Here is a 226,300-nt window from a genome sequence, read left to right as displayed (position 1 = left end):
TCCAGCGGTCTCCTCGCACCCGATTTAGACCAAAGTACCAACCGAGTTCGACCCGCCTCGCCTCCGACCTAGGCTGGCGCTCGGATTCAGACGAGCAATGGAGCGTGACAATGTCCTTCGAGCCCCTCATCAGTGACTTCTACGGCTTCGAGAGTGCCCTCACCGAGCAGGAGAAGGACCTCCTGATGGAGCTGCGGTACTATCTCGAAACCGAGATCAAGCCGATCGTGAACGACCACTGGGAGCGCGCCGAGTTCATCGCCCCCGCGGTGAAGGGGCTGGCCGCCCTCGGGATGTTCGGCCTCCCGTGGGCCGAGACGCAGCGGTTCCCCAACTCGGCGGTCTTCCGCGGCTGGACCGCCCTGGAACTCGCCCGCGTCGACGCGAGCGTCGCGACCCTCGTCGGGGTGCAGAACGGGCTCGTGATGGGCTCGGTCGCGGTGGCCGGCTCGCCCGAGCAGCGCGCGGAGTGGCTGCCCAAGTTCGCCTCCGGGGAGCTGCTCGGCGCCTTCGGCCTCACCGAGCCGCTGTCGGGATCCGACTCCGCCCAGGGTCTGCGGACCACGGCGACCCCCGACGGCGACAGCTGGATCCTCAATGGCGCGAAGCGGTGGATCGGCAACGGCTCCATCAGCGACGTCACGATCATCTGGGCGAAGAGCACCGAGGACGGACAGGTCAAGGGCTTCCTCGTGCCGACCAGCACTCCGGGATACTCCGCCACCCGCATCGAGGGCAAGCAGTCCCTGCGCATCGTGCAGAACGCGGACATCGTGCTCGACGGGGTCGTCGTCCCCGAGACGCACCGCCTCCAGAACGCGAACTCGTTCCGCGACACGGCCGCGGTGCTGCGGCTGACCCGGGCGGAGGTCGCCTGGGCGGCGGTGGGCAACGCGGTCGGCGCCTACGAGGCGGCCGTGAAGTACGCGGGTGAGCGCGTGCAGTTCGGCAAACCGATCGCCGCCCATCAGCTCGTGCAGGAACTGCTGGCCAAGAGCCTGGGCAACATCACTTCGTCGATCGCCCTCGTCACGCAGGTGTCGACGATGCTCGACGAGGGGCGGCAGCGCGACGAGCACTCGGCGCTCGCGAAGGAGTTCACGACGAGCCGGATGCGCGAGACCGTGGCCTGGTGCCGCGAGCTGTTCGGCGGCAACGGCATCGTGCTGGAGAACGACGTCATCCGGCACTTCGCCGACGCCGAGGCCATCTACAGCTACGAGGGCACTCGCGAGATGAACACCCTCATCGTGGGTCGCGCGATCACCGGACACGCAGCGTTCGTGTAGCCCCCAGTCGTATACCCTCGGGAACATGATCGAGAATCGCGCATTCCTCCGGGCGTTCGCGGTCCTCGCCTTCTTCACGGCCCTCGCGGGCGACGCGTGGCGGTACTCGATCAGCTGGTACGGCTTCGCGGCGATCGCCGCGTTCGTGATCGTGGTGTCGGTCATCCTGCTGGTACGACAGCGGCACCTGTGGCGCGTGAACCAGCTGCCGTACCCCCTGCTGATCTTCGTGGCCCTGTGCGCCCTGTCGACGGCGTGGTCGGACTACCCGGGCTGGACCGCGCTCGGCACCCTCACCACGATCTCGACGGTCACCTCCGGCATCGCGATCGCGGCCACCTTCAGCCGCGCCGAGATCGTGCGCCACCTGGGCACCGCCCTGAAGCTCGTGCTGGGTCTCTCGGTCGTCTTCGAGCTCTTCGTCAGTGTCGTGCTGCGCGCGCCGCTGCTGCCGTTCTGGTACGGCTACAAGGCCGGCCAGAAGCTTCCGATGCTCGACTACTGGTCGCGCGACCTCTTTCTCGCGGGCGGCAAGATCCAGGGCATCGTCGGCAACTCCAGCCTGCTCGCGATGGTCGCACTGCTGGGGCTCATCGTGTTCGGGATCCAGCTGGCGTCTCGCACGGTCAGCATCGCCTGGGGAATCGTCTGGCTGGCGGTGGCTGCGCTCTGCGTCGCCTGCACGCGCTCCGCGACCATCATCGTCGCGATCGCCGTGCTCGCCGTCGTCGTGATCGCCGTGCTCCTCGCGCGCCGCTACGACAGCCCGCGCGGCCGGTTGACCGTCTACGGCGTGCTCGCGCTCCTCGCGGGCGTCGCGGCCCTCGTGGTCGCCCGATTCCACACCGAGCTGCTCGCGCTGCTCGGCAAGGGCGACAACCTCACCGGGCGCGTGGGCATCTGGACCAACGTCATCCACCTCGCCCAGCAGCGTCCCGCCTTCGGCTGGGGCTGGGTGAGCTACTGGGTGCCGTTCATCGAGCCGTTCAAGAACCTCGCCTCGGCGGGCGGGGTGCGACAACTGCACGCGCACAACGCCTGGCTCGACGTGTGGCTGCAGCTGGGCATCCTGGGGCTCGTCGTCTTCGGCTGCCTCGTGGTCAGCACGCTCGTGCGCTCCTGGCAGCTGGCCGTCGATCGCCAGCGGGTGTCGTTCGCCGACCCCGGTCACTACACGGCGGCGTCACTGCTGCCCCTGCTGCTGCTCGTCGCGCTGCTGGTGCAGAGCACGGCCGAGAGCCGCCTCCTCATCGAGTACGGTCTGCTGCTACTGACGATCTGCGCCGTGACCACGAAGCTGCCCATCCGGCGGTCGGACACCGTCGACGTGTGAGCGGGGCGTCAGCCCTTCCCGAGGACGAGTGCACAACTCAGTTCGTTGTGCCACCGGCGCGGAGGCGAGTACACCGGCAGGCGAGTGGAGGCCGGCAGGGTCAGGCAGCGCTCGTGGATCGCGGCGACCTGGGTCGCCCACGGCGGCGCGGTCGGCTGACGGACCGGCACCGAGAAGGCGGCCGCCCCCGTCATGACCACGGCGGCGACCGCGAGCATCGCCACCGCGCCCAGGCGAGCCGCGCGCGGAGCACGACCCACCGTGGTCGCCGACCCCGCCGACCGTGCCGAGCGCGCTGATCTCGCAGTGACGAGAACGGCGGCGGCCAGCGGAACGAGCGCCGCGAGCAGCATGCCCGACGCGACGCCGTAGCGGAGCAGCGGCGTCGAGCTCAGCCACCGCGCGGTGGGGAACAGGGCGTAGAACGCACCGGTGTTGGGGTTGAGGTAGTACCCGGCGCTGAACGCGACGATCGACCCGACGAGCAGGGCGACGGCGAGCGCGCGCTGGATCACCGTGCCCGCGATGAGGACGAACACCGCGCACACGACGAAGAGGGCGAAGAGCGCGAACGCCAGCAGGATGCCGTGCCCCGACATCACGCGACCGATCACCCGCGGCGAGTTCACGAACAGGGGAAGCACCGTGTTGGTGAGATAGCCCTGGATGACCGACGCGACACCGGGCGGCCCCGCCACCGAGGGCGGCCGCGGAAACGCGAGCGTCGTGACGACCTGCATTCCGAGCCCGAGAACGAGGGCGCCGACGACCGGCCACGACCTGCGGGCGCGGAGATGAACGAGCGCGAGCGGAAGGAACAGGAGCATCTGGATCTCGGTCGCCCCGGCGAGGAAGGCCACGAGCGCGAGCAGGACGGACGCACGCCACGTTCGTGGGAGCCCCGTGAGCAACCACGGAGCCAGCCACAGCAGATAGCTGTGAAAATTCGCAGTGTTGCCGAGCACCTGATCGACCGAGAGCGGCACCATGATCGTGATGAGGCTCAGCGCGAGGCGCGCGGGCAACCAGGGCAGCGTATCCCGGCTGAGGAGGAAGACGAGCGCCGCGACGCCCGCCGTGAGAACGCAGCACACGATGGCGATCGCGTTCGCGTAGTCCGCGAGCGGCACAGTGACCAGGACGGTGTTCGCGACCAGCCGGGGCACCACGTGCAGATAGCCGAGATAGGGATGGAAGACTGTCGCGTATCCACCGTCGTCGATCGCCTGCTGGAGGAAGCGCATGCCGTCCTCTGCCCACAGCGCGTGGCGGAACGCCGGTGGCAGACGAAGGTACGAGACGATCGCGCCGAGCACGAGCAACGAGACCGCGATCGCGGGGTCGCGCCAGCGCCGACGGCGCGGGACGGTGGTGAGGTCAGTCATGGTTCACCCTCAAGTATGCGGTAGCTCCTCGTCGTGCCCCGACCTCGGCGCGGGCAGAGGCGCGGACCGCCATGGGCTAGTTTGGGTGGGACAATGACTCTTCCCCGACCCTCAGCGGCAGCACGGGATGCGGCGGTCGCCGTTCTCGGCTCCAGTCGGTTCACGGCCGCCCTCACCTCGACGGCCATCGGGGCGGCCTTCTTCTCGGGCCTGATTCGGGGACTGATCGGGTGGCCGGGGCTCGTCGGGGTCCTCGCCGGGCTCGTCCTGCTCTCGGTCGGCTCGATCATCGCCCGCCGCGAATACATCGAGTGGCGCGGCCTGCTTCCGATCTCGCTCATTGTCTTCGTGGGCTGGACGATGACGACCATCCTGTGGAGTCAGTACCAGTGGGCGACGCTCGGCGGGGTGGGGTACCAGTTCGCCTTCACCGTGCTCGGCGTCATCATCGCCCTCGGCCGCGATCCCATTCAGATCGTCCGGGCCTTCGGAGACGTGCTGCGGGTGGTGCTCGGCGTGAGTCTCGCGCTCGAGGTGTTCTCGGGCATCCTCATCGACACACCGCTTCGCTTTCTGGGGATTCAGGGCGACATCGCGTCGCTCGGGCCGATCCAGGGGGTGATGGGGTCACGGAACCAGCTCGGTTTGACGGCGCTCATCGCGCTCGTGACCTTCGGCACCGAGTTGTTCACACGATCCGTGTCACGCCGCCTGGGCATCCTCTCCGTGGTCGCCGCCGCCGTCACCCTCGCTCTGACCCAGTCGCCCGTCAGCGTGAGCGTGCTCGCCATCCTCGGCCTCGCCTCCTTCGCCCTCCTCGGGCTCCGACGGATGAAGCCCGACCGTCGGCGCGTCGCCCAGGTCGGGCTGCTCGTGGTCACGGTTTCCGCGATCGCGGCGATCTCCTACTACCGCGCGCGCGTCGTGGCGTTCGCGGGGCTCGGCACCGAGGTGCGCTATCGCGACACGATCTGGCACCAGCTCTCCGAGCGGATCAGCGCGCACCCGCTGGAGGGGTGGGGCTGGATCGGCCCCTGGCAGCTGGAGCTTCAACCGTTCCACGCGATCGTCGTCGCGCACGCGGCGCGACCCCCGTCGGCGCTCAACGCCTTCATCGACGTCTGGTTCCAATTGGGCGTCGTCGGGCTGATCGCGTTCCTCGTGCTGATCGGGCTCGCCTTCGTGCGATCGTGGATCATCGCGTCCCAGCATCGCAGTCGCGCCTATGTCTGGCTCGCGCTGGTGCTCGTGACGCTCGTGGCGACCTCCCTCGCCGAGAGCGTCATCCTCACCGAGTACGCCTGGCTCACGCTCGTCGTCTGCTGCGTGAAGGCCGCCGACAAACTCAGCTGGCGCCAGCGCCTTCCCCAGTAGCGGCGGCACCCGCAGCGCGATCCGCCGCGCCGCCGTCGCTCGCACCAGCGGCACTCAACCGCTCCTCCAGCCAGTCGATCCGGCGATTGGTGGCCAGAAGATCCTTCCGAACGGCCACGACCTCCTCGCGCAGAGCCAGATTGCGCTGCAGCAACGCCGCCAGCCAGGGCCGGGCGATCCGCCACGCCACGCGCCGCGGCAGGGAGAGCGCTGTCCCGCCGACCTCGTTCACCCCGTAATATTCTTCCGGCGTCATCGGATACCGTCCCTCGTCTCACAGTCATCGTAGAGAAGGCGAGTCGCCTCCCGGTCGTTCGCGACCACGGCAGCGCCGAGCTGCGCGGAGTCGAGCGCGGCCGCCTCCCAGCCGGGTCTTCCCCCAGCGAGCATGAACTCCTCGAGCGTGTCGACCGAGTGGGCGAGGGAGAGCGGTCCCGCGGCGAGTCGGATGCCCGCGGCAGACAGTCGAGCGAGGTCCACCTCACCCTCGCAGACCCGCTGCATGGCCTCCGCGAAATGCTCGGCCGTGCGCGGGACCTTGATGGCGTGGACGCCATCGACGAGCAGCTCGGCCGCCCCGCAGCTCGCGGTCAGGATCGGGACGCATCCCACGGAGGCGGCCTCGAGGGGGGCATTGCCGAGCGGCTCCCGCTCCCAAGTCGGGAACAGGAACGCGTCGGCGTCAGCGTTCTCCACGATCACCCGCTCCTGCGGCACCGCACCGTGAAAGGTCACCCGATCGGCGACCCCCTCGGCAGCGGCCCGGGCCTCGAAGGCCTCCACCTCACCGCCGCCGTACACGTCGACCCTGAAGTCGTCGCAGCCGCGCTCGCGCAGCAGCCGCGCCGCGGCGACGACGATTCCGCTGCCCTTCTGCTCGTTGATGGTGCCAGCGGCGACGAATCGCACCGGTCCCGCGTGCGGCCAACGGCGGGTGCGGCGCACCTCTCGCTGGGGCACTCCGCGCGGGATGATCCGCACCGACGGACCCAGATCGATCCCCTCCGCCGCGGCCTCGTCGGCGACCGTCTGGCTGATGGGAGCGATCTGGCCGGCCGCGTACAGCGGCCCCTTCGCCCCGAACAGTTCGATGATCGGCGCGGTCGTCAGGTCGGCCAGCATGGTGGGAATCTTGTCGCCCAGACTCAGAGTCCACGGCACCCCCGCCCGATTGAGCGTGTCGAGCATCGCGAGTCCGCCCAGTCCGAGCACGTTGAAGGCGAGCACGTGGTCGGGGCGGATTCGGCGCAGCGCCGCGAGCAGCAGGAGCGAGTTCGTGAGGTTCGACACGCGGGAGCGGTGCACGATCATCCGCTCGATGACGGGGCCCGGGGGCGGGACATCGGGGTAGGCGGCGACGTCGAGGAGTCGGTGCACCCTGGCGTCGCCCGTCGGGATCGTCTGTTCGGTCGCCCCTGTGAGAACGTCGACCTCGTGGCCGCGCCGCTCGAGCTCCTGCACGATGTGGAATGCGGCGAGCTCGTATCCGCCCCGCACCCGCGGAGGGTACAGATTGCTCAAGACGAGGATGCGCACGCTACGAAGTGTATGAGGTCACAGTCGCGCGAGAGCGTCGCTCAGCCGCTCTCCGCGCGCCGCGACGACCAGCCGCGAGCGGTAGACGATCTCGGGCGGAAACACCGGTTCACCGGCGAGCAGGGCGAAGAATTCCAGGGCGTAGACCCCAGCCGGCAGAACCGCCCCCGGGAACGCCATCTCGATCAGCCCCGTCGAGGTGGAGGGCGATGGCGCATGGGCGTCCTCGACCGAGACTCCGTGGCTGAGGTCCTGCCCGAGCACCCGATAGCAGAACTGCGCGTCCGGGCCCCCGTGCGCTCCCAGTCGCGCGAACCCCAGGGGGATGCGGAGCGGTGCGTCCTCGCACGCGACCAGCACCTGCGGCACTCCCGTCACGATGAGCGCGTCCGCGCCGCGCTCGAACACCATCGCCCCGTGAGCGAGTTCCCGCTGGCGGATGACCGGCACGAGCTCCTCGAACAACCGTCGGCTCTCGGCGTACGGCGCCTCGATCGCTTCCAGCGCCCGCTGCTTCTCCGCCGCGCTCATCGAGGGATCCAGCAGCGCGGTGTCGCCCTCGTAGGACTCCGGGTAGTAGTTCTCGAATCGGAGGTCTGCGGGCGGGTGCGCCGCCGCCCACGCGGCCGGGGTCTGCGGCCACCCGAGCGACCGGTAGAGCGTCTTGTCGACGAGCGTCGGGTAGCGCGAGGCGAGGAGGTTGAAGTAGATGCTCCACTCCTCGATCGCGCCCCCGTCAGCATTCCGCTCGGCGAACTCGACCGCCTCGGCGAACACGCCGCGGTTGATGATCTGCGGCTGGTGGGAGGCGTAGGCGAGCAGTTCCATTCCCCTGGCGCGCAGCAGCACGAGGCTCGTGTGCAGCGCGCGGTCGAAGTCGGTCACCCGGTGCGGCCAGCGCGACAACTCGTAGAAGTAGTGGGCTCGATAGCGACGGTCGGGGTCGAGGAAAACGTCGAGCGCGATAGGCGCAACGGGCTGGTTGTCGTCGTCGAGCATGATGAACTCGTCGTCGATCGCGGGCAGCGACGGGATCCGCGACCGCAGCATCCAGTTTTTGCGCGTGTGGCTGGCGCCGCGGAACTCCGCCAGCCGGTCACCGAGCAGTCCCTCCTCGGCGACGAAGCGGATGTCGCGGCCCGCCGGAATCGCGAGGATCGCCGCCCGCAGCGACTCGGGCGCGATGACCACATACTCCGCGACCCAGTCGACCCGGTCATCCAGCAGGGCGATCGTGCGCCGCAACGACTCGGGAACGTTGCTGATGAACACCCACTGCAGCCGCTCCGGCCGTGGACGCGCAGCGATCTGCCGGGCTGCGGGCAGCCGCTCCACCAGATCGGCGAGCTGCCGGGCCCAGTCGTTCCATGACGGCGCCGAGAAGTCGCGCGCGATCTGCGCCTCGCGCTCGGCGCGGCGGGCGGGCGCGTCGAGGTAGGCGAGCAGCGTCTCTGCGGGCTCGACCACGGTGCCGAAGTGCGCGTAGTCCGCGTGGCCGCCCAGCGCCTCGCGCGCCGCGCCGCTGTCGTCCACGATCGCGATCCGTCCCGCCGCGAGCGCGGCGGCGGCGAGCCGCGCGTCGCCGAAGGCGAGCACGAAGGACGCCCCTCCGATGTCGTGGGGATGCTCGCCCACGAACTCGAGCCGGACCCAGGGGTGCACGCGCCGCACCACATCGACCACGCGCTCGGCCCGGCCACGGTCGGCGGGATTCGCGACCACCAGGCCCTCCGCGCGATGCCCGGTCGCCTCGATCGCGACACCGGGGCGGATCACCCGGATGGCGGGCGTCACCCCCCGGGCGCCCGAGCTCGCGCGCAGGGCCCACTCCTGCGGGTGGCTCTCCACGAGGGCGATGTCGTTCGACGAAAGGAAGGCGGAGTCGGGGTCGGCGTCGTCGGCGGCGAACGCCGCGATCACCGTTGCTCCCGCGTTCCTCGCCACGTCGAACCCGCGCTGGCGCACCTCGGTGGCCACCGTCGGCGCCAGGTCGATCAGCACGTCGCCGTGGGTGAGGGCATCGAGACGCGCCGCGGCGGCGTGCCCCGGGTCGACGCGCACCGCCCCGGCGGGAAGCTCGGCGAGGAGTGCGGCCGCCGGCCGGTCATCCGGGGCGATGACGACGATCGCGGTCACGGCCGCACCCGCCGCAGTGCACCGGCGAGGAGCCCGACCACCGGCAGGCGCGCGACCCGCCGGGCGAGGCGTCGGGCGGCGACGGGGGCGCTGACCCGGCGACCGTAGAGCGGCGCCTTCCCGCGCAGCGCCCAGCGGCGAGCAGCCCGCAACCGCCGCTCGGTGCGCGGCGGGATCACCGGACGCGAACCGTTCACGCCTACCGACGAACCTCTGCGGCGTCGTACTGGAGCTCCTTCAGCCGCTCGAGGGTCTCCTCCAGGAGGATGCGGTTGGTGCGGAGGAGGTCGGCGAGGACGCCGAGCGCGAAGGCGATGATGGCCCCGGCGAAGAACACGACGCCGACGATGAGGGATTGCAGGTGGTTGCCGCCGTCGCCCACGCCGATGAGGATCGCGTAGCGCACAAACGGCACCAGGCCGGCGATGACGAGCAGCACCCCGAGCCAGGCGAACAGCGCGAAGGGCTTGAACATGATGTAGCTGCGCAGGATCGCCTCGGCCGACTTCACCACGTGCTGCCCCATCGAGCTGAACAGCCTCGACTCCCGGGTCTTCGCGTTGGTGTCGATCGCCAGGCTCGCGATCTTCATGCGCTTGTTGCCGGCCTGGATGATCGTCTCCATGCAGTAGCTGAACTGGGTCACCACGTTCAGCCGGTAGAGCGAGGCGCGCGAGTACGCGCGGAACCCGCTCGCCGCATCGGGCAGGTCGGTGCTCGCAGCGATGTTGACGACCGTGCTGCCGACGCGCTGGAGCAGCTTCTTGAACGGCGAGAAGTGCTCGATGGTGTGCGTCTGCCGGTCACCGATCACGATGTCGGCGTCGCCCGCGATGATCGGCTGCACGAGGTCGGCGATGCGCTCCTGCGGGTACTGGTTGTCGCCGTCGGTGTTGACCACGATGTCGGCCCCGTGGCGCAGGGCGTAGTCGATGCCGTCGCGGAACGACCGGGCGAGGCCCATGTTGCGCACGTGGTGCACGAAGTGGGTGACGCCGAACTCGGCCGCCACCTCGAGGGTGCGGTCGGTCGAACCGTCGTCGATGATGAGGATCTCGATCTCGTCCACGCCGGGGATCTGCTTCGGGATGCCCGCGAGCACGAGGGGAAGGGTCTGCTCCTCGTTGAGACACGGGACCTGGACGAAGACTTTCATGATGCTCCTGGGAGGCCGGTGGGGCGCGCGACGGGTGAGGCCGAATTCAACCCTATGCGGTTTGGCCCTCGACCGCGTTCCACAGCTCTGCGGCGTATTCCGCCCAGCCGCGGCGCGGGGCCGAGTGCGTCTCGGCCCGCAGCGCATCGAGGCGCTCGGGGTCGTCGAGCAGGGTGCGGATGCCCGCCGCGAGCGCCGCGTCATCCCGCGGGTCCACGAGCAGCCCCCCGCGCCCCTCGGCCAGCTCGCGCATGCTGCCGAAGTCGGAGGTGATCACCGGCACCCCGCGCGAGATGGACTCGGCGACGGGAAGCCCGAAGCCCTCGTTGAGCGAGGGGAACACCGTGAACTCCGCCCGGCCGTACAGGGCCCAGACGAGGGTGTCGGGCGCGGAGGAGAGGGTGATGACCCGGCGTCCGCGCGCCCGGGCCGCGTCGAGCGCCCGGTGGAAGCCGCCCGCGTCCCAGGAGTTGCCGCCGACGATCACGAGCGTGAACCGGGCGCCATCGCGCCAGGCGAGCTCGGCCGCCTGCAGGAGGGCGAGGTGGTTCTTGCGCGGCTCGTGACTGCCGACCGCGAGCACCAGGCGGTCGGCGGGGTCGACGCCGGCGGCGATGAGCTCGGCGGCCGCGTCCGGTGACGCCGCGACCCCGTCCGCGGTGGGCAGCCCGACGATCCGGATTTCCGGTCCCCGCAGGCCCGCGCCGCCCAGCATGCGCCGCCAGCCGGAGAACTCGGCCGAGGAGGAGCCGGAGGTCGCGGCGACCGCGTCGAACTCGGCGAGGGCGGAGAGGTAGCGCGCGAATCCGCCCGGCATGCCGCCGCCCGCGGTCTCGGCGGAGGTGATGGGGATGCAGTCGTGACCGACCGCCACCGCGCGCGAGCCCGAGTACAGCGCGATCGCGCGCAGGCGCGACGCGCGCCGCTCATCCGTCGCGATCTCGGGCAGCACGTAGCGGGCGTTCCACGGCACGACCACGAGCGTCTTCTCGACGCCCTCGGCACCACCATCGACGAGAACGCGCTCGGTGGGGCTGAGCAACCGGGGGGCGGTGAAGCCCGCGGTCCAGGCGACGAGGGTCAGGGCGTGCACGCCGGCCCACTGCGCGAGCGTCGACCGCACCACGCGCTGGATCCCCGTCGTGAAAGTCGTGTGCGCGGTGTCGTGCACGTCGACGATCGTGCCGCCCAGGACCTGAACGGTGGGCGCGCTGAGCGGGCGGCGCAGCTCCTCCCGCCGCACGCGCGCGACGAGGGCCTCGAGCACGGCGGGCGCGCCGTCGAGGCGCCAGCGACGTTCGAACACGACCACCTCCTCCGCCTGCGGGATGACCGCCCGCAGCACGGCGAGCAGCAGGTAGCTCGTCTCGGCCCGCGGCGCGCCCAGCCCGGTCGAGAGGGAGCCGACCGCGAACTCCACCGACGCGCCCGCCGGAATCGGGGTCGCCCCGAGCGTCTCCGCGCAGAGCGCGAGGCGCGCGACGAGGGCGCTGCGCGAGATCACGAGTGCTCCCCCAGCCGTCCGGCCGACCAGAGTTCCGTCGCGTAGTCGTGCCAGCTGCGTGGCGGGATGCGCGCGGCCTCGGCGGTGAGGCGGGCGATGAGCTGGTCATCCGTGAGCAGGGCGCGCATGCCGTCGGTGATCGCGTCGTCGTCGCGCGGGTCGACGGTGAGGCAGCCGCCGTTCGCCGCGATCTCGGCGAGGCTGCCGTAGTCGCCGGTCAGCACCGGGGTGCCGAGAGCGAGCGACTCGACCACCGGGAGGCCGTAGCCCTCGTGCAGGGAGGGGAAAACCGAGAAGCGCGCCGAGCGGTACAGCTGCCAGAGCTCGCGATCGCGCATCCCGCGCACCGACTCGATGTTCCAGCCGTGGCGGGCGCGCAGCTCGCGCAGGTGCCGGTCGAAGGGCAGGGTGCGCGTGCGACTGCCGCCCCCGACGAAGACGAGCCGGAAGCGGTGGCCCTCCGCGAGCAGTCGCTCCGCCGCGAAGAGCACCGCGTCCTGGTTCTTGCGCGGTTCGTGACTGCCGACCGACAGGATCACCGGCACCGGCGTCTCCGCGGGCGCCTCCCCGGTCTGCGGCGGCACGTCCGCGGCCAGCGGAACGGCGGTCACGCGCGGCCCCGCGAGCCCCTGCGCGGCGAGCGCGTCCAGGAAGCCCCCGAACTCATCGGCGACCGAGCGACTGATCGCGACCACCTCGTCGGCGTGCTTCACGACCGAGAGGTAGCGGGCGAAGCGCTCGGCCTCGCTCGCGGCGACGAGATCGGCGCTCGCGATCGGGATCGTGTCGTACCCGATGAGCGAGACGCGGTTGCCCGAGAACTCGGCGAGCGCCGCCAGGCGTTCCACGAGCGCGGGCTCCGGAACCTCCGGCAGGAAGACCCGGGAGTGCCACGGCACGATCAGCTCCTCGGGCTGCGGTGCGAACTCCGGCGCCTGCCCCGCGGCGAGCTCGCGCCAGGCGACGACGCGCTGGCGTTCGACGGCGGTGAGACCGCGCAAGAGCCCCGAGCGGCGCGTCCAGGCGACGAGCTCCACGGGCGAGGTCGCGACGTCGAGGAGGTGCGGGATCACCTCGCGCACCACGCGCTGGATCCCGGTGTTGTGCACGAACTTGGCGCAGAAGTTGACGTCGACGACGGTCACGCCCTCCACCACGCGGAGCGGCCGCTCCCACTCGCCCGCCGCGCTCGCGGCGTCGAGCGTCTCCTCCAGCACCGTCGAGCGGGCCTCGCCGGGGCGGCAGAGCACGAGCCGGCGGCGCAGCGACTCGAACTGGGCTGGTGTGGGGAAGGCACCGGCGGTCGCGGTGAAGAGGAGCCACAGGCGGTCGTGGGCGGGGGTGTCGCGCACGGACTCGGCGAGGGCATCCAGCAGTTCGTAGGGGTCGTCCGTCTCGGGTGCGATGGGCAGCAGCACGCGCGCGGCCTCGCGCAGCCGCTGGAGCAGCAGGGCGCGCAGTCGCTCGGTGCGCGGGGTGTCGGCCACCGGCTACCGCCGTCCGAGCTTGGCGGCGACGACGCCCATGCCGAGGGAGAGCGCCCGCGACGGGCCGACCTCGAGCACCTTGAAGGCGAAACGGATCGGGATGGTGAGGGGGCCGGAGCGGTCATCCCGGAGCGTGCGGTCGACGGCGCCGTGCCGCCGGGTGGTGCGGTCGACCGTCTGCAGCCAGCGCTCCAGCTCGTCGTCGCGCGCACCCGGATCCGTCACCGGATCAGTTTAGAGGGAGTGCCCCGCCGCACCCGACCGGCGGCCGGGGCGGTGAACTCCACCCCATAAAGGGGGTGGGCGAATCCCGAACGAGCGTTTACCCTGAAAAGAGGGGATCCGACGCTCGAATGCACCCGATTCGGTCGAGCCGGGGGGATTTGGTCCCCACTGCTCGACGAACGGGATCACCTCATGCTCCACACCGCAGTGCACACGCTCGAGCGAGGGGTGAGCGCGCTTCTGCGCCGCGCCCGGCCCCTCGCCGCCACCGCCGCCATCGCGGCCCTCCTGTCGGGCGTCGCGCTCGTCTCGCCGCTCGCGAGCGAGAGCGCGAGCGCCGCTCCCTCCCCATCGGAGTTCCAGCGCGGCAACCTCATCAGCGACGCGGTGATGTTCTACTCCACCTCGATGACGCCGGCCCAGATCCAGTCCTTCCTGAATCTGAAGGGGGCGAGCTGCACGACGATGTGCCTCAAGGACTTCCACATGGACACGGTGAACTTCGACGTGCCGACGACCGGCGGCTACATTCAGCACGTCTGCGCCCCCTACCAGGGCGCGAAGAACGAGTCCGCGGCGACCATCATCTGGAAGGTCGCGCAGTACTGCCACGTCAACCCGCAGGCCATCATCGTCACGCTCCAGAAGGAGCAGGGCCTCGTCACCCGCACCGCCTCCACCTCGCTCACCTATCGCAAGGCGATGGGCTACGGATGCTCGGATACGGCGGCCTGCGCGAGCCAGTACTACGGCTTCTTCCGCCAGGTGTTCTGGGGCGCCCGCGCCTTCGCGCGCCCGGTGAGCAACTACCTGCCCGGACGCACGGTGAACGTGCTCATCAATCCGAACCGCGCCTGCGGATACAAGTCGATCACGATCGCGAACAAGGCCACCTCGAACCTGTACACCTACACGCCGTACACGCCCGACAACGCGGCGCTCGCGAACCTCTACGGCTCGGGCGACAGCTGCTCCTCCTACGGCAACCGCAACTTCTGGCGCTACTTCAACGACTGGTTCGGCTCGAGCGTCATCCCGCAGGCCACCCTGTCGTTCGTGCAGGCCGACTACATGGCCCTGCTCGGTCGCGGCGCGAGCCAGAACGACCAGTACCGCCAGGGCAAGTTCCTGCTCGCGCATCCGTCACGCGTCGACTTCACCCACTCCCTCATCGTCTCGACCGAGTACCGCAACCGGCTCGTCTCAACGAGCTACCAGTCGGTGCTGGGGCGTGCGCCCACGGCGACCGAGCTCAGCTCGATGGTCTCCGCCGTGATCGCGGGCCGGGTGAAGCAGAACGCCGTGGTGCCGACCCTGTTGAAGACGGCCGAGTACTACCGCTCGATCGGACAGGACAACACTCCCGGGTTCCTCACGGCACTGTTCCAATTCACCATCGGGCGAGCGCCTCACCCCGCCGAGATCGCGACCTTCGAGGCGAAGCTCGCGAAGGTGGGTCGCGGCGGCGTGGTCGACGACCTGTGGAACAACCGCGCGACGCAGGCCAGGGTCGCGGCGGCGGGGTACGCGCTCCTGTTCGACGGGGCGCAGCCGAGTCCCACGCAGTTGACGGCGTTCAGCGCGAACATGGCGAAGTACGGCTACTCGCAGGCGCTGTGCATCCTCGCGGGCGGCAACGGCTACTTCGCCTGGGCATCGACGAAGTATCCGACCACCGACTGATCGCTCGCGCTGTCCTGTCGGGTTCGGGCCTGGTAGCGCTGCGCCGTCGGCGCGCGGCCGGTCTCAGGGCTGCACGCAGCTCAGGCCGCTCGTCGCCGCCGGGTCGACGTGCACGCGCCAGGCCTTCACCGTGAGGGCGAGGTGCGTCCAGTCGCCCTTCGTCGGCGGTTCGCTGAGCAGGCTGATGTCGCTGCTCCGCTGCCCGAGCGGGCGGAAGGTGATCTGCGGGGAGCTCACGCGCGCATCCATCGCGGGGCCGCCCAGCTGCGTCTCGAACACGACGAAGTCCGGCGACGCCGCGCACACCGACTGCACCGCGAGCGTCTGCGCCGTCATGACCTCGTCCGGCGCGAAGTCGCTCGACCGCCCCTGCGTGTCGACCACGGAGTAGCCGAAGCTGCGCTCCATCGGCTTGGCGAAGGCCATCCAGGTGTTCGGGAAGAAGAAGCCGGGGGCCTGGCTCGTCGAGGTCGCCGCCCACACGACGGGCAGCGACGGCGAGGGCACGAGGGAGTTGAGCTCCGTCTGGAACTCATAGGCGCCCGCCATGTAGGTGTCCTTCTCCACGAGCACGAGCTGGGGGATCGTCGGCACGGCGGCGCCCAGCGCGAGCACGGCGGCGACGACCGCGGGCGCGACGCGACGGAGCCGCGACGACGAGCCGCGCATCCGCGAGACCCAGGACCCGACCCGCCATTGCCAGGCCACAGTGAGGGCCAGTCCCAGCAGGACGAAGAGCAGCGGGATGACCTCGCTCATGAGGTAGCGATCCCAGTAGAGGTAGAAGGCGTGCCCGCGCTCGAACTTGAGCCGATAGGCCTGAATGGCGATGAAGATCCCGGCGGTCAGCCCGAGGAACTGCACGAAACCGGCGACCGCCGGCGGCACCGCCGACCGGGCGACGACGAACAGCAGGGCGACGCCGATCACCGTGATCCACAGACCCTCGCGTAGCAGGATGTGAAAGACCTCGGCGTTGAGGATCACCGTCCCGAGAATCCCCGCGGCGATCCCGCCGCCCAGAACGTAGCCGAGCACCCGGGGTGCGCGGGTGGTGCGCGCCCGCCCCGCGAATCGCCGGGCCGTGAGGACTCCCGCCGCGCAGAGCACGGCGGAGAGCGCCACGAGCGCGACCGCGGTGAGCGCCGTCGGCCGGAACAGGCCGAGTGACTTGAACAGATGGAACACCGGACCGGGGAGCAACTGGTGCACCTGGGTCGCGATGTAGTAGGCCGGGATTCGCTCGATGCCGTACCAGTACGACACGAGAGCCCCGCCGAGGCTGGCGGTGAAGAGCGCCCAGAAGCGGGGGGCCATCGCCCGCCAATCGGGGACGACGACCGCGAGCACGGCGAGCACGATGAAAGGCGCCAGGAGGATCGGTCCGGTCCCGCGCAGAAGACCGAGCGACGCCATCACGACGGCCGCCGCGATGAGCCAGGCGGGAAGCCGCCGGCGCTCCGCGAACATTCCCCCGAGCAGGCATCCGATCCAGAGCAGGAAGACCGGAGCGTTGAGCGCCTCACTCGCCGGGAAGGAGGAATACCAGATGGCGTGCACGCTCACCGCGACCACGGCACCCGTGGCCAGTGTCGCCCAGGGGCCCGCACCCAGGCGCCGCGCCACTCGGGCGACGACCGCGAGGAGCAGCATGCCGCAGAGCGGCACGGCGGCGGCGGTGAACTCTGGGCCGAACATCCGCGAACTGATCGCGAGGTAGCTCGAGAAGAAGGGCGGCCAGCTCGCCTTGAGCTGGTCGATGCGCACGAACTCGTTGGCCCAGTTGACGTAGGCGCCCATGTCGCCCACCCACGGCAGGAAGTTGACCTCGCGCAGCCGCAGCGCGAGTGCGCCGAGTGCGACGATCACCCAGGCGAGCGGCAGTCGCCACCCCGTCGTGGCGAGCGAGGGGCGCGCGGGGAGACCGGCGCGAGTCACGATGGCGAAGACGAGCTCCGCGAGCCACAGCACGGCGATGATGATCGGGCCCGCCCAGCCGAACCAGGCGTACAGCGTGATCGCGAGCACGAGGTGCACGAGCCCGAGCGCGATGGCGTCGATCTTCAGCGTCACCCAGCCCTCGGCGGCGCCGCGCACGCTGAACGCCGCGGGCAGGCCGGCGAGCAGGAAGATCGCGGCGTGCACCACGATGATGAGGAGAAGCGGCAGCACGGGTGTCCTTCGGTCAGTCGGCCTGGGCGGCGATCAGCGCCACGTCATTCTCGACCATGCGCCTCACGATTTCGTCAAAGCGCACCCGGGGCTCCCAGCCCAGCACCTCACGGGCCCGACGCGCGTCGCCGAGTTGGGTGGGCGCGTCCTGCGGGCGCATGAAGCGCGGATCCTGCACAACGAGGCCGCTCCACTCCGCGATGCCGACCGCGGCGAAGGCGGCGCCGACGAAGTCGCGAACGGTGTGCCGCTCTCCGGTCGCGATGATGTAGTCACCGGGATGCCCGGCCGCCCGCACGAGCGCGTCCGCGTAGTCGGGCGCCCACCCCCAGTCGCGCTCGGCATCGAGGTTGCCGAGAACGAGGGCGTCGTCGAGACCGGCCGCGATGCGGGCCACACCCCGCGTGATCTTGCGGGTCACGAAGGTCACCGGCCTGCGCGGCGACTCGTGGTTGTACAGAATGCAACTCGACGCCGGAACACCGGCGGCGCGGTACACGCCCACCAGGTGATGCGCGTAGGCCTTCGCCGCGCCGTAGGGATTGACGGGTGCGATCGGCGTCGACTCCGTTTGGGGAACCTGCGCCGCGTTTCCGAACATCTCGGCCGTGGAGGCCTGCACGACAGCCACGGGCTCGCCGCGCCGACGCCCCAGGTCCCGCGCGGCCTGCAGCAGGGTTCCCACGCGCAGGCCGTTGATGAGGCCGACCGCGTCGGGATCGTCCCACGACGCCGCCACCGAGGTGAGACCGCCGAGGTTGTAGATGGTGTCCGGCTCGACCTCGTCGACGAGGCGACGGAGGCCGTCGGCGGAGGCGAGGTCGCCGGTGTGGAGGAGCGCCTGCGGCGAGCGCTCGCGAAAACTGGGCTCGAGGTCATCCGCATCGCGCACGAGGCCGTGCACCCGCACCCCGGCGGCCAGCAGCTGCTCGCAGAGGTAACTACCGGTCTGGCCGGTGATTCCGGTGATGAGTGCGGTGGTCACGCCTGGAGTCGGGCGAGGTCGGCGTCCACCATCATCGCGACGAGCTCGGGAAAGCTCACCGTGGGGCTCCAGCCCAGGGTCTCTCGCGCCTTCGTCGCGTCGCCGACCAGCAGATCGACCTCGGCGGGCCGGAAGAACGCCGGGTTCTGCTCGACGTGCTTCTCCCAGTCGGAGATTCCGACGTGGTTGAACGCGACGTCAAGGTACTCGCGCACCTCGTGGGTCTCGCCGGTCGAGATCACGTAGTCGTCGCCCGTCGGCTGCTGCAGCATCCGCCACATCGCGTCGACGTAGTCGCCGGCGAAGCCCCAGTCGCGCTTGGCGTCGAGGTTGCCGAGCGACACCGTCTTCTGCTGCCCGAGCGCGATCTTCGCGACCGCCATAGAGATCTTCCGGGTGACGAACTCCGGGCCGCGCATCGGCGACTCGTGGTTGAACAGCACCCCGCTCGACGCGTGCATGCCGTACGACTCGCGATAGTTGATGGTCATGTAGTGGCCGAAGACCTTGGCGACGCCATAGGGCGAGCGCGGCCAGAGCAGCGTGCTCTCGCTCTGCGGAACCTCCTGCACCTTGCCGAACATCTCGGAGCTGGACGCCTGGTAGAACCGCACCTTGGAGATGTCGTCGCCCGCGTGGATCCGCGTCGCCTCGAGCGCGTTGAGAACGCCTTTCGCCGTCACGTCCGTCGTGAGCGACGCGTTCTCCCAGGAGTAGGCGACGAAGGAGATCGCGCCGAGGTTGTAGAACTCGTCGGGCTGGGCGGCGGCGAGCGCGCGGATGAGGCTGGAGGTGTCCATCAGGTCGCCCGTCAGGATCTTCACCTCGGGAAGCTCCTCCCGCAGGAAGTCGATCTTCGGGTTGTTCTGGCCTCGCACGAGACCGAACACCTCGTAGCCCTTGCTGAGAAGGAGCTTGCTCAGGTAGTACCCGTCTTGGCCGGTGATCCCGGTAACGAAAGCGCGTGGCATCCGACCATTCTTTCTGTTCGACAACGGGACCACCCTACCGAAAGGCTTAAGCTCTAATGATTGCCTGCGCCCAGACCGATCCGTCCCGTGAGAGTGACCGTTGAGCCAACACCCCCACATTCTCGTGGACGCCACGGCGATACCCTCCAACCGCGGCGGTGTGGGTCGCTACCTCGAGTACCTGCTCCCCGCCCTCGACGCCGTCGGCGCCCGGATGACCGTCGTCGTGAAGTCGCCCGACGCCGAGTGGGTGCGCCTCGGCGCCCCGCACGCCGAGGTCGTCGTCTCGGAGGCCGCCGGTCGATCGCGCGCCCGTCGGCTCGCCTGGGAGCAGTGGGGACTCCCCCGGCTCGCGCGGCGCCACCGCGCCGATGTGGTGTTCTCGCCGCACTACACGATGCCCGTGCTGTCGCCCGTGCCCGTCGTGGTCACCCTGCACGACGCGACATTCTTCTCGCACCCCGAACTGCACGGCCGGCTGAAGCGCGCCTTCTTCCGGCTCTGGACCCGCTACTCGCTGCGGCGCGCGGCGGCGACGATCGTGCCCAGCGCGGCGACACGCGACGAGGAGGTCGCGCACGCGCACGCGCGCCCGGAATCGGTCACCGTGGCCTACCACGGCGTCGACACCGCGCGCTTCCACCCGCCGACCGCGGAGCAGGTGGCGGATGCCCGGCGCCTGCTCGGCGGTGCGAGCGAGTGGATCGCCTTTCTCGGCACCCTCGAGCCGCGCAAGAATGTGGCAAACCTCGTGCGCGCCTTCGACCTCCTCGCCGCGCACCGGCCCGGGCTCGCGCTCGCGCTCGCGGGCGGACGGGGCTGGGACACCGAGCTGGACGGCGTGATCGCGGCGGCGAGCGCGCGGGCGCGCATCCACTCGCTCGGATTCGTCGACGACGGTGTGCTGCCCGGGCTGCTGGGCGGGGCGGTCGCGGTCGCCTACCCGAGTCTCGGGGAGGGCTTCGGTCTGCCCGTGCTGGAGGCGATGGCGTGCGGCGCACCCGTCGTCACCACGCGTCTGCTCGCGCTGCCCGAGGTGGGCGGCGAGGCGGCCCTCTACTCCGAGCCCGACGCGGGCTCCCTCGCCGCCGCCCTCGCCACGCTCGTCGACGACCCCGCCGAACGCGCGCGTCGCAGCGCCCTCGGGGTCACGCAGGCGGCACGGTTCAGCTGGGCCGACTCCGCGCGCACCCACCTCGCCGTCTTCACCGCCGCGGCGGTCCGCCCCCGACGGGCGGCCTGACCGTGGCCCGCATCGCCGCGCTCGTGGTGGCCTACTTCTCGGCCGACGACGTGCGCGAGCTCGCGGCCAATCTGGCCGCTCCCGAGATCACCGGCCCCCACCACGTCGACGTCTACGTGATCGACAACAGCGAGGACGCCGCGGAGCTCGATCGACTGCGCGCGGTCGCCGGTGTCGCCCGCCTCGAACCCAGCCGGGGCAACGTCGGCTACGGCGCGGGCATGAACGCGCTCGCGGAGGCGCTCGACGAACCGTACGACTGGATCATGATCTGCAACCCCGACATCCGCTTCGAGGCCGGCAGCATTGACGCGCTCGTGCGAGCGACGGATGCCCACCCCGACGCCGCGCTCTGGGGCCCCCGCCTGGTCGGCGACGACGGTCTCGTCTACCCCTCGGCCCGCGCCTTCCCCTCCATCCGCACGGGGGTGGGGCACGCGCTCTTCGCCAACATCTGGCGCACCAACCCGTGGACCCTGCGGTACCACCAGAGCCGTGACCTGAGCCCGAGCGAGGACTCGGTCGTGGACTGGGTGTCGGGGGCCTGCATGCTCGTGCGGCCGGAGGCGTTCCGCGCGGTCGGCGGCTTCGACGACAGCTACTTCATGTACTTCGAGGACGTCGACCTCGCCTGGCGCCTGGCCGCGCGGGGCTGGCGCGCCGTCTACGTGCCCCGCGCGCACATCCTGCACAGCGGGGCGAAGTCGACGAGCCGTCAGGCGAGCTACATGCGCCAGATCCACCACCAGAGCGCGCAGCGCTACCTGTCGCGCAAGTACGCGGGTTGGCACCTCGCGCCCGTGCGGCTCGTGCTGCGTATCGGGCTGTGGTTCCGCCGGGAGTTCCTGCACCGCTGAGTGCGCGGTGCGTCGGGCGGCGATCCCGGATGCCCGGCTAGACTTCCGAAACGAGCGGGGGCGATCCGCGCGACGCCGTGCCGCCCCCGAGATCGACATCGAACGGACCCCGTGACCACGAGACCCTGGCTGCGCCCCGCCATCACGGCGGTGTTCTACGTGCTCCTCGTCGGCTTCCTCGGCTACTACCTCATCTTCCAGGTGCCGTGGGGTCAGCTCAGCCGGCTCGCGTTCACTCCCGTCTGGTTGCTCGGCGCGCTCGTGCTCGCCCTGGCGTTCCGCTACTGGCAGACCTTCATCTGGATCACGGTGCTGCGGGGCCTCGGCGCGCGGGGCGTGCGCATGGACGCCGAGTTGACCTACGTCTACGCCAAGTCCTGGATGGGCCGGTACATCCCGGGCACCGCGCCGTGGATCCTCGGCAAGATCTACTTCGCCTCGCAGCACGGGGTGTCGAAGACGAAGCTCGGCGTCGGCTCGCTGCTGGAGGCCGCGATCCAGATCGCGGTGCTGCTCTCGACCTCGTCGATCATGCTGTTCCTCGACCCACGGCTGAACGTGCCGCGCTACGAGTGGCTGCGTCCCGCGATGATCGCGGTGGTCGTGCTGTGCGCGGTCGCGCTCATCCCGCGCGTCTTCAACTGGTGCATGGCGCTCGCCTTCCGCATTCTGCGCCGCCCCGCGCTCGCCCGCGAGAACTACGCGAACGCCCGCACGATCCTCACCGCGACCGCGCAGTACGTCGTGGGTGCGTTCCTCAGCGGGGGCTCGCTCTTCTTCATCCTGAAGTCGCTGTATCCGAGCCTGGCCTTCTCCGACGCGTTCTTCGTCATCGCCTCCGGCAACCTTGCGGGCGCGGCGAGCATGCTCGTGGTGATCGCCCCGAGCGGCGTGGGCGTGCGGGAGGGCATCCAGTTCGCCCTGCTGGCCGTCGTCATGCCCGTGGCCATCGCCGCGATCGCCGTCATCGTCACCCGACTCTGGGGCATCGCGATGGACCTGCTGTTCTTCGGGGCGGGGCGGATCGCGCTGACGATTTCTCGTCGCCGCGCGCGCTAGCCTTGAGGGGCGCCCCGACCGGCGCCCACGCCCATGAAAATCGACCGCACGAATCCCCGCCACTGGGCGTATCTCGCCTCCAGCGGCATCACGGTGCTCGCGGCCGGGGCGCTGCGACCGCTCCTCCGGCGCGCCGAGGGGCGATCGTGGGCCCAGAGGCCGGGGCGGCGGCTCGCTCCCGAGGTCGTGCTCTACGGCCACAGCTACAACGGCAACCTGAGCGCGTTCGTCGACCACTGCCGCACCGCGCACCCGGGCGCCCTCCGCTTCTCCTTCGCGAGCCTCGAGGACGAACCCACCGAGTTGCCGCCGGATGTCCGTCCCCTCGTCTTCCGCCGCCTCTCGAGCGCCGCCCGCCTCGCCCGCGTCGCCGCGGTCATCACCGATCGGGACGCGCCGACGCTATCGCTCCTCGCTCGGTGGTCGGACATCCCCTTCGTGGACGTGTGGCACGGCATCCCGTTCAAGGGCTTCACCCCCGCGACCTTCACGGGGCTGCGCGACTACGCGGAGGTGTGGGTGAGCTCGCCGGAGCTCGCGCGGCTGTACGTCGAGCGCTTCGGATTCCGGCCCGAGATCGTTCATCCCACCGGCTACGCCCGCGTCGACGCTCTCGCGACCGGGCGATTCGACGCCGCCGCGATCCGGCAGCGGCTCGGCATCGGCGCGGACGCGGGACGGATCGTGCTGCTCGCGCCCACCTGGAAGCAGGACGACGCGGAGCGCAGCATCATCCCGTTCGGGGTCACCGCGGACGAGTTCTTCGACCAGCTGGAGGCGCTCGGTCGCGAGACGGACAGCCTCGTCGTGTTCCGGGCGCACCTGCACGCCGGGGAGGCCGAGGAGTTCGCCTCGCGGCCGCACGTGCGCGTGATGTCGAATCGGCAGTACCCCAACGCAGAGGAGTTCCTCGCGATCGCGGATGTGCTCGTCACCGACTGGTCGTCGCTCGCCTTCGACGCCCTGCCCCTGCGCCGGCCGATCGTCTTCCTCGACGTGGAGCCGCCGTTCCGCGACGGCTTCTCGCTCGGCCCCGAGCACCGGGTCGGAGCGATCGTCGTCAGCGTGCCCGCGCTCGTCGCCGCCATCCGGGCGGCACTCGCCGACCCGGGGGCCGCGGTCGCCCGCGTGAGCGACGCTCTCGCCCGCACGCTCGCCGTCGCCTACGGCGACACCCTCGACGGCGGCGCTGCGGAGCGGCAGTATCAGCGACTGCGCACCCTCATCGACAGCGGGCAGAGCGGACCCGACAGTGGGAACCGTGGCCGCCGCGGGGACGGGCGCGCACGGCGGTCGCTCAGCGCGGGTCGAGCTCGCTGAACAGCTGCGCGTAGCGGTGCGCGATCGGCGGCCACGCGAAGTTCGCCCGCACGTGCGCACGGGCCGCCTCGCCGAGGCGCATCGCGAACTCCGGTCGCGCGAGCAGCTCGGCGAGGCGATCCGCGATCTCCGCGGGTGACCCCTCGTCGACGATGAGACCGGTCTCGCGGTCGCGGACGATGTCGGTCGTGCCGCCCGCCCGGGTCGTGATCACCGGCAGCCGCGCCGCGGACGCCTCGATGAAGACGACACCGAGCGCCTCGACCCAACCGGAGGCGGTCTGCACCGAGGGCCCGACGAACGCCGTGGCCCAGCGGTACTGCTCGACCACGTCGTCGCTCGAGACCCAGCCGAGCACCCGCACGGCGTCGCCGATCCCCGCCGCCCGCACCCGCCGCTCGATCTCCTCGCGCTGCGGACCGCTCCCGACGAACCGCGCCTCGATCGGCACACCGCGACGGTGCAGCAGGATGATCGCCTCCACGACATCGAGAGGGCCCTTCTCCTCCACGAGTCGCCCCACGAACAGCACCCTCAGGGCGTCGAGCGGGGGCCGCTCGCCCACGTCGAACCGCTCGACATCGACGCCCATCGGGGTCGTCAGGAACGCGCCACGGGGGTCGATCTCGAGGGCCCGGGCGAGCGTCGCGCTGCTGTTGACGACGACTCGCGCCGCCCGCCGCATCGCGAAGCGCTTGAGCGCGACCGTCAGCGCGTTGTTGAAGGTGAAGACATCGCCGCCGTGAATGGTGAGCACGATCGGAGCGCGCAGGAAGGGCCGCGCGAGCGCGGCGACGACCCCCTGCGGGATGACCCAGTGCGCGTTGACCACGTCCGGACGCAGCCGTCGCGCCACGCGCACGAGGGCGAGGAACTCGGCGATGAGGAAGAACGGCACCAGCAGGTACAGCCGCCGGTCGGCGCGCAGGGTGGGAACGATGCCGCCCCCGCCTGCGAGCCGTTGAAGCGACGCGGGCCAGGCATAGCGGAATCGGTACTCGTCGTAGTGCTCGTGCCGGGTCAGCCCGGGCGGTCCCGCGAGGGGATCGTGCGGCGCGAGCACCGTCACGCGGAGAAAGGGATCCGCCGCCACGGCCTGCACGACGAGCTCGCGCACGAAGCCGGGGACCGGGTCGCGATCGCTCGCCGGGAAGGTCGAGGCCACGACGAGCACGTGGGTCACGAGGCCACCCGCCTCGAGTCATCCGAGCGCGGGAGCGGCACGGGAAGATGCGACATGGGCTCCGACAGTCTCGTCCACGGTGGCTTGGGGTGCGCGAACTCGAACGACCCTACCAGCCGCCCCTGCGCCGGACGGGGCTGTGAATCCTGAGAAAAGTCGCACATTAGACTGCCCCCATGGGGGCATCGTGACGGCGACCGACGTGGTCGTCGTGGGGGCGGGACCGAACGGTCTCGCCGCCGCCGTGACGGCCGCGCGCGCGGGCCTCCGGGTCGAGCTGTTCGAGCTCGACGAGCACATCGGGGGTGGCGCGAGGAGCGCGGAGCTGACGCTGCCCGGCTTCGTGCACGACGTGTGCTCGGCCGTGCATCCGATGGCCTTCGCCTCTCCGTTCTTCCGCGCCTTCGAACTCGAACGACGGGTGGAGTTCGTCACCCCCGAGATCTCCTACGCCCAGCCCCTCGCGGGTGGACGCGCCGCGCTGGCCTACCACGATCTGGAGCGGACGGCCGAGGCGCTCGGCCCGGACGGCGCCGCGTGGACAGCGCTCCTCGGCCCGCTCTCGCGCCGCATGGACGAGCTCATGGAGTTCACCGGGAACGCGCTGCTGCGGCTCCCGCGTCATCCCCTCGTCGCGCTCGGCTTCGGGATGCGTGTGCTCGATCAGGGTTCGCCGCTGTGGAACACGCGGTTCCGGGGCGACGCCGCACCCGCCCTCCTCGCCGGCACCGCGGCCCACGCGATCGGGCGGATGCCCGGCCTCGCGACCTCGGGCGCCGGCCTCCTGCTCGCCGCCCAGGCCCACGCGCGGGGCTGGCCGATCCCGGTCGGCGGCACCCAGCGCATCGCGGACGCCCTCGCGGCCGACCTTCTCGCGCACGGCGGACGCATCACGACCGGTCGGCACATCCGCTCGCTCGCGGAACTTCCCCGCGCCAGCGCGGTCATCCTCGACGTCACCCCGCGCGCCTTCCTCAGCATAGCGGGCGACGCCGTGCCGGCCCGCTACGCCGCCGCCCTGCGCCGGTTCCGCTACGGCAACGCCGTCGCGAAGGTCGACTTCGCCCTCTCCGGCGCCGTGCCGTGGGCGAACGCCGAGACCGCGCGGGCCGGCACCGTGCACCTGGGCGGGAGCCGGGCGCAGACGGCGGCGGCCGAGGCCCAGGTGGCCGCTGGGCGCCACGCCGAGCATCCCTTCGTGCTCGTGGCGCAGCCGAGCACCGTCGATTCCTCCCGGGCGCCGAACGGTCAGCACGCCCTGTGGAGTTACGCGCACGTGCCCGCCGGGTCGACCATCGACCCCACCGAGGCCGTCACCGCGCGGATCGAGGAGTTCGCGCCGGGCTTCCGCGACGTCGTGCTCGCGAGCTCCGCGCGCAGCGCCGTCGAGCTGGAGGAGCACAACCCCAACTACATCGGCGGCGACATCGCGGGTGGGGCGGTCACGCTCGGCCAGCTCCTGCGGCGCCCCGTCGCCCGCCGCGACCCCTGGCGCACCCCGGTGGAGGGCGTCTACCTCTGCTCCTCGTCGACCCCACCGGGGCCCGGGGTGCACGGACTCGGCGGCTGGCACGCGGCTCGCAGTGCGCTGCGGCACGAGTTCGGAATCCGCACCGCGCCGCGACTCGGCGTGGACGACTGACCGCTACCGGGCGGTGACGCCCGCGACGTCGAGCGCGGAGCGGAAGTCGGCCACGAGGCGCGTCGACATGCCCTCGATCGCCGTCGCGATCTCGGCCTTCACCTCGGCCGACTCGCCGACCAGGGAGTCGAGTCGCTCCTCGAGCACCGCGAGGGCGTCGTCGTCGAGGACCGAGGCGATCGGAGCGCTGTAGCGCTGCAGACCGAGCTGCTCGAAGTAGAGGCGGCCCTTGTCGACGTAGTAGAGCACGAAGGAGGGCACGCCCGCCATGGTGGCGAGGATCGCCGAGTGCAGTCGCGAGGCGACGAAGAACCGCGTGGCGCCGATCACGCCGGCGTAGTCGGCCGGACTGAGGCCGTCGGCGGCGACGATGCGGGTGCGGTCGGCGTGGGTCATGAGCGCGACCACCTCGGCGGCGAAGGCCGCATCCCCCTCGGAGGCCTCGAGGTGCATGGGGAAGAAGGTGGCATCGAGGTCGTGGCGCTCGATCAGCTCGTCGGCGAGCCGGGCCACCGTGGTCTTGTAGCGCGCGAGCCGGGCATCCGCTGCGGGGTCGGGCGTGCTGCGCTTGAACCGGTTGGGCAGCCACCCGCCGTGCCGGTAGTGGAACCAGCGCCGCAGACCGAGGCCGAAGGAGGCGCGCAACTGCTCGGGCGTGACGCCCGCTTCGGAGAGGCGCTGCTGGGCGATCTGCTCCACGGGCGTCGCCCGGCCCATGACGGCGGGGTCGAAAGAGGCGATCACGGGGGTTCGGGTGCCCCAGGCCTCGAGCTTCTGCTGCGACTCGGCGTCACGCACGAGGAACACGCGGCAGAGCTCGGCACAGGCGCGGATCATCCGCTGGCTGCTGCGCGCCGAGGTCGGCCCGATGCCCTGGAAGGCCCCGATGAGAGTGCGGTTCGCCAGCCGCACGAGCGTCATTTTGATGAGCCAGTAGACCAGACCCAGACGGTTGGTGTAGTCCTTCAGGATCTCCCCACCGCCCCACAGCACGAGGTCGCTGCGCCGGGCGAGGCGGAGGAGCGCCCACCAATGCAGGAGGTTGGTGCTGTACGGCGACTGCTTGAGGAAATTGATGCCGTACCACTCGGCGTCCCGGGCGTCGTAGGGCGAGAGCGACCAGATCTCGGCGTCGGGGAACTCCCGGCGGACGATGTCGATCAGCCCGACGAGAATGGCCCGGTCGCCCCGGTTCTCGGGCGAGTCGCTGTTGTGGATGAGAATGCGGACCATGTGGCTGGCCTCCAGGATGCTGGTCGGTCGGTCAGGCGCGAAGCAGGGCGAGCAGGTACTCGCCGTAGCCGCTCTTGGTGAGGGGCGTCGCGAGGGCGGTGAGTTGCGCGTCGTCGATCCAGCCGTTCGACCAGGCGACCTCCTCGATGCAGCCGATCTTGTATCCCTGGCGGGCCTCGATCACGCGCACGAACTCGGTCGCCTGCACCATCGAGTCGAAGGTTCCGGTGTCGAGCCAGGCGGTGCCGCGATCGAGCACGTCGACGCGCAGCTCCCCGCGCGCCAGATAGGCCGCGTTCACGTCGCTGATCTCATACTCGCCGCGCGGGCTCGGCGCGATGGTGCGGGCGATCTCGACCACGCTGTTGTCGTAGAAGTAGAGCCCCGGAACCACGTAGTTGCTCTTCGGCTGCGCGGGCTTCTCCTCGATGCTGAGCACCGTGCCGTCCGGCGCGAACTCGACCACGCCGTACGCGGAGGGGTTGGACACCTGGTAGGCGAAGATGAGGGCGCCCTCCACCTCGGTGTGCTTCGCCAGATTGGCGCCGAGCTGCGCGCCGAAGAAGATGTTGTCGCCCAGCACGAGAGCGACCGCGTCGTCACCGATGAAGTCGGCGCCGATCACGAAGGCCTGAGCCAGGCCGTTCGGAACCTCCTGGGTCGCGTAGGAGAGCTCGATGCCGAGCTCCGCCCCGTCGCCCAGCAGGCGCTCGAAGGCATCGCGATGGTCGGGGGTCGTGATGATCAGCACCTCGCGGATGCCCGCGGCCAGGAGCGTGGCGAGGGGGTAGTAGATCATCGGCTTGTCGTAGATCGGCATCAGCTGCTTGGAGATGCCCTTGGTGATCGGGTGCAGCCGCGTTCCGGAGCCGCCGGCCAGGATGATTCCCTTCACCTCGTCACTCCCCCGCCAGCGCCGCGTAGTGCGCGCGGCAGACCTCGTAGTCGGGAAGCAGGCCGGAGTCACGCGCCTCGCTGAGCGAGGGAGCGGAGGTGTCGCGCGGTGACAGCAGCAGAGCATCCGCCGCGAACGGCAGTTCTAGCGCGATGTCGGCATCGAGCGGCGAGACCGTGTGCTCCTTGCCGGGTCGATACACGTCGTTCGTGAGATAGCTCACCGCTGCCTGGTCGCTCGTCGCGACGAACAGGTGGCCGAGGCCCTCGGCGATGAACACGGCGCCGCGGGTCACATCGTCGAGCTCGACCGCGACCCATTGGCCGAAGGTGGGCGAACCCACGCGGATATCGATGATGTAGTCCGTGATGGAGCCCGAGGTGACGGTGACGTACTTCGCCTGACCGGCCGGCACGTCAGCGAAATGGATGCCGCGTACCACGCCCTTCGACGAGATCGATCGGTTGCCCTGCACGGGGGTGAACGGTCGGCCGATGGCCTCGGCGAGGAGGTCGCCGCGGAAGAATTCGAGGAAGGTGCCGCGGTCGTCGCCGTGCTGCACGGGAGAGATCGAGTACGCGCCGTCGATCGAGAGAGGAGTTATCTGCACCAGTCGAGTGTACTGACTGCTCAAAATGGCCCCAGAGGCCCCGGTAAACTCGTGCGCATGAAGATCCTGGTCACCGGCGGCGCCGGATTCATCGGTTCGAATTTCGTGCGCCACACCCTCGGTGACGACTACCCGGCGCTCGCCGGGGCGGAGGTCGTCGTGCTCGACGCCCTCACCTACTCGGGCAATCTGGCGAATCTCGCGCCCGTCGCCGACTCCCCCCGCTACTCCTTCGAGCACGCCGGCATCGCCGATGCAGAGGTGCTCGACCGCCTGCTGCCCGGCGTCGACGCGATCGTGCACTTCGCCGCAGAGTCGCACGTCGACCGCTCCGTGCGCGACGCCTCGCCCTTCGTCATCACCAACGTGCTGGGAACCCAGGTGCTGCTCGACGCGGCGGTGCGCCACGGCGTCGCCCGGGTCGTGCACGTCTCCACCGACGAGGTCTACGGCTCCATCGACGAGGGCTCGTGGAAGGAGGATCACATCCTCGAGCCCAACTCGCCGTACGCCGCGTCGAAGGCGGCCAGCGATCTCATCGCGCGGTCGTACCACCAGACCCACGGGCTCAACATCTCCATCACGCGCTGCTCCAACAACTACGGCCCGTACCACTTCCCCGAGAAGGTGATCCCGCTCTTCGTCACCAACCTGCTCGACGGCCTGCACGTGCCGCTGTACGGCGACGGCGGCAACGTGCGCGACTGGCTGCATGTGGATGACCACTGCGCCGGCATCGCCCTCGTACTGTCGGGCGGCCGCGGTGGCGAGATCTACAACATCGGCGGCGGCACCGAGCTCTCCAACCGCGAACTGACGTCGCTCCTGCTCGAGGCCACCGGTCGCGACGAGAGCTTCATCGACCGGGTCGCCGACCGCCTCGGCCACGACCGCCGCTACTCCGTCGACCACGGAAAGATCAGCGCCGAGCTGGGCTACCAGCCGCGGGTTCCGTTCGAGAAGGGCCTCGCCGACGTCGTCACCTGGTACCGCGAGAACCGCGCCTGGTGGGAGCCGCTGAAGTCGCGCGCCGCGCTCGACTGATGACGCGCATCCTCATCACCGGCGCCGCCGGCATGCTGGGTCAGGACCTGCAGAAGGCCCTCGCCGGGCACGAGGTGACGCCGCTCTCGCGCGCCGAACTCGACGTGACCGACGCCGCCGCGGTGGATGCCGCGGTCGCCGGGCACGACGTCGTCGTCAACGCGGCCGCGTACACGAGGGTCGACGACGCCGAGAGCCACCAGGCGGAGGCGCTCGCCATCAACGGCACTGCGGCCGGCCTGCTCGCCGAGGCCAGCGCGCGGCACGGGGCCCGGCTCATCCAGCTCTCCACCGACTACGTGTTCGACGGAACCGCCACCGCGCCCTACCCGGAGGACGCGGCCACCGGCCCGATCTCCGTGTACGGCAGCAGCAAGCTCGCGGGCGAGCAGCTGGCCCTCGCCGCGCATCCGGACGGCACCTGGGTGCTCCGCACCGCGTGGCTGTACGGCGCCGGAGGCCCTAACTTCGTCGCCGCCATCCTCGGTCAGGCCGCTAAACGGGAGACCTTCGGGGTCGTCACCGACAGTCAGGGGCAGCCGACCTGGACGGTCGACGTGGCCCGGCAGATCCGTGAGGTGATCGAGCGACGACCAGAGCCGGGCATCTACCACTCCACCAACAGCGGGGTCGCCTCCCGCTACGAGTTCGCCCGTCGGATCCTGGAGCTCGTCGGGCTCGACCCCGACCGCGTCGAGCCCACCCTCACCGGGCCCTCCGATCGTCCGGCGGCACGTCCCGCCTACTCCGTGCTCGGGCACGATCGCTGGGTCGCGGCGGGGATCGAGCCCCTGCGCCCCTGGGACGAGGCGCTCAGCGAGTATCTCGGCGGGGCGGCGAGCGCGTCATGACCGCGCTCCGGGTGATCGTCGACCAGGTGCTCGCGCCGGTGCCCGGGGGCATCGGTCGCTACGCCGAGGAGCTCACCCGGGCCCTGATCGAGACGGCGCCCGACGACGTGACGGTCGAGGGCATCGTGTCGGCGTCGACCGACGCGCAGTACGAGGAGCTCGAGCGGCGCATCCCCGGGCTCGCCCGCCTGTACAAGTCGCCGCTCGCCCGGCGTGAGCTCGCGGCGGCCTGGCAGCACGGCTTCACCCTCCTGCCCGGCAAGGGCATGGTTCACGCGACGAGCGTGCTCGCACCGCTGTACCGGCACGAGCGCGGCACCGGCAATCAGACCGCCGTCACCGTGCACGACGTGGTGCCGTGGACGAACCCCGAGACCCTCACCCCGCGCGGCGTCAGCTGGCACAAGGCGATGGTCGCGAGAGCGTACAAGTACGCGGATGCGGTGGTCGTGCCGACCCACGCCGTCGCCGACGAGCTGGCCGAGTTCTACGACTTCGGTGAGCGCGTGCGGGTGATCGGCGGGGCCGTGAGTGCGCGCCTCGCGCTGCCGATCGACGCGGAGGCGCGGGCGATCGAGCTCGACCTCCCGCCGCGCTACCTGCTGGCCGTCGGCACGCTCGAACCGCGCAAGGGGCTCGAGCCGCTCATCCGCTCGCTCGCGCTCCCGCAGACCGGCGACATCCCGCTCCTCATCGTGGGCCCGGCGGGCTGGGGCGACGTCGACGTGGCCGCCCTCGCCGCCTCCGCGGGTCTCGCGGAGGGGCGCGTGCGCACGCTCGGGCGACTGAGCGACGCCGAGGTCGCCGTCGCCCTCTCGCGGGCGAGCGCCTTCGTGTTCCCCAGCCTGGCGGAGGGCTTCGGCCTGCCGGTGCTCGAGGCGATGAGTCTGGGGGCGCCGGTCATCCACTCGGACTCGCCCGCCGTGCTGGAGGTCGCCGCGGACGCCGGTGTCGTCGTGGCGCGCGACGACGCGGCAGGGTACCCCGAACGCCTGGCCGACGCGATCGCCCGCGTGCTCGACGACGAGGAGCTGGCCGCGCGACTGCGGCTGCAGGGGATCGACCGCTCACACGCGTTCAGCTGGCGCGCGTCGGCCGAGAAGGTCTGGCAGCTGCACGCGGACCTGTAGGCGCGACCGACCGCCCGTCGCGCTACGGCGTCGGCGTGGAGGTGGGCGTCGCGCCCTTGAGCGCCGACTTCACGAGCGAACGGATCTCGGCGAAGTCGGGGTGGATCTCGTCGATCGTGGGCGGCACGAGTTCGAGCTGGGTGAGCTTGTGCGTGCGCGCCTTGTCGGCGAGGTCGACGAAGCGGCCGAGCATGAGCTGCGGGATATCGGTCTTGACGACCTGCTTGCCCGCGTTGGCGACCGCCTGGAACTTGGTGAGCACGGTGGCAGGACTGAACTGCGCCAGGATCGCGGCCTGCACCTGCCTCTGGCGCGCCATCCGGTCGTAGTCGCTCGTGGAGTGCCGCGATCGCGCGTACCAGAGGGCCGTGTACCCGTTCATCTTCTGCACACCGGGTTCGATCCAGCCCTGCACGTTGATCGGCGTGCCATCGGGTGCCTGACCGCCGTTGATCGGCAGCCGCTCCGTGACGTCGATGGTGACCCCGCCCAGGGCGTCGATCAGGTCGGAGAAGCCCTTCATATCGATGAGCACGTAGTACTGCAGGGTGATTCCGAGCGTGCCCTCGACGGCATCGCGCATCGCCTCGATCCCGGGCGAGCTGCCGTGGGCCGCAGCTGCGGGGTACAGCGAGGGATGCTCCTCGCCGTAGGTGTAGAGGAAGCTGATGAGGCAGTTCACGCCGCAGTCGTAGCCGTTGGGATAGGGCTTGTAGAGCGGCGAGCCCTTCACGAACGGCACGCGCTGCATGTTGCGCGGCACGCCGATGACGGTCGACTTGCCGGTCGTCGCGTCGATGCTGACCACCGAGATGCTGTCGGGGCGCAGACCGGTGCGGTCGGGGCCGGCGTCGCCGCCCAGCAGGAGCACGTTGTAGCGCCCGTCGATCGGGGCGGCGTAGCCCTGGCCGCTCGAGAAGATGCCATCGAGGGCGCCGCGGGCGACCCCCGCCAGGTAGGCGCCGTAGCCGCTCGTGCCGGCCGTGACGAGCAGCATGACGACCGCGAAGCCCGCGACGAACCGCCGGGCCGAGGGGGGCGTGGCGATGAGCCGGGCCAGTCGGAGCGTGTCGAGCGTGAGAACGATCCACAGAACCGCGTAGAAGACGAGGACCGCCTCGCCGATGAGCAGCACGGGAGAGGAGGTGACCACCGAGTAGACGAGCGTGCGGGCGAGCATCCAGGTCGCCAGCAGGATGACCGTCAATGCCCACGCGACGAGCGTCGCCCCCAGCCCGAACCTCCCCAACCGCCGGTTGCCGGCGAGCACCTGCGCAGACCCGGGAATGAGCAGGTTGAGCACCACGAGCCACCAGGCCCGCTTCGCCATGACACTCGGTGAGCCGAGGTCGGGCTGCCGGACCGGCGTCGCCGCCGGCGCGCTGGCCGCGGTCACAGGCTCGCTTTGAGCGCGGCGTTCTTCTCTTCGACGGTGCGCTCGAGGGAGGCGGCGAAGTCGGCCAGGCGCTGGGCGAGCGCCGGGTCGGAGACGGAGAGGATGCGCACCGCAAGCAGTCCGGCATTGCGCGCACCCCCGATCGAGACGGTGGCGACGGGAACCCCGGCCGGCATCTGCACGATCGACAGCAGAGAGTCGAGACCGTCGAGCTTCGCGAGCGGTACCGGAACGCCGATCACGGGCAGCGTGGTCACGGCGGCGACCATGCCGGGCAGGTGCGCGGCACCGCCGGCGCCCGCGATGATGACCCCGATCCCGCGGGACGCCGCGTCGCGCCCGAAGGCGATCATCTTCTCGGGGGTGCGGTGGGCCGAGACCACCTCGACCTCGTGCTCGACGCCGAACTCGGTGAGGGCGTCGACGGCCGCGGACATGACGGTCCAATCGGAGTCGGACCCCATGATGACGGCGACACGGGGGGTGGGCATGCCCTCCATGCTAGGTGTCACCCCTCGAAGAACGCCGAAGCGGCGCGCGCCTGATACACGACCTCGTCGAGCTCGTCGCCGATGGCGGTGACGTGACCGACCTTGCGCCCGGCGCGCGGCTCCTTGCCGTAGCCGTGGAACTTGACGGTGGGCTGGTCGGCCATCGCCGAGGCGTAGCGATCCGTGAGAGCCGCGCCGATCGGGCCGCCGAGCACGTTGACCATGACCGTCCACTCGCGGTGGGTACCGGTCGCCCCGAGCGGCAGGTCGAGCACGGCGCGCAGGTGCTGCTCGAACTGGCTGGTGCGCGAGCCGTCGATGGTCCAGTGGCCGCTGTTGTGGGGGCGCATCGCGAGTTCGTTGACGAGGATGCGGTCATCCGTCGTCTCGAACAGCTCCACAGCGAGCACGCCGGTGACGTCGAGCTTCTCCGCGATGGTGGTGGCGATGTCGCAGGCCATGTCGGCGATCGCGCCGACCGAGGAGGGCGCCGGGGCGATGACCTCGGCGCACACGCCGTCGCGCTGCATCGACTCGACCACGGGCCAGACGGCGACCTCGCCCGAGGGCCGCCGAGCCACGAGCTGGGCCAGCTCGCGTCGGAAGCTGACGAGTTCCTCGGTGAGCAGGGGGCCGCCGAGCGAGAACCAGTCCGCGACCTCGGAGGCGTCGTGAACGACGCGCACGCCCTTGCCGTCGTAGCCGCCCACCGGGGTCTTGACGACGGCCGCGCCGCCGTGATCGGCGAGGAAGGCGGCGAGGTCATCCGCGCTCTCGACCCGGGCCCAGTCGGGGCACGGCACGCCGAGGGCGGTGAGGCGCTCGCGCATGACGAGCTTGTTCTGCGCGACGGCGAGCGCCGCGGGCGAGGGACGCACGACAACGCCCTCCGCGAGGAGCGCGGCGAGCACCTCCTGCGGCACGTGCTCGTGGTCGAAGGTGACGACGTCGACCTCGCGCGCGAAGGCCAGAACGGTCTCGGCGTCGCGGTAGTCGCCGACGGCGGTCGCGGCGAGGATCGCCGAACTGCCCTCGCTCTCTGAAAGGACTCTCAGTTCGACGCCGAGCTCCACAGCGGGCGGAATCATCATGCGTGCAAGCTGTCCGCCACCGATTACGCCGATTCTCATGTCTCTCCGCCCATCGTGCGACCTGTGCTCGCCCCCAGCAAACAGGCGTGTTTCGGCCGTTAGACTGCCAACCGCCTCACCCCCATTGTTCCCCAATCGACGGATGACCGCATGCGCACCCTCTTCGCCCAGATCGCCCGCTTCGGCGTGGTCGGCGCCGGCGGATTCGTGCTCGACCTCTCGGTGTTCAACCTGCTGCGCGCCACGGTGTTCAACCCCGATCAGGTGCACGAGGGTCCGATCTGGGCGAAGGTCGTCTCCACGAGCGTCGCGATCGTCTTCAACTGGCTCGGCAATCGCTACTGGACCTTCCGCAAGGAGAAGCGCAAGCACCCGGTGCGCGAGGGGCTCGAGTTCCTCGTCGTGAGCCTCGTCGGCATGGGGATCGGCGTCGCCTGCCTGTGGATCTCCCACTACGCCCTCGGGCTCACCTCGGCGCTCGCCGACAACATCTCGTCGAACGTCATCGGGCTCGGGCTCGGCACGCTCTTCCGCTTCGCCCTCTACCGCCTCTGGGTGTTCAAGAACGACGACGACGAGGTCGCGCCGTCGCACCGCGAGGCCGGTGCCGCGAGCGGCGAACCGCTCACCGCCTCCGCCGGCAACTGAGCGCGACCGCTCAGGGGCGTCCGAGGCTGCGGTAGGTCCAGCCGGCGCCGCGCCAGCGGTCCACGTCGAGGCAGTTGCGACCGTCGAGGATGATCGTGCCCGCCGCCCCCGCCAGATCGGCCGGCTCGAGCGCGCGATACTGCTTCCACTCGGTGAGCACGAGCACCGCATCCGCGCCCGTGGTCGCCTCGGCGACGGTCTCGGCGTAGTGCAGTTCCGGGTGCACGCGCTGCGAGGTCGGAATGGCCTCCGGATCGGTGGCGAGGACGATGGCGCCCTCGTCCTGCAGCCGGCGTGCGACGTCGAGAGCCGGCGAGTCGCGCACGTCGTCGGAGTCGGGCTTGAACGCGAGGCCGAGCACGGCGACGCGCTTGCCGGTCACATCCCCGCCGAGAGCCTCTCGCGTGAGCTCGACCATGCGGTCGCGGCGGCGCAGGTTGATCGCGTCGACCTCACCGAGGAAGGCGAGCGAGGAGCCCAGGCCCAACTCCTCACCGCGGGCTCGGAACGCACGGATGTCTTTGGGGAGGCAGCCACCGCCGAAGCCGAGGCCGGAGTTGAGGAAGCGCCGACCGATGCGCACGTCGTGGCCGATCGCGTCGGCGAGCTGGGTGACGTCGGCTCCGGTCGCCTCCGCGATCTCCGCCATCGCGTTGATGAACGAGATCTTGGTGGCGAGGAACGCGTTCGCGGAGACCTTCACGAGCTCGGCCGTCGCGTAGTCGGTCACGAGCCGGGGGGTGTCGCGCGCGAGCGCCGTGGCGTAGACCTCGTCGAGGAGCGCGATCGCGCGATCGCGGGCCTCCGTCGCGGGCACGCCGTAGACGAGGCGGTCGGGGCCGAGGGTGTCCTGCACGGCGAAGCCCTCGCGCAGGAACTCGGGGTTCCAGGCGAGTTCAGCGTCGACGGGCGCGCTCGCGACGAGCTCGGCGAGGCGGGCCGCGGTGCCGACCGGCACGGTCGACTTGCCGACCACGAGCGCTCCGTCGCGGAGGTGCGGCAGCAGCGCGGTCACCGCCGCGTTCACGTAGCTGAGGTCGGCGGCGTATTCGCCCTTCTTCTGCGGCGTTCCGACCGCGATGAAGTGCACCTGGGCATCCTGCGCCTCGGCCATGTCGGTCGTGAAACGCAGCCGGCCGGAGGCCATGGAGCTGGTCAGGATCTCGGGCAGACCGGGCTCGAAGAACGGCGCGGTTCCCGCGGAGAGGGCGTCGATCTTCGCCTGATCGACGTCGATGCCGACGACGTCGTGGCCGAGTTCTGCCATGCATGCCGCGTGGACAGCGCCGAGGTAACCGCATCCGATGACCGAGATCTTCACTCGCAACTCCTGCTCTCCGCTGGCGCGTCGGGGTGCGCACCGAAGTCACCAGTCTAGGAAACAGCGGGAGTCGCCGTTACCGCGTCCCCCAGAGGGTGGTCTCGTCGTTCGCGGTGGAGGCGACCTGCTGACGCCGGGCCGCGATCGTGCTCGCGTTCGCCTCCATCAGATCGTGCAGGGTCGCCTGTACGAGATCCGCCCCCGGGACGTCGGTCAGGACGATCGGATGCTCGAGCCCCGAGTTGATCTGCACGTCACCGCTGCGGAACGCCCCCTGGAGGCCCGCCCGCCGCACCGTGACGTCGTAGCCGCGGCTGTGCAGGAGCTCCTGCCGCACGCGCACGAACAGGCCGCGCCGCAGCACGATCCGACGGGTGGTGATCGTGTAGTTGCGCCCCAGCCACGAGAGCAGGGGCAGCAGGAACAGCAGCACGGCGAGCAGTGCCCCCGCGGCGAGGATCCCCGTGTTCTGCCACGGCTCGGGCAGCAGGCCGTAGCTGTAGCCGGTCGCCCCGGCGATGACGATGAGCGCCAGAGACGGCCACAGCATGCGTCGGGCGTGCGGACGCAGGCGCGCGACGACGCGTTCCTGGGCGGTGGGCTCATCCGACATGAGTCATTCATACCTCAGGTGGGTCACGTCTCCGGCGGCGACAGCCTGCGGGCGGCCATCCGATTCGCGCACGACGACGATGCGACCGGAGTCGTCGAGAGATCGGGCGACGCCGACGAGGTCGTCGCCACCCGGCAGCTCAACCCGCACCCGCTGGCCGAGGGTGCCGCAGGCGGCGCTCACCGTGTCGAGCAGACCGGCGGCACGGGCATCCCCGCCCGCGGCGATCAGCGCGTCGACGAGCTCGCGCAGACGGAGGAGCATGCGGCTGAGGGCGAGGTCGACGAGGGCATCCCCCGACTCGGTGGCGCCGGCGAGCAGCAGCGAGGTCGCCGTGGGCACCGGCAGCTGCTCGGCGGTGAGGCTGAGATTGAGCCCGATGCCGACGACGACCGAATCGGCGCCCGGCTGCAGTTCGGAGAGGATCCCCGCCACCTTGAGACCGTCGATCTGCACGTCGTTCGGCCATTTGACGGTCGTGCGATGGTCGCCCACGAGTGAGCGGACCGCGTCGGCCACCGCGACGCCCGCGAGCAGCGGCAGCCAGCCGAGCGTCGGCAGAGCGACGGCGCCGGCGACGGCGCCGGGCAGACGGGGCCGCACGAGGATGCTCGTCGCGAGCATCCCGCCCGCCGGCGCCGTCCACGCCCGTCCCAGTCGGCCGCGCCCCGCCCGTTGCGAGGTCGAGGTCACGACCGTGAAGTCGGCGACATCGCCCTCGCGCACGAGAGCGGCCAGCACGTCATTGGTGGAGGCGACGTCGTGGACGACGTCGAGGCGGGCGGCGATCGCGGAGCTGAGCGGCAGGTGCATCGACTCAGGCTAGCTGCGCGCATCCCTCCCCGGAGGCCGCCGTGCGCGTGCGCAGCATCCGTTCCGCGAACTCCCGGATCGCACCGTGCCCGCCGGGGCGCGTGAGCACGATGCGCGCCGCCCGGATCACTTCGGGGTGGGCATCCGCGACCGCGACCGGCCAGCCGACGAGTCCCATCGAGGCCAGGTCGTTGAGGTCGTTGCCGATGTAGGCGATGCGGTCGAGCGAGAGCCCGCGCGTCTTCGCCCAGGCCTCGAGCACGGCCGCCTTGTCGTCGACTCCCTGACGCACGTCGACGTGCAGTTTGCGCGCGCGGGCGGTGACGACGCGATTGGTCTCCTTGCTGACGATGAGCAGCGGGTAGCCGGCGGTGCGCAGGAACTCCATGCCCATGCCGTCGCTTCGGCTCGTGGTCACGCGCTCCAGCCCGTCGCCGCCGATGGAGACGCGGTCGTCGGTGTGCACCCCGTCGAAGTCGGTCACGAGCGCGTCGACGTCGACCCGCTCGTCGCTCGCGAACACGGGGGCGAGTGCCTGCGCGATCGAGAGGTCGGCGTCGTCCACGACCTCCATCGCTCGACGCGGGTCGACGGGCTGCACGGCGACGGTGCCGAAGCGGAGGTGGCGCGCACGGCGGAAGCCCCGGGCATCCAGCACGGCGAAGGCGCCGGTCTCCTCGAACTGGGCGGGCGCCTCCTCGCGCCGCGACCCGGCGGCGGGCGAGTGACCGAGGGGCTCCAGACCACGGGCGCCGGCACGCCAGAGGAAGGATCGGGTGGGCACGGCGGAGAGCACGACGTCGCACTCGCGGGCCGCGACCCGGGTGATCGCGGCGTCGAGATCGGTCGGCGCGATGAAGGGCGAGGTCGACTGCAGCACGACGAGGATGCCCGGCTGCTCACCGAGCGCGTCGAGCACCTGGAGCAGCAGCTGTTCGACCCCCGCGGGCGCCGCCGCGAGCTCGGCCGGCCGCACGAGGACCTCCGCCCCCGAGGCGCGGGCCTCCGCAGCGACCACGGGGTCGTCGGTCGAGACGACCACCCGGTCGACCGCCGCACTCCCCCGCGCCGCCCGGATCGCCCGGGCGATGAGGGTCGCTCCCCCGACGCGCACGAGATCCGCTCCGAGACGGCCGACCGCACCTCCCCGGGCCGGGATGATCGCCACCACGCTCACCGGCTGTCCCCCATCGCTCTCTCCGCTGGAGTTCCCCACGCTAGGCGCGGCAGGGGATCGGCAGCGTTTCGATCGGGTGAACGTCGGCTGACCGTGAAGCGACGAATGAGAATCCTGCAACAGGGCGCGCGAGTTTCTGTGCGGTTCCGACAACGCTCGGGGCTGGGGGGTGTTGAGTAGAGTGAAATCCGTGACCCCCGAGAATGCAACGCCCGACCTGTTCACGACCGCGGGGAAGCTCGCCGACCTGAAGTCCCGCTATCACGAGGCCGTGACCGCGAGTGGCGAGGCCGCCATCGAGAAGCAGCACTCGAAGGGCAAGAAGACCGCGCGCGAGCGCATCGAGCAGTTGCTCGACCACGGCTCATTCGTCGAGCTCGACGAGTTCGTGCGCCACCGCACCCACGCCTTCGGCATGGAGAAGAAGCGCCCCTACGGTGACGCGGTCGTCACCGGAACCGGCACCATCCACGGCCGCCAGGTCGCGATCTACAGCCAGGACTTCACCATCTTCGGGGGCTCCCTCGGCGAGGTCGCGGGCGAGAAGATCATCAAGGTGATGGACCTGGCGCTCAAGACCGGCGTGCCCATCATCGGCATGCTCGACTCGGGCGGGGCGCGCATTCAGGAGGGCGTCGTCGCCCTCGGCAAGTACGGCGAGATCTTCCGCCGCAACACGCAGGCCTCCGGGGTGATCCCGCAGATCTCGATCATCATGGGGCCGGCCGCCGGTGGCGCCGTGTACTCCCCGGCCCTCACCGACTTCGTCATCATGGTCGACAAGACGAGCCAGATGTTCGTGACCGGACCGGACGTGATCAAGACCGTCACCGGCGAAGACGTCGGCATGGAGGAGCTCGGCGGCGCGCTCACCCACAACAAGATCTCGGGCGTCTCCCACTACCTGGCGAGCGACGAGGATGACGCACTCGACTACGCGCGCACCCTCCTGAGCTACCTCCCCGACAACAACCTCGCGGAGCTGCCGGTCTACGAGAACGCGGTCGAGCTGGAGATCACCGACGACGACCGTCGCCTCAACACGATCATCCCCGACTCGCCCAATCAGCCGTACGACGTCAAGACGGTCATCGAGCACATCGTCGACGGCGGCGAGTTCCTCGAGACGCAGCCGCTGTACGCACCCAACATCGTGGTCGGATTCGGCCGGGTGGAGGGGCGGTCGGTCGGTGTGATCGCCAACCAGCCGAGCGCGATGGCGGGCACCCTCAACATCGAGGCGGGTGAGAAGGCCGCGCGCTTCGTCCGGTTCTGCGACGCCTTCTCCATCCCCATCCTCACCCTCGTCGACGTTCCGGGGTACCTCCCCGGAACCGACCAGGAGTGGACCGGCGTGATCCGGCGCGGGGCGAAGCTGCTGTACGCCTATGCCGAAGCCACCGTGCCGCTCGTCACCGTGATCACGCGGAAGGCCTACGGCGGTGCCTACATCGTCATGGGCTCCAAGCAGCTCGGCGCCGACCTCAACTACGCGTGGCCGACGGCCGAGATCGCCGTCATGGGCGGGCAGGGTGCGGTGAACATCCTGTATCGCAACGAGATCCGCGCGGCGGAGGTCGCCGGTGAGGATGTCGCGGCGGTGCGTACGCGCCTCGCCAACGAGTACACCTACAACGTCGCGTCGCCGTTCCTGGCGGCCGAGCGGGGTGAGCTCGACGGAGTGATCGAACCGGCCGCGACGCGCGTCGTCGTCGTGAAGGCGCTGCGGGCCCTGCGCACCAAGCGGGCGACGCTGCCGCCCAAGAAGCACGGGAACATCCCGCTGTGACCGACGACGCCGCAACTCTCGCCGATTTCGTCGTCGTGTCGGGAGCGCCCGACGCGGAAGAGCTCGCGGCCGTCACCGCCGTGCTCGCGGGCGTGCTGGACGAGCTTGCCGCCGAGCGGGGGCGCCAGAGTCACGGCGGGCAGAGCGCGTGGCAGCGAACCCAGCGATCGGTTCGCGGAACGCTGACGCCCGGCGCCGGCCAGTGGCGGGGATTCGCGGGCTGAGGTCGTCCGGCGCGCGGCCGGGTCGTTGGGGCGCGAGCGTGATGCTGCCCGACGGGTCGATGGGGCGCGAGCGTAGTGCGCCCGACGGGATGGGCGGTGCGCCCGGGGTTCGCGCCCACGCGCCTGGACCGGGCCTGCGCCCAGGCGTCTGGGACGGGCCCGCGCGTCTGTCTGGACCGGGGCCGCGCCCAGGCGTCTGGATCGGGCCCGCGCCCACGCGTCTGGACCGGGCTCGCGCCCAGGCGTCTGGACCTAGGCGCGGGCGGCCGGGGCGCGGCCCGAATACCGTCACCCGAATGGGGGTGATTCTTCGGATTTACCCTGTGGGCACGTGCCCATTCAACGAAATCCGAAGCATTCGCCTACGGAACAGGTCGGTCTATCCCCACGGGCTCAGAACTTTTCCGCAGAATTGGGGCATATGTACCCCGAAATCCGTTGCCTTACCACCCAAAGTGGGGGTAAATTGGCCCCTAATCAGGGATTTTCAGAGAAAATTGTCCCCCAGTTGTCCCCCTAAATGACGACTTTTGCAGACGCCCCCGTCCCGGCATTATTAACTCTGCTAGGTGTTCCTCTTTGAGTTACACCACCAGATCACTGGCCGACTAGGGTAAGCGGGCCAGTGACTTGGGGGCGGGTCAGGGCGATATTCGGGTTGTCGCCCTGACCCGGGTCTTAGCGAGGGGCCGGGAAATCTTCCCGGCCCCTCTGCTCGTTAACGGGCGTGCTCGCTGCGGAGCGTGCCCACGTCCCCCACGAGTTGGCACTTTTTGTGCAAGAACTCGTCCCCCTCCCACCAAGTGGTCCCAATCGGGCCCCGAACGCCAGTTGTTGCACAAAAAGTGCCAACTCGCGGGGCAAGGGAAAAAACGACGGGCCTCGACGGCCCGACCACACTCGCCACCTCCGCGCCCGAGGTCGCACAAAACGTGCAACAAGACGCGAGCGCCGCATCCAGTTGGCGCAATCCGGCCCCAAACACGAGTTGTTGCACAAAAAGTGCCAACTCCCGCAAGGCGGCGAGCAACTCGCGGGGCAAGGGAGAAAAACGACGGGCCTCGACGGCCCGACCACACTCGCCACCTCCGCGCCCGAGGTCGCACAAAACGTGCAACAAGACGCGAGCGCCGCATCCAGTTGGCGCAATCCGGCCGCGAACGCGAGTTGTTGCACAAAAAGTGCCAACTCGCGGGAGGGGGCGAGCAACTCGCGGGAGGGGGCGAGCAACTCGCGGGAGGGGGCGAGCAACTCGCGGAAGGCGGCGAGCAACTCGCGCAAGGCGGCCCGCCGCCGTCAGGCGACGGTGCGGGGGATCTCCAGCCAGAGGCTGACCTCGTCCTCCTCGGACGAGTCCTGGCCGAGGGCGACCGCGTCCTCGTCGGCGGCGGAGCGCAGGCCGACGACGGTCACCGCGACGTCGGAGCCCTCCGGCACCGTTCGCGCGATGATCTTGTCGGCGTCGGTGCTGTCGAGTGCCGCGGCGAGGCGATTGAGCACGCGATCCAGGTCTTCGTCGGAGAGGTCGTCGATGCCGCCCTCGTCGAGCAGGGTCACCGTCGCCCCACGGCGCCGGGCCTGCATCACCTGCGACCGCACGGCGTCGTTGAGGAGCTTGCGACCACGGATCTCGTCGCGGATGGCGCCCTCCAGGTGCAGGCACTCGACGCGCTGCTCGTCGGTGAGGTTGCCGTTGCTCGCCTCGATGACCCGCAGCATTTCGAGCGCCATCGAGCTCGTCTGGCCGAGCCGGAACTGGCGCTCGAAGACGTGCGCCTCCTGCGCCGCCTGCCAGTCGGTCGCTTCGCGCTCGGCGAGAGCGAAGCGCTGGGCGTCGCGGGTGGCCTTGGCCATGCCCGAGCTGAGGATGTGCGAGACCGCGACCCACACGACGCTTCCGATGACGCCGATGCCGGCGAGCGACCCCGGGCCCGCCCACAGCACGGACTGCACGGCGAGGAAGATGACGCCGATCCACGCGAAGGTGTGCCGACGCCGCGTCGAGGTGATCGTCATCAGGGTGCCGACAGCGGCCACGTACCACGTGCCGTAGCCGTTGTTCTTGGCGGGGTTGAGCTCGTGAGTGACGAGCAGGGGCAGCGCGATGGCGACGGCGAGGTTGAAGCCGGCCATCCAGATCGGCATTCGGGTCGGACCCCAGGGCACCAGGCTCATGATGGAGGCGATCGCGTACAGCGCCATCGCGACGAAGATGGGCCCGTCGTTGAACGGGATGTTGCGGAGCAACGAGTAGGTCGCCAGCACCAGGTGGTAGCCGGAGAACAACCCCGCCATACCGACGATGAGGTAGCGGGGAACACCGATGTTCATCGACGCGCCTCGCGATCCACGGCGGTGAGCTCGCCGTCCTCGCCGATCACGGGCGCTGGGGTGAGCGCGGGCCAGCGCAGGGTGACCAGGGTTCCCTCGCCGGGGGCGGAGGTGATGACCGCCGTCCCGCCCGCGTTCGAGACGCGCTCCAGAATGGACACGCGCACGCCGAGCCGCTCGGTCGGCACCGCGTCGACCCGGAACCCTGCCCCGGTGTCGCCGACGGCCACCTCGATGCCGCCGGGGCGGATCCCGCGAAGCGTGACCCAGCGCTCGATCGTCGGCTCGGTGCCGCCGTGCTGCAGGCTGTTGACCATCGACTGCACGGCGGCCGAGTAGATCGCCTCGCCGGCCTGCACGGGGATGGACCGGGGTCCGGCGTCGCGACCGCGCACCTCGAAGGGCGGCGACATGGCGGCGGCGGCCTCCGAGATGCGGCGCGCGATGTCGCGCAAGCGCATGGTCGTGCCGTCATCGGGCTGCACGAGGGCGGCATCGTGAAGGTGGCCGATCGCGTTGCCCGCCATCGTGGCGGCGAGCTCCTTGGCTTCCGGCGTGTACGCCCGCGCGGCCGAGAGCAGCGTCGTGAGCACGCTGTCGTGCACGATCGAGTCGACCTGCACGCGCTCGACCTCGGTGGCGTGCTGGCGAACCGCGTGGCTGTAGCGGTCGAGCGCGGTCGCCTGCGCGGTGTCGACGTTCACCGCGGCCTGGCGCAGCATCGTCACGATGATGACGATCGCGGCGCCGAGGATGATCGCGTAGATCGAGTCGAGCGCGGCGAGCGGCGCGGTCGCACCCCCGCCCTGCGGGGTGAGCCGGATGATGCCGTAGATGATCGGCACACCGAACAGGTAGATCGTCGAGACGCGCGTGGAGAACGCGATGGCCGCCGTCGCGGTGCCGACGGTCAGCATGTAGTAGAGCCAGTGATTGTCTTTGGTGACGGCGCTCGGGTCGCTCACCGCGAAGGGCCAGCTGACGAGGGCGATCACGTAGACGATCGCGACGAGCGCGTGCCCCGGCCGCACGAAACGCTGCACGATCGAGGCGATGAGCGAGACGATGATGCTCGCGAACAGGGCGCTGACGATGGCGCCCACCCAGATCGGGTTCGCCTGGTTGATCTGGCCGAGGAGCGGCCCGACGGTCTGGGCCCCGAAGACGAAGCCCGACGCGGCGACGGACCGCGAGATGACCGTCTCGACCTGCTTGCGGCTGATCGGGTTGCGCGGCTGCTTGATCTGCGCGGGAGCGCGCTGACCGGTCGCGCTAGACGACATCCCCGCCATCCGGATCGAGGCCCGGGAGGATGCCGTCCTCGACGGCGCGTCGCAGAAGGTCGACCTTGGTCGGCGCGGGGCGCCCGACCTCGACGTATTTCACGCGGATGCGGTCGAGGTACTCGCGCGCGGTGGAGTAGCCGATGCCGAGCTGTTCGGCCGCCAGCTTGAGGGGCAGCCCCGAGGCGTAGAGGTGGAGGATCTCGCGCTCGCGCCGACCCAGCTGGGCCTTCGAGAAGTCGCGGTCGGCGTCGATGGCGGTGGCCCACTCGAGGTTGTTGAGCACCTCGCCGCGCGCCACGGTCGCCGCGGCCTGCAGCACCGTGCGGGTCGCCGATGACTTCGGGATGACCCCCGCAGCACCCGCGGCGAGTGCCTCCCGCACGCTCGCCACCCGGTCAGCGATGCTGTGCACGAGCACGGCGGCACCGATGGACTGGCAGCGCTTGACGTTGTCGGTGACGGTCGAGCCGTCGCCGAGCGAAAGGTCGAGCACGACGACGTCGACCTCGCGGTTGTCGAGATCGCGGATCAGCTCGTCGACCGTCGCGGCGGCGAGGATGAAGTCGTAGCCCTCATCGAGGAAGGCGGCCTTGAGGCCGAGTCGCACCGACTCGTGGTCGTCGACGACAGCCACACGCACCCCGCTCGGTCGCAGGTCGGCTCCTGCCTCGTGCACTGTTGTCTGGACCATGCCCGTTCCCGTCTACCCCTCGGCGGTGTTGCTTGCCGTGTCAATCGTATCGGCAGATGCGCCGGGCGCACGGATACCACGGCCGCCCGAGCGAGTCGGCAGACCCAGCACCGACCGATTCCCGTCGCCGCGGCGTCAACGTTACGCGCGCACCAGCCGCGTGACCGCCTCGACGTGGTGCGTGTTGGGAAAGAGATCGAAGGCGCGCAGGTCATCCACCTCGTAGCCGCGCTCGCGGAACAAGCCGATGTCACGGGCGAGGGCCACCGGGTCGCAGGCCACGTAGACGAGCTGGGCGGGCTGCAGCGCGGCGATGGCCTCCACGACGACCGCGCCCGCGCCCGCCCGGGGCGGGTCGAGGATGACCGTCCCCGCCCGCATTCGCTCCCGCTCGCCCTCGCCCGCGCTGCCGGCGAGGGCGGTGATCCACCGCTCCACCCGTGCCGTGACCGCCGAGGCGCCGACCCATTCCACGAGGTTGCGCCCCGCATGCTCGGTGGCCGCCGCATCGCTCTCTACCGTGGTGATGCGGGTGGCGCTGCCGAAGCGGTCGCCGACGGCGGCGGCGAGCAGGCCGACGCCGCCGTACAGGTCGAGGTTGTGCGCGCGAGGGTCGAAGAGGGCGTCGTCGATCGCGTGCTGCACCGCGTCGGTGAGGGTGGTGGCCGCCGCCCGGTGCACCTGCCAGAATCCGCCGTCGTCGAGGGTGAACTCGCGCTCTCCCACTCGCTCGGTGATGGTGAGGGGCTTCTGCGTGCCGATGATGAGTCTCGCCCCGCCGACCGACGGTTCGAGCACGTCCACCGTCTGCTCTCCGGGGAAGCGGTCGCCGAGCGGGGCGACCTCCCGCACCCCGGGTGTGGCGAGGGGGAGGTCGGCGACGCGGATGACGCGGTGCGAGCGGGCCGCGTACGGCCCGATGCCGCCGTCCTCGTCGACGTGCAGCCGCACCCGCGTGCGCCATCCGGTGCCGTCGGGCTCGCCCGGGAGCGCCTCGACGACGACGTCGCGGGTGATCCCGCCGAAGCGGGAGAGCGCGTCGGTGATGACCTGACGCTTGAGTTCCCGCTGGTGGCCGATCTCGATGTGGCCGAACTCTGCTCCGCCGGCCCGGTCCCGGGGGTCGCGGCCCGGTCCCGCGGCCGCCCACACGTGCTCGCGACGGTGTGGGCTGGGCTCCAGCACCGCGACCGTCTCCGCGCGCCAGAACGACTTCTTCGAGTCCTCGGTGATCCTGGCCCGCACGCGCTCTCCGGGGATCGCGTCGGAGACGAACACCACCCGTCCGTCGTGGCGCGCGACCGAGATTCCGCCGTGCGCGACGTTGGTAACCTCGAGTTCGAGCTCTCGCCCCTGCATTTCACCCATCCGTCGAGCATAGGAGCCCGCGTGCGCCTGTACCTTGCCTCCACCTCTCCGGCCCGACTCGCCACCCTGCGCGCGGCGGGCGTCGAACCCGTGCTGCTCTCCTCCGGGGTCGATGAGGATGCGGCGGTCGCCGCCGCGGGCGACCTCACCACCGAGGAGACGGTGCTCCTTCTCGCCCGCCTCAAGGCCGAGGCCGTCGTCGGCCGCACGGTCGACGACGAGCCGATCGACGGGATCATCCTCGGCGGGGACTCCATGTTCGAGCTCGACGGGGTCGCCTACGGCAAGCCGCACGAGCCGGCCGTCGCGCGCGAGCGCTGGCTCGCCCAGCGCGGCCGCGAGGGCGTGCTGCACTCCGGTCACTGGGTGATCGACCACCGCGGCGGTGTGGCCGCGGGCGTCGGAGGCGACGTCTCCTCGGCGCACGTGCGCTTCGCGTCGAGCATCACCGAGCACGAGATCGACGCCTACATCGCGACGGGCGAGCCGCTCGAGGTCGCGGGCGCCTTCACGATCGACAGCCTCGGCGCCGCGTTCATCACCGAGGTGCGGGGCGACCCGCACGCGGTGGTCGGGCTGTCGGTGTCGATGGTGCGGGAACTGCTCCTGCCGTTCGGGGTGTCATGGCCCGCGCTGTGGGGCCCGCGCTTGTAGGCATGCTGCGCGGGTCATCCTGCCTTTTTGGAGGGTGTCCCCAAAAGGGTGGCTCTTGCCGCCCAATAGGCTGGGTCATTATGGCTCGAATCCACAAGGTACTGATCGCCAACCGCGGAGAGATCGCCGTGCGCGTCATCCGCGCCGCCCGCGACAGCGGCATCGCCTCCGTCGCCGTCTACGCCGACCAGGACCGGGATGCCCGGCACGTCAAGCTCGCCGACGAGGCCTACGCGCTCGAGGGCACGACGAGCGCCGAGACCTACCTCGTGATCGACAAGATCCTTTCCATCGCCCGCCGCTCCGGCGCGAACGCGGTGCACCCCGGCTACGGCTTCCTCGCCGAGAACGCCGACTTCGCCCGCGCGGTCATCGACGCCGGCATCATCTGGATCGGCCCCTCCCCGGAGGCGATCGAGCAGCTCGGCGACAAGGTCTCGGCGCGCCACATCGCCGAGAAGGTCGGCGCCCCGCTCGCCCCCGGCACGCTCAATCCGGTCTCCGGCGCGGACGAGGTGCTCGATTTCGTCGACGTGCACGGTCTCCCCGTCGCCATCAAGGCGGCGTTCGGCGGGGGTGGACGCGGGCTCAAGGTCGCGCGCACCCGCGAGGAGGTTCCCGAGCTCTTCGACTCCGCGACGCGTGAGGCGGTCGCGGCCTTCGGACGCGGCGAGTGCTTCGTCGAGAAGTACCTCGACCAGCCCCGGCACGTCGAGACCCAGTGCCTCGCCGACTCCGCGGGCACCGTCGTCGTCATCTCCACCCGCGACTGCTCGCTCCAGCGCCGCCACCAGAAGCTCGTCGAGGAGGCTCCCGCGCCGTTCCTGAGCGCCGAGCAGAACGCCGCCCTCTACACCGCCTCAAAGGCGATCCTGAAGGAGGTCGGCTACGTCGGAGCCGGCACCTGCGAGTTCCTGGTCGCGAAGGACGGCACGATCTCCTTCCTCGAGGTGAACACCCGCCTGCAGGTCGAGCACCCGGTCTCGGAGGAGGTCACCGGCATCGACCTCGTGCGCGAGCAGTTCCGCATCGCCGAGGGCGGGCTCCTCGACTACGACGACCCGGCACCGAAGGGCCACTCCTTCGAGTTCCGCATCAATGGCGAGGATGCGGGCCGCAACTTCATGCCCTCCCCCGGCCCCGTCCACGTGCTGCGGTTCCCCGGCGGCCCCGGCGTGCGGGTCGACAGCGGCGTCACGACCGGCGACGTCATCAGCGGCGCCTTCGACTCCCTCCTCGCGAAGCTCATCGTCACGGGCTCCGACCGCACGGACGCCCTCGAGCGCGCGCGCCGCGCCCTCGACGAGTTCGAGGTCGCGGGCTTGCCCACCGTGCTGCCCTTCCACCGCAAGATCGTTCGCGACCCCGCCTTCACCGACGAGCCCTTCCGGGTGTACACGCGCTGGATCGAGACCGAGTTCGACAACGACATCGAGCCGTGGAACGGCGAGCTGGAGCACGACACCACCGGCGCGGCACCGCGCCACACGGTCGTCGTGGAGGTCGAGGGCAAGCGCATCGCCGTCTCGCTGCCGACCCAGCTGCTGCCCTCCTCGGCGAGTGTGGCGAACGCGCCCGCTCCCCGCCGTCGCGGCGGCGGCGCGGTGAGCACCGTCACCGGGGATGCCGTCACCTCGCCCATGCAGGCCACGGTCGTGAAGATCGCGGTCGGCGAGGGCGAGCGGGTGGTGAAGGGCGACCTCGTGCTCGTGCTCGAGGCCATGAAGATGGAGCAGCCGATCACCGCCCACAAGGACGGCACCGTCACCGGCATCAACGCCGAGGTGGGCGCGACCGTCTCCTCGGGCCACCTGCTGCTGACGATCGCCGACTAGCCTCCGCCGCGGGGCGGGGTCTCACCCCGACGGGGTCGCGGCCGCGGCCGGATCCTTGACCATCACCAGGGTCTGCTTCACGACCGACCCCGCGGCGATCGCCGCGATGTCCTTCGAGGCGTTGCCGTACTTCGAGTGCCGGTCGAGGATCGTCCCGATCTCCATCCGCGTGCCCGCCGGCACCGAACGGATCGTCGCGCGGCCCTTCGCGTCGGTGTAGCTGCTCACCAGGAAGGTGTTGTCGGCGTCGCTCGCGTACACGTACACGAGGTTGAGCGCGAGCTTCGCGCCGTGCACGTCGACGAGCTGCAGGATGATCGTCCCCGAGCCCACGCGCGCGGGCGCACTCACCGCGGCCGTGGGGGTGGGCGTCGGCGTCGGCGGAGCGAGGAATGTCTCGGTCACGTCGGGGAGCGCGCTGGGCGTGGGGCTGGGGCGACCCAGGCCAAGCGCCGAGCATCCGCACAGCGCGGCGACGAGCGCGAGGGGCGCGGCGGCCCGGGCGAGGGGGCGAGGGAGAGTCAATTGACGATGTGCATGGCCCGCGCCGCATCGGTGATGCTGCCCGTCAGCGAGGGGTAGACGGAGAAGGCGCGCGCCAACTGGTCGACGGTGAGGCGGTGCTCGACGGCGAGCGCGATCGGCAGGATGAGCTCGGAGGCGCGGGGCGCGACGATCACGCCGCCGATCACGGTGCCCGAACCGGTGCGGGCGAACAGCTTCACGAAGCCGTCGCGCAGCCCGATCATCTTGGCCCGCGGGTTGGAGGAGAGCGGCAGCTTGTAGATCTCGCCCTGGGCGATGCCGTCCTCGATCTGCTTCTGGGTCCAGCCGACGGTGGCGATCTCGGGGTTGGTGAAGATGTTCGAGGTGATGTTGCGCAGTTCGGTCGGGTTGACCGCGTCGCCCATCGCGTGGAACACGGCGGTGCGGCCCTGCATCGACGCGACGGAGGCGAGCGGCATGAAGTCGCTGCAGTCGCCCGCGGCGTAGATGGACGGCATCGAGGTGCGGGCGACCCGGTTCACCCGGATGTGGCCGCTGTCGGTGAGCTGCACGCCGGCCTCCTCCAGGCCGATGCCGGCGGTGTTGGGGATGGCGCCGACGGCCATGAGGCAGTGCGAGCCCTCGACCTTTCGGCCGTCCGACAGGGTGGCCACGACGCCGTTGGGGGTGCGGACGACGGAGTCGGCGCGGCTCTTGGAGAGCACCTCCATGCCGTTGCGGGTGAAGACGTCCTCGATCACGCGGGCGGCGTCCGCGTCCTCGCCCGGCAGCACCTGATCGCGGCTGGAGATGAGGGTCACCTTGGAGCCGAGGTTGGTGAAGGCCGACGCGAACTCGGCGCCGGTCACGCCGGAACCGACGACGATGAGGTGCTCCGGCGCCTCGGTGAGCGTGTAGAGCTGGGTCCAGGTGAGGATGCGCTCGCCGTCCGGCTTGGCCGAGTCGAGCTCGCGGGGGCGCGCACCGACCGAGACGACGATGGTGTCGGCGTCGATCTCGTCGAAGTCGGTGGACTTGGCGCCGCCGCCCGTCGAGACGATCACGCGCTGGGGTCCGTCGAGCCGGCCCTCGCCCTGGATCACGCGCACGCCAGCCTTGATGAGCTGCGACTTCATGTCCTCCGACTGCTGGCGGGCGAGGCGCAGCAGCCGGGCGTTGACGGCCGTGAAGTTGACGGTGACCTCGGGACGCACGGGGCGCCCGGCGTCGTTGCGCGTGAAGAACTGCACCCCGAGTTCGGCGGCCTCACCGATCGCGCTCGTGGCCTCGGCGGTCGCGATCAGCGTCTTCGAGGGCACGACATCGGTGAGCACGGCGCTGCCGCCGACCCCGACCCGCTCGACGAGCGTCACCTCCGCCCCGAGCTGCGCACCCGCGAGGGCCGCCTCGTAGCCACCGGGGCCGCCGCCGACAATCGCAATGCGCTGCTTGCGCTCGAACTCATAGGACATGCAGCCATTGTTCCGGATCGCCAGACGGCGACCAAACCACCCGCGCGCCACCGATCCGGCCGCACGGGGAGCGGCGGCAGCGTGCGGCACGAATTAGTGTTGGTCTATGCCGACGACGACGCCCGAGCATCCGCTCGACAACCCCCAGACCGACCCGTTCGAGATCGCCCGGCAGGCCGCCCGGCAGATCGCCGAGCGCACCGGAGTCGCCCGTCACGACATCGCCCTCACCCTCGGCAGCGGGTGGGCCAAGGCCGCCGACCTCATCGGCGAGACGACCGCGACGATCCCCGCCGCCGAGATCCTCGGCTTCAGCGCGCCCGCGCTCAGCGGGCACGTCGGCACGCTGCGCTCGGTGCTGCTGCCGAGCGGTAAGCGGGCGCTCGTCATCGGTGCGCGCACCCACTACTACGAGGGGCACGGGGTGCGGCGGGTGGTGCACAGCGTGCGCACGGCGGCCGCGGCCGGCGCGACGACGATGATCCTCACGAACGGCGCGGGCGGGATCAGGGAGAGCTGGACGCCCGGGCAGCCGGTGCTCATCAGCGACCACATCAACCTCACGGCGGACTCGCCGCTCGAGGGCGCGACCTTCGTCGACCTCACCGATCTGTACTCTGAGCGACTGCGCGCGATCGCCCGCCGCGTCGACCCGAGCCTCGACGAGGGCGTGTACTGCCAGTTCCGCGGACCGCACTACGAGACGCCGGCCGAGGTGCGGATGGCCCGCACGATCGGCGGCCACATCGTGGGCATGTCGACCGCGCTCGAGGCGATCGCGGCCCGACAGGCGGGCATGGAGGTGCTGGGGATGTCGCTCATCACGAATCTCGCGGCGGGGATCCAGACCACACCGCTCAGCCACGCCGAGGTGCTCGAGGCGGGCCAGGCCGCCGAGCCCGTGATCAGCGCGCTGCTCGCGAGGATCGTCGCCAAACTATGAGCACCATCGAGGCGGCGCGGGCCTGGCTCGCGCAAGACCCGGACGCGAGCACGAGGGCTGAGCTCAGCGCCCTCATCGACGGCGCGACCGCGGGCGACCCGGCCGCGACCGCCGAGCTGGATGACCGCTTCCGCACGCGCCTCGCCTTCGGCACCGCGGGTCTCCGCGGCGCGCTCGGGGCAGGCCCCAACCGGATGAACCGCGTGCTGGTCTCCCAGGCGGCGGCCGGTCTCGCCGCCTTCCTGCTCGAGCGAGAGGCGACCCCGAGCATCGTCATCGGCTACGACGGACGAACGGGCTCCGCCGCTTTCGCGCGCGACACCGCCGAGATCATGGCGGGCGCCGGCGTCACCACCACCCTGCTGCCCCGACTCCTGCCGACGCCGGTGCTCGCCTTCGCGGTGCGCCACCTCGACGCGAGCGCCGGCGTGATGGTGACCGCGAGCCACAACCCGGCCTCCGACAACGGCTACAAGGTCTACCTCGGCGGTGCGGACGCCGGCTCGCAGATCGTGCCGCCGGCGGACGGCGCGATCGCCGCCCACATCACCCGAGTCGCGGCCGGCAGCATCGTCGACCTCCCGCGGTCGAGCACCTACCGCATCGCCGAGGAGTCGGTGATCGCGGCCTACGTCTCCGCCACCGCGGCGCTCGTCGCCCCGCCGACCACCCCGGTCTCCTTCGTGTACACCGCCATGCACGGCGTCGGGTGGGAGACCGCCCAGCAGGTCTTCGCCCGCGCGGGCTTCGCCGAGCCGACGCTCGTCGAGGCGCAGATCGCGCCGGACCCCGCCTTCCCCACGGTCGCCTTTCCCAACCCGGAGGAGCCGGGCGCCATGGACCTCGCCTTCGAGACGGCCGCGCGAGTGGGCGCCGAGCTCGTGATCGCGAACGACCCGGATGCCGACCGGCTCGCGGTGGGCATCCCGACCGAGGACGGCTGGGTGCGGCTGAGCGGCAACGAGGTCGGCTGGCTGCTCGGCTGGCGATCCGCCCTGCGCGCCTCGGCCCTCGGCGGCGACCGCGTGCTCGCCTGCTCGATCGTCAGCAGTCCGGCGCTCGCCGCCGTCGCCGCGCACTTCGGCCTCCGGCACGTCGAGACGCTCACCGGCTTCAAGTGGATCTCGCGCGTGCCGGGGCTCGCCTACGGCTACGAGGAGGCGCTCGGCTACCTCGTCGACCCCCAGGTGGTGCGCGACAAGGACGGCATCTCCGCGGCGGTCGACCTCCTCGCGCTCGCGAGCGAGCTGAAGTCCGGTGACATCACGCTCGCCCGGCACGCGGAGGCGTTCGCGGCCCTGTTCGGCGGCTACGCCTCCTCGCAGATCTCGCTGCGGGTGGATGACCTGGCCGAGATTCCGCGGATCATGGCGCGGCTGCGGGCGCAGCCCCCGGGCGCGATCGGCGGGAGGCCGGTCATCCGCGTCGACGACTTCGCAGGCGGGTTCGGGGAGTTCGCGCCGAGCGACATCCTGCGGCTGTGGACGGACGACGGCTCGCGCATCATCGTGCGGCCGAGTGGCACCGAGCCCAAGCTCAAGGTCTACATCGACGCCTCGAGCACGACCGGATCGGCCCGCGAGCGTCTCGCCGACGCGGGCGCGAAGGTCGCCGCGCTCGACGCCGGGATGCGCGCGCTCATCGCCTGACGCGATCGGATCATCCCCGGGGATGACCCCGACGGTGGTTTACTGGGGCGATGAACGCGAGATGGTGGTCGGGGGCGATCGGCCCCGCGCTCGTCGCGCTCGTGCTCTCGCTGGTCTCCGCCGTGCTCGTCGCGGCCGTGCCGGGCGGAGTCGGGGTCGCGATCGCCGTCATCGTGCTCGGCATCGCGAGCGCGGTGTTCGCGACCGACGCGCTCGTGCGCATGCTGCTCGACGTCTCCCCGCGGCGGCGCTGGGCGCTGCTCGCGCTCGCGGGAATCGCCTACGCGGGGCTCGACCTCGCGGGGCTCGCCTGGCTGTTCGGTTCCGCGGGCACCGGGTTCGTCGCCGTCAACGGCTTCGAGTCGAGCTGGCTGGGGTTCCTCGTCGTCGGCTGGCTCGCCGCGATCCTCGGCATCGTCGTCGGCACCTCCGCGGCGGTCTCCTCCGGGGTCGGGCTGGGCGCGCGCATCGTTCTCGGCGTGCTGAGCATCCTCGTCGAACTGCCCCTCATCAGTCTCGTCGGCGTGATCGGCGTGGGGATCGCGGCGCTCGTCCTTCGCTCGCGGGCCACAGCGGCGGGCGAGGTCAGCCCAGCGCCGCTTCCAGCTTCTCGCTGAGCTCGTTGGTGTCGAAGTAGTTGTGCACGACGATGATGTCGGCGTTCGTCTTGCCGATCGCCTCCACGAACTCGGGGCTCGTCAGGATGATCTGCGCCCCCGCCGCGTCGCGCTGAAGTGACGCGAGGTGCACCGCGCTCACCTCAGCCTCCAGCCCGAGTCGCTGCAGAACCCGCTCGGCGTTGACCTTCAGAATCCCGCTCGAGCCGATCCCGGCCCCGCAGATGGCGACGATCTTCACTCCGCGACCCCCATGATCCGTTGCACCTCGGCGACCGAGGTGGCACCCGTGAGCCCGGCGATCGCATCCGAGTCGTTGAAGATGTTGGCGAGTTCGGCGACGAGCGCGATGTGCGCGTCGGCCGAGACGACCGCGAGCGAGAGCACGACGCTCACCGGGTCGTTGTAGGGGTGACCGAAGGTGACCGGCGTCTGCAGCGTGACGACGGAGACGCCCTCGCGAAGCACCTCGGGGCCGGGGCGCGCGTGGGCGAGCGCGAGACCGGGGGCGATCACGACGTAGGGACCGTGCTCCTCGATCATCCGCACCATCTCGTCGGCGTAGCTCGCCTTGGCGATGCCCGCCCGCGTGAGCGCCGCCCCGCCCGCGCGCACGGCGGACCGCCAGTCGCTCGCGACGACATCGAGGGCGATGGCCTCGGCGGGGATCGGCGGCAGCGACATCTAGGCTCGCTCGAACCCGTCGACGATCTGGTCGACGAGGTCCTGTCGGTCGTCGAGCGAGAGGAAGGCGGCGGTCGCGGCATTGAGCTGGAATGCGGCGAGGTCGTCGAGGTCGTACCCGAAGGTGTCGACGAGGAGCCCGAGCTCGCGGCTGAGGGTGGTGTGGCTCTGCAGGCGGTTGTCGGTGTTGACGGTCACCGCGAACCCCAGCTGATAGAGCAGGTCGAAGGGATGATCGATCAGCTCGTCACCCCACTGCGCGATCGCCCCCGTCTGCAGATTGGAGCTGGGGCTGGTCTCGAGCGCGATCTCGCGGTCCTTCACCCACTGGGCGACCGGGCCGAGCGTGACGTAGGTGCTGTCGCCGTCCTCGCGCGCCGTCGTGATGTCTTCCGCGATGCGCACGCCGTGGCCGAGCCGCATCGCGCGGCCGTCGAACAGGGCGGATCGGATGCTCGCGAGCCCCGCCGCCTCGCCCGCGTGAACCGTGCGCGGCATGAACTCGCGGGCCAAGTAGTCGAAGGCGTCGCGCATGCGCTCGGGGGCGAAGCCGTCCTCCGGCCCCGCGATGTCGAAGCCGACCACGCCGCGATCGCGGTGGCGCACCGCGAGCTGGGCGATCTCGAGGCCGCGATCGAGGTGACGCATCGCGCTCACGAGCTGACCGACCCGGATCCGGCGCCCGGTCGCCTCCACGTCGGCGACGCCCTCGTCGAGGCCCGACTGCACGGCCTCCACGACGTCGTCGAGGGAGAGGCCCCGCTGCAGGTGCTGCTCCGGGGCCCAGCGGATCTCGCCGTAGACGACGCCGTCGGCGCCGAGATCCTGCACGAACTCGCGGGCGACCCGGGCAAGGGCATCCGTGGTCTGCATCACGCCGGTGGTGAGGTCGAAGGTCTTCAGGTACTCGACGAGCGAACCGGAGTCGCTCTTCTCGTCGAACCAGGCCTGCAGCGCCTCGGCGTCGGCGGCGGGAGTCTCGAGGCCCACCTCGTCGGCCAGCTCGAGGATGGTCTGCGGGCGCAGACCGCCGTCGAGGTGATCGTGGAGGGAGACCTTCGGCAGGCTCGTGATGTCGAGGGCAGTCATGGTCTCAAATCTACCGTCGCGCCCGTCGCGCCAGCACCACGGATGCTGTGAGCACGGTCACTCCCCGACGCGGCCGGCGATGAGCGGGCCGCCGGTCTGCGGGGCCTCCTCGGGGTCGCCGATCCGCCACGCGCCCTCGAGCGCCTCGAGAGCGCGGGCGAAGCGGGCGGGCTCGTCGCTGTGCAGGGTGAACAGGGGCTGGCCGGCGGTGACGAGGTCGCCCGGCTTGGCGTGCAGGTCGATGCCGGCGGCGTGGTGCACCGGGTCCTGCTGGCGGGCCCGGCCCGCGCCCAGCCGCCACGCGGCGATCCCGAAGGGCAGGGCATGCTGCTCGACCAGCCGGCCGCCGCGCGGTGCGGTGACGAGCTGCGACTCGCGGGGCTGGGGCAGAGCGGCATCGGGGTCGCCGCCCTGTGCCGCGATCATCCGCCGCCAGGTGTCCATCGCCCGCCCGTCGGCGAGGGCGGCCTCGACGTCGGCGTCGGTGACCCCCGCGGTGGCGAGCATCTCGCGCGCGAGGGCGATCGTGAGCTCGACGACGTCGGCGGGACCCCCGCCCGCGAGTACCTCGACCGACTCGCGCACCTCGTTGGCGTTGCCGATCGCGAGCCCGAGCGGCACGTTCATGTTGGTGAGCAGTGCGACGGTTCGCACCCCGGCGTCGGTGCCGAGCCGCACCATCGTCTCGGCGAGCTCCCGCCCGCGGGCCGGGTCCTGGATGAACGCCCCCGAGCCGAACTTGACGTCGAGCACGAGCGCCGCGGTGCCCTCCGCGATCTTCTTGCTCATGATCGAGGAGGCGATGAGCGGGATCGCCTCCACCGTGCCGGTGATGTCGCGAAGGGCGTAGAGCTTGCCGTCGGCGGGGGCGAGCCGGGCGCCCGCCGCACACACCACGGCGCCCACCGCGTCCAGCTGGGCGTAGAACTCGTCGGTGCTGAGTCGGGCACGCCACCCGGGGATGCTCTCGAGCTTGTCGAGCGTGCCACCGGTGTGCCCGAGCCCGCGACCGGAGAGCTGCGGAACAGCGACGCCGAACGACGCGACGAGGGGCGCGAGCGGCAGGGTGATCTTGTCGCCGACCCCTCCGGTGGAGTGCTTGTCGGTCGTCTTCCGGTGCAGGCCGCTGAAGTCGAGTCGGTCGCCGCTGGCGACCATGGCGAGCGTGAGGTCGCGGATCTCCTCGCGCCCCATGCCGTTGAGGAAGATGGCCATCGTCATCGCGGACATCTGCTCGTCGGCGACGTAGCCACGGGTGTACGCGTCGACCAACCAGTCGATCTGCGCGGTGCTCAGCGTGCCGCGATCGCGCTTCGTGCGGATCAGGTCGACGACGTCGAAGGGTTCGATCGCCGACGGTTCGGCGGGGGTGACCTCGGTGGCGCTCACAGTGACAGCCCTTCCAGGGAGCCCGCGACCACACGGCCGCGGGAGACGACGGCGACGATGCGGTCGACCGAGAGCTCGCGGATGTCGGCCCAGGGCGCCCCGCGCAGAACGACGAAATCGGCCGCGAAGCCCGGCGCGATCCGCCCCAGACTCGATCCGCGCCCGATCGCCGCGGCGGCACGCGAGGTGGCGGCGGCGAGCGCCCGCTCGGCGCCCCAGCCGAAGATCTCGGCCATGCGCCGCACCTCGGCCGGCTGATCGCCGAACCGCACGTGGTGACCGTTCGCGTCGGTGCCGAGCACGAAATCCACCCCGGCATCGGCGGCCGACCGGAGCAGGGCATCCCGGCGACCGACGAGCTCGGCGGCCTTCTCGGCCTGCTCGGCGGAGGCACCGGCGCCGCCGGCCGCGATCACCTCGTTGATGAGCAGCGTGGGGGCGACCGTGACCCCCGCGCGGACGGCTCGATCGGCGAGCTCGGGCGTCATGAGGGTGGCGTGCTCGAGGGAGTCGACGCCCTCGTCGAGCGCGATCGCGATGCCCTCCGCCGTGTGGGCGTGCGCGGCGACGCGCATCGACAGGGCGTGCGCCTCATCGACGATCGCCGCGATCTCGGCGCGCGTGTGGTTGCGCCAGCTCGCCTTGTCGCCCACCGAGAGCACCCCGCCGCTCGTCGCGATCTTGATGCCGTCCGCTCCCGCGCGGGCGTACTGCCGCACGAGGGCGCGGCAGGCGTCCGGACCGTCGGCGGTCGGCTTCCGCAGCGGAAAGGCCGGAGGGATGAACAGATCGCCGTGGCCCGCCGTCATGCCGACCATCCCGTGGGCGAGCAGACGCGGCCCCTCGACGATGCCCCCGTCGATCGCGCGGCGCAGCGAGAACTGCACGTCGTCGGCCGAGAGGTCGCGCATCGTCGTCACGCCCGCGGCCAGGCCCGACCGCGCGTGCGCGAGCCCGTGCAGCACCTGCTCCTCCGGTCGAGTGACGAGCGGCCAGGTGAGAAAGTCGGGGCGGCCGGCACCGGCGTAGCCGATCAGGTGCACATGGGTGTCGATGAGGCCCGGGATGACCGTGAGCCCGCCGCGCGCCCCCGCGCCGGTCGTCTCGACCGTGTCGAAGACCGCGTCCGTTCCGCGAGCGCTCCACTCCAGGGTCGCGGCGCCGAGGTACCGCTCCCCATCCCACACATCGAGGCCCGTGAGTCGGTCGGTCATGGCTCCAGTCTCCCACGGGGGCGCTCGTAGAATTGGCCGATGGAGCCGGACGAGAAGCCCGAAACGATCATCCTGGGGGCCACCGTCCTCACCCACACGGAGGCCGCCGCGCCGGGCTATCCCGCCCTCCCCGCCGATGACACGGCGGCCCGCGGCACCGTTCACCTGCTCGCCGACCACGCGATCGGAATCGCGGGCGGCGTCATCCTCTGGGTGCGCCCCACGGCCGAGGTCAGCGCGGCCGAGCGCGACGGCGCCGAGCTCATCGACGGTGCGGGCCACGTCGCGATCCCCGGGCTCATGAACTCGCACACCCACTCGGCGATGACGATGTTCCGCAACTCGGCCGAGGACGTCGTCACGAGCACCTGGTTCAACGACCACATCTGGCCGATGGAAGTGAACATGACCCCGCGCGACGTGCGGCTCGGCGCGGAGCTCGCCGTCGGCGAGATGCTGCTCGCCGGGGTCACCAGCTTCGCCGACCACTACTTCTCGATGGAGGAGATCGCCGGCGTGGTCGAGCGCAGCGGGGCACGGGCGCTCCTCGCCGAGACCTACTTCTCCTCGCAGGGCGACGAGGGGATCGAGCGATCCGCCGCCTTCGCGGAGAAATGGAACGGGGCCGCCGGCGGCCGCATCACCACCGCGATGGGGCCGCACGCGACGTACACCGTGAACGATGGGGACCTCGAGCGCACGGCGGCGCACGCACGGCGGCTGGGCATCCGCACGCACATCCACGCGGCCGAGAGCCCCGGGCAGACCACCTCGAGCCTCGCCGCCCGCGGCATCACACCGATGGAGGTGCTGCACCGCACGGGCATTCTCGAGACGGGTGCGATCATCGCGCACGGCGCCGGCATCGTCGAGGATGACCTGCGCTGGCTGACCCCCTGGGCCGACCGCGTCGCGGTCGCCTGCTGCGACAAGGTGTACCTCAAGCACGCGCAGTCGGGCATCACCCCGGTGCGCCTGCTGCACGACGCGGGCATCACGGTGGGCGTCGGCACGGACGGCCCCGGCTCGCACAACACCCTCGATGTGCTGGAGAGCATGCGCTTCCTCTCGCTCAGCGAGAAGGATCGCCACAGCGACGCGACCTGGCTCACCTCGGCGCACGCGCTCGACCTCGCCACGCGCCAGAGCGCGGCGCTGTTCGGCCAGGGCGACCGGCTCGGCCGGCTGCTGCCCGGCTACCGCGCCGACATCGTGCTCATCGACACCCGCGGGCCGCACATGCAGCCGATGCACGACCTCGCCGCCGCACTCGTGCTGAGCGTCAAGTCGAGCGACGTCTCCACCGTGCTGGTCGACGGTGCGGTCGTCGTCCGGGATCACCGGCTCACGACGCTCGACCTCGAACCCGCGATCGCCGAGCTGAACGAGCGCATCCCGCAGCTGCGCGACACCTCACACGGCCGTCGAATCCAGGACTACGCGCCGTAGTCCGACGCGAGCGGGCCGCCCGAGCGTATCCCCGCCCGCGGCGGGTCACACCGCGCGGCGCGCGGCTAGGACTTCACGTAGGGCCGCCCCGCCGCGGCCGGCCCGCGCACCCGACCGACGACGCCCGCGACCGCGAAGATCGTCACGACGTACGGGAGCATGAGCAGGAAGTCATTGGGCACCGGCGAACCCAGGATGCTGATGACGCTCTGCAGGTTGCTGGCGAAGCCGAACAGCAGTGCCGCGAGGGTGGCGCGGATCGGGTCCCAGCGACCGAAGATCACCGCGGCGAGGGCGATGAAGCCGTTGCCATTGGTCATGTTCTGGCTGAACGGCCCCACCGAGCCGAGCGTGAAGTACGCGCCACCCAGGCCCACGATCGCCCCGGCGAGCGCCACGTTCCAGAAGCGGGTGCGCGCCACGTTGATGCCGACGGTGTCGGCGGCCTGGGGGTGCTCGCCGACGGCGCGGAGTCGCAGACCCCAGCGCGTGCGGAAGAGCCCCACGAAGATCGCGATGACCGCGATGTACATGAGATAGACGATGACGGTCTGGCTGAACAGCAGCGGCCCGATGACGGGGATCTGGCTGAGCAGCGGGATGTCGATGTTGTGGAACCGCGGCGGGGTGTTGAGCGTCGTCTGGTTGTTGACGAGCACCGTCTGGTACAGGAACGTCGTGAGCCCGAGCACGAGCACGTTGAGCACGATTCCGACGATCACCTGGTTGACGGCGTACTTGACGGCGAAGGCGCCGAGCACGAAGGAGACGAGCACCCCGGCCACCATCGCGGCGATGACCCCGGCGACGAGGGAGCCGGTGACGGAGGCGGTGACCGCCGACACGAAGGCGCCCGCGAGCAGCTGGCCCTCGATCGCGACGTTGGTGACGCCGACGCGCTCGGAGATGACGCCGCCGAGCGCCCCGAAGATGAGCGGCGCGCTCAGCGCGAGAGATCCGACGAGCAGCCCGGTGATGTGGAGCGTGTTGCCGGTGGTCGTCCAGACCAGGAAGCCGATGACGAGCGTGAGCGTGTAGATCGCGACGTACCACAGCGGCACGTGCACGCGACGCTGCACGAGCACCGCCGCCCCCGCGGCCATGAGCACCGCGATGACCGAGACGACGATGCCGGTCGCCCGCGCGCCGAGCGGCAGGGTCGGCAACTGCACGGCGTTCGCGTTGCTGGCCGTGAAGCTGAAGACCGACTGGCCGTCACGCCCGAGCACGACGAACAGGATGATCGCGACGAGCGCGAACACGCCCAGTCCGATCGGCACCTTCCAGCTGCGCTCGAGCAGCTGCGCGTCGGTGTGGACGGCGGGCGCGGTGGCGCCGGGCGAGGTCGTTGCGGTCGTCATTTCGCTTCAGCCACCTTCTTGCTGCGGGCGGCGCGCGGGCGGGAGCCGGGCGCGGGGAGTCGGAAGATCGCTCGCACGAGCGGCGGCGCGGCGATGAACAGCACGATGATCGACTGGATGACCGTCACGATGTCGATGTCGACGCCCTGCGCGACCTGCATCGTGTTCGATCCCGCCTGCAGGATTCCGAAGACGATTCCCGCGGCGAACACGCCCCAGGGACGCGAGCGGCCGAGCAGCGTCACGGTGATCGCGTTGAAGCCGATCCCGGCATCGATATCGCTGCCAAACCCGGTCGTGTTCTGGCCGAGCACCTGGTACACGCCCGCGAGCCCGACGAGGAGTCCGGAGAGCGCCATCGCGTAGACGATGGTGCGGTTGACGTTGATCCCGGCGACGCGTGCGGCGCGCGGGTTCTCCCCCACGGCGCGCAGCTTGAAGCCGAGGCTCGAGCGTGAGAGCAGCCACCAGCAGCCGATCGTCGCGGCGACGACGAGCACGAATCCGAAGCTGAGGTCGTAGTTCGGCCCGAACACCGAGAACAGCAGGGCCGTGGGCTTCTCGGCGGGTGTCTGCGGGTTCTGCGAGCCGGGGGCGCGGAGCACCGGGGTGTGCAGCAGGAACTGCAGCAGGTAGAGGGCGATGTAGTTCATCATGATCGTCACGATGACCTCGTGGGCGCCCGTGCGCGCCTTGAGCAGCCCGACGATTCCGGCCCACACCATGCCGCCGAGGAGCCCGGCGATGATGGCGACGATGAGGTGGATGCCCGCGGGCAGCGGCAGCGCGAAGCCGACCCAGCCCGCCGCGGTCGCCCCGATGAGCATCTGCCCCTGTCCACCGATGTTGAAGACGCCGGTGCGGAACCCGATCGCGATACCGAGCCCCGCCGCGATGAGCGGGGTGGCGTAGTTGAGGCTCGACAGGAGGGAGACGATGCCGCCCTGGAAGTCGGGCGCCGTGAAGTCGTACACGCCGCCGCGGAAGAGCGAGGCGTACGCCCCCGACACCGACTGCCAGACGGCGGAGAGCATGTCGGTGGGACGCGCGAAGAAGTAGCCGGCGGTCTGCTGCACGGTCGGGTCGGTGGCCGCGATGAGGATGCCGCCGATGACGAAGGCGAGGATCACCGACAGCACGGTGAGCGCCACGCCCCCGCTCGCGATCTCGCGCAGCACCCGTGCGCTGCGGCTCTCGGGCGCGGTGTTCTCGCTGCCGGTCATGCCGCGACCTCCGTTCCGTGCGGGACCTCGCCCGCCATCATGAGGCCGAGCACGTCGCGGGGCGTGTCGCCGGGGACGATCCCGACGATGCGGCCGCGGTACATGACGGCGATGCGATCGGCGAGCGCGACGACCTCGTCGAGCTCGGTGGAGATGACGATGACGGGCACCCCCGCGTCGCGCGTGGCCACGATCCGCTCGTGCACGAACTCGATGGATCCCACGTCGAGACCCCGTGTGGGCTGCGCCGCGACGAAGAGGCGCAGCTCGCGGCTGAGCTCACGCGCGAGCACGACCTTCTGCTGGTTCCCGCCGGAGAGCCGGCCGACGAGCGTGTCGATGCCCTGCGTCCGCACATCGAACTCCTTCACCTTGTCGGCGGCGAAGCTGCGCAGGTAGCCCAGCTGCAGGGTTCCGCGCTTGACGAAGGGCTCGCCGTCGGAGCGGTCGAGCATGAGGTTCTCGGCGATCGTGAACTCGGGGACGAGCGCGTCCTCCTGCCGGTCCTCCGGCACGAAGCCGACCCCGGCATCCAGGATCTTGCGCATGCTGAGCTGGCGCAGGTCGAGCCCATCGAGGTGGATGCCGCCCGTGACGTGCTCCTCGAGACCGAGGATGGCCTCGGTGAGCTCGGTCTGGCCGTTGCCCTGCACCCCGGCGATGGCCAGGATCTCGCCCGCCTGCACCTCGAAGCTCACGTCGTCGACCACCACCTGACCGCGGGCGTCGATGACGGTGACGTGGTCGACCGTCAGCGCGTGACCGCCCGAGACGGAGCCGGACTTCTCGACGGTGAGCTCCACCGAGCGCCCGACCATGAGCGAGGCGAGCTCGCTGTTCGTCGCGGTGGGCGAGGCCTCCCCGACGACCTTGCCGAGACGGATGACCGTGATGCGGTCCGCGACCTCGCGCACCTCGCGCAGCTTGTGGGTGATGAAGACGATCGCGGTGCCGGCCTCCTTGAGCTGGCGCATGATCGCCATGAGCTCGTCAGTCTCCTGCGGGGTGAGCACGGCGGTGGGCTCGTCGAACACGAGCACCTGGGCATTGCGCGAGAGGGCCTTGATGATCTCGACGCGCTGCTGCACGCCGACGGGCAGATCTTCCACGAGGGCGTCGGGGTCGACGTCGAAGCCGAAGCGGGCGGAGATCTCGCGCACCTTCGCGCGAGCCGCCGGGAGGTCGAGGAAGCCGAGCTTGGCCTGCTCGTGGCCGAGCATGACGTTCTCGGCGACGGTGAAGACCGGGATGAGCATGAAGTGCTGATGCACCATGCCGATGCCCGCGCGCATGGCGTCCCCGGGACCTGCGAAGTGCTGGGCGGTGCCATCGAGAAGGATGGTGCCGCCGTCGGCCTGGTAGAGGCCGTAGAGGATGTTCATGAGGGTCGACTTGCCCGCACCGTTCTCACCGAGGAGGCAGTGGATCTCCCCCGGTTCGACCTCGAGATCGATGTGGTCGTTGGCGACGAGTGCGCCGAAGGTCTTGGTGATGCCCTGCAGTTCGAGCTTCATGCGAAGCGCGCCTCACAATCGGGTGCTGTCGTTAAGCGGTGCAGGCCGGGCAGGCGATCGATGATCGCCGGCCCGACCGGCACTCGTCAGTGTGGATCGATGTTACTTGTTGAACGTCGCCGGCGACTCGACCTTGATCGAACCGTCGATGATGCCCGCCTTGATGGTGGCGAGCTCACCGGCGAGGCCGGGGTCGACCTTCGAGGCGTAGTCGTGGAAGTCGGAGATGCCGACTCCACCGTTCTTCAGGGTTCCGACGTAGGTCGTGTTGTCGAAGGTCTTGCTCGACGCGGCGGCCTCGACGACGTCGGTGCTCGCCTGGTCGACCTTCTTGAGGATGGAGAGCAGGAACAGCGACTTGTAGGTCGGGTCGGTGTTGTACAGGTCGGCGTCGACGCCCTCGAGCACCGCGGAGCTGTTCGAGCCGGTGATGGCGGCGGCGGCACCCTGGTACAGCGAGCCGGCGACGGGGATGACCACGTCGGCCTTCTGGTCGAGGAAGTTCTGCGTCACCGTCTTGGCCTGGTTCTGGTCGGTGAAGTTACCGATGAACGTGCCCTTCTGGGTCGCGACGTCCCAGCCGAGGAGCTTGACGTTCTTGCCCTTCTGCTGGTTGTAGTACTTGATGCCGTCGGCGATGCCGTCCATGTAGATGGTGACCGAGGGGTACTCGGCACCGCCCCAGGTCGCCACGACGCCCGACTTCGAGTAGCTCGCCGCGGCGTAGCCGCCGAGGAACGCGGCCTCGTCGGTCTCGAACACGATGTCCTTGACGTTGGGGAGGTTGATCGAGTTGTCGTCGATCATGGCGAAGTTGGTCTTCGGGTTGGCGGTTGCGGCCGCCTTCACCGAGGCGATGAAGTTGAATCCGGGAGCGGCGATGATGTTGCACTTCTCGCCGATGAGGCTCGTGATGCCGGAGGCGTAGTCGTTGGCGCTCTTCGCCTGCAGCTTCTTGTAGCTGCTGCCGATCTTGTTGGCCGCCTTCACGACGCCGTCGAGGGCGAGCTGGTTGAAGGAGTGGTCGGTGAAGCCGCCGGTGTCACCGATCACACACGGCAGGTAGCTGGACTTCGCGGTGGTCGTGCCGGACTTCGGGGCCGAGGCACAACCGGCGAGGAGGGCGACGGCGCTGGCGACGGCGAGGCCGCCCAGAACGACGCGCTTGGATGTGATTGACATTGTGTGTCCTCCGTAGAGTGGTGCAGCCCCTCGGGGGCGTGCGGGGAATGTTGATACAGGCTACAGACCCGACGTTACGCCGCCGACCCCGATCCGGTTCGGCAGCGATTTGGTTACAAAGCTGAGACTGTTACGAAATGTAAGTGAAATGATTTCGCGAAATCGGCTCACTTCTGCGTCGCCGCGTACTCCTCCAGCTGCCGCGGCCCGAACGCATCCGGGATCACCTCGTCGATCGTGCGCACGCCCGAGACCGTCTGCAGCAGCATTCCCGCGGCGGAGTGCTCGTACAGCAACTGGCGGCAGCGGCCGCAGGGCATGAGGATGCCGCCCGTTCCGTCCACGCAGGTGAACGCGACCAGTCGCCCGCCTCCCGTCATATGCAGGCTCGAGACGAGCGCGCACTCGGCGCAGAGCGTGAGCCCGTAGGAGGCGTTCTCCACGTTGCAGCCGGCGATCACGCGTCCGTCGTCGACGAGCGCGGCCGCACCCACCGGGAAGCGCGAGTAGGGAACGTAGGCGTTGTGCATCGCTGCCGTCGCAGCGGCGCGCAGGGCCTCCCAGTCGACGGGCGGATGATCGGCCGCGGCCGAGGGGGCGGGGGCGCCGGGCGAGGAGGGGCTGGTCATCCTTCGATCGTAGGCAGTCGCCGGGGGCCGGGCTACAGCACGTCGGTGCGGCCCGAGAGCTTGAGGGCGTCGACCACCGACTTCACGCGCTGCGCGTTCGCGCTGGTGGTGACCAGCAGCGCGTCCGGGGTGTCGACGACCACGATGTCGGTGACGCCGATGAGCGAGATGAGCCGGCCGCTCTGGCTGATCACGACGCCGCTCGACGAGTCCGCGAGGACGCGGGCGCCCTCACCGAGGATGGCCAGGTCGCTCTTGCGGCCGCCGGTGTGGAGCTTCGCGATGGAGGCGAAGTCGCCCACGTCATCCCAGTCGAAGTGCCCCGGGACGACCACGAGCCTGCCCTGTGCGGCAGCGGGCTCGGCGACCGAGTAGTCGATCGCGATCTTGGTGAGGGTGGGCCAGATCTTGTCGACGACCGCGCCGCGGCGCGGGGTGTCCCAGGCCTCGGCGAGCGCGGTGAGCCCCTCCACGAGCGCCGGCTCCGACTCGGCCATCTGGGCGAGGAGCACGTCGGCGCGCGAGATGAACATGCCCGCGTTCCAGAGGTGGTTGCCGCCCTCCAGGTAGCTCTTGGCGGTGGCGAGGTCGGGCTTCTCGACGAAGGAGTCGACGCCGAGCGCCGACGGCGCACCCGGGATGGCGAGGGGCTCGGAGCAGTGGATGTAGCCGAACCCGATGGCCGGCTCCGTGGGCGAGATGCCGATGGTGGCGATGAAGCCGGCCTGCGCGACGGCGACCGCCTCCTGCACGGCACGGCGGAGGCCGCGGGTGTCGCGGATGACGTGGTCGGCGTGGAAGGAGCCGATCACGACGTCGGGGTCGCGCCGCAGCAGGATCGCCGCCGCAAGCCCGATCGCCGCGGAGGAGTCCTTCGGCTCGCTCTCGAGGACGACGTTGCGATCCTCCAGCTCGGGCAACTGTGCCTCGACGGCCGCGCGGTGCGCGCGGCCCGTCACGACCATGATCCGGTCGGCACCGGAGAGGGGTGCCAGCCGCTCCCAGGTGTCACGGAGCAGGGTCTGCCCCGACCCCGTGAGGTCGTGCAGGAACTTCGGGGCGTCGGCGCGCGAGAGCGGCCACAGCCGCGATCCGATGCCGCCCGCGGGAATGATGCTGTAGAGGCTTTCCAGCCCGTTCTGACGCTCGACCATTCGACCACCATAGACTGCGCGCCCCAGTCTTCACGCGGGGTTCACCCCGCGGCCACCCCGCGGACGACCGGCCGGTCATCACCGCTGCCTAGCCTCGGCGGCAGGAGGGTTGTCGTCGTGACCGAGAGTTTCCTTCCCACCGTCAACGGAGTGACCACGAGCGTGCGCAAGGTGCTCGAGCACCTGGCCCTGCGCGGGCACGAGGCGCTCCTCATCTCTCCGGCCGCCGGCTCGCCCGCCCGCTACGCGGGATTCCCGGTCGTCGAGGTTCCCGCGATCGCCTACCGGCAGTTTCCCGTGGGGCTGCCCGGACTCCCCGGCCTGCGCATCCAGCGCCTCATCGAGGAGTTCGCTCCCGACGTCGTGCACGTCGCCTCGCCGTTCCTGCTGGGCGCGGAGGCGATCGCGGCGGCGAAGCGACTGGGCATCCCCTCGGTGGCCATCTTCCAGACCGATGTCGCGGGCTACGCGCGCCGAAACCACCTCGCCGCGGCGAGCTGGGTCGCCTGGCGGGTCGTGCGGTGGATCCACGCCGACGCCGACCTCACCCTCGTGCCGTCCTCGAGCTCGATGGCCGATCTTCGCGCGGCGGGGGTCGAGCGGCTCGAGCGCTGGGGTCGCGGCGTCGACCTCGAGGCGTATCACCCGCGAGTGCGCGATGCCGCGACCACGACCCTGCTCCGCGACGAGCTGTCGCCGGGCGGCGAGGTCGTCGTCGGCTACGTCGGCCGGGTCGCCCCCGAGAAGCGGCTCGAGTCGATGGCGGCGCTGCGGGGCGTGCCGGGCATCCGAATCGCCATCGTGGGCGACGGGCCCTCGATGCCCGCGATCCGTCGCACCCTCGGCGGCATGCCCGTCAGCTACCTCGGCGAACTGCGGGGGGATGCGCTGGCCACCGCCTACGCGAGCTTCGACGTCTTTCTGCACACCGGCACCGAGGAGACCTTCGGGCAGACGATCCAGGAGGCGCAGGCGAGCGGACTCCCCGTCATCGCGCCGCGCGCGGGAGGCCCGATCGATCTGGTCGACCACGGTCGCAGCGGGTTCCTCTACACCCCCGGCGACGCGAAGGAGCTGCGCGCGACGGTCGAGCTGCTCGCACGCGACCCCCGGCTGCGGGCGCGCCTCGGCGAGGCGGGCCGGCGGGCGGTGCGCGGCCGCGACTGGGCGACCGTCGGGGATGCCCTGCTCGAGCACTACGAGCGGGCTCGTCTCGCCCGTTCCCGCCAGTTGTCTTGAGATCGAGATAACTGGATCCATCGCTCCCCCGGCCCGGCCCGGCCAGTGAATAGACTGAGCCTGTTCGCTCTAGAACACCAAGGACGGCCGCAGCATCGCGGTCCCGATCATCCGCAAGGAGGGTTGCTCGTGCCAGAGAATTCGGCGGGGACCCTGGCGACACCACCGTCAGCCACCCCCAGAATCAAGCCGCCCCGCCGCCTGGCCGGAACGGTCTACCGCGGTCGTGAGGGCATGTGGTCGTGGGTGCTGCATCGCATCACCGGCACCGCCATCTACTTCTTCCTCCTCGTGCACATCCTGGACACCTCGCTGGTGAGGCTCAACCCGGGTGCGTACAACGGAGTGATCGACACCTACAAGACGCCCATCATGGGGCTCGGCGAGCTCGGTCTCGTCATCGCGATCGTCTATCACGCCCTCAACGGGCTCCGCATCATCGCGATCGACTTCTTCGCGTGGGGACCGAAGCGGCAGCGCGCGCTGTTCATCGGCGTGATCGTGCTGTGGGTCATCCTCATCGCCGGCTTCGCACCGCGCCAGATCGCCAACATCATCCTCGAGGCGACGGGACACCCCAGCGCATGAGCACCGAGACGATCCCCACCCCGCGCTCCTCCTACGCGCCGCCCCGCACGCGCGGCGTGAACTGGGAGAAGTGGGGCTGGATGTACATGCGCATCAGCGGCCTGTTCCTGGTGATCCTCATCTTCGGCCACCTCTTCGTCAACCTCGTCGCCGGCGACGGCGTGCGGGCGATCGACTTCGCGTTCGTCGCGGGCAAGTACTCGACCCCGTTCTGGAAGGTCTGGGACTTCGCGATGCTGTGGCTCGCGCTCATCCACGGCGCCAACGGCATGCGCACCCTCGTCAACGACTACGCGCGGAAGCCGCTGCTGCGGCGCGTGTTCCTCGTCGCGATCCTCGTCTCCACCATCCTCCTCATCCTGTTGGGAAGCCTCGTGATCACCACCTTCGACCCCTGCCCCGCCGGCATGGCCGCCTCGGCCCTGCCCTCCTTCTGCCCGGCACCGTAATGGCGGACATGATCGAGGACGGCACCGTCATCGACGGCGTGCACTACCACCAGCACGACATCGTGATCGTGGGCGCCGGTGGCGCGGGGATGCGCGCGGCCATCGAGGCCGGACCGAACGCCCGCACCGCGGTCGTCTCCAAGCTCTACCCGACCCGCTCGCACACCGGTGCGGCGCAGGGCGGCATGGCGGCGGCTCTCGCCAACGTCGAAGAGGACAACTGGGAGTGGCACACCTACGACACGGTCAAGGGTGGCGACTACCTCGTCGATCAGGACGCGGCCGAGATCCTCGCGAAGGAGGCCATCGACGCCGTTCTCGACCTCGAGAACATGGGCCTGCCCTTCAACCGCACGGCTGACGGCAAGATCGATCAGCGTCGCTTCGGCGGTCACACGCGCGAGCACGGCGCCGCTCCCGTGCGCCGGGCCTGCTACGCGGCCGACCGCACCGGGCACATGATCCTGCAGACGCTGTTCCAGAACTGCGTCAAGCTCGGCATCAACTTCTTCAACGAGTACTACGTGCTCGACATGGTCATGGCCGAGGTCGACGGCAAGAAGCAGCCCGCCGGGGTCGTCGCCTACGAGCTCGCGACGGGTGACCTGCACGTCTTCCAGGCCAAGGCGGTCATCTTCGCGACCGGCGGTTTCGGCAAGATCTACAAGACCACGTCCAACGCGCACACCCTCACGGGAGACGGCGTCGGGATCATCTGGCGCAAGGGGCTCCCGCTCGAGGACATGGAGTTCTACCAGTTCCACCCGACCGGGCTCGCCGGGCTGGGCATCCTGCTCTCGGAGGCGGCGCGCGGCGAGGGCGCGATCCTGCGCAACGCGAGCGGCGAGCGCTTCATGGAGCGCTACACCCCGACCCTCAAAGACCTGGCGCCGCGCGACATCGTGGCGCGGTCGATGGCGCTCGAGATCCGCGAGGGACGCGGGGCGGGCCCGAACAAGGACTACCTCTACCTCGACATCACCCACCTCGAGCCCGCGGTGATCGACGAGAAGCTGCCCGACATCACCGAGTTCGCGCGCACCTACCTCGGCGTCGAGCCGTACACCGAGCCGGTTCCGGTGCTGCCGACTGCGCACTACGCGATGGGCGGCATCCCGACCAACACCAACGCCGAGGTGCTGCAGAGCAACACCGAGATCGTGCCCGGGCTCTACGCGGCCGGCGAGTGCGCCTGCGTCAGCGTGCACGGCTCGAACCGGCTCGGCACGAACTCGCTGCTCGACATCAACGTGTTCGGCAAGCGCGCGGGTATCAACGCCTCCGAGTACGTCAAGACCGCGCCGTGGGTGCCGCTTCCGGAGAACCCCGCGAAGGGCATCCGCGATCTCCTCGACCAGGTGCGCTCGGGCGACGGCACAGAGCGCATCGCGGTGATCCGCAAGGAGCTGCAGGACTCGATGGACCGCAACGCGCAGATCTTCCGCACGGAGGAGAGCCTCAAGGAGGTCACGGAGCTCATCGAGACCCTGCGGGCGAGGTACAAGAACATCCAGATCCAGGACAAGGGCAAGCGGTACAACACCGACCTGCTCGAGGCGATCGAGCTCGGCTTCCTGCTCGACCTCGCCGAGGTGGTCGTCTATTCGGCGCGGTCGCGGCACGAGTCGCGCGGCGGCCACATGCGCGAGGACTACCCCAAGCGCGACGACGAGAACTTCCTCGTGCACACCATGGCCTACCTCACGGGTGACCCGGAGTCGGCCGAGGCCGGCGAGCACATCCGTCTCGACTGGAAGCCCGTCGTCATCACGAACTACCCGCCGATGGAGAGAAAGTACTGATGAGCACAGCAGTTCTCGAGGGCCAGCCGACCGCACCGGCCGAGGTCCCGTCGTTCACCGCGACCCTGATCATCCGTCGCTACGACCCCGAGGTGGACGCCGAGCCGTACTGGCAGGACTTCGACGTGACCATGCACGGCACCGACCGGGTGCTGGATGCCCTGCACAAGATCAAGTGGGAGCAGGACGGCTCGCTCAGCTTCCGTCGCAGCTGCGCCCACGGCGTGTGCGGCTCGGACGCGATGCGCATCAACGGCCGCAACCGCCTCGCCTGCAAGACGCTCCTCAAAGACCTCGACCTGTCGAAGCCGATCTACGTCGAAGCCATCAAGGGCCTTCCACTCGAGAAGGACCTCATCGTCGACATGGACCCGTTCTTCGAGTCGTACAAGTCGATCCAGCCCTTCCTCATCGCGTCGTCCAAGCCGGAGAAGGAGCGCATCCAGTCGGTCGCGCAGCGCGCCCGCTTTGACGAGACCACGAAGTGCATCCTGTGCGCCGCGTGCACCTCGAGCTGCCCCGTGTTCTGGACGGACGGCCAGTACTTCGGTCCGGCCGCCATCGTCAACGCGCACCGCTTCATCTTCGACTCGCGCGACGAGGGCGCCCAGGTGCGACTCGACATCCTCAACGACAAGGAGGGCGTGTGGCGGTGCCGCACGACCTTCAACTGCACGGATGCCTGCCCGCGCGGCATCGAGGTGACGAAGGCCATCGCCGAGGTCAAGGCGGCGATCATCCGCGGCAAGGCCTGACCGACCCGCACACGGCGGAGCCCGCATCCGGTCTGCGCGCCGCGGGGCCCGCACCCCACCCGCGCACGGCGGGGCCCGCACCGCACCCGCGCACGGCGGGGCCTGCACCGCAACCCCCTGGGCGGCGCCGGCGCGCTGGTTAGGCTGGATCGATGACTGATCCGACTACGCCGACGCCGCAGAAGCCCGCCCCGACGTCGGCCGGACCGCTCGCGCGGGTCGTCGCCCGGGTCATGGGCCTGTTCCCGGTGCGCGTCTTCCTGTTCTACGCGAGTGCGCAGGGACCGCTGCTCGCGAGCGGGCTCGCCTACCAGGCGATCTTCGCGGTGTTCGCGGCGCTCTGGGTCGGGTTCTCGATCGCCGGCCTCATCGTCGCCGGCAATGCCGCGCTGCAGCAGCCGATCATCGCGCTGCTCTCCTCCGCCATCCCCGGCCTCATCAAGGCGACGCCGACGTCGAACGGCGCGATCGACCCCACCACGCTGCTGAACGCGGGGGTGATCGGCTGGACCGGCGCGATCGCGCTCGTCGGCGTGCTCGTCACCGCGATCGGCTGGCTCGCCTCCGCGCGGGCGGCCGTGCGCATCATCTTCGGGCTGCCCCAGGAGACGACGCCGTTCGCCCTCCAGAAACTCCGCGACCTGGCGATCGCGCTCGGCTTCGCGCTCGTCCTCGTGATCTCCGCCGCGCTCTCCGTGGCGGGCTCGGCGGCGACGGGCGCGCTGCTCGGGCTCATCGGCATCTCGCCCACGAGCGTGCCGGGCAACATCCTCGGCCGCGTGGTGACCCTCGCCGTGATGTTCGCGCTCGACGCGGCCACCCTCGGGGCGCTCTATCGCGTGCTCTCCGGGGCGCACCTGACGACGCGGCGGATGCGCGGCGGCGTGCTGATCGGGGCAGCGGCGCTGGGCATCCTCAAGGTCGCCGGCGGCACCCTGCTCGGGGTGTCGAAGAGCAATCCGCTGCTGGCCTCCTTCGCGGTGATCCTCGGACTGCTGATCTTCTTCAACGTGGTGTGCCAGGTGATCCTGCTCGCCGCCTCCTGGATCGCCGTCGGGATGCACGACCGCGGCCTGACCATCGCCCCCGTGCTCAGCAGGCGCGAGCGGGCGCGGCTCACGCGGGCATCCTGACGTCGGAGGCCGCCGGTAAACTTCTCGACATGGCCACACCCCTGCGCATCGCGACGATCAACACCAACGGCGTGCGCGCCGCGTTCCGCAAGGGCATGGGCGAGTGGCTCGCCGGGCGCGGTGTCGACATCCTCGCCATCCAGGAGGTGCGCGCCTCGACGGATGACCTCGAGCAGCTGCTCGGCCCGGAGTGGAACATCCTGCACGACGCCGCCACCGCCAAGGGGCGCGCGGGCGTCGCCCTCGCGAGCCGCAACCGGGCGAGCATCCACCGCGTCGAACTCGGCGCCGAGGACTTCGACTCGGCCGGCCGGTGGCTCGAGGCCGACTACGAGGTCGGCGACCGGATCGTGACGGTGGTGAGCACCTACGTGCACTCCGGCGAGGTCGACACCCCGAAGCAGGACGAGAAGTGGAAGTTCCTCGACGCGATGGAGGAGCGGCTGCCCGAGGTGGCCGCGCACAGCGCCTACGCCCTCGTGCTCGGCGACCTCAACGTGGGGCACCGCACCCTCGACATCAAGAACTGGCGCGGCAACGTCAAGCGGGCCGGCTTCCTGCCGCGCGAGCGCGCCTACTTCGACCGCTTCGTGGGCGCTGAGGACGACCCGCGCTACAACGACGGCGCGGGACTCGGCTGGATCGACGTCGGCCGCAAGTGGGCGGGCGAGGTCGATGGGCCCTACACCTGGTGGTCGCAGCGCGGCCAGGCCTTCGACACCAACACGGGCTGGCGCATCGACTACCACCTCGCGACCCCCGCGCTCGCGGCCACGGTGACCGACTACGCCGTCGACCGGGCGCCCGCGTGGGACCAGCGATGGTCCGATCACGCCCCCGTCGTCGTCGACTACGCGCTGTAGCGCATCCCGATCTCGCCCGCCTCCGGGCCGACCACCGAAAGACCCCAACCATGACCTCACCGACCACGGGTGCCCGCATCTTCTCGGGCATCCAGCCCTCCGCCGACTCGCTCCAGATCGGCAACTACATCGGCGCGCTGCTGCAGTGGAAGGAGATGCAGGTGACCAACGACGCCATCTTCTGCGTCGTCGACCTGCACGCGATCACCGTGCCGCAGGACCCGGCGCTGCTCCGCGAGCAGACGCGCCGCACCGCCGCGCAGTACATCGCCGCCGGGATCGACCCGGAGCAGGCCATCCTGTTCGTGCAGTCGCAGGTACCCGCCCACGCTCAGCTGGCCTGGATCCTCAACACCATCACGGGGTTCGGCGAGGCCAGCCGCATGACCCAGTTCAAAGACAAGGCGGCGCGTCAGGGCGCGGATGCGGCCTCGCTCGGCCTCTTCGCCTACCCGACTCTCATGGCCGCCGACATCCTGCTGTACTCCGCCGAGGAGGTGCCGGTCGGCGACGACCAGCGCCAGCACGTCGAGCTCGCCCGTGACCTGGCGGGCCGGTTCAATTCGCGCTTCGGCGAGACGTTCGTGGTGCCGAAGGCGGTCATCCCCACGGAGACGGCCCGCATCTACGACCTGCAGAACCCCGAGGCGAAGATGAGCAAGTCGGCCGCGAGCGACAACGGCATCATCTGGATGCTCGACGAGCCCGCCCGCACCGCGAAGAAGATCAAGTCCGCGGTGACGGATGACCAGCGCGAGATCCGCTTCGACCGGGCCGCGAAGCCCGGCGTCTCCAACCTGCTCACCATCCTCTCCGCATTCACCGGCACCGGCATCCCCGCCCTCGAGGAGCAGTTCACGGGCAGGGGCTACGGCGACCTGAAGTCGACCGTGGCCGACGCCGTGGTGGCGACCTTCGAGCCGATCCGCAGTCGGGCGCTCGCGCTCCTCGACGACACCGCCGAACTCGACCGCCTGCTCTCCCGCGGCGCGGAGCGGGCCGAGGCGATCGCCCAGCCCATGCTCGAGCGGGTCTACGACCGCGTGGGGCTCCTGCCGCGCGCCTAACGGCCGGGCCGCCCCGGCCCCGCGCGTTCCCTGCTCCGCCCTCCCCCTGCCCTTCCCGGCCGTCCCCCTTCACCCCCGTCGCCCCCCGCGGTTCACAATGCAGGGCCGGCGCGGTCTAACATCCCTGAACCCGACCCGGCGTTCGCGAGTCAGTCTCTTGGGCCCCGGGTTCTTGCCGGCGTCGCAGCCACACAACCTCAGATGGGACGGCGTCCGCCACTCGTGCGCACCGACGGCCCTGCATTGTGAACCGCGACTCAGCGCGCGTTGCCGCGAACCGTTCGCACCAACTCGACCACCGCGGCGGCAACATCTCCCGGAGCGTGCATGATGTGCTGGTAGCTCGGTCGCAGGCTCGGCATGCCGAGTCGCGCGAGCGCGAGGTCGCGTCCGCGATCCCGCACGTGGTGCTCCCAGCCGTCATGCGCGAGTCGACTATCGGCCTCCACCACGACACAGCCCTCGACTACCATGTCGACCCGGCCCACTCCGGGGAAGGTGACCTGCAATCGGGTGCGGAGCCCGGCCTCGGTCACGATCATCCTGAGGATCGACTCGGGCCCCGATTCGGCCCGGGGGTCCAATAGTGCACCCAGGTCGCGATACGGCGGCGCGACGGTGCGCAGGATCGCCTCGACCCGTCGCCGCGAAACGAGCCCGAGGTGCAGGGCACTGTCGAATGTCGCGACGGACTCCCATCGGCTCTGGCACTGCAGCGATTTGGCGAGGGCATCGGACAGGGAAACGGCTGCGCTCGTCGCGCCTCGCCATCTCGTCTCATCCCAGTGGATGACCGGCTCCGCCTCATTTCGGGGTCGCGAGGTGGCGCGGCGCAAGCGGGACGCGTGGGGCGCGACATGGATATGGCATCGAGTCGAGTCGCCGACGAACACGCCCGCTGCCTGAAGTGCGCTGGTGCATCCCATCACGCCGCCGACGATGACGGCCTCGATGAGGTGCGGATCGCTCGCGGGCAGCACGTAGTGATCGCGGCGTCCCCGAATGATGGTTCCCGAGCGAACCGCAGCCGCGATCGCTCGGCCGCTGAGGCCGGCGGCGCGGAGTTGGGCGCGATGGAAGACCTGCCCAGCCCTCAGGTCGCGTATCCCCTTCATGCCCACGCATCATGAGCACTGCGCGGCGCCCAGCGGTGCGGCGGACGTCGAGCTGTGGATTCTCTGCCCGATCCACCGGCTGTGGATGACCGGCTCACCCCGCCCGCCCCACCTCCCGGCAGTGCAGCACACGATGCAGGAGCAGGGCAGCGAGGTCGACCAGCATGCTTCCGCAGGGGTGAGTCTGCTCGTCCCGCCCTCGCGTGACGCACCGCATCCGCCGGTGCACAATGCAGGATCGCAGGTAGCTCGAGATCGGCGTCGTCGTGCGAGCCCCGCCCGCAATGCGGGAGGCGAGGCCGGCTCGGGCCGGCCACCCTTTCCCAATCCTGCAAACTGTGCAGTGGGAGCAGGGAGCGGCAGGACGGGCGGGCGGGCGCAGCCGGAGGCCGGCCACCTAGGCGGGCCGCACGGCCCTGCAATACGAACCGGGAGAGCGACCGGGGGCGACCGGGAGAACGACCGGGGGCGACCAGGAGCGACCGGGAGAGCGACCGGAAGCGACCGAGAGCGCGACCCCCTGCCCCTCCCCACCCTTCGGTTTTGTTACGGGAATCCTGTGGGAATATCCGCGCGACGGGGGCGTTCTATACACTCGTAGCAAGCAACGTGCTCCGGGGTCGGTGTAAGTCCGAACCGGTGGTGATAGTCCACGAGCCGCTGACGGGCGCAAGTCCCACGCGGTTGACTCGGTGAAACTCCGGGACCGACGGTTAAAGTCCGGATGGGAGGAAGCACGAGGTGCAGGGCTCTGCCGTGCACCTGGTCGCGCCTGACCGTACCCGGAGACTCATCGAATGAGGACCGGATGACCGACAGGGCGACAATCGAGCAGGCCATGCGCCGCGCGCTCGCGCTCGCGTCCCGCGGCCCGGTCACCGGCGGCAACCCGCAGGTGGGCTGCGTGCTGCTCGCGGCGGACGGCACCGTCGTCGCCGAGGGCTGGCACCACGGCGCCGGCACCCCCCACGCCGAGATCGACGCGCTGTCGAAGGTGGCGGACGCCCGCGGACTGACCGCGGTCGTCACCCTCGAACCCTGCAACCACACCGGGCGCACCGGGCCGTGTTCGGAGGCGCTCATCGCCGCGGGCGTGGCCGAGGTGTTCTTCGCGGTCGCGGACCCCAGCCCGGCGGCGGGCGGCGGGGCGGCACGCCTGCGTGAGGCGGGCATCCCGGCCACCGGTGGCGTGCTCGGGGCGGAGGCCGCCGAGTTTCTGCGCGCCTGGCTGACCGCCACGCGCCTGGGCCGGCCGTTCGTGTCGGTGAAGTGGGCGTCGACCCTCGACGGTCGCATCGCCGCCGCCGACGGCTCCAGCCAGTGGATCACCGGTACCGCGGCCCGCCAGCGGGTGCACGAGCAGCGCGAGGCGAGCGACGCGATCCTGGTCGGCACGGGCACCGTCCTCGCCGACGACCCCTCGCTGACCGCGCGCGGCGACGGTGGCGAGCTGCTCGCCCACCAGCCCCTCCCGGTCGTGGTCGGTGAGCGCGCGGTGCCGCTCGGGGCGCGGCTGCGCGCGCATCCGGCGGGCCTGCTCGAGACACACCACCGCGACGTCGCGGCCATCCTGCACGAGCTCTATGAGCGGGGCATCCGTCGCGTTTTCGTGGAGGGCGGGCCGACGCTCGCGACCGCGGTGGTCGCCGCCGGTCTCGCGGATGAACTGCTCATCTACCTCGCCCCCGCCCTGCTGGGCGGCCCTCGCCTCGCGATCGGCGAGCTGGGCGTCGACACCATGGCGGGCATCCACCGGCTGACCATCACCGGAGTGGAGGAGCTGGGCGGCGACCTCCTGATCGTGGCGCGCCCGGCACCCGCCTACGACCCCACGGTACCCGCGCCCGACACCGCAGCGCCCGCCGCCCACGACCCCGCGGCACCCGCCGCCCCCGAAACCCCGGCGCCATCCCGCGCCGACTCCGCCAGCCCGCAGCACACGCGGGCAGGAAGCAGGTAGTCATGTTCACCGGAATCATCGAAGAACTCGGCGAGGTGGTGCGCTGGGAGCCGACGGCCGACGCGGCGCGCCTCACCGTCCGCGGCCCCATCGCGGTCTCGGATGCCCGCCACGGCGACTCCATCTCCGTCAGCGGAGTCTGCCTCACGGTCATCGACCAGGGCGCCGACTGGTTCACCGCCGACGTGATGGCCGAGACCATCGCGCAGAGCACCATCGCGAACCTGGCGCCCGGCACCCGGGTGAATCTGGAGCGCGCCGCGAAGGTCGGCGACCGCATCGGCGGGCACATCGTGCAGGGGCACATCGACGGCACGAGCATCCTGCTCGCCTCGACCCCGGGCAGCGCGTGGCGCGTGCTGCGCTTCTCCCTCGACCCCGTGCACGCCCCGCTCGTCACCCGCAAGGGCTCGATCGCCGTCGACGGCGTCTCGCTCACGGTGAGCGACGTCAGCGAGCCCGGCGAGGCGGAGGCGTGGTTCGAGGTGTCGCTGATTCCCGAGACCCTCACCGCCACGACGCTCGGCGCGAAGGCCGTCGGCGACGCCGTGAACATCGAGACGGATGTCCTGGCTCGCCAGGTCGAGCGCCTGACCGCGTTCTCCACTCAGGACGTGCACCCCGCCGCCCACGACACTCAGGGCGTGCACCCCGCCGCCCACGACACCCAGGGCGCGCCCGCCGCCGCCCGCGACACCGAGGGGGTGCTCCTGTGAGCCTCGCCGAGATCCCCGCCGCGCTGGACGCCCTGCGCGCCGGCCGACCCGTCATCGTGGCCGACAACGAGAGTCGCGAGAACGAGGGCGATGTCATCCTCGCCGCCGAGTCCGCGACGCAGGAGTGGCTGGCCTGGACGATCCGCAACACCTCCGGCTTCATCTGCGCGCCCATGACGAATGAGATCGCGGATCGCCTTGAACTCCCGCTGATGGTCTCCGACAACCAGGATCCGCTCGGCACCGCCTACACGATCACCGTGGACGCCTCCGACCGCCTCAGCACGGGCATCAGCGCGGCCGATCGTGCGCACACCCTGCGCGTGCTCGCCGACATGGGCTCGACGCCGGCCAGCCTCAACCGTCCCGGTCATATCCTGCCGCTCCGCGCTGCGGACGGCGGGGTCCGGGTGCGCGCGGGTCACACCGAGGCCGCGATCGACCTGCTGAAGCTCGCCGGCCTCACCCCGGTCGCGGCGATCGGCGAGATCGTCGCGGAGGACGGCGAGATGATGCGCCTGCCCGGCCTCATCGAGCTGGGCGAGGCGAACGAGCTGCCCGTCGTGACGATCGCGGCCCTCATCGACTACCTCAACGAGTGCCACCCGCACGAGGAGGTGCCGCTCGCGGTCGAGATCCCCGAGAGCTCGCGCGTCATCTTCGAGGTCGAGACGACGGTGCCCACGGAGCACGGGCGATTCCGGTTCCGCGCCTACCGCGACCGGATGACCGGCGCCGACCACCTCGCGATCCTCTCCGGCAGCCCCACCGACGGCACCCTCCTGCGGGTGCACTCGGAGTGCGTCACCGGCGAGGTGTTCGGCTCGGAGAAGTGCGAGTGCGGTCCGCAGCTGGACGCCGCGCTCGACGCGATCCACGCCGAGGGCGGGGTCGTGATCTACATGCGGGGCCACGAGGGGCGCGGGATCGGGCTCATCAACAAGCTGAAGGCCTACCGCCTGCAGGAGGACGGCCTCGACACCCTCGATGCGAACCTCGCGCTCGGCTTCCCGGCCGACGGCCGTGACTACGGCGCCGCGGTCGCGATCCTCGACGATCTCGGCATCTCGCGCGTTCGCGCGATCACCAACAACCCCGAGAAGCTGCGTCAGCTCGAGGAGCGCGGCATCACCGTGCTCGACCGGGTGCCGCTCGTGGTCGGGGTCAACGAGTACAACGAGGCCTACCTGGAGGCGAAGCGCGACCGTATGGGTCACGTCCTCCCCGACACCACCGAGCTCGACGACCGCGTCGTGGCCGGACAGAAAGGAAACGACGCATGAGCGGAGACGGTGCGCCCAGCATCCGGCTGGACGGAACGGGCCTGAAGGTGACGATCGTCGCCGGCCAGTGGCACGAGGAGATCACGAACGGGCTGCTCGCGGGCGCCCGCGCCGCGCTCGCGGAGGCGAACGTCGAGGTCACCGAGGTGCGCGTGCCGGGCAGCTTCGAGCTGCCGGTCGTGAGCCAGGCGGCGCTCCAGAACGGGGCGGATGCGGTGGTCGCGCTGGGCGTGATCATCCGCGGCGGCACGCCCCACTTCGAGTTCGTCTCCGACGCCGCCACCTCGGGGATCACCCAGGCGAGCCTGGCGACCGGCAAGCCGATCGGCTTCGGCGTGCTCACCCTCGACGACGAGCAGCAGGGCCTCGACCGCGCCGGCCTGCCCGGCTCCAAGGAGGACAAGGGGCGCGAGGCCGCCGAGGCCGCGGTCGCGACCGCCCTCACACTGCGCGCGATTCGCGGGGCCTGACCGGATGACCGGGCCGGATGGGTCTGCGCGGGAATCCGCGGCCGCGCGCGCGACCGCCGCGCAGCCCGCCGCCGCGCGACTCCTCGTGCTGGGCTCGGCGAACCGCGACCTCACGGTGGCGGTGGAGCGGCTCCCGCGGCCCGGCGAGACCCTGCTGGGCGGAACGCTCGCCTCGGGGCCCGGCGGCAAGGGCGCGAACCAGGCGGCGTCCGCGGCGCGGGCGGGCGGGCATCCGGTCTTCATCGGCGCGGTCGGGAACGACCCGGCCGGCGACGACATGGCGGATGACCTGGCCCACGCCGGCGTCGACGTCACGCACCTCGGCCGCGTCGACCGCCCCACCGGGGTCGCCCTGATCACCGTGGCGGGCGACGGCGAGAACACGATCGTCGTCGCGCCCGGGGCCAACCAGGCGCTGGACCGGCAGACCGTGTCCGCGGCGGTCGCGGCCCTGGCGTCACCCGGCGGGGTGCTGCTCGCCCAGCTGGAGGTCCCGCTCGACGTGGTCGCCGCGGCTGCGCGCGTCGCGGTGGATGCGGGCGCACGGTTCGCGCTCAACCTCTCGCCGTTCCGCGCGGTCGGGGCGGAACTGCTCGCGCTGTGCGACCCGCTCGTCGTCAACGAGACCGAGGCGGCGGCCCTGCTCGGGCGCGACAGCCTCCTGGGGGGCGCGGCGGACGCGCGCGCGGATCAGTCCGGGGATGCGCCGGATGCCGACACGCTCGCGGATGCCGCCGCCGACGCGGTCGTCGAGCTCGCGGCTCGTGCCCGCTCGGCCGTGATCACCCTCGGGGGCGCGGGCGCCGTGTGGTCGGATGGCCGGGTCACCGCGCGCGTTCCGTCCCGGCCGGTCACCGTCGTGGACACGACCGGCGCCGGAGACGCCTTCGTCGGTGCGCTGTGCGCCGCGCTCGTGCGCGGCAGCGAGCTGGGCGCAGCGGTGGAGGCCGGGGTGGTCGCGGGTGGCGAGGCCGTGCAGTATCACGGCGCGCAGCCGCCGCGGGAGGGCTGACCGCGGCGCAGCCACCGCGCCACGGCGCACACTCCGCGCGGTCGGGTACGCGGCGGAGGCTGTGCGCTCAGTCGAGGAAGAGGGCCCGCAGCCGCCGCGTCGTGAACACGAGGCCGATCGCGATCATGACCGCGAAGTACAGCACGTGGCCGAGCATCGCGATCGAGAGCGCCCCCGTGGTGAGCCCGCGAACGAGCTCCACGCCCTGCCAGAGCGGCAGCGCCTCGACGATCACCTGAACGACGGGCGGGTAGACCGTGACCGGGTAGAAGGTGGCCGAGAACAGGAACATGGGCATCATCACGAAGTTGATCCAGTCCATCTGCTGGAAGGTCTTCATGTAGCTCGTGACGGCCATGCCGAAGCTCGCGAAGCCGAAGGCGATGAGCAGCACGGCGGGCAGGGCGAGGATCGCCGTCCACGCGAGATTGAGCCCGAGCACCTGCATCACGATCATGAAGCCGATCGCGTAGACGCCGCCGCGGGCGAGGGCGAGCAGGATCTCGCCGAGCGCGACGTCGAGCGGACCGAGCGAGGTGCTCAGCATGCCGGAGTACAGCTTCGAGTAGTTCATCTTGAAGAAGACGTTCCACGTCGAGTCGTAGATCGCCCCGTTCATGGCGGCGACCGCGAGCAGTGCGGGCGCGATGAACGCCGCGTAGCTGACGGGTTGCCCGGTGGTCGTCTCGACCGTGCCGACGAGTTTGTTGAGCCCGTAGCCGAGAGAGACGAGGTAGAAGATCGGCTCGAAGAAGCCGCTCAGCACGACGAGGTAGTTGGTGCTGCGGGTGGCGAGCGCGCCGCGACTCACCACGGCCCGGGCGTTGCCCGCGTAGAGCGCGCCGAGCAGTCGTGGCCGCACCGTCGGCGGCACGAGGGAGGGCACGGTGGGTGTGCTCGTCATTTGTTCAGCCTCCGGGCGAAGACACGCCTGGCGAGCCGCCAGCCCACGGCGCACAGCGCCAGCAGGTACACGAGGTGGATGACCGTGAGCCAGGCCGGCTCGACCATGCCGTAGTTGAACACGCGCCCGAGCTGCGTGCCGTGCCAGAGCGGCGAGATCCAGCCGATCCACTGCAGACCGACCGGCAGCTGGGTGAGCGGGAAGAAGGTGCCGGAGAACAGGAACATCGGGAGGATGCCGAAGCGCTGGATCATCGCCATCTGCCCCTTGTCCTCCTCGATCGACGCGGTGTACGGCATGATGACGAGCCCGACCGCGAGGCCGGTGAGGGCCGCGGTGAGCACCTGCACGACCGCGACGCCGGAGGGGGCCGCCCCGAAGAGCACCATGATGACGAAGTAGACCGCCGCCGTGGGAAGGATCCGGGCGAGCGCCGCGATCACCATGCCGTTCACGATCTGGTAGGCCGAGATCGGGGCGGCGTTCATCGCGAAGAAGATGGGATTCCACTTGAAGCCCATCATCATCGGGTAGGTGAATTCCTCGCCCGCGACAGTGACCGCCGCGGAGGCGATGAGCGCCGGAGCGACGAAGGCGAGGTAGCCGAGGCCGCCGCCGCTCGAGCGGTTGACGAGACTGCCGAGTCCAATGCCGAGCGCGAAGAGGTACACCGCGGGGTTGGCGAAGCTCGTGACGATGAGGGTGGTCGCGTAGGCGCGCATCGACCGGATGCGGTGCTCGGCAACGTACCAGGAGCCGAAGCGACGCGGTCGCTCGCCCGCGGCGATGAGCGCCTGGCGGGTGGGCAGTGCAGACACGGCGGTCATTCGATGAGGCTCCGTCCGGTGAGACGCAGGAACACGTCCTCCAGGCTCGAGCGCCGCACGAGGCTCGTGATCGGGCGGTACCCCGCGGCATGGATCTTCGCGAGCTCGGCCTCGCCGTTCTCGCTGTAGATCAGGATCCGGTCGGGCAGCACCTCGTGCCGCTCACCGATCCCGGCGAGCTTCGCGGCGACCTCCTCGTTGCGATCGGAGCCGAAGCGCACCTCCAGCACCTCGCGGCTCGAGTACTCCCGAATGAGCGCGGCGGGCGAGCCCTCCGCCATGATCGTGCCCTTGTCGACGACGACGAGGCGGTCGCACAGCTGCTCGGCCTCGTCCATGTAGTGCGTGGTGAGCACGAGCGTGGTGCCCTGCTCCTTCAATCGGAACAGGCGGTCCCACAGGATGTGCCGCGCCTGCGGGTCGAGGCCCGTCGTCGGTTCGTCGAGAAGCAGGATGCGCGGGTCGTTCACGAGGGCACGCGCGATGGTGAGCCGGCGCTTCATGCCGCCGGAGAGGTCATCCACCTTCGACTTTGCGCGGTCGGCCAGCTGGGCGAACTCGAGCAGCTCATCGGCCTTGCGACCGATCGCCCGCATCGGGATGCCGAAGTAGCGGCCGTAGACGATGAGGTTGTCGCGCACGCGCAGCTCTTGATCGAGGTTGTCCTGCTGGGGGACGACCCCGAGCTGGGAGCGGATCTCAGGCCCCGCGTCGTTGGGGTCGAGACCCAGGATGCTCAGCTCGCCGCTCGTGCGCGTGGAGACGGCACCCACCATCCGCATGGTCGTCGACTTGCCTGCACCGTTGGGACCGAGCAGGCCGAAGGACTCCCCCGGCGCGACCTCGAAGGAGATGCCGTCGACGGCGGCGAAATCCTTGTACTTCTTCGTGAGCCGTGCGGCGGAGATGACTGCTTGTGGCATATACCCGAGCTTAGGTCAGCCCACCGACACCGCGGCAGGGGTTGCGCTCGGCCACACACCCCGCCGGCGGAGCGCCGTTCGTCCCCCGCGTCCCGCCCCGGGCGGCCTCCCAGCCGCGGCAGCGGGAGAATGGAGCAATGAGCTCCGACACCGCCGCGCGCCCCTCCCGCGCGCGCCGCACCCCCTTCGGCCGGCCCCGCAAGGACGACGGACCGCGCGCCACCTTCCGCCAGCTGCTGCCCTACCTCGCGGAGCACCGCGCCGCGCTCATCCTCACCGCGGTACTCAGCGTGCTGGGGGCCGTGGCGTCGCTCGCGGTGCCGCTCATCACGCGCGAGCTGATCACCGTCGTGCAGCGCGGCGGGGCGCTCGGCGGGCTGGTCGGCCTGGTGATCCTGCTCGTCGTCGCCTCGGCGCTGATCAGCGGGGTGCAGCACTATCTGCTGCAGCGCACCGGCACGAGCGTCGTGCTCTCGGCCCGCACGCGCCTGGTGCGACGGATGCTCGGCCTCCCCATCAGCGAATTCGACACGCGCCGCGTGGGCGACCTGGTGTCGCGGGTCGGCTCCGACACGACCCTCCTGTACGCGGTGCTCACGCAGGGGCTCGTCGACGCGATCGGCGGCGCGCTCATCTTCATCGGCTCCCTCATCGCGATGTTCCTGCTCGACCCCGTGCTGCTCGGACTCACGGCGACGGTGATCGCTCTCTCGGTGGTGGTCGTGGTCGTGCTCTCCGGTCGCATCCGGGTGGCGAGTCGCCGGCAGCAGGAGAAGGTGGGCGACCTGGCGGCGGCGGTGGAGCGCGCGGTGAGCGCCGTGCGCACGGTGCGCGCGGCCGGGGCGACGGAGCGCGAGGTGGCGGCGATCGAGCAGGATGCGCGCGGCGCCTGGACCCAGGGAATCCGCGTGGCGAAGGTCTCGGCGCTCGTCGTGCCGATCGCGGGGATCGCGCTGCAGGCGAGCTTCCTCGTGGTGCTCGGCGTGGGCGGCGCCCGGGTCGCGGCGGGACAGACCACGATCGCCAACCTCGCCTCCTTCATCATCTTCCTCTTCCTGCTCGTGATGCCGCTCGGCAACGCCTTCGGCGCGGTGACCTCGGTGAACTCGGCACTCGGCGCCCTCGGCCGCATCGAGGAGATCATCGGGCTGCCGAGCGAGGTCGAGCTCGACGCGGGCATCGTGCCCGCCCCCGCGATCGAGACCACGGATGCGCTGCGCTTCGACGACGTGGTGTTCCGCTACCCGGAGAAGGCGCACCGCACCGAGACCGAGAAGGCGATCGCCGACATCGCGCCGGACGCCCTCCCCGAGCACGACCGCACCGTGCTGCACGGGGTGAGCTTCGCGGTGCCGCGCGGTCGACGCACGGCGCTCGTCGGCCCCTCGGGTGCGGGCAAGAGCACGATCCTGGCGCTCATCGAGCGGTTCTACGACCCCACCGAGGGCGTCGTGCGGCTCGGCGGCGAGGACGTGCGCGCCCTCGACCGTGGCGCCCTGCGCGCCCAGATCGGGTACGTCGAACAGGACGCCCCCGTGCTCGCCGGCACCCTGCGCCAGAACCTCACCCTCGCCACGCCGGACGCGAGCGACGAGCAGTGCGTCGAGGTGCTGCGCTCGGTCAACCTCACCGAGGTGCTCGAGCGCAACGAACTGGGTCTGGATGCGCCGGTCGGCGAGGACGGCGTGATGCTGTCGGGCGGCGAGCGCCAGCGACTGGCCATCGCGCGGGCCCTGCTCGCCGCGCCGCCGATCCTGCTCCTCGACGAGTCCACCTCCTCGCTCGACGGTCTCAACGAGCAACTGCTGCGCGAGGCGATCGACGCGGTCGCCGAGAACCGCACGCTCATCGTCATCGCGCACCGGCTCTCGACGGTGGTCGACAGCGATCAGATCATCGTGCTCGACCACGGCCGCGTGGTCGGCGTCGGCACGCACTCGGAGCTCGTCGGCACGGTGCCGCTCTACCGCGACCTCGCGAAGCACCAGCTGCTGGTCTGAGCGGGCGGGCTCAGGTCGCGCGGGCCCGGGGTGCGCGGTCCCAGGATGCGCGGGCCCAGGTTGCGCGGGCCCGGGATGCGCGGGCCGGGGACGCGCGGGCCGGGGGTCGGGCGCGAAGCGGGCGGGCTCAGCCGGGCGATCCCGCGAGCGCCCACATCGCGACCGCGGCCGTCGCGGCGACGTTGAGCGAGTCGATCCCGTGTGCCATCGGGATGCTCACGACGGTGTCGGCCGCGGCGATCGCCTCCGCGGTGAGTCCGTAGCCCTCCGCCCCGAGCACGAGCGCGACGCGCTCGGGTGCACCGGCCGCGAAAGCGCGCAGGTCCACCGCCTCGGGCGACAGCGCGAGGGCGGCGACGTGGAAGCCGTGCTCCGCGAGCAGTGCGCGCGTGGATGACCACTCCCCCGTGCGCGTCCACGGAACCTGCAGCACCGTCCCCATGCTCACCCGGATCGCCCGCCGGTAGAACGGGTCCGAGCAGCGCGGGGTGACCAGCACCGCGTCCGCACCGATCGCGGCCACCGAGCGGAAGATCGCGCCGACGTTGGTGGGGTCGGCGACGTCCTCGAGGATGACGATGCGCCGGGCATCCCGGAGCAGCTCCGCGGGAGGGGGCAGCGGAGGTCGCTCCATCGAGGCGATGAGACCGCGGTGCAGGAGGTACCCGGTGAGCTCTTCGAGCAGTTCGGGCGGTCCCGAGAAAACGGGAACGTCGAAGCCGCGGATCGCCTCCACCGCGTCGGCGCGGGAGGTGCCGAGGGCGAGCACCGAGCGTGGCCGGTGCCCGGCCGCGATCGCGCGCTGCAGCACGAGGAGCGACTCGGCGATGTAGAGGCCGTGCTCGGCGCCCCGCGATTTCTTGAGGGCGACGTCGGTGAGGTGGGCGTAGTCGACCAGCCGGGGGTCATCGAGCGAGGTGATCTCGATGACGGTCACGCGCGCGAACCGGGACGCATCAGGCGAATGGGTCGGGCGTGAGCACGTACTTCGTGGACAGGTACTCGTGGATGCCCTCGAGACCGCCCTCGCGCCCGATGCCCGACTGCTTCACGCCGCCGAACGGTGCGGCGGCGTTGGAGAGCACGCCCACGTTGAGCCCCATCATCCCCGTCTGGAGCGTCTCGGTGAGGCGCTGCCCGCGCGCGAAATCGCGCGTGAACACGTAGCCGACGAGACCGTACTCGGTGTCGTTCGCCTTCGCGACCGCGTCGGCCTCGTCGGTGAAGGTGACGATGCTGAGGACCGGCCCGAAGATCTCCTCGCGCAGGATGTCGCTGCCGGCCGCCACCCCGGTGACGACCGTGGGCTGGTAGAAGGAGCCCGCGCCGGCGACGCGCGATCCCCCGGTGAGCACGGTCGCGCCGCGCTGCACCGCGTCCTGCACGAGCGAGACGGCCTTGTCGACCGCCGTGTCGTTGATGAGCGGGCCGATCGTCACCCCCTCCTCGGTGCCGCGGCCCACGCGCATCGCGGCCACGCGCTCGGTCACCCGGCGGGCGAACTCGTCGGCGACCGACTCGTGCACGATGAAGCGGTTGGCCGCCGTGCAGGCCTGACCGATGTTGCGGAACTTGGCCTGGAGGGCGCCCTCGACGGCCTTGTCGAGGTCGGCGTCCTCGAATACCAGGAACGGCGCGTTGCCGCCGAGCTCCATCGAGGTGCGGAGCACGCCGTCCGCCGCCTGCTTGAGCAGGCTCACGCCGACGGGCGTCGAACCCGTGAAACTCAGTTTGCGCAGCCGGGGGTCGGCGATGATGGGCGCCGAGACCGCGGCCGAGGTCGAGGTGGTGAGCACGCCGAGCACGCCGTCCGGCAGCCCCACCTCCTGCAGCAGCTTCGCGAAGTACAGCGTCGTCAGCGGGGTGAGCTCCGCGGGTTTGACGATGGCCGTGCAGCCCGCCGCCAGCGCGGGGGCGATCTTGCGGGTCGCCATCGCGAGGGGGAAGTTCCACGGGGTGATGAGGTAGGAGGGGCCGACGGGCATCTGGGTGACGATCATCCGCCCGGTGCCCTCGGGGTTGGAGCCGTAGCGACCGGCGATGCGCACGGCCTCCTCGCTGAACCAGCGCAGGAACTCGCCGCCGTAGCCGACCTCGCCGCGCGCTTCGGCGAGCGGCTTGCCCATCTCGAGCGTCATGAGCAGGGCGAACTCGTCGGCGCGCTCCTGGAGCAGATCGAAGGCGCGACGCAGGATCTCCCCGCGCACTCGCGGTGCCGTGCGCGCCCAGGACTCCTGGGTGTCGGCGGCGGCGTCCATCGCGGCGGCGGCATCCTCCACGCTCGCGTTGGCGATCGTCTTGATCGACGCCCCGGTCGCGGGGTCATAGACCTCTAGGGTGCGACCTCCCGTCGCGTCGCGCCACTGCCCGCCGATGAACAGCTGGTGCGGCACCTTCTCGAGCAGTGCGGCCTCGCGGGACTCGGTCATGGGGTGTCTTCCTCCTCCGCGGAGGTCACGGTGGCCCCCGCCTGTGTCAGTTCGGCGAGCGCCGCCGCGCTCGACCCGGGTGCGACGCCCGCGACGAGGTCGCGCAGCACGCGCACCGTCCGGTGGGCGTCGAGGGCGTCGAGGGCGGATGCGCGCACGCAGTAGTCCGTCGCGATACCGACCACGTCGACCGCGTCGACCCCCAGGGCGTCGAGCTTCTGTGGAACGGTCATCCCGTCGTCGGTCGTGCCCTCGAAGATCGAGTAGGCCGGCTTGCCCTGCCCCTTGCGCACGTGGACGTCGATGAGCGAGGGGTCGAGCGCGGGGTGGTACTCGGCCCCCGGCGTGCCGGAGACGCAGTGCCGCGGCCAGGTGTCGACGAAGTCGGGGGCCGCATCCGTCGCGAAGTGGCCGCCGTTGTCGTTGTCGCCGTCGTGCCAGTCGCGCGACGCGAACACGACGTCGTAGCGATCGGGATGCTCGCGCAGGTAGCGCGTCACCCCCGCGGCGACCGCCGCTCCGCCGTCCACGCCGAGCGCGCCGCCCTCGGTGAAGTCGTTCTGCACGTCGATGATGAACAGTGCGCGCATCAGCGGATCCCGCCCTACTTGGTCGTGAGGTTGGCGCCGCAGCCGTACAGCGCGGCCGCGAGTGAGTCGACGGTCGTCGCCGTGGACGCCGTGACGGCGGAACCCATGGCGTAGAAGGTGAACGCGACCAGCGTGCCGTCCTTCGCTTTCAGGTAGCCGGTCAGGGTGGAGGCGGTGGGTGAGCCGCCCGCCGTGCCGTGCAGCTTGCCGACGACCGCGGCGTTCGGCCCGGTGAAGCGGGTGAGCAATCGGCCGGACTTTCCCGCGATCGGGAGCCCCGCGTAGACGTAGTTGAGGTCGCTCGTCTGGGCGCCCACCAGCGTCATGAGCTCGGTCACGTAGTTCGCGGTCACCGCGTCGTTGGTGCTGAGACCGGAGCCGTCATCCACCGTCATGCCGGCCGTGTCGATGCCGTAGGAGGCGAGCGCCGTCGTGATCGCGTCCTGCAGGGAGGCGGTCGTGCCGCTCTTGTCCTCCTTCACCGAGACGATGCGCGCGAGCGCCTCGGCGAGGGTGTTGTCGTTCTGGAGGAGCATCTGCTTCACGAGGGTGCTGAGGGGCTGCGAGGCGACCGAGGCGAGGACGGGCGCCCCGTTCTCCGCGGTGCCGGTGGTGGTCGTGACGCCCGGCATGGCGAGCGCGGCGACGAAGGCGTTGCCCGCCCGGGAGACGGGATCGGAGCTGCGCGGGCTGTTCTGAACCGTCGGGTCGGCGCGGTCGCCGTCCACCTGGAGCGCGGTGATGAGCGACATCGAGCCGCCGGCCTGCGCCGAGCGGGGCCAGGTCGAGTTCCAGTTGTCGGTCGGATCCCAGTAGCTGGAGTCGAGGATCACCTGGGTGAGCGGCACGCCGGGGTGGGCCGAGGTATAGGCCGCGATCGCCTTCGTGGCCAGGTCGCTCATGTGAGCGGCGCCCGCGTAGACGCTCTGCTGGCCCGCGGGCAGTCTGCTCAGGGTGACGTCTCCGGCGCCGACGAGCACGATCGATCCGGGCGTGACACCGTCCTGCACCTGGGTGGTGATGCGGTAGTCGGGCCCGAGCACGGCGATCGCGGCTGCGGCGGTGATGACCTTCTGGATGCTGCCCGGCCGCTGCGCGCCGTCGGCGTTCTTGCTCCAGCTCACCGCCTTCGCGGTCGCGTCGTAGACGGAGGCGTAGAAGGTGCCGAGATTCTTGGAGGCCGCGAGCGCGGAGATCGAGCAGGTCTTGATGGGCTGCGGCGAGACGGGGTCGCCCGGTTGGTCGCGCTTGGCCGCGGCGGCGCCGGTGGGCAGGGGCGCCGGGCTGTGCTGCTGCCGTCCGTTCGCGTAGCCGAACGCGACCGCGCCCGTAGCCAGCAGGACGAAGACGACGGCGGCCGCGATCCAGAGCAGGGCCGCGCGCGAGACGCCGGAGCGGCGCGACGGGAGGCCCGCGGGGGCGGCGGGGTGGGCATCCACCTGGCTGAAGGGCCGGGTCGGGATGTCGCGGGGGTCGCTCACCACGCCATGATACCCGGCGGCCTAGACCTCGCCGGGGTAGCGCAGGCCGATCTGCCGACGGATGCCGTCGAGCGTCTCCATGACCGCGACGGACTCCGCGGGCGGCAGGATGTCCCGCTCCCCGTGACCCTCCGCGATGAGTCGCTCCATCTCCGCAGCCTGGAACTGCATGCCGCGGCCCTCCACCGGTGAGTCCCACTCCTCGAGCACCTCGTCGTGGGCCCCGAAGACCGTGAACGTGGTCGGCGTGTACCAGGTCTCGTCGATCTCGATACGCGCCTTCGTGCCCAGAATGGATGCCCGGTTCGGGCCACGCGTATCGAGCGCCGTGTGCAGCACCGCCTGCTGCCCCTCCGCGTACTCGAACAGCATCGCCGTCTGCCGGTCGACGCCCGTGGGGGTCGGGCTGGAGATCGCGAGCACCTTGGTCGGTGCGCCGAGCACGTCGTAGGCGAACGAGACCGGGTAGACGCCGAGGTCGAGCAGGGCCCCTCCGCCGAGGTCCGGGTTCTGCAGACGGTGCGACGGGTCGGTGGGCAGGCTCTGGTTGTGGTCGGCGATCACCGTGCGCACCTCGCCGAGGGTGCCCGCGGCGATGATCTCCCGCACGCGCACCATGTGCGGCAGCCATCGCGTCCACATGGCCTCGAGCACGATGAGCCCGCGGGACTCGGCGAGGCTCACCACCTGGCGCGCCTGCGCCGAGTTGAGCGTGAAGGGCTTCTCCACGAGCACGTGCTTGCCCGCGGCGAGCGCCTGCATGGCACCCTCCGCGTGCGCCGTGTGCGGCGTGGCGACGTAGATGACGTCCACGGCGGGGTCGTCGACGAGGTCGAGGGAGCTGCCGTGGGCGGTCGGGATGCCGTGCTCAGCGGCGAACGCGTCGGCCGACTCCTGCGTGCGCGAGCCGACGGCCGCGACCCGGTGTCCCGTGAGCTGCAGGTCGGATACGAACGCGTGGGCGATGCCGCCCGTCCCGAGAATTCCCCAACCGATATCCGACGCCATGACACCGCTCCTCCCGCCCGCGATCATCGCGGGCCGTCCCCCATTTTAGGCCGGGGGCGTGGGAGTGGGGGCGCCGACGCGACGAGGCCTCAGCAGCGGACCCAGCGGGAGGCCGCCCGCACGAAGCTCGTCGGCTCGTTCGGCAGGCCGCCGTGCGTCGCCGCGAACAGGATGCACACGTGCGCGGTGCTGCCGACGAAGTCGGGACGATAGACGGTCGCGCGATGCGGGAGCGAGTCCCACCACTTCTGCGCGACGGTGGCTCCGGTGTTTCCCGCGCCTCCGGCGAGGTTCCCGTCGCAGCCGACGCTCGGCACGCCGTCCGAGCGGGTCGAGCCGAGGTGACCCCAGGCACTCGCGGGGTCGGTGCTGGGATCCTCCGCCATCCAGAACAGCCGCTTCTCCATGCAGGCGTCGTACTTGATGTTGGCGAGCGGGATGGGAGCCAGACAGTTCGCGACACGGATGGCGTTCATCCGCTCGGCGAACGCGGCGATGTCGGCGGTAGTGGTGCCGAGCACCCCACCCGCGGAGTGGATCGCGGGCGCCGTGCGCGTAGGCCCCGTCACGTCGGTGGGGCAGCCGGGGCGCGGAGCGGTCGTCACGGTGGCGGCGGCATCGTCACCCGTCGCGCGGGAGTTCAGCCGGATGGGCGCGGCCGGCTTATCGGCGGTCTCGGTGGTGGGGGCGATCACGATGGTGCCGCCGCCGATCGGCGCGGTCGCGACGGTGTTCCAGGAGAACGACGCGGAGGCGGCGGTCGGCGCAGCGATGGCGACGACGACCGCGAACGCGGCCGCGAACAGTGCGTTGCGCCTCACCGTGTGTACCCCCATACGACGCGGCCCGATCCCCCGACGGGGCCACTCCCTCCACGCTAGGCGGGGTGCGGGTCCCGGCACAAGGCGGGATCAGTGTCGCGCGACGCTCCGGAGACCTTCCGCGGCCTCAGAACGGGGCTGTGCGGCGCCGACCGCCCGCGAACTGGGGGTACGGCGCACGCGCCCGGATCGCGTCAGCGCCGGTAGTTGGGCGCCTCGACCACCATCTGCACGTCGTGCGGGTGCGACTCCTTGAGGCCCGCCGCCGTGATGCGCACGAACTTGCCCTTCGCCTTCAGGTCGCCGATCGTGCGCGCGCCCGTGTAGAACATCGACTGGCGCAGCCCACCGAGCAGTTGGTAGGCGACCGCGGAGAGCGGGCCGCGGTAGGGGACCTGCCCCTCGATGCCCTCGGCGATGAGCTGCTCATCCGACGGCACGTCCGCCTGGAAGTAGCGGTCGCGCGAGTAGGAGGTCTTCTTGCCCCGGGTCTGCAGCGCGCCCAGCGAGCCCATGCCGCGGTAGTTCTTGAACTGCTTGCCGTTCACGAAGACCAGATCGCCGGGGCTCTCGTCGCAGCCCGCGAGCAGCGAGCCGAGCATGACGGTGTCGGCTCCGGCCACGAGCGCCTTCGCGATGTCGCCCGAGTACTGGAGGCCGCCGTCGGCGATCACCGGGATGCCCCGCTCCCGGGCGGCGAGCGACGCCTCGTACACCGCCGTCACCTGTGGCACACCGACGCCCGCGACCACGCGGGTGGTGCAGATCGAGCCCGGGCCGACGCCGACCTTGATCGCGTCCGCTCCCGCGTCGATGAGGGCCTGTGCGCCGCTGCGGGTCGCCACGTTGCCGCCGATGACGTCGATGTGCGCGAAGGCGGCGTCCGATTTGAGGCGCGAGATGATGTCGAGCACGCCGGCCGAGTCGCCGTTGGCCGTGTCGACGACGATGACGTCGACGCCCGCCTCGTTGAGCGCCACGGCGCGGTCCCACGCGTCGCCGAAGAAGCCGATCGCGGCGGCGACGCGCAAGCGGCCCTCCGCATCCTTCGTCGCGTTCGGGTACTTCTCGCTCTTGTCGAAGTCCTTGACGGTGATGAGCCCCTTGAGCCGGCCGCGCTCGTCGACGAGCGGCAGTTTTTCGATCTTGTGCTGCGCGAAGAGGGCGATCGCGCCATCGGCGTCGACGCCCACGGGGGCGGTGATGAGGGGCGCGGAGGTCATGACGTCGCGCACGAGGGTGGTCGACTTCTCGAAGTCGGAGACGAAGCGCATGTCGCGGTTGGTGATGATGCCGACGAGGGTGCCGTCGCCCTCGACGACCGGCAGGCCGGAGACCCGGAACTGGCCGCACAGGGCGTCGACCTCGGCCACCGTGGCGTCGGGGGTCGTGGTGACCGGGTTGGTGATCATCCCCGACTCGGAGCGCTTGACCTTGTCGACGTGGGCCGCCTGGTCGTCGATGGAGAGGTTGCGGTGCAGCACACCGATGCCGCCGTTGCGGGCCATCGCGATCGCCATGCGCGACTCGGTGACGGTGTCCATCGCCGCCGACAGCAGCGGGGCGGCGACCGTGATGCGGCGGGTCAGCCGGGAGGAGGTGTCCGCCTCGCTCGGGATCACGTCCGTGTGACCGGGCAGCAGCATGACGTCGTCGTAAGTGAGGCCGATGAAGCCGAAGGGGTCAGGCTGGTCCATGATTCTCCTGGTGTGTGCACAAGACGGGAAACACCGGATGCCGCGCCGAACCGGTACCTAAATATTAACGGCAATCCCCCGCGGGAATTCCTGAACGGATAAAGTGCAAGCCAACGCGTTCGCTGTGGCCGTGACCTCGTTGAGTTCGGGATCGAAACACAAAGGACACATTGTCTCAGTAACGTGTGCGTTCACGCGGTCGGTTCCCCCACTCCGCGAACAGCCCACCTCATGGAGGACCCACATGGCGAAGGCGCTCCACCACCGCTCACCGCTGGTGCGCGTGATTCTCGGCCTGCTGGCCCTTGCATTCACCGCATCCCTGCTGACGGCACTCGGCTCGGCCTCCGCGCGAGCGGAATCGCCGGCCGACCTCGCCGCCCGGGTGCAGACGGCGACGACGCCGAGCGCCGCACCATCGGGCAGCGCCTCCGCCGAGAGCATCGGCATCTGGGTGCGCAAGCTCTCCGACAAGAGCAACGTCGCGGGAGTGAAGATCACCATCACCGGCCCCGGCGGATTCTCCCAGGTGGTCACCACCGACGCCAAGGGTCTCCAGACGATCGGCCTCCCCGCGGCCGGCACCTACAAGGTGCTCGTGGATGTCTCCTCCATCCCCGCGGGCGACGGCAAGCCCCTCGGCCTCAACCCCCGCCAGGTGCAGGTCGACACCGACAACCAGGGAGTTCCCGCGTACTTCCTGCTGAGCACCACGGCGGGCGGCGGCAGCGGAGGCGGAACGACCCCCACGCCGGGAAGCACCGGCTCCTCGACGAGCGGGAGCAGCAGCAGCTCGGGCGGTACGAGCTTCGCCGACGTGGTCTTCCCCCGGGTCGCAACCGGCCTCATCTTCGGACTCCTGATCGCGCTCGCCTCCATCGGCGTCTCCCTCATCTACGGCACGACCGGCCTCAACAACTTCGCGCACGGTGAGCTGGTGACCTTTGGCAGCCTCACGGGCTACGTGATGGCGGGCATCCTGCACGTTCCCGGCCCGATCGCCATCGTCTCGGCGTTCGTCCTCGGCGGCGTGTTCGGCTGGGTGCAAGACCTGGGGCTGTGGAAGCCGCTGCGACGGCGAGGGGTCGCGCTCATCCCGCTCATGATCGTGAGCATCGGGCTCTCCCTCGCGCTGCGCTACATCTTCCAGTTCATCTTCGGGCCCGACCTTCTCGTGACCCCGAGCGACAGCAGCTCCTTCCTCACGCTCGGTCCCGTGCACCTGCGCTCCACCGACGTGTCGAGCCCGATCATCTGCATCGTCGTGCTCCTCGCGGTCGCCTACGTGCTGCTGCGCACCCGCATCGGCAAGGCGACCCGGGCGGTGGCCGACAACCGCTCGCTCGCGGCGGCGTCAGGCATCAACGTCGAGCGGGTCATCCGCATCGTGTGGATCGGCGGCGGCGCGCTCGCGGGTCTCTCGGGCGCCCTGATCGGCTACTACCAGCCGGTCAGCTGGCAGACCGGTGCGAGCATCCTGCTGCTGATCTTCGCCTCGGTCACCCTCGGCGGCCTCGGAACCGCCTTCGGGGCGCTCGTCGGCTCCGTCGTCATCGGCCTGCTGGTCGATCTCTCGACGATCTTCATTCCGTCGAACATGAAGCTCGTCGCGGCACTGCTCGTCATGATCGTCATTCTTCTGTTCCGGCCACAGGGAATCCTGGGCCGGCGGGACCGGATCGGCTAAGGGGTACAGAGACATGGACTTCAACTTCATCCCCCTCGCCTTCGGGCAGCTGCTCGAGCCGCAGACCATCGGCTACGCGCTCGCCGCCCTCGGGCTCACGGTGCACTTCGGGTTCACCGGGCTCCTCAACTTCGGGCAGGCCGGCTTCATGGCGGTCGGCGGGTACTTCTTCGCGATCACGACCGTGAAGTTCGGCTGGCCGCTCTGGGCCGCCCTGCTGGCGTGCATCGTCGGCGCGGTCATCTTCGCGCTCATCCTCGGAATCCCGACGCTGCGACTGCGCGCCGACTATTTGAGCATCGTCACGATCGCGGCGGCGGAGATCATCCGGTACACCGTGAAAACGCCCGACATCAGCCCGCTCACGGGCGGCTCGGACGGCATCAACGGCTCCTCCGACGGCTTCTACGCCCTCGATCCGCTCCCCGACATCAGTTACGGCTTCGGTGTGCTGCGCTACACCAACGACGGGCTGTGGATCCGCATCGTCGGGTGGCTGGTCGTCATCCTGGCCGCTCTGCTGGTGCGCCAGCTCATGCGCAGCCCGTGGGGTCGCATCGTGAAGGGCATCCGTGAGGACGAGGATGCGGTCCGCTCGCTCGGCAAGAACGTCACCTGGTACAAGATGCAGTCGCTGATCCTCGGTGGGATCATGGGCGCCATCGCGACCGTGATCGTGATCATCCCGACCTCGCTGCAACCCGACAACTACGGAACGCAGACGACGTTCTTCCTGTACACGATCATCCTGCTCGGTGGCGCGACGACGGTGCTGGGGCCCATCGTCGGGTCGATCATCTTCTGGGTCGTGCTGCAGCTGACCGACGGAATCCTGACCCTGCTCGTCACCAACCACCTGCTGCCGATCACCTCGATTCAGCAGGGCCCCATCCGCTTCATCCTCGTCGGCATCGCCCTGATGCTGCTCGTGATCTTCCGCCCGCAGGGAATCTTCGGAAACAAGAGGGAGGCGCATTTCAGTGCCTAAGGCTGAATCCGCATCGACGCCCGCCGTCGAGCAACTGCAGAAGGGCGAGCCCGGGCCGGGCGTACCCAAGGTCGACCCGATCCTCATCGCCCACGGCGTCAAGCGCACATTCGGCGGGATGACCGCGGTCGACGTCGAGCACGTCGAGATCCCGCGCGGCAAGATCACCGCCCTCATCGGCCCGAACGGCGCGGGCAAGACCACCTTCTTCAACCTGCTCACCGGATTCGACAAGCCCGACACGGGCACCTGGTCGCTCGACGGCGACAGTCTCGCCGGCGTCCCGGCCTACAAGGTGTCGCGGCGTGGCATGGTGCGCACCTTCCAGCTGACCAAGGCGCTCAGCCTCCTCAGCGTGATGGAGAACATGCGCCTGGGTGCGACGGGCCAGAGCGGTGAGCGGTTCTTCCCCGCGCTGTTCAAGGGCAGCTGGCGCAAGCGGGAGGACGAGATCACCGCGCAGGCGCTCGAGCTCCTCGCCCGGTTCAAGCTCGACACCAAGAAGGACGACTACGCGGCGAGCCTCTCCGGCGGGCAGCGCAAGCTGCTCGAGATGGCGCGGGCGCTCATGAGCAAGCCGCGGCTCGTCATGCTCGACGAGCCGATGGCCGGCGTGAACCCCGCGCTCACCCAGTCGCTGCTCGGGCACGTTCTCAACCTCAAGAACGACGGCACCACCGTGCTGTTCGTCGAGCACGACATGCACATGGTGCAGACCATCGCCGACTGGGTGATCGTCATGGCCGAGGGGCGCATCGTGGCCGAGGGGTATCCCGCGACCGTCATGCAGGATCAGGCCGTCATCGACGCCTATCTCGGCGCGCACCACGATACCGACCTCGGCAGCCTCACCGGCCAGCTGGAGGTCGCCAAGGATCTCGACGACTCGTTCCTCGTCGACGAGATCAAGAGCGAGATCGCAGAAGAGGAGAAGCCCGATGGCGAATGAGATCGTGCTGGAGACCAAGGATCTGGTCGCCGGCTACCTGCCGGGCGTCAACATCCTCAACGGCTGCAACGTTTACGTGCAGAAGGGCGAACTCGTCGGCATCATCGGCCCGAACGGCGCCGGGAAGTCGACCCTGCTGAAGGCGATCTTCGGGCAGGTGAACATCCGCAGCGGGCAGGTGCTGCTCGGCGGTGACGAGATCACCGGTCTCAAGGCCGACAAGCTCGTCACCAAGGGTGTCGGCATGGTGCCGCAGAACAACAACGTCTTCCCCAGCCTCACCATCGAGGAGAATCTCGAGATGGGGTCGTACCAGAAGCCCAAGATGTTCAAGGAGCGCATCGACTTCGTCACCTCGCTCTTCCCGGAACTCGGTCGTCGGCTCAAGCAGCGCGCCGGGTCGCTGTCGGGCGGCGAGCGCCAGATGGTGGCGATGTCGCGCGCGCTCATGATGGACCCCTCGGTGCTGCTGCTCGACGAGCCGAGCGCGGGCCTGTCGCCCGTGCGACAGGACGAGACCTTCATCAACGTCGCGCAGATCAACCGCGCCGGCGTCTCGGTGATGATCGTGGAGCAGAACGCCCGTCGCGCGCTGCAGATCTGCGATCGCGGCTACGTGCTCGACCAGGGCCGCGACGCCTACAGCGGCACCGGGCGCACCCTCATGAACGACCCCAAGGTCATCGAGCTCTACCTCGGCACCCTCGCGACCGACCACGCCGCGACCACCTCGACACCCACCGTCGGCGGGTAGGGCGCGGCGCGGCCGCCGCCGCCACTCCCACCGCCCCACCTCCGCGAGTTGGCACTTTTTGTGCAACTTTCGCGCCCGCAGGGGCGGTTAGCGCCCACTCGGTGGGCACCGCACTGCTTGTGGCACAAATCGGTGCGACGAAACGAGGGTGCGGTCGATGAGCAGCGCGACGTGACCGTTCGCATGGCATGGGGCGCTCCTGGCACTCCGCCCGCGCGGCGTCAGCCGGCCCGTTGGGCCCCTGCGCGACGTCCCGTCGCGCACTAACCCGCCGCGCAGGCGGGCCTGCCCGCCTGCGCCCTCATTTTGTGGCACAAGAATGTGCCACAAGGTGGGGGTCGCCCACCCAGTGGGCGCCAATTGCCCCTGCGGGCGCGAAAGTTGCACAAAAAGTGCCAACTCGCGCGGGGAGGAGGCAGTGCCAACTCGCGCGGGGAGGGCAGGGGGCGCGGCAGGCGCGCCGCACGACGAAGGGCCCCGACCGTTGCCGGTCGGGGCCCTTCGGGCGTGTCAGCTGGTCGCTGGATCAGCCCTTGGTGAGGTCGCCGAACTGGGCGGTCTCGTAGTCGTTGCCGTTGGTCGAGTTGTACTTGTAGATCGACACGTAGGCCTGCGACGGGTCACCGTTCTTGTCGAAGGTGATGGGGCCGGAGAGCCCGTCGTAGTTCGCCTTCTTGCCGGCGTTGATGAGCGCCGCGCACTCCTTGAACGTGGTGCACTTCGTGCCGTCCTCGGAGACGCTGATCAGGTGCTTCTGGATGTCCGCACCGGTCGTGCCCTTGGCCTGCAGCGCGGCGAGTGCCAGGAGCACGGTCGCGTCGTAGGACTCGGGGGCGTAGGCGAACACCGTGAGCGGCTTGTTACCCTGTGCCTTCACGAGAGCCTGGAGGCGCGACTTGAGGTCGTTCGACGCGTTGACACCGGGGTTGGTGAACTGCGCGCCGGCGATGATGACGTCCTTGTAGCTCGGGTCGATGACACCGTAGTTGCCGTCCGTGCCGTAGAAGTTGTTGAAGTCGAATCCGTTCTTCTTCAGCTCCGGGGCGATGGCCTTGATCTGGTCGAACGAGATCACGACGAGAGCGTCCGGCTTGGTCGAGAGCACCGTGGTGACCTCAGACGCGAAGCTGGTCGCGGCCGGGTCGAAGGCGACGTTCTGGCCGACGGATGCTCCGCCGTCCTCGAGCGCCTTCTTCACGTTGGTGTCGAGGCCCTGTCCGTAGGAGTCGTTCTGGTAGAGGATCGAGACATTGGTGTGACCGTCCTTGAGGATCTTCTGGCCCAGAACTCGGCCCTGCAGCACGTCAGACGGCGCAGTGCGGAAGTAGTAGCCGCCATCCGCGTAGGTCGAGAACGTCGGCGAGGTGTTCGCCGGCGAGATCTGGACGACCTTCGCCTTCGTGATCTGGTCGATCATCGTGAGCGAGACGCTCGACGAGGCCGCGCCGATGATGGCGCTCACGCCGTCGGCGAGCTCGGCGGTCGCCGACTGGGTCGCGATGTTCGTGGTGGTGTCACCGGAGTCCTTGTGCTCCACGCTGATCGTGATGCCGGCCTTGGCGGCGTTGATGTCCTTGACGGCGAGGTCGACACCCGCGAACTCGGGCGGGCCGAGAACCGCGAGGGAGCCGGTCTGCGGAAGGATGGTTCCGATCTTCAGGCTGAGCGTCTTGGACGGCGTACCGCTGCTGGTCGACGCACAACCGCTCAGGATGAGCGCCGTGGCGCCCAGAATGGCGAGACCGCTGATGACGGACTTCACCGATCGTGAGCGGGTGGCCGCTGTGGCCCGGGAAAATGCACCCATGTTGCTCCTTGGTGTGATTGCGAGGGAATTCTCTGCACGCGGAAGATCCACGAACGTGCTGCCAACCTATGCTGTGAATGGGACTCAGACAATACGCCCGTGTTACGGGCCTGTAACGTGCTGTAATCGTGACGTAAACGGGCGCATCGCTGCGCATTCCGCATCACACGGGGCCGACGGCATCCCCGGTCGCGCGACCCCTCGCATCCCCCGCTGCGGCCCGCGAGGCCGCGAACATGTCGATCGTGAGCACGATGAGCGCGATCCACACCAGAGCGAAGCCGGCCCATCGCGCGGGCGGCATCGCCTCGTGCAAGACGGCGACCCCGATGAGGAACTGCATGATGGGCGCGAGGTACTGCGACAGCCCCAGGTAGGCGAGCGGCAGGCGGCGCGCCGCGCCCGCGAAGAGGAGCAGCGGAACCGCGGTGACGACGCCGGCGGAGAGCATCGCGAGGGTCTGGGTCAGTCCCGCCGTGCCGGTGGTGAGGCCCGATGTCGCGGCGATGGCGATGAGCGCTCCCCCGGCGAGCGGCGAGAGCCACAGCGTCTCGATGGTGAGGCCGCTGAGGGCGTCCACCCGCGCCCCGACTCGCTTCTTGATCAGGCCGTAGAGCCCGAAGGAGAAGGCGAGCGCGAGCGCGATGATGGGCACGCGCCCGTAGTTCACAGCGAGAACGATGACGGCGACAGCGCTGATCCCGATCGCGACCCACTGCGCGATGCGGAGCCGCTCCCGCAGCACGAAGACCCCGAGCAGCACGGTCACGATCGGGTTGGTGAAATACCCTAGTGCCGCCTCCACGACCTGCCCGCTGAGCGTCGCGAACACGTAGACGAGCCAGTTGACCAGGATGAGCAGGCCCGCGATGCCGAGCGTCAGCATGACCCCGCGGTCGCGCAGCAGTTCGAGCAGGCGCGGCCACGACCGCGTGACGGTGACGAGCACGGCGCAGAACAGCAGCGACAGCACGATCCGCCAGGCGACCACCTCGACGGCGCCGGCCGGGGCGAGCAGGAGGAAGAAGAGCGGCAGCACGCCCCAGAGTCCGTAGGCGACCACGGCGAGAAGGATGCCCGTCCCCGTGCCCCTCACCGGCACGGCGTCCGCGGCTCGGCCCGCGCCGCGCGGGGTCGCGGAGTCATCGTCGGGCACGTCGCCAGCCTAACGCGCCGGGCACAGCGGGCGCGGGCGCGCGCACGGGCTTGGCAGGCGCACCCGCGCGACACGCACCCGCACGACGCGCCGCACCCGCACCCGCACCCGCACCCGCACCCGCACCCGCGCCGATCATCCGCCCGCAGACGGCAGAAGGCCCGGTGGCGGAACCACCGGACCTTCTGCTGAACTGTGTCGCTGACTAGCGGACGACCACCGCGAGCACGTCGCGCGCCGAGAGCACGAGGAAGTCCTCTCCGCCGTACTTCACCTCGGTTCCGCCGTACTTCGAGTAGATGACCTTGTCGCCGACGGCGACGTCGAGCGGAACGCGGTTGCCGTTGTCGTCGATGCGGCCGGGGCCTACGGCGACGACCTCGCCCTCCTGGGGCTTCTCCTTCGCGGTGTCAGGGATGACAAGACCCGAAGCAGTGGTCTGCTCCGCCTCGACCTGGCGAATGACGATGCGATCCTCGAGCGGCTTGATGGAGACCGACACGGTTGACCTCTTCTTTCTTGAGCAAAAACTGGGGTTGGCACACTCCTATTGAGAGTGCCAACGACAACTATAGAGGGTGGCTGGCACTCGTTCAATCCGAGTGCCAATTCCGGCACCCCCTCGGGCCACGCACCTGACAGGATGAGTGCATGAACACCCTCGAGCTCGTCGAGCTGCTCTCGCCCGAGGGCCTGCGCCTCCTCGACTCCCTGCCCGAGTGGCGGTCGACGGATGACGTGGTGCAGAAGGTCGCGGAACTCCGGCGCGCGGGCCACGGCCCCGGCCTCGTCGCCGCGGTGCTCGCGCAGTCGAAGCTCCGCACCCGGGCCGCCGCAAAGTTCGGCCCCTTCGCCTCGCGCATGCTCTTCACCGAGGCCGGACTCGAGCAGGCCACCCGCCTCCAGGTCGCGGCCCAGCACGCGGGCCGGTTCCAGCGCGCCGGGGTGCAGTGGGTCGCCGACCTCGGCTGCGGCATCGGCGCGGACGCCCTCGCGCTCGCCGCCCTCGACATCGAGGTCACGGCCGTGGAGCGCGACGAGGTGACCGCCGCGATCGCCGCGTACAACCTCGCACCGTGGTCGAACGCGCGGGTCGAGCACGCCGACGTGACGACCTTCGACCTCGCGGGCGTCGACGGCGTCTACCTCGACCCGGCCCGCCGCGACGGTGCACGTCGGCTCGCCGACCCCGGCGACTGGTCCCCCTCGCTCGACTTCGCGTTCGGTCTCGCCGCGCGCTTCCCGACGGGGGTGAAACTCGGGCCCGGTATCGATCGCGCGCTCATCCCGACGGACGCCGAGGCGCAGTGGGTCTCGGTGGGCCACGAGGTGGTCGAGCTGGGGGTGTGGTTCGGTCCACTCGCGCGCGAGGGCGTGCGGCGCTCGGCGCTCATCGTCACCGATGCGGGCACGGCGGAGCTGACCGCCGAGGCCGACAGCACCGACGCGGAGCTGGGCGAGCTGGGCGATTACCTCTACGAGCCGGATGGGGCGGTCATCCGTGCGCGCTTGATCGGCGACCTGGTGCGCCGGCTGGAGGGGCGGATGATCGACCCCACAATCGCGTACTTCACCGCCGATCAGGCCACCGCCACCCCCTTCGCGACCGCCTTCCGCATCACCGCCCGCATGCCCTTCGACGAGCGCAAACTGGCGCGCGAGCTGTCGGCGCGGGGTATCGGCACGCTCGAGATCAAGAAGCGCGGCATGGACGTCGACCCGGCGGTACTGCGCCGCAAACTGTCGCTCAAGGGCAGCGGTTCGGCGACCCTCATCCTCACGCGCGTGGCGGGCAAGCGCATCGCGCTGCTCGCCGAACGCGTCTAGCTGTTGATGCCGCCGGGGTATCCGGCGTCGAACCCGCGCTGGAAGCCCGGAGTGTTGATCACGTAGGCCACGAAGAACGCCACGGCGATGATCACGATGATCGAGAGCGCGAGCCCCACGTAGCCGGTGATGAGCCCCGCGAGCCAGAAGCCGCGGGCGTGACGCTGGCGCTTCTGGGCGACGTGACCCAGGATGATCGCGGTGACGGAGGGCAGCAGTCCGAATCCGTAGAGCATCGCGAACACCGTGCCGACGATGCCGAGCACCATGGACGCGATGCTGAGACCGCGCGGCGCGGACGGGGCGTATCCGGCGTAGCCCGGCTGGGCCGGGTAGCCGGGGTAGCCCTGCTGGGCGGGGTAGCCGGGGTGGCCCGGCTGGGCCGGATACCCGGGGTAGCCCGGGTGGCTCTGCGCTGCGGCGGGCGGGGCCGCGGCGTACGCGGGCTGGGGCGGCGCGCCGGCCGGTGCCTGCTGCGACGGAGCGGCGGGAGCGGGGCGCGCGGCCGCGGGGGCGATCGGGACCGGCTCGATTAGCGGCACCGACGGTGCGGCGGGAGTGGGGATGGGCGACGCGGCCGTCGGGCCGGCCGGCGTCGGCTCGACGGGCGGTACGGGCGCGGTGGGGTCTGACACGGTGGTGCTCTCCTCGGCGGTGTCGTCGGGCGACGGGGTCATGGTGTGGGGCGGCCCGAGGCGCTCACCGGCTGGCCCCCGTGGCGGCAGCCGCGAGCAGCGCGAGGAGCACTGCGAACAGGATCTCGAGCGCGGTGAGACTGTAGCCCAGGATCGTGCCCGCGAGTGCGAGGCCGCGCCCGCGCTCCCCGCTGCGTTTGATCTGCCGCAGGGAGACGTGGCCGACGACGATACCGCCGAGCGGTACCGCGATTCCGAGGATGAGGGCGAGGATGGCCCAGCGGTTCACCGGTCGTTCGGTGTCGCTGTCACGCGCGGGTGCGGTGGAGATGGGAAGCCCTTCGTCGGCCGATCGGTGAGAAAGCGCAGCGGGAGCGGTGACCCAGGCCACCGCTCCCGCTCCGACGACCGTGAGTGGTCAGTTGCTGTAGTTGACGCTCGTCGACGCCGCGAGGAAGGCGATGATGAGAGTGGCGATTACGATCAGCGAGATCGCGATGGCGACGAAGCCGAGGATGATGCCGACGATCCACATCCAGCGCGGCGCCGCCTTCTCCTTCGACTTGGCGACGAAGCCGAGGATGATCGCCGCGAGCGAGGCGAGGAAGCCGAGGACCGGCACCCAGCTGAACACGAGTCCGGCAATGCCGAGGATGAATGAGGTGAGGCTGAGGCCCTGCTTGGGTCCTGCTACGGGTGCCGGAGTGTACGCCGGTGCGGGCTCGGGAACGATGGGATCGGTCATTACCGGGTGCTCCTTATTGTTAGCTGAATGCGCTGTCGTTTCCCATAGTGGCAACGCCCGGCGGCAGTGTCAACGAAGCTCGCCGCCCGCTCTGTCGCGCGGCGACACGCGTCTGAACGATCGCTCAGGCTTGGATGACCGTGACCGGCAGCGTCGAGTCGGCCCCGAAGTCGAGCCCGGAGGGCGCGTGACCGGCCATGATGAGCTGGGCGCCGAGTGCCGCGATCATCGCACCGTTGTCGGTGCAGAGGGACAGCGGCGGGATCCGCAGTTCGATGCCCGCGGCCGCGGTGCGCTCCGCGGCGAGCTCTCGCACCCGCGCGTTGGCGACGACCCCGCCGCCGAGTAGGAGGCGGGGGATACCGTGGTCGCGGCAGGCGGCGATCGCCTTGGTGAGGAGAACGTCGACGACGGCCTCACGGAAGCTCGCCGCGACGTCGCCGAGGGGCACCTGCTCCCCCGCATCCTGCTTCTGCTCGACCCAGCGCGCCACGGCGGTCTTCAGCCCCGAGAAGGAGAAGTCGTAGCGGTGTCGGTCGAGGTCTTTCGGCTGGGTGAGCCCGCGCGGGAAGCGGATGGCGGTCGGATCGCCGTCCGCCGCGACCCGGTCGATGTGCGGGCCGCCCGGGTACGGCAGACCGAGCAGGCGCGCGACCTTGTCGAAGGCCTCGCCTGCGGCGTCGTCGATGGTCTCGCCCAGGAGCTCGACGTCGCTCACGAGGTCGCGAACGAGGAGAAGCGAGGTGTGCCCGCCCGAGACGAGCAGGGCGATCGTGGGGAGCTCGATCTCGCTGTCGTCCTCGCGCAGCACATCGGCTCCGACGTGCCCGACCAGGTGATTGACGGCGTAGAGGGGCACGCCCAGCGCGACGGACAGCGCCTTGGCCGCCCCCACGCCGACCATGAGTGCGCCCGACAGCCCCGGACCGCTCGTCACCGCGATCGCGTCGACCTCGTCGAGACGGATGCCCGCCTCGGCGATCGCGGCCGAGATCGCCGGCACGATCGCCTCCAGGTGCGCCCGCGCCGCGACCTCCGGCACCACGCCTCCATAGCGTGCATGCTCCTCCATCGAGGAGGAGATCACGTTGGCGAGCAGGGTCGATCCACGCACGATGCCCACGCCGGTCTCGTCGCAGCTCGTCTCGATGCCGAGCACGAGCGGCTCCCGGTTCGGAGTCGTCGCCGCAGCGCCGTCCGCCCGCGGCGGGAGGTTCGCGGTCACGCGCCCACCGCCGCGGCGTCGGAGTGTAGTTCGAGTCTCATGATGTTCGCGTCCACATCGTCGGGCTGGTAGTAGCGCGGGCGCACCGCGATCTGTTCGAAGCCGAGCGTGTCGTAGAGGTGCTGCGCGGTGGGGTTGTCGGCGCGCACCTCCAGGAAGATCGTGCGACAGCGACGGGCACGAGCCTCCGCGATGAGAGCCTCCATCAGCTGCCGGCCCAGCCCCCGGCGTCGCGCAGCGGGGGCGACCGCGATGGTCTGGATGTCGGCATCGGCGGAGCCTTCGGGCGCGAGCAGCCCGGCATAGCCGAGCAGCCCCGGGGTGTCCGGCTGCTCGGCGACGAGGTAGTAGCTGTGCCGACTGTGCAGCTCGGCGCGCATCGAGTCGACCGTCCAGGCGTCGTTCGTGAAGGTGGATTCCTCGAGGCGCATGATGGCGTCGAGGTCGGCCAGGGTGGCGAGTCGGAGGGGTGCTGCGGCGGTCATCCGGTCACCCGCTTGGGGCCGGCCGACGGCGTGACGTCGGGAGAGCGGAGGTAGAGGGCGGCGTCGCTCGCGAAGGCCCGGCGGTGGGCGGAGAGGTGCTCGGCGACGAGACCCAGTGCGCCCGCCGAGACCCCCTCGGGCTCGAGTCGGCGGATCGGCGCCGAGCCCGTCACGGTGTCGAGGAGTTCGGGGGCGATGAGGCCCGGTCCCGCGGCGCGCACGGGGAGCCCGGCGTCGTCGCTGCCCGCGTAGCGGGACCAGTAGACCTCACGGCGGCGGGCGTCGGTGATGACGAGAACGGGATCCGGCTGACCGTAGGCGATCGCGTCGTGGCTCACCCCCGGGAGCACCGGCAACCCCGCCCCGAGCGCGAAGACGCGGGCGGCCGCGATGCCGACCCGCAGCCCGGTGAAGGGACCCGGCCCCATGCCGACGGCGACCGCGGTCAACTCGCGGGCGCCGACGCCGGCCTCATGCAGGGCGCGGTCGATGAGCGTGCCGATCACCTCGGCGTGGCGGCGCGTGTCGAGCTCAGTGAGTTCGACGAGGATGCCGGCCTCGCGGTCGACGACCGCGACGCTCGTTCCGGCCGAGGTGTCAATCGCGAGCAGCATCGACCCACCCCAGTTCCGACCAGCGCGCGCCGTGACCGTGAACGACGGCCACCCGCGGTTCGATCGCGTCCACGGCGTCGCCCGCGTCCAGGGCGTCGCTCGCGTGATCGGGCTCGATCACGTCCACGCGCTCCACCGCGTCCACGTCTGCGCGCGACTCCTCCGCCGCGCCCTGGGGGCGCCGGATGTCGATCTGCAACCACTCGTCGACGAGCTGGTCGAGCATTCCTGCGGCCCACTCGACGACGACGATCGATCGGGCGAAATCGATGTCGAGATCGTCGAGTTCGAGCGGATCCCGCAGGCGATAGGCGTCCACGTGCACGAGGGGCGGGAGACCCCCTCCGCGTGGATGGGTGCGGGCCAGCACGAAGGTGGGACTGGTCACCGTGCCGCGCACCCCGAGCGCGGCGCCCAGTCCGCGGGTGAGGGTGGTTTTGCCCGCGCCGAGGGGTCCGTTGAGCGCGACGACATCGCCCGCACGCAACTGCTGCGCCACGCGCGCGCCGAACGCCTCCATCGCCTCCGGCGTCGGGATGACCCGCTGCGCGTTCACGAGTACGTCCGCGTGAAGCGGCCGCCGATGCGCGTCACGATCTCGTAGTTGATGGTGCCGCAGCGCTCGGCCCACTCGTCGGCCGAGGGATACCCGTCGCTCGGGTCGCCGAACAGCACCGCCCGATCCCCGATGGCGACGGGCGCGTCGCCGACGTCGACGACGAACTGGTCCATCGCGACCCGGCCGCAGATGGAGTAGCGGGAACCGTTGATCCAGACCGGCGCTCGGGAGGAGGCGTGCCGGGGGATGCCGTCCGCGTAGCCGGCGGGGACGAGCGCGAGCGTCGTCTCGGAGCTGGTGCGCTGGGTGTAGCCGTAGGAGACGCCGGCGCCCGCGGGCACGCGCTTCACCGAGGTGATCTCGGCACTCAGCCGCATCGCGGGTCGCAGGCCGAGCGCGGCGGCCCCCTCATCGTCGAAGGGGGTGAGGCCGTACATGCCGATTCCGATGCGCACGAGGTCGAAGCGGGAGGCGGGCACCCGGAGGGCGGCGGCCGTCGCGGCGAGGTGGCGCAGCTCGGGGACGATGCCGACCTCGGCGGCCCGCGCCAGAGCGGCCTCGAATCGCGCGATCTGCAGGGCGTCCTCCTCGGCGCCCGCATTCGCGAGATGGCTGAAGATGCCGCGCACGTGAATGCGGCCCGCGGCGGAGAGTTCGGCGACGCGGCCGAGAATCGCAGCGAACTCGCTCTCCTCGAAGCCGTTGCGGCTCAGCCCGGTATCGACCTTGAGGTGCACCTGGGCGAGTCCGTCGACAGCGGCCGCGCGCTCGAGCTGCTCCGGCGTGGAGATGCCGAGATCGATCCCCGCACGGACGGCCGCGGCGAAATCCGCCTCCTGCCCGTGCAGCCACGCGAGGATGGGCGCGTCGATTCCGGCCGCCCGCAACTCCAGCGCCTCCGCCACATCGACGACGCCGAGCCAGTCCGCACCGGCGTCGACGGCGGCACGAGCCACCTCGACCGCGCCGTGCCCGTAGCCCTGCGCCTTCACGACCGCCATGGTGCGCGCCGGGGCAACCGTGCGGGCGATGACCCGGAGGTTGTCGCGGACGGCGGCCAGATCGATGTGCGCCTCGCGCATGGGGACGGTCATCCCTCGGCCACCACGTAGGCGATGGCCACGCCGGCATCGTGCGACATGGAGAGGTGGATGGTGCGGATGCCCATGGCACCCGCCCGCTCGGCGACGGCGTTGTGGAGCAGGAAGGACGGATTGCGCTCACCGTCGGCCACGACCTCCATGTCGTGCCAGCGCACGCCCGTCGAGTCGCCGATGGCCTTGATGAGGGCCTCCTTCGCGGCGAACCGACCGGCGAGCGAGCGCAGCGGGAGACCGCGCTCCCCCACCGTGAAGAGCCGCTCGCGCAGCGCCGGAGTGCGAGCGACCGCGCGCTCGAAGCGCCTCAGGTCGACCACGTCCACACCGATCCCGATGATCACGTCTACTCGACCGTGACCGATTTGGCGAGGTTGCGCGGCTGGTCGACGTCGAGACCCTTCGCGGTGGCGAGTTCGAGGGCGAAGATGTGCAGGGGCACGACGGCGAGGATCGGCTCGAACATGGGCGAGGCGAGCGGGATGGGGATGACCTCGTCGGCGAAGGGCAGCACCGCGGCGTCGCCCTTCTCGGCGATGGCGATGACGCGAGCGCCGCGCGCCCGGATCTCCTGAATGTTCGACACGACCTTGGGGTGGAGCGAGGAGGGGTCGCGCGGGCTCGGCACGATGACGAAGACGATCTGTCCCGGCTCGATGAGCGCGATCGGCCCGTGCTTCAGCTCCCCCGCGGCGAATCCCTCCGCGTGGATGTAGGCGAGCTCCTTGAGCTTGAGCGCACCCTCGAGCGCGACCGGGTAGCCCACGTTGCGGCCGAGGAACAGCACCGAGCGGGTGTCAGCCATCCAGCCGGCCAACTGGCCGATGTCTTCCGAGGCGACGAGCACGTCGGCGAGTTTCGCGGGGATCGCCTGGAGCTCGTCGATGTTGTGCGCGAGTTCGGCGGGGCTGAGGGTGCCGCGCACGGTCGCCAGGTGCAGGCCGAGCAGGTAGAGCGCGGTGACCTGCGCGACGAAAGCCTTGGTCGACGCGACCGCGACCTCGGGGCCGGCGTGCGTGTAGATCACGGCCTCGGACTCCCGCGGAATCGACGAGCCCTGCGTGTTGCAGATGGAGAGCACGCGCGCCCCGGACTCGGCCGCGAAACGCACCGCCATCAGCGTGTCCATCGTCTCGCCGGACTGGCTGATCGACACGACGAGGGTGCGCGGCGTGATGATGGGGTTGCGATAGCGGAACTCGTGCGACAGCTCGACCTGCACGGGAACGCGGGCCCAGGATTCGATGGCGTACGAGCCGAGAAGACCCGCGTAGGCCGCGGTGCCGCAGGCGATGATGACGATGCGGTCGATGTCGGCCAGCACCTCGGGGGTGAGCGCGCCCAGCTCGGGCAGTACGACGGCCCCGTCGACGACCCGGCCCAGCAGGGTGTTGGCCACCGCATCGGGCTCCTCGCTGATCTCCTTGCGCATGAAACTCGACCAGCCGCCCTTCTCCGAGGCGGACGCGTCCCAGGCGATCTCGTACTCGCGGGTCTCGACCGGAGCGCCGAAGAAATCCGTGACGATCACGGAGTCGGGTCGGATCGTGACGATCTGGTCCTGACCGATCTCCACGGCTCGCCGCGTGAACTCGACGAAGGCCGCCACGTCGGAGCCGAGGAAGTTCTCGCCCTCGCCGAGGCCGATGACGAGCGGCGAGTTGCGGCGCGCGCCGACGACCTCGCCCGGCCGGTCCTCGTGCACGATGAGGAGGGTGAACGCGCCGTCGAGGCGGGCCACCACCTGCCGCATGGCGAGCGTGAGGTCGCCCGTCTCGCGGAAGGCCCTGCCCACCATGATGGCCGCGACCTCGGTGTCGGTGTCGCTGGAGAAGCTCTCCCCCGCCTCCAGCAGTTCCTGCTTGAGGGCGGCGAAGTTCTCGATGATGCCGTTGTGGATGAGCGCGAGCTTGCCACCGTCGCCGAGGTGAGGATGCGCGTTCCGGTCGGTGGGCCCCCCGTGGGTCGCCCAGCGGGTGTGACCGATTCCGGTCTGGCCGTCGGAGAGCGGGGCATCCTTGAGATTGTCGAGGAGGACCGAGAGCTTGCCCGCGCGCTTGCGTGTGCCGAGCGTGCCGTCCTGACCGATGACGGCGACCCCTGCGGAGTCGTAACCCCGGTATTCCAGCCGGCTGAGTCCACCGAGGAGAACATCGAGACTGCTGTTCGGGCCGACATACCCCACGATTCCGCACATGACCTCGATTGTAGTTGGCGGCATCCGGCGGGCCCTGGACGTGGCGTGGCCGGTGGAGGGCGGCGCTCGCGCGGATGCTGGGGAGGAGGGGAGAAACCGATAACGTGGGAGCGATGCACGAACCCGTCTCCGGCCAGCTGTCGCCCTTCGTCGAGATCGACCGCGACGACTGGGCCGAACTCGCGCCGACCACCCGGCTGCCGCTCACCGAGACCGAGCTCGTGCAGCTCCGCGGCCTCGGTGACGTGCTCGACCTGCGGGAGGTCAGCGATGTCTACCTGCCGCTCAGTCGTCTGCTCAACCTCTATGCGGCGGGCGCGCGTGCCCTGCACCGCTCCACCAGCGAGTTCCTGCACGGCACCGCCGCGCCCACCCCGTTCGTCATCGGCGTCGCGGGATCGGTGGCCGTGGGCAAGTCGACGATCGCGCGGCTGTTGCGCGAGCTGCTCGCGCGCTGGGACGACACGCCGCGGGTCGAGCTCGTCACCACAGACGGCTTCCTGTTCCCCAACGCCGAGCTGGAGCGCCGCGGGCTCATGACCCGCAAGGGCTTCCCCGAGAGCTACGACCGGCGGGCCCTGCTGCGGTTCGTCAGCAACGTGAAGAGCGGCGCGAGCGAGGTGCGGGCCCCGTTCTACTCGCACCTGAGCTATGACATCGTGCCGGGGGCCGAGATCGTGGTACGGCAGCCGGATATCCTCATCGTCGAGGGACTCAACGTGCTGCAGCCACCGACGCCCGGGGGGCGACTGGCACTGAGCGACCTGTTCGACTTCACGGTCTATGTGGATGCCCGCACGAGCGACATCGAGGCCTGGTACATCGAGCGCTTCCTGTCGCTGCAGCGCGGAGCGTTCACCAACCCGAAGTCGTACTTCCACCGCTACGCGAGTCTGAGCGAGAGCGAGGCGATCGCGCAGGCCCGTCAGATCTGGCGAGCGATCAACGAACCGAATCTGCTGCAGAACGTGCTGCCGACCCGCGCCCGCGCCTCGCTCGTGCTGCGGAAGGGCGCGAACCACGCCGTCTCGACGGTGCTCCTGCGCAAGATCTGAGCGTCACCGCGGGGATGACCGCCGCCCGCCGCGCTTACTCGCCCAGTTCGGCGCGCACAACTTCGGCGAGCCGGTGCGCGATGCGATCAGCCGTCACCTGATCCTCGGCCTCGACCATGACCCGCACCATCGGCTCGGTGCCCGAGGGGCGCAGCAGCACCCGGCCGGAATCGCCGAGCTCGGCCTCCGCCTCGGCGACAGCGCGCGCGATCGCCTCGCTCTCGCGCAATCCGTGGTGGTCGACGCCGCGCACGTTCACGAGGATCTGCGGGTACACCGTCATGACGGAGGCGAGTTCGGCGAGGGTCTTGCCGGTGCGCGCCATCTCGGCGACGAGGTGGAGCCCCGTGAGGATCCCGTCGCCGGTCGTCGCGAACCGCGTCATGATGACGTGCCCCGACTGCTCGCCGCCGAGGGAGAGGTTCTGCTCGTTGAGGGTCTCGAGCACGTAACGGTCGCCGACCGCGGTCTCGAGCACCCGGATGCCGTGCGCAGCCATGGCGCGCCGCAGACCCAGGTTGCTCATGACGGTCGCGACGAGGGTGCTGTCGGCGAGGGCGCCGCGCTCGTTCATCGCCACCGCCAGAATCGCCATGATCTGGTCGCCGTCGACGACCTTGCCGGTGTGGTCGACGGCGAGGCAGCGATCCGCGTCGCCGTCGTGGGCGATGCCCAGGTCCGCCCCGTGTTCGAGCACGGCCCGCGCGAGCTGATCGAGATGCGTGGAGCCCACGCCGTCATTGATGTTGATGCCGTCCGGATCGGCGCCGATGACCGTCACCCGGGCGCCGGCGACCGTGAAGACCTCGGGTGAGATGCCCGCCGCGGCACCGTTCGCGCAGTCGAGCACGACGTGCACGCCGTCGAGGCGGTGCGGGAGGGTGGAGAGGAGGTGCACGATGTAGCGATCCTCGGCATCCGCGAACCGCCGGATGCGCCCCACATCGCCGCCCGTGGGCGCGAGCTTGGGCTGCGCGAGCGCGGCCTCGATGCGATCCTCGACCTCGTCCGGCAGCTTGGTGCCGCCGGTCGCGAAGAACTTGATGCCGTTGTCGGGCGCCGGGTTGTGCGACGCCGAGATCATCACGCCGAGGTCGGCCTTGAAGTCGGCGACGAGGAAGGCCGCCGCCGGGGTCGGCACGACACCCGCGTCGTAGACGTCGACCCCGGAGCTGGCCAGTCCCGCGGCGACCGCGGTGGCCAGGAACTCTCCGGAGATACGCGGGTCGCGGGCGATGACGGCGACCGGGCGTCGACCGGACGCACGGCGACCGTCGGCCACCCTGCCCTTGCCGAGCACCACCGCCGCCGCCTGCGCCAGACCGAGCGCGAGGTCGACGGTGAGGTCGGCGTTCGCGAGACCGCGAACGCCGTCCGTGCCGAACAGGCGGGGCATCGGTGCTGCTGACTTACGCAGCGCGGATTAGCGCTTGGAGAACTGCGACGCCTTGCGGGCCTTCTTGAGACCAGCCTTCTTGCGCTCGATGACGCGGGCGTCACGAGTGAGGAAGCCGGCCTTCTTGAGCGCCGGGCGGTTGTTCTCGCGGTCGATCTCGTTGAGGGCACGCGCGATGGCGAGGCGCAGCGCGCCCGCCTGGCCCGAGGGGCCGCCGCCCGTGATCTTCGCGATCACGTCGTAGCTGCCCAGGAGATCGAGCACCTTGAACGGGTCGTTGATGAGCTGCTGGTGCAGCTTGTTGGGGAAGTAGTCCTCGAGGCTGCGGCCGTTGACCGTGAAGGCCTGGCCACCCGGGATGAGACGCACGCGGGCGATGGCCTGCTTGCGGCGTCCCACGGCTGCGCCGGGAACGTTGAGTACCGCGCGGGGAGCCTTCGGCGCCTCGGAAGCGGGGGTCTCGGTCGTGAAGCTCTCGGGAGCCTCGTCGATGATGTCTGCGATCTTCGCCACGTGCTAAGTCCTTAAATTCTTTGTGCTCTGGGCCAGCGCTACTGGGCGACCTGGGAAATGATGAACGGCTTGGGCTGCTGGGCCGCGTGCGGGTGCTCGGCACCGGCGTAGACCTTCAGCTTCGCGAGCTGGGCGCGGCCGATCGAGTTCTTGGGGAGCATGCCGCGGATGGCCTTCTCGACCGCGCGGGTCGGGTGCTTCTCCAGCATCTCGGAGTAGGTGGTCGCCGTCAGGCCGCCCGGGTAGCCCGAGTGGCGGTAGGCCTTCTTCTGCGCGAGCTTGGAGCCGGTGAGGGCGACCTTCTCGGCGTTGACGATGATGACGAAGTCGCCCATGTCCATGTGCGGAGCAAAGGTGGGCTTGTGCTTGCCGCGCAGCAGGGTTGCCACCTGGCTGGCGAGACGGCCGAGCACGACGTCGGTCGCGTCGATGATGACCCAGTCACGCTGAACATCAGCGGGGGTGGGCGAGAACGTACGAGTCACAGTAATACTGCCTTCTGGTCGAAATGAGGTGTTCGTGAATCCCGCTCCGTGGAGGTTCCGCCTCCAGAAAGAGGAGGAACGCTGCCGGTGGAGGGCTCAACTTCGGGTGACACGCCCGGAGGACGCAGGCACCAAGGGTCTACATTAGTCGCTCGGCTACGGCGTGGTCAAACCGTGGGCGGGGCATCCGGGTCGTCGTCGCGCCGCGCGCGCGTCTGGAGCGCGCGGGCGGCGAGGTCGCCGTCGTCGGGGTAGCCGATCTCCAGGAGCGTGAGACCCTTCGCGGGCATCACCTTGAACTCGCTCGTGCGAGCCCCCTCCAGCAGGATGCCCTCCGCGCGTGACGGTGCCAGGCGCCCCTCCCCGATCGCAACGAGCGCGCCGACGAGGGCGCGCACCATGCTGTGGCAGAACGCGTCGGCCTGGAGCGCGGCCACGATCACGCCGTCGGGATCACGCCGCCAGCGGAAATCCTGCAGCGTGCGGATGGTCGTCGCCCCGAGCCGCGGCTTGCAATACGCGGCGAAGTCGTGCAGACCCACAAGGGCGGAGGCGGTCGCGTCCATGAGCGCGACATCGAGCTCAGCGGGGTACCACACCGTGTGGCCGCGCAGCAGCGGATTGCGGGGCGCGGCGGTGTCGGCGACGCGGTACTCGTAGCGGCGCCAGATCGCCGAGAAGCGGGCGTCGAATCCCGCCGGCGCGAGGGATGCCCGGCTCACGTATAGGTCGGTCGAGAGCCCCGCGATGCCGTTGAGCCGGCGCGCGAGGCGGGCGGCGCGCTCGGCGGGGCCGTCCGCGGTCGGCGCGGGGGTCACTGGGCCTGCGGCCGCGGGGGCGGCGGCTACGGGGGTGGTCGTGAGGGAGTCCGCTGCCCGCGGGCGCCGGGGCGGGTGCCGCCGCGCGCCGCGATGCGGGTCGGCGAGCGTCGCCATCGCCGCGGGCGAGAGGTCGAGATGCGCGACCTGACCCAGCGCGTGCACGCCGGCGTCGGTGCGACCGGCCACCGTGAGCTGCGGCCTCTCCCCCGCGCGGCGGAACACCGTCGCGAGCGCCTCCTCCAGCTCGCCCTGCACCGTCCGCAGGCCGGGCTGCTTCGACCACCCGGCGAACGCGGTGCCGTCGTAGGCGAGGTCGAGGCGCAGACGCGTCAGCTCGGGCGAGGTCTCCACCCGGTGAGTTTATCGGGGCGCCCCGGGCGAGCAGTCCCACAGCGACTGCCGCACGAGCGTCGTCGCACCCTCGTACGCGTCGTCGGGAATCCACGTGCACGACCGCGTCACCCAGTCGAGAATCCGCTCGCGCTCGGTCGGGTGGGCGTGCGGCGGGGGCACCTGGGTGGGGAGCAGGAAGAACCGAAGGGCCCCTGCGGCCACCCCCGAGCGCACGCGGGCGAGGGTCGGCGAGGGTGCCGCGCCCGAGAAGCCGCCCAGGGCCTCGACCGGCAGTCCCGCATCGAGGATGTACGGCGCGGCCGACTCCCACGAGTCGGCGACGAACAGCACTCCCCCGGCCGGGCGGTGCGCCCGCACGTAACCCGCGAGGGCACGGCGTTCCACGGTGAGCGCGCGCGGCGGCGACCACAGCACGGGCGGCGCGATCGCGAAGTGGTCGAAGGTGTTCGTGTCGACGAGCGAGCCGGTCGCCCGGAAGAAGAAGCCCACCGACTCGAGCCGCGGGCCCCCATAGGCATCGTTCGCGCTGCCGGCGAGCGAGGGGTCGAGTTCGGAGGCGGTCCACGCGGCGGGCGCCAGAAGCATCGAGGCGACCGCGAGGATGACCGCGCCGCGCCGCCTCGCCACCGCCACGATGACCGCCGCACCGCCCAGCACCGCCACGGCGATCCCCAGCCACAGCGGCGCGATTCCCGTCGCACCCAGGATGACGAGCGTCCACGCGGCCTGCGCTCCGACGAGCGCGGGAAGTGCCAGCCGCGCGAGCCCCGGTGCCCCGGAGCGGCAGGCGCGCACCGCCGCCGAGCAGCCGACCGCGGCCAGCAGCGACAGCGGAACCGACAGGGCGGCGTAGTAGGCAGCGTGCGGCACGGTCGAGGCGGAGATGACGAGCGCCGCCGTCGCCAGCCACAGCACCATCGCCACCCCGAGGGCGCGGTCGGCACGGCGGCGGATGGTGAGCGCGATCGCCAGCACCCCCGCGCCCGCGAGCGGGTACAGCCAGCCCACCTGCGTCGTGACCTGCGGAAGCAGCAGCTTGAGGGGTGAGGATCCGCTCGCCCCCACCGTCGTGACCGTCGAGACGAAGTCGGCGACCGCGCCAGGCACGAGGTGGGGCACGAAGCGGTTGACTCCGTTGTAGCCGAACACGGTGGCGAAGATGTTGTTGCTGGTGCTGCCGTCGATGTAGGGGCGGCCGGATGGTGGGAGGAGCTGGAGGACGGTCATCCACGCCACCGACCCGACGACGGAGACCGCGACGAGAACCCCCGCCCGGCCCCATCGCGCCGCCCGACCGAGCGACGGCACGAGCAGGAGCCCCACCACCAGAGCGGGCATCACGAACCAGGCCTGCAGCATCTTGGCCTGGAAGCCGATCGCCACCCAGCTCCCCGAAACGACCAGGGGCAGGATGCGCGCACTCGCGACCGCGCGCTGCCAGGCCAGCACGGCGCAGGCCAGGCACATCGTCACCAGGGCGTCTTCCATGACGTGGCCGAAGACGGAAGCGAGGAGCGGGGTCGTCGCGAAGGCTGCCGCCGCGAACAGGCCGGTGCGAGGCCCTCGCCATCGGCGCGCGATCGCGAACACCACCGCGACCGTGACCAGCCCCTCGACGACCTGGGGCAGCGCGAGCGCCCACTGGGAGAAGCCGAAGGCCCGAACCGCGAGCGCCTGCGGCACGAGGAATCCCGAGAGCTTGTCGAGGGTGATCGTGGCCGTCGGATCGAAGGTGCCGAAGAGCAGGGCGCGGTCGCTCAGGCTCATGCTGCGCGCGGCCGAGGAGTAGTAGCCGGCGACGCCCGAGCGGCCGATGTTCCAGGCGGAGGCCGCGAGGAAGAACAGGAGGATCGCGCCGAGGGCGAGCGCCCGGCCGCCGCGGCTGCGCGTCAGAACTCCCGCGTGTAGGCGACGACCGTCGTCGTGGTGTGGAAGCCCATGCCGGAGTAGAGGCCCAGCGCTCCGGTCGGGTTGACCGAATCCACGTCGAGGGCCGCGCGCTCGATGCCCGCGTCGGCGAGGGCGTGGAACACGCGGGCGAGAAGGGCGGGGGCGATCCCGCGTCGCCGCCACTCGCGAACGACGCCCACGAGGGTGATGTATCCGCTCGAGTAGCCCTGAAGCTCCCAGTCCTCGTGCGAGGTCTCGGTCATCACGAGACCCACGACGCTGCCTGCCCGGTCGACGGCGACGAAGGAGAGGTCGGGCCGGAACACCGGCAGGGCGAGCATCGCGTCCCACTGCTCCCGCGTGGTCGGCTGGCTGCCCCAGTGATCGCGGAACGCGTCCGACTTCGCGAGTCGCGTCGCCTCCGAGAGCTCTGTGGTGAACGGCACGATCGAGACGCCATCATCGAAGGGCACCTCGGGGATCGGATCGGCGATGACCCGCTCCTGCCCCAGGAACCATCGCGTCGCGGTGAACCCCGCGCCTTCCAGCAGCCGCTTCTTGTCGGATGACCGGTCATCGGCGTACACGATGCTCCAGGCCGGCAGCGCCTCCGCGTGGGTGGCCAGCTGTTGCTGCGCGCGGGCATCCTGCCAGTTAAGCAACGCCCTGCCGAGCCCGCGGCCCCGGGCGGCGGGGTGCACACCGCCGAGCAGGATCGAGCGCACGAGCGTCTCCGAGCCGGGGGCAGCGACCACGAGCCCCCAGGCGAGCGGGTCGCCCGTGCGCGCATCGAGCGCGAGCAGCGAATCCTCGTCGAGCTGCATCCAGGAGTGGGCGAGCTCCGACTCGATCTCCTCGCGCGACTCCACGTACTCCGGATGCTCGACCGACGCGATCGCGCGGGTGAGCGGCATGAGCGCGTCCAGGTCGCTCGGCTGGACCGCGCGCCAGACGACCTCCGCCGTGTCAGCGGGGTGCGGAGCGGCGACGGCGGGAACGCGGTCGCGGAGAGGAACGGTCGACACGGTTAACCACAGTAGGGCCCCGCTCCGTGGAGCGGGACCCTACTGGTGAAACTGTGGATGGAGAAGGCCTACTTGGCGTCCTCGGCGGGAGCGTCCTCCGCGGCAGCCGCGTCGGTGCTCGCCGCGTCCGTCGCGGTCTCGTCCGTCGCGGTCGCGTCGGTCGTGGCCTCGTCGGTGGCGACCTCGTCGGTGCTGGTCTCCTCGGTGCTGGTCTCCTCGGCCGGAGCCTCGGGCTCCTCGGCCTTCGCCGCGGGAGCGGTCGAGGCGGCCGCGGCCGTCTTCTTCGCGCTCTTCGGCTTCGGGTTGACGGGCTCGAGAACGAGCTCGATCTGGACCATGGAGGCGTTGTCGCCCTTGCGGAAGCCGAGCTTCGTGATGCGGGTGTAGCCGCCCTCACGCAGTTCGACGAGCGGCGCGATCTCGGTGAAGAGCTCGTGCACGACGTTCTTATCCTGGATCACCGCGAGAACACGACGACGGGCGTGCAGGTCACCGCGCTTGGCGAAGGTGATCAGGCGCTCGGCGACGGGACGGAGGCGCTTGGCCTTCGTCTCCGTGGTCTTGATGCTCTTGTGGGTGAAGAGGGCAGCCGCGAGGTTCGCAAGCAGGAGGCGCTCGTGCGCCGGGCCGCCGCCGAGGCGGGGTCCCTTAGTGGGTGCAGCCATGATTGGGGTTCTTTCGTTTGTCTAAAGTGTCAGGTCGGGAGCGTGGCGGAGAACCTAGTTGTTCTCGTCGTCGTCGCCGCCGTAGAAGTGGGCGCCGTCGAACCCGGGAACCGAGTCCTTGAGCGACAGGCCCATCTCGACGAGCTTGTCCTTGACCTCGTCAACCGACTTCTGTCCGAAGTTGCGGATGTTCATCAGCTGCATCTCCGACAGCGCGACGAGCTCGCTGACCGTGTTGATGCCCTCGCGCTTGAGGCAGTTGTAGCTGCGCACGGACAGGTCGAGGTCCTCGATCGGCATGCTCAGCTCGCTGGAGAGCACGGCGTCGACCGGCGCGGGGCCGATCTCGATGCCCTCGGCAGCCGTGTTGAGCTCGCGCGCCAGGCCGAACAGCTCGGTGAGGGTGCGACCCGCCGACGCGATGGCGTCGCGCGGGGTGATCGCCGACTTGGTCTCGACGTCGACGACGAGGCGGTCGAAGTCGGTGCGCTCACCGGCACGAGTGGCCTCGACGCGGTAGGTGACCTTGAGCACGGGCGAGTAGATCGAGTCGATCGGGATCTGACCGGCCTCGGAGAACTCGCTGCGGTTCTGCGTCGCCGAGACGTAGCCGCGGCCGCGCTCGATCGTGAGCTCCAGCTCGAACTTCGCCTTGTCGTTGAGCGTCGCGATGACGAGCTCCGGGTTGTGGATCTCGACACCGGCGGGAGCCGAGATGTCGGCCGCGGTGACCTGACCGGCACCCTGCTTGCGCAGGTAGGCGGTGATGGGCTCGTCGTGCTCGCTCGAAACGACGAGGCCCTTGATGTTCAGGATGACCTCGGTGACGTCCTCCTTGACACCAGGGACGGTGCTGAACTCGTGCAGCACGCCGTCGATGCGGATGCTCGTGACCGCGGCACCCGGGATCGAGGAGAGCAGGGTGCGACGCAGGGAGTTGCCGAGCGTGTAGCCGAAGCCGGGCTCGAGCGGCTCGATGACGAACCGTGAGCGGAATTCCGAGATGTTTTCCTCGGCAAGAGTGGGGCGCTGTGCAATGAGCACTGATTGTTCCTTTCGGCGAAGTGTCCGCTATATGACACCTGGAGTTCGAGCGGGTGGCTGGCCCGTCGTTATTGAGTTGTGAAAGTTCGTGCAAAACGCCGAGTGCCGGGGCACCCGCTCGGCGAGCGGGCACCCCAGCCTTCGGATGAGACTTAGACGCGGCGGCGCTTCGGCGGGCGGCAGCCGTTGTGCGCCTGCGGCGTCACATCGGAGATGACGCCGACCTCGAGGCCCGCGGCCTGAAGCGAACGGATCGCGGTCTCGCGACCGGAACCCGGTCCCTTGACGAAGACGTCGACCTTCTTCATCCCGTGCTCCTGCGCCTGGCGCGCGGCCGACTCGGCGGCGAGCTGCGCGGCGAACGGGGTCGACTTGCGCGAACCCTTGAAGCCGACTCCACCGGACGACGCCCAGCTGATGACCGCACCCGAGGGGTCGGTGATCGAGACGATCGTGTTGTTGAAGGTGGACTTGATGTGGGCCTGGCCCACTGCGATGTTCTTCTTTTCCTTGCGACGCGGCTTACGAGCTGCCGCCTTGGGTGCTGCCATGGTGATCTCCTCAGACCTAAAGTTGTGAGCCCCCGCCGTGGCGGGGAGCGAAGCACACGCTTCGCGCTACTTGCGGCCGGCCTTCTTCTTGCCGGCGACGGTGCGCTTCGGGCCCTTGCGGGTGCGAGCGTTGGTCTTGGTGCGCTGGCCGCGCACGGGGAGACCACGACGGTGGCGGATACCCTCGTAGCTGCCGATCTCGACCTTGCGGCGGATGTCGGCGGCGACCTCGCGGCGGAGGTCACCCTCTACCTTGTAGTTGCCCTCGATGTAGTCGCGAAGGGCGACGAGCTGGTCGTCGGTCAGATCCTTCACGCGGATGTTTCCATCGATCTCGGTGTCGGCCAGGGTCTTGAGTGCCCGGGTGCGACCGACTCCGTAGATGTAAGTCAGTGCGACCTCGACGCGCTTATCGCGCGGGATGTCTACGCCGGCTAGACGTGCCATGGTGGCTTCTCCTCATAATGAGTGGAGGTGATGGACGACATCGGTGCCGAGGCCTCCAACCCCGGGTGTCCCCCGCGTGACGCGGGATCGTGATGTCGTTCTGTATTCAGTTGTGAGGTGCAGCGAGCGGGCGATCAGCCCTGGCGCTGCTTGTGACGCGGGTTGCTCTTGCAGATGACCATGACGTTGCCGTGACGACGAATCACGCGGCACTTCTCACAGATCGGCTTGACGCTGGGGTTGACCTTCATTGTTTTCTCTCTTCGCTGTCTTCGTACCCCAGCCGATCCGAGGATCGGGCGGGGCCGTTACTTTCCAGCATTCGCGTGCCCGGTGGGCACTTACTTGTAGCGGTAGACGATCCGGCCGCGGGTCAGGTCGTACGGGCTCAGCTCTACGATCACGCGGTCCTCCGGGAGGATCCTGATGTAGTGCTGGCGCATCTTCCCCGAGATGTGGGCAAGTACTTTGTGTCCGTTGGTCAGCTCAACGCGAAACATCGCGTTGGGCAGAGCCTCGACAACTGCGCCCTCGATCTCGATGACACCGTCTTTTTTGGCCATAGCCTCTTCGTCGCTAAAAAGTAATGAATACTGGTCGTGCGGATGGGATTGTGGTGAAAACGCGACCCGAACGAACGGGTCGAACACACCAAAGATCAAGCTTAGGTCATTCCTGCCCGATTCGCCAAGTGCGGCGTATACTCCCCGCGCGCGGCGTGCGCTCTGCGGCGCGCGGTGCGCTCTGCGGCGCGCGGTGTGCGCTGTGCGGCGCGCGGTGCGCTCTGCGGCGCGCGGTGTGCGCCGTGCTGCGCGCAGCGTCCTCAGGGGATCGGCACCGGCCGGATGCCGAAGGCCGCGAGCTCCGCGGCACCGCCGTCCTCCGCGGTGAGCACCCAGATGCCTGCGTCATGGCGCGCGATCGAGTGCTCCCAGTGCGCAGCGTCACTGCCGTCCTCGGTCACGACAGTCCATCCGTCATCCAGGGTGCGGGTGTCGATCCCGCCCGCCGTCACCATGGGCTCGATCGCCAGCACGAGCCCGGCGCGCAGCTTCGTGGGCGCCCGGCGCACGCGATAGTTGTAGACCGTCGGCTCCTCGTGCATCGAGCGGCCGATGCCGTGGCCCGTGTAATCCTCGATGATGCCCCAGGGCCCCGCCGCCTCGACGCTGTTCTCGACCGCTGCGCCGATGTCGTTCACCGTCGCGCCCCGGGCGAAGGCCGCGATGCCGGCCCAGAGCGACAGGCGGGTGACCTCGGCCAGCTCACGGCGGCGGGCGACGAGGGCGGGGGCCCGGTCATCCGGCACGACGACGGTGATCGCCGCATCGCCGTTCCAGCCGCCGACCTCCGCGCCGCAGTCGATCGAGACGATGTCGCCGGGCTCGATCACGCGGTCGCCGGGCACCCCGTGCACGACCTCGTCGTTCACCGAGGCGCAGATCGTGTGCGAGTAGCCGGGCTCGAGCATGAAATTGGACCGGCCACCCGCGTCACGGATGACCCGCTCCGCGATCGCGTCCAGCTCCCCCGTCGTCACGCCCGCGGCGATTGCTCGCCGGACGGCCTCCAGGGCCCGGGCGGTCACGAGCCCCGGGCGCACGAGGGCGCGGAGCTCATCGGGCGACTTGTAGAGCCCGCGAGCCACTAGCCTGCGGCCGCGTCGTCCTGGGTGGCGAAGATGCCGCGGGCGGCGAGCCCCTCCGCGATGCGGTCGCTGACCTCGTCGATGTCGCCGAGACCGTCGACCTCGACCAGGAGGCCGCGATCGCGGTAGACCGCGATGAGCGGCGAGGTCTCGCGGGCGTACACCTCCTGACGGTGGCGGATCGCCTCCTCGGTGTCGTCGGCACGGCCCTGCTCGATTGCGCGCTTGCGCAAGCGTGCGACGACCTCGTCCTGGTCGGCGACGAGCTGGATCACCGCGTCGAGCGCCTGACCCTTGCCGGCGAGCAGCTGCTCGAGGTAGGCGACCTGTTCGAGCGTGCGCGGGTAGCCGTCGAGCAGGAAGCCGTCGCGCGCATCCTCCTCGTCGAGCCGGCTGGACACCAGCGCGTTCGTCAGCGTGTCGGGCACGTAATCGCCCGCGTCGACGATCGCCTTCACCTGAACGCCGAGCGGCGTCTGCTCGCGGATGTTCGCGCGGAAGATGTCGCCCGTCGAGATGTCGGGGATTCCGAAGGTCTCGGTGAGCCGTGCGGATTGCGTACCCTTACCGGCGCCGGGGGGACCGACGATAAGGAGCCGGGTCATCGCAGGAGTCCCTCGTAGTGCCGCTGCTGCAGCTGCGAGTCGATCTGCTTCACGGTTTCGAGGCCCACTCCCACGACGATGAGAATGCTGGCGCCACCGAACGGGAAGTTCTGGTTCGCGTTGACGGCGACGAGCGCGATGAGGGGGACGAGCGCGATGAGGCCGAGGTAGATGGATCCCGGCAGCGTCACGCGCGTCAGCACGTAATCGAGGTACTCGGCCGTCGGACGGCCGGCGCGGATGCCCGGGATGAAGCCGCCGTACTTCTTCATGTTGTCGGCCACCTCCTCGGGGTTGAAGGTGATCGCGACGTAGAAGTAGGTGAAGCCGACGATCAGGATGAAGTACAGCACCATGTAGAGCGGGTGATCGCCCTTGGTGAGGTAGTCGGTGATCCACTGCACCCAGGGCGCCGGTGCCTTGCCCGCGGCGGGCTGGTTGAACTGCGCGATCAGGGCGGGCAGGTACAGCAGCGACGAGGCGAAGATGACCGGCACGACGCCCGCCATGTTTACCTTGATCGGAATGTAGGTGTTGTTGCCGCCGTAGGTGCGCCGGCCGACCATCCGCTTGGCGTACTGCACCGGGATGCGACGCTGCGACTGCTCGACCAGGACGACGAGCGCCATGATGACGATGCCGACGCCGATGACCGCGATGAAGATCGGGAAGCCCTGACCGGTGAGGATCGCACCGAGCGAGCCCGGGAAACGGGCCGCGATCGAGGTGAAGATCAGGAGCGACATGCCGTTGCCGATGCCGCGCTCGGTGATGAGCTCGCCCATCCACATGATGAGGCCGGTACCGGCGGTCATCGTGATGACCATGAGCATGATCGAGTACCAGGCGTCGTTGGTGATGAGGTTCGAGCAGGCCGTCGTGCTGCTCGTGCCGAACAGGGCGCCCGAGCGCGCCACCGTGATGAGGGTCGTCGACTGCAGGACACCCAGCGCGATCGTGAGGTAGCGCGTGTACTGCGTCAGCTTGGCCTGGCCGGTCTGACCCTCTTTGTAGAGGCTGTCGAAGTGAGGGATGACCACGCGCAGCAGCTGCACGATGATCGACGAGGTGATGTACGGCATGATGCCGAGCGCGAACACGCTCAGCTGGAGCAGCGCGCCCCCGCTGAAGAGATTGACGAGCTCGTAGAGGCCCGAGGTGTTCGAGTTGGCCGAGAGGCAGGCCTTGACGTTCGCGAAGTCGACGAACGGCGAGGGAATGAAGGATCCGAGACGGAACAGCGCGACGATGCCGAGCGTGAAACCGATCTTGCGGCGAAGATCGGGCGTGCGAAATATCCGCGCGACTGCTCTGAACACGGGGCCTCCTGCTAATTCTCGTGAACTGGGACGGGGTGGGACCCTCTGAAGAGAGTCCCACCCCACCACAAGTCGGTGGTCGCTTTCACGACCCGCCCGGCGGTCGCGCTCCGGGCATCCGCAGCTTGCGCTGGCGGAATTACTTGACGGAGCCGCCCGCCGCGACGATCTTCTGCTCGGCGGAGCCGGAGACCTTGTCGACAGCAACGTTCAGCTTAACCGCAATGTCGCCGTTACCAAGAACCTTGACCTTCTCGTTGCTGCGCACAGCACCCTTGGCCACGAGGTCGGCGATGGTGACATCCCCGCCCTTCGGGTAGAGCTCGGCGAGCTTCTCGAGGTTGACGACCTGGTACTCGACGCGGAAGGGGTTCTTGAAGCCGCGAAGCTTCGGGGCCCGCATGACCGCGTTCAGGTTGCCGCCCTCGAGACCGGTGCGCACCTGGTAGCGCGCCTTCGTTCCCTTGGTACCGCGACCCGCGGTCTTACCCTTGGAGCCCTCACCGCGGCCGACGCGGGTCTTGGCCTTCTTCGCACCGGCGGCCGGGCGAAGGTGGTGGACCTTGAGGACCTGCGGACGAGCGACGTCGGCAGACGGCGCGGCCTTCTTGGCAGCGGGCGCGGCCTTGGCCGCGGGCGCCTTGGCGGCGGCCGGAGCCTTCTCGGCGGCGGGAGCCTTCTCGGCAGCCGCAGCCTTCGCCGCGGGCGCCTTCTTCTCGGCAGCAGGAGCCTTCTCGGCGGCGGCCTTGGGGGCCTTCGCCGCGGCGGTCTTCGCCGGAGCCTTGTCCGCCGCAGCGGCCTTCGGAGCCGCCGCCTTCTTGGCAGGAGCCTTCTCGGCCGCAGCCTTGGGAGCGGCCGCCTTGGAGGCGGCCGGCTTCTTCTCTTCAGCCATTAGTCAATCTCCTCGACCTTGACGAGGTGAGCAACGGTGCGAACGTAGCCACGGTTCTGGCGGTTGTCCTCACGAACGACGACGTCACCGATGCGGTGGAGCCCGAGGCTCCGCAGGGTGTCGCGCATGTTCTGCTTCTCACTAATTTTGGACTTGATCTGGGTCACCTTGATGCGCGAAGCCATCAGGCACCTGCCTTTGCGGTAGCGAGCGCACCGGCGGCCTCGGCGTCGGCGCGCACGAGGCGTGCGGGCGCGACATCCTCGAACTCGAGGCCACGGCGTGCGGCGACGGCGCGGGGCTCCTCGAGCTGCTTGAGGGCAGCGACGGTGGCGTGGACGATGTTGATCGTGTTCGACGAGCCGAGCGACTTGCTCAGCACATCGTGGATGCCCGCGCACTCGAGCACGGCGCGCACCGGACCACCGGCGATAACACCGGTACCGGCGGCAGCGGGACGCAGCAGCACGACGCCGGCCGCGGCCTCACCTTGCACGGGGTGCGGGATGGTCGCGCCGACACGGGGAACGCGGAAGAAGTTCTTCTTCGCCTCCTCGACGCCCTTGGAGATCGCGGTCGGGACCTCGCGGGCCTTGCCGTAGCCGACGCCGACGAGTCCGTTGCCGTCGCCGACGATGACGAGAGCGGTGAAGCTGAAGCGACGACCACCCTTCACCACCTTCGACACGCGGTTGATGGTGACAACGCGCTCGAGGAACTGGCTCTTCTCGGTGTCGCGGGCGCCGCGATCACGGTTGGGGTTGCGCTCACGACCGCCACGGCGGGCCTCGCGAGGCTCGTTCGTGGTGTCCGTCGGCGGTGCGTCGACGACGGCCGCGGTGGCCACCGCCTCAGCGGTAACGGCCTCGGGTGCTTCAGCCACGTTCTGCTCCTTAGTAGTTTCTTCGCTCACAGGTCCAGACCGCCCTCGCGCGCGCCTTCGGCGATCGCTGCGACACGGCCGGCGTACTTGCTGCCACCGCGGTCGAACACGACGGCCTCGATGCCGGCGGCCTTCGCGCGCTCGGCGACGAGTTCACCGACCTTGCGGGCCTTGGCGGTCTTGTCGCCGTCGAAGGTCCTCAGCTCGGACTCGAGGGTCGATGCCGACGCCAGGGTGTGACCCTTGGTGTCGTCGACGACCTGCACGAACACGTGCCGAGCCGAACGGGTGACCACGAGACGCGGACGCGCCGGGGTGCCGTTGACCTTCTTGCGGAGACGGGTGTGCCGGCGAGCCTTGGCGGCCGACTTGCTCTTGCCTCTAGTTCCGAGACCCATGATTACTTACCACTCTTTCCGGCCTTGCGGCGGACTACCTCGCCTGCGTAGCGGACGCCCTTGCCCTTGTAGGGCTCGGGCTTGCGCAACTTACGAATGTTGGCGGCGACCTCGCCGACCGCCTGCTTGTCGATACCGCTCACGGTGAGGCGGTTGTTGCCCTCGACCGTGAAGCTGATGCCGGCGGGCGGCGTGACGGTGATCGGGTGCGAGTAGCCGAGCGCGAACGTGACGTTCTGCCCGTCTGCCGCGACGCGGTAACCGGTGCCGACGACCTCGAGGCCCTTGCTGTAGCCCGCCGTCACACCGATGATCTGGTTGGCGATGAGCGTGCGGGTGAGGCCGTGGAGCGAGCGCGATGCGCGCTCGTCGTCGGGGCGGGTGACCAGGAGCTGGCCATCCTCGATGGCGACCTCGATGGGGCTCGCGACAGTCAGCGCGAGTTCGCCCTTCGGGCCCTTGACGGTGACATCGGAGCCGTTGATGGTGATGTCGACACCAGCGGGGATCTCGATGGGGAGACGACCGATACGTGACATGACTTGGTTACCACACGTAGGCGAGGACTTCCCCACCCACGCCCTTCTTGCTTGCCTGGCGGTCCGTGAGGAGGCCGGAGGAGGTCGACAGGATGGCGACGCCGAGTCCACCGAACACGGTGGGGATCTCGCTCGACTTGGCGTAGACGCGCAGGCCCGGCTTCGAGACGCGCTTGATGCCCACGATGGAGCGCTCGCGGTTCGGGCCGTACTTGAGGTCGATGGTGAGCGTCTGCCCGACGCGGGCGTCGGCGACCTTCCAGTCGGCGATGAAGCCCTCGGACTTGAGGATCTCGGCGATGTGCGTCTTGAGCTTGCTGTTGGGCAGCGAGACGGAGTCGTGGTACGCCGAGTTCGCGTTCCGCAGTCTGGTCAGCAGGTCTGCGACCGGATCTGTCATTGTCATGTGGTTTGTTTCCTTATCTCGTCCGGTTTCGCACACCCGTTACACGAGTGGCGACCTGGCCGATCGGTGGAGCAGGTTATGAAGCGGGAGTGTTCTCTGCCGTGCGGAACGGGAAGCCGAGCGCCTTGAGCAGCGCACGACCCTCGTCGTCGTTCTTCGCCGTGGTGACCACGGTGATGTCGAAGCCGCGGACGCGGTCGATCTTGTCCTGGTCGATCTCGTGGAACATCGACTGCTCGTTGAGACCGAAGGTGTAGTTGCCGTGGCCGTCGAACTGCTTGTCGGACAGACCGCGGAAGTCACGGATGCGCGGAAGCGCGAGCGACAGCAGCCGGTCGAGGAACTCCCACGCGCGGTCGCCCCGGAGCGTGACGTGGGCGCCGATGGGCTGGCCCTCACGCAGCTTGAACTGGGCGATCGACTTGCGGGCGTTCGTGACCTGCGGCTTCTGACCCGTGATGGCGGTGAGGTCCTTGATCGCGCCGTCGATGATCTTGCCATCGCGCGCGGCCTCGCCGACGCCGGTGTTCACGACGATCTTCACGAGGCCGGGCACCTGGTGCACGTTCGTGAAGCCGAACTGCTTGGTGAGCTCGGCGGCGATCTCGTTCTTGTACTTCTGCTTGAGGCGCGGCTGAATCTTGACAGCCGGCGCAGCAGTTGCTGTGTCAGTCATTACAGGTCCTCACCTGACTTCTTGGCGTAGCGCACGCGGACGGTCCGGCCGTCAGCGTTCTTCTCCACGCGGAAGCCGACGCGGGTCGGCTTCTTGGTCTTGGGGTCGACCAGGGCGACGTTGGAGACGTGGATGGGCGCCTCGTGCGTCTCGATGCCACCGGTCTTGGTGCCGCGGTCGGTCTGGCCGACGCGCAGGTGCTTCGTGACGAAGTTCACGCCCTCGACGACGACACGGTTCTTCGCCGCGTCGACCTCGATGACGCGACCCTGCTTGCCACGGTCGCCACCGCGAGCCTGGCTCGGGCCGCTGATGACCTGCACGAGGTCACCCTTCTTGATGTTTGCCATGACTAAATGACCTCCGGTGCCAGCGAGATGATCTTCATGAACTTCTTGTCGCGGAGCTCGCGACCGACCGGTCCGAAGATGCGGGTACCGCGGGGGTCCCCGTCAGCCTTGAGGATCACTGCGGCGTTCTCGTCGAACTTGATGTACGAGCCATCCGCGCGACGGGTCTCCTTCTTGGTGCGGACGATGACCGCCTTCACGACGTCACCCTTCTTGACGTTGCCGCCAGGAATTGCGTCCTTCACCGTGGCGACGATGACGTCACCGAGACCCGCGTAGCGACGGCCGGAGCCACCGAGGACGCGAATGGTCAGAATCTCCTTGGCGCCGGTGTTGTCGGCGACCTTGAGTCGGGATTCCTGCTGAATCATTGTTTTCTCCTGCTTTCAAGCAAGCGCGAGGCTTACTTGGCCTTCTCGAGGATCTCGACGAGGCGCCAGCGCTTGGAGGCGCTCAGGGGGCGGGTCTCGCTGATGACGACGAGGTCACCGATGCCGGCCGAGTTGGTCTCGTCGTGCGCCTTGACCTTGGAGGTGCGGCGGATGACCTTGCCGTACAGCGGGTGCTTGACGCGGTCCTCCACCTCGACGGTGATGGTCTTCTCCATCTTGTCGCTCGTGACGTAGCCGCGGCGCACCTTGCGGTAGCCGCGCGCGGACTCGTCCTTCACATCGTGCGCAGACGATTCGTGTCCGGCTGCGGTCTTTGCTTCAGCCATTACTTGGCCTCCTCAGCCGTCTCGGTCGTCTCGGCCTCGGCCGCAGACTTCTTGGTGGTCTTCTTCGCCTTCACGGGTGCCGGTGCGGCGACGGGCGTGGCACGGATGCCCAGCTCGCGCTCACGGATGACCGTGTAGATACGGGCGATGTCGCGCTTGACCGCGCGAATGCGCCCGTGGCTCTCGAGCTGGCCGGTGGCCGACTGGAAGCGCAGGTTGAACAGCTCTTCCTTCGCCTTCTTGAGCTCGTTCACGAGCCGCTCGTCTTCAAAGGTGTCGAGCTCGATTGGGGTGAGCTCCTTGGATCCGATCGCCATTATGCGTCGCCCTCCTCGCGCTTGATGATGCGTGCCTTGAGGGGCAGCTTGTGGATTGCACGGGTCAGCGCCTCGCGGGCGATGGTCTCATCGACACCGCTGAGCTCGAAGAGCACGCGACCCGGCTTGACGTTCGCGACCCACCACTCGGGCGAGCCCTTACCGGAACCCATGCGGGTTTCGGCCGGCTTCTTCGTGAGCGGGCGGTCGGGGTAGATGTTGATCCACACCTTTCCACCACGCTTGATGTGACGGGTCATCGCGATACGCGCGGCCTCGATCTGGCGGTTGGTCACGTAGGCGGGGGTCATCGCCTGGATGCCGAACTCGCCGAACGAGACCTTGGTGCCACCGGTCGCCTGCCCGGAACGACCCGGGTGGTGCTGCTTGCGGTGCTTGACCTTACGGGGAATCAACATGGTTACGCCTCAACTCCTGCTGCGACGGGCGCAGCGCCGGCGTCTGCACGCGGGGCGCGACGCGGACGGTCGCCATCGCGACTGTCACGGCGCTCCGGGCGCGACGACTTCTGGTTAGCCTGCTCGCGGGCGAGCTCCTTGTTGGTGATGTCGCCCTTGTAGATCCAGACCTTCACGCCGATGCGGCCGAACGTGGTCTTCGCCTCGTAGAAGCCGTAGTCGATGTTCGCGCGCAGCGTGTGCAGCGGCACACGACCCTCGCGGTAGAACTCGGAACGGCTCATCTCGGCACCGCCCAGACGACCGGACACCTGGATGCGAACACCCTTGGCACCCGCGCGCTGCGCGCCCTGGAGACCCTTGCGCATCGCCCGACGGAACGCGACACGCGCGCTCAGCTGCTCGGCGATGCCCTGGGCGACCAGCTGCGCCTCTGCCTCAGGGTTCTTCACCTCGAGGATGTTGAGCTGGATCTGCTTGCCGGTGAGCTTCTCGAGGTCGGCGCGGATGCGCTCGGCCTCGGCACCACGGCGACCGATGACGATGCCGGGGCGAGCCGTGTGGATGTCGACGCGAACGCGGTCACGCGTGCGCTCGATCTCGATACGGGCAACACCGGCGCGGTCGAGCGACGTCTTGAGCAGGTTGCGGATCTTGACGTCCTCGGCGACGTAGTCGCTGTAACGCTGTCCCGGCTTGGTGCTGTCGGAGAACCACCGCGACACGTGGTCGGTGGTGATGCCGAGGCGGAAGCCGTACGGATTGACTTTCTGGCCCATTACTTCTTCCCTGCCTTCTGCGCCTTGGCGGCGCCGCCGGCTGCGACTGTGCTGGTTTCATCGGGCGTCGCGAGCACGACGGTGATGTGACTGGTGCGCTTCAGAATCTGGAAGGCGCGACCCTGAGCACGCGGCTGGAACCGCTTCAGGGTCGTTCCCTCGTCGACGTAGGCCGCCGCGACGAACAGGTCCTGCTCATCGAGGAAGCTGTTGGCCGCGTCTGCCTTCACCCGCGCGTTGGCGATCGCGGATGCGACCAGCTTGTACACGGGCTCGCTCGCACCCTGGGGGGCGAACTTGAGAATCGCGAGCGCTTCGGTTGCCTGCTTGCCGCGGATCAGGTTGACGACACGACGAGCCTTAGTCGGGGTGACGCGGATGTGACGCACGCGTGCGATCGACTCCACCATTTCTCTCCTCCTTTCGCCACCGCGTTAGCGGCGACGACCCTTCTTGTCGTCCTTCTCGTGTCCACGGAAGGTGCGGGTGGGCGAGAACTCTCCGAGCTTGTGCCCAACCATGGTCTCGGTGATGAACACCGGGATGTGCTTGCGACCGTCGTGCACCGCGATGGTGTGACCCAGCATGGCCGGGATGATCATCGAGCGGCGCGACCAGGTCTTGATCACGTTCTTGCTGTTGGCCTCATTGGCGACGACGACCTTGCGAAGCAGGTGCTCGTCGACGAAGGGGCCCTTCTTCAGACTGCGTGGCATCTTCTTGACTCCTACTTACGCTTCTTGCCGGCGTTGCGACGACGGACGATGAGCTGATCGCTTTCCTTGTTGGCGTGGCGCGTGCGGCCTTCCTTCTGGCCCCACGGGCTGACCGGGTGGCGTCCACCGGAGGTCTTGCCCTCACCACCACCGTGCGGGTGGTCGACCGGGTTCATGGCGACACCACGGACGGTCGGACGAACGCCCTTCCACCGCATACGGCCGGCCTTGCCCCAGTTGATGTTCGACTGCTCGGCGTTGCCGACCTCGCCGATCGTGGCGCGGCAGCGCACGTCGACGTTGCGGATCTCGCCCGAGGGCAGGCGGAGCTGCGCGTAGGGGCCGTCCTTGGCGACGAGGCGGACCGAGGCGCCGGCGGAGCGGGCCATCTTGGCGCCACCGCCCGGCTTGAGCTCGATCGCGTGGATCACGGTACCGACGGGGATGTTCTTGAGCGGCAGGTTGTTGCCCGGCTTGATGTCCGCCCCGGCGCCCGACTCGACGATGTCGCCCTGGCTGAGCTTGTTGGGGGCGATGATGTAGCGCTTGGTGCCGTCCACGAAGTGGAGGAGGGCGATGCGCGCGGTGCGGTTCGGGTCGTACTCGATCTCCGCGACGCGGGCGTTGACGCCGTCCTTGTCATTGCGCTTGAAGTCGATCACGCGGTACTGGCGCTTGTGGCCACCACCGATGTGACGGGTCGTGATCCGACCGGCGTTGTTGCGGCCACCGGTCTTCGGCAGGGGGCGCAGCAGCGACTTCTCCGGGGTGGAGCGGGTGATCTCGGCGAAGTCTGCCACCGAGGAACCGCGACGACCGGGAGTCGTGGGCTTGTATTTGCGAATAGCCATGATTTTTCCCTCGCGTCCCTAGCCGACAGCCGTGAAGATGTCGATGGAACCGGACTTGAGCGTGACGATCGCACGCTTGGTGTTCTTGCGGCGGCCGATGCCGAACTTCGTGCGCGTGGCCTTGCCCGGACGGTTGAGCGTGTTGACCGAGTCGACCTTCACACCGAAGATCTTCTCGACGGCCAGCTTGATCTCCGTCTTGTTGGCACGGGGGTCGACGACGAAGGTGTACTTGCCGTCGTCGATCAGGCTGTAGCTCTTCTCGGAGACGACGGGCGCGATGATGATGTCGCGCGGGTCCTTGTTGACGCTGGTCATGCGCTGACCTCTTCCTTCTTGGTCTTGGCGGCGACGAACGCGTCGAACGCGGACTTGGTGAAGACGATGTCGTCGCTCACGAGCACGTCGTAGGCGTTGAGCTGGTCCCACGTGAGCACGTGAACGGAGGCGATGTTGCGCACCGACTTCTGCGAGAGGGCGTCATCACGGTCGAGCACGATCAGCACGTGCTTGCTCGTGGCGATGCCGTCAAGGAGGGCGACCACGGCCTTGGTCGAGGGGGCGTCGCCGAGGGCGAGCGACTCGACCACGTGCAGGCGGTCACCGCGGGCGCGGTCGGAGAGAGCACCGAGCAGGGCTGCGGCGATCATCTTCTTGGGGGTGCGCTGCGAGTAGTCGCGCGGGTGGGGTCCGTGGACGATGCCACCGCCGGTCATCTGGGGCGCGCGGATCGAGCCCTGACGAGCGCGACCGGTTCCCTTCTGCTTGAACGGCTTGCGACCGGCACCGGACACCTCGCCGCGGCGAAGGGTGTTGTGCGTACCCTGGCGCGCCGCAGCGAGCTGGGCGACGACGACCTGGTGGATGAGCGGGACGTTGGTCTGAACGTCGAACAGGTTCTCGGGCAGCTCGACGCTGCCCGACTTCTTGCCCTGGACGTCGACGACATCAAGTGAGGTAGCCATGGAAACTACGCTCCCTTCACTGCGTTGCGAACGAAGACGATACGGCCACGAGCACCGGGAACCGCGCCCTTGACGAGCAGCAGACCCTTCTCGAGGTCGACCGAGTGGACCTTCAGGTTGAGCACCGTCACGCGGTCGCCACCCATGCGGCCCGCCATGCGCATGCCCTTGAAGACGCGGCTGGGGGTCGAGGAGGCGCCGATGGAACCCGGCTTGCGGTGGTTGCGGTGCGCACCGTGCGACGCCGAGACACCCTTGAAGTTGTGCCGCTTCATGACACCGGCGAAGCCCTTGCCCTTGCTGGTGCCGACGACGTCGACCAGCTGGCCGGCCTCGAAGCGGTCGACGGTGAGCTCCTGGCCCAGCGCGTATTCGCTCGTGTCCTGCGTGCGCAGCTCGGTGAGGTGACGACGCGGGGTGACGCCCGCCTTGTCGAAGTGACCGGCCGTGGGCTTGTTCACCTTGCGGGGGTCGATCTGCCCGTAGGCGATCTGGACGGCCGAGTAGCCGTCGACCTCGGGGGTGCGCAGCTGCGTGACCACGTTGGGCGTGATCTCGACGACGGTGACGGGAATGAGCTTGTTGTTCTCATCCCACACCTGGGTCATGCCGAGCTTCTTGCCCAGCAGGCCCTTGGTTGCCTTGTGTGTAGACATGGGTTTCCTTTACGGCGTGAGCTAGAGCTTGATCTCGATGTTGACGTCCGCCGGCAGGTCGAGACGCATGAGCGAGTCGACGGCCTTGGGCGTCGGGTCGATGATGTCGATGAGACGCTTGTGGGTGCGCTTCTCGAAGTGCTCGCGGCTGTCCTTGTACTTGTGAGGGGAGCGGATCACGACGACCACGTTCTTCTCGGTGGGCAGCGGCACGGGCCCGACGACGGTCGCCCCTGCGCGGGTCACCGTGTCGACGATCTTGCGCGCCGAGCTGTCGATGACCTCGTGGTCATACGACTTAAGTCGAATGCGGATCTTTTGTCCCGCCATGTCTGACTCTCTCTCTTTCGTACGGAGTGCATCCGTGTGGATGCCTGCGCTGCGTAAAAATGCTGTCGAGATCTGCGCGCCGAAGCTCACGGATCCCATCGGCACGGTTGATGACGCACCACTGTTTATCTGTCAAGTACTGCTGATTCGCCCCGCCCCACCCGCGCGGCTCCCCCGGCACGCGAGTGAACGCGCGTCGATAGGAGCAACAGTGGGGTTTGGCTAAGCTGTGTTCTTCCCCCCGCGGCCTAGGTCATCAGCGCCCGGATTCTCGGAGAGAATCGGCACCGGCCTATGCACTGCCTGGTGGTGATCCGCACGCTGCATGAGCGGCGAAATGTTGAACTAGACGAGTTTGCCACACTCCGGGCATTGCTGCAACCCGGGCGTGTCGCGGCACGGCTCAGTCGACGACGGGCAGCGTCACGATCGCCTCGACACCGCCGTCGGGGCGCGGCAGGAGCCGGACATCCCCGCCACCGCGCACCACGATCGCCTTGACGATGGCGAGCCCGAGACCGCTGCCGCCGAGTCCGTCCGCGCGGCCGCGCGATGCCTCCGAACGCGTGAAACGATTGAACGCGACCGGGATGAACGACGCCGGCATGCCGTGGCCCGAGTCGCGCACGCGCAGCACCCCCGTCTGCCCCTCGCGACCCAGCGAGACCACCACCGTCGAACCCCGTGGAGACGCCGCGATGGCGTTCGCGACGAGGTTGTCGACGAGGCGCGAGAAGTCGGCCGTCGAGATCGGCAGCCGCACCGCCGGGTCGAGCGTCACCCCCGCGAAGTCGACGGTGACCGAGTACCCGGAGGCGAGGAGCACCGCCCGGTCCATGGCCGCGAGGAACTCGGCGATGATCTCCTCGCCCGACGTCACCGCGACGGGCCCCGCCGACTCGATGCTCGACAGCGCGAGCAGGCTCGTGGCGAGAGAAGACAGGCGGTCGAGCGTCGACTCCGCCTCGCTGATCTCGCGTTCGAGCGCCACCGCGTCACCGCTCGAGAGGTGCGCGAGCTGCAACTGGGTTTTGAGGACCGCGATCGGAGTGCGCAACTCGTGGCTCGCATCCGCCACCATCTGCCGCTCGCGGTCGTTCGAGGCACGCACGGAGGTGATGAAGGCGTTGAGAGTCTCGGCGAGCTCCGACAGCTCGTCGCGCACCGGGCCGACCGGCAGGGTGTCGGCACCGCCCGCCGACGACAGCTTCCGTGCGCGCTCGCGCATCCGGCCCACCGGGCGGAGGGCCAGCCCCGTTCCCACCCAGGAGGCGAGGCCGAAGGCGGCGACGAGCACCAGGCCGACGATCACCTCGACGACGCCGATGCCGCCGCGCACAACGGCCTCGGTGGCGCGATTGCGGGCCGCCACCACGTGCCAGGTGCCGCCCCGCCCCCGCACCGCCTCGCTCACCACGTCGTAGACGGTGGATGCCGTGGTCACCCGGTGCACCCCCGCCGGCATCGCGGTGAGCCTGGGCAGCTCGACCGTCAGGGCCGTCGACAGGCTCGACACGCGCACGACTCCCGCGGGATCCACGACCGCGACGATCTGGCCCTCACCCGGTGGATCGAAGGCGGTGGTCGCCCCCGCCTGCACGGCGGCCTCGTACGGCGCGACATTGCTGGAGAGCAGGGAGCGCGTGGACGAGGTGACCACGGCATCCAGCCCCAATTGGAAGCCCAGCCCCGCGACGATCATGATGACCGCGCCGGCGAGCACGCTCCAGACGGTGATCCGGGCTCGGATGGTGCGGCCGCGCAGCCACCTCACTCCACGAGCTCGAGCCGGTAGCCCGCGCCGCGAACGGTCACGATCTTCACCCCGCTGGTCTGCGGATCGATCTTGCGGCGCAGGTAACTGATGTACTGATCGACGATGTTGGGGTCGATGTGCTGCGTGGTGCCCCACACCTGCTCGAGGATCTGGGTGCGACTCACCGGATTGCCCACGTCGCCGGCCAGCAGACGCAGTAGCGCGAACTCCTTGGGGCTCGCCGGGATCACGGTGTCGCCACTGGTGATGCGCAGCATCTCGGAGTCGAGGAGGAGCCGGCCGACCGTGATCCGCAGGCGATCGCCCCCGGTGTGCCGCCGCAGCATCGCGCGCAGACGAGCGGAGAGCTCCTCGAAGTCGAAGGGCTTGGTGAGATAGTCGTCCGCCCCGCTGTCGAGACCGAACACCCGATCCTTCACGGCGTCGCGCGCGGTCAGCAGCAGGATCGGGGCCGAGATGCCGGATGCCCGGACTCGACGGCAGATCTCGAAGCCGCTCATCCCGGGCAGCATGACGTCGACGACCATGCCCGAGACGGGTTCGCGGGAGGCCGCGATCAGCGCGTCGACGCCGTTGTCGACCGCGCTGACCGCGTAGCCCTCGGCCGTGAGGCCCCTCTCGAGGAGGTTCCTCATGATGGGATCGTCTTCGACGACCAGGACGAGCGGTGCAGAGGTCACAGGGCGATACTCCCACGGCGGGCGGCGGGCGGCACCAAACTGTGTGGTCTCTCAGCCGCCGCCGCCCGTCGCTGTCAGTTCGCCGGGCCGACCGCCAGGTCGTCGAAGCTGATCGTCTGGGGGAAACCGGTGGTCGTGGATCCGAGGTAGACACCCACGCCGACCGCACCCGGACCCTGCAGCGCGGCCGTCGAGTCGGTCGCCGTCACGAGCCAGGTCGTGGGCTCCGGCGTGCCGTCCACCCAGACGCGGGCGCGGAGTGTCGTAGGCGCGGTGCCGACCGCCTGAACACGGATGTGCAGCTTCTGACCGGTCACGTAGCTGAGACCGCTCGCCTTGCCCGCGATGGTGCCGGCAGGGCTCAGGAGCTGCAGCGTGATCGCGTTGGTCGTCGGCGCGACGACGACGCGGGCGAGGTACTCGCTCGTGCTCACCGTGCGCGCGATGAGCGACACGTAGGCGTTGCCGCCCGCCACCGGCGCGCCGAGCGATGCCGTGACCGTCGCGTCGGTGTTCGTCGCGCTGTACTGGGTGAGCTTCTGAGTCATGTACCCGACCGCCTTGGGCAGCGTGACGCTGCCCACCCCGTTGCCGACCGCGAAGTAGGAGGCCGTGCCGCTCAGCGTGTAGCTGCCGCCCACGTCGGCCGCACCCCAGCCGCCCGTGACGGTGCGGCCGAAGGCGTCGGATGCCGTCGCCGCGGCGGTGACAGTGACCTGCTGCGTCACCGTGTTCGTTCCGCCGCTGTTGTCGGTGACGGTCAGCGCGACGGGGTAGGTGCCCGAGGCGGCGTAGCTGTGCGACGCGGTCGCACCGCTCGCCGTGGTGCCGTCACCGAAGTCCCAGGCCCAGTTCGTGATCCAGCCGTCCGGGTCGGTCGATCCGCTGCCGTCCACCGACGCCGTCAGATCGCTCGTCGACGCGGTGAAGGATGCGGTGGGCAGCTGGTTCGTCGGCGCGGTTCCCTGCGTGGTCACCGTGACCGGCGCCGAGGTTGCGACATTCCCGAAGGGGTCGCTCGCCTGCACCGTGTAGGTGTACGCCGTGCCCGGAGTTCGCCCGGTGTCGGTGAACGTCATGGTCGACAGCTGGTAGAAGCGCGAGTTCTTCGTGAGGGTCGCGATCGGCGCCACTGTTCCGCTGCGGAACACCTTGTAGCCGAGCACCTCGTTGTCGCGGTCCCAGTTCGTGGTCCAGCTCAGCTTGACGCTGCTCGACGAGAACGAGTTCGCCGTGACCGGGAAGGCGGTGTCGCTCAACTGCGGACCGTCCTTGTTGGGCGCGATGCTGCTCACGGCGAACCGCACGAGTCCCTGCTGCGCGGTCTCGTTGACCGCCGTGAACTCCCCGCCGTAGACCACGTACTGGCTGTTGCCCGTGACGAACCAGGGGCCCTGCTGCTGGCCCGTGTAGGTGCCGGCATTGATGGTGGGGAAGAAGTTGACGAGGTCGGGCTTCGGCTTGCCCTGGTAGTTGTAGTAGCCGTTTGCGGTGTTGCGGCTCACCGTGCCATCGACGTACTTGGTGAAGGCGAGCGCGCGGTGGTTGACGCGCGGGTTGACCTCGGGGAAGCCGCCGATCGTCGCGCAGGTGTGGGGGTGGCCGGCGACATACTCGAGCCCGTTGCCCGGGTAGACGGAGTAGGTGTCGCCGTGGCAGTCCTCGATCCAGATGAGCGAGCCATCGACCCAGCTCGCGCGGAACGAGCCCTCCATGTTGCCGCCGGATCCGAAGACGAATCCGGAGCCGTACAGGCTGTCGCCGTCCGAGACGAGCGATTGGATGCCCGCGTTCGCCCCGCCATCGCGGATGAGGGAGTTGACCACGAACGGCAGTGCGACCGATCCGTCGCCGGTGGCGGAGACCATGCCGAGGCCGTATCCAGGGTTGGAGCCGCCGTCGAACGTCGTGAATTGCCCGCCGATCGCCAGCTTCGAGCCGTCCGGCGACAGCGCCATGGTGGCGACCGCCCCGCCGGCGGCGACCGGGGCCCACGGCAGCACGGCGGCGTTCGAGGCCGCGACGGCGGCGAGGTTGTAGCGCGTGATCGAGCCCAGCGCGCCGAACGAGCCACCGAAGTACACGGTGTCGTTGGTGGCGACGATCGCGTTGACGCGGTAGTTGGGCTTGGGCACGAAGCCGGACACCAGGGTTCCGGTGGAGACGTTGAACGCCGCGATGCGGTAGCGGTTCACACCGTTGATCTGTGTGAAGAGGCCGCCGACGTACAGGCGGGTGCCGTCGGGAGACGCGGCGAGGGTGCGCACCGCGCCGTTGACGGTGGGTGCGAACGTCGTGATGAGGTTGCCGGTGGTCAGGTCGAACGCCAGCAGGTTGCTGCGCGGAACGGTGTTCACGCCCAGGGGCGACCCGGCGGGGCGCGCGGTGGTGAACTCTCCGCCGGCGTACACGGTGTTGCCGATGATGACCTCGGACCAGACGACACCGTCGATCTGAACGGTGGGCAATGGATCGGTCGACACCGTCGGCGGCTCCACCGGATTGGCGGGGGCGGTATCGGCCGCCGCGGTGCCAACCGGACTCAGTAGGCTGAGAACGAGGGCTGCGACGGCAGCGGAGGTCGCGGAAAGACGGGCAAGACGTTTCGGGTACGCGCGGGTAAACACGGGGGCCTCATTCGGGTAGCACGAAGCAATTCGGGTAAGAACTCGCACTGGGTGATGCGAGGGATCGGGTTGGCGCTGATAATACCGCCTCGGCGGCTGCCAGCGCCAGCCCGCGCTCAGTTCGCGGCGGTCACCGCGAGGTTGTCGAAGGTGAAGACACGCGGCAGTCCCGTGGACGAGCTCGACAGGTAGGCTCCGAGTCCGACCCCGCCCGTCGTCTGCAACGCGGAGGTGGAGTCGCTCGCGGTCACGGTCCACGCGCTCGGCTCCGCGGTGCCGGTCGCCCACACTTTCGCGCGGAGCGTCGTCGGCGAGACCCCGCTCGCCTGCACGCGCACCGTCAACTGCTGACCCGTGGTGTAGCTGAGCGGCGTCTTCACCGCGGCGAGCGTCGTGCCCGCTGCGAGAAGCTGCAGCACGACGGTGTTCGTGGTGCTGACCGCGACACGCGCCTGGTAGTCGCTCGACCCGACCGAGCGCGCGATCACCGACACGTAGGCGGTGCCGCCCACCACCGGCTGACCCAGGGCGGTGCTCACCACCACGTTGGAGTTGTTCGAGGCCAGCTGAGCGAGGTTCGCCCGCACATATGCGCCCGCCACGGGGAGCGTGATCCGGCCGAGCCCGCCGCTGACGGAGAAGTCCGACGCGGTGCCGCTGAGGCTCCACGGCCCACCGCTGTCGGCGGATCCCCAGCTCGAGCTCGTCGTGCGCGAGAAGGTGTCACTCGCCGTCGTCGCCCCCGCGGTGGCCGAGACCGTCACACTCTTCGACGCCGTCGACTTCGCGCCGTTGTTGTCGGTCACCGTGAGGCTCACGGTGTAGGTGCCCGCGGTCGCGTAGCTGTGGCTCGCGGTCATCCCGGTCGCCGTGCCCCCGTCACCGAAGGTCCAGGCGTATGACGCGATGGTGCCGTCGGGGTCACTCGACGCCGAGCCGTCGACGGCGAGCACGAGTTTGGTCGCCGTGGCGGTGAAGGATGCCGTGGGCGCCTGGTTGGTGCCGCCCGATCCCAGCGTGGTCACCGAGACCGGCGCCGAGACGGCGATGTTGCCGAAGGGATCGACCGCCTGCACGGTGTAGCTGTAGCTGGTGCCCGCGGCGCGCCCGGTATCGGTGAAGCTCATCGCGGAGAGCTGGTAGAGCCGGGAGGTCTTCGTCAGGGTGGCGATCGGCGCGGCGGTGCCACTGCGGTAGATCCGGTAACTCAGCACCTCGTTGTCACGATCCCAGTTCGTGGTCCAGCTCAGCTTGATGCTGGACGAGCTCAGCGCGGCCGCCGTGAGCGGGAACGCGGCTCCGCTCAGCCGCGGTCCATCCTTGTTCGGGGCGATGCTGCTCACCGCGAATCGCACCAGACCCTGCTGCTTGATGCCGTTGACCGCGGTGAACTCACCGCCGTAGACGACGTACTGGCTCGTGCCGGTGACGTGCCAGGGGCCCTGATTCTGTCCCGTGAATGTTCCCGAATTGATGTCGGGGAACCAGTTGATCTCATCGGGCTTGGGATTGCCGCCGAAGTCGTAGTAGCCACTGTTGACGTTGTGTTTCACCACGCCGTCGGCATAGCTCGTGAAGGCGATGCCGCGGCGATTGACGCGGGGCGAGACCTCGGGGAAGCCGCTGATGTTGTTGCACATGTGCGGGTGCCCCGCGATGTACTCGAGACCGCTGGTCGCGAACACCGAGTAAGTGTCGCCGTGGCAGTCCTCGACCCAGATGAGCGAGCCGTCGACCCAGCTGGCCCGGAAGGAGCCCTCCAGATTGCCGCCGGATCCGAACACATAGGCGGAGCCGTAGAGGCTCGTGCCATCCGACACGAGGGATTCGATCGCGGCGTTGGCTCCGGCATTTCGGATGAGCGAGTTGACGAGGAACGGCAGCACGGTGGTACCGGTATCGAGCACGGAGGCCATGCCGAGTCCATAGCCAGGATTGGCGGACCCGTTGAGAGTGGTGAAGGCGCCGCCGAGTGCCATCTTGGTGCCATCGGGAGACAGCACCATGGCGTTGACGCCGCCGCCCGCGGCGACCGGCGCCCACGGGAGGAGTGCCCCGGTTGCCGCGCTGACCGCCGCGGCGTTGGCTCGCGCCACGGAGCCCACGGAGCTGAAGGAACCGCCGAAGTAGACGGTGTCGGCGGTGGCGACGATCGCGTTCACGCGGTAGTTGGGCTTAGGGACGAAGCCCGGGATGAGCGTGCCCGAGGCCACGTCGAAGGCCGCGAGGCGATACCGCGCGAGACCGTTGATCTGGGTGAACAGACCGCCGACGTACAGTCGGGTGCCGTCGGGCGAGGCGGCGAGAGACTTCACCACCCCGTTGACGTTCGGGGCGAAGGACGAGACGAGCACGCCGGTGCTGAGGTTGTAGGCCAGGAGGTTGTAGCGGGGAGAGGTGTTGGTGCCGGGGGCCGCACCCGCCGGGCGCGCGGTCGTGAACTGGCCGCCCGCGTAGACCGTGTTGCCGATGACGATCTGAGACCAGACGACTCCGTCGATCTGCGTGGTGGGCAGGGGGTCGGTGGAGACCGAGGCGGGTTCGCCCGCCTTGGCCGGCGCGGTGTCGGCGACCGCAACAGCGGGGGGCGTGAGGAGCGCGGCCATGAGAGCGGCGATCGCGACTCCGACGCCGACGGCCGGGCGGACGCGGGCGCGGCGGGCGGCGGTGCCGGGATCGGTGTCGGGTGCGATGTCGGGCGCGGGGGCGCGGCGGGCAGCGGCGTCGGTCACGGTGGCGCGGCGGGAGGGGGCACGACGGGCAGGCAGGAACAAGGTGGCCTCTTTCGGGATGAAGAAGCAGGTCGGGTTTCAACTCGCTAGGGGAATGTCGAGTATTGCTTGTTGTCGTGACTGTACTGCGGCCTCTCCTCCCGCGCCAGAGCCAATGTGCACGTTCCAATCACGATCTGGACACGAGGGCGGGGCGAGAGGGCTCTGGGGGCGGGGTCTCGACCTCTCTCAGTGGTAGAGCAGGGCGCGGAGCTCCGACTCGGCGGCGGCGAGACGCGTGCGGTCGATCATCCGCCCGTGTTCGAACTCGTCGACGACCCGCGGGTCGACGTAGCTGGAACGTGCGATCGCTGGGGTGTTGCCCAGCACCGCGGCGGCGTCGCGCATCGCCTGTGCCACCGCGCGACGACGGGCCGTGCGGGTCGACGCGTCGCTGCGCGCGAGACTGACGGCCGCCGCGACCGTGCCGTGCAGGGTGCGGAAATCCTTGGCGCTGAAATCGCCGCCCGTCCGCTCGCGAACGTAGCCGTTGAGCTCGGCGGCGGCGATCGGATGCCAGCCCCGCGCATCACGGTGGGCGAGCAGTCGCGCCCGCCCACCGCGCGACTTCATGCGTCGAAGCGCGGCGGCGAGGTCGGGATCGGCGAGCTCGCTCTCCCAGCTCTGTCCGCTCTTCGCGGGGAATCGAAGACGGACGGTGTCGCCGCTGAGCTGGGCGTGCGCGCACAGGAGCGTGGTGAGGCCGAAGGAGCCGTGCAACTCGGCATAGCGCTCGGAGCCGACCCGCAGGTGGCCGGAGTCGAGCATGCGGAACCCCGCGGCGAGCGCCCACTCGCGGGAGAGGTCATCCGCGCGCAAGGCGATCGTCACCTGTCGGCGCGCGGTGGGCAGCGACTCCGCGAGGGCGAGGGCGCGGTCGAACTTCAGCCGGTCCTTCTGCTCGCGCCAACTCGGATGGTAGAGGTACTGCCGCCGACCCGCCGCATCGATCCCGGTCGCCTGAATGTGGCCGTTCGCGTGCGGAGCGATCCACACCTCCGTCCAGGCGGGCGGGATGGCCAGGGCGTCCAGTCGCGCGCGGAGCTGCGGGTCGCCGACGGTGACCCCGTTCTGGTCGCGGTAGGAGAACCCGCGCCCCGCGCGAACCCGGGCATAGCCGGGACCGGTGGAGTCGCTTCGGCGCAATCGGGGCATGCCTCAGGTCTATCAGCGCCCGCCCCGCACCGGCAGGGCTTGCGCGGCCGGGGCAGAGGCCCCAGACGCAGAACAGGGCCGGACCCGAAGGCCCGACCCTGTTCGACGGTGCTACTGAATTACTTCAGAACCTTGGTCACCGTGCCGGCGCCGACGGTGCGGCCACCCTCACGGATCGCGAAGCCGAGGCCCTCTTCCAGCGCGATGGGCTGGATGAGCTCGACGGTCATACCGGTGGTGTCGCCGGGCATCACCATCTCGGTGCCCTCGGGCAGCGTGATGACGCCGGTGACGTCGGTGGTGCGGAAGTAGAACTGCGGACGGTAGTTCGCGTAGAACGGGTTGTGACGCCCACCCTCATCCTTGGACAGGATGTACGCGGTGCCCTCGAAGTTCGTGTGCGGGGTGACCGAGCCGGGCTTGACGACGACCTGGCCGCGCTCGACATCCTCACGCTTCGTACCACGGAGCAGGAGACCACAGTTCTCGCCGGCCCACGCCTCGTCGAGCTGCTTGTGGAACATCTCGATACCCGTGACGATCGTCTTCTGCGTCGGGCGGATGCCGACGATCTCGACCTCGGAGTTGATCGCGAGGGTACCGCGCTCGGCGCGACCCGTCACAACCGTTCCACGACCGGTGATCGTGAAGACGTCCTCGATGGGCATGAGGAACGGCTTGTCCTTGTCGCGCACCGGGTCCGGAACGGACTCGTCGACGGCCTCCATGAGGTCGAGGATGGACTGGGTCCACTTCTCGTCACCCTCGAGGGCCTTCAGCGCCGAGACGCGGACGACGGGGGCGTTGTCGCCGTCGAAGTCCTGGCTCGACAGCAGCTCGCGAACCTCGAGCTCGACGAGCTCCAGGATCTCCTCGTCGTCGACAGCGTCGGACTTGTTGAGTGCAACGAGCAGGTACGGAACGCCGACCTGCTTGGCGAGCAGCACGTGCTCACGGGTCTGAGCCATCGGGCCGTCGGTCGCCGCAACCACGAGGATCGCGCCGTCCATCTGAGCAGCACCGGTGATCATGTTCTTGATGTAGTCGGCGTGACCGGGGGCGTCGACGTGAGCGTAGTGACGCTTCGGGGTCTCGTACTCGACGTGCGAGATGTTGATCGTGATACCGCGCTGGCGCTCTTCGGGAGCGGAGTCGATCGACGCGAAGTCGCGCTGAACGTTCGTCTTCGAGGGGTACTTGTCAGCAAGCACCTTGGAGATCGCCGCGGTCAGCGTGGTCTTTCCGTGGTCGACGTGACCGATGGTTCCGATGTTTACGTGCGGCTTCGACCGCTCGAACTTGGCCTTAGCCACAGTGGGTCCTCCTCAGGACTCTGGTGCGAGCATCCGACGGTTTTCGGATGCCTGCGTTATTGGTGTGTTGTTATGTTACTCGGGCTCGGTGAGCCTTCGTTGTCAGGGTCCCCCCACAGGGGAGGGATCCGGCGGGGCGACGCCGCACGCGACGGCGCCCCACCGACGAGCAGTGTGTCTACTCGCCCTTGTTCTTCTGGATGATCTCGTCGGCGACTGCCTTCGGGACCTCAGCGTAGGACTCGAAGGTCATCGAGTACACGGCGCGGCCCGAGGTCTTCGACCTCAGGTCACCCACGTAGCCGAACATCTCCGACAGCGGCACGTTGGCGCGAACGACCTTGACGCCGGTCGCATCATCCATGCTCTGGATCTGACCGCGACGCGAGTTCAGGTCGCCGATGACGTCGCCCATGTACTCCTCGGGCGTGCGCACCTCGACGGCCATCAGCGGCTCGAGCAGAACGGGTCCGGCCTTGCGAGCGGCCTCCTTGAAGGCCATCGAGCCGGCGATCTTGAAGGCCATCTCAGACGAGTCGACATCGTGGGCGGCACCGTCGAGCAGGATCGCCTTGACACCCACCATGGGGTATCCGGCGAGAACGCCGACGTGCAGCGCGTCTTGGATTCCCGCGTCGACCGACGGGATGTACTCGCGCGGAACGCGACCACCCGTGACCTTGTTCTCGAACTCGTAGATCTTCTCGGCCGTGATCTCCAGCGGCTCGAGCGAGATCTGCACCTTCGCGAACTGGCCGGAGCCACCCGTCTGCTTCTTGTGCGTGTAGTCGTGCTTCTCCACGACGCGGCGGATCGTCTCGCGGTAGGCCACCTGGGGCTTGCCGACGTTCGCCTCGACGTTGAACTCGCGCTTCATGCGGTCGACGAGGATGTCGAGGTGAAGCTCGCCCATTCCCTTGATGACCGTCTGGCCGGTGTCCTGGTTCTGCTCCGTGCGGAAGGTCGGGTCCTCTTCAGCGAGCTTCTGGATCGCGATGCCCAGCTTCTCCTGGTCGGCCTTGGTCTTCGGCTCGATCGCGACCTCGATTACGGGCTCCGGGAACGTCATCGACTCGAGGACGACCTGCTGCGCGGGGTCGGAGAGGGTGTCACCGGTGGTGGTGTCCTTCAGGCCGATGACCGCGTAGATGTGGCCGGCGCTCATCGCCGTGACCGGGTTCTCCTTGTTGGCGTGCATCTGGAAGATCTTGCCGATGCGCTCCTTCTTGCCCTTCGTCGCGTTGACGACCTGGGCGCCGGACTCGACCTCGCCGGAGTAGACCCGGACGTAGGTGAGGCGACCGAAGAAGGGGTGCACGGCGACCTTGAAGGCCAGTGCGGCGAAGGGGTCGCTCGACACCGGGTGGCGCTCGATGACCTTCTCCTCGTCACGCACGTCGTGACCCTCGACCGCGGGCACGTCGAGCGGGCTCGGCAGGTAGTCGACCACCGCATCCAGCATCGGCTGCACGCCGCGGTTCTTGAACGCGGAGCCGCAGAGCACGGGGTAGATCTCGCTGGCAACAGTGAGCTTGCGGATCGCGCCCTTGATCTCGGCGACGGTCAGCTCCTCGCCGCCGAAGAACTTCTCGAGCAGCACGTCGTCGGTCTCGGCGACGGTCTCGAGCAGGATCTGGCGGTACTCCGCCGCCTTCTCGACGAGGTCGGCCGGGATCTCCTCGATGGTGTACTTGGCACCCATCTCGACGTCACCCTTGGAGTCGCCGCGCCAGGTCAGCGCGCGCATCTCGACCAGGTCGACGACACCCTCGAAGGTGTTCTCGAACCCGATGGGGAGCTGGATGACGAGCGGCTTGGCGCCGAGGCGCTTGATGATGGTGTCGACCGTGAAGTAGAAATCGGCGCCGAGCTTGTCCATCTTGTTGACGAAGCAGATGCGGGGCACGTCGTACTTGTCGGCCTGACGCCACACCGTCTCGGACTGGGGCTCGACGCCCTCCTTGCCGTCGAACACCGCGACGGCACCGTCGAGGACGCGGAGCGAGCGCTCCACCTCGACCGTGAAGTCGACGTGCCCGGGGGTGTCGATGATGTTGATCTGGTGCTTGTTCCAGAAACAGGTCGTCGCAGCGGACGTGATCGTGATGCCGCGCTCCTGCTCCTGCGCCATCCAGTCCATCGTCGCGGCGCCGTCGTGCACCTCACCGATCTTGTGGGTGATGCCCGTGTAGAAGAGGATGCGCTCGGTGGTGGTGGTCTTGCCGGCATCGATGTGCGCCATGATGCCGATGTTGCGGACCTTGTTCAGGTCGGTGAGCACGTCTTGTGCCACGGGGGTTCCTTACTTTGGAAGTTTGACGTGTGGTGTGGGTGCCGAGCGCACGGCGCGGCCCGTGAGGGGCCGCGCCGTGGACATCGCCGGGCGGGTCACCACCGGTAGTGCGCGAATGCCTTGTTCGACTCAGCCATCTTGTGGGTGTCCTCGCGACGCTTGACGGCGGCGCCGAGTCCGTTCGACGCGTCGAGGATCTCGTTGGTGAGACGCTCGGTCATCGTCTTCTCGCGGCGGGCCTTGGCGTAGCTGGTGAGCCAGCGGAGGGCGAGGGTGTTGGCGCGGTGAGGCTTGACCTCGACGGGCACCTGGTAGGTCGATCCACCGACGCGGCGCGACTTGACCTCGAGGGTCGGGCGCACGTTGTCGAGGGCCTTCTTCAGGGTGACGACCGCATCCTGGCCGTTCTTGGCCGACACGCCCTCGAGTGCGCCATAGACGATGCGCTCGGCGAGACCCTTCTTGCCGTCAAGAAGGATCTTGTTGACGAGCTGGCTGACGATGGGGGCTCCGTAGACCGGGTCCGCAACTACGGGACGCTTCGGTGCTGGTCCTTTACGTGGCATTACTTCTTGTCCATCTTCGCTCCGTAGCGGCTCCGGGCCTGCTTACGATTCTTCACTGCCTGGGTGTCGAGCGCGCCGCGCACGATCTTGTAGCGCACACCGGGGAGGTCCTTCACACGACCACCGCGGACGAGCACCATCGAGTGCTCCTGCAGGTTGTGGCCCTCGCCCGGGATGTACGCCGTGACCTCGGTACCGTTGGAAAGCTTGACGCGAGCCACCTTGCGAAGGGCCGAGTTCGGCTTCTTCGGGGTGGTCGTGTAGACGCGCGTGCAGACGCCGCGCTGCTGGGGGTTGGACTTCAGGGCGGGCGCCTTGGTCTTGACGACCTTCGCGCTGCGGCCCTTCCGCACCAACTGCTGAATGGTGGGCACTACATAACTCCTTGGATTTACTGCACGGTGACAGCTGCTACTTGATGATTAGCATTCGCGCGGCCACGCCTGGCGGCTGCGCGAGTTCAATTGGACCAAACGCGTCCCCCGCATTTTCCGGAGGACTGATTGGTATGCCGTGGGGGCCACTCGACGCTGGTGGTGCAATGCGACGAGTGAACCCAGCCTGGTTACGACGGTGCCGTCGACCCCGGCCCCACCCGACTCGCTCGCACGATATCCGGCATGGCAGGAGCGCACGACACAGCGCACACCCGATAAACACTAGCCGCGCGCATCCCGCGGGTCAAATGGTTCCGCTCCGGGCGGAACGGTGGGATGACCGGACTACGCCGCGCGCGCCGCGTCGTACTCGGCGCGCTTCGCCTCCGCCTCACGATCGAACTCCTCGCGAGCCGCGACGTTCCGCGCCTTCACCCGCCGGCCTCGTGCCGCGATCGCCGCGCCGAGCCAGAGCGCAACCTCTCGGGCGAGCAGCGCCGAGGCGATGACGAAGGGGTTGATCGCCAGCGAGGCGAGCAGGTGATTGGCCTGCTGCGGGGTCGCCTGCACGACGTTGCTCTCGAGGAGGAAGACGACGATGCTGCCCGCGTAGGTGAGCACGCCCACGAAGAGGCTGCCGAGAACCCAGGCCCACCATCCCGCGCGATTGAGCAGGAGCGCGAGCAGGATGAAGAACAGGAGGAAGAAGAGGCCGGGCACCCAGAACACCGTGCTGGAGAGGAAGCCCGTGAACGACTGCGCGAAAAAGCCCGTCGGTGCGGTGAGGGTGAGGATGACGATGGCCGCGACGGCGTACAGCGCCGCGAAGACGATCGTCGCGACGATGGCGAACAGCACGCCGAAGCCGCGGTTGCCCTTGCGGCGCGGGGGTGTCGGGGCCTCGACGTAGACATAGCGGTTATCGGGCGCGGGGGTCGGGATCGGCGCCGCGGCGACCGGGGCGGGCTCGGGGGCAGCCGCGCGTTCGGCGGCGACGGCGGGTTCGGGAGCGGCGGCGACAACGGGAGTCGCTGCGGCGGCCTCCGACACCGGCGCCTTCTCGGAGGCGGCGGGCTCCACCAGCGGAGCGGGCTCGACCGCGGGCGCCGGCTCGACGAGGGGCACAGGCTCCGCAACGGGAGCGGCGGGCTCGACGGCGGTCGCGGGCTCGGCCACGGCACTGGTGGGCTCAGCGGGCGGAGGGGTCTCCCCCACGGGCACCGCGGTCTCCGCCGGTACTGTCTCGTCGGGCCTCGGGGTCGTGTCGCTCACGGGAGTGCTCCTCACCGGCCCTCGTCGGCATCCACCCGGTTGGGCACGAGCGATGGAGGGCGACTGTTGTGAGAGTCACTCTATCGTCGCAGGACCGCCGGGCGACCCCTTGACGGGCCGCCCGGCGGTACCTTCGATTCGGAACTCGACGTCGTCGCTACGGCGTCGGTGTCGCACTCGGCGTGGCCACCGGCGTCGCGGTGGCGCTCGGCTTCGGGGCCGCGGTGGTGGTCGCCGTGCCCTTGAGCGCGAAGACGTCGCCGGTGAGGGTGGCCTCGTACTGGCCCGGCGTGCTGTTGCTCTCGGTCGCGGTCGCCTGGGTCACGAGGTAGAGACGCTCTCCCGTCTGCAACGCGGCGGTGAAGGCCAACACGTTCGGGAAGGAGCCGGTGACGTTCAGCACCACGGGGATCATCACGAAGTTGCTCCCCGCTCCCGCTCCGGGCACCGCGGTCGCCGTCGCGCCGGCGGCGGCCGTGGCCACCGGGGTCGGCGTCGCGGTGGGCGTCGTCGATGCGGGCGCGGAGGCGGCTCCCGTCGCCGGGGTGGCGGCATTCACGTAAACGGTCGCCGCGTTCACCGTCGCGCTCGTCAGAGTCACGTGATGGGCGGTGGTGAGCGTGTCGATCTCTTTGAGGAACGCGTCGATGTCGCCATCGCTCGGAATCGACTGGCGCAGCGAGTCGAGATTCGCCTGCAGAGTGCCGATCTGAGCGAACTGCTTCTTCAGGGTGACGAGCTGCAGCTCGCTCGAGTGGTTGTTCGCACTGATCGACTGCGCCTGACTGCTCGCGGCCGTTGCCTGATCGAGGATCGGCGAGATGCCGACGAACCATCCGGCGAGTGCGACGATCACCATTGCGGCGACCGCCCCGATGATCCAGAGTCTGTCCTTATTCATGGCCTGCTCCTACTTCGTCGCGGTCACGAAGCGCTTCGCGAGCGCACCGTCATTGATGTGGATGTCGACGACGACCAGGTAGTCAGGGCTGCCCTGGTCGAGAGTCACGGATTCCGGCGTCGCGTCGACGAATCCGGGCAGCACGTTCAGCGAGGCGAGCCACCCCGAGATCTGCTGCTGCGGAGTCGAAACCGTGAGCTTGAGCGTCGCGATGCGCGGGCCCTGCAGCGGGTCGACGTTGGCCGGCTGCGCCGCGAACGGGGCGTCGATCCCCGCCGAGAACGCGGTGATCTTCATGGACGCGGGCAGGGTCTTCTGGATGTCAGCGATGTAGGGCGCCCAGGCGATCTCCTGCGCCGTCGCGAGCGCCTGTGACTTGGTCACCGCGACAACGTCGGCCTTCACCTTCAACACGTCGCCGTATTGACGCTGCTGTGCCAACAGGTCGGTCGCTTTGAGTTGCGCCTCGGTCAAGGCGAGCTGCGAGCCGACGAGCGACACCATGGCGAGCGCGACTCCGGCAGCGACGACGACGACGACCCCGATGAGGCCGAGGCCCAGCCGCCGACGGAGGACGCGGGCGCGCTTGCGTGCCCCGACCTCCGGGGGGAGCAGGCTGACCCGGGGCTCGCCGCCGATGCGCAGCACGTCCTGGGTGCGCGCACTGCGGGCGGCCGCACGGGTTCCCGGCGCCTTCTTCTCGGGCTTGGTCTTCACTGTCGTACTCATGCTGCACTCCCCAATGCCAGGCCGAGCGCGACGACCATGCCGTCGTTCTCGCCCCGTGCCGTCTCCTCGGCCAAGGTGCGATTCACCGTGATGGTCTCGAACGGGTTCCCGGCGGCGACGGGGATCCGCGTGTTGTCACCGAGCGCCTGCGCGAAGCCGATGAGCTTCGAGCCGCCGCCGGTCAGGATGATCTGACGCACCGGATCCTGTGGGCGGGTGCCGGCGAAGTAGTTGATCGTGTTGCGAATGCTGTTGAGCAACTCGCCCGCGACGCGGTAGATGACCTCGACGACCGGCCGGTTCTCCACCGCGACCCCGACCGTGCTGAGCCCGAGGGCGCGCTTGGCCGTCTCCGCCTGTTCGGTGGTGAGGCTGAGCTCGCTGCGGATCGCCTCGGTCACGTCGGCACCGCCGGAAGCGATGATGCGCACGAACTGCGGCACCCCGTCCTTCGCGATCACCACGGTCGAGGTGCTCTCTCCGATCTCGATCACGGCAACGGTGCCGCGGCCGTGCGCCCCGCGGAGGAACACGCGGCTGAGTGCGAAGGGGATGAGGTCGACATCGGTCGGGTTGAGGCCCGCGAGCTCGGCGGCCTTGACGTTCGCCACCACCGACTCCTTGACGGCGGCCACGAGCAGTCCGTTGACCATGGTGCCGACCTCCGACTCGGTCTCCGAGATCGGGTAGAAGTCGAGCAGCGCGTCCTCGACGGCGACGGGCAGCATCTCCTGCACCTGGAAGGGCAGCGACTCGCGGATGCGCTCGATGCTCATCTTGGGCACCGTGAGGTCACGCGCGAGCACCCGGTGATTGCCGATGCCGAGCACGACCTCTCTGCTGGTGAATCCCCCGGTCGACCACAGCTGCCGGAGCGCGGTCGACACGGTCGATGGTTCCAGCACCTCGCCGCGCGACACCGCGCCCTCGGGCAGTGGAACCGACTTGTAGCGCACGACACTCGGCCGCGCCTTGGTGGCATCACTGACCTCGACAGCTCGGATACCCGAGTTGCTGATGTCGATGCCGACGATGTTCTTTGCCACGTTATCCCCTGTTTTCTACTGAACTATCCCGACAACCCCAGGGCCGACAGATAGCCGGTCCAGAGCTGGTCCCCTGCGAAGATTCCGATCCAGGCCCCCGCGAGCATCCACGGTCCGAACGGGATGCCCGACCGCCGCCCCGCGCGTCGGCTCACGATCAACGCCATCCCGAACACGCCGCCCAGGATGAACGCCGCGAAGGCCCCCACGAGCAGCGATCCCCACCCGCTCCAGCCGAGGTACAGCCCCAGGACGCCGGCGAGCTTGACATCGCCGAGGCCCATCCCGCCCCGGGACACGAGCGCGAGCACGAAATAGAGCGCAGCCAAGGCGACCACGCCGGCGCCGCCGCGCAGGAGGGCATCCCAGTGACCCCCGACGAGCGCAGCCGCGCCGAGGAGAACGGCGCCGACCGCGTAGGCGGGCAGCACGATCGCGTTCGGCAGGCGGTGGGTCTCGAGGTCGATGAGCGCGAGCGCGACACTGATCGCGGTGAGGTAGAGGAAGGCGACGAGCGCGAGCGCGGCCGACACGGCACCCGCGACGGTGTGCGCCGAGGAGATCGAGGGCGCGAAGAACGCGGCCACGACGCCGAAGAAGACGGCGGTTCCCGCCTCGACGAGCGGGTACCGCACCGAGATGGGCGCCTTGCACTGCCGGCAGCGACCGCCCAGCAGGAGCCACGAGACGACCGGGATGTTGTCGTAGCCCTTGATGCCGCTGTGGCAGTTCGGGCACGCGCTCGCGGGCGCCACGAGCGACATGCCGATCGGCACGCGATAGACGACCACGTTGAGGAAGGAGCCGATGAGAATGCCGAAGAGCGCACCCGAGGCGACGATGGCGATCCCTGCTGTCATGATCTGCGCGCCCATCACTTGTAGGTCCCGTTGGAGGCGAACGCGGCGGGCGTGTCGATCCAGGTGGTCACACCATACGTCGTGGTGACCGGTGACAGATACTTCGGCGGGGCCGTGTATTTGAGCCGCGCGTCGTACACGTAGTTCTTGGCGTAGCCCGTCACGGTCGTTCCGCCGGAACCCGTTCCCACCGGCCCGCGGAACTTCTGCGCGATCGCGCCGTTGACCGTGAGGGTGCCCCGCGGGGAGCCGGTCGAGAAGTTCTGCACCTGGAAGGTGTGCGCGACCGAGAGGATGGCGGCGTCGATGCGCCGGCCGGAGTCGGTGAGCAGGTTGGTTCCCGAGGAGTTGACGGGGTTCCAGACCCACACTGCGTTATTGCCGACGAGCCCGAGCATGTCGGTGCTCGAATCGTTGTACTGCAGATCGCCGGTCACGTAGACGTAGTTCTCGGCGGCGATCGACATCTGGCCGCTCAGCGTGCCCTTGACGAAGACGTCGCCGTTCGTGCATCCGTAGGGCGTGCCCGAGGGCGCGGTCTCGCCCGACATGGGGTAGCCGATCCCGTTTCCGGTCGACGTTCCGTTGGCGCCCTTGCAGGTGGTCGGGGCGGGAGTGGCGGCGGGCCAGAAATTGGGGTCGCTCGAGCTCGCGGGCTGGTTCTGCACGTAGAAGACGGCCTTGGTGGGCGGCGTGAAGGTCGCGCCGGTGGCCGAACCCAGCTGGCCCGCTCCGGTGCCCGGCGTGCCACAGGCGGCCGCGTTGCTGCCGGAGGTGGCCGGGTCGCCCGCGACGCGGGTGAACCGGGTCCACGGTGAGCGCACCGTGACGGTTCCGTTCGCATTGAGGACGACGCTCGTGGCGCCCGTGTAGAGGCAGCCCGGGTTCGGTACGTCGGCGGGCAGGTCGGTGCGCACTTCCTTCTTCATCTGCGAGTTCGTGGTCGGCACCCCGACGACCGGGCTGTAGTACGGCGCGCCCGAGTTGAAGGTGCCGGCCGTGCATCCCGCGGGGATCGTGTAGTAGAGCCCACCCGACGCCGTGCTGTTGCCGGTGTTCACGATTCCGTCGAAGGTCGAGCCGCAGATACGCAGGGTGTCATTCGAGTGCACGGGGCCCTGGATGTGGTCGGCACCGCTGAACTGGATGACCGAGCAGCTCGAGGAGCGCCCCGCCCAGGCGTACTTCACGCAGGACACGGGGTCGCCACTGAGGGCGGGGTCCTGGATCTCGTAGTCGGTGAAGTAGAGAAAGTCGATGAAGCCCTGCTGCTTGAGGTTCGCGATGATGCTGCGCGTGACACCGCCGGCGAGGCCGGTCGAGCGGATGCGCACGATGCCCGTGGACAGGTACTTGGTCGTGTCGATCTCGTACCGGAACTTCGCGGCCCCGTTGCTTCCCGGCACGACGGCCCAGGTCGAGTTCGCCCCCGTGTCGAGACTGAAGGCGGGATTGACCTGACCGGTTCCGGTCGGGAGCGTCACCGCGCTTCCCGCACCGAACTGCGCGGCCGGATTGCCGTACTGGAAGTAGGAGCTGTCGGTCGCCAGCCGGCTCTGGTACTCCTCGATGCCCGCGTACGCCGCGGCCTCCGCGGCGGCCCAGGCCACGTCCTGCTTGGACTTGTTCAGCACGCTCACCGAGTAGGTCGCCGCCACCGACGCCAGGATCATGAGAATCGCGCCGATCGCGATCACGATGACGAGGGCGAACCCCTCGTCATTCCGACGCAGACGCAGTCGCTGTGCGAGCAGACGGATCACGGCATGTCCTGTCCGGTTCGAGCGAGCCCGAGGTTCGGGAGCCCCACTGTGTTGGAGATGGTCATGGGGCTCGAGGCGCCACCGCCGGCACCGCTCGCGCCCTTGATCTTCATGGTCACCGTGACGGCGGCGACCTGCGGCAGCTGGCTCGCGGTCAGGCCCCCGCTCGGCACGGTGAGGTAGGTGCCGTTGGTGACCGTCTGGTAGCTGAAGAGCGGGCGCTCGCCCGCGGACGGCGCGATGACCGCCCCCGTGAGGATGCGCGTGACGGAGGGGGTGCTCGCGAACGACCAGAACCCGTTGGTGGCGGTGCCCGCGTAGCGCTGCTCGACGAGCTGGCGGCTCGCATTGAGCGAGAAGGTCACCTTGACGGGCGCGGGGGTGGTCGCGTTCGCGTCCACGTAGCTGTAGACGGTGAGGGTCTCCACGTCGGCGGTGACGAAGGCCGGGTCGTTGATCGGATGCCCGAGCACCGGGTTCGTCGCGGCGAACCGCAGCACCTTCGAGATCTCGTTCATGCCGAGGGACGAGAGCTTGACGTTGCTGTCGACCGCTCCCGCGAGCGTGATCGAGCGGGAGAGCGTGGAATAGGCGCTCACCACGAGCGTGAGCAGGATCGAGAAGATCAGGGTCGCGACGAGCAGCTCGATGAGCGTGATTCCGCGGTCGTCGCCGCCGGCGAGTCGCGCCCTCGTGCGGTCGAGGGCGGAGCGCAGTCGCGTCACGGTGCCACCGCCCGCGGGTCGAGGGTGAGGGTGCCACCGTTGCTCGAGTTGGTGCCGCCGCTGCCCGTGATCGTCGTGAGGTTGGCAGTGGCGACGCGCGTGGTGAGGATGCCGAAGAGAGTGCTCGTGTAGATCTTGTACGTTCCCCACGGCAGGGCGAAGTTCTTCGTGGAGCTCGTCGTCGCCGGGAACTTGTAGGTGTACGTGGTGGGACTCGCGTCGGCGGCAGCGCACCCGGGGTCGCCCGAGGCCGCGGGGCCGGAGAGCTGCACGGCGGTGACGTAGACGCCGGCCGCGATCGACTTGACGGTGAACACTCCCATCGGCACCGCCGCGGCCGCAGAGCCGCCCGGGGTGACCGGAGTGGACGGGGCGTTCCCGGCCAGAACGGTCGTGTTGTTGAGCGCGGTGCCCGCGCTCCACTGGCTGGGATCGGGGGCCGCGCAGCCGCCGCCCGCAGTGGCGGGATCAACGTACTGGCCGGCGAGCACCTTGTAGCCGGACGGGAAGGGATACAGGTTGACGCCGGAGGCCGTCACGGGTGTGGTCGCGGTGTACGTGCCGTAGGTGCTCACGAAGCTCGTGGGGAGATTGCTCGGGGTCAGCACGCTGCCCGAGTAGTTGGAGGCGTAGCTCGTGGTGAGGTTGCCGCTCTGGTCGAACTGGAAGCCGACGGAGGCGGCGCCCGCCGCCTGCACGCCGACGGTGACCGTCGCGGTGGCCGACTGATTCACGTCGACGTAGCCCGCGCGCGAGATCTTCACGTCGTAGTTGCCGGGAGTGACCGACAGGATGTAGGTGCAGCCCTCGGGGTCCGTCGGGTCGGGCGCGCTCGTGAGCGCGGTCGCCCCGTTGGGAGTCGCGGAAGGCGTGGCGGTGACGGTCACGCCGGAGGTGCCCGTGCCGGCCGAGCCGACGACCGAGACGAGGATCGTGCCGTGCGTCTGGTCGTTGATACGGGTGCCCGGGTCGATCAGGGTGTCGGACTGCACGGGCGCGGTCGTCGAGGTCATGCCGTCCCACGTCACGTCGACGTTGACCCGCTTGTAGCGAAGCACGCCACCCCCGGTGCCGCACCTCTGATTGACGGTGCCGTCGGTGACCCAGGATGCGGTGCGGGCCACGTGGAAGGTCGTGCCGTTCACGACGGTGTCGTAGTTGTCGCTGTAGAGATCGAAGAGATTGTCGATCGAGCGGTCGAGGTCGATGTCCTGGGCCGCGAGGTTGGCCGCCTGCTCCCGGGCCTGAGCCTGGTCGGCGACGCGAAGAGTGGAGGCGACCGTGAAGGCCACGCCGAGAGCGATGACGGAGAAGATCACGACCGCGATCAGCACCTCAATGAGGCTGAGGCCGTCGTCGTTGCTGTCCTTCATGTCACCCCCCCCGGGATCGAGCTGTGCGGAGCTGTTCTCCGCGAGGCCGGCTTGCGGTGCCGACGGACCGTGGTACCGCGAGATGGCGGGGCGCTGTGCTCAGCGCCCCGCCACCCGCGTGCTAGGCGATGATTAGCAGCCGGTCGGCTTGGTCTTCGTGGCTCCACCGGAGTCGGTGACGTAGAAGACGGTCGTCGTGGTGCCGGTGCCGGCGATGCAGAACGACGGGAACGCCAGGGTTCCCGAGAACGTGAGGTTCGAGGTGTTCGTGCTCTGCGTCATGCCGTACTTGCCGAAGGTCGCCGTCGTCAGGCCCGTCGTCGGGAAGGCGGTGGCGGTGGGGTTGTCGGTCTCCCACGCGATGACCGCGATCTTCGCGTTGGTCACGTCGGTCTGAACCGCGGCGTCCTTCGAGCTGTTCTGCACACCCAGGTAAATCGGGATGGCGATGGCAGCCAGGATGCCGATGATGATGACGACGACGAGGAGCTCGATGAGCGTGAAGCCCTTGTCGTCATTCTTCTTGAGCGAGTCGAGGCGGGTGTTGAGCGCCTTCATGATGCGGATCATAGTGATTCCTGTTCGATATGAGTGATTGGCAGGCCGCCCCCCCAACGGTTGTGACCCGCCTCTGACACTAGGAGTGCTCACCACCCGGGAGAATCCCGCGAAGGGGGCACAAAGGGTTGAAACGCCACCCCAGTTGAGGGGGTATCAGCAGCCCGAGCTCGGCTTGGTCGAGGAGGTGCCGTCGGAGTCGGTCACGTAGAACACCGTCCCCGTCATCGACGTCGCTGTCGCACAGAATTTGGGCCAGACGCTCGAGCCGCTGTAGGCGAAGCCGGTCGTGGTGCTGCCCTGGGTGGCCCCGTACTTGGCGAGAGCGGCGATGCCCGCGGCGTCGAGCGCGGGAGGTGCGGTCGCCGACCGGTTGTCGGTGCCCCAGGCGACGAGCGCGATCTTGAGGTTGGTGGCGTCGGTGACGGCGCCGGCCTCCTTCGACCGCGTCTGCATTCCGGTGTAGATGGGAATGGCGATGGCGGCCAGAATGCCGATGACGATGACGACGACGAGCAGCTCGATGAGCGTGAACCCCGAGTCGCCGCCCTCACCCGGCCGGCGCGGCCCCCGCCGCAGCCACCAGAGACGTGTGAACATGACTTCCCCCGATATGTGTGTGAAGGGAAGAGGATGCCCACTCCCCCACCATCGACGGTAGGGAGGTCATCCACCCGGCTGCCAGCCCGCAAACGGGGCGCACAACGACGACAACCGCACCCTCCAGGGGATGGGAGAGGGCGCGGTCGCGCGCCGGACCGCGCGGTGATGCGCGGCCAGGTCGAAGAATCGCTATTTGATCAGGGTGAAGATGTTGAAGATCGGCAGGTAGAGGCACACGATCATGCCTCCGACGACGATGCCGAGGAAGGCGATCATGAGCGGCTCGATCATCGCGGTGAGCTGTTCGGTGGTCGACTGGACCTCTTCGTCGTAGAAGTCGGCGATCTTGCCGAGCATCTGCTCGAGGGCGCCCGCATCCTCACCCACGGTGATCATCTGGGTGACCATCGCGGGGAAGACGGGGGCCTTGGAGAGCGGCTCGGCGACGGTCTTTCCCTGTCGCACCGAATCGGCGACGTCGCGCAGCGCGCTCTCGACCACCCAGTTGCCCGAGGTCTCGCCGACGATGCTGAGCGCCTGCAGGATGGGCACGCCCGCTCCCATCATGCTCGAGAAGTTGCGGGTGAAGCGCGCGACGGCGATCTTCTGGAAGAGCTTGCCGAATACCGGCAGCCGGAGCTTGACGGGATCGACGATCTTGCGCACCCGCTCCGTGTTCCTGTTCGCCCGCCACCAGATCGAGAAGGCGATGCCGAGGACGATGAGCAGGGGCGCAGCCCAGGTCATGACGCTCGACATCCAGACCAGGAACTGGGTCGGGAGCGGGAGCTGCCCGCCGAGCCCGGCGAAGAGCTTCTGGAAGATCGGCACGATGAAGATGAGCATGACGACGACGGCCACGACCGCCATGACGAGCACGACGACCGGGTAGGTGAGCGCCGACTTGATCGTGCTGCGAAGTTTCACCTCGGACTCGAAGTTGGCCGCGATGGTCTCGAGCGCCTCGTCGAGGAATCCGCCCGTCTCCCCCGCGCGCACGAGGTTGATCATGATCGGCGGGAACTCGACGCGGTGCTTGTAGAGGGCGTCGGAGAGCGCGACGCCCGACTCGACGTCGCGCATCACGATCACGAGGAGCTTCTGCAGCGCCTTGTTGGGCGTCTGCTCGCTGAGGATCGTGAGCGCCCGGAGCAGGGACAGTCCGGACGCGATCATGGTCGCCAGCTGCCGACTCATGATGGCGAGGTCCTTGAGCCCCACGCCCTTGGAGAAGCCCGGGATGGTGATCTCGCGGGAGAGGCCGGTGCCGGAGCTCGACTCCGTGATGGAGATGGGCGAAAGACCCATGCTGCGCAGCCGCGAGGCGATGACGATCTCGCTCGCGCCCTCCAGCTCGCCCTTGACGATCTTGCCGCTGCTGTCGCGCCCCTTGTAGGCGTAGGCCAGGGTCGCCATCAGAGCGTCGCCCCCGAGTGCGCGTCGCCGAAGTCGATGCTCGATGAGCCCGACCGGGTGGAGTTGGTCGGAGTGGCCTGGCGGTGCACCATCTGCTTGAGACCCTCCAGATCCTGAGCCTTGTCGATCGCGGTCTGCAGCGTGATCTCGCCCGAGTTCACGAGGTCGGCGAGGTGCCGGTCCATCGTGTGCATGCCCAGTTCACCACCGGCCTGCATGGCCGAGGGGATCTGGTAGGTCTTGCCCTCGCGGATGAGGTTTCCGATGGCGGGGGTGGCGATCATGATCTCGGTGGCCACCATGCGACCGCGGCCGCTCGCCTTCTTCACGAGCGTCTGACACACGACACCCTGAATCGTCGCCGCGAGCTGCGACCGCACCTGACCCTGCTGATGGGGCGGGAACACGTCGATGATGCGGTCGATGGTCTGCGAGGCGGACTGCGTGTGCAGCGTCGCGAAGACGAGGTGACCGGTCTCGGCCGCGGTGAGGGCGACCGAGATCGTCTCCAGGTCGCGGAGCTCGCCGATGAGGATGACGTCGGGGTCCTGCCGCAGGACGTGCTTGAGGGCGGCGCCGAAGCTGTGGGTATCGTGCCCCACCTCGCGCTGGTTGACGAGCGACTTCTTGTTGCCGTGCAGGAACTCGATCGGATCCTCGACGGTCATGACGTGGTCGGCGCGCGTGCGGTTGACGAGGTCGATGAGAGCGGCGAGCGTCGTCGACTTGCCCGAACCGGTCGGCCCTGTCACGAGCACGAGGCCGCGCGGGAGGGTGGCGAACTGCGCCACGCTCGCGGGCACGCCGAGGGCGTCGAGCGGCTTGATCTCGGTCGGGATGAGGCGGAAGGCGGCGCCGAGGCTGCCGCGCTGCTGATACAGGTTGACGCGGAAGCGGGCGTTGGCCGAGATCGTGTAGGCGAAGTCGTACTCGAGGTTCTCGTCGAACTTGGCCTCCTGCTCCGGCAGCAGCAGGCTGCGCAGGGCCGAGTTGACCTTGTTCTTGCCCCACACCTCGGTGATCGAGCCGGGCCCGAGCGCACCGTCAACCCGCAGCATCGGCGTCGCGTTGACCGCGATGTGGAGGTCGGACGCTCCGATGCGCAGCACCTCGGAGAGCGCCTCGATGAGGTCGGGATCCGCGGTGCCGAGCGTCTCGCTCACGCCCTCCGACGCGAACAGCTGCTCGGCGTAGGAGAGGTCCTCGGGCGGCGTCGGCGGGGCGAAGTCGAGGTCTGCCGCGTGGGCCGGCTCCGGCTCCGGCGTGAGGTCGAAGACGGGCGCCAGCGGAACGGCGGCGAAGGCCGGGTCGACCTCGGGGATCTCGAACACGGGTGCCGCGGGCGCCGAGGTGATGGTCTCCGGCGCGGGCGGCGGGAACGCGGGGCTCGCGGGCGGCGGGAACGACGGAGCCGAGGCCACCGGCGGCGGGAAGACGGGTACCGACGCCACGGGCGGCGGGAAGCTCGGGGCCGAGGCGGTGGGCGGCGGGAAGGACGGCTCCGGCGACGGGACGGAGGTGCCGGCCACGGGCGGCGGGAGGAGCGGGGCCGCGGGTGCGCCCCATCCGGCCGGGTCCTCGGTGGGTGCCGGGCTCGTGTAGGGCGCGGCGGGCGTCGCGGAGTAGGCGGGCCAGCTCGGCGCGGGAACGGCGCCATCCACGCTGGGCGGCGGTGCCTGCGTGTAGCCGGCGGGACGCGCGGCGGGAGCCGGCGGCGGGAAGTTGAACGACGACTCGTCGTCACCACCGGTGACCGGAATCTCGTAAACGGGCTTGCTCATCTGGTGTCCCCCCTGGGCACTAGGCGACGACGCGAAGGATTTCCTCGATCGACGTGTATCCGAGCTGGGCCTTCGCCCAGCCGTCCTCGCGCAGCGTGAGCATTCCCTGTGCCCGCGCGACGCGTCCGATTTCTGCGCTCGAGGCCCGCGCCACGGCGAGCCTCTCGATCTCTTCCGTGACGGTCATGACCTCGTGGATGGCGATGCGGCCGCGGTATCCGGTCTTCGAGCAGTTCGTGCATCCGACCGGGCGGTACAGCGTGGGCATCGGCATGGTGCCCGGGTCCCACCCGACGCGGAGGTTCACGAGGTCCTCGGGGTCGTGCGCGAACGGCTCCTTGCAGCGGTCGCAGAGGCGGCGCGCAAGACGCTGGGCGACGACGCAGTCGAGCGCGGAGCCGACCAGGAAGGGCTCGATGTCCATCTCGGTGAGTCGCGTGACCGCGCTGGGCGCGTCGTTCGTGTGCAGCGTCGAGAGCACGAGGTGACCGGTGAGCGAGGCCTCGATGGCGATCTGGGCCGTCTCCTGGTCGCGGATCTCACCGAGGAGCACGACGTCCGGGTCGGAGCGCAGGATGCTGCGCAGTGCGCTCGCGAAGGTGAGCCCGGCCTTGTTGTTGACCTGGACCTGGTTGATGCCCTTCATGCGGTACTCGACCGGATCCTCGACCGTGATGACGTTGATCTCGGGCTTCGCGACCGCGTGCAGCGTGGTGTAAAGCGTGGTCGACTTGCCCGAGCCGGTCGGGCCCGTCACGAGGATCATCCCGTAGGGCTTGGTGTACGACTCCTTGAACGCTTTCGCGTTGTGCTCCAGCAGGTGCAGCCCGCTGAGCTCCATCGTCGAACCGTTGTTGTCGAGGATTCGCATGACGACCTTCTCCCCGTACACGGTGGGGAGGGTTGCGACGCGGAGGTCGATCTTGCGACCGGCGTGACTGACCGACATGCGGCCGTCCTGCGGCTTGCGACGCTCGGCGATGTCGATGTCGGCCATGATCTTGAGTCGCGAGATGACGCCGTTGGTGATCGCCTTGGGCGCGGTCTGCATCTCGTGCAGTACACCGTCGATGCGGTAGCGCACCCGCAGCTCGTGCTCCCCCGGCTCGATGTGGATGTCGGAGGCCTTGTCCTGGATGCCCTGGCTGATGAGCAGGTTGACGAAGCGCACGATCGGCGCATCATCCTCGAAGGCCTCGGTCTGACCCGCGAGGGCGACCTCCTTCGATCCGCTCTCGGCCTCGAGCTCGGTGGTGAGGGAGTTCAGCTCGCCGTCGGCGCGGTGGTAGCGGTCGATGGCGGCCCGGAGATCGCTTCGCTCGGCCACGACCGCGCGGATCTGCATGCGACTCGCGGCGCGCACGTCGTCGATCGCGAAGACGTCACCCGGGTCGACCATGGCGAGCATGAGGTAGTCGGCGGCGATGCCGATGGGCAGTACCTCGTGGCGGCGACACATGGCCGCGGGGACGAGGGCGACGGCGGTGCGATCGACGGGGTATTCGAGGAGTTCGACGTAGGGCAGTCCGGCCTGGGCGGCACGGGCGGAGGCGAGCTGCGCCTGCGTGACGATGCCCTGATCGAGGAGCTCGAGGATGCCCTGCTCGTCTTTCTCCCGTTCTCCAGAAACACTGTCCAGTTTCTCGATGGGAACGATCCCCCGCAAAATGAGGATCTCCGTCAAAGACGCCACGTACGTTTCACCCCCCGATGAATTCGGCGAAGACACTCGATCGCCAGAGTGCAAACCTAACCCTCCGGCGGAGGCCGAACCATACCCGCGATCGGGGGGCTCCCGGCGCGACACGCTGGGCGCGGCGCAGACCCGTGCGGCGACGCACCGAAGCCTCGGAGAGCGCGCCGCGGGCGGTCATGCCGCGGGGGGTTGAGGGGCGGGATGCTGCTTCAGCAGGTCGGCGAGAACGGCACCCGTATCGGCGCCCGCCTCCGCCGCCTGGACGTTCGCCTCGGCGAGCGCGACGAACACCTCGTGACGCTGGATCCGCACGCCGGAGGGCGCGTCGACACCGAGGCGGATACCATCCCCTTTGACCTCGAGGATGGTGACGACGATGTCGTCTCCGATGAGGATCCGCTCCCCCTTCTTACGTGTGAGGACCAGCACGCGGCCAGCCTATCCCACGGCGTCCGACCAGCCACTGCGCAATCCGAGGCCGTGCACGGAATCGGCGGTGGCGCTGAACGCGCTGTGCACCACGGCCATCGCCTGCACCGAAACCTGCTTGCGCACGGCCGCCACCCAGGCGGCGGTGTCCTCCGCTTTGCGCGAGGCGTCGACCACGACCCAGACCTGGTCCGCCATGATCGAGCGCAGCGCCTCGATGCTGCTCACGCTCGCAGGGCCGCCCGGTCCGATGCCGTAGGCGAGGATGCCCGCCGAGCCGGCCTCGACCCCGCGGGCCCGGGCGGCGGCGGCCGAGCGCCGGTCATCCACGCGGGCGCCCCGGGCGATGCTGATCGAGCCGCCGAAGCTCACCTCCGCGTTGTCGAGCGAGAGCGCGAGGGAGCGGGCGACGACGACCGCGTCGTCGCCGAGCCCGACGAGCGCGACGAGACTGCCGGGCTCGGCGGATGGCGCGAGCGGGGCGGACGGGACGAGCACCGCGGGCGGTGGCGCGGCGGGGCCCTCGACGTAGGACTTCAGGTCATCGAGGAGGCGCGTGAAGGGCTCGGTCTCGGTGGAGACGGCGAGGAGCGGCCCGCGGTCCTCCGCGCGTTCGACCCGGTCGGCGGCGGCGAGGAGGGCGTCGATCCCGGTCAGCTTGGGACGGGCGGGCGCGGGGGCGACGGGGGCGACCGGTGGCGCGACGAGCTCCACCTCCACGTCGACGAACCGCCGGGCGAAGAATCCGCCGATCCCGCCCAGGCGCACCTCGGTCGCGGAGACGATCCGCGCGTCGGGGCCGAACTCCGCCGCCACCCGCGCGCGCAGCGCGGGCAGCGTCGGGTGGTCAAGCCGAAATCGTATCGAGGGCACGAACCACTCCAACCGTCTCGATGGTCACGTCCGCGGCGGTGACCTCCTGATAGGAGAGCACCGGGATGCCGCCCGGGCGCGGGGACACCAGGCGGCGGATCGCCGACCGGAGCGCGGGGGCGCAGACGAGGACGGGCGCGAATCCCTCCTCCTCCGCGTTCTTGGCCGTCGTCGCGAGCGACGACATCATGCCCTCCAGGCGCGCGGGGTCCATCACGATCTGCATGCCGTGCTCACTGGGGCGCAGTCCCTCGAGCATGGACTGCTCGAGCACCGGGTCGATCATGATCACGTGCAGCACGCCGTTCTCGATGTGCGGGGCGGCGATGACCGGGCCGAGGGCCGTGCGCGAGGCCTCGACAAGGCCGTCGGGGTCGTTCGAGATCTTGGCGCGCAGGGCGAGCGCCTCGTAGATGCGCGACAGGTCGTTTATCGGCACCCGCTCGGCGAGGAGCCCCTGCAGCACCCGCTGCACCTCGGCCAGTGACAGCAGCGCCGGGATGAGCTCGTCGACGGCGGCCGGGTTGACCTGCTTCACGCCCTCGGTGAGCACGCGGACATCCTCCCGCGTCAGCAGGCGCGCGGCGTTGTTGGTGATGATCGTGGAGAGGTGCGTGATCACGACCGACCCGCGATCGATGACCGTGGCCCCCGCCAGCTCGGCCCCGTGCCGCATCTCGGCCGGGATCCACTTGCCGGTCAGGCCGAACACCGGGTCGACGGTCGCCGTGCCCGGCAGCGCCTCTAGGAAGTCGCCGAGCGCGAGAACGCGGCCACCCGGCGCGATGCCGCGACCCGCCTCGATCCCGGCGACGCGGATGACGTAGGTCGACGGCGGGAGGTCGACGCTGTCGCGCGTGCGAACGGGCGGGACGACGATGCCGAGCTCCATCGCGAGCCGGCGGCGCAGCGCCCGCACGCGGGAGAGCAGGTCGTCGCCCGCGCCCGAGGCCAGTTCGACGAGGTCGGGGGCGAGCTGCACCTCGAGCGATTGCACGCGCATCTGCTCGATGAGGTCCTCGGTCGTGTCGGTGCTGTCCGCCCCCTCCGTGACGCCCTCGAGCTCCTTCGCGACCGCCGCGGCCCGCTGCGACACGAGGATGCGGCGCGAGGCGATGATGAGCAGCACCCCGACGGCGAGGAACGGGATGACCGGCATCCCCGGAATCAGCGCGAGCACGATCGCCGCGCAGCCCGCGATCATGACCGCCACGCGCGACTGCGACAGCTGCGACGACGTCATCGAGCCCATATCGGCATCCACGTTGGACCGGGTGACGATCATGCCCGTGGAGACCGCCATGAGGAGCGCGGGGATCTGCGAGACGAGCCCGTCGCCGATGGTGAGGAGGCTGTAGTGGTTGATCGCGTCGGTGATGGAGAGACCGCGCTGCACCATGCCGATCGCGATGCCGCCGACGAGGTTGATCACGATGATGACGATGCCCGCGATGGCGTCGCCCTTCACGAACTTGGAGGCGCCGTCCATCGAGCCGTAGAAGTCGGCCTCGGCGGCGACCTCGGACCGCCGCCGGCGGGCCTCCGCCTCGGTGATCGTGCCCGCGTTGAGGTCGGCGTCGATCGCCATCTGCTTGCCGGGCATGGCGTCGAGCGTGAACCGGGCGCCCACCTCGGCGACCCGCTCGGCGCCCTTCGTGACCACCACGAACTGGATCACCACGAGGATGAGGAAGATGACCGCGCCGATGATGAGCGAGCCGTCGACGGCGACCTGGCCGAGCGCGGCGATCACCTGACCGGCGTAGCCGTTGCCGAGCACGAGTCGCGTGGAGGCGACGTTGAGCCCGAGCCGGAAGAGCGTCGCCACGAGCAGCAGCGAGGGGAACACCGAGAAGTCGAGCGGCTTCTTCACGAACATGGTCGTGAGCAGGATCACGAGCGCGAACATGATGTTCACGATGATGAGCACGTCGAGCAGCCAGGCCGGCACGGGCACGACGAGCAGCAGCACGATGCCCACGACACCGACCGGCACCGCGTAGCTGGGGATCTGCTTCTTCAACATGGGTGGCCTTCCGGTCAGACGGGCGAGGTGGCGAGACGGTGGATGCCCTGCGCGGCACCCTTCGACTTGAGGGCCATCACGAACGCGAGCACGCGCGCGACGGCGTTGTAGAGGTCGACCGGGATCTCCTGCCCCACCTCGCACGCGGCGTGCAGGGCGCGGGCGAGGGGGATGTCCTCGACCATCGGGATGCGGTTCTCGGCGGCCTTCTCCCTGATGCGGGCGGCGACCGCGCCCGCACCCTTGGCCACGACGCGGGGCGCCGACTTGCCGGGCTCGTACTTCAGGGCCACCGCGATGTGGGTGGGGTTGAGCATCACGACGTCGGCCGATTCGACGGCGGTGATCATGCGGTTGCGGGTGAGGGCGAGGGCCCGGGACCGCCGCTGCGACTTGACGAGCGGGTCGCCGTCGGAGCTCTTGTGCTCGTCGCGCACCTCGCGCTTGGTCATTCGGGTGCGTTTGCGATTGCGGCGGATGACCACCATCACGTCCACGCCCGCCATGATCAGCCCCACCGCGATCGCCGCCTGCACGAGCGTGCCGACCGCGCCCTGAGCGGTGTTCAGCAGCTCGGTGACCGACATGCCGCCCGCGTTCATGAGGGCGGGGACCAGCCCCTGGATGACCGCGAACAGCACGACGCCCACGATCGCGGTCTTCGACACGTTCTTGACGCCCTCCCACAGGGCCTGCGTGCCGAACATGCGGGTGAGTCCCGCGACGGGGTTGAAGTTCTTGAACGAGAGCGTCGGCGCCTTGAGGTAGATGCCGCCCTGGAGGGCGACGCCCGCGACGACGGCGATGACGACCACGACGAACATCGGCGTGAGGGCGGGGATCACCGCGCCGAAGCCCTGGCCGAGTGCGGCGAGCGCGACCTTCGGCTCGGGGGTGCGCACGGCGACCGCTACCGACGCGAAGGCGGTGCGGCAGGCCGCCGTGGTGGCGTCGATGACGACCGGCGTCATGGCGATGGCGGCCGCGACGGCGAGCCAGCCGCTCAGATCCTTGGAGGTGCTGATCTCGCCCTTCTTGCGCACCTCCTTCATGCGCTTCTCGGTCGCCTGCTCGGTGCGTTCGCCCGAATCGCTCATCAGCCGGTCACCCCCGTCAGCATCTGGAGGCCCTGGTCGACGAGGGCCGCGACGACGCGCGGCAGGGCGATGAAGACGACGCTCGCGAACACGATCGTGATGAGGATCTTGAGCGGGAAGCCGAGGGAGAAGGCGTTGAGGGCGGGCGAGACGCGGGTGAGGAGGCCGAGCCCCACGTCGGCGAGGAACAGCACGACGAGCAGCGGACCCGCGATCTGCACGGCGGAGAGGAAGAGGTCGCCGAAGGCCTGGGTGGCGGCCTTCGCCGTCATCGCGAGGTCGAGCGAGTTGCCGATCGGCAGCGCGGTGAAGGAGCGCGAGATGCCCGCGATCACCATCTGGTAGCCGTCGGTCGTGAAGAGCAGCACGATGGCGGCCATCTGGAAGAGCCGCGTGAACTGGGCGCCGTTCACGAGCATGCCGGGGTCGAAGGCCTGGGAGAGCTGGAAGCCGCCGAAGAGGTCGACGAGGCTGCCCGCCGACTGGATCGCCGAGAAGGCGAGCATGACGAGGAATCCGAGGGCGAGCCCGATCACGAGCTGCTCGATGAGGGTGCCGATGAAGGCGCCCGTCTCCAGGGGCACGTGGCCGTTCGCGACGAGCGGCGACACGGCGAGCGCGAGGCCGAGGCCGAGCATCCCCTTGACCTGCAGGGGGATCGCGCCGTGCGAGAACGGCGGGGCGACGACCAGGAAGGCCACCATGCGCACACTCGCGAGCATGATCGCCTCGAACCACCCCATGGTGACCATCGACATCTCAGCCCCCCAGCAGGTGCGGGATCTTGGCGAACAACTCGGTGGTGAAGGAGACGATCTCGGCGATCATCCACTGGCCGCAGACGATGAGCGCGATCGAGACCGCGATCGCCTTGGGCACGAACGCGACGCTCGTCTCCTGGATCTGCGTGATCGACTGGAACACCGAGATGGCGAAGCCGACGACGAGCGCCGTGACGAGCACCGGGGCGGCGAGTTTGGCGGCGACGATGAAGGCCTGGGTTCCGATGTCGACGACATCCTGCGGGGTCACGAGGTACCCGTGTAACTGCCGATGAGGGTGGTGACCAGCAGGCCCCAGCCGTCGACGAGGATGAACAGCAGGATCTTGAACGGCAGCGAGATCATGACCGGCGGCAGCATCATCATGCCCATCGCCATGAGCGCCCCCGACACGACGAGGTCGATGATGAGGAAGGGCACGAAGATCACGAAGCCGATGATGAACGCGCTGCGCAGCTCGGAGATCATGAAGGCGGGGATGAGCGTGACCATCGGCACGGTGGAGGGCGAGGCGGGGTTGGCCTGACCGGCGGCGCGCGTGATGAGCGCGAGGTCCTCCTGCCGGGTGTGCGCGACCATGAAGGTGCGCAGCGGGCCCTCGGCGACCTTGATGGCGTGGGCGAAATCGAGGTGGCCGTGCAGGTAGGGCTGCAGGGCATCCGTGTTCACATGCTGGATGACCGGCCACATGATGAACAGCGAGAGGAACAGTGCGAGCCCCACGAGCACCTGATTCGGCGGCACGTTGGTGAGGCCCATCGCGTTGCGCGTCATCGCGAGCACCACGAAGATCTTCGTGAACGACGACATCATGAGGATCAGGGCGGGCGCGACCGAGAGCAGCGTGATGCCGATGAGGACGAGCACGCTCGACGAGGGCGTGCCGTCGGGACCGTTGATGTTGACCGAGATGAGGTCGCCGACGGAGGGCGCGGTCGGGGTCGGCACGGGGGTCGGTGACTTCGCGAGGTGATCCCAGGAGGGCGCACCGGCGGTGAGGAGGGCGACCGCCAGCGTCGAGACGGCCGCGGCCAGCGCGACCCTCAGTCGACGCGAGGCGGAAGCGCGCATCACCGCGCCTGACGCAGCGCGGAGTAGGCCTGCTTCCAGGTTCCGGCGGAGAGGATGGACCCGGCGAGCGGGACAGCGTCGGCCGGCAGGGTCGCGGCGTCGAGCGCGTCGGCGAAGCGGGCGTCGGGTGCGACCGCGACGGCCTCGTCCTCGACAGCCGGGGCCGAGCTGTCGAGCACGCTGATGCCGTGCTCGGTCACCCCGAGCAGGAAGCGCCGGCCCTCGAACTCGACGACGGCGACCGCCGCCTTTGCCCCGATGCTCTGGCGACCGACGATCGACAGCGGCTTGGCGCGCGGTCGCAGCAGCGCGCCGCCGACCCGGCCGCGCGTCGTGCGCGTGCCGGTGCCCCGACCGAGGCGCTTCTGGATGAACCAGATCACGCCGAGCACGGCGGCGAGCGAGACGACGACCCGGAGGGCGAGGAAGAGGGTGTCCACTTAGCGGGTCGCCTCGGCGTCGTCGAGGATCCGCGTGATGCGCACCGCGTAGTCCTGGTCGACGACGACGATCTCGCCGAGCGCGATCAGGCGACCGTTCAGCAGCACGTCGGCGGGGGCGCCCACGGCGCGGTCGAGCTCGATCACCGCGCCGGGCTCGAGGCTCAGCACGTCGCGCACCGACATGCGGGTGTGGCCGATCTCGACCGTGAGGGCCATCTCGACGTTGTTGATGCGGCTCAGCTTGTCGCCGATCGGCGCGATGTCGCGGGCGGCCGCGGGCGCCGTGCGGATGCGGATGAGGAACCAGCCCGCCGTCGTGGTGCCGGCGAGCAGCTCGAAGAGCGCGGTGTCGCCGTCGGCGAAGAGCGCCGTGACGTCGGCCTCCGTCGCGTCGCCGAGCACCCCGGCGCCGAGCACCGCGGCGCCGCGCTCGAGGGCCGGGTGCAGCACGTCGGTCGCGGTGATCCGCGTGCCCGCGCCCGCCGCATCCTGCAGCATCGAGGTATCGAGGAGCACGAGGGCGAGGTCGGCCGAGCGGGCGCCCACGAAGGTGGCGATGACGGCGGTCGCCGCCTCGGCGGGCACGACGGCCGGGGCGGCCGCCTTCACCGCGACGAGGGTGGCGACGCTGGGCAGGCTCGCGACGAGCGCGTCGGCGGCCTCCTGCTCGAGGGGTGCGGTGGCGATGGTGGTGGTGCTCATTTCGACTCCTCGAGATCGACGACGACACAGGCGAGACGCGAACCGTTCGCGCCGACCGCCGCCCGGGCCACGACGTGGCCGTCGACGGCCACGTTCAGCGGGCGGTGCTGCGGGTGGGGAAGAGCGATCAGGTCGCCCTCGACGAGGCCCAGGATGTCGGCGGGGCCGACGATGGCGGGCTGGAGCTGGAGCGACACGGCGACGGGCACGGTGTCGAGCTGCACCCGGGTGGGGTCGGGCCGCGCGCCCTGCGGACGGATCGCCCCCAGCGGGGTGAGGTGCGGGAGCATCGCGTCGGCGGGGATCGCGATCGAGGCGGTCGAGCGGTCCTCCGCGACGATCACGGTGAACTGGGCGACGAGCATGAAGTCGGCGGTCGCGGCGGCCTGAGCGACCTGCGCGTTGTAGTGGATGGTGTCGACGCTCAGCTCCGCGGGCAGCAGGCTGCCGAGCGAGTACTTGAGATCCTCGATGACGTAGTCGACGAGGCGACGGATGATCGTCTGCTCGATCGCGGTGAAGCCGCGGGTCGGCGCCTCGAGCGCGCCCGTGCCGCCGAGCATCCGCCCCACCCACGAAAGGCCGGTCGCGGTGGGGAACTCGATGACGGCGCGCGCCAGGTGGTCCTCCACGTCGCAGAGCACCATCGCGGTCGTGTCGGGGAGGGCGGCGGCGTAGTCGTCGTAGCGCTGCATGGTCACGGTGTCGAGCACCGCCGACGAGAGGGTGCGGGTCATCGCGGTGAGCTGCGTGCCCCACTGGCGCGCGAAGGTCTCGAAGGCGACGGAGAGGGCGCGCGACTGCTCGCGGGCGAGCGTGGTCGGGCGCTGGAAGTCGTAGACCTCCACCTCGGGGCGCGCCGGGGCGAGCACGCCCGCACCGACACTTTCCTGAACCGTCATGCGAGGGACTATCGACGGGGGCGGGAGGGTCGTTAGGCGGGGCGCGCCCGACTGCCGCTCGCCTGCACCCCCAGTTCGCGTGACGCCGGCGGCACGGTCATCCGCCCCGCTCGCTCACTGCTGGATCGCGGTGATCGGAAGGTCCTGCGCCTTCGCCCCCGCGAGGATGGCGGGGATGAGCTTGCGCACGTCCTCCGACTGGGTGGAGAGCACGACGATGTCGACCCGGCGGTTCAGGGCGTGGTCGATGCCGTGGCTGGTCGTGGGCAGCGGGTGCGCCGAGCCGTAGGCCGAGGCGACGATGTGGGAGGGGCTGAGCCCGCGCTGCTCCACCAGGTAGCGCAGCACCGTCGTAGCGCGGGCCGAGGAGAGCTCCCAGTCGGTCGGGAAGGGGGCCGGCGAGCCGCGCTGGTCGGCGTGCCCCTCCACCGAGACCGTGTTGGGAAGACCGCGGATGACCGGCCCGATCGCGTTCAGCACGCGGCGGGCCGTGTCGCGCAGGTTCGCGCTGTTGCCGTCGAAGAAGGTGGAGGAGCCGACGAGTTTGACGGTGAGCCCGCGCGAGTCGATCGTGAAGTCGACGGCGCTGCGCAGGCCGGCCCTCCGCAGGTTGGCCGAGATGTGCTTCTCCAGCTGCTGGAGCTTGTCGACCTCCTGCTGCGCCTCGTTGAAGGCGGTGAGATCCACGCCGTTCTTGCCCACGTTCTGCGGCGCGACGACGACGCCGGTCGCGGTGTCGACGGTCTTCGAGTGGGTCGTGCCGAAGCCGGTCGCAAGTGCGAGCCGGAGCTTCTCGAACTTGTCCTTGTCGACGGTCGACATGGCGTAGAGCACGATGAACAGGCACATGAGCACGGTGACCATGTCCATGTAGGAGGCCATCCAGCGTTCATCCGGCCCCTCGTGACCGCCCGCGTGGCCGCCCTTGCGCTGCCGGCGGAGGCTCATGCCGCCTCCTTCAGGTCGTCCTTCGACCCCTTGCCCTTTCCGCCCTTGAGGTCGGCGGCGGGCACCATCGCGCGGAGCTTCTCGCCCACGACGCGGGGCTGGCCACCGGCCTGCACGGCGAGCACGCCCTCCATGAGGAGGTTCATGCGCTCGGCGGTGAGGTCGGTGAGCTTGCCGAGGCGACCGCCCAGGGGCAGCCAGATGAGGTTGGCCGAGAGCACGCCCCAGAGGGTGGCGACGAAGGCGCCGGCGATGGAGGGGCCGAGGGTCGCCGGGTCGGAGAGGTGCTCGAGCACGTGGGTGAGCGAGATGACGGTGCCGATGATGCCGATGGTCGGCGAGTAGCCGCCGAGGGAGTTGAAGAACTTGGAGGCGGCCCGATCGGACTTCTCGCGGGTCTCCACCTCGAGCTCCAGCAGCCCGGCGAGCTCCTCGGCGTCCATTCCGTCGGCGATGTTGCGCAGGGCCGATTTGAGGAAGGGATCGGAGACGTTCTCGGCCTCCTGTTCGAGCGAGAGCAGGCCATCCTTGCGGGCCCGCTCGGCGATCGTGACGATCTGGTCGATGAGCTTCTGCGCCGGTTCGACCTTGCCCTTGAACGCGCGGGGCACCGCCTTCATCGCGCCCAGGAAATCGGGGATCGTGGTGGAGGCGACGCCGACCGCGAAGGTGGCTCCGAAGACCAGGATCATGGGGGCCGGGAGCAGGATCGTCGAGATGTTGGAGCCCTCGAGCGTGAGCATCGCGAACACCGAGCCGAAGGCGGCCAGGAGTCCGATGAGGGTTGCCGGATCCACTACAGTCCCCCGGGGTTCTTGGCGGCGGGGCCGCCCTTGGCGGCGAGCCGGCTGCCCGCGGAGGGGAACGGGGTGACCGAGTTCTCGTTGGTCACTCGACGCAGTTCGACCGTCTCCGAGGCGCGGGCGATCGAGATCACCTTCGCGCGGTAGTTCGCGATGAGCTCGATGACCTCTTCCATGGACTCGGTCACGATGTAGGTCGTGCCGTCCACGAGGGCGAGCGTGGTGTCGGGGTTGCTGTGGATCCTCTCGATCAGGTCGGGATTGACGGCAAAACGACTGTTGTTCAGCTTTGTGACGACGATCATCGTTCGGCCCCCTTCCTGGAGTAGATCGCGAGGCACATCCTGTGCCTCAGATACCACTATCGGCAGCGGTGCCGATCGCGTTAGAAAAGCGGGGCACCGGCGCGGACTGAATCCGGCCGATGCCCCGCCCGTGACTAGTGCTTGAGGTTCGTGAGCTCCTGCAGCACCTCGTCGGAGGTCGTGATGATGCGGGCGTTCGCCTGGAAGCCGCGCTGCGCGACGATGAGGTTGGTGAACTCCTGCGAGAGGTCGACGTTCGACATCTCGAGCGAGCCGCCGATGAGCGAGCCGAATCCGTCGGTGCCCGCCGTACCGAGCTGCGGGGTGCCCGAGTTGATCGTGGCCGTGTACTCCGAGGAGCCCGCCTTCTCCAGGCCGCCGGGGTTGACGAAGGTGGCGAGGGCGATGCGCGCGATCGCCTGCGTCTCCCCGTTGCTGAACGAGCCGACGAGCGTGCCGTCCTTCGAGAGCGAGAACGATTCGAGCGTGCCGACGGTGCGACCGTCCTGCTTGTCGAGCGAGACGGTGGAGAGCGAGGCGTACCCGGTGAGGGCGCTCAGGTCGACCGCGATGCCGCCGACCGTGAGCGAGCCGCCGCTCGCGAGGGTGCCGTCGGCATTGAACGTCATGGTGCCGGCGCCGGTGGCTCCGTTCGGGTCGGTGGCCGCGACATCCCAGCCGGTGGCCGACTTGGTGAAGGTCACGGCGAGGCTCCGCTTGGAGCCGTCGGCGGAGTAGACGTCGATGTCGCGCGTGAGCGCCGTGCCGGTGGAGGCATCGGCGGGCAGGTTGCCCGAGGCGCTCACCGTGCTCGTCGCGACGGCGGGGCTGACCGCGTTGCGGGGAATGGTCACGGGACCGAGCGCGGTGCTGCCGTCGGGGATGACGCCGTTCACGGCCGGCCAGCCCTGCACGATCGCGCCGTCGGGCGAGACCAGGCGGCCCTCGGAGTCGGGGTCGAAGGAGCCGGCCCGGGTGTACAGCGTCTGCGTGCCGATCTTGGTGACGAAGAAGCCGTCGCCCGAGATCATCATGTCGGTCGAGCGGCCGGTCGCCTGCGCGGAGCCCTGGGTGAAGTTGGTGGAGATGCCCGCGACGAGCACGCCGAGGCCGACCTGCGCGGGGTTGGTGCCGCCGACGAGGTCCTGCGCTCCCCCGGCGCCGTGCGTCATCTGGGAGAGCGTGTCGCGGAACTGCGTGGCCGACGACTTGAAGCCCGTGGTGTTGACGTTGGCGATGTTGTTGCCCGTGACATCCAGCATGGTCTGGTGTGAACGGAGACCGGAGATGCCGGAGTAGAGAGAACGGAGCATTGTCTGGATTCCTTTTCTGGTGTGGCTGGTCGTGGTCAGGCGGATGCGGTGGTGCTGATTCCGGAGACGAGGTCGAGGTTGACCGCGGTTCCGTTGATGGTGACCGTGGGAACGGCAGCCGCGAACGAGACGGCGGAGACCGTGCCCGTCTGGGTGATGCCCTTCGAGTCGGTGTAGCTCGCCGTCTTGCCGATCATGGAGGCGGCGGCGATCCGCATCTGCAGGGAGAAGTTCTCTGTCGTCGTGGTACCGAGCGACGTCAGCTGCTGCATCGAGGCCAGCTGGGAGGTCTGGGTGATCATCTGGTTGCTGTCCATGGGCGCGCTCGGGTCCTGAGTCTGCAACTGGGTGATGAGCAGTTTCATGAACACGTCACTGTCCATCGTCTGCTTGGCGGGCGCCGCGGTGGTGCCCTGCGAGTAGAGCGACGTCGCGGTGCTGGCGTCGACTGCGGCAACTGTCATGGTGTGTCCCGTCGTGGTGTGGTCAGGCGAGCACGTCGAGCGTCGCGATCGACGCCCCCGTGCGTGGTCGGATGGTGGGCTGGTCGGGGTCGGTGCGGGCCGAGCGGCCGGGGGTGGCGGATGACCCGCTCCCCCCACTCGCTCCCCCGCCGCTGCCCGTCCCCGAGCCCGCGAAGCCGGGGCCGGCGTCGCGGTAGGCGTTCGCCCCGGCCCCGCCCGCCCCGGCGCCGGAGGAGAGGTCGAGCGTCGCCGGTGCGAGGCCCCCGGCGGCGAGGTCGCGACGCAGCTCGGGCAGGATCGCCTTGAGCGCCTCGCGCCCCTGGTCGCTCGCGGCGCTGAGTTCGATGCGGATGTCGCTCGCCGCGATGTGCGCGTGCACGGTGACAGGGCCGAGCGCCTCGGGCGCGATGTGCACCGTGAGGACATGGCCGCCGTCGGCGGCACCGCGCAGCGTGAGGAGCGGTCGCGCGAGCTGCGCGGTGAGCGAGGTCGGCAGCGACGGCGCGGCGACGACGGTCGCGGGGGCGGCGGCGGCGAGCGGGGCCGGGGACGCGGGTGACGATGCGAGGGCCGGCAGGGCGAGTTCGCTCGGATCGCCCGCCGCAGTGGACTCGTCGGTGCCGCGACGCGTCAGCGGGCTCGCGGCGGAGCCGGCGGTCGCGGCGGTGGGCGTGATCGTGACGGTCGCGGCGAGCGCCGAGGCGACGGCGGCTCCGGCCGCCGCGGGTGCCGCGCTCGGGGTGGCGATGCCCGCCGCGGTGGCGCCGGCGAGGAGCACCCCGCCGGCGCCGGACGCGGCCGGGGCGGTGCCCGCGGGAGCTGGGGCGGTGCCCGCGGGAGCCGAGGCGGTTGGAGCGGCCGCCGCGACGATCGCCGCGAGGTCGCTCGCCGCCTCGTCGAGCCCGAGGGTGGCGGGGGAAGTCGGGGCGGTGGCGGGAGTGCCGGGGGTCGAGGAACCCGCACGGGTGGCGGGCGTGCCGGGAGCTCCGGGTGTGCCGGGCCGCGACGCCGCGCCGGGCGTCCCGACGGCGCGCGCGGTCGCGGGGAGGGTCGCGGGGAGCGCCGCGGCAGCGGCGGTCGCGAGCGCTCCGGCGAGCGGCAGCGGCCCGGGCGCGGCGCCCTCCGCTGCCCGGATCGCCGACGCGCCGACCGCGGCGAGAGGGGCCTCCGCCGGGTCGGTCGCGTCGGCGAGGGGTCCCGCAACGGCCTGCGCGGCGGTGCCGGGAACGGCAGCCGGGGCAGGGGCGGCCGGGGCGGTGGCCGCGGGCTCCGTGCGGGAGTCGGTGCGCTCCGCGCTGCCCCGGCGCGAGGCGTGCGCGGGGCGGGCGGGCGAGGTCGGGGTCTGGTCCACGGCCGGGTCGGCCTGGCCGGCAGAATCGTCGTCGCGCCGGCTGTCGGGCGTCGCGCGCCGCTCCGCGTCGCGCTGCTCGGCGGCGTGAAGGTGCGCCGCGAAGGCGCTGCCGTCGGTGCCGGGCGTGGGACGGGAATCCGTCGGCGCCGTCGCGGGCGCGATCAGGGTCGCCCCGCTGAGGCTGGCGTTCATGAGCTGCTCCCTGCCATGAGGGCGGACTGCTGGGCGAGCAGCCGCGCGAGCGCGGCGTCGAGCGAGGGGCTGCTGCCCGCGGCGAGCGCACCCGAGGAGAGAGCGCCGGACGCGACAGCGCCGGACGCGACGACCCCCGCGGCGGCCGCGCTGGCGGAGCCGCTCTGCGCGGGGACGATGCGCCGGATCGTCTCGATGCCGGAATCGTCGGTCCAGAGCTTCTGCAGCGACACCGTGCGACCGGGGTACGGTGCGTGGATGACCTGGCCGTTGCCCGCGTAGATGGCGATGTGGTCGCCGCCCTTGAAGACGATGAGGTCGCCCGGCTTGGCGCTGGCGAGGGAGTCCACCTTCGTGCCCTCGAGCTTCTGCGTGTGCACGAGTCGGGTGGTGGTGACGCCGAGGTCGCGGAAGACGCGCTGCACGAGACCGGAGCAGTCCATTCCGCTCCGGCTCTCGCCGCCGAGCACATAGGGCACGCCGAGGTACTTCTTCGCGTCGGCGACCACGTCGGCACCGGTCACCCCGTCGCTCGTCGCGGTCGCCGCATCCACGGAGGGGGTGGCCGTCGCGAGACCCGTGGTCGGGTCGGCGCCGTAGCCCGCGACGAGGCCGTCGAAGGTCTTGCTCGCGGCGAGCTGGGCAGCGCCCGTCGCGGCGTCGGCCGACGCGGACGCGGTGCCCGTGCCGACCGCGGTGCCGACGGCAGCGGGCGAGAGGGCCGCGATGGTCGACTGGATCTGCGCGATCGAGCTCAGGATGTCGGCGACGCTCACGGGGTCACCTCCCCCTGTGCGAGATGCCACGCGCGGGCGGAGACCTCGTCGATGACGATCTGGTCGGCGCGCAGGGCGGCGAGCGCGCTCGCCTCACCGTGCCGCGCCTCGAGCTTCTCGAGGCCGAGCGCCTTGCCGTGGGCGGCGGCGTGCGCCACCCGGGCGCGCTCCACCTCGACCCGCTGGTCCTCCTCGAGCGCGGTCAGGTCGGCCAGCATGCTCGCCGAGGAGGCGCGCGCCGCGGCGATCGAGTGCACCGTGTCGACGCTGCCGTGCTCGATCTCGGTGAGCGAGAGGAGGTCGCGCGCCTGGCGCTTGCGGCGCAGGGTGTCAGCCGCGCGATTGCGGGCCTGGGCGACCTCGGCGGCGGCCTGATCCTTCTGCAGGCGGCGGAGGCGCAGCAGCCCCTCGAGCGAGAACGCGGTGCTCACAGCAGACCACCGCCCAGCGTGGCGACGAGGGAGCTGAGGCGAGCCCAGGACTCGTCGGCGGTGGTGCGCTCGGTCATGTCCTGCTGCAGGAACGCCGTGATCGCGGCGTCGTGGTCGACCGCCGCGTCGACGAGAGCGTTGGATCCGCGCGCGTAGGCGCCGACATCGATGAGGTCCTGGGCCTGGCGACGCGCGGCCATGACCCGGCGGAGCGCGAGCGCGAGCGACATGCGCTCCCGCGGGGTGACTCGCGAGGCGACCCGGGAGATGGAGGCGAGGGCATCCACCGAGGGGAAGTGCCCGGCGATGGCGAGCCGGCGGTCCAGCACGACGTGGCCGTCGAGGATGGAGCGCGCCGCATCGGCGATCGGCTCGTTGTGGTCATCCCCGTCGACCAGCACGGTGTAGATGCCGGTGACGGAGCCGGTCTCGCCGGTGCCGGCGCGCTCGAGAAGGCGCGCGAGCAGACCGAACACCGAGGGCGGGTAGCCGCGGGTCGCGGGCGGCTCGCCCACGGAGAGGCCGATCTCGCGCTGGGCCATCGCGACGCGCGTGAGCGAGTCCATCATGAGCATGACGTGGGATCCGGCGTCGCGGAACGACTCGGCGATGCGGGTCGCGGTGAAGGCGGCGCGCACGCGGATGAGCGCGGGCTGATCGGCGGTCGAGACGATCACGATGGAGCGGGCGAGTCCCTCGGGCCCCAGGTCGTCCTCGATGAACTCGCGGACCTCGCGGCCGCGCTCGCCGATGAGGGCGATGACCGAGACCTCGGCGGCCGTGCCGCGGGCGATCATGGAGAGCAGCGAGGACTTGCCCACGCCGGAGCCCGCGAAGAGGCCCATGCGCTGCCCGCGACCGACCGTCGTGAGGGTGTCGAGCACGCGCACGCCGAGTGACAGCGGGGTGTCGATCCGGGTGCGCAGCAGTGCCGAGGGCGGCTCGTTGTCGACCGTCACCAGATCGAGGTGGCCGCGGAGGGGACCGCGACCGTCGATCGGGCGGCCCGAGGCGTCGAGGACGCGGCCGAGGAGTCCGCGGCCGACGGGGACGAGCATCCGGTTGCGAGTGGTGTGCACGTCGTCGCCGGCCGTCACCTGGTCGAGGCGGTCGAGCGGCATCGCGGTCACGCTGTCGCGGTCGACCGCGACCACCTCGGCGCGGGCGCTGGGGCCGATGGTCAGCAGCTCGCCGATGGCGGCGTCGAGGCCGCGGATGACCATGCCCAACCCCGCCACGGAGGCGAGCTGTCCGATCCGCTCCGGTGTCGCCACCGTGAGCGCGGCACTGAGTCCCACCGGGCGGTAGGCGGAGGTGGGGCGGTCTGGCGCGATCGTCATGCCCACTCCCCCCGGATAGCGGCGGTGGCGCGCGCGACGGCGGCGCCGATCCGCGCGTCGATGCGGCCGTCCTCGAGGTCGACGAGCGCGTCGCCGCGCTCCACCGTCGGGTCGGCGACGACGGTGACGCGCGCGAGCAGTTCCGCGCTCTCACCGATCAGCTCGAGGTCGTCGGGATTGAGCCGCACGCGCAGCACCTCCGCGGCCTGGGTCTCGGCGAGGGCGCGGCGCGCGGCGGCCATCGCGAAGAGCTCGGCGTCGCCCTCGCGCCAGCCGACGATGGTCGTGGCGAGGTCCAGGGCCGCATCGGCGAGCGCCGCGTCGGCCTCGGCCAGCACCGGCAGGGATCGCTGGGCGAACAGCGCCGCCGCGATCTCGAGGGCGTGCACGGCGGAGGCGACGGAGGCGCGAGCGGACTCGCGGTCGCGGAACTGCTGCTCGGCGAGGCGGGCGGCCCGGGCATCCGCCTCGGCGGCGGCCAGTCGCAGGCCGGCGGCGTACCCCGCGGCGTGACCGCGCGTGCGGGCCTGGTCGAGGTCGGCGTCGAGCGTGTCGGCGCGAAGGGCCGGGAAGGCGAGCGGGGAGAACTGCGGCTCAGGCGACATACTCTTCCTCCGGCTCGTCGGCGCGCTGCAGGGTGATGAGCCCCTGGGCTTCGAGCTCGCGCATGGAGCGCACGACGTCGGCGCGCGCCTCGTCGACCTGCTTCTTGCGCACGGGGCCGAGCAGGCCGATCTCCTCGTCGAGGGTCTCGCGGTTGCGCTCGGTCATGTTGTCGCGGATCACGTCGGTGACGTCCTTCGCGGCGCCCTTCATGGCGGTCGCGAGGATCTTCGAGTCGATGCCGCGCAGCACCTGCTGCACGTCCTTCTTCTCGAGCTTGAGGATATCGGCGAAGGTGACGAGTCGCGCGCGCACCTCGTCGGCGAGCACGGGGTCGCGCGCGTCGAGCGCCTCGAGCAGCTCGTGCTCGGTCGCGATGTCGGCGCGGTTGATGATGTCGACGAGCGGCTGCACGCCGCCCACGACCTCCAGCTGCTCACGCGGTACGACCATGGCCCGCGCGCGGTGCTTGAGGCTCTCGGCGACGATCGCGACGGCCTCGGGGGTGGCCGAGCCGAGGCCGGCGATCGCCTGGGCGACCGCGACCCGGGTCTCGCTGTCGAAGCGGGCGATGATGTCGGATGCGGTGTGCGGGTTCAGGTGGGCGAGCACGAGCGCGATCGTCTCCGGCAGTTCGCCGCTGAGGAGGCTGGAGACCTGACCGGGGTCCGCCGACTCGAGGAAGTCGAAGGAGGGTCCCGCCATCGAGGTGGCGAGACGGTCGAGCACACCGGCGGCGCGCTCGACGCCGAAAGTGGCCTGGAGCAGCTCCTCCGCGAACTCGCGGCCGCCGCGGGCACCCATCGCCCCGGACATCGTCTTCTCGTGGAACTCGGTGACCGCCTTCTCGACGGACTCCGGGTCGACGCGGCGCAGGCGCACGATCTCGCCCGCGATCTCCTCGGCCTCCACCTCGGTGAACTGGCGCAGAATCGCCGAGGCGTTCTCCTGGTTCATCTGCATCAGAACGAGGGCGGCCTTCTGCACCCCGGTCAGCACCCGTGCGGTCTCGGTCATACGCCGGCCCGCTCATCCATGAGGGTGCGCAGGGCGTCCGCCGCGCGCTGGGGGTTGGTCTCGGCGAGGCGGTCGATGTCGGCCCGCATCTGGTCGAGACTGCCCGGCGCGGGCAGTTCGCCGATGAGCGCCGCCGTGTTCGGGGTCTCCAGCTGGCGGGTGGGGGCGGGGGCCGCCAGCTGCTCGCTGCCGAACATCCCCGGGAACCCGCCCGGTCCGCCGCTCGTGACACCGAGCTCGCCGAGGTCGATGGGCGTCGATTCGCGGCGCCGCGACATGCGACCCACCATGAACAGCACCATGAACAGGGCAAGGAGCACGCCCAGCACGGTGACCGCGGTGGTGATGATCTTGACCAGGTTCGCCTGACCCTCCGCGGCCTGCTGCTGGCGGAGCGCGATCGCGGCCGCCGTCGCGGTGGCCTTGGGGAAGGCGACCATCTGCACCGCCACCGCGTCGCCGCGGGTCGGATCGATGCCGGCGGCGGAGTTCACGAGGGCCGTGATCGTTGCGGCCGAGACGCCCTTCACGACGCGCGAGTTGACGGCGACCGACACGGTCTGGCGGGTGACCGCCCCCGCGGGGATGTCGCTCGTCTGGGTCACCGAGTCGAGGGCGTTGTTCTTGGTGCCGGAGGTCGAGACGAACGCCCCGCCCGAGGCGGTGCCGCTCGGCACGGCGATGTTGTCGGGCCCGAGCACGCCGGTCGCGCCCGCGCTGCCCGAGCCGCTGTAGGTCTCGGTGCTGGACTGCTCGTTGATCGCCGGCGCGTTGGTCGGGATGCTGTAGCTCTTCTCCACGCGCTGCGAGGTCTGGTTGGAGAGGGTCGCCGCGACGACCACGCTCGAGTTGCCCACGCCGAGCACCCGGTCGAGCATGTTCTGCACATTGGTGCGCACGCTCTCCTGGTAGGCGCTCGTCGTCTTGTCGGTGCTCGCGGTGGCATCGGTGCCCGAGGCGGAGAGCACCGTGCCGTCGGCCGAGATCACCGAGACGTTGGCGGGCGTGAGGCCCGGTACCGAGGAGGCGGTGAGGTGGGTGATCGCGGCGACCTGGTCGCTCGTGAGCGTCACCCCGCCCTGCGGCTGGATGAAGACGGATGCGGTCGGGTCCTGCTTCTGCGACGTGAACACGGTCTGCGCGGGAATCGCGAGACGCACCGAGGCGGTCTGCACGCCGGCCATCGCCTCGAGCGTCGAGGCCAGCTCTCCTTCGAGGGCGCGCTTGTAGGTGACATCCTCCTGCCACTGCGAGCTCGTGACGCCGAGCTTGTCGAGCAGCGCGTAGCCGCCCTGCTTCAGCGACGGCAGGCCCGCGGCCGCCGCCTTGACGCGCTCCGCGTTGACGTTGGCGTCGGGCACGAGGATGGTCGAGCCGCCGTCGGCGAGCTCGTACTGCACACCGTCGGCCTGCAGCTGCGTGACCAGAGCCTGGGCGTCGGAGCCGTTCAGTCCCGAGAACAGCGGCGAGTAGCTGGGCTTGCTCAGCCAGGCCGTGAGGGCGATCGCGGCGACCACGATGGCGATCACGCCGATGATGGCGATCGTGCGCTGGGCGACGGTGAACTCGCGGATGGCGCTCGCCAGGCGGCGCAGGGTCGTGTTGATCGCAGCGGGCATCAGGCCTGCATCCTCATCATCTCGTTGAACGCGTCGACACCCTTGTTGCGCACGGCGGTCACGAGCTCGACCGTGACCTGGGCGCGGGTGGCCGCGATGGTGGCCTGGTGGATATCGGTGAGGTCACCCGTGACGGCCTTGACCGCGAGGTCGTTCGCGGTCGCCTGGGTGCTCTGCACGTTGTCGATCGCTCCCGAGAGGATCGAGGAGAAGCTCGCGCCCGAGGTGTTCGCCGTGAGGTTCGGGCCCACCGCCGAGTTCGCGCCGGCGATGCCGGAGGCGCCGCCGAGGCCGGTGATCGCGGGAATCGTCATCAGTTCTTGCCGATCTGAAGCGCCGCTTCGTAGCTCGTCTTGGCGCGGTCGACGACGTTGGCGTTCGCCTCGTAGCCGCGCTGCGCCATGATGAGCTGGCCCATCTGCGAGGCGAGGTCGATGTCGGGGTACCGCACGTAGCCCTTGGCGTCGGCGAGCGGGTTCGAGGGCTCGTACACGAGCCGGCCGGTCGCGCTGCCGTAGGCGGCGCCCTGCACGTAGACACCCGTGTCGCCCGGTCCTGCCTGTGCGACGATGTAGCGCGCTTGGAAGGCGGCGTCGCTCGTCGGGCGCACGGTGTTGATGTTGGCGATGTTGTCGGAGATGGCGTCGAGCCACTTGCGGTGGACATCCATCGCACTGCCGGCGATGCCGATCGCGTCGAAGGTCATCAGCTGGTCCTGATCGCGGCGCGGATCTGGTTGAAGTCCGAGTTCACGGCCTGCGTCGCGAACTGGTACCGCAGCACCGTGTCGATGTTCGACAGGGTCTCGGTGTCGATGTTGACGTTGTTGCCGTTCAGCTGCGTGGGCTCGAGCGAGAGGGAGGTGGTCGCGGTGACGCTCCCGCTGCCGTTCTTCACCGACTGGGCGAGGGCGTCTTCGAAGGAGACCCGCTGCGCCCGGTAGTTCGGAGTGTTGACGTTGGCGATGTTGTTGGCGATCGCCCGCTGGCGCTGGGCGAGGCCGTCGAGCGCACTGGAGAGTGCGGTGAGGGTGACCGAGTCGAACATCTGGACCTGCTCCGATGAAAGAGAAGCGAGAGGCCGATCCGTGGCCGATTCATCGAGCGATCCATGCTCTGGGATTAGCTATCGACGCGCGCGTCCGGGACGTTAGGGGAAACGGTCGCTTTGCCCCGAAAGGGGGGTCAGCCGAGCCGGTCGAGGTAGACGGCCGTGCCCCCGGGGGTCTGCCGGGGCACGGTGTCGATCATGGTGAGGTGACCCGCGATCTCGGCGCGGGCCCGGTCCAGCTGGGCGATGACGCGGTCGTAGTCACCGAGGATCCGGCGCGCGCGGGCGACGAGCTCGGGCGGCAGCTCATCGAGGCCGTCGAAGGGGATGCTCAGCTCGGCGATGCTCCAGATGCCCGAGGCCCCCACCGACACGATCGGCCTCGCCGCGGCGCGTCCGATCTGGCGCTCGAGTTCGTCGAGGATCCGCGCCCAGGAGCCGAGCATCTCAGCCAACGGCGGAGAGGGTCGCGGTCGGGGCGGCGGTCGATGCAGTCTCGGCCGCCTCGCGCCAGGCCTGGCGAAGCGGGTCGAGGAGCTGGATGGCCTCGCGCGTCTTGTCGACGGAGCGCTCGACGTTGGCCGCGCGCAGCAGCGGCAGCACATAGACGTAGACCGCGAGGAGCGCCGGCCCGCCCGTCCACAGCTCGGGCTTCAGCGAGCCGATGAGCTCGGTCACGATGTCCTGGGCGTGCAGCAGACGCGTGCCCGCGACGGCCCAGTCGGACTCCTGCTGCGCCGACTCCGCCCACTGCAGGTCGAGCAGCAGCCGGTCGTACAGCATGGTGAGGAGCGCGGCCGGGGTGGCGGTCATGACCGAGTCGCGGCGGTAGGCCGACCGCGGGTCGAGGACGGCGCTCATCCGCCGCTCGACGAACTGCTGGTCGAGCTGCTGCCGCTGAGCGCGCTCAGCTGCGAGGTCAGCCAGCTGGACTGGGACTTGAGCGAGTTCAAGGCGACCTCCATGGCGGTGAACTGGGTCTGCAGCGAGGCGCGCCGGGCCGCGAGGCGGGTGTCCCAGTCGGCGATCTGCGAGTTCAGGTCTTTGAGCGACGACTGCTGCCCGGTGATCTCCTGGGTGATCGTGCCGCTGATGGGGTCGGAGGCCGCGGTGGTGACGGCCGCCACCCGCCCCGCAATCGTCGAGAGCATCGACTGGGTGCCGGCGGGGTCCTTGGCGAGCGCGGCGGAGAACGCCGCGGAGTCGAAGGTGAGGGTGCCGTCGCGCGTGACGGTGATGCCGATCGACTGCGGTGAGAGCCCGCCGACGGGCTGGGAGGCCGCCGAGAACAGCGCGTCATTGATGGTGCGGATCGTCGGGTCGCCCGTGAAGGCTCCGGCCGTCGTCGTCACGGCTCCGGTCGAGCTCGTGCTGGTCGAGACCGTGGTCTTGCTGGCGACCGTGGAGAAGATGCCGTTCAGGGCAGTGATGAGATCGGTCGCGTTCTTCGTCACCGCCGCGTTGTCCTGCGCGATCGTGAGGGTCACGGGCGAGGCCTCCGGCTTCGAGATCGTGACCGAGACACCGGGCAGCAGATCGGTGAAGGTGTTGCTCGCCGAGGTGATGGTCTGCGCGGCGGCTGAGCCCGCCCACAGGGTGACCGACGCATCCTGAGCCGACTGGATGATCGCCGCCCCCGTCTGCGTCAGAAGATCGGTCGCTGTACCGGCGGCCACCTCAGTGCTCGAGCCCTCATAGACGGTGAAGGCCCCCGCAGACCCCGTCGACGTCCCGCTGAGTTGGAGCCGGTACAGCGTGTCCCCCGTCGTCGCGTCCTTACCCGACGCGACGCTGAGTGCGGTGACACCGGCACCCGCCTTGTTGATCGCACTGGCGACATCGGCGGGCGATCCGGTGACCGCGGTTACCTCTGTTTTCGTCCCGTCGCTTCCGACGATGGTGAAAACGGCGGGGGTCGCGAACGCCGTGACGCCGGCGGTGACCCCCACCTGGGCCTGAGCGACCTGGGCGACGCTCAGACTGATCGACCCGGCGCTCGCGCTGGTCGTGGTTGTGGCCGTGACGCTCGTCGCTGAGCTGGTCGCGGTGAAGACGTTGTACGCCGTGGACGCGGAGGCCGTGGTGGCCTGCGTCGCGAGAGCGGCGAGGGAGGTGTTGAGCGCCTGAAGCGCGGTGACCAGGGTCTGACCGGTGGTCGCCTTGGTCTTGAGGAGGGTCTGGGGGGCGGAGTCGGCCGAGATGAGGGAGTTGATGATGGACGTGGTGTCCATGCCGCTCGAGATGCCGTCGATGCCGAGTGTCGACACGTGGTTTCTCCTCTCTCGGGCGGGGCGGGCGGGGGTGGGTGCCCGGCGGCGGGGAGGGACGGTTCAGATCGGTCCCCGCCGCCAGGCGGTCGGTATGGCCTACTGCAGGAGCTTCAGGATGCTCTGCGGCAGCTGGTTGGCCTGGGCCAGCATCGCGGTGCCGGCCTGGGAGAGCACCTGCGCCTTGGTGAAGTTCACCATCTCCTTGGCCATGTCGGTCGAGGTGATCGTGCTCGCAGCGGCGCTCAGGTTCTCGGTCGCGATGTTGACCGAGTTGATCGTGTGCTGGAAGCGGTTCTGAACGGCACCGAGGGTGGCACGGGCGGTCGAGACCGTCTTGAGCTGCGCATCGACCGCGGTGATCGAGGCCTGAGCAGCGGTGTTGTCGGTGAACGTGAGCGCCGAGACGGCGGTTCCGATCGCGCCGACGTTCGCCGAGCTGAGGTCGACCGTGATGACGTTGTCGGCCGAGCCGTTCGCGCCGACCTGGAACTTCAGGGCGGAGGCGGAGCCATCGAGCAGCTTCGTTCCGTTGAAGTCGGTCGCCGTCGAGAGGCGCGTGAGCTCGGAACCGAGCTGGGTGACCTCCGTCTGGATGGCGGCACGGGAGTCGGTGCTGTTCGAGTCGTTCGCGGCCTGGACCGAGAGGTCGCGGACACGCTGCAGGATCGACTGCACCTCGTTGAGCGCACCTTCCGCCGTCTGCACGACGTTGATGCCGTCCTGCGCGTTGCGGGAGGCGACCGTGAGGCCGTTCACCTGCGACTTCAGGCCCTCGGAGATCGCGAGGCCGGCTGCATCGTCCGCGGCGCGGTTGATGCGGAGGCCGCTGGAGAGCTTCTCCATCGACGAGCTGATCGAGTTCTGGGTGTTGCTGAGGTTGCGGTACGCGTTCATCGCCGCAATGTTGGTGGTGACTGAGAGTGCCATTGTTATTCCTCCATGATTTGGCTTGGTGCGTCATCCCATCCATGGGGTGACACTGAGAACTGTCGGCTCCGGTCAGCTCCGCGTTAGCAAATCGCGCAGATTTTTTTCCGGCCGGCAGTGGTTCACGATGCCCGGCTCTCCAGGCGCATGATCTCGGCGGTCTGGCCGGCCACCGCCACCGAGGCGTAGTGGGCGACCCGCGCGAGGTACGCGGTGCGGCGGGCGGGCGCGATGCGCGACTCGGGGGCTGCGGCGGGCATCCCCTCGTCGGCGTAGTGCGTCTGGAGGCCGTCGCGGATGAGCCGCATGGCCTCGGAACGCTGCTGCGACACGGCGGAGTGGGTGAGCCCCAGCTCCTCGGCGACCTCGCCGACCGAGCGCTCCTTGAAGTAGATCTCCTCGACGATGTGGCGCATCTTCTCGGGGAGGGCGCCGACGGCGGCCCGGACCATGCGGCTGCGCTCGTCGGTGACGAGGGAGTCCTCGGGGCTCGCCACCTCCGCGGCAAGGTAGTCGGACTCGCTCTCGTCGAGGCTCGCGATGGAGCGGGAGGCGTCCTCGAGGGCCTCGGCGGCCGCGGCGCGGTCGATGCCGAGCGCGGAGGCGAGCTCCTCCACCGACGGGGTGCGGCCGAGGGCGCCGGTCAGGGTCTCCTGTACCTGCAGGGTCTCCTTGATGCGCTTGCGGATGGTGCGGCTGGCCCAGTCGCTGGAGCGCATCTCGTCGGCGAAGGCACCGAGGATGCGGCGGCGGGCGAAGGCGCCGAAGGGAACGCCCAGCTCGGGCTTGAAGGCCTCGGCGGCGTGGATGAGGCCGACCGAGCCGGCCGACGCCAGATCGTCACGCGAGAGGTGGGTGGCACGCGACCAGACCTCCGAGACGAGGTAGCCCACCAGCGGCAGGTTCTCTACCACGAGAGCGTTGCGCTCCGAACGATCCATAGTTGTTGCTCCCCAAGGCAAGAAGAAGTGATGCGAGCTTCTGAGACCTCGGGTGAGGCGGTACTGGTGGGTCGGTGGTGCGAGTGGTGCGGGAGTGGTGCGGGAGTGGTGCGGGAGTGGTGCGGGTACGGGCGGTGCGGTCATCCGGCGCGACACGGTCACGACGAGGTCGACGTCACCGTCGGCGGGAGGTCCCCCCGGGGTAAGCGGGGGTGGCGCGTGCGTGTGATCCGGTTCGCGGGAGTCTCAGGTTCCCGCGCTCCGCTTCTCGCGTTTGCGTTAGTGCCATCTTTGGGGAGAGCCGTGGGGGTGGGAAAGCCCCCACTTCTGGTTGCGTGGAATGGTTTGTACACCCCCATTCACCGTGATATGTTCCGCGGTGCAACGGATTCCGCGCCGAAAAAAGGCGGCCGCCACGCTAACGGTCGTGCGTCGAATGCCGACAGTCCCTTGTGGCTCATCCACCGCTGTGGATCAATGGGCTCATCGGGGGACGAGATCCGTTCCCGGCAGGGAGTTACGGAAGTCATGGGCGCACAAGAACTGTCGACGCTGCTGTGGCGTGAGCGGGAGCTTCTCGAGCTGCTGATGTTCAAGCTCGACGAAGAGCAATTGCTGCTCACGGCCGGAAAATCGCGCTGGCTGCCGTTCGCGACCCGTGAAGTGGAGCAGGTGCTCGAGCGCCTCCGTCAGAGCGGACTCGAGCGGGCCATCGAGGTCTCCTCGCTCGCCGCCGAGTGGGGTACAGGCGACGACGCCACCCTGCGCGCGATCATCGCCGCGGCGCCCACCGACGCCTGGCGCGACAACTTCACCGCGCACCTCAAGGCGCTCACCGAGCTCACCGCGCAGATCGCCGACCTCCGCGACTCCAATGTGCAGTTCCTCCGTGCGGCCACCCGCGCGACCCAGGAGACGCTCGCCAACATGTCGCTCGACGGCGCCACCTACGACTCGCGCGGCGGCACCGAGTCGGCGCCGCCGCCCGCCCAGCTGTTCGACGGCAGGATGTGACATGAGTACGTTCAGCGGGCTCACGAGCGCCTACACCGGCCTGAACGCCGCCCAGCAGCAGCTGAATGTCATCGGCCAGAACATCACGAACGCGAACACCGAGGGATACGTGCGCCAGCGCGTCACCACCTCGGCGATCATCGCCGCGAACGGCGCCCCGATCATCGCCGGCGGTCCCACCGCGGGGCAGGGCGTCTCGGTCGACGGCATCGCGCGCCTCGCCAACGCCCTCCTCGACGGACAGGTGCGCACCACCGGTGCCGCGAACGGGTACTGGTCGGCGCAGTCGAGCACGATGGACGGCATCGAGGCCTCGCTCGGCGAACCCAGCGACACGGGCATCTCCACCAGCCTGCAAGCCTTCTGGACGTCGTGGCAGAACCTCTCGAACCGGCCGGGGGATGCGGCGGCGACGAGCGTCGTTCTGCAGACCGCGGGGCAGGTCATCCAGCAGGTCGCCGACGGCTACACGGCCGTCACCCAGCAGTGGAGCGCGCTGCGCACCGCGGTGAACTCCACGGTCGCCGACGTGAACCAGGAGGCCCAGTCGCTCGCCGCGCTCAACGACCAGATCCGGCAGACGCAGGCCGCCGGCGGCACCGCCAACGACCTCACCGACCAGCGCGACCTGCTCGTGACCAAACTCGCGGCGCAGACCGGCGGCACCGCGCGCGACCGCGGCGACGGGATGATCGACTTCGTCGTCGGCGGCAACGCCCTGGTCTCGGGCCAGAGCGCCCGCACCGTGGTCGCCACCGGCGCCGTCTCCCTCGACGGAGCCGCCACCGCGCCCGTCCAGCTCGAGTTCACCGACAAGCCGGGTCAGGCGATCGCGCTCACGAGCGGCTCGCTCACCGCGAACCTCGGCAGCCTGCAGGCCGCGAACGCGACCGGAACGGGCGGAGCCATCGCCGAGGCCGCCGCCTCCTACAACGCGCTCGCGACCTCGATCGCGACCAGCGTCAACGCGATCCACAGCACGGGCGCCAGCACGACGGGTGCGACGGGCCTCGACTTCTTCGGAGTGACGGCCGGGCTGCCGCCCGCGCTGGGGCTCACGGTCATCCCGACCGACGCCTCCGGGGTCGCCGTCTCCACGCCCGGCGCGGGCACCCTCTCCGGCGACATCGCCGACCGGCTCTCGCAGCTCGCCACCTCCACGACCGGCCCCGACAGCGTGTGGTCGACCTTCGTGGTGCGGATCGGAAACGCGAGCCGTGCCGCCACTCAGCAGGCGACCATCACGGCAGCTGCATCCGCGAACGCCGTCACCAACCAGCAGTCGGAGGAGTCGGTGAACACCGATGAGGAGACCACCAACATGCTGATGTTCCAGCACGCTTATCAGGCCGCGGCCCGCGTCATGACCACCGTCGACGACATGCTCGACACCCTGATCAACAAAACCGGACTCGTGGGGAGATAGGCATGCTCAGCCGCCTGACCAGCCAGATGATGATGGGGTCCTCACAGAGGAACCTCCAGCTCGGGCTCCTCGACCTGAACCGCATCCAGCAGCAGGGTACGAGCCAGAAGACCATCAGCAAGCCCTCCGACGACCCCGCAGCGATGGCCGCGTCGCTCGCCGTGCGGGCGCAGCAGCGCGCGAACGACCAGTACACCGCGAACGTCAACGACGGCAGCGCCTGGCTCGCCACCCTCGACAACTCGCTCGGCTCCGTCTCGGGGCTGCTGCGGCGCGTGCAGTCGCTCACCGTGCAGGGGTCGAACAGCGGCGCGATGGACCAGTCGGCCCGCGACGCCATCGCGACCGAGATCGACAGCATCAAGCAGGAGCTCATGGGCGAGGCCAACACCACCTACCTGGGACGCACCGTGTACGCGGGCAACTCGGATGCGGGGGTCGCCTTCAATCCGGACTACAGCTTCACCGGGTCATCCGCCCAGGGCGTGCAGCGCCGCATCAGCGCCACCACCACGGTCACCGTGGATGCCGACGGCTCGGCGGTCTTCGGAACCGGATCCACCTCGGCGTTCGCTCTACTCGATACCATTTCCAGTAACCTCCGGTCGGGGACCGACGTGAGCAGCCAGCTCGACGCCATCGCCAGCCGACTCGATGCGGTCACCAACCAGCGATCCATCGTGGGGGCGAAGTACAACCAACTCACGACAGCAAAGGCGAACCTCGTGTCGGAATCCGATTCACTCGAGAGCACGCGCTCGAGCGTCGAAGACGTCGACCTGAGCAAAGTCGTCATCGACCTCAAGACGCAAGAGACCAACTACCAGTCCGCCCTCGCTGTCACCGCCCGTGCGCTGCAGCCCAGCCTGATGTCGTTCCTCCAGTGAGCACCGCGGTCGTCTTCGTCGAGTCCCCTCCCGGACTCGCCCCGCTCGTCGACTTCACGCTGGATGACGTGGAGGGCGCACCGGGCCTGCACACGCTCAGCTCCTCGGAGCACCCCGAGATCCGACTGTTCGTGGTCGACGCGCCCGTCTACCTGCCGTGGTACGAGCCGCACTTCGGCAGTGACGCCTTCTCCTCGGTCGGCGCGGCCGACCAGGAGCACACCGACGTCCTCGTCGTCACGACCCTCTCCGATGGCGCGCCGATCGTGAACCTCATGGCCCCGATGCTCGTCAACCGGGAGACCGGCGCCGCCGCGCAGGTCATCCTCGACGACGACCGCTGGCCGCTGCGCGCGGAGCTGCTCCCCGTCTGAGCGGCGGGCCGCCCCACTCCCCCGAGTTGCACAAAAAGTGCCAACTTCGTGTGGCTCGAGCTCGCAATCGACAACTCGCGCCCTCGCCCCCAGCACCTTGCCCAAGAAGTGCCAACTGGCGGGGCGACGACGCCCCGACCGCCTTCCCGCTGCGGCGTGATGCTCGCGTGGGGCGGGCGCACCCCAGCCCGCTGCGCTCGCGGGGCGTCAGAGCCGCCCCGTTCGCCAGCACCCTCGTCTTGCTCGACAAAATTGTGCAACTCGGTGGGAGGCGGCGCATGAGTCGGCGAAAATGACGCCCGAGCGCCACAAGTTGCACAGAAAGTGCCAACTCGCGGACGAGGGGTCGCCACGCGCAGAAAGCCCCCGCACCGTGAGGTGCGGGGGCTTTCGTGGAGCGGGTGAGCCTAGTTGTAGGTGCCGGGCGTGTAGTCGTCAGACGAGAAGCTGTCGAAGTCGACAAAGCTCAGGTCGGACTCGTTGAACACGGACTCATCGGTGAAGATGCGGTTCGGGTAGCGCTCCGCCTTCGCCTCCTCCGTCGCCTCGACGCTGACGTCGCGGTACTTCGCGAGGCCGGTGCCGGCGGGGATGAGCTTTCCGATGATGACGTTCTCCTTGAGACCCATCAGCGGGTCGGACTTGCCCTCCATGGCGGCCTGCGTGAGAACACGCGTGGTCTCCTGGAACGACGCGGCCGACAGCCACGACTCGGTCGCGAGCGACGCCTTGGTGATACCCATGACCTCCTGGCGAGCCGATGCCGTCTTCTTGCCCTCGGTGAGCGAGGCGCGGTTGATCTCGTTGTAGCGGAGACGGTCGATGACCTCACCCGGCAGCAGGTCGGTGTCACCGTGATCGACGACGGTCACCTTGCGGAGCATCTGCCTGACGATGACCTCGATGTGCTTGTCGTGGATCGGCACACCCTGCGAGCGGTACACGCCCTGCACGCCGTCGACCAGGTGCTGCTGCACCGCGCGGACGCCCTTGACGCGAAGAACTTCCTTCGGGTCGAGGTTTCCGACGTGCAGCTGCTGGCCGAGGTCGACGTGCTGGCCGTCCTCGATGAGGAGGGTCGCGCGCTTGAGCACCGGGTAGGCGATGGGCTCGTCACCGTTGTCGGGGGTGAGGATGAGCTTGCGGCTGCGATCCGTGTCCTCGATGGTGATGCGTCCGGCGGCCTCGGCGATCGGGGAGGCACCCTTGGGGGTGCGCGCCTCGAACAGCTCGGTCACGCGGGGCAGACCCTGGGTGATGTCATCCGCGGATGCGACACCACCGGTGTGGAAGGTACGCATCGTCAGCTGGGTTCCGGGCTCACCGATCGACTGGGCCGCGATGATGCCGACGGCCTCGCCGATGTCGACGAGCTTGCCCGTCGCGAGCGAACGGCCGTAGCAGACCGCGCACACACCGACGGCGGACTCGCAGGTCAGCACCGAGCGCACCTTGATGTTGTTCACACCGGCGGCGATGAGCTTGTCGATGAGCACGTCACCGACGTCGTCACCGGCCTCGGCGATCACCTTGCCCTTGGGGTCGACGGCGTCGGCAGCGAGGCTGCGCGCGTACACCGAGTTCTCGACGTTGACGTCGCGCACCCAGTTGCCCGCCGCGTCCTGCGTCGCGATCGGCATGTCGAGGCCCTTGCTGGTGCCGCAGTCGTCCTCACGGATGATGACGTCCTGCGAGACATCCACCAGACGACGGGTCAGGTAACCCGAGTCGGCGGTGCGCAGCGCGGTGTCGGCCAGTCCCTTGCGGGCACCGTGGGTCGAGATGAAGTACTCGGCCACGGAGAGACCCTCGCGGTAGCTGTTGACGATCGGGCGAGGGATGATCTCACCCTTCGGGTTCGACACGAGACCACGCATACCGGCGATCTGCCGAACCTGCATCCAGTTACCGCGGGCGCCCGACGACACCATGCGGTTGATGTTGTTCGACTCCGGAAGGTTGTCCTCCATGGCCTTGGCCACCTCGGCGGTCGCGCGGTTCCAGATCTCGATGAGCTCCTGGCGACGCTCGGCCTCGGTGGTCAGACCCTTGTCGAACTGGTCCTGAACCTTGGCGGCCTGCTTCTCGTAGCCCGTGATGATCTCGCGCTTGTTCGGCGGGGTCAGGATGTCGGACAGCGCGACGGTCACGCCGGAGCGGGTCGCCCAGTGGAAACCGGCGTCCTTGATCCGGTCGAGTGCCGCGGCGACCTCCACCTTCGGGTACCGCTCGGCCAGGTCGTTGACGATGGCCGACAGGCGGCCCTTGTCGGCGACGGCCTCGATGTACGGGTAGTCGACGGGCAGCGTCTCGTTGAAGAGCGCGCGACCCAGCGTGGTGCTGAGCAGGAACGTCTCACCGGGCACGAAGCCCTCCGGCGCGTCGCCCTCGGCGAAGTGCAGCCCGCTGAGGCGGATGCGCACCTTCGCGTTGAGGTCGAGCGAGTGCTGGTCGAACGCCAGGATCGCCTCGGACACCGTCGAGAACGCGCGGCCCTCACCGGTCGCACCCTCCTTGAGGGTGGTCAGGTGGTGCAGACCGATGATCATGTCCTGGGTGGGCAGGGTCACCGGGCGGCCGTCCGACGGCTTCAGGATGTTGTTCGACGCGAGCATCAGGATGCGCGCCTCGGCCTGCGCCTCGACCGAGAGCGGCAGGTGCACGGCCATCTGGTCGCCGTCGAAGTCCGCGTTGAAGGCGGCACACACGAGCGGGTGCAGCTGAATCGCTTTGCCCTCGACCAGCTGGGGCTCGAAGGCCTGGATGCCGAGTCGGTGCAGGGTGGGTGCGCGGTTCAGCAGAACGGGGCGCTCACGGATGATCTCCTCGAGCACATCCCACACCTGCGGCCGCGACCGCTCCACCATGCGCTTGGCGCTCTTGATGTTCTGAGCGTGGCTGAGGTCGATGAGGCGCTTGATCACGAACGGCTTGAACAGCTCGAGGGCCATCTGCTTGGGCAGACCGCACTGGTGGAGCTTGAGCTGCGGGCCCACGATGATGACGGAACGGCCGGAGTAGTCGACGCGCTTTCCGAGCAGGTTCTGACGGAAGCGACCCTGCTTTCCCTTGAGCATGTCGCTCAGGGACTTGAGGGCGCGGTTGCCGGTGCCCGTGACGGGACGACCGCGACGACCGTTGTCGAACAGCGCGTCGACGGCCTCCTGCAGCATGCGCTTCTCGTTGTTCACGATGATCTCGGGGGCACCGAGATCGAGCAGGCGACGCAGGCGGTTGTTGCGGTTGATGACGCGGCGGTAGAGGTCGTTCAGGTCGGAGGTCGCGAAGCGGCCACCGTCGAGCTGCACCATCGGGCGCAGCTCCGGCGGGATTACCGGGACGACCTCGAGCACCATCGCGGCCGGCGAGTTGCCGGTCTGCAGGAAGGAGTTGACGACGCGCAGTCGCTTGATCGCGCGGATCTTCTTCTGGCCCTTGCCGTTGGCGATCTGGTCGTGCAGGAGCTCGCTCTCGGCGGCCAGGTCGAAGGCCTGGAGGCGCTTCTGGATGGCCTCGGCGCCCATGTAGGCCTCGAAGTACACGCCGAAACGGTCCTGGAGGTCGTGGAAGACGGCATCCTCAGGCTTGAGGTCGCCGACCTTCAGGCTGCGGAAGTCCTCCCAGACCCGCTCGAGCTGGGCGATCTGCTCGTCGTACGACTTGCGGATCTGGCCCATCTCCTTCTCGGCGCCGTCCTTGGTGCGGCGCTTCTGGTCGCTCTTCGCGCCCTCGGCCTCGAGGGCCGCGAGGTCCTCTTCGAGACGGCCGAGGCGGTCGGCGATGCGGGAGTCGCGCTGGCCCTCGAGCGTCTTGATCTCGAGGCGGAGCTCGTTCTCGAGGCCGGGCATGTCAGCGTGACGACCCTCCTCGTCGACCGAGATGATCATGTACGCGGCGAAGTAGATGACCTTCTCGAGGTCCTTCGGCGCCATGTCGAGCAGGTACCCGAGGCGGCTGGGCACACCCTTGAAGTACCAGATGTGCGTGACCGGGGCGGCCAGCTCGATGTGACCCATGCGCTCGCGGCGCACGGAGGACTTGGTGACCTCCACGCCGCAGCGCTCGCACACGATGCCCTTGAAGCGGACTCGCTTGTACTTGCCGCACGAGCACTCCCAGTCGCGGGACGGCCCGAAGATCTGCTCTCCGAAGAGGCCGTCCTTCTCGGGCTTGAGCGTGCGGTAGTTGATGGTCTCGGGCTTCTTGACCTCGCCGTGCGACCAACGACGGATGTCGTCGGCCGTCGCGAGGCCGATCTTGATTTCGTCAAACGCGTGAACGTCGAGCACTGTTTTCTTCTCTCCTTGGAAAACGAAAAGTCTGTTCTGAACCGGGACTAGATCTCGTCGATGGACGAGGACTCGAACCGGGTGGAGATGTTGATGCCGAGCTCTTCCGCTGCACGGAAGACCTCGTCATCCGTGTCACGCAGGTTGACCGCGGTGCCGTCCGCCGAGAGCACCTCGACGTTCAGACACAGCGACTGCATCTCCTTGATCAGGACCTTGAAGCTCTCGGGGATGCCGGGCTCCTGGATGTTCTCGCCCTTGACGATCGCCTCGTAGACCTTCACGCGGCCGAGGATGTCGTCGGACTTGATCGTCAGCAGCTCCTGCAGGGCGTAGGCGGCGCCATAGGCCTCGAGAGCCCAGACCTCCATCTCGCCGAAGCGCTGGCCACCGAACTGCGCCTTACCACCGAGCGGCTGCTGGGTGATCATCGAGTACGGGCCCGTGGAGCGCGCGTGGATCTTGTCGTCGACGAGGTGGTGCAGCTTCAGGATGTACATGTAGCCGACCGAGATCGGGTCCGGGAACGGCTCGCCGGAGCGGCCGTCGAACAGACGCGTCTTGCCCGAGGAGTCGATCAGGCGGTCGCCGTCACGAGTCGGGGTCGTGGAGTCGAGCAGACCCGCGATCTCCTCCTCCAGCGCACCGTCGAACACCGGCGTGGCGACCTTCGTGCCCGGGGCGGCGCTGTGCGCCTCCGCGGGGAGCCGGCCGGCCCACTTCGGGTTGCCCTTCACGTCCCAGCCCTGCTTCGCGACCCAACCGAGGTGGGTCTCGAGCACCTGGCCGAAGTTCATGCGGCCGGGGATTCCGAGCGGGTTCAGGATGATGTCGACCGGGGTCCCATCGGCGAGGAACGGCATGTCCTCCACCGGCAGGATCTTCGAGATGACGCCCTTGTTGCCGTGGCGGCCGGCGAGCTTGTCGCCCTCGGTGATCTTGCGCTTCTGGGCGATGTAGACCACGACGCGCTGGTTGACGCCCGAGCCGAGCTCGTCGTCGTTGTCGGCGTTGAACTCCTTGACGGCGATGATCGTGCCGGCCTCACCGTGCGGAACCTTCAGCGAGGTGTCGCGAACCTCACGGCTCTTCTCGTTGAAGATCGCGCGCAGCAGGCGCTCCTCGGCCGAGAGCTCGGTCTCGCCCTTCGGCGTGACCTTCCCGACGAGGATGTCGCCGGGGCGAACCTCGGCACCGATGCGGATGATGCCGCGCTCGTCGAGGTCGGCCAGGAGCTCCGGGCTGACGTTCGGCAGATCGCGGGTGATCTCCTCCTTGCCGAGCTTCGTGTCGCGGGCATCCACCTCGTATTCCTCGATGTGGATGCTCGACAGCACGTCGTCCTTCACCAGGTTCTGGCTCAGGATGATCGCGTCCTCGAAGTTGTGGCCCTCCCACGGCATGAACGCCACGAGGAGGTTCTTGCCGAGCGCGAGCTCGCCGTTCTCGGTGGCGGGGCCGTCAGCGAGGACCTGACCGGCCTCGATGCGCTCACCCGCGCTCACGATGACGCGGTTGTTGTAGCTGGTGCCCTGGTTGGAGCGGTCGAACTTGCGCAGGTAGTAGTCCTGCGTGCCGCCCTCGTCGAGCTGGATGGTGACGACGTCGGCGGAGACCTCCGACACGACACCCGCCTTGTCTGCCGTGACCACGTCGCCGGCGTCGATGGCCGCGAACCCCTCCATGCCGGTACCGACGAGCGGGCTCTCGCTGCGCAGCAGCGGCACCGCCTGACGCTGCATGTTCGCACCCATGAGGGCGCGGTTGGCGTCGTCGTGCTCGAGGAACGGGATGAGCGAGGTCGCGACCGACACCATCTGGCGCGGCGAGACATCCATGTAGCCGATGTCGTCGACCGAGATGAGGTCGACCTCGCCGCCCTTCTTCCGGGCGAGCACGCGAGCGTCGGCGAAGTGCTGATCGGCCTTCAGCGGAGCGTTGGCCTGAGCGACGATGAAGTCGTCCTCCTCGCTCGCGGTGAGGTAGTCGATCTGGTCGGTGACCTTGCCGTTCACGACGCGACGGTACGGGGTCTCGATGAACCCGAAGGCGTTGATGCGCGCGAAGGAGGCGAGCGAGCCGATCAGACCGATGTTCGGGCCTTCCGGGGTCTCGATCGGGCACATGCGGCCGTAGTGCGAGGGGTGCACGTCACGAACCTCGACGCCGGCACGCTCACGCGACAGGCCGCCGGGGCCGAGCGCCGAGAGACGGCGCTTGTGCGTCAGACCCGCGAGCGGGTTGTTCTGGTCCATGAACTGCGACAGCTGCGAGGTGCCGAAGAACTCCTTGATCGCGGCGACGACGGGGCGCACGTTGATCAGGGTCTGCGGGGTGATCGCCTCGATGTCCTGCGTGGTCATACGCTCGCGGACGACGCGCTCCATGCGGGAGAGACCGGTGCGGACCTGGTTCTGGATCAGTTCGCCGACGGCGCGGATGCGGCGGTTGCCGAAGTGGTCGATGTCGTCGACGTCGAGCCGGACATCCACCGCCTTGCCGTCGCGCGTTCCCTTGATGGTCGGGAAGCTGCCCTCGTTCTGCGTGACGTAGTCGGACGACGAGTCGTGCAGCGCGACGAGGTACTTGATGGTCGCGATGATGTCTTCGATGGACAGCACCGAGTCGGTCAGCGGCGCGTCGAGGCCGAGCTTGCGGTTGATCTTGTAGCGACCCACCTTGGCGAGGTCGTAGCGCTTGCCGTTGAAGTAGAAGTTGTCGAGGAGCGCGCGGGCGGCCTCGGCGGCGACCTGCTCGCCCGGACGGAGCTTGCGGTAGATGTCTTTGAGGGCCTCTTCCTTCGTGAGGATCGAGTCCTTCTCGAGGGTGAGCGCGATCGACGGGAAGCCCTGGAACTCCTCGAGGATCTGCTCGCTCGTGAGGCCGAGCGCCTTCAGGAAGACGGTGACCGACTGCTTGCGCTTGCGGTCGATGCGCACGCCGACCTGGTCGCGCTTGTCGATCTCGAACTCGAGCCAGGCACCGCGGCTGGGGATGATGCGAGCGGAGTAGATGTCCTTGTCGGACAGCTTCTCGGGCGTGCGGTCGAAGTAGACACCGGGCGACCGCACCAGCTGCGAGACGACGACGCGCTCGGTGCCGTTGATGATGAAGGTGCCCTTCTCGGTCATGAGCGGGAAGTCGCCCATGAAGACCGTCTGGGTCTTGATCTCACCGGTGAGGTGGTTCATGAACTCGGCGTTCACGTAGAGCGGCGCCGCAAAGGTCTTGCCGCGCTCCTTGCACTCGTCGATCGAGTACTTGGGCTCTTCGAGCTCGGGCCCCGTGAAGGAGAGCTGCATCGTCTCGCCGAGGTCCTCGATGGGCGAGATCTCCTCGAAGATCTCGTCGAGGCCGCTCTGCGACGGGAGGTCGGTGCGGCCCTGGGCCACACCCTCCGCGACGCGCTGCTTCCAGACATCATTGCCGACCAACCAGTCGAAGCTCTCGGTCTGCAGTGCAAGCAGGTCGGGAACCGTCAGAGTGTCGGTGATCTTTGCGAAAGAGAGCCGCGATGCTGCGCGGCCGTTCTTGGGGGACTGGTTGGTGGTTGCGTTTTTCGCAGCAGCCAAGGAAATAACCTCCGTGGGCCCCGTCGGGCCATAACTGTCGGTAGTGAGATTCACCCACCAGAATCTCTGAAGAGATATGCCCCGCCGCTATACTCGGGGCGCGCCAGCCGTCCACAATATGACGGGTGAGGTTTTCTGGGAGCGCAAAGAACAATCATAGGCCTGAACTTCGCGACACTGCAAGTTATTCCTTGACCGTTTTCTCGAATTGGGCTATAACCGCGCGCCTCGTCACGGTACGGGCATCCTGATCACCGCGCTGTGAGGGATGATCGTGGGGTGAACGCCCCCTCCATCACCCTCAAGAACAGCGGATTCACGGCCGTCATCGAGCCCGATCGCTGGGTGCCGGGCGCCTTCACCCTGGTCGTCGACGGCACCCCGCAATCGCACGTCAACCTGGACGATCCGACCCAGCTGTTCTTCGAATACATCCAGCGCATCGGCCACGTCATCGACCAGCTGGGGATGCCCGGCGAACCGCTCACCGCCGTGCACCTCGGCGCCGGCGCCCTCACGCTGCCCCGCTACATCGAGGCGACGCGGCCCGGGTCGCGTCAGCAGGTCATCGAGCTGGAGAGCGACCTCATCGACTTCGTCCGCGCCGAGCTCCCGCTCCCCCGCGGCGCCTCCATCCGGATGCGGTACGGAGACGCGCGAGCCATGCTGTCGAAGCTGCCGGCCGGGCTGCGCGGCTCGGTCGACCTCCTCGTGGTCGACGTCTTCAGCGGGGCGCGCACGCCGGCGCACGTCACGAGCCTGGAGTTCTATCGCGAGGCGGTCGAACTGCTCGCCCCCGACGGGGTCATCGTGGTGAACGTCGCCGACGGGCCCGGGCTGCACTTCGCCCGCGGTCAGGCCGCCACCCTCCTCGCCGCGGTGGAGGATGTCGCCGCGCTCGCCGAGACGCAGATCCTCAAGGGTCGGCGGTTCGGCAACATCGTGCTCGCCGGCGCGGGCCGCGCTCTTCCGCTCGACTGGATGCCGCGACTGCTCGCGGGCGGCCCCCACCCCGCGAAGGTCGTGCACGGACAGGAACTTCGCGACTGGATCGCCGGGGCGGGCATCGTGAGCGATCAGAACGCGACGCCGTCCCCGCCGCCCGCGCGCAGCATCTTCCAGGTGCGACCCGGCCGCGACTGACGGCGCTGCGGCGCAGACACGGCGTCGCCGCGCGCGGGGGTGGTCGCGGCATCCGTCGAAGTGATGAAAGATGGAGGAGGAGCAAGGATGGGGGCCCCGTGGGAATCATCGTCGGGTACGACCCGGTCACGCTGCGCGAGATCGTCGACGAGGACGCGCTGAATCAGCGCCTCGACGAGCTCGGGGTGCAGCGCAGTTCGACGGCGCTCAACGAGAAGGTCGGTCTGCTGCGACTCTCGGGCCGCCTCGACGAGGCCTGGGACGTGGCCAATGAGGCGGTGCGCCAGGCCCGGTTCGGCGGCGACCGCGAGCGGCTCGCCCTCGCGCGGGTGCGACGCGCTCAGGTGCAGCAGTTCCAGGGCAGACTCGACGCCGCGCTCGCCGAGTTGAGCGACTGCGTGCACGAAGCGCACACTCACAATTGGGCGAACGCCGAGGCCTTCGCGCTGCAGCACCGCGGCAAGGTCCACTTCGATCTGGGCGAGTTGGATGCCGCACTCCGCGATTTCCGCGACGCCCTGACGATCCGCGTCCGCATCAAGGCGTCCGCCGACCAGATCGACAGTTCCATGATCGCCATCGCGATCGTCGAGTCGATGCGCGACGGCTCGGATGAGGTGCCCACGGCGGAGTCGATCCGAGCCGCCGCGGAGAGCGAGGCGGCCGCGGGCAGGCCCGCCGAACTCGACATGGACTGAGCCGCTCCGGACTCTCCGAGCGGGCAGCGATTAGCCTCGATCCATGGCCGATCTGAACCGGGTGCGCACGTGGGCGGATGCCCTCATCGCGCTGTATCTCGACCCGGCCGTGTGGACCTTCGGCTTCGACAACGCGAAGGCGCGCGCCGGGTTGTGCGACTACTCGCGCCATCGCATCTCGGTCTCGCGCTACCTGGCCGCCAAGTACGACGACGACGAGATCCACCAGATCCTGCTGCACGAGGTCGCTCACGCGATCGCCGGCCCGCGCACGGGCCACGGAGCGAAATGGAAGCGCATCGGGGCCGAGATCGGGTACGTCGGCGCCCGCCTGCACGACGGCGATCCGGTCGATGAACTCGCGCCGTGGGTGGGCGTGTGCCCCTCGGGCCACCGCTTCTACCGGTACCGGAAGCCGACGCGAGCGTTGGCCTGTGCCCGCTGCTCGCGTCGCTTCGATCCCGCGCACCTCATCGACTGGACGCACCGCACGGTCGACCCCGCCGTGCGTCGCGCGGCCCGGGCGTCCTAGTCGACGACCTTGACGTCCTTCCAGAACGCCACGTAGTCGCTGAAGTCCTTGCCCACGCGGGCGATGCCGCTCGGGTACGGGGTGGGGTAGCTCCACGCGCGGTCCTGTAGCACGGTGTCGCCGTCGCTCACCGAGAAGTACTGGCACTCGCCCTTCCACGGGCAGGTGTAGGGGGTGGGGCTGGCGGAGAGGAATCCGGCCTTCACGCTCGACGGCGGAAAGTACCAGTTGCCCTCGATCGAGATCAGGTCATCCTTCGATGCCTCGGCGATGACGGTGTCACCCAGAACTGCCTTCACGTTGTTCTCCCAAACGGTGTCGCGGGCGGAGTGCGCCCGGTGAGGCGGGCGCGGTGCACCGGGTGTTCGGAGCGGAGACCCCGGTGGTGCGGGCCGCGGCCCGATGTCGCGGACGCGTCGTCCGCACGGAGGCCAACGTCAGGCGGTGAAGTGGAATTCCCTCAGCACCGGCACGGTCGTCGAGACGTCGGTCGCGGTCGCGAGCTTCACGTCGGCGCGACGGCCCTCCTCCGCGAGCTGTCGGCCGCTCGCCGAGGCATTGAGGAGGTGGGCGGTGGCGTTACGCAGGCCGGTGTAGGCGGCGACGGCCGCGGCCGCCTCCGGCGAGCAGTAGTCGATGCCGAGGGTCGCGAGCGCGTCGATCACGGCGCCCGCGCCGAGCAGGTCTTCGACGGTCATCCGCAGCGAACCGTCCTCCCGGCGCTCCCCCGCGGCGATCACCGCGATCGTGAACCGCTTGCTCTTGCGGCCCTGCTGCTCGAGCGCCCACTGCGCCACCGCGCTGCGATTGCGGAACCCCCCGATGACGACGAGCGCCGGATGACCGGCCACCCCCGCGCAGATCCCCGCGCCGCCCGGCTCGGGCACCACGACCGCGCGGCGCCCCGCGATCGCCTCCGGGGTCACCGCCGACGGGGAGTCGGGGAACAGCTCGCCGGCACCCCCGGCCACGGTGCCGCTCGCGACGTCGACGCCGGCCGAGACGAGCAGCTCGACCGTGGTCCCCCAGCTGAGCACGTCGACGATCACGATGACGTCGGCGTCGTCGCCGACGGTCGCCACCCCCTCGGTTCCCCAGTCGAAGCGGACCTGGTACTGAGTCTGGCGGTGAGCATCGTGCACCGTGCAAGGCTACATTTTCTCCACAGGGGATCACATCGGCCGCCGATCGGAGCACACTTGGGCAGATGGAGATCAAGCTCAGACTCGCGCTCGACTGCGAACCGGATGACGCCTGGTGGGCGATCCGGAGCCCCCGCGTTCTCAACCGCGTGAGCTTCCCGCTCCTGCAGTTCGAGGCGATCGAGCCCCAGGGCTTCCCCGCGCAGTGGCCGGTCGGTCCGCACCCCGTCACCGTGCGGGCGCTCGGGCTGGTCGCGATCGGGGAGCAGACAATCGATGTGAGCTACCCCGAGTGGCGCTGGGGCGTTCGCGGGATGCGCGACACGGGGCGGGGCCTCAACGGGCCGCTGTCTCTCGTCACCCGCTGGCAGCACGACCTCACGGTCGCCCCGGGCGAGGGCGGCGGAACCCTCTACCGCGATCGCCTGCGCTTCGAGGTGGGCCCGCTGACGCCGCTCGCGTGGCCGCTGTACTGGCTGTTCTGGCAGTACCGCGCGGCGCGCATGCGTCGACTGGCGCCGGGCTGGCACCGGGCACGCCTGGCCGACGGCGCGTAGCCTCGAGGCATGACCGCTCCCGCCGCGATGGTCCGGATGACCTCCGCCCCCGCCTCGTGACCACCCTCGCCGCGCTCGACGTCGCCGACTGGCGGCGCCGGGTCTTCGCCCTGTACGCGGCGGTCCGCGCGAGCGACGACCCCGCCCTCGCCCACGAGCGGTGGCGACGCGAGCGCGACGCGCTGCTCGCCACGCACCCCTCCACTCCCCTGCTACCGGCGGATCGCGCGGGATTCACCGGGCTTCCCGTGGAGCCCTACGACCCGGCGTGGCGCTTCGAGGTGATGGTCGAGCCCGCCGAGCCCCGCCGCATGGAGGTGGAGACCGGCACCGATGGAATCGTGCCGTTCGAGCTGCTGGGCATCGCCCGGGTGCCGGGGGTCGGACCGCTCGACGTGTGGCGGCTCGCGTCGTACGGCGGTGGCGTGTTCATCCCCGTGAAGGACGGGCTCGCCGGCCGGCCGGGCGGCACCTACGGGGGCGGGCGCTACCTGATCGACACGATCAAGGGTGCGGATCTCGGCCCGGGACGCAGCCCCGGCAGCGTCATCCTGGACTTCAATTTCGCCTACAACCCCTCGTGCGCCTACGACCCCGCGTGGGCGTGCCCGCTCGCGCAGCCCGGCAACACGACGGCGGTGCCGATCCCCGTCGGGGAGCGCTACGGGGTCGCCGGAGGGCACTAGACGGCCGTCTGCGAGGGCGCGCGGGTGGGCGAACCAGTCGCCAGAGGGGACTGATCGCGCGCCTCTGCTAGGCTGACGGTACTTGTGAGCCCGAACACTGGGTTCCCTGCGTCGTTGAACGCTTCCTCTTCTCGCTCCCGATTCATTTCTCGGGGGCTCGTAGATACTTCTCCGGCGAACGCGCGCTGCACTGCTGCGGTCGACTCATGACCGCCCCGCATCAGCCCCGCCCGGAACATTCCGACGGTATGCGCGGCACCACGCCCGTCACTCTGCCCGAAAGGCACCACCATGACCGAAACATCCTTCGCCGCCCTCGGCGTCCCGGCCCCGCTCGTCGCGGCCCTCGCCGCCAGCGGCATCACCGAGCCCTTCCCCATCCAGGTCGACACCCTGCCCGACACCCTGAAGGGTCGCGACGTTCTCGGCCGCGGCAAGACCGGGTCGGGCAAGACGCTCGCCTTCGGAATCCCCGTCGTCGCCCGGCTCACCGGTGCGCTCGCCGGTGGCCACCGTCGGCCGGGACGCCCGCTCGCGCTCATCCTCGCGCCGACCCGCGAGCTCGCGACCCAGATCTCCGTCGCGCTCGAGCCGATGGCCGCGACCGCGAAGCTCAGCATCACGACCATCTTCGGCGGCGTCTCGCAGCAGCGCCAGGTCGCCGCGCTGAAGGCCGGCGTCGACATCGTCGTCGCCTGCCCCGGCCGCCTCGAAGACCTCATGAAGCAGGGCTTCGTCTCGCTCGACGCCGTGGAGATCAGCGTGCTCGACGAGGCCGACCACATGGCCGACCTCGGCTTCCTGCCCGTCGTCACCCGCATCATGGACAAGACCCCGCAGTCGGGTCAGCGCCTGCTCTTCAGCGCGACCCTCGACAACGGGGTCGACAAGCTCGTGCGCAAGTACCTCCACAACGAGGTGCTGCACTCGGTCGACGAGGCCAACTCGCCGGTCGCCGCCATGACCCACCACGTGTTCGAGGTTGAGGGCGTCGAGGCGAAGCGTCTGCTCGTCGAGCGGCTCGCCTCCGGCACCGGTCGCCGCATCCTCTTCATGCGCACGAAGCACCACGCCAAGAAGCTCGCCAAGCAGCTCACCGACTCGGGAATCCCGGCCGTCGACCTGCACGGCAACCTCTCGCAGGTGCAGCGCGACCGCAATCTCGCGGCATTCTCCGCCGGCGACAGCAAGGTGCTGGTCGCGACCGACGTCGCGGCGCGCGGCGTGCACGTCGACAATGTCGAGCTGGTCATCCACGTCGACCCGCCGGCCGAGCACAAGGCGTACCTGCACCGCTCGGGCCGCACGGCCCGCGCCGGCTCGGAGGGCGACGTCGTCACGATCGTGCTGCCCACGCAGCAGAAGGACACCGCGGCTCTCCTCCGCAAGGCCGCCATCACGGTGACCCCGCAGCGGGTGGATGCCCGTTCCGAGGCCGTCACGGCCCTCGTCGGCGAGGTCGCCGCCTACGTCACCCCGGTGCCCCGTGCCGCCGCTCCCGTGCGCGGTCAGTCGCAGGGCGGCCGCTCGCAGGGGGCGAACGCACAGCGCAAGCGCGCGAGTCGCGACGGCGGCACCGCTGCCGGTCGTGGCGCACGCGACGGCGGTCGGGATGCCCGGCCCGCCGGTTCGCGCGACGGCCAGCCGCGCGGCGAGCGTCCCGCCCGCTCCGACCGCCCCGCGCAGGGGTCCGGCCAGGGCTCCTCGCAGGGCGCCGCCCGCACGGGCGCGGGTCGCAGCGGCGGCCTCCGCGTCGGTGGACTGGTCGGTATGAGCCAGGGCGGTGGCGGCGGACGCCGTCGCGGCCGCTGATCCCAGTCCGCCCGCACCGGCGTCAGCGAACCCGCTGACTTAGAGCGTCACCCCGACGAGTACGGGTTCCGGCTGCAGCCGGACCCCGTACTCCGAGAACACTCGCGTCTGCACGTAGCGGGCGAGCTCCGCGACCTCCTCGGCCGTGGCACCGCCCCGGTTCACGATCGCGAGGGTGTGCTTCGACGAGATCGCCGCGCGCGATCCCGGCAGGGCGAAGCCGCGCCCGATGCCCGCGTGCTCGATGAGCCACGCGGCGCTGAGCTTGACCCGGTAGTCGGAGCGCACCGCCGGTTCGGCCGCCGGGAGTCCGAGGGGCACCGCGATGTCGGGTTCGTCGGGCGCCGTCGGCCACCGCGGCGCCTCGCGCGGCAGGGTCCGCGCGAAGTTCTCGCCCACGATCGGGTTGGTGAAGAATGACCCCGCGCTCACGGAGTCGGGGTCGGACTGGTCCCAGATCATCCCCTTGCTCGCCCTCAGCTCGAGCACGGTCTGCCGCAGCTCGTCGACGGGCACCCGGGCGCCCAACCGCACACCCATCGCGGCCGCCAGCTGGGCGTAGGCGATGGGGTGACTGAGCGCACGACGCCCCGCGGCGTCGTCGCTGAGCGCGAGCTCGATCGCCACGACGAGCCCCTGCCGGCCCTGCTTGAGCACGGAGCTGCGATAGCCGAGTCCCAGCGCCGGCGCCGGGATGCGCTCGACCTCGCCGCTCAGATAGTCGAGGAACTCGATCGCGACGAGGGAGGAGCCGACCTCCTGGCCGTATGCACCGATGTTCTGGATGGGCGCGGCTCCCGCCGAACCCGGAATGCCCGAGAGCGCCTCGATGCCCGCCCAGCCGTTCGCCACCGCGTGGGCGACCACGTCATCCCACGGCTCACCCGCCTGCACGCGCAGACGCACCCCGCGCTCGCCGAGGTAGGCGGAGGGGCGCAGCGACGCCTCTCCCGCGGGCACCCGCTCGATTCCCCGGGTGACGACGTGGATGACCGTGCCCTCGAACCCCTCGTCGCCGACGACGACGTTCGATCCCCCGCCCAGGATCAGCCACTCGTCACCGGAGTCCCACGCATCGCGCGTCGCCTCGACGAGTTCGGCCTCGGTCGCGGGCTCGACGACGACGTCCGCGTCGCCGCCCACGCGCAGGGTGGTCAGATCGGCGAGTCTCATGGCGCGGTCAGCGCCACCCGCACCTGGGCCTTGCCGAGCACGGTCGCTCCCGCGGCGCTGACGGTGAGGTCGATGCGCGCGCCCTCCTCGTCGACCACCGCGAGCTTCGCGACGACGGTCACGGTCGCCCCGTCCACGGGGTCCACGAGCACAGGCCGGGTGAATCGCACGCTGTAGTCGACGACTGTTCCGCGGGTGCCCAGCCAGTCGACCACGGGCTGCACCGCGACGCCCATGGTGAGCATGCCGTGCGCGAGTACGCCCTCGAGGCCCACGCTGAGCGCGACGTCGTCGCGGTAGTGAATCGGGTTGAAGTCACCGGAGGCACCCGCGTAGCGCACGAGGGTGTCGCGGCTGAGGTGGTACTCGCGCTCGGCGACGACGTCGCCGACGGACTCGCTGAGGGCGGTCACGCGTCACCCCGCACGACGAGGGTGGAGACCGCGGTGACGACGTGCGCCCCGGACGAGTCGACGATGGCCGACTCGGCGGTGACCATGCTGTTGCCCCCGAGCGACTTGACGCTCGTGACGGAGAGGGTCGCGGTCAGCTCGTCGCCGGCCACGATGGGTCGCGTGTAACTGAAGCGCTGCTCACCGTGCACGACGTGCGAGAAGTCGATGCCGCCGTCCGGCTCGGCCAGCAGCTGGGCCAGGGTCGACTCCTGCACCACGACGGGGAAGGTGGGCGGGGCGACCACGTCGGCGTAGCCCGCCGCACGGGCCGCGTCGACGTCGTGGTTGAGCGGGTTGGTGGAGAGCACGGCGCGGGCGAACTCCCGCACCTTCTCCCGTCCGACGAGATAGGGGGCGGTCGGAGGAAACACTCGCTCGAGGAGGTCGGGATTCACTGGCACCCGGCCAGTTTAGTTGGGGGTGGAAAAGGCGAAACCCCGGCTGACGTCTCAGTCAGCCGGGGTTCGGGTGAATTCTCTGGTGGAACTCAGCGCCCTCAGGCGTTGCGGTGCCGGTAGGGGAAAGGCCCTACTGGCAGCTGTCGCACTGCAGAAGATCCATCGGGTCGACGGGAACTGCGTAGCCGCCGATCGTGTCGTTCTCGTTGTCCATAGGAACCTCCCCAAGTCTTGTTGTCGCTTCGCGTCTGCGAAGTGAGTTCTCACTATATAACCGGAATGACAGTGTTGTCATTCCACTAGATGTAGTGGTTCGGCGTGTCGCGCGATTAATTCCAGGGTAGGGGTGACCACCGACATCCGGGCAGGCGGGAGCGCGCGTCGACGGGCGCGCGGGAGCGGCCGAGGGGCCGCGGTGCAGTGCGGCTAGAGCGCCTGCGAGTGCTGCTGCGGGATCATCCGGGAGGCCGCGATGCAGTGCGGCTACAGCGCCTGCGAGTGCTGCTGCGGGATCGGGCCGGTGAGGCTCAGGGCGATCTTGTCGCGTTCCGCCGCGAGCGACTCGATGGTCTCGTGGTCGAGCGTGGGATCGAGCAGATCGCTGAACGGATTCTCGAGCCCCGTCTTCGCGTGCACCGCGGCAGCGTACGCGGTGGCCGCCGCCCGAAGCTTCACGGTGGCCCGCTGCGAGCGCTTGAGCGACACGTGGCGGTCACCGACGATTTCACCGTGCTTCTTGAGCGCCTTCAGCAGGTCCTTCAGCGCGGAATCGATCTTCTTGGACATGGTCTCATTGTGACGTATCCGGGTGAACGCGCAATCGGCCGATCTATCCGAAGCTGCGGGGAAAGTCGATGTCGAGCACCTGGAGCGCCTCGGCCGCTAGTTCCGCCGGATTCGTTGCGCCCGCGGCGATGGCGATCAGCACCTCTGCGAGCAACTCGTCACTCGCCTCGTGCGCCGCGGCCGGGTGGCGCGCGACCGCCTCGATGTGATTGAGACGTGTGCCGACATCGCGCAGGGTCATCATGAACAGACACGGTACCCCCGTCTCCCCGCTGGCGCGCGGTCACAGCGTCAATTAGCGTGACCGTGTGGCCGCCCGCCGGATGGGCGGCCCGCCGCCCGGAGGAGATCCCGTGTCCGACGCCGCCCCCACGCTCAGCACCGCAACGGTGATCGACGCGGTCGTGAGGCTCGGGCTGCCGCCGAGCGGCGTGCCGGCGGGCGTGCGCTCGGTGGCGCGCGGGTCGATCGCGATCGGCCCGGCCGCGCCCGTCACCCACCTGGGCAGCGTCGACGTCTTCCTCGAGGTGATCGCCGACGCGGCGCCCGGCTCGGTGCTCGTCGTCGACAACGGCGGCCGCGGCGACGAGGCCTGCGTCGGCGACCTCATCACCCTGGAGGCGAAACTCGCCGGGCTCGCCGGCATCGTCATCTGGGGCCTGCACCGCGACACCGCGCAACTCATCGACATCGGACTCCCGGTGTTCAGCCTCGGCTCCTTCCCCCGCGGGCCGATCCGCACCCCGCCCGCGGCACCTCCCATGCGGTCGGCCACTGTCGCCGGCACGACGGTGCGGCCGGGCGATCACGTCGTCGCCGACGACGACGGGGTCGTCTTCGTTCCCGCCGAGTCGTGGGAACGCGTCAGCGAGACCGCCCTCGCCATCCTGCAGACCGAACAGGCGCAGGCGACGAGGATGACCGGCGGCCGCTCACTCCGCGAGCAGGTGGGCTTCGCCGATTACCTGGCCATCCGCGCCGAGCAGCCCGGCTACTCGCTCCGCGATCACCTGCGGGCGCGCGGCGGAGCCGTCGAGACCTGATCGGCCGCGCGACGCAGCCACCTGTCGTCGCTCACGGCCCAGCGGTCGAGCACCGTGCGGGCGCGCATCCGCTCGCTCTCGTCGAGACCGTGCAGCAGGGGCGCGACCACGTCGACGGCGAGCGGATCGACGAGCGCCGCCAGACCGGATGCCCGCACGAAGCCCTCGATGCGGGTCAGGTCGAACACACCCAGGCTCCGCACGTGCCGCTGCAGCAGGACCACCGCGGCGAGGCGGCGCTCGTAGACCGGCACCGCCCACAGCTCGGAGGCGAGCGCCGTGATCGCATCGTGGGTGAGCGCGGGGTGGCGTCGGCCGAGGTCGCGGATGGTTCCGCGGATCGCGCCGACCGAGCATCCGTAGAAAGCGAGCGGAGCGGCGGGCCCGTCGGGGTCGGCGTCGGCGAGCAAACGGTCGCGGTCGCTCTCCGCGCGCTCCCAGGAGCCCTCGTACCGGAGGGCCGCGTCCACGAACTCGGCCGCCTCCGTCACGCCCCCATTCTGCCTCGTAAACAACTCCGTAATGGGCGCTTGAGGGCCGCGGAAAGTGAGGATACCGTGGTCGCGCCGGGGAGGGGCGTCACCCCTTCGGCGTTCCCACCTCACCCCAGCGATGGACTCGAAACCCGTGATCGAACTGCGCGCCGTCACCAAGCGCTACCGCACTGACCACCATCGTGTCGCGCTGCCCACCGTCTCCTTCAGCGCCAACGCGGGCGAGCTCGTCTGGCTGACCGGCCCCTCGGGCAGCGGCAAGAGCACCCTCCTCGGCATCGCCGCTCTCGTCACCGAGCCCGACTCCGGCGAGGTCTGGCTCGGCGGGGTGCGCCGCGACACCGAGCGCCGCGCCGGCCGCATCCTAGCCCGCCAGCAGCTCGTGGGCCTCATGCCGCAGACCTCCCACCTCATCCCGGAGCTGTCGGCGGTGCAGAACCTCCGCCTCTCGAGCGATCCGCGCCGTGCGGCACGACCCACCCGGCTGCTCCGGCGGGTCGGCATCACGCACTCGGCGCACGGGCGGGTGGATGACCTCCGCCACGGCGACCAGACCAGAACGTCCCTCGCCCGCGCCCTCGTCGGCGACCCCGCGATCGTTCTCGCCGACGAACCGAGCGCCGGACTCGACGACACGGATGCCGCGGCCATCTTCTCGGTGCTGCGGGAGCTCGCCGACGAGGGCCGCTGCGTCGTCGTCGCCTCGCACGACCGCCGCGTGGAGCACTACGCGCACCGCAGCGTCGCCCTCGCGGCCGCCGGCAGCGAGTGAGCGCGATGAGTGCGCTTCGACTCGCGGGGTGGCTGCTTCCGGCGCAGCTTCGACGCCATCGCGCCGGGATCACCCTGTCGGCCCTGTGCGTCGCCCTCCTCGCCGCGCTGCTGCCGGCGCTCAGCGCCAGCAACGCGGCGCCGCGCCACACCGCACCGGGCGCGGTCGTGCGCACCATCGCGATCGGGACGGGCGGGCACGGCTCCAGCCTCACACCGCTCACCGCGCAATCGCTGGCATCGATCGCAGACCTGCCGCACGTCGACGCCGTGACTCCGTGGGCGAGGACGCCCGTGCGCGTCATCACCTCCGGCACCCACTCCGCGCAAACCGAGGTGGAGACCGTCTTCATGACACGGGTGCCCTCGGTGCAGCCCAAGCTGGTCGCCGGCTCAGAGCCCTCCGACACCGACGAGGTCGCCCTCCCCGCGACGTTCGCTCAGCACCAGAACATCCGCGCGGGCGGCAGTCTCAGCATCGAGTACACCCGGATCGACGCGGGCGGAGCCCGCCGAACGATCGATCTGCCCATGACCGTCACCGGCATCTTCGACGACGGGGCGGGCGGGGTCGGTGGCACGGGGGTGGCCTACGCCTCCCCCGCGGCCATGACGAGCCTGGTCGCGCAGACCCTCGGGCGCAATGCTGCGTGGATCACGAGCGACTACGCCTTCCCCAAGGCCTACGTGACCGTGGACGACGTGGCGAACGTGGCGACGACGCTGCGCGCGATCCAGTCACGCGGGTTCAACGCGGCCAGCTTCGCCGCACTGCTGGGGGCGGACAGCCCCGACACCAAGGGTCGCCCGCAGGGCATCGCCCCCCTGGCGGTTCTGATCGCCGTGCTCGTACTCGTGGGGATCGCCTGGACCACGATCGCCCCCGAGCTGGCCCGCCGGCGCGGATCAGCCGGGGTCCTCCGCTCGGCGGGGTGGCACCCGAGCGACATCGTGGTCGGCTTCGAGCTCCCCGTCGTCGCGCTCGGCCTCGTGGCCGGCGCGATCGGCATCGCCGCCGGAGCGATCGCCCTCATCGCCCTGCGGATCTTCGCGATGGGCAGCACGGTGCTCGGCGTGCGACTCACCCCGGAGCTGACCAGCCGCGACATGCTGGCCCTCGCGGCGGTCGCGGCACTGCCCATGCTCGCCTTCGTGGTCGCGAGCCTGCCCGCGCTCGTTCGCCTCGGTCGGACCCCCGCCTCCGAGGCGCTCCGGCACTGAGGCACTCCGGCACCGAGGCTCTGCGGCACTGGGGCGCTCCGGAACCGAGGCACTCCGGCACCGAGGGGGTGACCGCGCCGGGTCAGCCCTTCGCCTGGGCCGCGATCTTCTCCGCGTGGTCGGGCACGCATTGGAACTGATCGCGCGGCGGGCGGTCGTAGTCGTCGGCCTCGGGGCGCGGCGGGATCGTGACCGGCTTGGGCTCCAGGTGTTCGTAGTCGAGCGTGGAGAGCAGGTGGTGGATCGTGTTGAGACGGGCCGCCTTCTTGTCCTCGCTCTCGACCGTGAACCAGGGCGCCTCCTCGGTGTCGGTCACCTCGAACATCGCATCCTTCGCGCGGGAGTAGTCCTCCCACTTCGTGATGGAGAGGAGGTCGGTGTCGGAGAGCTTCCAGCGGCGCATCGGGTCCTTCAGCCGTGAGCGGAAACGCCGCTCCTGCTCCTTGTCGGAGACCGAGAACCAGTACTTGATGAGGATGATGCCGTCGTCGACGAGCATCCGCTCGAGCACCGGCACCTGACGCAGGAAGCGCTCGTACTCCTCATCGGTGCAGTAGCCGAGCACGCGCTCGACGCCCGCCCGGTTGTACCAGGAGCGGTCCATGAGCACGATCTCGCCGGAGGACGGCAGGTGCCGGAGGTACCGCTGGAAGTACCACTCCCCCTTCTCGCGCTCGCTCGGCTGCGGCAGGGCGACGACGCGCGCGGTGCGGGGATTGAGGTACTGCGTGACCCGCTTGATCGCGCCGCCCTTGCCCGCGGCATCCCGGCCCTCGAAGATGACGAGCACGCGCGCGCCCGTCGCGTTGACCCAGCGCTGCATGGTGACGAGCTCCACCTGAAGGCGAGCGAGTTCCTTCTCGTACGCGCGCTTCGACAAGCGGTGACGGCGCTTCGGGGGTTTGTCTCCAGACATCGGAACCGCTCTCTGTTCGCGAGCACCGAACCAGACGTCGGCCTCTGGGCTGACTCTATGCGGCAGGGGCTGCCGCAACCACCCCTCCCCTCGTAAAGTCGTCGACATGACGAATGGTGGTACCTTCATTGCCCACGATCTCGATCGGATCGGCGACTCCGCCGAGATCGAGATCACCTCGCCGCGAGCGGACGCCACCCTCCGCCCCTTCGTGCCGATCTGGGTGACCCGGGTGGGAGACGAGCTCTACGTGAGGTCGTGGAAGGGCAGTGGCGCCGGCTGGTACCGGCATCTGCTGGCGGCGGGCGAGGGCAGCATCCGCGTGGATGACCGCCTCTGGCCGATCCGATTCGAGACGCTCCCCACCGACGACCCCGCGCACGCGGCGATCGACGCGGTCTACGCCTCGAAGTACGCGCGCTTCGGCGCCGAGTACGTCGACGCGATGGTCGCGCCGGCGGCGCGCGAGACGACGCTGCGGCTGGTCGCGGCGAGCACCTGACCTCCTCCGCGGTCTGTGTGAAGATGGGGCATGGTCAGGCGCCGGGTGTCGATGGACGACATCGCGCACGCCACGGGCGTGAGTCGCTCGACGGTCTCGTTCGTGCTGAACGGCCGGGAGGACATCCAGATCCCGGCGCCCACCCGCGACCGGGTTCGCGCCGCGGCGCGTGAGCTCGGATATCGACCGCACGCGGGCGCGCAAGCCCTCGCGAAGGCCCGCACCGATCTGATCGGCATCGTGACCGATATCGTCGCGACGCCGTTCGCCGGGGAGATCATCCGCGGGGCGCAGCACGCGGCCTGGGCCCGCGACAAGTTCTTGCTCGTCGTGGGAACGGACGGGGATCCCACCCGCGTGGCAGCCGCCTTCGAGATGCTCCTGCAACGCAGGGTCGAGGGAATCATCTTCGCGACGCAGGCGAACGAATCGGTGACGCTCCCCGCGGCGGCCCGCGAGGTGCCGACCGTGCTCGTGCACTGTGTGAGCGACGCCGGCGATTTCACGACCATCCTTCCCGACGAGGAGGCGGGCGGCGCTCTCGCGACCGAGACGCTGATTCGCGCCGGTCACCGCCGTATCGGGATGATCAATCTCGACCCCTGGCTGCGCGCGGCCATCCCCCGCGAGACGGGCTACCGCCGTGCGCTCGCCACGGCGGGAGTCGCGTTCAACCCCCGTTTGGTTCGCGTCGGCCACGCGACTGCGGAGGGAGGCTACGAGGCCGCTCGGGAGCTGCTCGCCGAGGTCGATCCGCCGACGGCCCTGTTCTGCGCCAACGACCGGATGGCGATGGGCGCCTACGACGCCGTGAAGGAGGCCGGGCTGCGCATCCCGGGTGACGTCTCCGTCGTGGGCTTCGACAACCAGGAGATCATCGCGGCGTTCCTCCGACCCGCGCTCACCACGGTTGCCCTGCCGTTCGACACGATGGGCGCGACGGCGATCGACGCGCTGTGCGCTCCGAGCTTCGGACCACCGGCGGTCACCATCGTGCCGTGCCCACTCGTGGAACGCGCGTCCGTCGGCCGCTGAGACCTTGCCGCGGCGGTAGGACGATCCGTACACTGGCCGGGTACTAACGCGCGTTAGTACGGATGATCCAATGGAGGATTCATGAAACGAACGGCAATGACGCCGTCCGCGGTGAGAGCGGGAGGCGCCGCAGTCGCGCTCCTCGCCCTGGTGGCCACGGCGGTCGTGCTCGGCATCGCGCCACAGGCGCGCGCGACGAGCAGCTCCACCCCCGACTCGATGCGCTCGGTCTATCACCTGACACCGCCCGCGGGCTGGCTGAGCGACCCGCAGCGCCCGGTCTACGCGGGCGGGAAGTACCAGTTCTATTACCTGCACAGCACTCAGGACAACGGGCCGGGCGGCTGGGAGCACGCGACCACCGCCGACACGGTCGCGTTCGACGATCAGGGAACCGCCCTGCCGCTCGCAACGGCCTTTCCCGTGTGGACCGGCTCCTCCGTGGTCGACACGAACAACACCGCGGGCTTCGGAGCGGGAGCGATCGTGGCGCTCGCGACGCAGCCGACCGACGGTGACGCGTTTCAGCAATCGCAGTACCTCTGGTACTCGACCGACGGAGGGGCGACCTTCACCCAGTACGGGCCCCCGGTCATCGCGAATCCCGACGCGTCCGACTGGTTCCGCGACCCGAAGATCGTGTGGGACGCGGCCCACTCCGACTGGGTCGCGGTGATCGGACGCCAGCAGAAGCTGAGCTTCTACACCTCACCCGACCTCAAGACGTGGACGCATCGCTCGGACTTCAGCTACACGTCGCCGAACATCGGCGGGTTCGAGTGCCCTGACATCTTCCAGATGAAGGCCGACGACGGCACGTGGCACTGGGTCATGGCGGGCAGCATGCAGGGCGACTACAGCGGCAAGCCGGACACCTACGCCTACTGGACCGGAACCTGGGACGGCACCACCTTCACGCCCGACCAGACCGACCCGCAGTGGCTCGACTGGGGATGGGACTGGTACGCGGCGGTGTCCTGGCCCGACGCCGCGAACCCCGACACCTCCCGGTACGCGATCGGGTGGATGAACAACTGGCACTACGCCCCGCACACGGTGCCGACGGACGCGAGCGACGGGTACAACGGGCAGATGTCGGTCGTGCGCAAGCTGTCTCTCAAGAACGAGGGCAGCGGCGTCTACAGCCTCCTGTCACAGCCGACACCGCAACTCGCGAACTACGCGACCACGACCGTGCATCCCGCGGATGTGACGCTCTCCGGCACCCAGGCACTCGACTACCACGGCCAGGCATACGAACTCGACGCGGACCTCGCGTGGACGACGGCCAACAACATCGGCATCTCGGTCGGGACCAACAGCAACGCCAGCCGCAAGACCAACATCGGCGTGTACAACGGCAACCTCTACGTCGATCGTGGCGGTTCGGACCAGGTGCCCTACTCCTTCGGCAGCTTCCAGCAGTCGCAGGCGCCCCTCCCGACCGGCACCAGCTCCGTGCACCTCCGCATTCTCGTCGACCACGGAAGCGTCGAGGTCTTCGTCGGCGACGGCAGGATCACCCTCTCCAACCAGGCGTTCTTCGCCTCGTCCGACACGGGCATCTCGCTGTACACGATCGGCGGAAGCGGCACCTTCAGCAATCTCTCGATCACCGAGTTCGCCCACGTGCAGACGGCGGCGCATCCCGCGACGCCCTACGCCGACTTCGAGGGATCGAGCTACGGGTCGTGGACGACGACGGGCAGCGCCTTCGGCAGCGGACCGGCGACCGGCACCCTGACCGGACAGCAGACGGTCACCGGATACCTCGGCACGCGCCTCGTGAACAGCTACCTGGGCGGCGATTCCGCGACGGGAACGCTCACCTCCCCCGCCTTCACGATCGGACACTCCTACATCAACTTCCTTCTGGGCGGAGGGCACCACCCGCGCTCGTCGGACGTGTTCGCTGACTTCGAGGGAACGACGTGGGGCTCCGGGTGGACCTCATCGGGAAGCTTCTCGGGTCAGGGGCCCAGCACCGAATCGCTCTCCGGTCAGGTGGGCTCGAAGGTGCTCGACACCTATGTGGGCGGAGGCGACTCGGCCACGGGCGCCATCACGTCTCCCGCTTTCACGATCACGAGGGACTATCTCGACTTCCTCATCGCGGGCGGAAATCACCCGTGGGGATCCTCGGGTGCTGCCTCCGTCAACCTGCTCGTGAACGGTCAGGTGGTCCGCAGTGCCACCGGCTCGAACTCCTCGACGATGTCGGCCGTGAACTGGGACCTGCACAGCCTGATCGGCACGCGCGCTCAGCTCCAGGTCGTCGACCACGCGACCGGGTCGTGGGGGCACATCATGGTGGATCAGGTGCTGTTCACGAACGCGGCGAACGCCACCGCCGGCGAGCCGGATGACCAGACGACCGTCAATCTCGTGGTCGGCGGTCAGGTCGTGAGGACGGCGACCGGACAGGACAGCGAGCACCTCAGCTGGCGGTCCTGGAAGGTCGACGATCTGGCCGGTCAGTCCGCTCAGCTCCAGGTGATCGACCACAACACCGGATCGTGGGGTCACGTCGACCTCGACGAGGTGACGTTCGACGACACGCCCGCGGCGTAGCCCGGCGGGGAGACTCGATCAGAGGATCGGGTCTCCCCGTTCGCCGCGTCGCACCGTCGCGGCGACCAGCGCCTGACCACCGCGCGCGAACACCACGGCGCCCCCGCTCTCCGCCCCCGGGAAGACGACGTCGGTCCAGGTGACGCGGCCGGCATCGGCGAACAGCTCGATCGAGGTGTGGTCGAGGAGCAGGCGCAGGCGGAGTCGGCCGCCGGTGAGGGGCACGGTCAACCGCTCGACGGAGGCGAAGGTGGGGTGCACGCCCGGCGACGGGTCGGGCCGCGACAGGGTGAGCTGCGACGACGCCGGTTCGTACTCGACACGGGCCACGAGGGTGTCGCCGACTGTCCACTCCCAGCCGATGGCGGTCGCGCCGCGCGGCTCCAGCTCGAGATCGACGATCGACGGCAGCTCGAGCGCAAGGGGTCGGCGCCCCTCGAGCAGGAACGGGGCCACCGTCACGGGACTCGCCCAGCTATCGGAGCCCTCGATCTCGGCGGGCAGGCGCTGGGTCAGTTCGGGTGCGCCGTCGCCGGTGACAAGCGCGAGCTCCCGCGGGATGCTCATCGCCCCGCGCCACGGATCGGTCGGTGTCACCTCCGCGTAGTTCCAGTTGCTCAGCCAGGCGAGCATGACGCGTCGCCCCCCGGGGGCCCCGTCAAAGGTCACCCCCGCATAGAAGTCCCGGCCGTGGTCGACCCGGCGCAGGCCGACGCCGGGGTGCGGGGTGAACCGCTCACCGTCGAAGTCGCCCGTGAGGTAGGCGGTGTAGCTGCCGGTGCCCGTGCGTCCCGGGTCGCGGCTCACGATGAGCACCCAGCCGGGATTCGCCGGGTCGCCGTCGATCGGGAGGCGGAAGAGATCGGGGCACTCCCACAGGCCGTCCGGCGAGTCGAGCGGGCCGACGTCGCTGAGGTAGTGCCACTCGCGGAGGGTATCGGAGCGGTAGAGGACCACGCGGTGGTCATCCGCCTCGACCGCGACCATCACCCAGTAGCCGGTGCCGTCGTCGGCCGTGTACCAGAACACCTTGGGGTCGCGGAACGCGGTCGAGCCACGGTCGAGCACCGGGTTCTGCTCGTATTTCGTCCAGTGGTACCCGCCGTCGGTGCTGTAGGCGAGCGACTGCGCCTGACGGCCGGAGGCGAGGGCGCTCGTGTAGACGGCGACGATCGCGGGGCGGCCGGGTTCGCCGAAGCCGGAGCTGTTCGCGCGGTCGAGCACGGCCGAGCCGGAGAAGATCGACTCCTCGGGTGTGCAGGCGATCGCGACGGGATGCTCGGTCCAGTGCAGGAGGTCGGTGGAGGTCGCGTGGCCCCAGCTCATGTTTCCCCACGCCGCGCCGAAGGGGTTGTGCTGGTAGAACAGGTGCCAGGTGCCGTCCAGCCAGAGCAGGCCGTTGGGGTCGTTGATCCAGTTCTGGCGGGTGGTGAAGTGGAGCGCGGGTCGACCGGTCGCGGCGGTCAGGACGCGCGCCGATCCGCGAGGCCCTCGCCCGCCGACTCCCGAGGGGTGGCGGGGCAGGCGAGCCGGATGACCGCGTCCGGTGCCGCCGCATCGATGCCGAGCAGCACCCGCACTCCCGCGGCGCCGAGCTCGTAGTGCGGCAGGGCGACGGTGGAAAGCGGTGGCCGAAGGTGGGCGGCGATCACCTCCTGGTTGTCGAAGCCGACCACGGCCATGTCCTCGGGGATGGCGAGCCCGCGCTGGCGGAGCGCGTCGTAGAGCCCCATCGCGAGTCGGTCGTTGTAGCAGAACACGGCGGTGACACCGAGGCCGAGCAGTTGTTCGGCGGCCCCGTATCCGCCCTCCTGGTCGGGGTAGGCCTCGAAGACGAGGGCAGGGTCGAAGGCGATGCCGGTGGCGGCGAGCGCCTCCCGGTAGCCGAGGAGCCGGCCGGTGCGCGCGGGTGCCGGGGTGGTCGCGTTGATGAAGGCGATGCGACGGTGCCCCTGCTGCAGCAGCAGCTCGGTGGCCGTGCGACCGCCCTGTCGCTCGTCGGGCACGATCGCGCGGCCGGTGCCGTCGTTCGAGAAGCAGTTGACGAGCACGAAGTCGGTTTCGCGAAGGGCCTCCGGCACCTCGGCGGCGCGATGGAACCAGGTGGAGTAGAGGATGCCGCGCACCTTGTGCTCGAGCATCATGGAGATCGCGTCGCGCTCCGCCTCCTCGTTGCCCTCCGTGTTGGCGACGAGGAGCACGAAGCCGTGCTTCCACGCCTCGTCCTGCGCACCGTGGATGATCTGTCCGGCGAAGGGGGTCGTGGCGATGGCGTCGGCGACCAGCCCGATGAAGCGCGAGCTGCCGTGCACGAGCGTCTGCGCGAGCGCGTTCGGGCGGTAGCCGAGTTCGTCGATCGCCTCGCGAACGCGGCGGCGGGCATCCGCACCGATGCGCGCGCCCTTCTTGTCGTTGATGATCATCGACACGGTCGCGGTGGAGACCCCGGCGGCGTCGGCGACGTCGCGCATGGTGACGGGCTGCGTGCCCCGCCCCGCCGACCGCCGTCGCGGCGAGCCGCCGGTCCCGCCCGGTGAGGCTTCTTCAGACGTCACAGTCCCTCCTGCCCGTAGTGTACCGACCGCGCTTCGTCACCCCTTCGTCGCACCGCTCTCCAGGCCGTAGATGATCGCCTTGTTGAGCACGAGGAACACGAGAAGCAGGGGTGTCACGGTCACGCAGACCGCCGCGAAGGTGGCCGTCCAGTCGACTTTGCCCATCGCCCCGATGTAGTTCTGCAACCCGAGCGGGATCGTCTTGAGACCGTCGGAGAGCACGAAGGTGTTGGCGAAGATGAAGTCGTTCCAGATGAAGATGCTGTTGACGAGCACCACCGTCACGACGGTGTTCACCGAGAGCGGGAGGGTGATGAGCCCGAAGATGCGATACGGTCCCGCCCCGTCGAGCGACGCGGCCTCGTAGGTCTCGCGCGGGATGTACTCGAAGAACGACGAGAAGAGGTACACCGACATCGGGAGCGCGAAGCCGGCCAGCGGGATGATCATCGACGGGTAGGTGTCGAGCAGGTTGACCGAGGAGTAGTCGATGAAGAGCGGCACCAGCGCGATCTGCACCGGCACGATGATGCCGATGAGGAACAGCCCGCGCACGACGCGGCTGAGCCGGAAGCCGAGCACCTGCAGCGCGTAGGCGGCCATCATCCCGAGCAGGACGATGAGGATGTTCGCCCCCATGGTCACGATGAGGCTGTTGACGATGTTCAGGCCGAGGTTGCCCACCTGGAAGGCGCGACCGTAGTTGCCGAAGGTGATCGACGACGGCAGGGCGAAGGCGTTGCCCGTCGTGAAGTCGTGCTCGGTGCGCACGCTCGTGAGGAACAGCCAGACGAGAGGATACACCTGCACGATGACGATCGCGACGACGAGGATCGACGAGAGGCGCTGAACCAGGTCGGGGCGACGGCGACGCCGGCGGGGGCGACCCGAGGCGGGGGTGCGTGACTGGTATCGGGCGGCGAGGCCGGTGGATGACATCAGGCGTCCGCCTTTCTTCTGAGCATGAGGAGGATGAGGCCGACGGCGACGAGGCACTCGACCACGATGAACACCGAGATCGTGCTCGCGTAGCCGTAGTCGGTGCTCGTGAAGGCCGTCTTGTACATGTAGGTGGTGAGGAGCTCCGACGACTGCCCGGGGCCGCCGTTGGTCAGCAGGTAGGGGATGTCGAAGCCGCGAAGGCTGTAGGTGGCGGCGACGATCGTGGTCGTCGTCCACACCGGGCGGATGTAGGGGAACCGGATCTGCGTGAAGATGCGCCAGCGCGAGGCACCGTCGAGGCGCGCGGCCTCCTCCAGTTCCTGGGGCACCGCGAGCAGAGCCGCATAGATGATGAGCATGTAGAGACCGGTGAAGCGCCAGCCCTCCGGGATCGACACCGCCGCGAGCACGGTGTGGATGTCAGACAGCCAGGGCCGCTCGAGGCCCCCGAGCCCCAGCCAGGCGAGGATCTGGTTGATGAGGCCGACCGGGTCGATCGAGTAGATGCGCTGGAAGAGGAAGGCGATTGCGACGGTCGAGATCACCGCGGGCAGCAGGTAGAGCGTCTTCACGACCTCGCGCCCCCGGCGGAACGAGGTGAGGAGGCTGGCGACCACGAGGGCCCCGCCGAGCTGCAGCACCAGGCAGATCACGAGGTAGCCGAGCGCGTTGAGGAAGGAGTGCCAGAACACGCTGTCGCCCGTGAGCATGTGCACGTAGTTCTGCACCCCGACGAACTGCATCGCGCTGATGCCGTCCCACGAGAAGAAGCTGAGCACGAGCGACTGGATGATCGGCAGCAGCACCGCCACCCCGTAGAGCAGCAGCGGCGGCACCAGGAACACGAGCACCGAGAGCCGTGATCGGTTGGGAAGCATGAGGGGCCTTTCGGGTGGGGGGCCGGAGCCCCCCACCGCAGGGTGTCAGTTGAAGAACTTCGGAGCGTTCTGGGCGAGCGTGTCGTCCATCGTGCTCGTGAATTCAGCGGGTGTCGTGTTGCCCTGCACGAGCAGCGTGAGCTCCTGCTGGAGCCGCGTGTTCGTGGTCGGGTCGAGTTGCGTGTCCCACGGCATGGCGAGCTTGGTGCCGAGGTTGTCGGCCTGCGCCACCGCCTTCGCGTAGAGCGGGGTCGCGCCAGCCGGAATCGTGGTCGTCACGTTGCTGGTCGGCGACAGCGCGCCGGTCGCCGCGATGAGCGCCGGGTACCGGGTGAGGGCGAACTTCAGGAAGTCGCGCACGAGCGGGTCGAAGGTCTTCGAGCTCACCGCCATGCCGATTCCGGACGGCGACACGAACTCGTTCGCCGCGGTCGCCGAGTTGGCGTCGGTCGGGAGCGTGAAGTAGTCGACGTCGTTCCGCACCGACGGGTCCAGCTTGTCGGTCGCGAGGCTGCTGAGCTCCCAGGTTCCGATGTTGTAGACCGCCGCCTTGCCCGAGGTGAACAGCGCCTGCGCGTCGGAGTAGCCGACCGAGGAGAAACCGTTCTCGAAGCACTTGGCCGAGCCGAGCTGGCTGAGCCAGTTGATCGCCTTCTGGCCGGGGGCGTCGCTGAACTTCGCCTTGCCGGTCTTGAGCGTCTGCACGTAGCTCGGCCCCGCGACGCGGAACGGCTGGTAGGCGATGTACCGCTCGAGCGGCCACTGATCCTGCCCGTCGATCGCGATCGGCGTGATGCCCGCCTTGCGCAGCGCGGTGCACATCGCAGGGAAGTCGTCCAGGGTGGCGGGCACGCTCACGCCGGCCTTCTGGAACAGCGCCTTGTTGTACCAGAAGAACTCCTCCTGGAACTCGAACGGCACCATGTAGAGCGAGCCGTCGTCGAAGCGCTGGTAGTTGAGGGCCGCAGGGCGGTACTCGTTGTAGAGACCGTAGCTCTTCAGGAGCTTCGCGACGTCGATCATCCGGCCCTGCTTCGCGAGCTTCTGGGCGAAGGGGGTGGCGTCGGTGTCGAAGAGTTCGGGGAGCTTGTTCGCCGCGGCGAGCGTCTCGTACTTCTGGATGTACGACGGGCGGTCGGGCGTGGTGATGAGGTTGAGCGAGAAGCCCGGGTGCTTCGCGGCGTAGTCGGCCGCGATCTGCTTCATCACGGTGATGACGCCGCCGTCCGCCGGCCGGGAGAGCAGCCAGGAGATCTGCCGCGGCACGATCTTGCCGCTCGGCGAGATGCTGCCCGAGCCCGAGCTCGATGCTCCCGCGCTGCAGCCGGCGAGCGCGAGGGCGAGCGCGACGCCCGCCGCGACCGCGGCCGTGCGAATGGGTTTCTTCATTGTTCTTCCATCTCCTTTGATTGGGACAATAGTGGTGAGGGTGTTGCGGTTTCGGCGCGTTGGAAGACGTGAAGGTCGCGGATGACCGCGGATCCCTCACCGGCGAATACGCCAATTCGCCCGTCTGTTCGGTCGTAGATGCGCGTGCTCAGCGCGACCTGTCCATCGAGGACGGCCACGCAGAGATCGTCATCGACGACCACGTCGAGGGTGTGCTCGCCCGGCCCGAGATCGCAGGGCCGCTCGAGCTCGATCACGAAGGGAACGTCACCGGAGACCTGCCACTGGGCGGCTCCCGTGACCGCACGCGGCCAGCGATCGAAGACCATCCGGCCGCGCCTGGGCTCCAGGCGGATCACGTAGCCCTCGTCGCCGTCGGCGCTCGCGCGCAGCAGCAGACCGCACTCGGTGGTGCCCCCTGCGATGTCGACGACGAGACGCGCACGGTATTGCGCGGGAAGCACGGTCGTGGAGACCGCGCTCGCATAGCCGTCGGGCACCCGGAGTGCCAGCGGCAGCGGCGACGGAAGGGCGACATCCAGGCGCTCGGTGAAGCTGTCGAGGAGCTCGGGAGCGAAGCCGAAGCCGAGCGTGCCGTCGGCCCGCTGGTGCGCCTCGAGTACCGACATCGTTCCGGCCCACTGCCACGCGCCGTCATCGCGGGATCTCTCCTTCGTCGCGATCCAGCCGAAGAAGAAGCGGCGACCGCCGAGCTCGGCCGACTTCGACGCGTAGAAGGCGCGACCGTCGACCGAGTCGTGCTCGGGCACCAGCCAGGGGCCGTCCGGGGTGCGCGCCATGCGGTACCGGGTGGTGAAGGAGTCGGTGAACTCCGAGTAGACGAGGTACCACCAGTCGCCCCAACGGAAGACGTCCGGGCACTCGTGGGTCACGTAGCGGCGCGGGTCCCAGAAGGGGTCGACCGGGGTCCAGTGCACCAGATCCGGCGAGGTCAGCTGCGCGATCACACCGCGGCGACGGGCGGGGCCGGAGTCGTGCCGCGCGGCGACGAGCATGCGCCAGAGGCCGGTGCGGTCATCCTGGAAGACGAAGGGGTCTCGCCAGTCGGCCGTCTCGAAGCCCTCCGGGGCACCCACGGTGTGCTCGCCGTGGCGGCTCCAGCTCGCCATGCCATCGTCGCTCGTCGCGTGCATCACGAGCTGCAGGGGCTGGCCGTCGGCGCCCAGGCGGCGAGGATTCTGGCCCGTGTAGAAGAGGTGGTGGATGCCGTCCGGGCCCCGGACGATGCTCCCGGTGTACACGTTGAAGTCGGGGTCATCGGGGCCGCCGTGCGGGAAGGCGACGCCGCGGTCGTCGAAGTCGACGCCGTGGGTCGTGGTCACGAGATTCCAGGGCGTGCCGGGCTTCGGATCGGCGCGGAGTTCGTGCAGGTAGTACAGCCAGAAGGCGCCGTCATGCGCGACCGGGATCACGTCGCCGACCCATCCGGTGACGGGCTGGAAGAAGACGGGAGGTCGCATCGGCGGTGATGTCCATTTCTGATTAAGCGTTTTATCAAGATGGAGAGTAGCGCGAAGTCGCGACGTTGGTCAAGCGCTTAATCACATTTTCTCCGGCGGGCGCCTCGCCCCGTGACGCGGGCCACGCCAGGGGCTACCCGGTCGGTGCGGATGATCGCGGGCCAGCGCCTCTTCGTCCTCACGATCCGCGCCGCAACGGGGGCAGCGGCGAGCGCCCTCGTGCCCTAGTGTTCGAAGATGACCTCCGCACCCGAATCCCCCCGCACGCTCGCGATCATCGTCAACCCGAGCAAGTTCGATGACATCGACGCGACCAAGGCGCAGGTCGCCGAGTTCGCCGCGGCCTCGGGCTGGAACGAGCCGCGCTGGTTCGAGTCCGACCCCGACGACGGCGGCGTCGCCGCGGCCCGCGAGGCGCTCCAGGTGAAGCCCGACCTGGTCTGCGCGATGGGCGGCGACGGAACGGTGCGGGCTGTCGCGAGCGTGCTGCGCGGGACGGGCATCCCCTACGGGCTTCTGCCCAGCGGCACGGGAAACCTGCTCGCCCGGAACCTGGGAATCCCGCTCGACTCACTCGACGACGCTCTGCAGGTCGCCTTCCGCGGTCAGGACCACCCGATCGATGTGGGGCTCGCGACCTTCGACGACGGCCAGGAGCACGCCTTCGTCGTGATGGGCGGCGTGGGCTTCGACGCGACGATCATGGACAAGACCGACGACAAGCTCAAGAAGAAGGTGGGCTGGGCGGCCTACGCCGTGGCGGGCGGCGCCAACCTGTTCGGGGGCAAATTCAGCGCGACCCTCGAGGTCGACGGCGCGGCGGAGGACAGCGTCGACTGCCTCATGGTGCTGGCCTGCAACTGCAGCTCGGTGATCGGCGGCATCGAGGTGGCGCCCGGCGCGACGGTCGACGACGGCCAGCTCGACGTGGTCATGCTGCGCCCC

227 protein-coding genes and 1 riboswitch (2 of these 228 running past the window's edge) are annotated in these 226,300 nt (G+C 69.7%); of the genes, 58 read left to right on the top strand and 169 right to left on the bottom strand.

The window, feature by feature from the left end:
• On the bottom strand, nt 1 holds a 1-nt sliver of the coding sequence (manA, locus tag G3T37_RS08285; protein ID WP_163473024.1) for a mannose-6-phosphate isomerase, class I. The gene continues 1,145 nt to the left of window position 1, outside the view; a 1-nt sliver of its 1,146-nt coding sequence is all that appears in the window; only part of the start codon is in view: it crosses the left edge, with 1 base visible at nt 1; its stop codon lies off the left edge, out of view.
• A 109-nt stretch (nt 2–110) separates the two neighbouring features.
• Between manA and G3T37_RS08280 the strand changes: the two genes are divergently transcribed.
• Both G3T37_RS08280 and G3T37_RS08275 read left to right on the top strand, forming a co-directional pair.
• Nucleotides 111–1,289 (top strand): acyl-CoA dehydrogenase family protein, encoded by a 1,179-nt coding sequence (locus tag G3T37_RS08280; protein ID WP_163473023.1) that lies wholly within the window; start codon nt 111–113, stop codon nt 1,287–1,289.
• A 25-nt stretch (nt 1,290–1,314) separates the two neighbouring features.
• Entirely contained in the window at nt 1,315–2,622 is a 1,308-nt protein-coding gene (locus G3T37_RS08275) for an O-antigen ligase family protein (RefSeq protein WP_163473022.1), read from the top strand.
• A gap of 8 nt (nt 2,623–2,630) precedes the next feature.
• Here the strand turns inward: G3T37_RS08275 and G3T37_RS08270 are convergent, their stop codons facing one another.
• The gene (locus tag G3T37_RS08270; protein ID WP_163473021.1) at nt 2,631–4,007 is read right to left on the bottom strand and encodes a hypothetical protein; all 1,377 of its coding nucleotides are present in this window, start codon (nt 4,005–4,007) and stop codon (nt 2,631–2,633) included.
• Nucleotides 4,008–4,100: 93 nt separating this feature from the next.
• Between G3T37_RS08270 and G3T37_RS08265 the strand changes: the two genes are divergently transcribed.
• The gene (locus G3T37_RS08265; RefSeq protein WP_163473020.1) at nt 4,101–5,381 is read left to right on the top strand and encodes an O-antigen ligase family protein; all 1,281 of its coding nucleotides are present in this window, start codon (nt 4,101–4,103) and stop codon (nt 5,379–5,381) included.
• On the opposite strand, the gene G3T37_RS08260 is transcribed toward G3T37_RS08265, so the two are convergent.
• Genes G3T37_RS08260 through G3T37_RS08225 form a run of 8 tightly spaced genes read right to left on the bottom strand, consistent with a single transcriptional unit; the run spans nt 5,353 to nt 13,425 of the window.
• Nucleotides 5,353–5,637, bottom strand: a complete 285-nt coding sequence (locus tag G3T37_RS08260) for a hypothetical protein (protein WP_163473019.1) — start codon at nt 5,635–5,637, stop codon at nt 5,353–5,355. The genes G3T37_RS08265 and G3T37_RS08260 overlap by 29 nt on opposite strands.
• Nucleotides 5,634–6,917, bottom strand: a complete 1,284-nt coding sequence (locus G3T37_RS08255) for a glycosyltransferase (protein WP_163473018.1) — start codon at nt 6,915–6,917, stop codon at nt 5,634–5,636. Before G3T37_RS08255 ends, G3T37_RS08260 begins: the two co-directional genes overlap by 4 nt.
• Nucleotides 6,918–6,935: 18 nt before the next feature.
• Entirely contained in the window at nt 6,936–9,053 is a 2,118-nt protein-coding gene (locus G3T37_RS08250; protein WP_163473017.1) for a hypothetical protein, read from the bottom strand.
• Entirely contained in the window at nt 9,050–9,250 is a 201-nt protein-coding gene (locus G3T37_RS08245) for a hypothetical protein (protein WP_163473016.1), read from the bottom strand. Before G3T37_RS08245 ends, G3T37_RS08250 begins: the two co-directional genes overlap by 4 nt.
• Before the next feature lie 2 nt (nt 9,251–9,252).
• Complete coding sequence (locus tag G3T37_RS08240) at nt 9,253–10,209, bottom strand: glycosyltransferase (protein ID WP_163473015.1); 957 nt, start codon at nt 10,207–10,209, stop codon at nt 9,253–9,255.
• Between the two features lie 52 nt (nt 10,210–10,261).
• A complete protein-coding gene (locus tag G3T37_RS15295; protein WP_163473014.1) occupies nt 10,262–11,713 on the bottom strand; it encodes a glycosyltransferase in 1,452 nt (483 codons plus the stop codon).
• Nucleotides 11,710–13,200 (bottom strand): glycosyltransferase, encoded by a 1,491-nt coding sequence (locus tag G3T37_RS08230; RefSeq protein ID WP_163473013.1) that lies wholly within the window; start codon nt 13,198–13,200, stop codon nt 11,710–11,712. The genes G3T37_RS15295 and G3T37_RS08230 overlap by 4 nt, the downstream gene beginning before the upstream one ends.
• A 3-nt stretch (nt 13,201–13,203) precedes the next feature.
• Entirely contained in the window at nt 13,204–13,425 is a 222-nt protein-coding gene (locus tag G3T37_RS08225; protein WP_163473012.1) for a hypothetical protein, read from the bottom strand.
• Nucleotides 13,426–13,617: 192 nt separating this feature from the next.
• On the opposite strand from G3T37_RS08225, the gene G3T37_RS08220 reads away from it, so the two are divergent.
• The gene (locus G3T37_RS08220; protein WP_163473011.1) at nt 13,618–15,108 is read left to right on the top strand and encodes a hypothetical protein; all 1,491 of its coding nucleotides are present in this window, start codon (nt 13,618–13,620) and stop codon (nt 15,106–15,108) included.
• Between the two features lie 63 nt (nt 15,109–15,171).
• Here the strand turns inward: G3T37_RS08220 and G3T37_RS08215 are convergent, their stop codons facing one another.
• The 3 genes from G3T37_RS08215 to G3T37_RS08205 are packed head-to-tail and all read right to left on the bottom strand — an operon-like array spanning nt 15,172 to nt 19,236.
• Nucleotides 15,172–17,280 (bottom strand): hypothetical protein, encoded by a 2,109-nt coding sequence (locus tag G3T37_RS08215; protein WP_163473010.1) that lies wholly within the window; start codon nt 17,278–17,280, stop codon nt 15,172–15,174.
• 13 nt (nt 17,281–17,293) lie between these two features.
• Nucleotides 17,294–18,265 carry a GDP-mannose 4,6-dehydratase gene (locus tag G3T37_RS08210; RefSeq protein WP_163473009.1) on the bottom strand — a complete coding sequence of 324 codons (972 nt, stop codon included), beginning with the start codon at nt 18,263–18,265 and terminating at the stop codon, nt 17,294–17,296.
• Nucleotides 18,262–19,236 (bottom strand): GDP-mannose 4,6-dehydratase, encoded by a 975-nt coding sequence (locus G3T37_RS08205; RefSeq protein ID WP_163473008.1) that lies wholly within the window; start codon nt 19,234–19,236, stop codon nt 18,262–18,264. The genes G3T37_RS08210 and G3T37_RS08205 overlap by 4 nt, the downstream gene beginning before the upstream one ends.
• Nucleotides 19,237–19,336: 100 nt before the next feature.
• Between G3T37_RS08205 and G3T37_RS08200 the strand changes: the two genes are divergently transcribed.
• From G3T37_RS08200 to G3T37_RS08185, 4 genes are all read left to right on the top strand, one after another.
• Nucleotides 19,337–20,479, top strand: coding sequence for a glycosyltransferase family 4 protein (locus G3T37_RS08200; RefSeq protein ID WP_163473007.1), 1,143 nt, complete (start codon nt 19,337–19,339; stop codon nt 20,477–20,479).
• Nucleotides 20,480–20,481: 2 nt separating this feature from the next.
• The gene (locus G3T37_RS08195; RefSeq protein ID WP_163473006.1) at nt 20,482–21,336 is read left to right on the top strand and encodes a glycosyltransferase; all 855 of its coding nucleotides are present in this window, start codon (nt 20,482–20,484) and stop codon (nt 21,334–21,336) included.
• 111 nt (nt 21,337–21,447) lie between these two features.
• Nucleotides 21,448–22,395, top strand: coding sequence for a lysylphosphatidylglycerol synthase domain-containing protein (locus tag G3T37_RS08190; protein ID WP_163473005.1), 948 nt, complete (start codon nt 21,448–21,450; stop codon nt 22,393–22,395).
• A gap of 33 nt (nt 22,396–22,428) precedes the next feature.
• On the top strand, nt 22,429–23,715 hold the full coding sequence (locus G3T37_RS08185; RefSeq protein ID WP_163473004.1) for a CDP-glycerol glycerophosphotransferase family protein: 1,287 nt from the start codon (nt 22,429–22,431) through the stop codon (nt 23,713–23,715).
• On the opposite strand, the gene G3T37_RS15290 is transcribed toward G3T37_RS08185, so the two are convergent.
• Nucleotides 23,693–24,898: a glycosyltransferase gene (locus G3T37_RS15290; RefSeq protein ID WP_163473003.1), complete on the bottom strand. Its 1,206-nt coding sequence runs from the start codon at nt 24,896–24,898 to the stop codon at nt 23,693–23,695. The two genes, G3T37_RS08185 and G3T37_RS15290, sit on opposite strands and share 23 nt — an antisense overlap.
• 187 nt (nt 24,899–25,085) lie before the next feature.
• Between G3T37_RS15290 and G3T37_RS08175 the strand changes: the two genes are divergently transcribed.
• Complete coding sequence (locus G3T37_RS08175; protein WP_163473002.1) at nt 25,086–26,540, top strand: FAD-dependent oxidoreductase; 1,455 nt, start codon at nt 25,086–25,088, stop codon at nt 26,538–26,540.
• A 3-nt stretch (nt 26,541–26,543) separates the two neighbouring features.
• Here the strand turns inward: G3T37_RS08175 and G3T37_RS08170 are convergent, their stop codons facing one another.
• The 3 genes from G3T37_RS08170 to G3T37_RS08160 are packed head-to-tail and all read right to left on the bottom strand — an operon-like array spanning nt 26,544 to nt 29,278.
• Nucleotides 26,544–27,773 (bottom strand): polysaccharide pyruvyl transferase family protein, encoded by a 1,230-nt coding sequence (locus tag G3T37_RS08170; protein WP_163473001.1) that lies wholly within the window; start codon nt 27,771–27,773, stop codon nt 26,544–26,546.
• 31 nt (nt 27,774–27,804) lie between these two features.
• A complete protein-coding gene (gene rfbA / locus G3T37_RS08165; RefSeq protein ID WP_163473000.1) occupies nt 27,805–28,668 on the bottom strand; it encodes a glucose-1-phosphate thymidylyltransferase RfbA in 864 nt (287 codons plus the stop codon).
• Nucleotides 28,669–28,672: 4 nt separating this feature from the next.
• Nucleotides 28,673–29,278: a dTDP-4-dehydrorhamnose 3,5-epimerase family protein gene (locus tag G3T37_RS08160; RefSeq protein ID WP_163472999.1), complete on the bottom strand. Its 606-nt coding sequence runs from the start codon at nt 29,276–29,278 to the stop codon at nt 28,673–28,675.
• Nucleotides 29,279–29,335: 57 nt separating this feature from the next.
• On the opposite strand from G3T37_RS08160, the gene rfbB reads away from it, so the two are divergent.
• Genes rfbB through G3T37_RS08145 form a run of 3 tightly spaced genes read left to right on the top strand, consistent with a single transcriptional unit; the run spans nt 29,336 to nt 32,303 of the window.
• The gene (rfbB, locus tag G3T37_RS08155) at nt 29,336–30,322 is read left to right on the top strand and encodes a dTDP-glucose 4,6-dehydratase (protein ID WP_163472998.1); all 987 of its coding nucleotides are present in this window, start codon (nt 29,336–29,338) and stop codon (nt 30,320–30,322) included.
• Nucleotides 30,322–31,173, top strand: coding sequence for a dTDP-4-dehydrorhamnose reductase (gene rfbD / locus G3T37_RS08150; protein ID WP_163472997.1), 852 nt, complete (start codon nt 30,322–30,324; stop codon nt 31,171–31,173). The genes rfbB and rfbD overlap by 1 nt, the downstream gene beginning before the upstream one ends.
• Nucleotides 31,170–32,303: a glycosyltransferase family 4 protein gene (locus G3T37_RS08145; RefSeq protein WP_163472996.1), complete on the top strand. Its 1,134-nt coding sequence runs from the start codon at nt 31,170–31,172 to the stop codon at nt 32,301–32,303. The genes rfbD and G3T37_RS08145 overlap by 4 nt, the downstream gene beginning before the upstream one ends.
• A 22-nt stretch (nt 32,304–32,325) precedes the next feature.
• On the opposite strand, the gene G3T37_RS08140 is transcribed toward G3T37_RS08145, so the two are convergent.
• The 3 genes from G3T37_RS08140 to G3T37_RS08130 are packed head-to-tail and all read right to left on the bottom strand — an operon-like array spanning nt 32,326 to nt 35,320.
• The gene (locus tag G3T37_RS08140; protein ID WP_338401218.1) at nt 32,326–33,699 is read right to left on the bottom strand and encodes an LCP family protein; all 1,374 of its coding nucleotides are present in this window, start codon (nt 33,697–33,699) and stop codon (nt 32,326–32,328) included.
• Nucleotides 33,696–34,199: a 5-(carboxyamino)imidazole ribonucleotide mutase gene (gene purE / locus G3T37_RS08135; protein WP_163472995.1), complete on the bottom strand. Its 504-nt coding sequence runs from the start codon at nt 34,197–34,199 to the stop codon at nt 33,696–33,698. Before purE ends, G3T37_RS08140 begins: the two co-directional genes overlap by 4 nt.
• Before the next feature lie 8 nt (nt 34,200–34,207).
• Nucleotides 34,208–35,320 carry a 5-(carboxyamino)imidazole ribonucleotide synthase gene (locus tag G3T37_RS08130; protein ID WP_163472994.1) on the bottom strand — a complete coding sequence of 371 codons (1,113 nt, stop codon included), beginning with the start codon at nt 35,318–35,320 and terminating at the stop codon, nt 34,208–34,210.
• 111 nt (nt 35,321–35,431) lie between these two features.
• On the opposite strand from G3T37_RS08130, the gene G3T37_RS08125 reads away from it, so the two are divergent.
• Nucleotides 35,432–35,929, top strand: a complete 498-nt coding sequence (locus G3T37_RS08125; protein WP_163472993.1) for a GtrA family protein — start codon at nt 35,432–35,434, stop codon at nt 35,927–35,929.
• Nucleotides 35,930–35,939: 10 nt separating this feature from the next.
• Here G3T37_RS08125 and G3T37_RS08120 read toward each other — a convergent pair whose 3' ends face one another.
• The 4 genes from G3T37_RS08120 to G3T37_RS08105 all read right to left on the bottom strand — a co-directional run bounded on the left by G3T37_RS08120 (nt 35,940) and on the right by G3T37_RS08105 (nt 39,892).
• On the bottom strand, nt 35,940–37,250 hold the full coding sequence (locus G3T37_RS08120; protein WP_163472992.1) for a nucleotide sugar dehydrogenase: 1,311 nt from the start codon (nt 37,248–37,250) through the stop codon (nt 35,940–35,942).
• Between the two features lie 76 nt (nt 37,251–37,326).
• The gene (locus G3T37_RS08115; protein WP_163472991.1) at nt 37,327–37,863 is read right to left on the bottom strand and encodes a PH domain-containing protein; all 537 of its coding nucleotides are present in this window, start codon (nt 37,861–37,863) and stop codon (nt 37,327–37,329) included.
• Between the two features lie 3 nt (nt 37,864–37,866).
• Nucleotides 37,867–38,676, bottom strand: coding sequence for a biotin--[acetyl-CoA-carboxylase] ligase (locus tag G3T37_RS08110; protein WP_163472990.1), 810 nt, complete (start codon nt 38,674–38,676; stop codon nt 37,867–37,869).
• 4 nt (nt 38,677–38,680) lie between these two features.
• Nucleotides 38,681–39,892, bottom strand: coding sequence for a cytidylyltransferase domain-containing protein (locus G3T37_RS08105; protein WP_338401217.1), 1,212 nt, complete (start codon nt 39,890–39,892; stop codon nt 38,681–38,683).
• A gap of 151 nt (nt 39,893–40,043) precedes the next feature.
• On the opposite strand from G3T37_RS08105, the gene G3T37_RS08100 reads away from it, so the two are divergent.
• Together G3T37_RS08100 and G3T37_RS08095 are read left to right on the top strand one after the other, a co-directional pair.
• A complete protein-coding gene (locus G3T37_RS08100; RefSeq protein WP_163472989.1) occupies nt 40,044–41,642 on the top strand; it encodes an acyl-CoA carboxylase subunit beta in 1,599 nt (532 codons plus the stop codon).
• Entirely contained in the window at nt 41,639–41,866 is a 228-nt protein-coding gene (locus G3T37_RS08095) for an acyl-CoA carboxylase epsilon subunit (RefSeq protein WP_163472988.1), read from the top strand. The genes G3T37_RS08100 and G3T37_RS08095 overlap by 4 nt, the downstream gene beginning before the upstream one ends.
• A 1,296-nt stretch (nt 41,867–43,162) precedes the next feature.
• On the opposite strand, the gene G3T37_RS08090 is transcribed toward G3T37_RS08095, so the two are convergent.
• The 4 genes from G3T37_RS08090 to G3T37_RS08075 all read right to left on the bottom strand — a co-directional run bounded on the left by G3T37_RS08090 (nt 43,163) and on the right by G3T37_RS08075 (nt 47,542).
• Nucleotides 43,163–44,197, bottom strand: coding sequence for a hypothetical protein (locus G3T37_RS08090; protein ID WP_163472987.1), 1,035 nt, complete (start codon nt 44,195–44,197; stop codon nt 43,163–43,165).
• Nucleotides 44,194–45,480 carry a sensor histidine kinase gene (locus G3T37_RS08085; protein ID WP_179465115.1) on the bottom strand — a complete coding sequence of 429 codons (1,287 nt, stop codon included), beginning with the start codon at nt 45,478–45,480 and terminating at the stop codon, nt 44,194–44,196. Before G3T37_RS08085 ends, G3T37_RS08090 begins: the two co-directional genes overlap by 4 nt.
• On the bottom strand, nt 45,470–46,174 hold the full coding sequence (locus tag G3T37_RS08080) for a response regulator transcription factor (protein WP_163472986.1): 705 nt from the start codon (nt 46,172–46,174) through the stop codon (nt 45,470–45,472). Before G3T37_RS08080 ends, G3T37_RS08085 begins: the two co-directional genes overlap by 11 nt.
• A gap of 141 nt (nt 46,175–46,315) precedes the next feature.
• Nucleotides 46,316–47,542, bottom strand: a complete 1,227-nt coding sequence (locus G3T37_RS08075; RefSeq protein ID WP_163472985.1) for a class I SAM-dependent RNA methyltransferase — start codon at nt 47,540–47,542, stop codon at nt 46,316–46,318.
• A gap of 21 nt (nt 47,543–47,563) precedes the next feature.
• On the opposite strand from G3T37_RS08075, the gene G3T37_RS08070 reads away from it, so the two are divergent.
• Nucleotides 47,564–48,196: a Maf family nucleotide pyrophosphatase gene (locus G3T37_RS08070; RefSeq protein ID WP_163472984.1), complete on the top strand. Its 633-nt coding sequence runs from the start codon at nt 47,564–47,566 to the stop codon at nt 48,194–48,196.
• Nucleotides 48,197–48,276: 80 nt separating this feature from the next.
• Nucleotides 48,277–50,031: an acetyl/propionyl/methylcrotonyl-CoA carboxylase subunit alpha gene (locus tag G3T37_RS08065; RefSeq protein WP_163472983.1), complete on the top strand. Its 1,755-nt coding sequence runs from the start codon at nt 48,277–48,279 to the stop codon at nt 50,029–50,031.
• Nucleotides 50,032–50,052: 21 nt separating this feature from the next.
• Here G3T37_RS08065 and G3T37_RS08060 read toward each other — a convergent pair whose 3' ends face one another.
• Nucleotides 50,053–50,556: a hypothetical protein gene (locus G3T37_RS08060; RefSeq protein WP_163472982.1), complete on the bottom strand. Its 504-nt coding sequence runs from the start codon at nt 50,554–50,556 to the stop codon at nt 50,053–50,055.
• Entirely contained in the window at nt 50,553–51,989 is a 1,437-nt protein-coding gene (locus tag G3T37_RS08055) for an NAD(P)H-quinone dehydrogenase (protein WP_163472981.1), read from the bottom strand. The genes G3T37_RS08060 and G3T37_RS08055 overlap by 4 nt, the downstream gene beginning before the upstream one ends.
• Before the next feature lie 106 nt (nt 51,990–52,095).
• On the opposite strand from G3T37_RS08055, the gene G3T37_RS08050 reads away from it, so the two are divergent.
• Genes G3T37_RS08050 through G3T37_RS08040 form a run of 3 tightly spaced genes read left to right on the top strand, consistent with a single transcriptional unit; the run spans nt 52,096 to nt 55,198 of the window.
• Nucleotides 52,096–52,932, top strand: coding sequence for a purine-nucleoside phosphorylase (locus tag G3T37_RS08050; RefSeq protein ID WP_163472980.1), 837 nt, complete (start codon nt 52,096–52,098; stop codon nt 52,930–52,932).
• Entirely contained in the window at nt 52,929–54,581 is a 1,653-nt protein-coding gene (locus G3T37_RS08045; RefSeq protein ID WP_163472979.1) for a phospho-sugar mutase, read from the top strand. Before G3T37_RS08050 ends, G3T37_RS08045 begins: the two co-directional genes overlap by 4 nt.
• A 50-nt stretch (nt 54,582–54,631) precedes the next feature.
• Nucleotides 54,632–55,198: a hypothetical protein gene (locus G3T37_RS08040; RefSeq protein WP_163472978.1), complete on the top strand. Its 567-nt coding sequence runs from the start codon at nt 54,632–54,634 to the stop codon at nt 55,196–55,198.
• Here G3T37_RS08040 and G3T37_RS14880 read toward each other — a convergent pair.
• The 5 genes from G3T37_RS14880 to G3T37_RS08015 are packed head-to-tail and all read right to left on the bottom strand — an operon-like array spanning nt 55,167 to nt 59,574.
• A complete protein-coding gene (locus G3T37_RS14880; protein WP_163472977.1) occupies nt 55,167–55,439 on the bottom strand; it encodes a PTS sugar transporter subunit IIB in 273 nt (90 codons plus the stop codon). The genes G3T37_RS08040 and G3T37_RS14880 overlap by 32 nt on opposite strands.
• Nucleotides 55,436–55,882 carry a PTS sugar transporter subunit IIA gene (locus tag G3T37_RS14875; RefSeq protein ID WP_163472976.1) on the bottom strand — a complete coding sequence of 149 codons (447 nt, stop codon included), beginning with the start codon at nt 55,880–55,882 and terminating at the stop codon, nt 55,436–55,438. Before G3T37_RS14875 ends, G3T37_RS14880 begins: the two co-directional genes overlap by 4 nt.
• Entirely contained in the window at nt 55,883–56,971 is a 1,089-nt protein-coding gene (locus G3T37_RS08025) for an adenosine deaminase (protein WP_163472975.1), read from the bottom strand.
• A 57-nt stretch (nt 56,972–57,028) separates the two neighbouring features.
• Nucleotides 57,029–58,360, bottom strand: coding sequence for a thymidine phosphorylase (locus G3T37_RS08020; RefSeq protein ID WP_174247753.1), 1,332 nt, complete (start codon nt 58,358–58,360; stop codon nt 57,029–57,031).
• Nucleotides 58,357–59,574 carry an amidohydrolase family protein gene (locus G3T37_RS08015; RefSeq protein ID WP_163472974.1) on the bottom strand — a complete coding sequence of 406 codons (1,218 nt, stop codon included), beginning with the start codon at nt 59,572–59,574 and terminating at the stop codon, nt 58,357–58,359. The genes G3T37_RS08020 and G3T37_RS08015 overlap by 4 nt, the downstream gene beginning before the upstream one ends.
• A 39-nt stretch (nt 59,575–59,613) precedes the next feature.
• On the opposite strand from G3T37_RS08015, the gene G3T37_RS08010 reads away from it, so the two are divergent.
• Nucleotides 59,614–61,023 carry an amidohydrolase gene (locus G3T37_RS08010; protein ID WP_163472973.1) on the top strand — a complete coding sequence of 470 codons (1,410 nt, stop codon included), beginning with the start codon at nt 59,614–59,616 and terminating at the stop codon, nt 61,021–61,023.
• 65 nt (nt 61,024–61,088) lie between these two features.
• Here the strand turns inward: G3T37_RS08010 and G3T37_RS08005 are convergent, their stop codons facing one another.
• The 6 genes from G3T37_RS08005 to G3T37_RS07980 all read right to left on the bottom strand — a co-directional run bounded on the left by G3T37_RS08005 (nt 61,089) and on the right by G3T37_RS07980 (nt 68,086).
• The gene (locus G3T37_RS08005; RefSeq protein WP_163472972.1) at nt 61,089–62,384 is read right to left on the bottom strand and encodes an ABC transporter permease; all 1,296 of its coding nucleotides are present in this window, start codon (nt 62,382–62,384) and stop codon (nt 61,089–61,091) included.
• Entirely contained in the window at nt 62,381–63,607 is a 1,227-nt protein-coding gene (locus G3T37_RS08000) for an ABC transporter permease (protein WP_163472971.1), read from the bottom strand. Before G3T37_RS08000 ends, G3T37_RS08005 begins: the two co-directional genes overlap by 4 nt.
• Nucleotides 63,604–65,121 carry an ABC transporter ATP-binding protein gene (locus tag G3T37_RS07995; RefSeq protein ID WP_163472970.1) on the bottom strand — a complete coding sequence of 506 codons (1,518 nt, stop codon included), beginning with the start codon at nt 65,119–65,121 and terminating at the stop codon, nt 63,604–63,606. The genes G3T37_RS08000 and G3T37_RS07995 overlap by 4 nt, the downstream gene beginning before the upstream one ends.
• Before the next feature lie 102 nt (nt 65,122–65,223).
• On the bottom strand, nt 65,224–66,303 hold the full coding sequence (locus G3T37_RS07990; protein ID WP_163472969.1) for a BMP family lipoprotein: 1,080 nt from the start codon (nt 66,301–66,303) through the stop codon (nt 65,224–65,226).
• 167 nt (nt 66,304–66,470) lie between these two features.
• Entirely contained in the window at nt 66,471–66,932 is a 462-nt protein-coding gene (locus G3T37_RS07985; RefSeq protein ID WP_163472968.1) for a cytidine deaminase, read from the bottom strand.
• 32 nt (nt 66,933–66,964) lie between these two features.
• Entirely contained in the window at nt 66,965–68,086 is a 1,122-nt protein-coding gene (locus G3T37_RS07980) for a mannose-1-phosphate guanylyltransferase (RefSeq protein ID WP_163472967.1), read from the bottom strand.
• A gap of 117 nt (nt 68,087–68,203) precedes the next feature.
• On the opposite strand from G3T37_RS07980, the gene G3T37_RS07975 reads away from it, so the two are divergent.
• The 8 genes from G3T37_RS07975 (at nt 68,204) to trpS (ending at nt 75,982) form a co-directional block, all read left to right on the top strand.
• On the top strand, nt 68,204–69,325 hold the full coding sequence (locus G3T37_RS07975) for a glycosyltransferase family 4 protein (RefSeq protein ID WP_338401216.1): 1,122 nt from the start codon (nt 68,204–68,206) through the stop codon (nt 69,323–69,325).
• Nucleotides 69,326–69,454: 129 nt separating this feature from the next.
• A complete protein-coding gene (gene sdhC, locus G3T37_RS07970) occupies nt 69,455–69,913 on the top strand; it encodes a succinate dehydrogenase, cytochrome b556 subunit (RefSeq protein ID WP_422110975.1) in 459 nt (152 codons plus the stop codon).
• Nucleotides 69,910–70,362: a succinate dehydrogenase hydrophobic membrane anchor subunit gene (locus G3T37_RS07965; RefSeq protein WP_163472966.1), complete on the top strand. Its 453-nt coding sequence runs from the start codon at nt 69,910–69,912 to the stop codon at nt 70,360–70,362. Before sdhC ends, G3T37_RS07965 begins: the two co-directional genes overlap by 4 nt.
• Before the next feature lie 8 nt (nt 70,363–70,370).
• Nucleotides 70,371–72,164, top strand: a complete 1,794-nt coding sequence (sdhA, locus tag G3T37_RS07960) for a succinate dehydrogenase flavoprotein subunit (RefSeq protein WP_241732278.1) — start codon at nt 70,371–70,373, stop codon at nt 72,162–72,164.
• On the top strand, nt 72,164–72,919 hold the full coding sequence (locus G3T37_RS07955) for a succinate dehydrogenase iron-sulfur subunit (RefSeq protein ID WP_163472964.1): 756 nt from the start codon (nt 72,164–72,166) through the stop codon (nt 72,917–72,919). The genes sdhA and G3T37_RS07955 overlap by 1 nt, the downstream gene beginning before the upstream one ends.
• Before the next feature lie 152 nt (nt 72,920–73,071).
• Nucleotides 73,072–74,052 carry a YihY/virulence factor BrkB family protein gene (locus G3T37_RS07950; RefSeq protein ID WP_163472963.1) on the top strand — a complete coding sequence of 327 codons (981 nt, stop codon included), beginning with the start codon at nt 73,072–73,074 and terminating at the stop codon, nt 74,050–74,052.
• A 29-nt stretch (nt 74,053–74,081) separates the two neighbouring features.
• Nucleotides 74,082–74,915 carry an exodeoxyribonuclease III gene (locus G3T37_RS07945; protein ID WP_163472962.1) on the top strand — a complete coding sequence of 278 codons (834 nt, stop codon included), beginning with the start codon at nt 74,082–74,084 and terminating at the stop codon, nt 74,913–74,915.
• A 50-nt stretch (nt 74,916–74,965) separates the two neighbouring features.
• Complete coding sequence (gene trpS, locus G3T37_RS07940; protein ID WP_163472961.1) at nt 74,966–75,982, top strand: tryptophan--tRNA ligase; 1,017 nt, start codon at nt 74,966–74,968, stop codon at nt 75,980–75,982.
• 257 nt (nt 75,983–76,239) lie between these two features.
• Here the strand turns inward: trpS and G3T37_RS07935 are convergent, their stop codons facing one another.
• Nucleotides 76,240–77,097, bottom strand: a complete 858-nt coding sequence (locus G3T37_RS07935; protein WP_163472960.1) for a type IV toxin-antitoxin system AbiEi family antitoxin domain-containing protein — start codon at nt 77,095–77,097, stop codon at nt 76,240–76,242.
• Nucleotides 77,098–77,703: 606 nt separating this feature from the next.
• Nucleotides 77,704–77,838, top strand: a riboswitch (FMN riboswitch).
• A 67-nt stretch (nt 77,839–77,905) separates the two neighbouring features.
• Here G3T37_RS07935 and ribD point away from each other — a divergent pair.
• From ribD to G3T37_RS07910, 5 genes are read left to right on the top strand one after another with little or no spacing between them, the layout of a single operon-like run.
• Complete coding sequence (ribD, locus tag G3T37_RS07930) at nt 77,906–79,057, top strand: bifunctional diaminohydroxyphosphoribosylaminopyrimidine deaminase/5-amino-6-(5-phosphoribosylamino)uracil reductase RibD (protein ID WP_241732277.1); 1,152 nt, start codon at nt 77,906–77,908, stop codon at nt 79,055–79,057.
• Between the two features lie 2 nt (nt 79,058–79,059).
• Entirely contained in the window at nt 79,060–79,773 is a 714-nt protein-coding gene (locus G3T37_RS07925) for a riboflavin synthase (RefSeq protein WP_163472959.1), read from the top strand.
• Nucleotides 79,770–81,056: a GTP cyclohydrolase II gene (ribA, locus tag G3T37_RS07920; protein WP_163472958.1), complete on the top strand. Its 1,287-nt coding sequence runs from the start codon at nt 79,770–79,772 to the stop codon at nt 81,054–81,056. Before G3T37_RS07925 ends, ribA begins: the two co-directional genes overlap by 4 nt.
• Nucleotides 81,053–81,526 carry a 6,7-dimethyl-8-ribityllumazine synthase gene (gene ribH, locus G3T37_RS07915; protein WP_163472957.1) on the top strand — a complete coding sequence of 158 codons (474 nt, stop codon included), beginning with the start codon at nt 81,053–81,055 and terminating at the stop codon, nt 81,524–81,526. The genes ribA and ribH overlap by 4 nt, the downstream gene beginning before the upstream one ends.
• A gap of 4 nt (nt 81,527–81,530) precedes the next feature.
• Nucleotides 81,531–82,538 carry a ribokinase gene (locus tag G3T37_RS07910; RefSeq protein ID WP_163472956.1) on the top strand — a complete coding sequence of 336 codons (1,008 nt, stop codon included), beginning with the start codon at nt 81,531–81,533 and terminating at the stop codon, nt 82,536–82,538.
• A gap of 67 nt (nt 82,539–82,605) precedes the next feature.
• Here G3T37_RS07910 and G3T37_RS07905 read toward each other — a convergent pair whose 3' ends face one another.
• From G3T37_RS07905 to G3T37_RS07895, 3 genes are read right to left on the bottom strand one after another with little or no spacing between them, the layout of a single operon-like run.
• A complete protein-coding gene (locus tag G3T37_RS07905; RefSeq protein WP_163472955.1) occupies nt 82,606–83,442 on the bottom strand; it encodes an ABC transporter permease in 837 nt (278 codons plus the stop codon).
• Nucleotides 83,439–84,269: an ABC transporter permease gene (locus G3T37_RS07900; RefSeq protein WP_163472954.1), complete on the bottom strand. Its 831-nt coding sequence runs from the start codon at nt 84,267–84,269 to the stop codon at nt 83,439–83,441. Before G3T37_RS07900 ends, G3T37_RS07905 begins: the two co-directional genes overlap by 4 nt.
• On the bottom strand, nt 84,266–85,192 hold the full coding sequence (locus tag G3T37_RS07895; protein ID WP_163472953.1) for an ABC transporter ATP-binding protein: 927 nt from the start codon (nt 85,190–85,192) through the stop codon (nt 84,266–84,268). Before G3T37_RS07895 ends, G3T37_RS07900 begins: the two co-directional genes overlap by 4 nt.
• Nucleotides 85,193–85,329: 137 nt before the next feature.
• On the opposite strand from G3T37_RS07895, the gene G3T37_RS07890 reads away from it, so the two are divergent.
• Nucleotides 85,330–87,192 carry an ABC transporter ATP-binding protein gene (locus G3T37_RS07890; protein WP_163472952.1) on the top strand — a complete coding sequence of 621 codons (1,863 nt, stop codon included), beginning with the start codon at nt 85,330–85,332 and terminating at the stop codon, nt 87,190–87,192.
• Between the two features lie 127 nt (nt 87,193–87,319).
• Here G3T37_RS07890 and G3T37_RS07885 read toward each other — a convergent pair whose 3' ends face one another.
• The 7 genes from G3T37_RS07885 to guaB form a co-directional block, all read right to left on the bottom strand.
• Nucleotides 87,320–88,129 (bottom strand): TrmH family RNA methyltransferase, encoded by an 810-nt coding sequence (locus G3T37_RS07885; protein WP_163472951.1) that lies wholly within the window; start codon nt 88,127–88,129, stop codon nt 87,320–87,322.
• Nucleotides 88,130–88,148: 19 nt separating this feature from the next.
• Nucleotides 88,149–89,621 carry an NAD-dependent succinate-semialdehyde dehydrogenase gene (locus tag G3T37_RS07880; RefSeq protein WP_163472950.1) on the bottom strand — a complete coding sequence of 491 codons (1,473 nt, stop codon included), beginning with the start codon at nt 89,619–89,621 and terminating at the stop codon, nt 88,149–88,151.
• Entirely contained in the window at nt 89,618–90,214 is a 597-nt protein-coding gene (locus G3T37_RS07875) for an isochorismatase family protein (protein ID WP_163473689.1), read from the bottom strand. Before G3T37_RS07875 ends, G3T37_RS07880 begins: the two co-directional genes overlap by 4 nt.
• Before the next feature lie 11 nt (nt 90,215–90,225).
• Nucleotides 90,226–91,692, bottom strand: a complete 1,467-nt coding sequence (gene dacB, locus G3T37_RS07870) for a D-alanyl-D-alanine carboxypeptidase/D-alanyl-D-alanine endopeptidase (protein ID WP_163472949.1) — start codon at nt 91,690–91,692, stop codon at nt 90,226–90,228.
• Nucleotides 91,693–91,713: 21 nt separating this feature from the next.
• Complete coding sequence (locus G3T37_RS07865) at nt 91,714–92,700, bottom strand: Gfo/Idh/MocA family protein (RefSeq protein ID WP_163472948.1); 987 nt, start codon at nt 92,698–92,700, stop codon at nt 91,714–91,716.
• An 89-nt stretch (nt 92,701–92,789) separates the two neighbouring features.
• The gene (locus G3T37_RS07860) at nt 92,790–93,521 is read right to left on the bottom strand and encodes a hypothetical protein (RefSeq protein ID WP_163472947.1); all 732 of its coding nucleotides are present in this window, start codon (nt 93,519–93,521) and stop codon (nt 92,790–92,792) included.
• A gap of 194 nt (nt 93,522–93,715) precedes the next feature.
• Nucleotides 93,716–95,218, bottom strand: coding sequence for an IMP dehydrogenase (gene guaB / locus G3T37_RS07855; protein WP_163472946.1), 1,503 nt, complete (start codon nt 95,216–95,218; stop codon nt 93,716–93,718).
• Nucleotides 95,219–95,462: 244 nt separating this feature from the next.
• On the opposite strand from guaB, the gene G3T37_RS07850 reads away from it, so the two are divergent.
• The 4 genes from G3T37_RS07850 to G3T37_RS07835 are packed head-to-tail and all read left to right on the top strand — an operon-like array spanning nt 95,463 to nt 99,596.
• A complete protein-coding gene (locus G3T37_RS07850; protein WP_163472945.1) occupies nt 95,463–96,905 on the top strand; it encodes a branched-chain amino acid ABC transporter permease in 1,443 nt (480 codons plus the stop codon).
• Nucleotides 96,906–96,918: 13 nt separating this feature from the next.
• The gene (locus tag G3T37_RS07845) at nt 96,919–97,893 is read left to right on the top strand and encodes a branched-chain amino acid ABC transporter permease (protein ID WP_163472944.1); all 975 of its coding nucleotides are present in this window, start codon (nt 96,919–96,921) and stop codon (nt 97,891–97,893) included.
• Nucleotides 97,886–98,842 carry an ABC transporter ATP-binding protein gene (locus G3T37_RS07840; protein ID WP_422110974.1) on the top strand — a complete coding sequence of 319 codons (957 nt, stop codon included), beginning with the start codon at nt 97,886–97,888 and terminating at the stop codon, nt 98,840–98,842. Before G3T37_RS07845 ends, G3T37_RS07840 begins: the two co-directional genes overlap by 8 nt.
• Nucleotides 98,832–99,596, top strand: coding sequence for an ABC transporter ATP-binding protein (locus G3T37_RS07835; RefSeq protein ID WP_163472943.1), 765 nt, complete (start codon nt 98,832–98,834; stop codon nt 99,594–99,596). The genes G3T37_RS07840 and G3T37_RS07835 overlap by 11 nt, the downstream gene beginning before the upstream one ends.
• Before the next feature lie 526 nt (nt 99,597–100,122).
• Here G3T37_RS07835 and G3T37_RS07830 read toward each other — a convergent pair.
• The 3 genes from G3T37_RS07830 to groES form a co-directional block, all read right to left on the bottom strand.
• Nucleotides 100,123–101,358 carry an ABC transporter substrate-binding protein gene (locus G3T37_RS07830; protein WP_338401214.1) on the bottom strand — a complete coding sequence of 412 codons (1,236 nt, stop codon included), beginning with the start codon at nt 101,356–101,358 and terminating at the stop codon, nt 100,123–100,125.
• Between the two features lie 208 nt (nt 101,359–101,566).
• Nucleotides 101,567–102,559 carry an EamA family transporter RarD gene (rarD, locus tag G3T37_RS07825; RefSeq protein ID WP_422110973.1) on the bottom strand — a complete coding sequence of 331 codons (993 nt, stop codon included), beginning with the start codon at nt 102,557–102,559 and terminating at the stop codon, nt 101,567–101,569.
• Nucleotides 102,560–102,764: 205 nt separating this feature from the next.
• Complete coding sequence (groES, locus tag G3T37_RS07820) at nt 102,765–103,061, bottom strand: co-chaperone GroES (protein WP_163472941.1); 297 nt, start codon at nt 103,059–103,061, stop codon at nt 102,765–102,767.
• Nucleotides 103,062–103,210: 149 nt separating this feature from the next.
• On the opposite strand from groES, the gene G3T37_RS07815 reads away from it, so the two are divergent.
• On the top strand, nt 103,211–104,386 hold the full coding sequence (locus G3T37_RS07815; RefSeq protein WP_163472940.1) for a class I SAM-dependent methyltransferase: 1,176 nt from the start codon (nt 103,211–103,213) through the stop codon (nt 104,384–104,386).
• Here G3T37_RS07815 and G3T37_RS15135 read toward each other — a convergent pair.
• From G3T37_RS15135 to glmS, 10 genes are all read right to left on the bottom strand, one after another.
• On the bottom strand, nt 104,383–105,063 hold the full coding sequence (locus G3T37_RS15135) for a DUF4190 domain-containing protein (protein WP_163472939.1): 681 nt from the start codon (nt 105,061–105,063) through the stop codon (nt 104,383–104,385). The genes G3T37_RS07815 and G3T37_RS15135 overlap by 4 nt on opposite strands.
• Before the next feature lie 22 nt (nt 105,064–105,085).
• On the bottom strand, nt 105,086–105,412 hold the full coding sequence (locus G3T37_RS15285) for a DUF4190 domain-containing protein (RefSeq protein ID WP_163472938.1): 327 nt from the start codon (nt 105,410–105,412) through the stop codon (nt 105,086–105,088).
• A 27-nt stretch (nt 105,413–105,439) separates the two neighbouring features.
• Nucleotides 105,440–105,766 (bottom strand): DUF4190 domain-containing protein, encoded by a 327-nt coding sequence (locus G3T37_RS07800; protein ID WP_163472937.1) that lies wholly within the window; start codon nt 105,764–105,766, stop codon nt 105,440–105,442.
• A gap of 124 nt (nt 105,767–105,890) precedes the next feature.
• The gene (gene tsaD / locus G3T37_RS07795; RefSeq protein ID WP_174247768.1) at nt 105,891–106,925 is read right to left on the bottom strand and encodes a tRNA (adenosine(37)-N6)-threonylcarbamoyltransferase complex transferase subunit TsaD; all 1,035 of its coding nucleotides are present in this window, start codon (nt 106,923–106,925) and stop codon (nt 105,891–105,893) included.
• Nucleotides 106,926–106,987: 62 nt separating this feature from the next.
• The gene (gene rimI, locus G3T37_RS07790) at nt 106,988–107,476 is read right to left on the bottom strand and encodes a ribosomal protein S18-alanine N-acetyltransferase (RefSeq protein WP_163472935.1); all 489 of its coding nucleotides are present in this window, start codon (nt 107,474–107,476) and stop codon (nt 106,988–106,990) included.
• Nucleotides 107,473–108,090: a tRNA (adenosine(37)-N6)-threonylcarbamoyltransferase complex dimerization subunit type 1 TsaB gene (gene tsaB / locus G3T37_RS07785; protein WP_163472934.1), complete on the bottom strand. Its 618-nt coding sequence runs from the start codon at nt 108,088–108,090 to the stop codon at nt 107,473–107,475. The genes rimI and tsaB overlap by 4 nt, the downstream gene beginning before the upstream one ends.
• Entirely contained in the window at nt 108,074–108,646 is a 573-nt protein-coding gene (gene tsaE, locus G3T37_RS07780) for a tRNA (adenosine(37)-N6)-threonylcarbamoyltransferase complex ATPase subunit type 1 TsaE (RefSeq protein ID WP_338401213.1), read from the bottom strand. Before tsaE ends, tsaB begins: the two co-directional genes overlap by 17 nt.
• Nucleotides 108,643–109,743, bottom strand: a complete 1,101-nt coding sequence (alr, locus tag G3T37_RS07775; protein ID WP_163472933.1) for an alanine racemase — start codon at nt 109,741–109,743, stop codon at nt 108,643–108,645. Before alr ends, tsaE begins: the two co-directional genes overlap by 4 nt.
• Nucleotides 109,740–110,090 (bottom strand): holo-ACP synthase, encoded by a 351-nt coding sequence (locus tag G3T37_RS07770; RefSeq protein WP_163472932.1) that lies wholly within the window; start codon nt 110,088–110,090, stop codon nt 109,740–109,742. Before G3T37_RS07770 ends, alr begins: the two co-directional genes overlap by 4 nt.
• A gap of 2 nt (nt 110,091–110,092) precedes the next feature.
• Nucleotides 110,093–111,943: a glutamine--fructose-6-phosphate transaminase (isomerizing) gene (glmS, locus tag G3T37_RS07765; protein WP_163472931.1), complete on the bottom strand. Its 1,851-nt coding sequence runs from the start codon at nt 111,941–111,943 to the stop codon at nt 110,093–110,095.
• 113 nt (nt 111,944–112,056) lie between these two features.
• Here glmS and coaA point away from each other — a divergent pair, with 113 nt between their 5' ends.
• Nucleotides 112,057–112,998 (top strand): type I pantothenate kinase, encoded by a 942-nt coding sequence (gene coaA / locus G3T37_RS07760; RefSeq protein WP_163472930.1) that lies wholly within the window; start codon nt 112,057–112,059, stop codon nt 112,996–112,998.
• A gap of 34 nt (nt 112,999–113,032) precedes the next feature.
• On the opposite strand, the gene glmM is transcribed toward coaA, so the two are convergent.
• From glmM to G3T37_RS07325, 87 genes are all read right to left on the bottom strand, one after another.
• On the bottom strand, nt 113,033–114,394 hold the full coding sequence (gene glmM, locus G3T37_RS07755; protein WP_163472929.1) for a phosphoglucosamine mutase: 1,362 nt from the start codon (nt 114,392–114,394) through the stop codon (nt 113,033–113,035).
• A 27-nt stretch (nt 114,395–114,421) separates the two neighbouring features.
• Nucleotides 114,422–114,907 carry a 30S ribosomal protein S9 gene (rpsI, locus tag G3T37_RS07750; RefSeq protein ID WP_163472928.1) on the bottom strand — a complete coding sequence of 162 codons (486 nt, stop codon included), beginning with the start codon at nt 114,905–114,907 and terminating at the stop codon, nt 114,422–114,424.
• Nucleotides 114,908–114,945: 38 nt separating this feature from the next.
• Nucleotides 114,946–115,392, bottom strand: a complete 447-nt coding sequence (gene rplM / locus G3T37_RS07745; protein WP_163472927.1) for a 50S ribosomal protein L13 — start codon at nt 115,390–115,392, stop codon at nt 114,946–114,948.
• A gap of 167 nt (nt 115,393–115,559) precedes the next feature.
• Nucleotides 115,560–116,564 (bottom strand): tRNA pseudouridine synthase A, encoded by a 1,005-nt coding sequence (locus G3T37_RS07740; protein ID WP_174247751.1) that lies wholly within the window; start codon nt 116,562–116,564, stop codon nt 115,560–115,562.
• A 9-nt stretch (nt 116,565–116,573) separates the two neighbouring features.
• Nucleotides 116,574–118,334 (bottom strand): glycosyltransferase family 39 protein, encoded by a 1,761-nt coding sequence (locus G3T37_RS07735; RefSeq protein WP_163472926.1) that lies wholly within the window; start codon nt 118,332–118,334, stop codon nt 116,574–116,576.
• A 122-nt stretch (nt 118,335–118,456) separates the two neighbouring features.
• Entirely contained in the window at nt 118,457–119,482 is a 1,026-nt protein-coding gene (locus G3T37_RS15130; RefSeq protein ID WP_163472925.1) for a GNAT family N-acetyltransferase, read from the bottom strand.
• Between the two features lie 68 nt (nt 119,483–119,550).
• Nucleotides 119,551–120,147, bottom strand: coding sequence for a 50S ribosomal protein L17 (gene rplQ, locus G3T37_RS07725; protein ID WP_163472924.1), 597 nt, complete (start codon nt 120,145–120,147; stop codon nt 119,551–119,553).
• A gap of 54 nt (nt 120,148–120,201) precedes the next feature.
• Nucleotides 120,202–121,191, bottom strand: a complete 990-nt coding sequence (locus G3T37_RS07720) for a DNA-directed RNA polymerase subunit alpha (RefSeq protein WP_163472923.1) — start codon at nt 121,189–121,191, stop codon at nt 120,202–120,204.
• Between the two features lie 152 nt (nt 121,192–121,343).
• Nucleotides 121,344–121,742 (bottom strand): 30S ribosomal protein S11, encoded by a 399-nt coding sequence (rpsK, locus tag G3T37_RS07715; protein ID WP_163472922.1) that lies wholly within the window; start codon nt 121,740–121,742, stop codon nt 121,344–121,346.
• A gap of 66 nt (nt 121,743–121,808) precedes the next feature.
• Complete coding sequence (gene rpsM, locus G3T37_RS07710; protein ID WP_163472921.1) at nt 121,809–122,189, bottom strand: 30S ribosomal protein S13; 381 nt, start codon at nt 122,187–122,189, stop codon at nt 121,809–121,811.
• A 134-nt stretch (nt 122,190–122,323) separates the two neighbouring features.
• A complete protein-coding gene (gene rpmJ / locus G3T37_RS07705; protein ID WP_163472920.1) occupies nt 122,324–122,440 on the bottom strand; it encodes a 50S ribosomal protein L36 in 117 nt (38 codons plus the stop codon).
• A 90-nt stretch (nt 122,441–122,530) separates the two neighbouring features.
• Nucleotides 122,531–122,752, bottom strand: a complete 222-nt coding sequence (gene infA, locus G3T37_RS07700) for a translation initiation factor IF-1 (RefSeq protein WP_022883252.1) — start codon at nt 122,750–122,752, stop codon at nt 122,531–122,533.
• 260 nt (nt 122,753–123,012) lie between these two features.
• Nucleotides 123,013–123,837 (bottom strand): type I methionyl aminopeptidase, encoded by an 825-nt coding sequence (gene map / locus G3T37_RS07695; protein ID WP_163472919.1) that lies wholly within the window; start codon nt 123,835–123,837, stop codon nt 123,013–123,015.
• The gene (locus tag G3T37_RS07690; protein WP_163472918.1) at nt 123,837–124,442 is read right to left on the bottom strand and encodes an adenylate kinase; all 606 of its coding nucleotides are present in this window, start codon (nt 124,440–124,442) and stop codon (nt 123,837–123,839) included. The genes map and G3T37_RS07690 overlap by 1 nt, the downstream gene beginning before the upstream one ends.
• On the bottom strand, nt 124,439–125,761 hold the full coding sequence (secY, locus tag G3T37_RS07685; RefSeq protein WP_163472917.1) for a preprotein translocase subunit SecY: 1,323 nt from the start codon (nt 125,759–125,761) through the stop codon (nt 124,439–124,441). The genes G3T37_RS07690 and secY overlap by 4 nt, the downstream gene beginning before the upstream one ends.
• A gap of 139 nt (nt 125,762–125,900) precedes the next feature.
• A complete protein-coding gene (gene rplO, locus G3T37_RS07680) occupies nt 125,901–126,653 on the bottom strand; it encodes a 50S ribosomal protein L15 (protein WP_163472916.1) in 753 nt (250 codons plus the stop codon).
• Entirely contained in the window at nt 126,653–126,838 is a 186-nt protein-coding gene (gene rpmD / locus G3T37_RS07675) for a 50S ribosomal protein L30 (RefSeq protein WP_163472915.1), read from the bottom strand. Before rpmD ends, rplO begins: the two co-directional genes overlap by 1 nt.
• The gene (rpsE, locus tag G3T37_RS07670; protein ID WP_163472914.1) at nt 126,838–127,566 is read right to left on the bottom strand and encodes a 30S ribosomal protein S5; all 729 of its coding nucleotides are present in this window, start codon (nt 127,564–127,566) and stop codon (nt 126,838–126,840) included. The genes rpmD and rpsE overlap by 1 nt, the downstream gene beginning before the upstream one ends.
• Nucleotides 127,563–127,934, bottom strand: a complete 372-nt coding sequence (gene rplR / locus G3T37_RS07665; protein WP_163472913.1) for a 50S ribosomal protein L18 — start codon at nt 127,932–127,934, stop codon at nt 127,563–127,565. Before rplR ends, rpsE begins: the two co-directional genes overlap by 4 nt.
• 2 nt (nt 127,935–127,936) lie before the next feature.
• Nucleotides 127,937–128,473 carry a 50S ribosomal protein L6 gene (rplF, locus tag G3T37_RS07660; protein ID WP_163472912.1) on the bottom strand — a complete coding sequence of 179 codons (537 nt, stop codon included), beginning with the start codon at nt 128,471–128,473 and terminating at the stop codon, nt 127,937–127,939.
• Nucleotides 128,474–128,480: 7 nt separating this feature from the next.
• Nucleotides 128,481–128,879, bottom strand: a complete 399-nt coding sequence (gene rpsH / locus G3T37_RS07655; RefSeq protein WP_163472911.1) for a 30S ribosomal protein S8 — start codon at nt 128,877–128,879, stop codon at nt 128,481–128,483.
• A 76-nt stretch (nt 128,880–128,955) separates the two neighbouring features.
• Nucleotides 128,956–129,555, bottom strand: coding sequence for a 50S ribosomal protein L5 (gene rplE / locus G3T37_RS07650; RefSeq protein WP_163472910.1), 600 nt, complete (start codon nt 129,553–129,555; stop codon nt 128,956–128,958).
• Complete coding sequence (gene rplX, locus G3T37_RS07645; RefSeq protein ID WP_163472909.1) at nt 129,555–129,905, bottom strand: 50S ribosomal protein L24; 351 nt, start codon at nt 129,903–129,905, stop codon at nt 129,555–129,557. The genes rplE and rplX overlap by 1 nt, the downstream gene beginning before the upstream one ends.
• A gap of 2 nt (nt 129,906–129,907) precedes the next feature.
• Nucleotides 129,908–130,276 carry a 50S ribosomal protein L14 gene (rplN, locus tag G3T37_RS07640; protein ID WP_163472908.1) on the bottom strand — a complete coding sequence of 123 codons (369 nt, stop codon included), beginning with the start codon at nt 130,274–130,276 and terminating at the stop codon, nt 129,908–129,910.
• A gap of 32 nt (nt 130,277–130,308) precedes the next feature.
• A complete protein-coding gene (gene rpsQ, locus G3T37_RS07635; RefSeq protein ID WP_163472907.1) occupies nt 130,309–130,623 on the bottom strand; it encodes a 30S ribosomal protein S17 in 315 nt (104 codons plus the stop codon).
• Nucleotides 130,623–130,940 carry a 50S ribosomal protein L29 gene (gene rpmC / locus G3T37_RS15125; RefSeq protein ID WP_163472906.1) on the bottom strand — a complete coding sequence of 106 codons (318 nt, stop codon included), beginning with the start codon at nt 130,938–130,940 and terminating at the stop codon, nt 130,623–130,625. The genes rpsQ and rpmC overlap by 1 nt, the downstream gene beginning before the upstream one ends.
• On the bottom strand, nt 130,940–131,359 hold the full coding sequence (gene rplP / locus G3T37_RS07625) for a 50S ribosomal protein L16 (protein WP_163472905.1): 420 nt from the start codon (nt 131,357–131,359) through the stop codon (nt 130,940–130,942). The genes rpmC and rplP overlap by 1 nt, the downstream gene beginning before the upstream one ends.
• A 2-nt stretch (nt 131,360–131,361) precedes the next feature.
• The gene (gene rpsC, locus G3T37_RS07620) at nt 131,362–132,138 is read right to left on the bottom strand and encodes a 30S ribosomal protein S3 (RefSeq protein WP_163472904.1); all 777 of its coding nucleotides are present in this window, start codon (nt 132,136–132,138) and stop codon (nt 131,362–131,364) included.
• Complete coding sequence (gene rplV / locus G3T37_RS07615; RefSeq protein WP_163472903.1) at nt 132,138–132,548, bottom strand: 50S ribosomal protein L22; 411 nt, start codon at nt 132,546–132,548, stop codon at nt 132,138–132,140. Before rplV ends, rpsC begins: the two co-directional genes overlap by 1 nt.
• Before the next feature lie 24 nt (nt 132,549–132,572).
• On the bottom strand, nt 132,573–132,854 hold the full coding sequence (gene rpsS, locus G3T37_RS07610; RefSeq protein ID WP_163472902.1) for a 30S ribosomal protein S19: 282 nt from the start codon (nt 132,852–132,854) through the stop codon (nt 132,573–132,575).
• Between the two features lie 11 nt (nt 132,855–132,865).
• Nucleotides 132,866–133,705, bottom strand: coding sequence for a 50S ribosomal protein L2 (gene rplB, locus G3T37_RS07605; protein WP_163472901.1), 840 nt, complete (start codon nt 133,703–133,705; stop codon nt 132,866–132,868).
• 18 nt (nt 133,706–133,723) lie between these two features.
• Entirely contained in the window at nt 133,724–134,023 is a 300-nt protein-coding gene (gene rplW / locus G3T37_RS07600) for a 50S ribosomal protein L23 (protein WP_163472900.1), read from the bottom strand.
• On the bottom strand, nt 134,020–134,670 hold the full coding sequence (gene rplD / locus G3T37_RS07595; RefSeq protein ID WP_163472899.1) for a 50S ribosomal protein L4: 651 nt from the start codon (nt 134,668–134,670) through the stop codon (nt 134,020–134,022). Before rplD ends, rplW begins: the two co-directional genes overlap by 4 nt.
• A 5-nt stretch (nt 134,671–134,675) precedes the next feature.
• Nucleotides 134,676–135,326, bottom strand: a complete 651-nt coding sequence (gene rplC, locus G3T37_RS07590; RefSeq protein WP_163472898.1) for a 50S ribosomal protein L3 — start codon at nt 135,324–135,326, stop codon at nt 134,676–134,678.
• A gap of 21 nt (nt 135,327–135,347) precedes the next feature.
• The gene (gene rpsJ, locus G3T37_RS07585; RefSeq protein WP_021010896.1) at nt 135,348–135,656 is read right to left on the bottom strand and encodes a 30S ribosomal protein S10; all 309 of its coding nucleotides are present in this window, start codon (nt 135,654–135,656) and stop codon (nt 135,348–135,350) included.
• Between the two features lie 403 nt (nt 135,657–136,059).
• A complete protein-coding gene (locus G3T37_RS07580; protein ID WP_163472897.1) occupies nt 136,060–137,430 on the bottom strand; it encodes an ATP-binding protein in 1,371 nt (456 codons plus the stop codon).
• On the bottom strand, nt 137,427–138,113 hold the full coding sequence (locus G3T37_RS07575; RefSeq protein WP_338401212.1) for a response regulator transcription factor: 687 nt from the start codon (nt 138,111–138,113) through the stop codon (nt 137,427–137,429). The genes G3T37_RS07580 and G3T37_RS07575 overlap by 4 nt, the downstream gene beginning before the upstream one ends.
• Before the next feature lie 74 nt (nt 138,114–138,187).
• Nucleotides 138,188–140,581, bottom strand: coding sequence for a PKD domain-containing protein (locus G3T37_RS07570; RefSeq protein WP_163472896.1), 2,394 nt, complete (start codon nt 140,579–140,581; stop codon nt 138,188–138,190).
• Between the two features lie 275 nt (nt 140,582–140,856).
• Entirely contained in the window at nt 140,857–143,514 is a 2,658-nt protein-coding gene (locus G3T37_RS15120; RefSeq protein WP_163472895.1) for a PKD domain-containing protein, read from the bottom strand.
• A 186-nt stretch (nt 143,515–143,700) separates the two neighbouring features.
• Nucleotides 143,701–144,666, bottom strand: coding sequence for a DNA topoisomerase IB (locus G3T37_RS07560; protein ID WP_163472894.1), 966 nt, complete (start codon nt 144,664–144,666; stop codon nt 143,701–143,703).
• A 119-nt stretch (nt 144,667–144,785) separates the two neighbouring features.
• Nucleotides 144,786–145,979 (bottom strand): elongation factor Tu, encoded by a 1,194-nt coding sequence (gene tuf / locus G3T37_RS07555; protein ID WP_163472893.1) that lies wholly within the window; start codon nt 145,977–145,979, stop codon nt 144,786–144,788.
• A gap of 178 nt (nt 145,980–146,157) precedes the next feature.
• Nucleotides 146,158–148,272 (bottom strand): elongation factor G, encoded by a 2,115-nt coding sequence (fusA, locus tag G3T37_RS07550; protein WP_163472892.1) that lies wholly within the window; start codon nt 148,270–148,272, stop codon nt 146,158–146,160.
• 95 nt (nt 148,273–148,367) lie between these two features.
• A complete protein-coding gene (gene rpsG, locus G3T37_RS07545; protein ID WP_163472891.1) occupies nt 148,368–148,838 on the bottom strand; it encodes a 30S ribosomal protein S7 in 471 nt (156 codons plus the stop codon).
• Nucleotides 148,838–149,212, bottom strand: a complete 375-nt coding sequence (rpsL, locus tag G3T37_RS07540) for a 30S ribosomal protein S12 (protein WP_163472890.1) — start codon at nt 149,210–149,212, stop codon at nt 148,838–148,840. The genes rpsG and rpsL overlap by 1 nt, the downstream gene beginning before the upstream one ends.
• Nucleotides 149,213–149,560: 348 nt before the next feature.
• A complete protein-coding gene (locus G3T37_RS07535; protein ID WP_163472889.1) occupies nt 149,561–150,487 on the bottom strand; it encodes a hypothetical protein in 927 nt (308 codons plus the stop codon).
• A 157-nt stretch (nt 150,488–150,644) separates the two neighbouring features.
• Entirely contained in the window at nt 150,645–151,388 is a 744-nt protein-coding gene (locus G3T37_RS07530) for a hypothetical protein (RefSeq protein ID WP_163472888.1), read from the bottom strand.
• Nucleotides 151,389–151,397: 9 nt separating this feature from the next.
• Nucleotides 151,398–152,117 (bottom strand): hypothetical protein, encoded by a 720-nt coding sequence (locus G3T37_RS07525; protein WP_163472887.1) that lies wholly within the window; start codon nt 152,115–152,117, stop codon nt 151,398–151,400.
• Nucleotides 152,114–153,163, bottom strand: a complete 1,050-nt coding sequence (gene pilM, locus G3T37_RS07520; protein ID WP_163472886.1) for a type IV pilus assembly protein PilM — start codon at nt 153,161–153,163, stop codon at nt 152,114–152,116. The genes G3T37_RS07525 and pilM overlap by 4 nt, the downstream gene beginning before the upstream one ends.
• Before the next feature lie 23 nt (nt 153,164–153,186).
• Nucleotides 153,187–154,023 carry a prepilin peptidase gene (locus G3T37_RS07515; protein WP_163472885.1) on the bottom strand — a complete coding sequence of 279 codons (837 nt, stop codon included), beginning with the start codon at nt 154,021–154,023 and terminating at the stop codon, nt 153,187–153,189.
• 14 nt (nt 154,024–154,037) lie between these two features.
• On the bottom strand, nt 154,038–155,786 hold the full coding sequence (locus G3T37_RS07510) for a hypothetical protein (protein WP_163472884.1): 1,749 nt from the start codon (nt 155,784–155,786) through the stop codon (nt 154,038–154,040).
• Complete coding sequence (locus tag G3T37_RS07505) at nt 155,783–156,511, bottom strand: prepilin-type N-terminal cleavage/methylation domain-containing protein (RefSeq protein WP_163472883.1); 729 nt, start codon at nt 156,509–156,511, stop codon at nt 155,783–155,785. The genes G3T37_RS07510 and G3T37_RS07505 overlap by 4 nt, the downstream gene beginning before the upstream one ends.
• Nucleotides 156,508–157,884 carry a prepilin-type N-terminal cleavage/methylation domain-containing protein gene (locus G3T37_RS07500; RefSeq protein ID WP_163472882.1) on the bottom strand — a complete coding sequence of 459 codons (1,377 nt, stop codon included), beginning with the start codon at nt 157,882–157,884 and terminating at the stop codon, nt 156,508–156,510. Before G3T37_RS07500 ends, G3T37_RS07505 begins: the two co-directional genes overlap by 4 nt.
• 132 nt (nt 157,885–158,016) lie before the next feature.
• Nucleotides 158,017–158,454, bottom strand: coding sequence for a type IV pilin protein (locus G3T37_RS15280; RefSeq protein ID WP_163472881.1), 438 nt, complete (start codon nt 158,452–158,454; stop codon nt 158,017–158,019).
• Nucleotides 158,455–158,598: 144 nt separating this feature from the next.
• The gene (locus G3T37_RS15115) at nt 158,599–159,042 is read right to left on the bottom strand and encodes a type IV pilin protein (RefSeq protein WP_163472880.1); all 444 of its coding nucleotides are present in this window, start codon (nt 159,040–159,042) and stop codon (nt 158,599–158,601) included.
• 192 nt (nt 159,043–159,234) lie between these two features.
• Entirely contained in the window at nt 159,235–160,461 is a 1,227-nt protein-coding gene (locus G3T37_RS07485) for a type II secretion system F family protein (protein WP_163472879.1), read from the bottom strand.
• Entirely contained in the window at nt 160,461–162,242 is a 1,782-nt protein-coding gene (locus tag G3T37_RS07480; RefSeq protein ID WP_163472878.1) for a type IV pilus twitching motility protein PilT, read from the bottom strand. The genes G3T37_RS07485 and G3T37_RS07480 overlap by 1 nt, the downstream gene beginning before the upstream one ends.
• 19 nt (nt 162,243–162,261) lie before the next feature.
• Nucleotides 162,262–163,935 (bottom strand): ATPase, T2SS/T4P/T4SS family, encoded by a 1,674-nt coding sequence (locus G3T37_RS07475; RefSeq protein WP_163472877.1) that lies wholly within the window; start codon nt 163,933–163,935, stop codon nt 162,262–162,264.
• Between the two features lie 177 nt (nt 163,936–164,112).
• Nucleotides 164,113–164,367 (bottom strand): carbon storage regulator CsrA, encoded by a 255-nt coding sequence (gene csrA, locus G3T37_RS07470; protein WP_163472876.1) that lies wholly within the window; start codon nt 164,365–164,367, stop codon nt 164,113–164,115.
• A 9-nt stretch (nt 164,368–164,376) separates the two neighbouring features.
• Nucleotides 164,377–165,240, bottom strand: a complete 864-nt coding sequence (locus tag G3T37_RS07465) for a hypothetical protein (RefSeq protein ID WP_163472875.1) — start codon at nt 165,238–165,240, stop codon at nt 164,377–164,379.
• Nucleotides 165,215–167,266, bottom strand: a complete 2,052-nt coding sequence (locus G3T37_RS07460; protein WP_163472874.1) for a flagellar biosynthesis protein FlhA — start codon at nt 167,264–167,266, stop codon at nt 165,215–165,217. The genes G3T37_RS07465 and G3T37_RS07460 overlap by 26 nt, the downstream gene beginning before the upstream one ends.
• Before the next feature lie 14 nt (nt 167,267–167,280).
• A complete protein-coding gene (locus G3T37_RS07455; protein ID WP_163472873.1) occupies nt 167,281–168,363 on the bottom strand; it encodes an EscU/YscU/HrcU family type III secretion system export apparatus switch protein in 1,083 nt (360 codons plus the stop codon).
• A complete protein-coding gene (locus tag G3T37_RS07450) occupies nt 168,363–169,121 on the bottom strand; it encodes a flagellar biosynthetic protein FliR (protein ID WP_163472872.1) in 759 nt (252 codons plus the stop codon). Before G3T37_RS07450 ends, G3T37_RS07455 begins: the two co-directional genes overlap by 1 nt.
• 1 nt (nt 169,122) lies before the next feature.
• Complete coding sequence (gene fliQ, locus G3T37_RS07445; protein WP_163472871.1) at nt 169,123–169,395, bottom strand: flagellar biosynthesis protein FliQ; 273 nt, start codon at nt 169,393–169,395, stop codon at nt 169,123–169,125.
• Nucleotides 169,392–170,216 (bottom strand): flagellar type III secretion system pore protein FliP, encoded by an 825-nt coding sequence (fliP, locus tag G3T37_RS07440; protein ID WP_163472870.1) that lies wholly within the window; start codon nt 170,214–170,216, stop codon nt 169,392–169,394. Before fliP ends, fliQ begins: the two co-directional genes overlap by 4 nt.
• Nucleotides 170,216–170,656, bottom strand: coding sequence for a flagellar biosynthetic protein FliO (locus tag G3T37_RS14840; protein WP_163472869.1), 441 nt, complete (start codon nt 170,654–170,656; stop codon nt 170,216–170,218). Before G3T37_RS14840 ends, fliP begins: the two co-directional genes overlap by 1 nt.
• Nucleotides 170,657–171,361, bottom strand: coding sequence for a flagellar motor switch protein FliN (gene fliN / locus G3T37_RS07430; protein WP_163472868.1), 705 nt, complete (start codon nt 171,359–171,361; stop codon nt 170,657–170,659). It abuts the gene before it with no gap.
• Complete coding sequence (locus G3T37_RS07425) at nt 171,358–172,263, bottom strand: flagellar motor switch protein FliM (RefSeq protein WP_163472867.1); 906 nt, start codon at nt 172,261–172,263, stop codon at nt 171,358–171,360. The genes fliN and G3T37_RS07425 overlap by 4 nt, the downstream gene beginning before the upstream one ends.
• A gap of 114 nt (nt 172,264–172,377) precedes the next feature.
• Entirely contained in the window at nt 172,378–173,211 is an 834-nt protein-coding gene (locus tag G3T37_RS07420; protein WP_163472866.1) for an OmpA/MotB family protein, read from the bottom strand.
• Nucleotides 173,208–174,008: a MotA/TolQ/ExbB proton channel family protein gene (locus G3T37_RS07415; protein ID WP_163472865.1), complete on the bottom strand. Its 801-nt coding sequence runs from the start codon at nt 174,006–174,008 to the stop codon at nt 173,208–173,210. Before G3T37_RS07415 ends, G3T37_RS07420 begins: the two co-directional genes overlap by 4 nt.
• Nucleotides 174,008–174,319 carry a flagellar FlbD family protein gene (locus tag G3T37_RS07410; RefSeq protein WP_163472864.1) on the bottom strand — a complete coding sequence of 104 codons (312 nt, stop codon included), beginning with the start codon at nt 174,317–174,319 and terminating at the stop codon, nt 174,008–174,010. Before G3T37_RS07410 ends, G3T37_RS07415 begins: the two co-directional genes overlap by 1 nt.
• 134 nt (nt 174,320–174,453) lie before the next feature.
• A complete protein-coding gene (locus tag G3T37_RS07405) occupies nt 174,454–175,632 on the bottom strand; it encodes a flagellar hook protein FlgE (protein ID WP_163472863.1) in 1,179 nt (392 codons plus the stop codon).
• A 35-nt stretch (nt 175,633–175,667) separates the two neighbouring features.
• Nucleotides 175,668–176,096, bottom strand: coding sequence for a flagellar hook capping FlgD N-terminal domain-containing protein (locus tag G3T37_RS07400; protein ID WP_163472862.1), 429 nt, complete (start codon nt 176,094–176,096; stop codon nt 175,668–175,670).
• A gap of 22 nt (nt 176,097–176,118) precedes the next feature.
• Complete coding sequence (locus G3T37_RS07395; protein WP_163472861.1) at nt 176,119–177,639, bottom strand: flagellar hook-length control protein FliK; 1,521 nt, start codon at nt 177,637–177,639, stop codon at nt 176,119–176,121.
• Nucleotides 177,636–178,415, bottom strand: coding sequence for an NlpC/P60 family protein (locus G3T37_RS15110; protein ID WP_163472860.1), 780 nt, complete (start codon nt 178,413–178,415; stop codon nt 177,636–177,638). Before G3T37_RS15110 ends, G3T37_RS07395 begins: the two co-directional genes overlap by 4 nt.
• On the bottom strand, nt 178,412–178,846 hold the full coding sequence (locus G3T37_RS07385; protein ID WP_163472859.1) for a flagellar export protein FliJ: 435 nt from the start codon (nt 178,844–178,846) through the stop codon (nt 178,412–178,414). Before G3T37_RS07385 ends, G3T37_RS15110 begins: the two co-directional genes overlap by 4 nt.
• A complete protein-coding gene (locus G3T37_RS07380) occupies nt 178,843–180,186 on the bottom strand; it encodes a FliI/YscN family ATPase (protein WP_163472858.1) in 1,344 nt (447 codons plus the stop codon). The genes G3T37_RS07385 and G3T37_RS07380 overlap by 4 nt, the downstream gene beginning before the upstream one ends.
• Nucleotides 180,183–180,791, bottom strand: coding sequence for a FliH/SctL family protein (locus G3T37_RS07375; RefSeq protein ID WP_163472857.1), 609 nt, complete (start codon nt 180,789–180,791; stop codon nt 180,183–180,185). The genes G3T37_RS07380 and G3T37_RS07375 overlap by 4 nt, the downstream gene beginning before the upstream one ends.
• Nucleotides 180,781–181,806 (bottom strand): flagellar motor switch protein FliG, encoded by a 1,026-nt coding sequence (gene fliG, locus G3T37_RS07370; RefSeq protein ID WP_163472856.1) that lies wholly within the window; start codon nt 181,804–181,806, stop codon nt 180,781–180,783. Before fliG ends, G3T37_RS07375 begins: the two co-directional genes overlap by 11 nt.
• Nucleotides 181,803–183,425 carry a flagellar basal-body MS-ring/collar protein FliF gene (gene fliF, locus G3T37_RS07365; RefSeq protein WP_163472855.1) on the bottom strand — a complete coding sequence of 541 codons (1,623 nt, stop codon included), beginning with the start codon at nt 183,423–183,425 and terminating at the stop codon, nt 181,803–181,805. Before fliF ends, fliG begins: the two co-directional genes overlap by 4 nt.
• Nucleotides 183,425–183,739 (bottom strand): flagellar hook-basal body complex protein FliE, encoded by a 315-nt coding sequence (gene fliE / locus G3T37_RS07360; RefSeq protein ID WP_163472854.1) that lies wholly within the window; start codon nt 183,737–183,739, stop codon nt 183,425–183,427. The genes fliF and fliE overlap by 1 nt, the downstream gene beginning before the upstream one ends.
• Complete coding sequence (locus tag G3T37_RS07355) at nt 183,739–184,131, bottom strand: flagellar basal body rod protein FlgC (RefSeq protein WP_163472853.1); 393 nt, start codon at nt 184,129–184,131, stop codon at nt 183,739–183,741. The genes fliE and G3T37_RS07355 overlap by 1 nt, the downstream gene beginning before the upstream one ends.
• Entirely contained in the window at nt 184,131–184,472 is a 342-nt protein-coding gene (locus G3T37_RS07350) for a flagellar basal body rod protein FlgB (RefSeq protein WP_163472852.1), read from the bottom strand. Before G3T37_RS07350 ends, G3T37_RS07355 begins: the two co-directional genes overlap by 1 nt.
• A 137-nt stretch (nt 184,473–184,609) precedes the next feature.
• Nucleotides 184,610–184,930, bottom strand: coding sequence for a hypothetical protein (locus tag G3T37_RS07345; RefSeq protein ID WP_163472851.1), 321 nt, complete (start codon nt 184,928–184,930; stop codon nt 184,610–184,612).
• Complete coding sequence (gene fliS, locus G3T37_RS07340; protein WP_163472850.1) at nt 184,923–185,336, bottom strand: flagellar export chaperone FliS; 414 nt, start codon at nt 185,334–185,336, stop codon at nt 184,923–184,925. The genes G3T37_RS07345 and fliS overlap by 8 nt, the downstream gene beginning before the upstream one ends.
• Nucleotides 185,333–186,742, bottom strand: a complete 1,410-nt coding sequence (fliD, locus tag G3T37_RS07335) for a flagellar filament capping protein FliD (RefSeq protein ID WP_163472849.1) — start codon at nt 186,740–186,742, stop codon at nt 185,333–185,335. Before fliD ends, fliS begins: the two co-directional genes overlap by 4 nt.
• A 99-nt stretch (nt 186,743–186,841) precedes the next feature.
• Complete coding sequence (locus G3T37_RS07330) at nt 186,842–187,672, bottom strand: flagellin N-terminal helical domain-containing protein (RefSeq protein WP_163472848.1); 831 nt, start codon at nt 187,670–187,672, stop codon at nt 186,842–186,844.
• Nucleotides 187,673–187,794: 122 nt separating this feature from the next.
• Nucleotides 187,795–188,613 carry a sigma-70 family RNA polymerase sigma factor gene (locus G3T37_RS07325; protein ID WP_163472847.1) on the bottom strand — a complete coding sequence of 273 codons (819 nt, stop codon included), beginning with the start codon at nt 188,611–188,613 and terminating at the stop codon, nt 187,795–187,797.
• A gap of 528 nt (nt 188,614–189,141) precedes the next feature.
• On the opposite strand from G3T37_RS07325, the gene G3T37_RS07320 reads away from it, so the two are divergent.
• Genes G3T37_RS07320 through G3T37_RS07305 form a run of 4 tightly spaced genes read left to right on the top strand, consistent with a single transcriptional unit; the run spans nt 189,142 to nt 192,314 of the window.
• Nucleotides 189,142–189,627 carry a flagellar protein FlgN gene (locus G3T37_RS07320; protein ID WP_163472846.1) on the top strand — a complete coding sequence of 162 codons (486 nt, stop codon included), beginning with the start codon at nt 189,142–189,144 and terminating at the stop codon, nt 189,625–189,627.
• A 1-nt stretch (nt 189,628) separates the two neighbouring features.
• The gene (gene flgK, locus G3T37_RS07315; protein WP_163472845.1) at nt 189,629–191,053 is read left to right on the top strand and encodes a flagellar hook-associated protein FlgK; all 1,425 of its coding nucleotides are present in this window, start codon (nt 189,629–189,631) and stop codon (nt 191,051–191,053) included.
• 2 nt (nt 191,054–191,055) lie between these two features.
• Nucleotides 191,056–191,940: a flagellin N-terminal helical domain-containing protein gene (locus G3T37_RS07310; protein WP_163472844.1), complete on the top strand. Its 885-nt coding sequence runs from the start codon at nt 191,056–191,058 to the stop codon at nt 191,938–191,940.
• Nucleotides 191,937–192,314, top strand: coding sequence for a flagellar assembly protein FliW (locus tag G3T37_RS07305; protein ID WP_163472843.1), 378 nt, complete (start codon nt 191,937–191,939; stop codon nt 192,312–192,314). The genes G3T37_RS07310 and G3T37_RS07305 overlap by 4 nt, the downstream gene beginning before the upstream one ends.
• A gap of 407 nt (nt 192,315–192,721) precedes the next feature.
• On the opposite strand, the gene G3T37_RS07300 is transcribed toward G3T37_RS07305, so the two are convergent.
• Nucleotides 192,722–196,603 (bottom strand): DNA-directed RNA polymerase subunit beta', encoded by a 3,882-nt coding sequence (locus tag G3T37_RS07300; RefSeq protein WP_163472842.1) that lies wholly within the window; start codon nt 196,601–196,603, stop codon nt 192,722–192,724.
• A gap of 47 nt (nt 196,604–196,650) precedes the next feature.
• Nucleotides 196,651–200,175, bottom strand: coding sequence for a DNA-directed RNA polymerase subunit beta (rpoB, locus tag G3T37_RS07295; protein WP_163472841.1), 3,525 nt, complete (start codon nt 200,173–200,175; stop codon nt 196,651–196,653).
• Between the two features lie 279 nt (nt 200,176–200,454).
• Between rpoB and G3T37_RS07290 the strand changes: the two genes are divergently transcribed.
• The 3 genes from G3T37_RS07290 to G3T37_RS07280 all read left to right on the top strand — a co-directional run bounded on the left by G3T37_RS07290 (nt 200,455) and on the right by G3T37_RS07280 (nt 202,548).
• Complete coding sequence (locus G3T37_RS07290; protein WP_163472840.1) at nt 200,455–201,318, top strand: fused MFS/spermidine synthase; 864 nt, start codon at nt 200,455–200,457, stop codon at nt 201,316–201,318.
• A 98-nt stretch (nt 201,319–201,416) separates the two neighbouring features.
• Nucleotides 201,417–202,016, top strand: coding sequence for a hypothetical protein (locus G3T37_RS07285; RefSeq protein WP_338401211.1), 600 nt, complete (start codon nt 201,417–201,419; stop codon nt 202,014–202,016).
• A gap of 43 nt (nt 202,017–202,059) precedes the next feature.
• Complete coding sequence (locus G3T37_RS07280) at nt 202,060–202,548, top strand: SprT-like domain-containing protein (protein WP_163472839.1); 489 nt, start codon at nt 202,060–202,062, stop codon at nt 202,546–202,548.
• On the opposite strand, the gene G3T37_RS07275 is transcribed toward G3T37_RS07280, so the two are convergent.
• Complete coding sequence (locus G3T37_RS07275) at nt 202,545–202,847, bottom strand: DUF427 domain-containing protein (protein ID WP_163472838.1); 303 nt, start codon at nt 202,845–202,847, stop codon at nt 202,545–202,547. The genes G3T37_RS07280 and G3T37_RS07275 overlap by 4 nt on opposite strands.
• A 138-nt stretch (nt 202,848–202,985) precedes the next feature.
• The gene (locus G3T37_RS07270; protein WP_163472837.1) at nt 202,986–203,690 is read right to left on the bottom strand and encodes a 2-phosphosulfolactate phosphatase; all 705 of its coding nucleotides are present in this window, start codon (nt 203,688–203,690) and stop codon (nt 202,986–202,988) included.
• A gap of 65 nt (nt 203,691–203,755) precedes the next feature.
• On the opposite strand from G3T37_RS07270, the gene G3T37_RS07265 reads away from it, so the two are divergent.
• From G3T37_RS07265 to G3T37_RS07255, 3 genes are all read left to right on the top strand, one after another.
• Nucleotides 203,756–204,247, top strand: a complete 492-nt coding sequence (locus G3T37_RS07265; RefSeq protein ID WP_163472836.1) for a hypothetical protein — start codon at nt 203,756–203,758, stop codon at nt 204,245–204,247.
• A gap of 56 nt (nt 204,248–204,303) precedes the next feature.
• The gene (locus G3T37_RS07260; RefSeq protein ID WP_163472835.1) at nt 204,304–204,933 is read left to right on the top strand and encodes a DUF1684 domain-containing protein; all 630 of its coding nucleotides are present in this window, start codon (nt 204,304–204,306) and stop codon (nt 204,931–204,933) included.
• Nucleotides 204,934–205,224: 291 nt separating this feature from the next.
• Nucleotides 205,225–206,745 carry a DEAD/DEAH box helicase gene (locus tag G3T37_RS07255; RefSeq protein WP_163472834.1) on the top strand — a complete coding sequence of 507 codons (1,521 nt, stop codon included), beginning with the start codon at nt 205,225–205,227 and terminating at the stop codon, nt 206,743–206,745.
• Between the two features lie 39 nt (nt 206,746–206,784).
• Here the strand turns inward: G3T37_RS07255 and G3T37_RS07250 are convergent, their stop codons facing one another.
• The 5 genes from G3T37_RS07250 to G3T37_RS07225 form a co-directional block, all read right to left on the bottom strand.
• Nucleotides 206,785–207,918, bottom strand: coding sequence for a UDP-N-acetylmuramate dehydrogenase (locus G3T37_RS07250; RefSeq protein ID WP_163472833.1), 1,134 nt, complete (start codon nt 207,916–207,918; stop codon nt 206,785–206,787).
• Complete coding sequence (locus G3T37_RS07245) at nt 207,915–208,331, bottom strand: MaoC/PaaZ C-terminal domain-containing protein (RefSeq protein ID WP_163472832.1); 417 nt, start codon at nt 208,329–208,331, stop codon at nt 207,915–207,917. The genes G3T37_RS07250 and G3T37_RS07245 overlap by 4 nt, the downstream gene beginning before the upstream one ends.
• Nucleotides 208,328–208,774 (bottom strand): FAS1-like dehydratase domain-containing protein, encoded by a 447-nt coding sequence (locus G3T37_RS07240; protein WP_163472831.1) that lies wholly within the window; start codon nt 208,772–208,774, stop codon nt 208,328–208,330. Before G3T37_RS07240 ends, G3T37_RS07245 begins: the two co-directional genes overlap by 4 nt.
• A 480-nt stretch (nt 208,775–209,254) precedes the next feature.
• Entirely contained in the window at nt 209,255–209,557 is a 303-nt protein-coding gene (locus tag G3T37_RS07230; protein ID WP_163472830.1) for a hypothetical protein, read from the bottom strand.
• Nucleotides 209,558–209,600: 43 nt separating this feature from the next.
• Nucleotides 209,601–209,801, bottom strand: a complete 201-nt coding sequence (locus G3T37_RS07225) for a hypothetical protein (RefSeq protein WP_206673802.1) — start codon at nt 209,799–209,801, stop codon at nt 209,601–209,603.
• A gap of 109 nt (nt 209,802–209,910) precedes the next feature.
• Here G3T37_RS07225 and G3T37_RS07220 point away from each other — a divergent pair, with 109 nt between their 5' ends.
• Nucleotides 209,911–210,600 (top strand): RraA family protein, encoded by a 690-nt coding sequence (locus tag G3T37_RS07220; protein WP_163472829.1) that lies wholly within the window; start codon nt 209,911–209,913, stop codon nt 210,598–210,600.
• On the opposite strand, the gene G3T37_RS07215 is transcribed toward G3T37_RS07220, so the two are convergent.
• Nucleotides 210,564–211,091, bottom strand: a complete 528-nt coding sequence (locus G3T37_RS07215; RefSeq protein WP_163472828.1) for a DNA alkylation repair protein — start codon at nt 211,089–211,091, stop codon at nt 210,564–210,566. The two genes, G3T37_RS07220 and G3T37_RS07215, sit on opposite strands and share 37 nt — an antisense overlap.
• A gap of 121 nt (nt 211,092–211,212) precedes the next feature.
• Between G3T37_RS07215 and G3T37_RS07210 the strand changes: the two genes are divergently transcribed.
• Together G3T37_RS07210 and G3T37_RS07205 are read left to right on the top strand one after the other, a co-directional pair.
• Nucleotides 211,213–211,866: an ABC transporter ATP-binding protein gene (locus G3T37_RS07210; protein WP_163472827.1), complete on the top strand. Its 654-nt coding sequence runs from the start codon at nt 211,213–211,215 to the stop codon at nt 211,864–211,866.
• A 5-nt stretch (nt 211,867–211,871) separates the two neighbouring features.
• Nucleotides 211,872–213,086, top strand: a complete 1,215-nt coding sequence (locus G3T37_RS07205) for an FtsX-like permease family protein (RefSeq protein ID WP_163472826.1) — start codon at nt 211,872–211,874, stop codon at nt 213,084–213,086.
• 82 nt (nt 213,087–213,168) lie between these two features.
• On the opposite strand, the gene ppk2 is transcribed toward G3T37_RS07205, so the two are convergent.
• The gene (gene ppk2 / locus G3T37_RS07200) at nt 213,169–213,966 is read right to left on the bottom strand and encodes a polyphosphate kinase 2 (RefSeq protein WP_163472825.1); all 798 of its coding nucleotides are present in this window, start codon (nt 213,964–213,966) and stop codon (nt 213,169–213,171) included.
• A gap of 142 nt (nt 213,967–214,108) precedes the next feature.
• Between ppk2 and G3T37_RS07195 the strand changes: the two genes are divergently transcribed.
• From G3T37_RS07195 to G3T37_RS07185, 3 genes are all read left to right on the top strand, one after another.
• Nucleotides 214,109–214,504, top strand: coding sequence for a DUF2255 family protein (locus G3T37_RS07195; RefSeq protein ID WP_163472824.1), 396 nt, complete (start codon nt 214,109–214,111; stop codon nt 214,502–214,504).
• A gap of 30 nt (nt 214,505–214,534) precedes the next feature.
• Entirely contained in the window at nt 214,535–215,539 is a 1,005-nt protein-coding gene (locus tag G3T37_RS07190; protein ID WP_163472823.1) for a LacI family DNA-binding transcriptional regulator, read from the top strand.
• An 81-nt stretch (nt 215,540–215,620) separates the two neighbouring features.
• Nucleotides 215,621–218,110, top strand: coding sequence for a glycoside hydrolase family 32 protein (locus G3T37_RS07185; protein ID WP_241732276.1), 2,490 nt, complete (start codon nt 215,621–215,623; stop codon nt 218,108–218,110).
• An 18-nt stretch (nt 218,111–218,128) separates the two neighbouring features.
• Here G3T37_RS07185 and G3T37_RS07180 read toward each other — a convergent pair whose 3' ends face one another.
• From G3T37_RS07180 to G3T37_RS07155, 6 genes are read right to left on the bottom strand one after another with little or no spacing between them, the layout of a single operon-like run.
• Nucleotides 218,129–219,577: a glycoside hydrolase family 32 protein gene (locus tag G3T37_RS07180; protein WP_163473673.1), complete on the bottom strand. Its 1,449-nt coding sequence runs from the start codon at nt 219,575–219,577 to the stop codon at nt 218,129–218,131.
• Nucleotides 219,574–220,665 carry a LacI family DNA-binding transcriptional regulator gene (locus G3T37_RS07175; protein ID WP_422110972.1) on the bottom strand — a complete coding sequence of 364 codons (1,092 nt, stop codon included), beginning with the start codon at nt 220,663–220,665 and terminating at the stop codon, nt 219,574–219,576. The genes G3T37_RS07180 and G3T37_RS07175 overlap by 4 nt, the downstream gene beginning before the upstream one ends.
• Nucleotides 220,666–220,701: 36 nt before the next feature.
• Nucleotides 220,702–221,604: a carbohydrate ABC transporter permease gene (locus G3T37_RS07170; protein ID WP_163472822.1), complete on the bottom strand. Its 903-nt coding sequence runs from the start codon at nt 221,602–221,604 to the stop codon at nt 220,702–220,704.
• Nucleotides 221,604–222,485 (bottom strand): carbohydrate ABC transporter permease, encoded by an 882-nt coding sequence (locus G3T37_RS07165; protein ID WP_163472821.1) that lies wholly within the window; start codon nt 222,483–222,485, stop codon nt 221,604–221,606. The genes G3T37_RS07170 and G3T37_RS07165 overlap by 1 nt, the downstream gene beginning before the upstream one ends.
• Before the next feature lie 45 nt (nt 222,486–222,530).
• Entirely contained in the window at nt 222,531–223,874 is a 1,344-nt protein-coding gene (locus G3T37_RS07160) for an ABC transporter substrate-binding protein (RefSeq protein WP_163472820.1), read from the bottom strand.
• Nucleotides 223,871–225,355: a GH32 C-terminal domain-containing protein gene (locus G3T37_RS07155; RefSeq protein WP_163472819.1), complete on the bottom strand. Its 1,485-nt coding sequence runs from the start codon at nt 225,353–225,355 to the stop codon at nt 223,871–223,873. Before G3T37_RS07155 ends, G3T37_RS07160 begins: the two co-directional genes overlap by 4 nt.
• A gap of 237 nt (nt 225,356–225,592) precedes the next feature.
• Here G3T37_RS07155 and G3T37_RS07150 point away from each other — a divergent pair, with 237 nt between their 5' ends.
• Nucleotides 225,593–226,300 carry the 5' portion of a diacylglycerol/lipid kinase family protein gene (locus G3T37_RS07150; protein ID WP_163472818.1) on the top strand. Its footprint extends 264 nt past the window's final position, so 708 of the gene's 972 nt are visible here — the first part of the coding sequence; its start codon is at nt 225,593–225,595; its stop codon lies beyond the right edge, outside the window.

The sequence above is a fragment of the Galbitalea soli genome (assembly GCF_010686725.1).
GTDB classification, from domain to species: Bacteria; Actinomycetota; Actinomycetes; order Actinomycetales; family Microbacteriaceae; genus Galbitalea; species Galbitalea soli.
The sequence above is the reverse complement of the archived record's forward strand: the minus strand, read 5'-3'. Positions and strand labels throughout refer to the sequence as shown.

Coding starts and splice junctions, on each gene's coding strand:
- guaB (WP_163472946.1), bottom strand. CDS start 95,218: ATGGACCAGCCTGACCCCTTCGGCTTCATCGGCCTCACTTACGACGAC.
- G3T37_RS07195 (WP_163472824.1), top strand. CDS start 214,109: ATGACGAATGGTGGTACCTTCATTGCCCACGATCTCGATCGGATCGGC.
- rplN (WP_163472908.1), bottom strand. CDS start 130,276: ATGATTCAGCAGGAATCCCGACTCAAGGTCGCCGACAACACCGGCGCC.
- G3T37_RS07980 (WP_163472967.1), bottom strand. CDS start 68,086: ATGGTCGAGCGTCAGAACGGGCTGGAAAGCCTCTACAGCATCATTCCC.
- rpsC (WP_163472904.1), bottom strand. CDS start 132,138: ATGGGCCAGAAAGTCAATCCGTACGGCTTCCGCCTCGGCATCACCACC.
- rpsS (WP_163472902.1), bottom strand. CDS start 132,854: ATGCCACGCAGTCTGAAGAAGGGCCCCTTCGTCGACGAGCACCTGCTT.
- G3T37_RS07515 (WP_163472885.1), bottom strand. CDS start 154,023: ATGACAGCAGGGATCGCCATCGTCGCCTCGGGTGCGCTCTTCGGCATT.
- G3T37_RS08205 (WP_163473008.1), bottom strand. CDS start 19,236: ATGCCACGCGCTTTCGTTACCGGGATCACCGGCCAAGACGGGTACTAC.
- rpmC (WP_163472906.1), bottom strand. CDS start 130,940: ATGGCGATCGGATCCAAGGAGCTCACCCCAATCGAGCTCGACACCTTT.
- G3T37_RS08240 (WP_163473015.1), bottom strand. CDS start 10,209: ATGAAAGTCTTCGTCCAGGTCCCGTGTCTCAACGAGGAGCAGACCCTT.
- rimI (WP_163472935.1), bottom strand. CDS start 107,476: ATGACCGCCGCAGCACCCCTCCGACTCGCCACCCTGGCCGACCTCGAC.
- rplB (WP_163472901.1), bottom strand. CDS start 133,705: ATGGCTATTCGCAAATACAAGCCCACGACTCCCGGTCGTCGCGGTTCC.
- G3T37_RS15115 (WP_163472880.1), bottom strand. CDS start 159,042: ATGTTCACACGTCTCTGGTGGCTGCGGCGGGGGCCGCGCCGGCCGGGT.
- G3T37_RS07560 (WP_163472894.1), bottom strand. CDS start 144,666: ATGCCCCGATTGCGCCGAAGCGACTCCACCGGTCCCGGCTATGCCCGG.
- ribH (WP_163472957.1), top strand. CDS start 81,053: ATGAGCGGAGACGGTGCGCCCAGCATCCGGCTGGACGGAACGGGCCTG.
- G3T37_RS08185 (WP_163473004.1), top strand. CDS start 22,429: ATGAAAATCGACCGCACGAATCCCCGCCACTGGGCGTATCTCGCCTCC.
- G3T37_RS07865 (WP_163472948.1), bottom strand. CDS start 92,700: ATGGCGTCGGATATCGGTTGGGGAATTCTCGGGACGGGCGGCATCGCC.
- G3T37_RS07965 (WP_163472966.1), top strand. CDS start 69,910: ATGAGCACCGAGACGATCCCCACCCCGCGCTCCTCCTACGCGCCGCCC.
- G3T37_RS07210 (WP_163472827.1), top strand. CDS start 211,213: ATGGACTCGAAACCCGTGATCGAACTGCGCGCCGTCACCAAGCGCTAC.
- rplP (WP_163472905.1), bottom strand. CDS start 131,359: ATGTTGATTCCCCGTAAGGTCAAGCACCGCAAGCAGCACCACCCGGGT.
- G3T37_RS08005 (WP_163472972.1), bottom strand. CDS start 62,384: ATGACGACCGCAACGACCTCGCCCGGCGCCACCGCGCCCGCCGTCCAC.
- G3T37_RS07990 (WP_163472969.1), bottom strand. CDS start 66,303: ATGTCAATCACATCCAAGCGCGTCGTTCTGGGCGGCCTCGCCGTCGCC.
- G3T37_RS08010 (WP_163472973.1), top strand. CDS start 59,614: ATGGAGCCGGACGAGAAGCCCGAAACGATCATCCTGGGGGCCACCGTC.
- G3T37_RS07895 (WP_163472953.1), bottom strand. CDS start 85,192: ATGCCACAAGCAGTCATCTCCGCCGCACGGCTCACGAAGAAGTACAAG.
- G3T37_RS07530 (WP_163472888.1), bottom strand. CDS start 151,388: ATGAATAAGGACAGACTCTGGATCATCGGGGCGGTCGCCGCAATGGTG.
- rplW (WP_163472900.1), bottom strand. CDS start 134,023: ATGACCAGCGTCAACAAGGACCCGCGCGACATCATCATCGCGCCCGTC.
- G3T37_RS08115 (WP_163472991.1), bottom strand. CDS start 37,863: ATGTCGGATGAGCCCACCGCCCAGGAACGCGTCGTCGCGCGCCTGCGT.
- G3T37_RS08170 (WP_163473001.1), bottom strand. CDS start 27,773: ATGGTCCGCATTCTCATCCACAACAGCGACTCGCCCGAGAACCGGGGC.
- G3T37_RS07815 (WP_163472940.1), top strand. CDS start 103,211: ATGAACACCCTCGAGCTCGTCGAGCTGCTCTCGCCCGAGGGCCTGCGC.
- G3T37_RS07950 (WP_163472963.1), top strand. CDS start 73,072: ATGACTGATCCGACTACGCCGACGCCGCAGAAGCCCGCCCCGACGTCG.
- G3T37_RS07925 (WP_163472959.1), top strand. CDS start 79,060: ATGTTCACCGGAATCATCGAAGAACTCGGCGAGGTGGTGCGCTGGGAG.
- G3T37_RS08145 (WP_163472996.1), top strand. CDS start 31,170: ATGACCGCGCTCCGGGTGATCGTCGACCAGGTGCTCGCGCCGGTGCCC.
- G3T37_RS07500 (WP_163472882.1), bottom strand. CDS start 157,884: ATGAAGGACAGCAACGACGACGGCCTCAGCCTCATTGAGGTGCTGATC.
- tsaB (WP_163472934.1), bottom strand. CDS start 108,090: ATGCTGCTCGCGATTGACACCTCGGCCGGAACGAGCGTCGCGGTCGTC.
- G3T37_RS07155 (WP_163472819.1), bottom strand. CDS start 225,355: ATGCGACCTCCCGTCTTCTTCCAGCCCGTCACCGGATGGGTCGGCGAC.
- rplR (WP_163472913.1), bottom strand. CDS start 127,934: ATGGGTCTCGGAACTAGAGGCAAGAGCAAGTCGGCCGCCAAGGCTCGC.
- G3T37_RS08090 (WP_163472987.1), bottom strand. CDS start 44,197: ATGAACATCGGTGTTCCCCGCTACCTCATCGTCGGTATGGCGGGGTTG.
- rpmD (WP_163472915.1), bottom strand. CDS start 126,838: ATGGCTTCGCGCATCAAGGTGACCCAGATCAAGTCCAAAATTAGTGAG.
- flgK (WP_163472845.1), top strand. CDS start 189,629: ATGAGTACGTTCAGCGGGCTCACGAGCGCCTACACCGGCCTGAACGCC.
- rpsJ (WP_021010896.1), bottom strand. CDS start 135,656: ATGGCGGGACAAAAGATCCGCATTCGACTTAAGTCGTATGACCACGAG.
- rplX (WP_163472909.1), bottom strand. CDS start 129,905: ATGGCAAACATCAAGAAGGGTGACCTCGTGCAGGTCATCAGCGGCCCG.
- trpS (WP_163472961.1), top strand. CDS start 74,966: ATGACCTCACCGACCACGGGTGCCCGCATCTTCTCGGGCATCCAGCCC.
- G3T37_RS07425 (WP_163472867.1), bottom strand. CDS start 172,263: ATGACGGTTCAGGAAAGTGTCGGTGCGGGCGTGCTCGCCCCGGCGCGC.
- ribD (WP_241732277.1), top strand. CDS start 77,906: ATGACCGACAGGGCGACAATCGAGCAGGCCATGCGCCGCGCGCTCGCG.
- G3T37_RS08075 (WP_163472985.1), bottom strand. CDS start 47,542: ATGGGTGAAATGCAGGGGCGAGAGCTCGAACTCGAGGTTACCAACGTC.
- G3T37_RS07525 (WP_163472887.1), bottom strand. CDS start 152,117: ATGAGTACGACAGTGAAGACCAAGCCCGAGAAGAAGGCGCCGGGAACC.
- rpsQ (WP_163472907.1), bottom strand. CDS start 130,623: ATGGCTGAAGCAAAGACCGCAGCCGGACACGAATCGTCTGCGCACGAT.
- G3T37_RS07225 (WP_206673802.1), bottom strand. CDS start 209,801: ATGATGACCCTGCGCGATGTCGGCACACGTCTCAATCACATCGAGGCG.
- G3T37_RS08130 (WP_163472994.1), bottom strand. CDS start 35,320: ATGAGAATCGGCGTAATCGGTGGCGGACAGCTTGCACGCATGATGATT.
- rfbD (WP_163472997.1), top strand. CDS start 30,322: ATGACGCGCATCCTCATCACCGGCGCCGCCGGCATGCTGGGTCAGGAC.
- G3T37_RS08015 (WP_163472974.1), bottom strand. CDS start 59,574: ATGACCGACCGACTCACGGGCCTCGATGTGTGGGATGGGGAGCGGTAC.
- G3T37_RS07485 (WP_163472879.1), bottom strand. CDS start 160,461: ATGGCGACCCTGGCCTACGCCTACAAGGGGCGCGACAGCAGCGGCAAG.
- fliE (WP_163472854.1), bottom strand. CDS start 183,739: ATGACGATTCCCGCGATCACCGGCCTCGGCGGCGCCTCCGGCATCGCC.
- G3T37_RS08220 (WP_163473011.1), top strand. CDS start 13,618: ATGCTCCACACCGCAGTGCACACGCTCGAGCGAGGGGTGAGCGCGCTT.
- G3T37_RS07400 (WP_163472862.1), bottom strand. CDS start 176,096: ATGACAGTTGCCGCAGTCGACGCCAGCACCGCGACGTCGCTCTACTCG.
- rplD (WP_163472899.1), bottom strand. CDS start 134,670: ATGGCTACCTCACTTGATGTCGTCGACGTCCAGGGCAAGAAGTCGGGC.
- G3T37_RS07165 (WP_163472821.1), bottom strand. CDS start 222,485: ATGCTTCCCAACCGATCACGGCTCTCGGTGCTCGTGTTCCTGGTGCCG.
- G3T37_RS08280 (WP_163473023.1), top strand. CDS start 111: ATGTCCTTCGAGCCCCTCATCAGTGACTTCTACGGCTTCGAGAGTGCC.
- rpsM (WP_163472921.1), bottom strand. CDS start 122,189: ATGGCACGTCTAGCCGGCGTAGACATCCCGCGCGATAAGCGCGTCGAG.
- G3T37_RS07330 (WP_163472848.1), bottom strand. CDS start 187,672: ATGGCACTCTCAGTCACCACCAACATTGCGGCGATGAACGCGTACCGC.
- purE (WP_163472995.1), bottom strand. CDS start 34,199: ATGGAGGGCATGCCCACCCCCCGTGTCGCCGTCATCATGGGGTCCGAC.
- rplE (WP_163472910.1), bottom strand. CDS start 129,555: ATGACTGACACAGCAACTGCTGCGCCGGCTGTCAAGATTCAGCCGCGC.
- G3T37_RS07250 (WP_163472833.1), bottom strand. CDS start 207,918: ATGAGACTCGCCGATCTGACCACCCTGCGCGTGGGCGGCGACGCGGAC.
- G3T37_RS07420 (WP_163472866.1), bottom strand. CDS start 173,211: ATGAGCCTCCGCCGGCAGCGCAAGGGCGGCCACGCGGGCGGTCACGAG.
- G3T37_RS08055 (WP_163472981.1), bottom strand. CDS start 51,989: ATGTCCTATGAGTTCGAGCGCAAGCAGCGCATTGCGATTGTCGGCGGC.
- G3T37_RS07460 (WP_163472874.1), bottom strand. CDS start 167,266: ATGTTGAAGAAGCAGATCCCCAGCTACGCGGTGCCGGTCGGTGTCGTG.
- G3T37_RS07735 (WP_163472926.1), bottom strand. CDS start 118,334: ATGAGCCTGAGCGACCGCGCCCTGCTCTTCGGCACCTTCGATCCGACG.
- G3T37_RS07880 (WP_163472950.1), bottom strand. CDS start 89,621: ATGACCGAGTCCCGCGAGGCCGCACTGCTCGAGAAGGTGCCGCACCAG.
- G3T37_RS07310 (WP_163472844.1), top strand. CDS start 191,056: ATGCTCAGCCGCCTGACCAGCCAGATGATGATGGGGTCCTCACAGAGG.
- glmS (WP_163472931.1), bottom strand. CDS start 111,943: ATGTGCGGAATCGTGGGGTATGTCGGCCCGAACAGCAGTCTCGATGTT.
- fliN (WP_163472868.1), bottom strand. CDS start 171,361: ATGAGCACCACCACCATCGCCACCGCACCCCTCGAGCAGGAGGCCGCC.
- G3T37_RS07325 (WP_163472847.1), bottom strand. CDS start 188,613: ATGGATCGTTCGGAGCGCAACGCTCTCGTGGTAGAGAACCTGCCGCTG.
- rplC (WP_163472898.1), bottom strand. CDS start 135,326: ATGTCTACACACAAGGCAACCAAGGGCCTGCTGGGCAAGAAGCTCGGC.
- G3T37_RS08270 (WP_163473021.1), bottom strand. CDS start 4,007: ATGACTGACCTCACCACCGTCCCGCGCCGTCGGCGCTGGCGCGACCCC.
- G3T37_RS07170 (WP_163472822.1), bottom strand. CDS start 221,604: ATGTCATCCACCGGCCTCGCCGCCCGATACCAGTCACGCACCCCCGCC.
- G3T37_RS07395 (WP_163472861.1), bottom strand. CDS start 177,639: ATGAACGCCAGCCTCAGCGGGGCGACCCTGATCGCGCCCGCGACGGCG.
- rplO (WP_163472916.1), bottom strand. CDS start 126,653: ATGGCTGAAGAGAAGAAGCCGGCCGCCTCCAAGGCGGCCGCTCCCAAG.
- G3T37_RS08265 (WP_163473020.1), top strand. CDS start 4,101: ATGACTCTTCCCCGACCCTCAGCGGCAGCACGGGATGCGGCGGTCGCC.
- G3T37_RS07405 (WP_163472863.1), bottom strand. CDS start 175,632: ATGCTCCGTTCTCTCTACTCCGGCATCTCCGGTCTCCGTTCACACCAG.
- G3T37_RS07280 (WP_163472839.1), top strand. CDS start 202,060: ATGGCCGATCTGAACCGGGTGCGCACGTGGGCGGATGCCCTCATCGCG.
- rfbB (WP_163472998.1), top strand. CDS start 29,336: ATGAAGATCCTGGTCACCGGCGGCGCCGGATTCATCGGTTCGAATTTC.
- G3T37_RS08050 (WP_163472980.1), top strand. CDS start 52,096: ATGCCGACGACGACGCCCGAGCATCCGCTCGACAACCCCCAGACCGAC.
- rpsH (WP_163472911.1), bottom strand. CDS start 128,879: ATGACAATGACAGATCCGGTCGCAGACCTGCTGACCAGACTGCGGAAC.
- G3T37_RS14875 (WP_163472976.1), bottom strand. CDS start 55,882: ATGTCGCTGCCGCCGATCCCCGCCGAGGCCATCGCCCTCGATGTCGTC.
- G3T37_RS08000 (WP_163472971.1), bottom strand. CDS start 63,607: ATGACCGGCAGCGAGAACACCGCGCCCGAGAGCCGCAGCGCACGGGTG.
- G3T37_RS07255 (WP_163472834.1), top strand. CDS start 205,225: ATGACCGAAACATCCTTCGCCGCCCTCGGCGTCCCGGCCCCGCTCGTC.
- sdhA (WP_241732278.1), top strand. CDS start 70,371: ATGATCGAGGACGGCACCGTCATCGACGGCGTGCACTACCACCAGCAC.
- G3T37_RS08125 (WP_163472993.1), top strand. CDS start 35,432: ATGCGCACCCTCTTCGCCCAGATCGCCCGCTTCGGCGTGGTCGGCGCC.
- G3T37_RS07375 (WP_163472857.1), bottom strand. CDS start 180,791: ATGTCGCCTGAGCCGCAGTTCTCCCCGCTCGCCTTCCCGGCCCTTCGC.
- G3T37_RS08260 (WP_163473019.1), bottom strand. CDS start 5,637: ATGACGCCGGAAGAATATTACGGGGTGAACGAGGTCGGCGGGACAGCG.
- G3T37_RS08275 (WP_163473022.1), top strand. CDS start 1,315: ATGATCGAGAATCGCGCATTCCTCCGGGCGTTCGCGGTCCTCGCCTTC.
- G3T37_RS07380 (WP_163472858.1), bottom strand. CDS start 180,186: ATGACGATCGCGCCAGACCGCCCCACCTCCGCCTACCGCCCGGTGGGA.
- G3T37_RS07800 (WP_163472937.1), bottom strand. CDS start 105,766: ATGACCGATCCCATCGTTCCCGAGCCCGCACCGGCGTACACTCCGGCA.
- coaA (WP_163472930.1), top strand. CDS start 112,057: ATGCACGAACCCGTCTCCGGCCAGCTGTCGCCCTTCGTCGAGATCGAC.
- G3T37_RS07835 (WP_163472943.1), top strand. CDS start 98,832: ATGGCGAATGAGATCGTGCTGGAGACCAAGGATCTGGTCGCCGGCTAC.
- G3T37_RS08045 (WP_163472979.1), top strand. CDS start 52,929: ATGAGCACCATCGAGGCGGCGCGGGCCTGGCTCGCGCAAGACCCGGAC.
- G3T37_RS07905 (WP_163472955.1), bottom strand. CDS start 83,442: ATGACGAGCACACCCACCGTGCCCTCCCTCGTGCCGCCGACGGTGCGG.
- G3T37_RS08085 (WP_179465115.1), bottom strand. CDS start 45,480: ATGTCGTCTAGCGCGACCGGTCAGCGCGCTCCCGCGCAGATCAAGCAG.
- rpsG (WP_163472891.1), bottom strand. CDS start 148,838: ATGCCACGTAAAGGACCAGCACCGAAGCGTCCCGTAGTTGCGGACCCG.
- G3T37_RS07190 (WP_163472823.1), top strand. CDS start 214,535: ATGGTCAGGCGCCGGGTGTCGATGGACGACATCGCGCACGCCACGGGC.
- G3T37_RS07850 (WP_163472945.1), top strand. CDS start 95,463: ATGGCGAAGGCGCTCCACCACCGCTCACCGCTGGTGCGCGTGATTCTC.
- G3T37_RS07995 (WP_163472970.1), bottom strand. CDS start 65,121: ATGAAGCTCGAACTGCAGGGCATCACCAAGACCTTCGGCGCACTCGTC.
- G3T37_RS07480 (WP_163472878.1), bottom strand. CDS start 162,242: ATGAGCAAGCCCGTTTACGAGATTCCGGTCACCGGTGGTGACGACGAG.
- G3T37_RS07160 (WP_163472820.1), bottom strand. CDS start 223,874: ATGAAGAAACCCATTCGCACGGCCGCGGTCGCGGCGGGCGTCGCGCTC.
- G3T37_RS07890 (WP_163472952.1), top strand. CDS start 85,330: ATGAGCTCCGACACCGCCGCGCGCCCCTCCCGCGCGCGCCGCACCCCC.
- fliS (WP_163472850.1), bottom strand. CDS start 185,336: ATGAGCGCCGTCCTCGACCCGCGGTCGGCCTACCGCCGCGACTCGGTC.
- G3T37_RS07690 (WP_163472918.1), bottom strand. CDS start 124,442: ATGACCCGGCTCCTTATCGTCGGTCCCCCCGGCGCCGGTAAGGGTACG.
- G3T37_RS07455 (WP_163472873.1), bottom strand. CDS start 168,363: ATGAGCGATTCGGGCGAACGCACCGAGCAGGCGACCGAGAAGCGCATG.
- rpmJ (WP_163472920.1), bottom strand. CDS start 122,440: ATGAAGGTCAACCCCAGCGTCAAGCCGATCTGTGAGAAGTGCCGCGTG.
- G3T37_RS07230 (WP_163472830.1), bottom strand. CDS start 209,557: ATGTCCAAGAAGATCGATTCCGCGCTGAAGGACCTGCTGAAGGCGCTC.
- rplV (WP_163472903.1), bottom strand. CDS start 132,548: ATGGTGGAGTCGATCGCACGCGTGCGTCACATCCGCGTCACCCCGACT.
- G3T37_RS07450 (WP_163472872.1), bottom strand. CDS start 169,121: ATGTCGATGGTCACCATGGGGTGGTTCGAGGCGATCATGCTCGCGAGT.
- G3T37_RS07350 (WP_163472852.1), bottom strand. CDS start 184,472: ATGTTCGACTCGGTCACCCTCACCGCACTCTCCAGTGCGCTCGACGGC.
- G3T37_RS07845 (WP_163472944.1), top strand. CDS start 96,919: ATGGACTTCAACTTCATCCCCCTCGCCTTCGGGCAGCTGCTCGAGCCG.
- G3T37_RS08025 (WP_163472975.1), bottom strand. CDS start 56,971: ATGACTGCCCTCGACATCACGAGCCTGCCGAAGGTCTCCCTCCACGAT.
- rpsK (WP_163472922.1), bottom strand. CDS start 121,742: ATGGCAGCACCCAAGGCGGCAGCTCGTAAGCCGCGTCGCAAGGAAAAG.
- fliP (WP_163472870.1), bottom strand. CDS start 170,216: ATGCGCGCTTCCGCCTCGCGTCGACTGAGGGTCGCGCTGGCCGCGGCC.
- G3T37_RS08040 (WP_163472978.1), top strand. CDS start 54,632: ATGAACGCGAGATGGTGGTCGGGGGCGATCGGCCCCGCGCTCGTCGCG.
- G3T37_RS07955 (WP_163472964.1), top strand. CDS start 72,164: ATGAGCACAGCAGTTCTCGAGGGCCAGCCGACCGCACCGGCCGAGGTC.
- G3T37_RS07900 (WP_163472954.1), bottom strand. CDS start 84,269: ATGACCGCCGTGTCTGCACTGCCCACCCGCCAGGCGCTCATCGCCGCG.
- glmM (WP_163472929.1), bottom strand. CDS start 114,394: ATGCCCCGCCTGTTCGGCACGGACGGCGTTCGCGGTCTCGCGAACGCC.
- G3T37_RS07910 (WP_163472956.1), top strand. CDS start 81,531: ATGACCGGGCCGGATGGGTCTGCGCGGGAATCCGCGGCCGCGCGCGCG.
- fliF (WP_163472855.1), bottom strand. CDS start 183,425: ATGCCCGCTGCGATCAACACGACCCTGCGCCGCCTGGCGAGCGCCATC.
- G3T37_RS07205 (WP_163472826.1), top strand. CDS start 211,872: ATGAGTGCGCTTCGACTCGCGGGGTGGCTGCTTCCGGCGCAGCTTCGA.
- G3T37_RS07185 (WP_241732276.1), top strand. CDS start 215,621: ATGAAACGAACGGCAATGACGCCGTCCGCGGTGAGAGCGGGAGGCGCC.
- G3T37_RS07945 (WP_163472962.1), top strand. CDS start 74,082: ATGGCCACACCCCTGCGCATCGCGACGATCAACACCAACGGCGTGCGC.
- infA (WP_022883252.1), bottom strand. CDS start 122,752: ATGGCCAAAAAAGACGGTGTCATCGAGATCGAGGGCGCAGTTGTCGAG.
- G3T37_RS07355 (WP_163472853.1), bottom strand. CDS start 184,131: ATGACCTTCGACGCGATCGGCATCGCCGGCAGTGCGATGGATGTCCAC.
- rplQ (WP_163472924.1), bottom strand. CDS start 120,147: ATGGCTGCACCCACTAAGGGACCCCGCCTCGGCGGCGGCCCGGCGCAC.
- G3T37_RS07265 (WP_163472836.1), top strand. CDS start 203,756: ATGGAGATCAAGCTCAGACTCGCGCTCGACTGCGAACCGGATGACGCC.
- G3T37_RS15280 (WP_163472881.1), bottom strand. CDS start 158,454: ATGATCCGCATCATGAAGGCGCTCAACACCCGCCTCGACTCGCTCAAG.
- fliG (WP_163472856.1), bottom strand. CDS start 181,806: ATGACCGAGACCGCACGGGTGCTGACCGGGGTGCAGAAGGCCGCCCTC.
- rplF (WP_163472912.1), bottom strand. CDS start 128,473: ATGTCACGTATCGGTCGTCTCCCCATCGAGATCCCCGCTGGTGTCGAC.
- G3T37_RS08110 (WP_163472990.1), bottom strand. CDS start 38,676: ATGCACCTGCCGCTCAGCTCCGCGATCGCCGCCCGCCTCGACGTCGTC.
- G3T37_RS08065 (WP_163472983.1), top strand. CDS start 48,277: ATGGCTCGAATCCACAAGGTACTGATCGCCAACCGCGGAGAGATCGCC.
- G3T37_RS15135 (WP_163472939.1), bottom strand. CDS start 105,063: ATGACCCCGTCGCCCGACGACACCGCCGAGGAGAGCACCACCGTGTCA.
- G3T37_RS07320 (WP_163472846.1), top strand. CDS start 189,142: ATGGGCGCACAAGAACTGTCGACGCTGCTGTGGCGTGAGCGGGAGCTT.
- G3T37_RS07410 (WP_163472864.1), bottom strand. CDS start 174,319: ATGATCGTCGTCACAAAGCTGAACAACAGTCGTTTTGCCGTCAATCCC.
- G3T37_RS08080 (WP_163472986.1), bottom strand. CDS start 46,174: ATGGTCCAGACAACAGTGCACGAGGCAGGAGCCGACCTGCGACCGAGC.
- G3T37_RS07985 (WP_163472968.1), bottom strand. CDS start 66,932: ATGACCAGCCCCTCCTCGCCCGGCGCCCCCGCCCCCTCGGCCGCGGCC.
- G3T37_RS07935 (WP_163472960.1), bottom strand. CDS start 77,097: ATGAAGGGGATACGCGACCTGAGGGCTGGGCAGGTCTTCCATCGCGCC.
- alr (WP_163472933.1), bottom strand. CDS start 109,743: ATGACCGTCCCCATGCGCGAGGCGCACATCGATCTGGCCGCCGTCCGC.